The following is a 175,777-nucleotide window of genomic DNA, read 5'->3' as shown; positions in this document are numbered from 1 at the left end:
GCCAACGCTTCGCCTACGCCCTTACGGACGTACACGCATGACTCGAGGCCGTCGTGGCTGGCTAGGCCTTCAACGTATGACTCTTTCATTCACAACACCTTGCCGGTTTTGACCGGCGCACGGACGCGTTCATTTCATTTCTCCATTGGAAGACGTTGCGTGTGCCGCGCGCTTTTTTCCTCGCGCAGCACACGTTGGATGCATGTCATGCAAAACCGACCACGAGCGGCCCGAGCAGCGTGAGCAGCACATTCGCGATCGCGTAGGTAATGGCGAACGGCACGGTGGGCACCGCGCTTTCCGCCTTGTCGAGAATGCCGCCGAAGGCCGGGTTCGCACTGCGCGCACCGGACAGCGCACCCGCGAGGATGGCCGCGTTGTTGTACTTGAGGACGTAGCGGCCAAACAGCATCGTAAGGAAGAGCGGCACCATCGTGACCGCCACGCCGAGCAGGAAGATCGTGATGCCGCTCTGCTTGATCGTCACGACGGCCTGCAGGCCCGAGTTCAGCCCCACCACCGCGACGAACGCCGCAAGCCCGAAGTCCTTGAGCAGCTGCGACGCCGCGGGCGGCATCACGCCGTACATGGGGTGCTTGCCGCGCATCCAGCCGAATACGAGACCCGCGAGCAGGCAGCCGCCGCCCGAGCCAAGCGTGAGCGGAATGCCCGCCACGTTCACCACGATCAGGCCCACCAGCAAGCCGAGCACGAGGCCCACGCCCATGTAGATGAAGTCGGTCTTGTTGCTGTACGCGAGTTCGTAGCCGGCGGCCTGCACGGCGCGCTTCGTATCCGTCGCGGTGCCATAGATCGTCACCACGTCGCCGTGCTCGAGCTTCGTTTCGGGCAGCAGCGGCACGGGCTGGCCCACACGCTCGATCTTTTCGATGTACACGCCATGACGCAGATCGCGGTCGACGTTCTTGCGCACTTCGGCAATCGTCGTGTGGTTCATGCCCTTCTTCGTGAAGACGAGCTGGCGCGTTTGCATCACGAGGCTCATGCCGCCCGAGTCCGGCACTTCCGGCCCGATCAGTGCGCCCACTTCGACCATCTGCTCGCGGCGGCCCACCACCAGCACGACATCGTCGCGGCTCAGCACGAAGTCAGGGGTGGCGTCGAGCAGCTTGCCCGCGCGGCGAATCTTCTCGACCGCCACCAGGTCGCCCTCGGCCAGCTCGATTTGCTTGACGGTCCTGCCCGCCGCGTTCTCGACACGGAACACACGCCCGAACAACTCGGGCAGCGCCGTGATCTGGCCCGGCCCCGCGGCGGCGTTGCCGCCCGACATCTCGCGCTCGGCGTCCGCGGAAGCGTCCTTGAGGCTGCGGCCCATGAACTTCGGCAGGATGTTCACGCAGACGATGATCGCGCCGAGCGAGCCGAACACGTAGGTGACGGCGTAGCCGATCGCGACGTCGGCCTGCATGGCCTTGATCTGGTCGGGCGGCAGCCCGAGGCGCGCGATCGCGTCGCCGGCCGTGCCGATGATGGCCGACTGCGTCATGCCGCCCGCCGCGAGACCGGCCGCGAGACCCTTGTTGAGGTGAAAGAGCTTCGCGCAAATCAGCACGGTGGCGAGACCCGCCAACGCCATGAACACCGCCATGGCGATTTCGCGCAGCGTCTTGCGGTTGAGCGAGTTGAAGAAGCCCGGGCCTGAGTCGTAGCCCACGGCATAGATGAAGACGGCGAACATCACAGACTTCACCCCGTTGTCGACGGTCACGCCCACCTGGCTCACGACGACGGCCGCGAGCAGCGAGCCGCCCACGCCGCCTAGCTGGAACTTGCCGAAGTTGATCTGGCCGATCCAGTAGCCAACCGCCAGAGAAAGAAATAGCGCGATTTCCGGGGATTTGTGAAAGATGTCATGCAACCATTCCATCGTGTCCTCGCTTTGGAAAGAATCCCCGTTGCTGCCGGGGATGGCCGGCAATGGAACACCGCCGGCCAGATCGAGCCGAAAACACCAGCCAATATTCGTCAGCCAAACTTCGCCGCGAGCCCTACCACCACGGGGCCCATGAGCGGCAAGAGGATGTTCGACAGCGCGTAGGTGATCGTGTAGCCGATCACGGGAGTCGAGTTGCCGGCTACGCCGACGAGCGCACTGATCGCCGGCGTGCTGCACTGCTGGCCTGCGATGGCGCCGAGCAGCATCGGCGCTTCGAGCTTGAGGAACATGTGCCCGATCCACAGTGAGAGAAGCCCGGGAATCAACACCATCAGAATGCCGGCGAGCGGCAGCGCGAGACCGTACTCGCGCACGAGCTTGATGGCGTCGGGGCCCGCGGAAAGCCCGACGGCCGCGATGAAGGTGGCGAGACCAAAGTCCTTGAGCACCTGCGCGGCGGCCGAAGGCAGCGAGCCAACCAGCGGGTAACGCGAACGCAGCCAGCCGAAGAACAGACCCGAGAGCAGGCACCCGCCGCCCGTGCCGAGCACCAGCGTGACGCCGCCCACCTTCACGCCGAAACGCCCGATCATCATGCCGACCAGCACGCCGAGGCCCAGATAGATGAAGTCGGTCTTCTGGGTGTGCTGGATCCCGTAGCCAAGACGCTTCGCGCCGCGCGCGACGTCGCTGGGCGTGCCGACCAGCGTCAGCACGTCGCCGCGATGCACGACCATGCCGGGCAAGGCGGGCACCGTGTTGTCGAGCCGCGTGATCGCGCCGACGTAGATGCCGCGGCCCGCTTCCGGCGCGGCGCGTTCGCGCATTTGCGCGAGCGTGAGGCCGTTGACGTCGCGCTGCGTGACCATCACGTCCACGCGTCTGGCGAGCAGCGTGAACAAGCCCTCGCCGGGCATCTCTTCGCCAAGACTGCCTGCCGCTTCGATCACGGCTTCGCGGCGCCCTGCGATCAGCACGATGTCGCCGCCCGCAGCACGGACTGCGCGTTGGCGTCGAGCTGGCGTCCATCGCGCAGCACGTACTCGATCGTGAGGTTGTTGCCAAAGCGCGCCTCGAAGGCGGCGACTGCGGCGCCGGCCGCGGGTCCCACCTTGAACGCACGACCTTCGAGCGCGCCGTCGCCGCCGAGCTTGCGATACAGGCGCGCGGCCTCTTCGCGCAGGTTCACGCGCAGGATTAGCGGGGCGATCTGGCTCGTGAAGAGCACGATGGTGACGAGGCCGAAGAGGTAGCTCACGCTGTACGCGGTCACGATATGCGCCTGCAGCGTGCTCACCTGGGCGTCGGTGAGGCCGAGCCGCGTGATCGCCTCGGAAGCCGTGCCGATCACGGCCGATTCGGTCGCCGCGCCCGCGAGCAGGCCCGCCGCGGTGCCCGCATCGAGCTTCATCACGACGACCGCGATCATGATGAGCGCCATGACCGAGACGATCTCGACGATCGAGAGAAGTCCGTAACGCCAGCCGCGCCCGACGTTCGCGAAGAACTGCGGACCGCCCGTGAAGCCGAGCGCAAAGATGAAGAGTGCGAAGGCAATGTTCTTGAGGTCCGGCGAGAGGCGCGCGCCGGTTTGCCCGAGCACGAGCGCGACGATCAACGTGCCGCACACGCCCCCCAGGGAGATCGGGCCAAAGCGGATCGAACCGATCAGATAACCGAGCGCGAGGCTCACGAACAGGGCAATCTCGGGTTGCGACTTCAGCAATTCGACGATCATGTCTGGTCTGCCGATTTACGTTTTATTTAGCCCGAAAGCATGCTCAAAAAACAAGCGGCAATGCACATTAAATAACATGCAACGCTAATTCCCGGTCGTTATTTTCCCCACGCGCAACAATTCATTCACGCAGAAAACGCATCGACGTGTGCTTAATGCCGGCTTGTAAATGACGGGGAATTCACCGACCGCAATGACTCACAATTCACCGCAGGTAAAGGGCGGCCCGCCATGAATCTGGCAGTTCTGACAGATGTTCGCTGGTTGCGTGAATTACGCAAACACGTTATCCGCAATGCACAATACTTGGATAGTGACAAAAACGCACAACGCATTCCTCACTCAATACATGCCGATTGCGTATTGGATCTTTTACAAGTAAGAAATGCCGCCGTGTGTTGAGATAGATATTGTAATTCTCACGGACTGTCAATATTATTTTTGTTAGATTCCCGCAGTCGTCCATCGCAGTCGTTCATTCGAGGCACATTGACCAGAACAACGCGACACACCGCTTCGTTCCTCAACTTCGCCAGCAGTTGCAGTGTCCCTCAACCGGTCCATGCATCGAGCATATGAGGCTACACATGAACCAGATACACGCCATGCGCGTCTTCGTCAGGGTTGCGGAAACCGAGAGCTTTCGTCGCGCCGCACAGCAGCTCGACGTCTCCAACGCGCTCGTCACGCGCTCCGTCGCGATGCTCGAGGCGCACCTGAATACACGCCTCATCAATCGCACCACACGCAATCTCGCGCTGACCGAGGCAGGCCAGCGCTACCTCGAGGGCTGTCGTTGCGTGCTGGAGGAACTCGATCATCTGGAGCGCTCGCTGGCGCACACAGAAAGCGAGCCGAGCGGCACGCTGCGCGTGGTGGCCGCGGGTGCGCTCTCGCTCGCCACGCTCACGCCGCTCATCGACGGTTACCGGCGTCTGTATCCACGCGTGAACGTGCGCCTCACGCTCGCCGAACGGCCCGTGGATCTTACGGAAGACGGCTTCGACGTGGGCATCGTCGGCGCCACGCCCGCACGCAACGGCGAGTGCGTGGAACGCGCGCTCGGCACCACGACGTTCGTCCCCTGCGCGGCGCCCGCGTGGCTCGCCGAGCACGGCGAGCCGCATACGCCAGAGGAGCTCGCACAGTGCGCGGCGGTCGCGCTGCCCCCCGAGGAGCGCAGCGCGACGTGGCAGTTCGCGAAGCCCGGCGAGCGTGCCCGGCAGGTCACGCTGGAGCCCGGCTACGCCGTCAACAACATGCTGATGGTGCGGCTCGCCGCGCTGGCCGGCATGGGCGTGGCGGTCGTGCCCGCGCCGCTCGTCGCCGACGACTTTAGCGCGGGCACGCTGCGCCGGCTGCTGCCCGACTACGACATCGACGATCCCGACGCGCGCATGTCCATCGTCTATCCGAGCCGCCAGTATCTGCCCGCGAAGACGCGCCGCTTCGTCGACTACACGGTCGAGCATTTCGAGCATGCACGTCATGCATCGCCCATGGCGGCGAGTTCCAATGGCGCACCCAGGCGGCCGGTGAGCGTGGCGTGAGCGCAGATCGGGCGTGCGTAGTGCGTGCGCCCGCTTGTTTGAGAACATGCCGCTTGCAAATGCGCCGTTAGCGAACATGCCGTTCGCGCACGACGGCGCATCAGAGCCGGGGCGAACTGCCGTCGACCGGAACCAGCAGGCCCCCGTCGCCCGCGCCGCACAGTTCGCGCAGCAATGCCGCTTCGCGCTCGTGCACTTCCACGGGTAGCCACAATGCCCCTGCCCATGCGAGGTAGCGCGCGCGATGCTGGCCGTTGCGAAACGCCACCACCCCCTCGTGCGCGAGTCCGAGCCATCCGGCGAGCCCCGCCACGCGGCGTTTGCTGATCGTCACGTAGGGCATCTGCGGCACGCGCTCGTTGTCCGGATCGAGAAACTCGCGAATGCCGCGAATCTTGCCGCTATGCCAGTCGTCGACGGGCTTGAGCACGTAGTCGGTGTCGTCGCGGTCGGCGCAGAGAAGCAGCTTGTGCAGATCGACGATCACGACGACGTGGCGCGTGCCGTCGGTCGTGAAGACGCGCTTGAAGCGCACATGGTCATACGCGTCGTGGTCGGGCAACGGGACGGTCCACAAGGGTCCACAAGCGGGATAGGGCAAGGAATCCGAAACGGAGGTGATGCTGGACATGGACGTCGATTGCATGCGTGCGGTGTGGAAAACGCAGTTCAGGAAATGAAACCGGCCTAAGCTACGGATGGACCATTAAATTTTTATGACGAATGCGGGGCGCATCGAGGAGCCGCAAATGACGATCGAATCTTTCGGCGAGCACGTCCGTATCGAGACTCAGGAACGTGTAGCAATTCTCGTGCTAGATCGCCCGGCGCAGCGCAACGCCATCGACCGGCCCGTTGCGAATGCACTCGCTGCCGCCTTTACGCGCTTCGAAGACAATCCCGCATGGCTCGCGGGCGTGCTGTACGGCGCGGGCGGCACGTTCTGCGCGGGCGCGGACCTCACCGCGCTCGCCGACCCCGAACGCCGCAATGAAATCCATGCGGACGGCAGTGGCCCAGGCCCGCTAGGTCCCACGCGCATGTCGCTCACCAAGCCCGTAGTCGCGGCGATTTCAGGCTATGCCGTTGCGGGCGGGCTCGAACTCGCACTGCTGTGCGACCTGCGCGTGGTCGAAGAAGACGCCGTACTCGGCGTGTTTTGCCGCCGCGTGGGCGTGCCGCTCATCGACGGCGGCACGGTGCGCCTGCCGCGCCTGATCGGCCTGTCGCGCGCACTCGATCTGATCCTCACGGGGCGCGCCGTCGATGCGCAGGAAGCTCTCGCATTCGGCCTCGCCAATCGCGTGGTCGCAAAGGGCGGGGCGCGCGAGGCCGCCGAGCAGCTGGCCGCGCAACTCGCGGCGCTGCCGCAGGCGGCGTTGCTCGCGGACCGCCGCTCGGCGCTCGAGCACAGCATGCTGCCCGACACGGCCGAGGCGCTGCGCCGCGAAGGCGCGCTCGGCTATCGCGCGGTACTCGACGAAGGGCTCGCACTCGCGGCGCGCTTCGCGGCCGGCGCGGGCCGTCATGGTGAACCGCTCGATCCACCGAAACCGTAGTGAGCTAAACAAAAATCGCACGCGAACGTAGCGAAAGCCGATTGACGTGTCGACAGCCACCATGCGCAGCGCTTGACGCTTGAAGGCGCGCGCGCGACCCACTACATTGAAATTGATCCGCGCCGCTGCCCCCGCCCCTGCCGCCATGTGTCATGACGCTGAGCACTGCTGCGTCATCTAACGGCAATCTTCAGACGAACCGCCCCGGCGCCCCCTTCCCTGATGCCGCATCACGGGAGAGATCTCATGCCGACGGATCGAATCATCCGCTTCGCGGACTTCGAACTCGACGTCGAGCGGTACCAGTTGCGCCGAGAAGGTACCGAGGTCAAGCTGGAGCGGTTGCCCATGGATCTGCTGATCCTGCTGGCCTCGCGCCGCGGCGAGCTGGTCTCGCGCGCGGACATCGTCGACCGGCTGTGGGCCGGAAGCCCCTTTCGCGACACCGACAACGGCCTGAACACGGCGATCCGCAAGATCCGCATCGCGCTCGCCGACGACCCCGCCAATCCGCGTCACCTCATCACCGTGAAGGGCAAGGGCTACCGGTTCGACGGCATCCTGCCCGCACGCGCCGACACTCACGATGCGCCGGCTGCCGCGCGCGACCCGCACATGCCGCGCGAGAGCGAGCACACGCTGCCCGCCGTGCGCATGCTGGTGCTGCCGTTCACCAACCACACCGGCGACGCGAGCCAGGACAGCCTGTGCAGCGCGCTCGCCGACGAAATCTCGGTCACGCTCGGCGCGCTCAACCCGGAACGCCTGCTCACGATCGCGCGCACCACGGCAGCGCGTTACCGCGCGACGCAAAAGAGCATCGGCGAGATCGCGCGCGAGCTGAAGCTCGACTACGTGCTCGAAGGCTCGCTCACGCGCGCGGGGCAGCAAACCCGCATCCTCACGCGTCTGATTCGCTGCGCCGACGAAGCGCAGATCTGGAGCCGCGCGCACGAAAGCGCCACGCAAGGCGCGCTCGACATCCTCAAGGAAGCGGTCGCGGCGCTCGCCGAGAACCTGGCGACCACGCTTTCCGAGCAGCAGCGCACGCGCCTCGAGCGGCGCCTGCCCGTCGATCCCGCCGCGCACGACGCGTATGTGCGCGGGCGTTTCTTCTGGTATCGCCGCGTACATTTCGAAGCGGGCTTTTGCGCCCATCACGGCATCGACGGCGAAGACTTCGTGCGCAGCCGCACCTACTTCGAGTCCGCACTCGAGCACGACCCGAGTTACGCGCTCGGCTATACAGGCCTTTCGAACTACTACGGATCGACGGTGGTGCATGGCTTCGTCGCGCCCGACGATGGCTGGCCGGTCGCACGCTCGCTTGCCGAGAGCGCGCTCGAACTCGACCCGGACCTGCCCGAGGCGCATCACGCGCTCGCGGCCGTGCATTACTTCTACGACTGGGACTGGGACCAGGCCGAGGCCGGCTTCAAGGCCGCACTGCGGCGCAATCCGAGTTACCCGGAGGCGCATCGGCTCTATGCGCGCATGCTGGTGGCGGCGGGACGCCGCGCGGAAGGCGACGCCGCGATGGAGCGCGCCGAACGCATCGATCCGCTGGCGTTCCAGGGGTCGCGCGCGTTCGGCATGGTGATGTCGGGCAGACACGCGGAAGTCGCGAGCGAATATCTCGCGCCGGGGCACATGGACCATCCGCCGCTCGTCTATCAGTTGCTCGCTACCGCGTTCGAAGTGAAAAAACTCTATGCGCAGGCCGTGGACGCCACCGTGGAGGCGCTCGAACGCTGCAGCCAGCAGGCGCGCGCGGCCACCATTCGTGCTCGATGGGAAACGGGCGGCTATGACGCGGTGCTGCGCTGGTATCTGGAAGATCTGCTCGCGCGGCGGCGGGCCCGGTACACCTCGCCGCTACTTATCGCCGAGGCCTATGCGCGCCTCGCGCAGCCCGACGAAATGTTCCGCTGGCTCGAAACGGCGCTCGCCGAGCGCAGTTCGCGCCTATGTGAGTTGCGCACGAATCCATGGTTCGCGCCCTGGCGTCCGACGGGGCGCATGCGGCTCATCGAAAAACATATTGGCGGCGGCCCGACACGCTGAGCGCCGGGCGGAGAATGCGAGAGCGCGTCGGGTCGCCGTCCTGATACCTGGGTCTCCCCGTCGACTCAGTTCCCGTGATAGAGCCCTTCGCTCAGCGCCTTCTGCTGGCCCGATTGCTCGGAGCGCACCAGGTCCTGGTAGACCTGCGCGTGCGTGAGCGCCATCGGCGCGCCCGAAGCGCTCGTCGACATCGGCGCGCCGCCGACGTCCTGCGCAGCCGGCGGCGTGCTGGCCTGTTGTGTCTGGTCGTCGCTCTGCGCTTGCGCCAGCGCGCTACCCGCGAATAAGGCGGCCGCTGCGGCCACCGCGATGCGTACTGTGTTCATCGTGTTCATGTCATCGCTCCAGGAGGGTTGCGCATGTTCGGTTCCGTCATGCGCGGGACGGACGATGCGAGGGCGGCGCCCGCCGGCGGGCGGACCGGATGGCGGACTGTTTCGCTCGCTGGATCGTGTGGGTATCGTGCTGCCCGCGAGCGCGTTGCGCCATGCACGTAACCTGTAGAAATCGTCAAGAAAAATGACGGAACGGTGAACGGGGTCCGGCGAGACAGGCTGTTGTTTTCCCAACAGCATTGAAAATGCGTGCCGTATGCGTTGTGTCAGGTTTCAGTACAATTCCGCGTTGACTTAAATAAAACGGCTTCGCGCTCAAGGCCCGTCGCCGACCTGCGCCGACCACTCGCCATGCCCTTGCCTCTTCTCGCCCTTGCCGTTGCCGCTTTTGGTATCGGTACCACCGAATTCGTCATCATGGGCCTGCTGCCCGACGTCGCGCGTGACCTGAGCGTCTCGATCCCGGCGGCGGGCATGCTCGTCTCGGCCTACGCGCTCGGCGTGACGATCGGCGCGCCCATCGTCGCCATCGCCATTGCCAATGTGCCGCGCAAGCAGGCGCTCATGCGCCTGATCGGCATCTTCATCGTCGGCAATCTGCTGTGTGCGCTCGCCCCGAACTACTCGATCCTGATGGCCGCGCGCATCGTCACTGCGTTCTGCCACGGCGCGTTCTTCGGCATCGGCTCGGTGGTCGCGGCAGGCCTCGTCGCGCCGAACCGCCGTGCACAGGCCATCGCGCTGATGTTCACGGGCTTGACGCTCGCCAACGTGCTGGGCGTGCCGCTCGGCACGGCGCTCGGCCAGATCGCCGGCTGGCGCACGACGTTCTGGGCCGTGACGGCCATCGGCATCCTCGCAGCGGCGGCGCTGCAGGTGTGCCTGCCCGCGAAGATCGAAATGCAGAAGGCGAGCCTCGTGCATGAGTTCGGCGTGCTGAAGAACCCGCAGGTGCTCATGGTGCTCGGCATGAGCGTGCTGGCCTCGGCCAGCCTCTTTGCGGTCTTCACCTACATCACGCCGATTCTCGAAGACGTGACTGGTTTTTCACCGCATGAAGTCATGTTCGTGCTGCTGCTGTTCGGCCTTGGGCTCACGGTGGGCAGCACGCTGGGCGGCAAGCTCGCCGACTGGAAGCTCATGCGCTCGCTGCTCACGTTCCTCGCCATGATCGCCGTGGTGCTCGCCGCCTTCTCGCTGACCATGCACGACCCGATCGCGGCCATGGCGACGATCTTCGTGTGGGGCATTCTCGCCTTCGCGATCGTGCCGCCACTGCAGATACTGATCGTCAACCGCGCGAGCGATGCGCCCAACCTCGCCTCCACGCTCAACCAGGGCGCGTTCAATCTTGGCAACGCAGGCGGTGCGTGGATCGGGGGCGTGGCGATCAGTGCGGGCGCGCCGCTCACGGCGCTGCCGTGGGTAGGTGTGGTCACCGCTTTTGCGGCGCTCGCGCTCACGCTGGTTTCGGCGCAAATCGACCGGCGCGCGCGCCGTCGCGTAGCGGTTTCCGGGCCGACTTCCTGCGCTTGATGCTCTTCTCGATGCGCGCACGGGCGGGCGCGTGTTGCACCGAGTCGCGCGCGCTCAAACGGAGGCACGCCTGCGCCGCGATATTCGCGCGCACGTAGTAGCATCTCGCCCGATGAAAACCGTCCTCACCCGCGACTTTCTCGCGCTGATCCTGAGCGTGGCCGTGGTCGGCCTCGGCTCCGGCGCGACGCTTCCGCTCACCGCCCTCGCCCTCACTGATGCCGGCTACGGCACCGCCATCGTCGGCCTGCTCACCGCCGCCCGGCGCTGGGGGGCCTCGCCGTCGTGCCGTTCACGGCATGGATCTCGACACGCTTCGGCTCGCGCCAGGTGATCGTCGGCTCGGTGCTAACCGTGGCCGTCGCGACCGCATTGATGCAGGCAAGCGCCAACCTGTGGCTCTGGGCGCTCCTGCGCATGCTCTGCGGCGCGGCGCTCATGCTGCTCTTCACCATCGGCGAAGCCTGGGTCAACGAACTCGCCGACGACTTGAACCGCGGCCGTGTGGTGGGCATCTACGCGACCACGTTCACGCTGTTCCAGATGTCGGGCCCGGTGCTCGTGAGCCAGATCGCGGGCTATACGGCGTGGCGCTTCGCGATCTGCGGCGCGATCTTTCTCATCGCGCTGCCGATGCTCGCGGCGATCCGCTCGAATCCGCAGCAAACCGACATGCACGAGCCGCACGGAAGCTGGCGTCACGTGATGCCGAAAATGCCTGCGCTCATCGTCGCCACCGGTTTTTTTGCGCTGTTCGATACGCTCGCGCTCTCGCTGCTGCCGCTCTTTGCGATGGGTCACGGCATCGACACCGAGGTGGCCGTGCTGTTTGCCTCGGTCGTGCTGCTCGGCGACACGACCATGCAATTCCCCATCGGCTGGCTCGCTGACCGGCTCGGCCGCGAGCGCGTGCATGCGCTCATGGGTGTGATCGTCGCGCTGCTGCTGCCGCTGTTGCCCTTCGTCGTCGATACGGCCTGGCTGCGCTGGCCGCTCCTCTTCGTGCTGGGCGCGGCGGCGGGCTCCATTTATACGCTCGCTATCGTGGCGTGCGGCGAGCGTTTCCAGGGCGTCGCGCTCGTTTCCGCGAGCGCGCTCGTGAGCGCGGCGTGGAGCGCGGCGAGCTTCGGCGGCCCGATCGTCACCGGCGCGCTGATGGAGCATGCGGGCCGCGATGCGATGCTGTGGGTGCTGTTTGCGGGGGCGCTGGTGTTTCTCGGCGCGCTGCGCTGGGAGCGCTCGCGCGGGCTGGCGCAAGCGCGCGCATAGCACGAGCACGAACGAAAAAACGGCCGATGTGCCTTCCAAGCGCATCGGCCGCTTTGCTTGCTGGTTCGAGGCGTAGTTACTTCAGCGCCGGGAGGATCTTGCCGACGCAGGCACCAAAGCCCACGCGATAGCCATCGCCCTGGCACCAGCCCGCGAGCGTGAGTTCGTCGCCGTCTTCGATGAAGCCGCGCGTGCCGCCGCTCTTCAGTTCGAGCGGGTTCTTCGCGTTCCACGTGAGTTCGAGCAGGCTGCCGAACGAGTCCGGCGTCGGGCCCGAGATCGTGCCCGAACCCATCAGGTCGCCCACGCGCGTGTTGCACCCCGCCACGGTATGATGCGCGAGCTGCTGCGCCATCGACCAGTACATGTAACGAAAATTCGTGCGTGCTATGGTCGTCGCCTCGGCCGCGCCTTCGGGCTGCATCCGCACTTCGAGCGAGATGTCGAACGCGTGGTCGCCTTCGTGACGCAGGTATTCGAGCGGCTGCGGTTCCTGCACCGGCTGCGCGACGCGGAACGGCTCCAGCGCGTCGAGCGTGACGACCCACGGCGAAATCGTCGTGGCAAATCCTTTCGAATTGAACGGCCCGAGCGGCACGTATTCCCATTGCTGGATGTCGCGCGCGCTCCAGTCGTTGAGCAGCACCATACCGAAGATGTGATCCTCGGCGTCTTCGCACGCGATCGGCTCGCCGAGCGCATTGCCGCGCCCGACGATGAAGCCCGTTTCCAGCTCGATGTCGAGTTTGCGGCACGCACCGAACACCGGACGCTCCTGATCGGGCAGCTTCAACTGGCCGTTCGGGCGGCGCACCGGCGTGCCGCTCACCACCACCGACGACGCCCGGCCGTTATAGCCGATCGGCATCTCGGACCAGTTCGGCAGCAGCGCATTCTTCGGATCGCGAAACATCGAGCCGACGTTCGTCGCGTGTTCCTTTGACGAGTAGAAGTCGGTGTAGCCCGGAATCTGCACGGGCAGATGCAGCTTCGCGTCGGCAAGCTTCACGAAGGCGCGCTGGCGCAATGCCGCGTCGTCGCGCAGCGTGGCCGTTTCGCGCGCGAGCAGTGACGAGAGCTGCACGCGCACGCTGCGCCACGTCTCGCGGCCAAGCGCGATGAAGTCGTTCAGCGCGGCACGCGCAAAGACGTCTTGCTGCGCATTCGCGGGCAGACGCAGCAGCCCGGCTTCGTGCAGCACCGCCAGGTCGGCCACGAGGTCGCCGATCGCCACGCCCACGCGCGCCGTTGCGTTGTTCGTATCGCTGAACACGCCGAACGGCAGGTTCTGGATCGGGAAATCGCACTGGGCGTCGTTCGCGCTCTCGACCCAGCTCTTGCGCCTCGCGTCGAGCGTCGCCTTGAGTTCGTCCGTCATGGTGCTGTTCATTGCTGCTCCGGATTGAAATGTTTTGAGAGGCCTTGCCAGCACTCGTAGTAATGCGCCTGCAGCTGGCTCGTTTCGAGCGCGTAGCGCGTCGGACGGATCAGCGTGCGGGTCTCGAACATGAAGGCCATCGTGTCGCCGACCTTGTGCGGTTTGGTCGTGTCGGAGTTCGATGCCTTCTCGAAGGTCTCGGCGTCGGGCCCGTGGCCCGACATGCAGTTGTGCAGGCTCGCGCCGCCCGGCACGAAGCCTTCGGCCTTGGCGTCGTACACGCCATGCACGAGGCCCATGAACTCGCTCGCCACGTTGCGGTGATACCAGGGCGGACGGAACGTGTTCTCGGCCGCGAGCCAGCGCGGCGGGAAGATCACGAAGTCGATCGAATCGACGCCCGGCGTGTCCGTAGGCGCGTGCAGTACGAGGAAGATCGAAGGATCGGGGTGGTCGTAGCTGATCGAGCCGATGGTGTTGAAGCGGCGCAGGTCGTACTTGTAGGGCGCGTAGTTGCCGTGCCACGCCACCACGTCGAGCGGCGAGTGGCCGATGTCGGCGCGCCAGAGCTGGCCGTTCAGCTTCGTGACGAGTTCGAACTCGCCTTCGCGGTCTTCATACGCGGCGACGGGCGTGAGGAAGTCGCGCGGATTCGCAAGGCCGTTCGAGCCGATCACCCCGAGATCCGGCAGACGCAGGAGCGCGCCGAAGTTCTCGCAGATATAGCCGCGTGCTTCGCCGTCGGGCAGATCCACCGTGAAGCGTACGCCGCGCGGGATCACGACGATCTCGAACGGCTCGACGTCGAGCCGGCCCATCTCCGTACGGATCGCAAGCCGCCCTTGCTGCGGGACGATCAGCAGCTCGCCGTCGGTGTTGTAGAAAAAGCGGTCGACCATCGGCCGGTTCGCCGCGTACAGGTGGATCGCGCAGCCACTCATCGAGGCCGCCGAGCCGTTGCCCGACATCGTCACCCAGCCGTCGATGAAATCGGTGGGTTCCGCAGGCATGGGCAGCGCGTCCCAGCGCAGCTGGTTGGGCGGCGTGGGCGGCACGTCGCCGAAATCGGCGACAAGGCGCGGCGCGCCGTTCACATCGAGACGCGAGGTGACCGGCGCGAACGGCTGGTGCACGGCGCCCGGACGGATCCGGTAGAACCACGTGCGGCGGTTGTGCGAGCGCGGCGCGGTGAACGCGGTGCCCGAGAGCTGCTCGGCGTACAGGCCATAGGCGCAGCGCTGCGGCGAGTTCTGGCCTTCGGGCAGCGCGCCCGCCAGCGCCTCGGTCGCGAATTCGTTGGCGAAGCCGCTCATATAGCCGTGCTGGACTTCGGTTGGGTGCCGCAAAGGTGCGCTCATTGCTGTCTCTCCACGTTCTCGGGCCGTGACATGACGTCACGCGATTTACGGATGGTAAAACCAATTACGATTAGTGAAATTAGGCGTATACCCTGGCGGAGGGGTCAGTGGCCTCCAGAATGTGGGCGAATGGTCGATAACGTTATGACCAAACAGTCCATCCGGGGCGGCTGCGGGCTGCTACCATCGGGTCATGCGACCCCGTGTGGGGCTCGCACTTTTCCTTCGCTTCCCGCTACATCACCATGATTGCTCCCACCATTCCCGAGCTCATTGCCCGCGCCGCCGACCATCCGTTTCTCGGCGAGCATCTGGCGATGGGCACTGGCGCGCACGCCAAAGAGGCCGTGGCGCGGCGGCGCGGCGTGGAGCTATTGAGCGCCTACGAGCCGATTTACGACATCAGCGTGCACAGCGGGGCGCAGTCGCTCACCGCCGATCTCGCGATGGCCTCGCGCTTTGGCGACGAACTCGGCTACCAGGCGGTCACGCTGCGCGAGCAGGACGGCCAGCTCGCGCCCTGCGACGCATTCAGCGACACGCTCGACGATCCCGACCTCGTTGCGGTCGACCGCATGGTGCGCGCGCTGCACGCCATCAATTTTCTGGGTGGCCAGCAGCACGGGCTGCTCTTCCTGCGCGTGCACGAGCGGCTCCTGAAGAGCGTGAAGTACGACCATGGAAGGCATTTCTCGAACGTGCTGGTGTCGTTCGGGCTGAACCCCGGGCGCATCGTGATCGAGCTGCCGGCGGCGGCGGTCGCGCACCGCACGTTCCTCGGCTATCTCACGAAGAGCTATCAGCGCTACGGGTTCAAGGTGGCGGGCAATCTGCCCAATGCCGGGCAGATTCTTTCGGTGTCGGACGTGCCTCGGCCCGACTTCGTGAAGATGGATGCGGCGTCCGCGCTGCGCGATTCGATGGTGAAGCCGCTCGTGAGCTATGCGGCGCGGCTGCGCATTCCGCTGATTTTCAACCGCGTGACCGATGCGGCGCAGTTCGAGCAGTTGCAGCAGTACGACGTGCGCTTCGTGCAGGGGCCGGTGTTCGCGGCCCAGGACAAGGTGATTTGACGATGTGACGCAAGCATGGCGCCGGGCGGCGCCTGAGCGGCCTCAGAGGCTGACGGGTTCCTGCTCCAGCTCCACGCCGAAGCGCGCGTGGACGTCACGCTGGATCGCCTGGGCGAGTTCGAGAATGTCCGCGCCGGTCGCCCCGCCGCGATTGACGAGCACGAGCGCCTGACGCTCATGCACCGCCGCCGCGCGCAGCGCACGGCCCTTCCAGCCGCACCGGTCGATCATCCAGCCCGCCGCGAGCTTCACGCGCCCGTCGCCCTGGTGGTACGACACGATCTGCGGCTCGCGCACGACGAGCGTATCGAACTGCTGCGCTTCGATCACGGGATTCTTGAAGAAGCTGCCCGCATTGCCGAGTTCGAGCGGGTCGGGCAGCTTCGCGCGCCGCACCGCGACCACGGCGTCGAACACGGCGCGCGCATGCGGCGCGTCGCCCGCGTTGTGCTGCGCCAGCTCGCGCGCAAGGTCGGTATAGCCCGCGTTGGCTTGCCAGACCTTCGGCAGGCGGAACGTGACCGAGGTAATGACGAAGCGATCGCGCCCTTCGCGCTTGAAGAAGCTGTCGCGATAGCCGAAGCGGCAGGCGGCCGCGTCGAACTCGACGGCTTTGCCGGTCGCCATCTCGATGGCCCGCACCGCCACGCAGCGCTCGGCCATCTCGAGCCCGTAGGCGCCGATGTTCTGAATGGGCGCCGCGCCCACTGTGCCCGGAATCAGCGCCAGATTCTCGAGGCCCGGCATGCCCGCCGTGAGCGTCCACGACACAAAATCGTGCCAGTTCTCGCCCGCAGCCGCTTCCACGTACCAGGCGTGGCCGTCTTCATACGCAACGCGCTTGCCGGTCAGCGCCATCAGCAGCACGAGACCGTCGAAGTCGCGCGTGAGCACGACGTTGCTGCCGCCACCCAGCACGAGCGTGCGCAAGCCCTGGGCGCGCGGATCGCGCACCGCGGCGACGAGATCGGCCTCGCTTTCGACCCGGCACGCGTAGCGCGCACGCACGTCGAAGCCGAACGTGTTGTGCGCGCGCAGCGCAAAGCCGGCAGCGAACCACGTAGTGACGGGCGTTTGGGTGACGGGCATCGAGGAAGAACGGAACATGGACAGCAGACGAAAAATGGCCGGAAGGGCCGCCGGCGGGCACCTGCGCACCGTGGACTCGCCTCCGGGCGGCGGCAAGCCGCCTTGGGCAAACGCAACGGCGCCGGTAGAATGGCGTCGGTCCGTGATTATAGCGAGTGCGCGAACCGCTGCCTGAAAATGCGTCAGTGGGCTGCGGAATACAGCTGCAACCCGCGGGCACCTGGCTTGCGTAGCATTTGCACCGCCGTTTGCGCACCTCGTACTTTTTGGAGAAAGCAATGCCATCGTTTGACGTCGTCAGCGAAGCCAACATGATCGAAGTAAAGAACGCCGTGGAGCAATCCAACAAGGAGATCTCCACACGCTTCGACTTCAAGGGCTCGGATTCGCGCGTCGAGCAAAAGGAGCGCGAGCTGACCGCGTTCGCCGACGACGACTTCAAGCTCGGCCAGGTGAAGGACGTGCTCGTGTCGAAAATGGCCAGGCGCAATGTGGACGTGCGCTTCCTCGACTACGGCAAGATCGAGAAAATCGGCGGCGACAAGGTCAAGCAGGTCATCACCGTGAAGAAGGGTGTGTCGGGCGACCTCGCGAAGAAGATCGTGAGACTCGTGAAGGACAGCAAGATCAAGGTCCAGGCGAGCATCCAGGGCGACGCCGTGCGCGTGACGGGCGCCAAGCGCGACGACCTGCAAAGCGTGATCGCCATGCTGCGCAAGGACGTGACCGACACGCCGCTCGACTTCAACAACTTCCGCGATTAACGTGGCAAGTCCAGCGTATTGCGGGGCGGCTCAGGCCGCCCCGTTTCGTTTCACACGTCCCCGCGCGCTCGCGTTCTCTCGCTTTCTCGCGCTCAGTCCGCCGTCACCACGAGGGGCATAAGCACCTCGCCGGTTTCCAGCAGTGTCTTGAGATTCGAGAGGATGCGCGGCCAGCCGCCCGACACCTTCTCGATGAAGATCGATCCCGGCCGCGCCAAGTGGTGCGTAATCGTGAGCTTGACCGCGTGCTCCACGGGTTCGATGTCGATCGTGCAAAGCGAATCGCCCTCGGCATGGAGTTCGGCCAGGAACATGTTGCGCCAGCGCAGCACGAGCCGGCGCGGGGGATCGGCTTCGACCACCGCGCCCGAGTCGGCAATGCGGCCGTCGGCGAAGCGCAGCGACCAGGACGAGCCCGTTTGCCAGTCGCATTCGTGATGCATGCCGAACCAGTAGCGCTCGGTGAACTCGCGGCTCGTGAGCGCCGTCCACAACGCTTGCGGCGTGGTGCGGATGAACGTGACGTAGACGAACGTCGAATTGCCGACGGCACTGCCTTGCGTGTGCTTGTCGCTACTCATGGCTGTCTCCTTCGAGTGATCGCTTGAGGTCGACGAGCGCGCCCACGCGCTCGTGCTCGAACTTGCCGATCCAGCGCGCGGCAATCTCGCCGATGGGCACCGGATTGATGAAATGGCGCTTCTCGCGCCCATGCCGCTGCGTCGCGACGAGATTTGCCTCTTCCAGCACTGCGAGATGCTTCGTGACCGCCTGGCGCGAGATGGTCAGCCCCTCGCATAAATCGGTCAGCGTCTGACCGTTTTTCGCATGGAGGCGGTCGAGCAGTTGACGGCGGCTCGCGTCCGCCAGCGCGCGGAATACGGCGTCGTCGTTCATGCATTGATTATGCAACCATATGGTTGCATGTCAAGGTGAAAAAAACGGCGCCGCAGCGCCGTCCTCTCGCTTCACTCGTGACTCCGTCTCAATCGAGCCTGAACTGGCCGACCGCATCCGCGAGATTGGCCGCCTGGCCGCGCAGCGCCGCCGCGGCAGCCGTCGACTGCTCGACGAGCGCCGCGTTCTGCTGAACCATCTCGTCGAGCTGGCTGACCGCCCGGTTCACCTCCTGGATGCCACGCGTCTGCTCACCGGCGGCATGGGTGACCTCGGAGATGATGGTCGTGACGTTTGCGACATTCGACACGATCTCATCCATCGTCGAGCCCGCGCGGCGCACGAGCTGCGAGCCCGAAGTCACGCTGGAAACGGTCGATTCGATCAGCGCCTTGATTTCGCGCGCCGCCTGCGCACTGCGCTGGGCCAGGCTGCGCACCTCGCCCGCCACCACCGCGAAGCCGCGGCCCTGCTCCCCCGCGCGCGCCGCTTCCACGGCCGCGTTCAACGCGAGAATGTTGGTCTGGAACGCGATGCCGTCGATCACGCCGATGATGTCCGCGATCTTCACGGACGCCTTCTCGATATCGCCCATCGTGTGCACGACGTCGCCGATCACCGAGCCGCCGCGCGAGGCCGCCTGCGAAGCCGTGGCCGCCGTCACGTCGGCCTGCTGCGCCGCGTTCGCCGACTGCGCGACCGTCGCCGTGATCTCCTCCATCGAGGCCGCCGTCTCTTCGAGGCTCGCCGCCGCCGATTCGGTGCGACCCGAAAGGTCGACGTTGCCCGCCGCGATCTCGTCGCTCGCGGTACGCACCGACTCGCTCGCGTCGCGGATGTGGCGCATCACGTCGCGCAGCTTGTCCATGAACGCGTTGAACGAGCGCGCGATCTGCGCGACTTCGTCGTTGCCCACGGCGGGCAGGCGCTTCGTCAGATCGCCCTCGCCGGCGCTGATCGCGTCCATCGCGTCGCGCACGCGCGAGAGGCGCTGGAACGACACGGCCGTCGCGGCGGCCACGATCGCCGCGGCCGCCAGCGCGATCACCACGAGCGCGATGAGCGACGCCGTGAGGAGAGAGCGCATCGTCGCCGTCGCATCGGCGCGGTCGAAAGCGACCACCACGCGCCAGTCGGTACCCGGAATCGTTTGCGCTCGCATCAGCTTGATGTCGCCCTTCACGTCCACCTTCAACGGCTCGCTCGCCGCGAACAGCGCGTTCAGGCGATCGCCGGCCAGCTCGGGCGCGAGTTCCGCGACGGGCCTGAGCGTGAGCTGCGCGTCGGGGTGCGCGACGATCGCGCCGCTCGCGTCGACGAGCATGCCGAAGCTCGCAGGCGTCGGATGAATCGAGCGGACGTTGGCGATCACGCTGTCCATCGCCACGTCGCCGGAGATCACGCCCTTCACGGCGCCGTCGCGAATCACCGGCTCCGCGAACGCCACCACGAGCTTGCCCGTGCCCACGTCTACATAGGGCGGCGTGACGACCGCCTTGCCCGCCGCGACGGCCTGCTTGTACCAGGGGCGCCCGGTCGGGTCGTAGTCGGGCGGGATGCCGGTGGCGTCGGAGAACTTCGCCGTGCGGTCGGCATAGCCCACGTAGACGTTCGTGAAGCCGCCCGCTGCCGCGATCTGCTTGAGCGCCGGCACGGGATCCGGCCCGAGCACGGCGTCCTGGAGCGAGTCGATCATCCGCACGTGCGTCGCGACCCAGTCGCCAATGCCCTGGGCGTGGCTCTCTTCGAGCGCCGTGAGCGTGCTGTCGATCGAATCCTTGTTGTGCGAGTCGGCGACGAAATAATTGAGCGCCGTATTCGCGGCAAGCGCGCTCACGACGATGACGACGCATAGCGCGACGATGCGCGCGCGGATGGTGGAAAACATGGGGGAATGCCGTGTGGAATAGAAGGAGGGGAGCCGCAAAAGCCTGATCTGGAACTATCAGGGATTACGGCAAACCACACGGTGTTCTTGAGGGTGCACCCGCAGAAGGTGCCCCATGAATCGCTTACTTACCGGAAGATGACAGACGATAAGCGAAATTATCAGACAAATAGATTGCGGCAACCTGACCTGTCAAGCCGGTTTACTTGCCGGCGCCCGCCGCCTTCTTCTCGCCGATACGGCTTTCCTTGCCCGCGATGAGCTTGGAGATGTTCGCGCGATGTCGCCAGAACAGCAGCACGCTCATGGCGAGAATCGCGAGCGCGACGATGCGCGGGCCAAACATGAACACGTAGTAGAGCGGCGCGAACACCGCGGCCGCCAGCGCCGCGAGCGACGAGTAGCGCGTGAAGAACGCGACGATGAGCCAGGTGGCGAGCGTGGCGACACCGAGAATCGGATTCACGGCGAGCAGGACGCCTGCGGCGGTGGCAACGCCCTTGCCGCCCTTGAAGCGGAAGAACACCGGATACAGGTGGCCGAGGAACACAGCGATCGCGGCGAGCGCGACGGCGGCGTCGCCCAGACCGTAACGCGGGCCGAAGTGCGCGACGAGCCAGACGGCCAGCCAGCCCTTGAACGCATCGCCGATCAGCGTGAGGATCGCGGCCTTCTTGTTGCCGCTGCGCAGCACGTTGGTCGCGCCGGGATTGCCGGAGCCGTAGGAGCGCGGATCGTCGAGGCCCATGAAGGCGCTCACGATCACGGCGAACGAAACCGAGCCGATCAGATAGGCGAGAACGGCGACGAACAGGTTGTACATGCACGAAACCCGGAGGAAGTGGAACGATGCGCGCCAGGCGGTAGCGATGGTCATCGCCGCCCGGCAACGCGCGACGGCGCTCATTCTACCGAAGCGCGGGCGCGCCCTGCCCCCGCAGTCGGCACCGGCACGCACAAACCAGGGTAAATCGGGGAAGCAACGGGAACGGGCGCGAGGATCCGCTCGGCGGGCGTCGCGCCTTATTCGACCGTTATTCGACGCTTGCGCACTGCACTGGCTTCGCGTTCAGGAGCGTCGTAAGCACCGCCGGGGCGAGGCTCACGAGATAGCCGCGCCGGCCGCCGTTGAGCCAGATCTCGTCGAGTTCGAGTATGGTCGATTCGACGTACACGGGCATGGCTTTCTTCGTGCCGAAGGGCGACGTGCCGCCCACCAGGTACCCCGAATGACGGTTCGCGACTTCGGGCTTGCAGGGCTCGATGCGCTTCGCGCCGATCTGCCGCGCGAGATTCTTCGTCGACACCTTGCGGTCGCCATGCATGAGGACGATGAGCGGCTTGGCGTGCTCGTCCTCCATCACGAGCGTCTTGACGACGCGATGCTCGTCCACGCCGAGCTGGCGCGCGGATTCTTCCGTGCCGCCATGCTCGACATACTCGTAGGGATGCTCGCCGAATGCGACGCCCGCGCGGCGCAGCATCTGCGTGGCGGGCGTTTCGGACACGTGTTTCGTTTTGCTCATCGGCGCATTGTAATCGCACGGTCCGCAACGACTGCGTCAGACGCGTTTGCCAGGCTCAGCCGCGCGGATGATGCTTCTCGTGCAACAGGCGCAGCCGCTCGCGCGCGACGTGCGTATAGATCTGCGTCGTGGAGATGTCGCTGTGGCCGAGCAGAAGCTGCACGACCCGCAAGTCCGCGCCGTGATTGAGCAGGTGCGTGGCGAACGCGTGGCGCATCGTGTGCGGCGAGAGCGGCGCATGCACGCCAGCCGCCGCCGCGTGGCGCTTGATGATGTGCCAGAACTGCTGGCGCGTCATGCCTTCGGCGCGCGCGGTCACGAAGAGCGCGTCGGCCGTGCGTGCGCCGAGCAGCGCCGGGCGCGACTCGCGCAGGTAGCGCTCGATCCACGCGTGCGCCTCCTCGCCGAACGGAATGAGCCGCTCCTTCGAGCCCTTGCCGAGCACCCGCACGACGCCTTCGTTCAGGCCCACCTCGACCGTCTTGAGCGTGACGAGTTCGGTCACGCGCAGGCCGCTCGCGTACATCAGTTCCAGCATCGTGCGATCGCGCAGGCCGAGCGGCGTCTCGACATCGGGCGCGCCTAGCAGCGCCTCGACCTGCGCTTCGCTCAATGTGGACGGAAAGCGCGGCGCCTGCTTCGCCGAGCGGATGCGCACGGTCGGGTCCGAGTGCACGCGCTGCTCGCGCAGCGCCCAGCCGTAGTAGCGGCGAAACACCGAAAGGCGCCGGTTCGCCGAAGTGGATTTGTCGTCCTTGCGGCGCGCGCTATAGGCGAGCAAGTCGTCTTCGTGGGTCGTGTCGAGCGCATTGGAGCGCTCGCGCGCGAGCCACTGCGCGAAGAGGCGCAAATCGCGCCGGTAGGCGTCGAGCGTGTTGCGCGAGAGGCCGTGCTCGAGCCACATGGCGTCGCAGAACGTGTCAATGGCGGTCAGGCTAAATGCGAGCGCTTCGGCTGCTGCTGGGTCGAGCGCCTGCTCCGATTCGTCGGCGGCATCGCTTGCAGAAAGCGGCGGCGGATTCGTCGTCATCTTGAAATCCTCCTCCCCATGAATGGGGAGGATTCCTGCCGCGCCGTTGATGGAGTTAGCCATCGCACGTCACCTCGGTGGGTTCCTGCTTCATCGAGCGGCCTGACTGCACCTTCTCTCCACAGGCTATCCGGGCTAGTTCCAGCCCTTCACTGCTCAGCAGTGCCTCGCCACGACGAAGCACGTTGATCGCGCCAACCAGGTCGGCATTCGCCTCGTAGCTGCATTCGACACAGAAGAACCTAGCCTGCATCATGCGGTTGGAGCCAGAGACGTGGCCACAGCACGGACAGGTACGGCTTGTGTTGTGCGGCGGCACGGCAACGATCCAGCCACCAGCCCATTCGACCTTGTACTCCAGCTGCCGCCGGAATTCTGCCCAGCCCTGATCGAGTATCGCCTTGTTCAAGCCTGACTTGGCCCGCACTTTTCTGCCAGGCTGGTCGGACGTACTAGCCGCCGAGCGCGACATGTTTCGCACCTTCAGGTCCTCGATACACACGAGCGCGTGGTTTTTGCTGATCGTGGCCGAGGCCTTGTGAAGGAAGTCGCGCCGCACGCTGGCGATGCGGGCATGAATGCGCTGGACTCGGGCCTTTGCCTTCCTCCAGTTGCTGCTGAACTTCACCTTGCGGCTCATTGCCCGCTGGTAGCGGCGCAAGCGCGCCTCACGCTTCCTGAAGCTGTTCAGTGGCGCCAGACAGGTGCCATCGCTCAGCGAGGCAAAGCGGGCCACGCCCATGTCGATGCCGACCGCCGAAGTTGCGGCCGTCACCGGTTGCTCGACCTCGCGGGCAGTCTGGATCGACACGAACCACCTGCCGCCTGAGCACGAGACCGTGGCGTTACGCACTTCACCAGGCACATCACGGCTGTTGCGATAGCGCAGCCAGCCAAGCTTGGGCAGGAAGATACGGCTGTTTCCCTGATCGAGCCTGATCTGCTTCGGATCGGGGTAGCGGAAGCTGTCGGACTGGCCGCGCCTTGCGAAGCGCGGGAATCCTGCCCGCCTGGCGAAAAAGTTCGCATAGGCGCGCTCCAGATCCTTCAGCACCTGCTGTAAGGGATGGACCGGAGCATCGAACAGCCATGGTGTATCCGTGCCATTGCGCCACGCGGTGAGTTCCTTGCACAGCCCGGCATAACCGAGCTTTTTGTCGCCGCGCTCGTAGCGTTCTTTCTGCAACGCCAGTGCCCTGTTGAAGACGAACCGGCACGAGCCGGCGAAGCGGCGCATGTTGCGCTGCTGTTCGCCGGTCGGCATCAGTTCAAACTTGAAGGCCTGGAGTCGTTGCATAAGAGGAAGCTTACCAGTACTCGCGCGTTGTCAAGGACGCCGTCGGCGTCCGCGCTATCCTTTCCCGCCCTGAAATAACCTGACGTACGGGGCTTGCCACGCATCCCGGTCATGGTGTTAGCGCAGTTGAAATCGGTTCGACGTGCATTCGTGGGCAAGGAGCCAGCGCTTCACGTCGAGAAAGAAGCCTTCGCCGCCGTGATGCGCGAAGCCGCCAAGGCCGCTCGCCGACACCACGCGATGACACGGAATCACGAGCGGAAAGGGATTGTCGCCGCACGCCTGGCCCACGGCGCGCGGGCTCACGCCGCCGATGCGCTTCGCGAGTTCGCCGTAGGTGAGGACCTCTCCGGCTTCGATTGCGCAGATGCCGTCCCACACGCGCCGCTGGAATTCGGTGCCGAGCGGTGCGAGGGGCAGGTCGAAGCCGGCGTCAGCGTCCTCGAAATACTGACCGATCTGCTCAGCCGCGCGCGCGGCGAGTTCGCAATCCGGCTCGACGCTCGCCGTCTGTCCCGGCAGGTAGACGATCTCGCGCAGCGCTGGCCCGACGGTGCGGATGCCGACCTTGCCGAACGGCGCGTCGATCACTGCGTTGAACATCGTCGTCTCCTTCGTGCGCGAACGTTGCACGCCATGGTGCCGCGTTGTGTGCGCGATTTCCAGCGCGCCGTCGTTCCGTTTCAGGTCCATGCCAGCCTCTGCCATTTTCATCCGCATCAAGCCGCTTCGAGCGCCCAGAGCACGTGCTCGCGCACGACCGCGGACTCGTCATGCTCGCGCTCGCGCAGCGCCTGCACGATCGCGGCGCGCGCGGCGTCGCGGGCGCTATCCGCGCCTTCATGCGTGGCGCGCAGCGCATTGCCCATCGCCACCGCGATATTGCGCGACCAGCTCTCGTAGCCGATGCGCCGTATCGCGCTGCCCTGCATGCGCTCGTCGAACTGCGCCGCGCTCCAGCCGAACAAGTCGACGAGACTCGCGCGATCGAGCCCGTGGCGCACGTCGAAATCCGCGACGGGCGCGGCCTTCGCGAACTTGTTCCAGGGGCACACGAGCTGGCAGTCGTCGCAGCCATACACACGATTGCCGATCAGCTCGCGCAGTTCCAGGGGAATACTGCCCTTGAGTTCGATCGTGAGATAGGAAATGCAGCGCCGCGCATCCACGCGATACGGGCCGGTGATCGCCCCCGTCGGGCACACGTCGATGCAGCGCGTGCAGCTGCCGCAATGCGCGCCTGGCGTTTCGGGCGCGGCGCTGGCCGGCTCGTCGGCGTCAGTGGGCAGCGGCACGTCCACATAGATCTCGCCGAGAAAGAAGAGCGAGCCCGCGTCGCGCTGCAGGAGCAGCGTGTGCTTGCCGCGCCAGCCCACGCCCGCTTTCTGCGCCAGCTCGACTTCGAGCACGGGAGCTGAGTCGGTGAACACGCGAAAGCCGAACTGGCCGATCTCGGCCTCGATGCGCGCGGCAAGCTGCTGCAGCCGCGCGCGCAACACCTTGTGATAGTCGCGGCCGCGCGCGTAGATCGACACGACGGCGGCATGCGGGTCGGCGAGACGCGCGTGCTCGCGCAGACGCCAGTCGGCGTGAACGCTCGAGTGGGCAACGTTCGTGCCAACTTCAGCGCCAGTGCCCTCACCGCGATTCGCGCCGCCTTGCGAAGCACTTTCGTGCGTCTTTCCCGCTGCATTCGGCGCGAGCGTATCGATGGGCAAATAGGCCATGCGTGCGGTAATCACGCGTCGCGTGCCGGCCACAAGCTCGGCGGGCCGCGCGCGTTTCATCCCATGTTTGGCCATATAATCCATCTCGCCGTGGCAACCCGCTTCGAGCCACGCGGCGAGGCCCGCCTCGGCATGGGAAAGGTCGGTGTCACTGATACCGATCGCACCGAACCCCAGCTCGCGCCCCCAAGTCCGGATGCGCGCCGCGAGCGCGGCGAGCGCCGCCTCATCGAGCCGCGTGGCCTGCTCGACGGCCGGCGCAGTCGAATCGCGCGGCGCGTTAGCTCGAGCCTGCGCTCGAGCACCCGCCTGAACGGACGTTGGGTCGAACGCCTCCGAAGACGCGCGCGCATCCTGCGCGGAGTTGGAAGGGGAATGCTTGGGGTTCATCACGCCATTTTACGAGAATGCCCGACAGCCCCGGTCACGACCACGCGCCGCTTTCGCTTGATCCATCCGCCGCCGTTCTCCTCGAGCGCCGTTTCGATCTCGCAGACGCCGACGCCACCGACGCCTTCGGCGCACGCTTTGCGCACGCGCTCGACTCGCTGCGCGCAAATGTTGCACAAACGAGCGCACAGCATCACGACGCGCCGCCCTTTCACGGCCTGCACGTGCAGCTGCACGGCGACCTCGGCGCGGGCAAGACCTCGCTCGTGCGCGCCACGTTGCGCGCGCTCGGCCACACGGGCCGCGTGCGCAGCCCCACCTACACGCTCGTCGAACCGTACACGGTCGCCACGCCCTGTGGGGAACTCCAGCTTTATCACTTCGATCTGTACCGCTTCAGCGATCCGGCCGAATGGGCCGACTCGGGCTTTCGCGAATATTTCGCGCAAGATGCGGTATGCCTCGTCGAATGGCCGCAACGCGCGGGCGGCCTGCTTGGCATACCCGATCTCGTGTTCTCGCTGGAGCCGGATGCAAGCGGCGAAGGCCGCGTGCTCACCGCCTACGCATACAGCGCATCAGGAAAGGCATGTCTAGAAAGATGTTAATCAAACCGTTCCGCTCGATCGAATCGGCCGCCACCGCCACGCACAACTGGCGTCGCCGGCAGATTCTGAAGGCGGGCGCCTCCACGCTCGTGCTCGGTCTTGCCGTGCCGCGCCTCGCGTGGGCCACTTCGGTCGTCGGCGTGCGGGTGTGGCCCGCGCGCGACTACACCCGCGTCACCATCGAATCGGACCAGCCGCTGCAGAACACCCAGCAACTGCTGCAGGGCCCCGATCGTCTCGTCGTCGATCTCACCGGACTCGATCTCGACGACGCGCTCAAGAACCTCGTCTCCAAGATCACGCCGAACGATCCGCAAATCCAGGCCGTGCGTGTGGGCCAGTACCAGCCGCACGTGGTGCGCATGGTGTTCGACCTCAAGGGCGGCGTGAAGCCCCAGGTGTTCACGCTGGCCCCGATCGGCTCGTACAAGTACCGGCTCGTGTTCGACCTCTATCCGGCGGTCGCGCCCGACCCGCTCATGGACCTGCTCGCGCAAACCGAGCGCAAGCAGCAGCAGCTCGACGCGCACGAAGCGATGAAGGACAGCGCGCCGCCCTCCACGCCACCGACGCTCGCCGGTCCGAATGCTGGAATCGGCGCACCGCCCGCGCACGACAACAGCGACGCGTTCTTCGAGCGCTACGCGCAGAACGACGCGGGTGCCGCGCCGGGCACGCCGCGTCCGGCGCCCCCCGTGGTTGCGCCGCGTGCGCCGAAGCCTGCCGCGCCGAAGCCACCCGTCGTCGCCCAGCGCAACAACGACGACGAAAGCGCCAGCGCCAGCGCCGACGACAACTACGGCTTCACCACGCCGAAGTCCACCAGGGGCGGCACCACGCGCCTGCTGACGGTCGCGATCGATCCGGGCCATGGCGGCGAGGACCCGGGCGCGATCGGCAGCGCGGGCACCTACGAAAAGCACGTCGCACTCGACATCGCGAAGAAGCTGCGCGCGAAGATCGACGCCCAGCCCAACATGCGCGCGATGATGACGCGCGATGCCGACTTCTTTGTGCCGCTGAACGTGCGCGTACAGAAGGCGCGCCGCGTGGGCGCGGACCTGTTCGTCTCGATTCACGCCGATGCGTTCACCACGCCCGAAGCGCGCGGCTCGTCGGTGTTCGCGCTGTCGGAGCACGGCGCGACCAGCGCCGCGGCGCGCTGGATGGCGAACAAGGAGAACTCGTCGGACCAGATCGGCGGCATCAGCGTGCAGACGGCCGACGCCGCCGTGAACCGCGCGCTCTTCGACATGTCGACGACGGCGCAGATCCGCGACTCGCTGCGTTACGGCGGCTTCGTGCTCAACGAGGTCGGCGAGATCAACAAGCTGCACAAGGGCTCGGTCGAGCAGGCGGGCTTTGCGGTGCTCAAGGCACCCGACATTCCGTCGATCCTCGTGGAGACGGCCTTCATCAGCAATCCCGAGGAAGAGACCCGGCTCAACGACGACGCCTATCGCGAGAAGATGGCCAACGCAATTCTCAAGGGCATCAAGCGCTATTTCGCGGCCAATCCGCCGCTTGCGAAGAGCCGCATGACCTGAGCGCCGCGTAAGGCATCCAGCGGCTTCGGAAGCGCCGCGCACGCCTTCGGGCTCGCACGGCGTTTTTTATTGGCGCGCAGGCGTTACGAGCGCACGGCCCCGAGGCGCTGCTTGACCCAGCCCCCGAACACGTTGACGGCGAGGCCGCCCATCACGAGCACGGCGCCGCCGATCTCGGCCTCGCTCAACTGCTCGCCGAGCAGCAGCGACGCCGAGGCAAGCCCGACGATCGGCACGAGCAGCGAGAACGGCGCCACCTGGCTGGCGGGATACTTCGAGAGCAGGCGGCTCCAGAGGCTATAGCCGATGAGCGTCGCCACGAACGCGAGATAGACGATCGCGCCCACCGACGTCATACCGATGCCCGAGAGCGCGGCCACGATGCGCTGCGGGCCTTCCATCCAGTACGAAAGCACGAGAAACGGCAGCGGCGGCACGAGGCTCGCCCACACCACGAGGCCGACGAGATCCACCTTGCCCACCTTCTTCGTGACGATATTGCCGAGCGCCCACATGCAGGCCGCGCACAGCGTGAGCACGAAGCCGGCGATGGTCATCCCCTGAGCGCCACCTCCCATCGACTGCAAGCCGATCAGTGCGAGCCCGCCTGCAGCGATCAACAGGCCGATGACGTTCTGCGCGTGAAAGCGCTCACGCAGAAACACCGCCGCAAAGCCGAGCGTGAAGAACGCCTGCGCCTGCAGCACGACCGAAGCGAGACCCGCCGGCATGCCTACGTACATGGCTGTGAAGAGGAACGCGAACTGGCCGAGCGAGATGGTCGCGCCGTAGGCGAGCAGCCAGCGCAGCGGCAATTGCGGGCGCTTCACGAACAGCACCGCGGGGAACGCCGCCAGCATGAAGCGCAGCGCGCCGAGCAGGAGCGGCGGCACGCCGTGCAGCCCCACCTTGATCACGACGAAATTCACGCCCCACGCGAGCACCACCACCAGCGCGAGCAACAGGTCCTTCGGCGACATCCCCTTTCTCCCGTTTTTGCGTCATACCTGTTCTTCGAAGCGGCGATCATACCGCCTCGCACCTCGGCGCGCCGTGCCGCCAACGCCGGGCCGTTGCCTTGGCCGCACGCCGGGAAAGCCGGCGTTAGAATGAGCGCCAGCCTCGCGCACGGCGTGCCCGCGAGCCGGTTTCGACGATAACCCGCGCCGTACGACTCATCCAGGAAGCATCATGTCCTCATCGATCAAAGCGGTTCTCAAGCCCCATCAACGCGACATCGGCAATCTCTATGTGCGGCGCGTACTGCCCGCGCTCGCCGCCCGCCTCGTCGGCCCGTTCATCTTCTTCGACCACATGGGCCCCGCCACGCTCGCGCCGGGCTCGGGCGTGGATGTGCGTCCGCACCCGCATATCGGGCTCGCAACGGTCACCTATCTCTTCGACGGCGCGCTGATGCATCGCGACAGCATCGGTTCCAGCCAGAAGATCGTGCCCGGCGACGTGAACTGGATGACGGCCGGGCGCGGCATCGTCCACTCCGAGCGCACGCCCGACGAGGACCGCGCCACCGGCCTCACCATGCACGGCATCCAGACCTGGGTGGCGCTGCCGCTCGATCACGAGGATGCAGAGCCGTCGTTCTTCCATCACGCCGCCGCCACGCTGCCCGAAATCGAGCGCAACGGCGTCACGATGCGCGTAATCGCGGGCACGGCGTTCGGCGCGACCTCGCCGGTCGAGACCTTTTCCGGCACGCTCTACGTCGCCGCAGATTTCGCGCCGGGCAGTGCGTTCGCGCTCGACGCGGAGCACGAAGAGCGCGGCGTCTATCTCGCGGAAGGCGATCTCGCGATCGACGGCACGCCGCTCGAGCAGCACACCATGGCCGTGCTGGTGCCAGGCGAAACCGCCACGCTCTCGAGCACGAACGGGGCACGCGTGATGCTGCTCGGCGGGGAAAAGCTCGAAGGCGAGCGCTTCATCGAATGGAACTTCGTGGCCAGCTCGCGCGAGAAGATCGAAGCCGCGAAGGAGGCCTGGACGCGCCAGGAAATGGGGCATGTCCCCGGCGAAACGGAATGGATTCCGCTGCCGGAAAAGAAGCCGCGCTAAAGGCTCACTTAAGGCTCACTAAAGGCTCGCCGCTTTCAGCGGGATGATTGAAACCTGGGCGTTTCGTCCCCAACTAGCGACATAACGGTTATCTCAACGAGGACGCAATGGACACCACTCTCGCCACTTTTGAAAAAGACGTGATCGAAGCGTCGGCGCTCGCGCCGGTGCTGGTCGACTTCTGGGCGCCCTGGTGCGGCCCTTGCAAGAGCCTTGGCCCGATGCTCGAAAAGCTCGAGACCGAATACGCGGGCAAATGGAAGCTCGTGAAGGTGAACGTCGACGAGAACCAGGAGCTCGCCGCGCACTTCGGCGTGCGCAGCATTCCGCACGTCGTGGCGTTCGCGGACCGTCAGGCGGTCGATCAGTTCGTGGGCGTGCTGCCCGAAGGCCAGCTGCGCCAGTTCCTCGACGGCCTGATCCCCGACGGCGCCGACGCCGCACGCCGCACCGCGCAGGAAGCGCTGGCCGAGGGCCGCCGCGACGAAGCCTATGAAGCGCTGCAGGCCGCGCTTGCGTTCGATCCGGGCAACGACGAAGTGCGCATGGACCTGATCGAGATGCTGCTCGCCGACAACCGAGCCGACGAGGCGCAAAAGGAAGTCGAGCTGCTCTCGCCCAAGACCACGCAGGGCATCGACGCGCGCTTCAACGCGCTCAAGACGCGCCTCGACGCGCTCGACGCCGCCGCCGACCTGCCGCCCACCGACGCACTCGAAGCCCAGGTCGCCGCCAACCCCGGCGACCTCGAAGCGCGCTTCGATCTGGCGAATGCGCTGATCGCGCGGCGCAAGTACGCGGGCGCGCTCGAGCATCTGCTGGAGATCGTCAAGCGCGACCGCGCCTTCCGCGACGACGTGGGCCGCAAGACCATGCTTTCCGTGTTCGATCTCGCGGCGCATCAGCCGCAGCTCGTGAGCGAGTGGCGGCGCAAGCTCAGTGCAACGCTGAACTGATATCGAGCGGGCGAGGACGCCGCGTGCGTCCTCGCCGTGCGTTCAGTTGGCTACGCCTGCTGAACACGACCGTACTGGTCGTCGAAGCGCACGATGTCGTCTTCGCCGAGATAACAGCCCGACTGCACCTCGATGATCTCGAGCGCCGTCTTGCCCGGATTCTCGAGCCGGTGCGTCATGCCGAGCGGGATATAGGTCGATTCGTTTTCAGAAAGCAGAAGCACCTCGTCGCCACGCGTGACGCGCGCCGTGCCGCGCACCACGGTCCAGTGCTCCGCGCGATGGTGATGCATCTGCAACGACAGACGGCCACCCGGCTTTACGACGATGCGCTTGACCTGAAAGCGCTCGCCCTGATCGACCGAGTCGTACCAGCCCCACGGGCGCTCCACGCGCCGGTGCTGGCGCGCCACCTCACTGTGCTGCGCCTTGAGCCTCGTAACCACCGCCTTGACGTCCTGAACGCGCTCCTTCGCGACGACGAGCACGGCGTCGGCTGTCTCGACCACCACCATGCCCCGCACGCCCACGCAGGCAACGAGCCGGCCGTCCGAATGCACGAAGGTATCCGTCGCATCTTCGAACAGCACGCGCCCGCGCGCGACGTTGCCATTCTCGTCCTTCTCCGAAACCTGCCACAGGGCATCCCACGCCCCGACGTCCGACCAGCCCGAACGAAGCGGCACAACCACGCCTGCGAGCAACGCGTTCACGCCGACCGACTCCATCACCGCGTAGTCGATCGAATCGGACGGACAGTCGGCGAGCGCGTCGCGGTTCAAGTGGACGGTGCCGTCAGCGTCGACGGCGGCATTGTCGAAGGCCGCCGCGCACTGCGCCGCGATGAGCGGCCGGCTATACGCGATCGCCGCGAGCCAGACCGATGCGCGCACAACGAAGATCCCGCTGTTCCAAAGATAGTTTCCCGAAGCAACATAGTTTGCAGCGCGCTCGGCATCGGGCTTCTCCACAAAATGCTCGATGCTGCGCGCGCCGCTGCTGCCAAGCGGCAAACCCGCGCCGATGTAGCCGTAGCCCGTTTCGGCACGCTGTGGCGGCACACCAAGTGTGACGATGGCGCCGCGCGCCGCGTGCGCCACGGCTTCTTCGAGCGCGGCAGAAAACGCGGCGCCGTCGGCGATGAGATGATCAGCGGGCATGGCGACGAGCACCGGATCGCCGTCGCGGCTTGCGGCAAGCGCCACCGCCGTCAGCGCGGGCGCCGTGTTGCGCGCGAGCGGTTCAAGCACGAAGCGAGCGGCCATGCCGCTGCGACCAAGACGGTCGGCGGTCAGATGGCGCAAGTCCTCGCTGCTCACGACGAATGGCGCAGCCTTGCGAACCGCTCGGTGCGCTTCAGGCAGCGAGGCGCCGGCGTGCTGGAACACGCCATCGAGGCGCCGTACAGTCGCCTCGAGCAGCGACTCGCCATCGAGCAGATCGATCAGCTGCTTGGGACAGTGTTCGCGCGAAAGCGGCCATAGCCGCGTGCCGGAACCACCGGCCAGCACAACGGGCTGAACGACGAGTTCGGCGTCACCTTCGCTGATCGCGGCTATCAGGCCGGCAGATGTCACATCGTTGTTCATTCGCGTCACTCCCCCCGAAGTCATGCACCGAGTCTCGTTATTGATTGGCGTACGGGTGACATTTGAACAATACGTATCGCGCGAATCTGTACGCGCAGCCACATTGAACGCACGGCGCGCCAGCAAATTTGTCCTTGCGGCGCAGGCCTTGTCATCGCGCGGTCATCGTTATGTGCGGCAGCGCACGAAGCGCGAAGTTGGCCGCGCAAGGTGATGTTTCACATCCGAACGTTTTTACGACAGTGTCGGCAGCCCCCCAACAGAAGCGAATCAAAACCGCAGCGCACCAAAGGCAGGCGCACAACGCGTTCAAGGCGATGGTCCGACGATGTTTCAGCGAGGACTCATTTCCGCGCATCCGTCTGAGGAGCGAAAGTAGCTATATAAATCAAGGCGTTGGCGGCATCAAACTCTAGCGACTTCGCAAACGGCGCCGCGCTGGCGCAGTACAAAACTGAAACAATAATGCGACTTTGCGTCGCCCCGGAAACAGCTCGCGCCGCGCCAGGCCGCAAGCGTTCTCACTTTTGCGGCTGCTGGCACAACCCCTGCTAAGTAGAGTTCGCCACACAGGCGTAGATGCCGACAAACGAGATCGCAAAAGAGATCGCAAAAGAGATCGCAAAACGCTAATGGGGCTTATGGGGCCGGCGCAACGAACGTATAGCCGATCGACGGCGATAACAAAGAATTCGGCGGCCGGAAGCAGAAAAAACAGGAGGCGGCATACGCCGCTTTACGCGAGGACCGATCATGTTGACCCTTCAATCCGATCTGCACGGCAATCATCTGCTGGGCGCGCTTCCGTCAAACGAGTGGCAGGCATTGGCGCCGCATCTCGAACTCGTTCAACTGCGCACTGAACAGCTGCTCTGCGATTGCGGCCAGCGTATTCATCACGTGTACTTTCCGACGACCGCCGTCATCTCGATGCTCACGACAATGGAAGACGGCAGTTCCGTCGAAATTGCAGCAGTGGGCCGGGAAGGCATGACCGGCGTGCCTGTGCTGACCGGTGGCGAAACGATGCCGAACCGCGTGCAGGTGCAAAGTTCGGGCTTCGCGTACCGCATCAGCGCGCAGGCGCTCAAGCAGCAGTTTGCGCGCTCGGACCTCCTGCGTCGCGTTACGCTGCTTTACATGCACGCACTGCTCACGCAGATCGCGCAGACGGCCGCCTGCAACCGCCACCACTCGCTGAGCAAGCAGCTGTGCCGGTGGCTGCTGATCGAAGTGGATCGCGTCGACTCCAACGATCTGAGCGTGACGCAGCAACTGATCGCCGACATGCTCGGCGTGCGCCGTGAGGGCGTCACGGAAGCCGCCGGCAAGCTGCATGACGAAGGTCTGATCCATCACAGCCGCGGCAAGATCCGCGTACTCGACCGCAAGCGCCTCGAAGCGCGCGCATGCGAGTGCTACGGTCTCGTGCGCCGCGAGTTCGATCGCCTGCTGCCGCGCCTGCACGAAGCGGAAGCGGTCGAATAAGGCGACCGACGCACGGTTCGCTCGATTTCCAGCGCGATACGAAAGCGTGCCTTGTCAGGCACGCTTTCTTGCGTTCGCAGCGCTCGGCTTCAACGCCCGCTGGCTTGATGTGCCAACGCGCGCAGCACATACGAAGCCGCCGCAAAACCAAAGCTCGCCGTCACGCACACGCTCGAACCAAAGCCCGCGCAGTTCAGCCCCACCGGACCGTGATGCCCCGGCGACGTGGTGACGTGCTCGGCCTCGGCGTCGATATCGCACATGGCGGCTTCGGGATAGATGAGCGGCTCGTCCGAATACACCGCGCTCACCTTGAATTTGGCCTTCGGCCCGCGCGGAAAGCCGTGCTGCTTGCGCAACTGGCCGCGTACCTTGGAGAGCAGCGGGTCCTGGATCGTGAGCGCGAGGTCGTCGATGCGAATCCGCGTGGGGTCGAGCTGCCCGCCCGCGCCACCCACCGTGATGAGCGGCACGCGATGCTCCACGCACCAGGCGATCAGCGCGGTCTTGGTGCGCACGCTGTCGATGGCGTCGATCACGTAGTCGAAGCCGCCGCCCAGCAACGCATCGAAATTCGACGGCTCGACGAAATCCTCGACGAGGCGCACGTCGCAGGCCGGGTCGATGAGCTTGATGCGCTCGGCCATGGCCTCGACCTTGGGCTTGCCGTAGTTGCCGTCGAGCGCGTGGATCTGGCGGTTGGTGTTGCTCTCGGCCACGTTGTCGAGGTCGATCAGCGTGAGCTTGCCGATCGCGCTGCGCGCGAGCGCCTCGGCCGCCCACGAGCCCACGCCGCCAATGCCGATCACGGCGACATGGGCGCGCTCGAACGCGTCGAGCGCGGGTGCGCCATAAAGCCGCGCGATTCCACCGAATCGGCGGGCGCGGTCGGCAACATCGTCGGCAGGGCTCGGGGTAAGATCGACGGAGCCGGCGGCAGGGGAAATCGGGGTACTGGACATGACGGTAGGCAATCGTAAGCGGACCGGTCGCACACTGCCGTCGCGGTCCTGGCAAGACCCGTATTTTGCCTGAACGCGCCGAACGAGGCCGGACGCCCTTAGCCGGGCGCCCCAAGTTTGGCCGCCGGTTCGATATACTAGTCCGCATTGAAGCGTCTGCCTAAAAGATGACCTCCCTCGCCGATCTCCGCAAGACCTACTCGCTCGGCTCGCTCGACGCCGCCGACGTCGATCCCGATCCGATCCGCCAGTTCCAGACCTGGTTCGCCCAGGCGCTCGATGCGAAGCTGCCCGAGCCCAACGCCATGACGGTCGCCACAGTCGACGCACAAGGCCGCCCCGCCGCGCGCATCCTGCTCATCAAGGGCGTGGACGAGCGCGGCTTCGTGTTCTTCACGAACTACGAAAGCCGCAAGGGCCGTGAGCTGAGTGCAAATCCGCATGCGGCGCTGCTCTTTCACTGGATCGAGCTGGAGCGTCAGGTCCGCATCGAGGGCAAGGTCGAACTCACGAGCGCCGAGGAAAGCGACGCCTACTTCAACTCGCGCCCGCTCGGCTCGCGCATCGGCGCGTGGGCCTCGGAGCAAAGCACGGTGATCGCGAACCGCGAGACGCTCGAAGCGCGCGAGCGCGAAATCGCCGCGCAATATGGCGAAACGCCGCCGCGCCCGCCGCACTGGGGCGGCTACCGGCTCGTGCCGGAGGCCATCGAGTTCTGGCAGGGCCGCCCGTCGCGCCTGCACGACCGTATCCGCTACACGCGTGAGAGCGCAAATGCGGCCTGGCGCATCGAGCGTCTCGCGCCCTGAGCGCATGCGCGCGGCGTAACGCACGTTACGCGCACTTACGCCGCGCCCACCGGGTTTTCGTCTCACCGCTTTCGTTGTATGTCGTTGAGTACCTCGCTGTTGCCGTAACGCTGTTGCCAAAAAACCTGCATCGCAATTCGCTTTTGTCATTGGGCTTCAATCGTTCATCTGACACGGAGAGAAACGCATGTTCTGGGAGAAAAAACTCGCACAGTGGGTAGAAGAAGTGCGCAGCAAGGCCGACTTGCCCGCCCGCCTCGTGCTCTGGAGCGGGCAGCAATACGACTTCGGCCACTTCGCCGCGCCTCGGGTCACGCTCAAGGTCAATAGCGCGTCGGCGCTGCCGCTCCTGCTCACGCCGAGCCTCGACAATCTCGGCGAGGCCTACGTGAAGGGCAAGATCGACATCGAAGGCAAGCTCGCCGACATCATCAACATCAGCTATTCGCTCGCGCGCAACACCGTCACGAGCGCCAGCAAGCTCGCGCGCGTGCGCCGCTATTTCACGCATTCGAAGTCCACGGACAGGCAGGCCATCCAGTACCACTACGACGTCTCGAACGAGTTCTACAAGCTCTGGCTCGACGAGAACATGGTCTATTCGTGCGCGTACTTCGAAAACGGCGACGAAGACCTCGCCACCGCCCAGCTCAAGAAAATCGACCACATCCTCACGAAGATCCAGGTGAAGGAAGGTCACACGCTGCTCGACATCGGCTGCGGATGGGGCGCGCTCGTGCTGCGCGCGGCGCAGAAGTTCGGCGCGCGCTGCGTGGGCGTGACGCTCTCGCAGAACCAGTTCGATCTCGCCACCGCGCGTGTGAAGGCGGCGGGCCTCGAAGACCGCATCGAGATCCGCCTGCAGGACTATCGCGACATACAAGGCCAGTTCGACCGCATCACGAGCGTGGGGATGTTCGAGCACGTCGGGCGCAAGAATCTGCCCGGCTATTTCCGCAAGGTCCACGACCTGCTCGCCGACGACGGCGTCGCCATGAATCACGGCATCACCTCGTCGGACGCCGAATCGGGCGAAACGGCGCTGGGCGGCGGCGAGTTCATCGACCGCTACGTGTTCCCCGACGGCGAGCTGCCGCACATCGGCCTCGCGCTCCAGGCGGCGCAGCACGGCGGCCTCGAAGCGGTTGACGTGGAAAGCCTGCGCCGTCACTATGCGCACACGCTCGATTTGTGGGCGGAGAATTTCGAGGCGCGCGCCGAGGAAGCGAAACGGCTCGTCGACGACGAGAAGTTCCGCATCTGGCGCGTTTATCTGGCGGGTTGCGCGTACGCGTTCGAGCACGACGACGTGTCGATCTTCCAGATCGTCTGCCGCAAGGCCGGCCGCAGCGCGACAACGCTGCCGTGGTCGCGCCGCTATATGTACGAGAAGCCGCTATGACGCAGGCGGCGGCGCGGTTCGCCGCGCCGCCAGCGAGTCGACTGTTCCCGCAGTTGCGCCCGTCCCAGGCGGCTTCGCCCCACGACCGCCATCACGACGCCACTGCGCGACGCCACTGCATGAACGAACGCGACGACGGCCACGACCTGTTTGGCGACATGACGCTCGGGCCGGCCAACGACTCCGGCCCCGACGCCGCCCACCCGGCTGCGCGCCCCGCTGCGCGACGCAACGCGACGAAGGCCGAAGCCGGCCGCGTCGAGCCGCAGCCTGATTTGTTCGGCTTCGCGGCGCCGGCAAGCGCACCTGCGACGAAGCCCGCCACCCAGCGCCCTGCCCGCACCACGCGCGACGACGACACGGAAATCGAAGCGCGCGAAGATGGCGAGCCGCGCGCAAAATCGCCAAAACCCGCGCCCAACCCCGGCGCCCCGAAGCGCCGCGGCCGCGGCGTGCTGCCCGCCGTAGCCGCGCAAGACATGCTCGACGTCGCGGCCGCGCTGCCCGCGGGCGTGCGCCTCGGCACCTCGTCGTGGTCGTTTCCGGGCTGGCGCGGCATCGTCTACGGCGAGGACTACAGCCAGTCGAAGCTCGCCCGCGACGGCCTCTCGGCCTACGGTGCGCATCCGCTGCTGCGCTCGGTGAGCATCGACCGCTCGTTCTACGCGCCGCTCACCGTCACCGATTACCTGCGCTACGCGCAGCAGGTGCCGGACCACTTCCGCTTCATCGTGAAGGCGCCGGCGCTCGTCACCGACGCCAGCGTGCGCGGCGAGCGTGGCGAGCCCGTTTCCGCGAATCCGTGCTTTCTCAACGCGGAGCTGGCCGCGCGCGAATTCGTCGAGCCGTGCCTTGCGGGCCTCGGCGGCAAGGCCGGCGCGCTCGTGTTCCAGTTCCCGCCGCTGCCCGATCAGCTGCTGGCCGATCCGGCGGCGTTCGTCGAGCGGCTGACCGCCTTCCTCGCCGCGTTGCCGCCGCTGCCCCAACCGACCGAGCCCGCCGCAGCCGGCGACGGTCCCTGCTACGCCGTCGAGATCCGCGACGCGATCCTGCTCACGCCGCGCTTCGTGCGCACGCTGCGCGCCGCGGGCGTGCGCTACTGCGTGGGCCTGCACGCGCGCATGCCGGACCCGCTGCGCCAGGCCGCCGCGCTCGCGCTGATGGACGGCGAAGCCCCGGCCGGCCCGCTGATCGTGCGCTGGAGCCTGCATAGCGGCTTCAAGTACGAGCAGGCGAAGGCGCGCTACGAGCCGTTCGACAAGCTCGTGGACGAAGACCCGCATACGCGCGTCACGCTCGCGGAACTGGCCGCGCGCTACGCGATGGCGGGCCAGCCCGTGCTGATCACGACCAACAACAAGGCGGAGGGATCGGCGCCGCTCACCTGCGCGAAGCTCGCGCGGGCAATTGCGGACGAGATGGAGCGCTTGCGCGGGGAAATGGCACTGGACGCCGCGCGCGATGCGACGCCGGACGAAACGCCGCCCGGCGCGCAAACAGAAGAAGCAGAAAAGGAAGACTGAGGCGCGAAGCGGCAACGAAACCACCGCGCGCCTTTTGAGGCTTATTCGGCCTTCAGCCGGTGCGCGAACTTCTGGCGGAACTTCGCGACCTTCGGCGCCACCACGAACGAGCAATAGCCCTGGTTCGGGTGCTGCGCGAAGTAGTTCTGGTGATACGCCTCAGCGGGGAAATAGTTGCCGTCGAGCGGCAGCACCTGGGTGACGATCTTGCCGTCGTACACGCCTTCTGCGGCCAGCTCGCGAATCGCCTGCCCGGCCGTCTCGCGCTGCGCCTCGGAGTGCGTGAAGATCGCCGAGCGGTACTGCGTGCCCACGTCGTTGCCCTGGCGGTTCAGCTGCGTGGGATCGTGAATCGCGAAGAAGATGTCGAGAATCTCGCGGTACGTGATCTTCGCAGGATCGAACTCCACCTTCACGACCTCGGCGTGGCCGGTGTCGCCGTCGCAGACCTGCTCGTAGCTCGGGTTCGCCACGTGGCCGCCCGCGTAGCCCGACTCCACCGCGTTCACTCCCTCCACGCGCAGGTACACCGCCTCCAGGCACCAGAAGCATCCGCCGCCCAGGGTGGCCGTTTCGACTGTCTGACTCATGCTGTTCGCTCCTTTGATCGAGACTGCGGACGCCATCGCGGACCTCACTGCGCACACCACTACGCGGTGCCTCGCGCGACCCGCCATCCGCCGCTTCCGCTAAAATTGTGACAATTCGCCGATTTTCCACATGACGTTGATCCCGATTTCTGCTCCAGCCGCCGTGCGCGCGGCCCGTGAAGGCCAGCACCGATGACCCGCCGCGCCAGCCCGCCCAACTTCGACGACGGCGCATTCCGCCGCGCGCTTGGCCAGTTCGCCACCGGCGTGACCGTGATCACGACGCGCGCGCCCGACGGCACGCTCATCGGCATCACGGCCAGCTCGTTCAACTCGGTCTCACTCAATCCGCCGCTCGTGCTGTGGAGCCTCGCCACGCGCTCGGCATCCATGCCCGTGTTCCGCTCGAACAGCCATTATGTGATCAATGTGCTCGCCGCGTCGCAGCTCGACCTGTGCAAGCGCTTTGCGACCGTGAAGGGCGACCGTTTCGAGGGCGTCTCACACGCGGCCGGCGACACCGGCATGCCCGTGCTGGACGGCGCGATCGCGTGGTTCGAATGCCACAACCGCAGCCGCTACGACGAAGGCGACCACGTGATTTTCGTCGGGGAAGTGGAACGCTGCGGCGTGCGCGAGGACGGCACCGACGCTTCGCCGCTCGTCTTCCACGGCGGCGCGTTCCACCAGCTCCAGTCGCTCTGATACGGCGGGGCGCGGCCCCGTCGTCCTCGTCTATGCCGGCGCGCTCTTCGGCTCGCGCTGCGCGATCAGGTCCACCGGCACGCCCACTTCCACCTTGAGCGTCGTGAGCACGATGTTCGAGCGGATGTCCATCACGCCCGGCGCCTTGTACAGCTTGTTGAGCACGAAGTCCGAGTAGTGCTTGAGGTTGTGCGCGAGCACGCGCAGCAGGTAGTGCGTCTCGCCCGTCACCACGTACGCCCCCACCACCTCCGGCCAGTCGCGCAGCGCCGTGACGAAGCGCTCGTGCCAGCTCTCCTGGTCGTTGCGCATCGACACCTGCACGAACGCCTCCATCTCGAAGCCGAGAATCTCCCGATTCAAGCTCGCGCGGTAGCGCTCGACCACCCCCTGCTCCTCGAGCAGCCGCAAACGGCGCAGGCACGCCGATGGCGAAAGCGAAATACGCTCCGCCAGATCGAGATTACTGATCCGCCCCTCGTTCTGCAGCACGGCGAGAATACGGCAATCGGTAGCATCAAGCGAGATTGCGTTCATATTTGGTCTCCATTCCCGGCTTAAGACAAATTATGTGCCAACAACCGAAGTTTGCGGCGTTTTTTTTGCAAGCACATTTCGCGCGGGGTTGCCTATCATTCGAAGCATCAGGAGACAACGCAAACGCAAGCCGCCTCTGACATGACCAGGATCAAAGACATTTCCCCGCCGATTCACCCCGAAACGCCCGTCTGGCCCGGGGATACGCCCGTTGGCATCGAGCGCGTGTGGCGCATGGAGGCGGGCTCGCCGGTCAACGTCGCGCGCGTGACGCTGTCGCCGCACACCGGCGCGCACACCGACGCCCCGCTGCACTACGACGCCGCAGGCGCGCCGATCGGCGAGGTGCCGCTCGACACCTATATCGGCGCGTGCCGCGTGATTCATTGCGTGGGCGCCGCGCCGCTCGTGCTGCCCGAACACGTGGAAGGCGCGTTACCCGGCATCCCGCCGCGCGTGCTGCTGCGCACCTACGCGTACGCGCCGCAGGACCGCTGGGACAGCAAGTTTTGCGCCGTCGCGCCGGCAACGATCGATCTGCTCGCCGCGCACGGCGTGCGTCTCATCGGCATCGACACGCCCTCGCTCGACCCGCAGGAATCGAAGACGATGGACGCGCATCACCGCATCCGCGCCCATGGCATGGCGATCCTCGAAGGCATTGTGCTCGACGCCATCGCGCCCGGCGACTACGAACTCATCGCCCTGCCGCTGAAGTTCGCGACGCTCGACGCCAGCCCCGTGCGCGCCGTGCTGCGCGAATTGCCGCCTGCCGCCGCCAACTGAATCCCCTCAAATTAGCCAAACAACGAAACGTAGACATGAACGACCGCAACGAAGCCCTGGCAGCCGATCGCGCCGATCCGCTCGCCGCCCTGCGCGAGCAATTCACGCTCGCGGCCGGCGCCATCTATCTCGACGGCAACTCGCTCGGCGTGCCGCCCTCGGCGTCGGCTGCGCGCGCGCAGGCCGTGATCGGCGGCGAATGGGGCGAAGGCCTGATCCGCAGCTGGAACACGGCGGGCTGGTTCGCCATGCCCAAGCGGCTGGGCAACAAGCTCGCGAAGCTGATCGGCGCGGCCGACGACGAAGTCGTCGTCACCGACACCATCTCGATCAACCTCTTCAAGGCGCTCTCCGCCGCGCTGCGCGTGCAGAACGCGCGCGACCCGAAGCGCCGCGTGATCGTCTCGGAGCGCTCGAACTTCCCGAGCGACCTGTACATCGCGCAAGGGCTCATCGATCAGCTCGACCGCGGCTACGAGCTGCGCCTCGTCGACGATCCTTCCGAGCTGCGCGCCGCGATCCGCGAAGACGTGGCCGTCGCGATGATCACGCACGTGAACTACCGCACGGGCGAGATGCACGACATGCGCGCGCTCACCGAGCATATTCACGCGCAGGGCGCGCTCGCGCTGTGGGATCTCGCGCACTCGGCGGGCGCCGTGCCCGTGGACCTGAACGGCGCGAACGCCGACTACGCCGTGGGCTGCACGTACAAGTACCTGAATGGCGGCCCCGGTTCGCCCGGCTTCGTGTGGGTGCCCAAGCGCCATCAGGATGCGTTCTCGCAGCCGCTCTCGGGCTGGTGGGGCCACAAGTCGCCGTTCGAGATGAACCCTGTCTATCGTCCGGACAACGGCATCGGCCGCTATCTGTGCGGCACACAGCCGATCGTCTCGATGGCGCTCGTCGAATGCGGTCTCGACGTGTTCCTGCAAACCGACATGCAGGCCATCCGCCGCAAGTCGCTCGCGCTCACCGATCTCTTCATCGAACTGGTCGAGACGCGCTGCAAGGCATACGGCCTCACGCTCGTCACGCCGCGTGAGCATGCGGAACGCGGCTCGCACGTGAGCTTCGAGCATCCGCACGGCTATGAGGTGATGCAGGCGTTGATCGCGCGCGGCGTGATCGGCGACTATCGCGAGCCACGCGTGCTGCGCTTCGGCTTCACGCCGCTGTATCTGCGCTACGTCGATGTGTGGGACGCCGTGGAGACGCTGCGCGACGTGCTCGCCACCGAGTCCTGGCGCAAGCCCGAATTCGCCGAGCGCGGCGCGGTGACCTGAGGAGCGGCAGATGAACGATCACATGCAAATCCCGGGCATGCCCGACGCGGGTGAAACCACGAGTGAGGCCCACGGCACCGCGCGTGGCGGCTGCCCGTTCGGACACGGCGCCGCCGCGCCCGCCCCCGCTGCGCAAGCGCCTGCGGCACAAGGCGAAGGCGAAGGCTGGCACGACGCGCAGCTCGACTTCTCGAAGTCGATGAGCTACGGCGACTACCTCGCGCTCGACGCCGTGCTCAATGCGCAGCATCCGCTCTCGCCCGACCACAACGAGATGCTGTTCATCGTGCAGCATCAGACGAGCGAGCTGTGGATGAAGCTCGCGCTCTACGAATTGCGCGCGGCGCTCGCCAACGTGCACCGCGACGCGCTGCCGCCCGCGTTCAAGCAGCTCGCGCGCGTCTCGCGCATCATGGAGCAGCTCGTGCAGGCGTGGAACGTCCTCTCGACGCTCACGCCTTCCGAATACACGGCCATGCGCCCGTACCTGGGCGCCTCGTCGGGCTTCCAGTCGTATCAATACCGGCAGATCGAGTTCCTGCTCGGCAACAAGAACGTGCAGATGCTCAAGCCGCACGAGCATCGCGGCGAGATTTTCGAGCAGGTGAAGGCGACGCTCGAAGCGCCCTCGTTCTACGACGAAGTCATTCGCCTGCTCGCGCGGCGCGGCTTTGCGATCGCGCCCGAGCGCCTGAACCGCGACTGGACCCTGCCGACCGAACACGACGCCACGGTCGAGGCGGCGTGGCTGGAGGTGTACCGCAATCCTTCGGAGTACTGGGATTTGTACGAGATGGCCGAAGAGCTCGTCGATCTCGAAGACGCGTTCCGTCAATGGCGCTTCCGCCACGTGACGACGGTCGAGCGCATCATCGGCTTCAAGCAGGGCACCGGCGGCACGAGTGGCGCGCCGTATCTGCGCAAGATGCTCGATGTCGTGCTGTTCCCCGAGCTGTGGCACGTGCGCACGGTGCTGTAACGCCAAACGCGGCGCCCAAAAGCAAAAATGCCCGCCAATCGATGGCGGGCATTTTTTTCGCGAGAACGCGTGAGGCTTAGACCACCACGGTCTGCGCTTCGCCTTCCTCGCTTTCGCGCACCACGCCGATCTTCCACACCTGCTCGCCCGCGGCGGCCAGCAGCGAGGCAGCGGCGTCGGCTTGATCCGCCGCCACGACCACGGCCATGCCGATGCCGCAGTTGAACACGCGGTGCATTTCCGCATCGGCCACGCCGCCGTGCTTTTGCAGCCACGTGAAGAGCGGCGGCAGCGGCCATGCCGCGTGGTTCAGTTCGGCCGTGAGGCCTTCGCGCAGTACGCGCGGAATGTTCTCGACGAGGCCGCCGCCGGTGATGTGCGCCATGCCCTTCACCGTGATGGTTTCCATCAGCTTGAGCAGCGGCTTCACGTAGATGCGCGTGGGCGCCATCAGCGCGTCGGCGAGCGAACGGCCGTCGAAGTCGGCGGCGAGGTCCGGCTGCGCGCGCTCGATGATCTTGCGCACGAGCGAGAAGCCGTTCGAATGGATGCCGCTCGAGGCGAGACCGAGCACCACGTCGCCCGGGTCGATCGTGCTGCCGTCGATGATCTTGCTCTTTTCGACCGCGCCCACCGCGAAGCCGGCGAGATCGTATTCGCCGTCGGGGTACATGCCCGGCATTTCGGCCGTTTCACCGCCGATCAGCGCGCAGCCCGACAGCTCGCAGCCTTGCGCGATGCCCTTCACGACCGTGGCCGCCGTATCGACGTCCAGCTTGCCGCAGGCGAAGTAGTCGAGGAAGAACAGCGGCTCGGCGCCCTGCACGAGGATGTCGTTCACGCTCATCGCGACGAGATCCTGGCCAACCGTGTCATGTTTGTTCAGATGAAACGCGAGGCGCAGCTTGGTGCCCACGCCGTCGGTGCCCGAGACGAGCACAGGCTCCTTGTACCTCTTCGGCACTTCGAAGAGCGCGCCGAATCCGCCGATGCCGCCCATCACGCCTTCGCGCAGGGTCTTCTTCGCAAACGGCTTGATGCGATCGACGAGCGCGTCGCCCGCGACCATGTCGACGCCAGCGTCGGCGTAGGAGAGGCCTTGGTCCTGCGACTGTGTCTGATTAGCGGGGCCGGATTTCGGTTGATTCATGGGGAAGCGCCAGAAGGTCGGTAAAATGCGATTTTAACCGATTGACGGCGCCCCGCCGCCGCGGGTGGAGCGAGATTTGGAACGCGCCTCGCCTGTGCCCCACAACCGGAAACCGAGTTTTGCCGCACAACACACCGTATTACGCACCGTACCAGCGTCGGGCCGTTATCTGGACCGGGATTGCGCTCGCCTTCGGCATCGTGCTGCGGCGGCCGCGGCCCAGTGATCTCAGCAAATCTCACGAGAGCACGCTTTACTAGAACCGACTCCGTCCAGACACACCGTGCAGCGACAGTTAACGCTCGATCTCGGCACCCCGCCGCCATCGACCTTCGACAACTTCCATATCGGCGCCAACGCCGAGCTGGTCGCGCGCCTGCGCGGTCTGGACGCGGCGCTCATGGCGGGCCCGATCGCCGATCGCACGTTCTATGTCTGGGGCGAGCCCGGCAACGGGCGCAGCCACCTGCTGCACGCCCTCGCCGACGAAGCGCCGCCGGGCCACGTGCGCTATCTGGGGCCGCAAAGCGCGCTGGCGGCGTTCACGTTCGATCCGCGCGTGACGATCTACGCGGTGGACGACTGCGATTCGCTCTCGGGCGCGCAGCAGATCGCGCTCTTCAACCTGTTCAACGAGGTGCGCTCGTACCCCGCCTGCGCGCTCGTCGCGACGGGCAACGCGCCGCCCATGGGGCTCGCCGTGCGCGAGGACCTGCGCACGCGCCTTGGCTGGGGCCTCGTGTTCCACCTCGCGCCGCTCTCCGACGAAGGCAAGGCGGCGATCCTCAAGCTCGCGGCGCGCGAGCGCGGCATTGCGCTCGCCGACGACGTGCCCGCCTACCTGCTCACGCATTTCCGGCGCGACATGCCGAGCCTGATGGGCCTGCTCGACGCGCTCGACCGCTTCTCGCTCGAACAGAAGCGCGCAGTGACGCTGCCGCTGTTGCGCGCGATGCTCGCGAACGGCGTGGGCGATCTGGTGAGCGTCGCGAGCGCATTGCCGACGGACGAGGAACTCGCCGCCGAAGAGCCGGCAGCAACGGACGACACGAGCGACGCGCACGACGATGAGGCCAGCGGCGACGCGGCCACCCAAACGTCATCCGCTGAAGGCGACGAGCCGCCCGCACCGCCGACGCTCTTCCCCAGCGAGCCCGAAGCCCCCGCCGCCGGGCCCGACGACGCCCAGCCCTACGAGGCGCCGAAGGCACCGGCCCTGCAGGCGCGGCCGCCGGCGAGCGTGCCCTTCGACAAGCCGACCGACAACGTCGAAGGCGAATTGGGGGCCAAATATCGTCACGTCGTCCACAAGGAACTGGGCACCGAACTCAAGGGCGAAGTCGAAGCCGACGTGAGCAACGAGATGAGCGGCGAGCTGCGCGGCGATCTCGATCCGCCAGCGGGCACCGCCGCCCCCGAGGCACAGGCAGGCGAGACGCCCGAACAGCCACCGTCAGCGCCCGCTAGCTCGGGTACGTCGCCATCGCAAGAGCACAAGGCGCCCGCCCAGAACGACGCGCCTGCAGGCCCCGAATCCCCCGCGGACCCCGCCGCGCCGACGCCGCCCGCCGGCGGCGGCAACGGCGTCTCCCGCTTCAAGTAAAATGAGCGCCCATGGCTAACCTTGCACTTTTTGATCTCGATCACACCCTGATCCCCACCGACAGCGACCACGAATGGGGCCGCTTCATGGTGAAACTCGGCATTGTCGACGGCGAGCGCTTTGCGGAGCAAAACGACCGCTTCTATGCCGACTACAAGGCCGGCAAGCTCGACATCCATGCATACCTCGTCGCCATGCTCACGCCGCTCGCGAAATATTCGCGCGCGCAGTTGAAGGAATGGCACGACCAGTACATGCACGAGGTGATCAAGCCGACCATCCTGCCGAGCGCGGTCGAGCTCGTGAAAAAGCACAAGGAAGCGGGCGACCTCTGCTGCGTGGTCACGGCGACCAACGAATTCATCACGGCGCCTATCGCCGAGGTGTTCGGCGTAGACAAGCTGATCGCGTGCGAAGTCGAAACCGTGGACGGCCATCCGGCCTCGGCCTTCACCGGCCGCCCGACGGGCACGCCGAGCTACCGCGAAGGCAAGATCGTGCGCGTCGAGCAATGGCTCGCCTCGCTCGGCAAGCGCCTTTCGGACTTCGAGCACAGCTACTTCTACAGCGACTCGCACAACGACATTCCGCTGCTCGAAAAAGTCACCGACCCGATCGCCACCAACCCCGACGACACCCTGCGCGCTCACGCGCAACAAGCGGGCTGGCGCATTCTCGATTTGTTCCAAGCCCAGTGATCAAGAAACTCATCCGCAAGCTGTTCGGCCAGGACGACGCCGAAGCGGCGCAAGACACCGAAGCCCCCGCCGTCGATCCGGACACGGCCTCGCAGGAAGGCGCGGCCGCCGTTGCCGGCAGCACCCGCGCACGCCGCAAGCCGGCCAGCGCGCAGAAGGCCTCGAAGCCGCGCGCCGGCAAGGGCGCGCCCGACCCGGCTACGCCCGTCATCCTTTCCGCCGACATCCACGGCATCAATCCCGCGCTGATCTCGCGCAACGCCGTGCGCGTGACCGACGGTCTGCAGCAGGCGGGCTTCCGCGCGTTCATCGTGGGCGGCGCGGTGCGCGACCTGCTGCTCGGCGTCGCGCCCAAGGACTTCGACGTCGCCACGGACGCCACGCCCGACCAGGTGCAGAAGCTGTTCCGCCGCGCGCGCATCATCGGCCGGCGCTTTCAGATCGTGCACGTGCAGTTCGGCCAGGAAATCATCGAAGTCTCGACGTTCCGCGCGCTCGTGGATGCGCCGCCTGCCGATGCCGAAGCGCCCGCTCCGGCGCCCGCAAAGCGCATGCGCCGCGACGAACTCGACCGCAAGACGCACCACGTGGATGCGAGCGGCCGCGTGCTGCGCGACAACGTCTGGGGCGAGCAGCACGAAGACGCCACGCGCCGCGACTTCACGATCAACGCGATGTACTACGATCCGGCCACGCAAACCGTGCTGGATTACCACAACGGCATGGCCGACATGCGCGCGCGCCTGCTGCGCATGATCGGCGACCCGGCCACGCGTTATCGCGAAGACCCGGTGCGCATGCTGCGCGTGGTGCGTTTCGCGGCGAAGCTCGGCTTCGAGATCGAGGAGCACACGCGCGAGCCCATCGTGAAGCTCGCGGACCTCATCAACAACGTACCGGCCGCGCGTCTTTTCGACGAAATGCTCAAGCTGCTGCTCTCGGGCCACGCGCTCGAGTGCCTCAAGTGGTTGCGCAAGGAAGGGCTGCATCACGGCCTGCTGCCGCTGCTCGACGTCGTGCTCGAACAGCCGCAAGGCGAGCGCTTCATCACGCTCGCGCTGTCGAACACCGACGCGCGCGTGCGCGCAGGCAAACCCGTGTCGCCGGGCTTCCTGTTCGCCACGCTGCTGTGGCACGACGTGCAGCAACGCTGGCAGCAATACACGGCCGAAGGCGAATTGCCCGTGCCGGCGCTGCATCGCGCGATGGACGACGTGATCGACGCGCAAACGGAAAAACTGGCGATTCACCGTCGTTTTTCGTCGGACATGCGCGAAATCTGGGGCCTGCAGCTGCGCCTCGAAAAGCGCGGCCGCGGTGCGCTGAAGCTGCTGGAACACCAAAGATTTAGAGCGGGGTATGATTTCCTCCTGCTGCGCTGCGAATCGGGCGAGCTGGACGCCGAAGTCGGCCAATGGTGGACGGACTTCATTTCCGGCGACAACGCCGAGCGCGAGACGCTTCTCGCGCAGGGCGGCAAGGAGCGCTCGCCGCGCAAACGCCGCCGCCGCGGCGGCGCGAAGAGCCGCAGAACGGGCGAAGGTGCTGTATCGGAAGCCGGCGCAGCCGGTGACGTGCATGAAGCCAGCAGTGCGGACTATGACGGCCACGCCGGTCCGCACGAGGACTGACGCCATGCGGCGTCGCGGCTTGCCGCGGCGCACATGCGTCGAACCGCAACATAAGTCGCAGGAAGTGAAGCCATGACGGTTGCCTGGCTGGGAATTGGCGCGAATCTGGGGGATGCGCGCCAGACCCTCAAAGACGCGGTGGTGTGCCTCGCGCAACAGCACACCCTCACCGTCGTCGCCAAATCGAGTCTGTACCGCACCGCGCCCATCGACGCGGGCGGCGACGACTATTACAACTGCGTCGTGAAGATCGAGACGAGTCTCGACGTTCACGCGCTGCTCGGCCTGTGCCAGCGCGTGGAGCATCACTTCGGCCGCGAGCGTCCCTTTCGCAACGCGCCGCGCACGCTCGACATCGACATCCTGCTTTACGGCGACGCCACCATCGACGAAACCGACCTCGTCGTGCCGCATCCGCGCATGACGGGCCGCGCGTTCGCGCTCGTGCCGCTCGTCGAGATCGATCCCGAACTCGTGATTCCGGGCCAGGGGCCGGCCAGCGCCTACCTCGCCGCCGTGGCCGACCAGCGCATCGAGAAGGTCAAGCCGTTGTGCCAGTGCATGGGCACGGCGCCTGCGCCGGACACCCCACCCTCCGGCAACTGCCGATGAGCACGACACCCCTGCCCGTCGTCAGCGCGCGCGCCACGCGGCCAGCCGCGCTCCAGTACATCGTGATCGAAGGGCCGATCGGCGCGGGCAAGACCACGCTCGCGACGCGTCTGGCCGAACGCTGGTCGATGCAGACGCTGTTCGAATCGAACGCCGACAATCCGTTTCTCGAGCGCGTGTATCGCGACACCGCGCCCTCGTCGCATGCGCTCGCCGCGCAACTGCATATCGCCTTGCAGCGCGAGCAGCTTTCGCGCGACGTGGCCGCGCGCCGCGAAGCGGGCGTGCCGCTCGTGACGAATTTCCTTGCCGAACGCAACGATCTGTTCGCACGCCTCACACTCGCCGAAGACGAACTGCCGCTCTACCGCGCGCTCGCCTCGCGCCTCACGTCATCCGCGCCCGCGCCTGACCTCGTCGTCTATCTGCAGGCGAGCCCCGAGGCGCTGTATGCGCGCATCCAGAAGCGGGCATTGCCGCGCGAGCTGGCTATTTCGAGTGCGTTCCTGCGAGCGCTGTGCGACAGCTACAACGATTTTTTCTATCATTACGATCATGCGCCGGTGCTCACCGTCGGCGCGGAGCATCTGGATCTGCCAGGTTCCGATGCGGACCTCGAGCTCGTCGCCGAACGTATCGAGACGATGCGCGGCCGCAAGGAATCCTTCGTCAAGGGCACGTCGCTATAACCGCCTCATCGGCGCGATCGAACGGCGCAGCCCCTCCCGTTTTCCCTTTCCCAACGGATTTCCCCATGAGTTACCTGCAGGAAACGAGCCGCAGCGCGGTCACCGTGCCCAAACTCCAGGCCATGCGCGATGCGGGCGAGCGCATCGCCATGCTGACGTGCTATGACGCGAGCTTCTCGGCGCTGTGCGACCGCGCGGGCGTCGATACGGTGCTGATCGGCGACTCGCTCGGCAACGTGCTCCAGGGGCACACCACGACGCTGCCCGTCACCATCGACGACATCGCCTATCACACGGCCTGCGTGGCGCGTGCGCAAACCAGGGCGCTGATCATCGCCGATCTGCCGTTCGGCAGCTTCGGCACGCCCGAAGACGCGTTCGCGAACTCGGTGAAGCTCATGCGCGCCGGTGCGCAGATGGTGAAGATCGAGGGCGGCGAATGGCTCGCGCCCACGGTGAAGATGCTGGTGGAGCGCGCCGTGCCCGTGTGCGCGCACATCGGCCTCACGCCACAGTCGGTGCACGCGTTCGGCGGCTTCAAGGTGCAGGGCAAGAGCGATGCGGCCGCCACGCAGATGATTCGCGACGCGCTGGCGCTGCAGGACGCGGGCGCGCAGCTCGTGGTGATCGAGGCCGTGCCCGCGGCGCTCGGCGCGGAAGTGACCAAGCAGTTGCGCATTCCGACCATCGGCATTGGCGCAGGTGTGGACTGCTCGGGCCAGGTGCTCGTGCTGCACGACATGCTCGGCATTTTCCCCGGCAAGCGGCCGCGCTTCGTGAAGGACTTCATGACGGGCCAGCCCGATATCGAATCGGCCGTGCGCGCGTATGTGCAGGCCGTGAAGGAAGGCACGTTCCCGGGGCCCGAGCACGTGTTCTGATCCGCCGACTTTGCTTCGCAGAATGAAAAAAGCGCGCTCCGTCTGAAGGGGCGCGCTTTGTTTTTGTGGTCTGCTACGGCCGCTTCATCGAATCAAGCGCGCCGGCACGGCACCGCGCAGCGCGTTCGTGAGCATCAGGGCTTCGGCGTTAAGCACGTCGTCGTGCGTGAGCACACGCTCCTGTGCGCCGAACGCTTCGTCGTCGAGCAGCACGCCGCGCATCACGCCCGGCAGCACGCCCGCGGCGAGCGGCGGCGTGAACCACCTGCCGTCGAGCTTCACGAACACGTTCGAACGGCCGCCTTCGGTCAGCTCGCCGCGCTCGTTGAAGAACAGCATGTCGAAGCCGCCCTGTGCTTCGGCCTCGCGCCATGCGCGATCGAATTCGGCGCGGCGCGTGGTCTTGCGCAACAACAGCGCGTCGGCGGATTCGACCGGCGCAAAGCCGTGATCCGGCGCGAGCAGCACGCCCACGGTGTCGTGCGCGAGCGCAGCAAGCGGCGCGCTGGTGAGCGTCGCCGCCCCGCTCTTGCCGAGCGCAAGGCGCACCCGGTACGGCGCGTTCTCGTCTGCAAACGTGGCGCAGGTTTCGTCGATGCGCGTTCGCAACGCTTGAACGTTGCACGGGAAACCGAGCCACGCCGCACTCGCCGCGAGACGCGCGAGGTGACGCTCCACGTGACGCACGCCGTCAGCGCGCGTCGCGTACATCGTTTCGAAGCATTCGATGCCCGGGTCGGCGTCGGTCAGAAAGCGGGCTTTCAAGCGGCACTCCTCGTATTCGTCGGCGGCCACGCTGTCGAGCACGATGCCCGCACCGACGCCCATTTCGCCGCGCCGCGTGCCGCCCGTACCCCTCGAAGGCGCATCGAGCGTCAACGTGCGGATCACGACCGAGAGACAAAAGTCGCCACACGCCTCGCCTGCCGAGGGCGCTTCGAGCCACCCTATCGTGCCGGTGTAAAGCCCGCGCGGCGCATGTTCGAGCGCTTCGATCAGCTCCATCGTGCGGTGCTTGGGCGCGCCCGTGATCGAGCCGCACGGAAAGAGCGCGCGCATGGCGGCGGTGAATGTCGTGCCTTCGCGCAGCGTGGCTTCCACGGTCGAGGTCATCTGCCAGACGGAAGCGTAGGGCTCCACGCTGAAGAGCGCCGGCACGCGCACCGAGCCGGTTTGCGCGACGCGCGAGAGATCGTTGCGCAGCAAGTCGACGATCATCACGTTTTCGGCGCGGTTCTTCGGGTCGTTGGCGAGAAAACGCGCGGCGGCGGCGTCCTGCTCCTCATCGGCGCTGCGCGCGGCCGTGCCCTTCATCGGTTTCGCGCGCAACGTTTTGCCGCGCTTCTCCACGAACAGCTCCGGCGAGCACGAGAGCACCCAGCGGTCGCCCGGCAACGCGATCAGCGCGCCGTAACGCACGCGCTGACGCTCGCGCAGGCGCCGGTAAAGCGCGAGCGGCGAACCGTACGCCTCGAAGCCGAGCCGGTAGGTGTAGTTGATCTGATACGAGTCGCCCGCGCGCAAGGCATCCTGCACGGCGGCGATGTCCTGCTCGAAGCGCTCGCGATCGACACCGATCGTCACACCCGCCACGCCCGCTGGCGCAGGCGCTTCACTGCCCTCTTGCGCCGCAAGCCACGCGTCGGCTTCCTCGCGCGAGAGCGTTTCGCAGCGTTCGAACAATAAAAAACGCAGCGCGGCGTGGCCGTGCTGCGTTTCGATGGATGCGCTCGTGTCGCGCTTTGCGAATTCGAGCGTGCGCCCGAACTCGTAGTCACCGATCACGAGGGCGTGAAGTCCCTTGCCCAGTTCGGCATTCGCTTGCGCGCACACCGCGTCGAGGTCCGCCGCACGCTCGCATGCAAGCTCGCGCACGAACCCCGTATAAAGGCGGCTCGAACGGCTAGCCGCCGTCGAGTCGCCGTCGTCGAGCAGCGCGAAAGTTGCAACACTCGTCGCATCACCCGTCGCGCCGCCAGAATTGACTGCCATTACGCTAACTACCTGCAATTGACCTGCTGCTGCATGGTGACGCCGGAAAAGCGCATCAGTCGAAGAAGCTCTTCACGCGGTCGAACCAGCTCTTGCTTTGCGGGCTGTGGCGCGAACCGCCTTCCACGAGCGACTTCTCGAACTGCTGCAGCATCTCGCGCTGGTGATCGGTGAGCTTGACCGGCGTTTCCACCTGGACGTGCACATACAGATCTCCGGCGATGCTCGAACGCAGACCCTTGATGCCCTTGCCGCGCAGACGGAACGTCTTGCCCGACTGCGTGCCTTCGGGCACCGTGAACGATGCGCGGCCCGCGAGCGTCGGCACTTCGATCTCGCCGCCGAGCGCCGCCGTGGTGAACGGAATCGGCATCTGGCAGTGCAGGTCGTCGCCGTCGCGCTCGAACACCGCGTGCTGCTTGATGTGGATCTCGACGTACAGATCGCCCGACGGCCCGCCGTTGATGCCAGGCTCGCCGTTGCCGGCCGAGCGGATGCGCATGCCGTCGTCGATGCCCGCCGGAATCTTCACTTCGAGCGTCTTGGTTTCCTTGACCTTGCCTGCGCCGTGGCAGTTCGTGCAAGGTTCGGGAATGTACGAGCCCGTGCCGTGGCACTTCGGGCAGGTCTGCTGAATGCTGAAAAAGCCCTGCGACATGCGCACCGAACCCGAACCATGGCAGGTCGGACAGGTTTCGGGCTTCGTACCGGGCTTCGCGCCCGAGCCGTGACAGACTTCACAACCGCTCCAGCCCGGCACGCGGATTTGCGTCTCGTAGCCGTGCGCCGCCTGCTCCAGCGTGATTTCCATGCTGTAGCGCAGGTCCGCGCCGCGATACACCTGCGGACCGCCGCGCTGGCCGCCACGGCCGCCCGCGGCCTGGCCGAAGATATCGCCGAAGATGTCGCCGAAAGCGTCCGCGAAACCGCCGAAGCCCTGCGCACCCGCGCCGCCCATGTTGGGATCGACGCCGGCGTGGCCGTACTGGTCGTAAGCGGCGCGCTTTTGCGAGTCCGACAACATTTCGTAGGCCTCTTTGGCCTCCTTGAAATGCTCTTCCGCATCCTTGTTGTCCGGATTGCGGTCGGGGTGATACTTCATCGCGAGCTTGCGATACGCCTTCTTGATTTCGTCGTCGCCCGCGTTCTTCGCGACGCCCAGAACCTCGTAGTAATCCCGTTTCGCCATATCGGTTCAACGCCGGCCTCGCGCTTCACGGCGCGCGCCGGCTCCTCTTGAATGCTGGATCTCGTGACCCGTTTGCCGTTCCCCTGAACATCCGCACAGGCGCTTCTCACGCCGCGGCGGCCCCTGAAAGAGAACAGCCTCCATAAAACAAATGTGCCCGGAGAGCCGGTTGGCTCGCCAGGCGCTGCAATGCTGACACGCATCGTAACCGATGCGGCCGCTTTCGTAGCCGCTTTGATCGGATCACGACCGTTCGCTGATCAGGCAGAACGGTCATGACCGCCACGAACCGGCTTAGTCCTTCTTGACTTCCTTGAACTCGGCGTCGACCACGTCGTCGGCGTCGTTCTGCGCGCCCTGCTCGGCCGCACCGGCACCTGCGGCACCCGCGCCGGCGGCACCGGCCGCGCCTGCCTGCTGCGCCTGCATGTCGGCGTACATCTTTTCGCCGAGCTTCTGCGACGCTGCCGACAGCGCCTCGACCTTCGCCTCGATCGTCGCCTTGTCGGCCGACGAGCTCTTCAGCGTTTCTTCGAGGTCCTTCAGCGCGGCTTCGATCTTTTCCTTTTCGGAGGCGTCGATCTTGTCGCCGTACTCGGCCACGGCCTTCTTCGTGCTGTGAACCAGTGCGTCGCCCTGGTTGCGCGCGTCGGCCAGCTCACGCAGACGGTGATCTTCTTCCGCGTTGGCTTCGGCGTCCTTCACCATCTTCTCGATTTCGGCTTCCGACAGGCCCGAGTTCGCCTTGATGGTGATCTTGTTTTCCTTGCCGGTGGCCTTGTCCTTCGCGCCCACGTGCAGAATGCCGTTCGCGTCGATGTCGAAGGTCACTTCGATCTGCGGCACGCCGCGCGGTGCGGGCGGAATGCCTTCGAGGTTGAACTCGCCCAGCAGCTTGTTGCCCGCTGCCATTTCGCGCTCGCCCTGGAACACCTTGATCGTCACGGCCGACTGGCTGTCGTCCGCCGTCGAGTAGACCTGTGCGTGCTTGGTCGGGATCGTGGTGTTCTTGTTGATCATCTTCGTCATCACGCCGCCGAGCGTCTCGATACCGAGCGAGAGCGGGGTCACGTCGAGGAGCAGCACGTCCTTGCGGTCGCCCGAGAGCACCTGGCCCTGGATCGCGGCGCCAACGGCCACGGCTTCGTCCGGGTTCACGTCACGGCGCGGGTCCTTGCCGAAGAACTCCTTCACCTTCTCCTGCACCTTCGGCATACGCGTCTGGCCGCCAACGAGAATCACGTCGTCGATGTCGCCGACCTTCACGCCTGCGTCCTTGATCGCCATGCGGCACGGCTCGATGGTGCGCTCGATCAGTTCCTCGACCAGCGCTTCCAGCTTGGCGCGCGTGAACTTGAGGTTCAGGTGCTTCGGACCCGAGGCGTCCGCCGTGATGTACGGCAGGTTGATGTCGGTCTGCTGGCCCGACGACAGCTCGATCTTGGCCTTTTCAGCGGCTTCCTTCAGGCGTTGCAGCGCGAGCACGTCCTTCGAGAGGTCGACGCCCTGCTCTTTCTTGAACTCGCCGATGATGTAATCGATGATGCGCTGGTCGAAGTCTTCACCGCCGAGGAACGTGTCGCCGTTGGTCGAGAGCACTTCGAACTGCATTTCGCCGTCGACATCCGCGATTTCGATGATCGAGATGTCGAACGTGCCGCCGCCGAGGTCGAACACGGCGATCTTGCGGTCGCCCTTTTCGGCCTTGTCCAGACCGAACGCGAGTGCGGCTGCCGTCGGCTCGTTGATGATGCGCTTGACTTCCAGACCGGCGATGCGGCCGGCGTCCTTGGTGGCCTGACGCTGGCTGTCGTTGAAGTACGCGGGAACCGTGATCACGGCTTCGGTGACCGGCTCGCCGAGGTAGTCTTCAGCGGTCTTCTTCATCTTGCGCAGCACTTCGGCCGAAACCTGCGACGGCGCGAGCTTCGTGCCGTGCGCTTCGACCCAGGCGTCGCCGTTGTCGTGCTTGACGATCTTGTAGGGCATCAGGCCGATGTCCTTCTGCACTTCCTTCTCTTCGAAGCGGCGGCCGATCAGGCGCTTGACCGCGTACAGCGTGTTCTTCGGGTTGGTGACCGACTGGCGCTTGGCCGGTGCGCCGACCAGCACTTCGTTGTCGTCCATGTAGGCGATGATCGACGGCGTCGTACGGGCGCCTTCCGAGTTCTCGATCACCTTGACCTGATTGCCTTCCATCAGCGCCACGCACGAGTTGGTGGTGCCGAGGTCGATACCAATGATTTTGCCCATTTTTGTCAAATCTCCAGAATTTGGTCGCTGTGCGGACGCCGCTTTCGCGCTGCGCAGGTAACTGCATGCTCGAGCCGCGTTTTCCCTTGTGCGCGGCTGGCGTCCACTTCAATACGGAACTGCTGCCCAAATAAGTGCCGTTACGGCGATTTCAAGGGGTTTGGGCTATGCGTTCCATCATTTTTTTCAATCGCGGGCCTTTTTTGCTTCCCTCAGGCCGTCGCGTGACTTACATCTTTCTTACTTCGGTGCCGAAACGGTCACGAGCGCCGGACGCAGCACGCGGTCGGCGATCACATAGCCCTTTTGCAGCACGCTGACCACCGTGTTCGCTTCCTGTTCGGACGGCACCACCGAGATGGCCTGGTGACGGTGCGGGTCGAACTTCTCGCCCACAGGGTTGATGGCGACGACCTTGCCCTTCTCGAGCGCGCCGGTGAGTTGCTTGAGCGTGAGCTCGACGCCTTCGTTGACCTTGGCGAGGTCGTCCGAGTTATGGGCGAGTGCGGCTTCGAGGCTGTCCATCACCGGCAGCAGGTGCTCGGCGAAGTTTTCGATCGCGAACTTGTGCGCCTTGGCGACGTCTTCCTGCGCGCGGCGGCGCACGTTCTCGGTCTCGGCCTTGGCGCGGACGAAGGCGTCCTGCAATTCGGCGATCTTCGCCTGGGCTTCGGCCAGTGCGGCCTCGGCAAGCGCCGCAGCGTTCTGGTCCACGCCGCCTTGGGCTGCCTGCTCGACCGCTTCAGCCGCCTGGGGCTGGGCTGCCTGCGACGCCTCGTCCGCGGGCGTGGGGTTCTGGCTCGTCGGGTTCTCTTGCGTGTTTTCCATGTCGCTGAACGTCGTTGAATAGTGAAAAAGGGGAACAAAGCTGCGGGCGCCTTTACGCAACCCGCTCTGCTGCGCCGACCGTCGTTGCGCCGACGCGACAGAGGCTTCGTACATTGCGACTGCACATGGGTGCCGGATCGCTTGTTTCAAGGGGCTATTGCGGCTTTTTTATGCAGACATCCAGGCCGCGAAATCGCTCGTAACAACCATTACTGCAGCGCCGCAAAAATGAAATTGAGTAAGGGACATCCCTGACCTACACTCAGGAACAGGTGCTGCTCATGGCGCGTTTACCCTGAGCCTGGCACCGCACCGAATGGGCCCACGGTCAGCACATTTTTTAGCGGCATCGCCGCGCATAAAAACGCTAACCGGGCTCCGAAACTGGCCGTTTTGCTGCGATCCCAAGGGGAGTACCGTGAAACTGACCTTTGCCATATCGGTGGTCGCTCTGGTACTCATCGCCGGAACTACGACCATCTGCATGTCGGGCGCCGTGAACGAAAACACGACGGAATACGGGGGCGTGCACGCGACGATGGAAGCGCTCTTCAACCCTCACGCGAAAATTTGTCGATAGTGCGGCGGTCGCGCTTGGTCGGCCTGCCCTGCAACACGGCAGCCGGTTCGCGAAAGAGCCGGCGCCGGTCCTGCTCCGCCGCGCGCCTCTCGCGCCCGGCCTCGGTTTCCGCATAAAGCGTCTGCGCGATGCTGGCGGGTCCGCGCATCTCGCAAATACCCAATACCTGCACCTCCCAGACCACGTGATCGATCTCGATTTCGACGAGGTCGCCCACGCGCACGTCCTTCGACGCCTTCACGGCGTCGCCGCCGATGCGCACGCGCCCCTTGCCCACGGCGTCGGAGGCGAGCGAGCGCGTCTTGAAGAAACGCGCCGCCCATAACCATTTATCGATGCGCAGCCGCGCGCCAGGTTCGGTCGAAATCTTGTAGTTCATCAGAAGCTTTCCGGATGTGCGCCGCTCAGTTCACGCTCGACTCGCCCGGTCAGGCCACCGCGCCTGCCGGCGCCGCGGCCTGCACGGGCCAGCCCTGCAGGTGCTGCGCAACAATCTCGCCTAGCGCCGCGATCCACGCCGGCGAGGCATTCAGGCACGCAATGCGGTGAAACTCCTTGCCGCCGCCGTGCAGGAACTCGTCGCGCACTTCCATGCCGATTTCCTCGATGGTTTCCAGGCAGTCCGCCGTGAAACCGGGGCAGAACACGTCCGCCCGCCGCACGCCGCCCGCGCCCAGTTCCCGCAGCGTGGGCGCCGTGTACGGCTGGAGCCACTGCGCCCGCCCAAAGCGCGACTGGAAAGTCACCCGGCATTCGACCGGCGTCAGCTCCAGCGCGTGCATGAGGAGCGCGGCCGTTTGCTGGCACTGGTCGTGGTACGGGTCGCCCAGATCGAGCGTGCGGCTCGGCACGCCGTGAAAACTCAGCACGAGCCGGTCGCCCGCCGCGAAATTGGGTTTGCCGTGCGCGTGCCAGTACTGGTGCACCTGCGCCGCGAGCGCCGCGATATACGCCGGATGGTCGTGATAGCCGCGCACCGTGCGGATTTCCGGCTGGTTGCGCATGCGGCGCAGCGCGACGAAGGCCGCATCGAACGCCGTGGCCGTGGTCGACGCCGAGTACTGCGGGTACATCGGCATGAGCAGGATGCGTTCCGCGCCCGCCAGCTTGAGCTGGTTCAGCATCGCCGGGATGTCGGGCGTGCCGTAGCGCATCGCGTAATCGACGAGGACCGTGTAGTCGTTGATCTGCAGCAGGTGGCGCAGGCCGTCGGTCTGCTTCTGCGTGTGCACGCGCAGCGGCGAACCCTCGGGCGTCCAGACCGCCGCGTACTTCTTCGCCGACGAGCGGCCGCGAAACGGCAGGATCAGCGTGCGCAGGATGACCTGCCAGATCGGCGCCGGAATCTCGACCACGCGCGGATCGGACAGAAACTGCGCGAGATAGCGGCGCACGGCGCGCGGCGTGGGCGCGTCCGGCGTGCCCAGGTTGATGAGCAGCACGGCGACGCGATGCGCCGCGGCGGACTGCGAAGGCCGCTCCAGGTCGAAACGCATAGGCGATCAGTGGCGCCGCGCGAATGCGCAGCAACGGTTGCATGAAACAAGCATTATAGCGGGCGGTCCTGGCGGGCCAAACCGCAGCCGCGACGCAGCGCCCCGCCGCACGTTGGCCATCCGGCCGATGGCGCGGGCCATGCCTTTCGGGGATGATCGTCGGAAAGGCGGGGGTGCCCGATGCCCGCTGTGCCCGATGCGGCGCTCAGTTCTGGCTCAGCGTGAGCGAGAGCAGGCGCGCGGTGATGTCGACGATCGGAATCACCCGGTTGTACGCCATGCGCGTCGGCCCGATCACGCCGAGCGTGCCGACGATCTTGCCGTTCACCTCGTAGGGAGCCGTCACCACGCTCATTTCCTCGATCGGCACGAGTTGCGACTCGCCGCCAATGAAAATCTGCACGCCCTGCGCGTGGCTCGAGACGTCGAGCAGCTGCAGGAGACTGGTTTTCTGGTCGAACACGTCGAACAGCTTGCGCAGGCGCGCCATGTCCGAAGAAAGGTCGGCCACTTCGAGCAGGTTGCGCTCGCCGGAAATGAGCAGGGTATCGCCGCCTTCGGGCTCTTCGGTGCTCGCAGTCACGGCCGCGTGCATGAGCGTGGTCATGTCGCCGCGCAGCGCGTCGATTTCCTCGCGCAGGCGGCGGCGCACCTCGTCGAACGACAGGCCCGCGAAGTGCGCGTTGATGTAATTGGAGGCTTCGATGAGCTCGGAAGGCGTGAAGTCGCGCTGCGTCGCCATGATGCGGTTCTGCACGTCGCCTTCGGGCGTCACGATGATGAGCAGGATGCGCTTGTCGGACAGGCGCATGAACTCGATCTGCTTGAACACGTGGCTGCGCCGGGGCGTCAGCACCACGCCCGCGAACTGCGAGAGGTTCGACAGCACGCTGGCGGCGGCCGCCACGACTTTCTGCGGCTCGCCGGGGCGCAGCGTGGTCTTCACCGCGCGCGTGAGCGCGTCGTCGTCGGAGCTGGGCTCGACGGTGAGCATGGTGTCGACGAACAGGCGATAGCCGCGCGGCGTGGGCACACGCCCGGCCGAGGTATGCGGGCTGGACACGAGACCCAGCTCCTCGAGGTCCGACATGACGTTGCGGATCGTCGCCGGGCTCAGTTCCAGGCCGGAATAGCGCGACAGCGTGCGCGAGCCGACCGGCTGACCTTCGGCGATGTAGCGCTCGATCAGCGTCTTGAGGAGGGTTTGTGCGCGGGGATCTAGCATGACTCAAAATTTTAGCCTAATGGCGCTTTGGCCGCGAGTACGCCGCCATGCCGGGCCCGGCGGGCAGGCCTGCAGCGCGGGGTGGGGCGGGTTTCGGCCGCCGTCGCCGGGCGGATTGCACGCCACATCGCACGCCACATCGCACGCCCCCTCGCCCGGTATCTGGCGCGGTGTCATCGCCGTGTCACCGGCTTCGGGCTGAAGGGCGCAGCGCGCAAGGCCTGGCGGGCCGCGCCCGGCTTGCGCCAGGTTCTTTTCGTGACCTGACTATGGTGTAATGCCGGCATGCAGATCCAGAAGATCCAGAGCCAGTTCAAGACGGTTGCGCTCGTTGGGCGCAGCAATACGCCAGGCATTGCCGAGCCGCTGACGGCGCTCGCCCAGACCATTTCGAAGCGCGGCTTCGAAGTCGTATTCGAAGCGCAGACCGCGGAGGAAATTGGCGCGCAGGGCTATCCCGCGCTGCAGCCGGCCGAAATCGGCGCGCGCGCGGACGTGGCCGTCGTGCTCGGCGGCGACGGCACGATGCTCGGCATCGGCCGCCAGCTCGCGCCCTACCGCACGCCGCTCATCGGCATCAACCACGGGCGGCTCGGCTTCATTACCGACATCGCGTTCTCCGAGATGCAGGAAGTCGTGCCGCAGCTGCTCGCCGGCTCGTTCGAGCGCGAGGAGCGCTCACTGCTGGAGTCGCGCATCACGCGCGACGGCGACCCGATTTACCACGCGCTTGCCTTCAACGACGTGGTCGTGAACCGTAGCGGCTTTTCGGGCATGGCCGAACTGCGCGTGAACGTGGATGGCCGCTTCATGTACAACCAGCGCTCCGACGGTCTGATCGTCGCGACGCCCACGGGCTCGACCGCCTACGCGCTCTCGTCGCAGGGGCCGATCCTGCATCCGCAGCTGCAAGGCATCGTGCTCGTGCCGATCGCGCCGCACGCGCTCTCGAACCGCCCGATCGTGCTGCCCGATGACTGCAAGGTGAGCATCCAGATCGTCGCGGGCCGCGACGTCAACGTGAATTTCGACATGCAGTCGTTCACGGCGCTGGAGCTGAACGACGTGATCGAGGTGCGCCGCTCGCGCCACACCGTGCCCTTCCTGCACCCGGTCGGCTACAGCTACTACCGCACGCTGCGCAAGAAGCTGCACTGGAACGAGCACCCCTCGCTGCAGGGCGATCCGGAGGACTAACCCCGCGTCTTCGCGTGAAGCGCGCGCGGCCGTTGCCATGCAGCCAGCAGTCCCACGGTAATCCAAGCCAACCCAGAAAAAGCAGAACCAGACGCCATGCTTCGCCATCTCTCGATTCGCGACTTCGTGATCGTCGCCGCGCTCGACCTCGAATTCGACAGCGGCTTCACTGTGTTTTCCGGCGAAACGGGCGCGGGCAAGTCGATCCTGATCGACGCCCTCGCCCTCACGCTCGGCACACGCGCCGACGCGAGCGTGGTGCGCACGGGCGAGACCCGCGCCGACATCACCGCCGAGTTCGATGTGCCCGCGCATGCCGCGCTTTGGCTCGACGAGCAGGCGCTCACGAACGGCGACGGCGAGCACACGGTCATGATGCGCCGCGTGGTGGACAGCGGCGGGCGCTCGCGTGCCTTCATCAACGGCACGCCCGCCACGCTCGCGCAACTGCGCGAGCTGGGCGAAATGCTCGTCGACATCCACGGCCAGCATGCGCACCAGCTACTCATGCGCCCCGACGCGCAGCGCGAACTGTTCGACACGCACGCCGGCCTCACGGATCTCGCCGCCACCGTCACGCGCGCGTGGCGCGAGGCGCGCGACGCGCGTCTCGCCCTGCAAAGCGCCATGTCGCGCGACCGCGAGCTGCAGCTCGAGCGCGAGCGCCTCGCCTGGCAGCTCGCCGAACTCGACAAGCTCGCGCCGCAGCCGGGCGAATGGGAAGAAGTGAACGCGGAGCACGTGCGGCTTTCGAACTCGGCCAACCTGATCGAAGGCGTGCAAGGCGCGCTCGCGGCGTTATCCGAATCCGACGAGGCGATGCTCTCGCAATTGAACTCGATGGTCTCGAAGCTGCGCTCTCTCGCCGAGGTCGACGCCGAGCTCAACGACGCGCTCGCCGCGCTCGAACCGGCCGCGATCCAGATCCAGGAAGCGGCGTACTCGCTCTCGCACTACGCGCAGCGTCTCGATCTCGATCCGCAGCATCTCGCGCAGGTCGAACGGCGCCTCGACGCGCTGCATTCGACGGCGCGCAAGTTCCGACTGCCGGCCGAGACGCTGCCCGAAGAACACGCGTCGCGCCGCCAGCAGCTCGCGGCGCTCGACGCCGCATCCGATCTCGACGGCCTGCGCGCCGCCGAGCAGAAGGCGCAGGACGCCTATCTCGCGCAGGCGCGCCAGCTCTCGAAGGCGCGCGCCAAGGCGGCGAAGGCGCTCGGCGCGGCGGTCACGCAAGGCATGCAGGAACTGTCGATGGCCGGCGGCAGCTTCGAAGTCGCGCTCGTGGCGCTCGGCAGCAGCTCGACCGGCGAGCCGATCGGCGGCGCCCATGGTCTGGAACAGATCGAATTCCGCGTAGCGGGCCATGCCGGCGTGCCGCTGCGCCCGCTCGCGAAGATCGCCTCGGGCGGCGAGCTCGCGCGCATCAGCCTCGCGCTCGCCGTGATCGCGAGCGCGGCGAGCCCCACGCCCACCCTGATCTTCGACGAAGTGGATACGGGCATTGGTGGCGGCGTCGCCGAAGTGGTGGGACGTTTGCTGCACCAGCTCGGGCGCGCACGCCAGGTGCTGTGCGTCACGCACTTGCCGCAGGTCGCGGCGCGCGGCGATCACCACTTCCAGGTCGCGAAGTCCGGCGACGGCAACGGCGGCACGGTCTCGGCCGTCACGCCGCTCGACAGGGGCGGCCGGGTGGAGGAAGTCGCGCGCATGCTGGGCGGGCTGGAGATTACCGCGACGACCAGGCGGCATGCGAAGGAGATGCTGGCGGCTTGAGCTTCCCTGCCTCGTTGATACCACCCTAAATATCGCCTCCAATCAGTCCGAATTTAGGTCTATATTTAGTCCTGTAGACATGCCAGCCCGAGGAACGGAGATGAAGCCCAGCCAGGTGAAGCCCATTAGCTATCTGAAGAGCCACGCCGCTGAGATCGTCCGCGAGATCACGGAAAGTGGCGAGCCGATGCTGATCACCCAAAACGGTGAAGCCAGGGTCGTCGTGCAGGACGCACAATCCTACGAGGATATGCAACAAACGTTAGCACTCCTGAAGATTCTGACGCTGGGGCGCAAGGATATCGAAGCCGGTCGCTACATTCCGGCGAGTGATGTTTTCACTGAACTGGAGCAGATGGACAAGGACGACGGTATTGCATGAAGGCCGTCTTCCTCCAGTCGGCGCGGACCGACATGCAAGACTTTCGACGTTACGTGATCGCCAAATTCGGCCCGAAGGCCTGGCGTGAAACATCGGCGAAGATTCGCGGCGATATTGAACAAGTCGAGGCATTTCCCCGAAATGGGCACGTTCCTCCTGAGCTCGCGGAACTGGGCTCTACGAACTATCGGCAGATAGTAAGCGGCATGAACCGCATCATCTACGAGATCGACGATCCGATGATCTATATCCAGTTGATCGTCGACACCCGCAGAGACCTGAAGGACGTTCTGGCCAGGGTTTTGCTGCGGCCCTAAGCCTGCCCCCGCTCCCCGAACACGCGTTTCCACAACGCCAGCACGGCCTCGCGCTCACGCTCCACACGCGCCGGATCGACACGCGCCTTCTCCATGCCGTCGAGCCGCAACTGGTGCTGCAGCTTGCGATACAGCCGGTACGCCGAGCCTATCGTCTCGGCCTCCTCCTCGCTCATGAGCCCGAAGCGCGACACCTCGCGCAGCAGCGCGATATTGCCCGTGTTGCGGATCAGCTCGGGATCCTGCGCCGCGTGCAGCAGCACCCAGTACTGGACGAGAAACTCGATGTCCACCATGCCGCCGCGGTCGTGCTTCAGGTCGAAGAGTTCGGTGCGGTTCGGGTGGCCGTCTTCCACGCGCTGGCGCATCGCCACGATCTCGCTCGCGAGCGGCGCGGCGTCGCGCGGCGTGGTCAGCACCTGCACGCGGATCGCCTCGAAGGCGCGGCCGATGGCCGTGTCCCCGGCCGAGAAGCGCGCGCGCGTGAGCGCCTGATGCTCCCAGACCCAAGCCGTGTTCGCCGCATCCCCTTCGCGCAGCTGGTAGCGGCGGAACGCGTCGAGGTCGGTCACGAGCAGGCCCGACTCGCCGTTCGGCCGCAGGCGCAGATCGACGTCGAACAGCGTGCCCGCGCCGGTGGCCGTGGTGAGCCACGTGATGAGGCGGCGCGCGAAGGTCGCGTAGATCTCCGAGGCACGCTCGTCCTCGTCTTCGTACAGGAAGATGATGTCGAGGTCCGACGCGTAGCCGAGCTCCTTGCCGCCCAGCTTGCCGTAAGCGATCGCCGCGAAGCGCGGCACCTCGCGATGGCGTTTGGCGAACTGCTTCCAGACGGTCTCGATGGTCACGTCGAGCACGGCGTCGGCAAGCTCCGAGAGCCGGTCGCTCACGTGCTCCACCGAGAGCCGCCCCGCCAGGTCGTTGAGCAGGATGCGGAACACCTCGGCCTGGTGCGCGTGGCGCAGCAGGTCCATCTGCTGCTCGACGTCGGCGGCGGCAGCGAGCCGTGCGCGCAGCAGGCGCGAAAACTCGGGCCAGTCGAACGGCGACGCAACCGCCTCGTCGTCGAGCAGTTCGTCGAGCAGTTGCGGATGGCGGATCAGATAGCCCGCCGCCCAGCGCGAGCCGCCCAGCACCTTGAGCACGCGGCTGAGCGCATCCGGATATTCGCAGAGCAGCGCGAGATACGCGCCGCGCCGGATCACGGCTTCGAGCAGGTCGAACATGCGCGCGAGCGTGTCGCCGCGGCGCTCGCGCGGCTCGAGCGTACGCGCGGCTTCGAGCGCGCGCTGCGCGACGCTGTCGAAGCGCTCGCGGCTCTTCTCGGGCAGTCCCGCGTAACGCGACGACTGCCAGAGCCCGCGCAGGCGCGCGAGCAGCGGTGCGGGATCGTCGATACCCAGTTCCGCGAGACGTTCGAGCAACGAGTCTTCGGCGCCCTCTTCCATCAGCGCGCCGCTCCAGACCCATGCCGCCGCGCCGTCTTCGGACGCGCCGCAGCCGCCCTCGCCGCCCATCTTGTCGGAGAAGATCTGCACGAACTGGCGCTCGACGTTGTCGCGGTGGCCGTCGAGCGTCGTCATCAACGCGGCGTAGTCGGCGAAGCCCATCGACTTCGCGAGCGCCGCGCGCTCTTCGGCGTCGACGGGCATGGCGTGCGTTTGCGCGTCGTCGCGATACTGCAGGCGATGCTCGAGGTCGCGCAGGAAGTTGTAGGCGCGCGTGAGCTCGCCGCACACCTCCGGCGCAATCAGTCCGCGCGCGGCGGCGTAGCCGAGCACGGCCAGTGTGGGGCGTACGCGAAAGCCCGCGTCCTGGCCGCCGCGGATGAGCTGGAAAACCTGGGCACTGAACTCGATCTCGCGAATCCCGCCGCGCCCGAGCTTGATGTCGTCGGCCTTGTCGGGGCGCATCATGGCGCGCCGCTGCGCTTCCTGGCGAATCTGCACGTGCAGCGAGCGGATCGCGCTGATCACGCCGAAGTCCAGATAACGCCGGTAGACGAAGGGCTTCACGAGCGATTCGAGCTGGCGTGCGAGACGCAGCGCGCTGTCGCTCTCGTCCCCGGAAACGAGCCGCCCCTTGATCCACGCATAGCGCTCCCACTCGCGGCCCTGCACGTAGAAGTACTCTTCGAGCATGCCGAGGCTGCAGACGAGCGGCCCGGAGTCGCCGTTCGGACGCAGGCGCATGTCCACGCGAAACACGAAGCCATCGGCCGTCACGTCGCTCAGCGCGGCGATCAGGCGCTTGCCCACGCGCGTGAAGTAGTCCTGCGTGGCGATGGCCGAGCGTTGCCCGCCCGTGGTTTCGCCGTCGTCCTCGTAGACGAAGATCAGGTCGATGTCGGACGAAACGTTCAGCTCGCGCCCGCCCAACTTGCCCATGCCCACCACGCCGAGCGTGAGGCGCTCGCCGCCCGGGCCGCGCGGCTCGCCGAAGAGCGTCTCGAGGTCGGCGCTCACGCAGGCGAGCGCGCGCTGGATCGTGACTTCGGCGAGATCGGTCATGCTGCCGGTCACTTCTGCGACGTCGGCCACGCCGCCGAGGTCCCGCTCCATCACCGCGCAGATCACTTCCACGCGCAGCTGGCGCAGGACTGTCTTCAGCTGCTCGTCGTTGAGCAGCGCGCCAGGTGCGGCGTTTGCTGCGGTGAGCAGTTGCTCGCTCAACGCGTCGAGCCGCGCGACGATGCGTTCGCGCGAGAGCGGCGCGGCGGCCAGCGCCTCGACCTGCGCCGCGAGGCCAGGGCGCGCGGCGTAAGCACGTGCTGCGTAGCGGGAGTAGCTGGAACTCAGAAGAGGGATGTCGGTCATGAAGTGCTGCTTGCCGGGAAGGCCCGCTGTTCGCCGTTGTTACGTTGCGCGCGCCTGGGTTGATGACGTTGCCAGTGTGACGATGACGATGCCGATACCGGTGGCTCGACTGCGAGGGTTCGCCTGGTGCCACGCACACATCGCCCGCCTGGTCTCGCGGGCCGCCTCACCGATGCATCCGGCATAGCCGCCACTGCAGTGCGAAAAATCATGCGTGTCACGCGCCGCGTGGCCATCCCGGCTTCCCCGGATGGGCCTTCTGACGGCCCTCTGTGATACATTTCGTCGTTAGAACGCAACGCTACCATACCCCACCCGCCGCAGCATGTCCGAGCGAAACGATCACGCCGGCCTACCCCAATCTGGACATGCCAGCCAGGCTACCGAGCCAGGGGGTCCGCACCATCATCACCCGGTCCTGCGCCACACGCTGCGCGTGCTGGCGATCTTCGCGCTCGTCCTGTATTTCATCGTCTCGGTCCTGCTGCTCGGGCTGCGCTACGTCGTGCTGCCGTACGTGGACAACTTCCGGCCGCGCATCGAGCAGCTCGTCTCCTCGAAGATTCACGCCGAGTTCCGCATCGGCAAGCTCGCGCCGCACTGGTCGGGCTTCCAGCCAGGCATCGACGTCACTGATCTGACGATTCGCGACCGCCACGGCAACATCGCGCTCGACGTGCCGCACGCCACGGCCTCGGTGTCGTGGCGCTCGGTCGTACTGCTCGAACCGCTGCTCTCGAGCATCGTGGTCGAACAGCCCGACGTGCACCTCGCGCGCGAGGACGACGGCACACTCACCGTGGCGGGCGTGCCCGTGCCCACCGCACACACGGGCAACGCGACCTTCACGACGTGGCTCATGCGCCAGCAGGCCGTCGTGCTGCGCGGCGGCACGCTGCGCTGGCACGACGCCACGCGCGACGTGCCCGACCTCGCGCTCTCGCACATCCGCCTCGCGATCCTCAACGACGGCTACGATCACCGCGTCGCGCTCCAGGCGCCGGCCGAGGGCACCGTGCTGCACGGCCCGCTCGACTTCCGCGCGCACTTCACGCACGCGCACTACGCGCAGGCCGGCAAGCCGATCAGCTGGACGGGCGACACCTATCTCTCGACCGGCCCCGTCGATCTGCCCACGCTCGCGCGCTACATCAACTTCCCGATCGCCACCTACGCGGGGCGTATCGACAACGCGATCTGGGCGCACTTCTCGAACGGACGCATTCTCGAGGCGAGCGGCGCGCTGGAAGGCGCGAACATATCGTTGCGCACGCGGCCCACGCAGCCGCTGCTCGACATGCCGGTCGCGAGCTTCCACTGGAGCCTGGGCATCCAGCCCGGCGACTACGCGCTCCAGCTGCGCGACTTCCATGCCGAACTGGGCCAGCCGCCGCTCGACGACGGCACGCCGCTCACGCGCTCGCTCGCGCTCACGACGCTCGACGCGCGCTTTCGCCAGCAAACGCTCCAGCACGGCCAGTTGATGAGCGTGCGCGGCGACCGGATCGATCTCGGCATCCTCGCCGAGTTCATGCGCGCGCTGCCGTTGCCCGGGCGCGTGCAGGGCGCGCTCGTGCGCTTCGACCCGCGCGGGCTGGTGGCGAACTACGATCTCGCGCTCGAGCGTGCGAAGCCCGACTCGGGCGAAGCGGCCGCCGAGCAACGCTCCACGAGCGTCGAGCCGGTCACCCACTATCGCTTCAAGGGCGACCTGCAGGGCATCAGCATGAATGCGCAGGAGCCGGGACCGGGACTCACGCCGCGCGGCCACCCGCGCGCGGGCCTGCCGGGGGTCGAGAACCTCTGGGGGCACATCGACGCCGACGAGTCGCACGGCACCATCGACCTCGACACGAACAGCGTCGCCATCACGCTGCCCGGCGTGTTCGACAATCCGCGCCTCACGTTCGACCGGCTCTACGGTGCGGCCAAATGGACCGTGGCCGCCGAGCGCGAGCCCGGCAACCGGCTGAAGGCGTTCACCGTCGATGTCGCGAGCCTCGGCATCGAGAACGCCGACGCGCGCGCGAAGATGACCGCGCACTACACCAACCCCGGAAAGGGACGCGGCGCGCTCGACCTGGTCGCGCATTTCGACGAGGCCAAGGTCAAGGCCATTCCGCGCTACCTGCCCACCGCCATCAGCGAGAAGACGCGCATCTATCTCGGCCATGGCCTGCAGGCGGGCCTTTCGAAGGGCGCGACGATCGAGGTCCACGGCGACCTCACCAAATTCCCCTACTCGCGCGACCCCGACGCGGGCCAGTTCCGCATCGTCGCGCCGTTCACGGGCGGGCGCTTCGACCCGTCGCCGTTCCCGCCGCGCAAGATGCGCAACGGCGCGCCGAACGTCTGGCCGGCGTTCGACGGCATCGACGGCATGTTCAAGCTGCACGAGAACAAGCTGCGCTTCGACGTCGATCGCGGCCACTATCGCAACTTCGTGCTGCGCAACGTGAGCGGCCGCATCGAGGAACTGGGCGTCAAGGGTTCCGACATCGTGATCGAGGGGAGCGGGCGCGGGCCGCTCGCAGACCTGCTCGACTACGCGGACAACAGCTCGATCGGCTACATCTCGAAGCACGCCACCGCGAAGGTGCGTGCGCAGGGGCAGTCCACGCTCGCGCTCAAGCTCACGATCCCGCGCCATCCGATGCCGAAGGTGCAGCTCGCGGGCGCCATCGGCTTCGAGAACAACACGCTCACCACGAAGAACGTGCCGCCCGTTTCGAACCTCACCGGCCAGGTACGCTTCACGAACCACAGCGCCAATGTCGAGCGGCTCACCGCGCGTTTTCTCGGCGGCGATCTGCGCGCCAGCGGCGGCATGCGCGACGACGGGCACTACAAGGTGGACGTAGCCGGCGACGTCGCGGTCGATGCGGCGCGCGGGCTGAACCTGCATGGCATGGCGGCGGCGGCGCTCGGGCGCCTGTCGGGCGCGGCGCCCTACTCGCTTTCGGTGGCCGGCCAGCGCGGGCGTCTGCCCGACGTGAAGGCCAACGCCGATCTCACGGGCCTCGCGCTCGACCTGCCCGCGCCGTTCGGCAAGGCGGCCGGCACGCCGATGCCGCTGAGCTTCGAATTGCAGCCGGGCACGGGCACGCCCGCCGAATCCGCCGTCGGCACCGATGCCAAGGCCGACGACGCCGCCTTCGAACACGCAGAACTCACGCTCGGGCCGCTTGCCGCGCGCTACGTGATGCGCCGCCATCCGGGTCACGTACCGGAAGTCGTGCGCGGTGCGATCGGCATGAACCGCCCGGCCGACCTGCCCTCGGAAGGCGTGGCCGCGGCCGTCGACCTGCCCACCTTCGACGCCGACGCCTGGCGCGCCGTGGTGCAGCAGCTGCGCGGGAGCGCGGCGGCCCAGGCCCAGGGCGCGACGCCTGCGAGCGCGGCGAGCGGCGCCCGGGCGGCGGTTCCCCCGCCGCGCACCGCCGCAGAAAGAGCGGCCGAGCGGATGGCTCAAAATCAAAACGCGGCGCCGGGCGCAGCCTCCGAAGCGGCCGTGGCCAACGCCGCGCCTGCCGCGCCACAAAGCCCGGCATCGGCAACCGCGGCTGCCGCGCCGAGCGCCGCCTCGTCACCGCTCGCGCCCAACGGCGCGGTCGGCCAGTTCCTGCCGTCGCGCTTCGCGGTCCACGTCGGCATGCTCACGCTGCTCAAGCGCCACTGGGAGAACGTCGTGCTCGGCGCGTCGCGCACCGGCGAGCGCGGCAACGAATGGCAGGCCAACGTCGCCTCCAACCAGGTCTCGGGCCACGTCTCGTGGAAGCCGGGCGCCGTGCCGGGGGCGCCCGGCACGCTCGAAGCGCGGCTCGCGCGTCTCACCGTGCCCGCGGCCACCGAAAACGACCTGCTCGGCCAGGCGATGTCGCAGCCCGCGCAGAACATGCCGTCGATCGACCTCGTCGTGAACCAGCTCATCGTGCGCGACCGCGATCTCGGCCGCCTCCAGGTGAACGCGCACAACTTCGACGACAACGGCGTGCCGGTCTGGCAGCTGGACCAGCTCGACATCAGCAACCCGGACGCGCACCTCACCGCCACGGAAAACTGGCGCGCGGTGGGCGACACGGCAGCCAGCGACGACTCGGCCGCCGCCGGCATGCACACGCCGCGCCGCACGGCGCTCGACTTCCATCTCGACATCAAGGACGCCGGTGCGCTGCTTCAACGCGCCGGCCGGCCGCATGTGCTCAAGAACGGCTCGGGCACGCTCTCGGGCAACCTGGCATGGCAAGGCGGCCCCACGCGCATCGACTTCCCGTCGCTCAACGGCAACCTTACGCTCGACCTGCGGCACGGCCAGATCCTCAAGGTCGATCCGGGCATGGCAAGGCTGCTCGGCGTGCTGAGCCTGCAAAGCCTCGCGCGCTTCCTCACGACGGACTTCCGCGACATCATCGGCGAAGGCCTGCCCTTCACGAGCGCGACGGCCACCGCGCAGATCCAGAACGGCATCGGCAGCACCAACGATTTCAAGCTCGTCACCGCCCCCGGGCGCGCGACGATGACGGGCAGCGTCGACCTCGCGCACGAAACCCAGGACCTGCGCGTACACGTGGTGCCGACGGTCAGCGCGGGCGCGGGCGTGGTCGCTGCGGCCATCATCAATCCGCTCTTCGGCCTCGGCGCGCTGATCGGCGACATCGTGCTCTCGCACACGCTCGAGCACGCGTTCGCGATGGACTTCGCGATCACGGGCCCGTGGGCCAAACCGCACGTCGAGCGGCTGCATGGCGATCAGGGTAAGATGGACGCGCAGGCGCCGGCCGCGGTGCACTAGATTGCGCACCGATGCGCTGCGCGCCACGGGCACGCGGTATGCGCGCCATGCACCCCGAACCCATTCAAGATCTGCCGATGAGCGCTCCCTCCCTCGACCCGTTTCGCGTCGCCGCGCTGCAGATGGTCAGCACGCCCGACCGCGAGCGCAATCTCGCCGAAGCGGACCAGTTGATCGCCGAGGCCGCCGCCGCGGGCGCGCGCCTCGTGTTGCTGCCCGAATATTTCTGCTTCATGGGTCACAAGGACAGCGACAAGCTCGCGATCCGCGAGCCCCACGGCGACGGCCCCATTCAGCGTTTTCTCGCCGATGCGGCGAGGCGCCATGACGTGTGGGTGATCGGTGGCACCTTGCCGCTGAATGCGCCCGAAGAAACGCGCGTGCTCAATACCACGCTCGTGTTCGACCCGAGCGGCGAGGAGCGCGCGCGCTACGACAAGATCCACCTCTTCAGTTTCGAAAAAGGCGCTGAATCGTTCGACGAAGCGCGCACGATCCGGCCCGGCGCCGAGGTGCGCACGTTCGAGGCGCCGTTTGGCCGGGTCGGCCTGTCGGTCTGCTACGATCTGCGCTTTCCCGAGCTGTACCGGCGCATGGGAGACTGCGCACTGATGGTCGTGCCTTCAGCGTTCACTTACACCACGGGCCGCGCCCACTGGCAGATACTGCTGCGCGCCCGCGCGATCGAGAACCAGTGCTACGTGCTCGCCGCGGCGCAAGGCGGCACACACGAGAACGGCCGCCGCACATGGGGCCACAGCATGCTGATCGACCCGTGGGGCGAAATCGTCGACGTGCGCGACGAAGGCGCGGGTGTGGTGGCCGGCGACATCGACCTCGAACGCATCGCCAGCGTGCGCGCGAGCCTTCCGGCGTGGCGGCACCGCGTGCTCGACTGCGCATGACGCACGCAATGCACGTAACGCACGCGACGACTGGCCCCGCGAATGAACCCCATCGAATTCCACGCGAGTTCTCCGTTTAAGGCGCTTGATTTCGCAGCACCGCGCCCGAATCTCCATTGACAGACTTTATCGTTGATCCCACAGAGCGCATGAACATCATCGAACCCGGCATCCGCAATCTGGCGACCGCGAAGGACCTGCTCCTCACGCCCTACGGCCTCGACGAGGCAGTGCTCACGCGCACGCTCGGCGAGATCTTCACGCATCGCATCGACTACGCCGACCTCTACTTCCAGACCACGCGCAGCGAGGCCTGGAGCCTCGAGGAAGGCATCGTCAAGTCGGGCAGCTTCAGCATCGACCAGGGCGTCGGCGTGCGTGCCGTGTCCGGCGAGCGCACCGCTTTCGCCTACTCCGACGACCTCTCGCCCGAAGCGATCCGCCAGGCCGCCATCGCCACGCGCTCGATCGCCAGGGCCGGCGGCGGCAAGCAGAAAATCCAGGTGGCGAAGTCGCTCACGGGCATTGCGGGCCGCGATCTGTACCTGCCCTCCGACCCATTGAGCTCGCTCGACGCCACCGAAAAGGTGAAGCTGCTCGAGCGCATCGAGGAGATGGCGCGCGGGCGCGATCCGCGCATCACGCAAGTCATGGCCGCGCTCGCAGGCGAGTACGACGTGGTGCTCGTCGCCCGCAGCGACGGCGCGCTCGCCGCCGACATCCGCCCGCTCGTGCGCGTGTCGGTCACGGTGATCGCCGAGCAGAACGGCCGCCGCGAGATCGGCAACGGCGGCGGCGGCGGCCGCTACGACTACGCCTATTTCACCGACGACATCCTGTCGAAGTACGTGGACGACGCCGTGCACGCCGCGCTCGTGAACCTCGAAGCGCGCCCGGCGCCCGCCGGCGCGATGACCGTCGTGCTCGGCCCGGGCTGGCCCGGCGTGCTGCTGCACGAGGCGATCGGCCACGGCCTCGAAGGCGACTTCAACCGCAAGGGCTCGTCGGCGTTCGCCGGGCGCATCGGCGAGCGGGTGGCCGCGAAGGGCGTGACCGTGGTCGACGACGGCACGCTGCCCAACCGCCGCGGCTCGCTCAATATCGACGACGAAGGCAACCCCACGCAGTGCACGACGCTGATCGAAGACGGCATTCTCAAGGGCTACATTCAGGACTCGCTGAACGCGCGCCTCATGAAGATGCCCGTGACGGGCAACGCGCGCCGCGAGTCGTACGCCGCGCTGCCCATGCCGCGCATGACCAACACGTACATGCTCAACGGCGACAAGGACCCGCAGGAAATCATCGGCTCGGTGAAGAACGGTCTGTATGCCGTGAACTTCGGCGGCGGCCAGGTGGACATCACGAACGGCAAGTTCGTGTTCTCGGCCTCCGAAGCCTACATGATCGAAAACGGCAAGATCACCTACCCCGTCAAGGGCGCAACGCTCATTGGCAGCGGCCCGGAATCGCTCAAGTACGTGAGCATGATCGGCAACGACATGCGCCTCGACTCGGGCGTGGGCGTGTGCGGCAAGGAGGGCCAGAGCGTGCCGGTGGGCGTGGGTCAGCCGACGCTGCGCATCGACCGCATGACGGTGGGCGGCACGGTTTAAGCACCGTTGTCTGCGCGGACTCCATGCACGGCGATGCGGAAATTCCGCATCGCCGTGCGGATTTTCTGCACATGAATCATTTTTTGCGCAGATAGTCCGCTTTTTTACCGCACACCGCTTGCCAGTCACGAGAAGGCCGGGTTATAAAGGCAATCACCCTTTCGACGTAACGAACGTTCAGACAAGACCGCCATGTTCGCCACGAAGTTTTATTTTTACTTCTTTTGGTATCTCAGACCGCTGGCGGATCGAGAGGGTTGATAGTACGCGCAGGACCCCGAACACACGAGAAACCGCCAGCCAAGCCTGGCGGTTTTTTTTCGCCCCGCAGTTTCGACAACAGTTACGAGCCGCACCTTCATCTAACCGAATTTGAAGCACCGTCCGAACGACGCACGCTACGCACAGGATCAGGAGAAAACGACCATGCCCCCGCACAACACCGACGATGTCCGCATTCGCGAACTCAAGGAACTCACGCCACCCGCTCACCTGATCCGCGAGTTCCCCTGCTCGGAAGCCGCCTCCACGCTGATCTTCGAATCGCGCCGCGCCATGCACCGCATCCTGCACGGCATGGACGACCGCCTGATCGTCATCATCGGGCCGTGCTCGATTCACGATACGAAGGCCGCGGTCGACTACGCGAAGAAGCTCGTCGAAGAGCGCAAGCGCTTCAAGAACGAGCTCGAGATCGTGATGCGCGTGTACTTCGAGAAGCCGCGCACGACGGTGGGCTGGAAGGGCCTCATCAACGACCCGTACCTCGACAACAGCTTCAAGATCAACGACGGTCTGCGCACCGCGCGCGAGCTGCTCGTCTCGATCAACGAGCTGGGCCTGCCCGCGGGCACCGAATACCTCGACATGATCAGCCCGCAGTACATCGCCGACCTGATCTCGTGGGGCGCGATCGGTGCGCGCACAACGGAATCGCAGGTGCACCGCGAGCTGGCTTCGGGGCTGTCGTGCCCGGTCGGCTTCAAGAACGGCACGGACGGCAACGTGAAGATCGCCGTGGACGCGATCAAGGCCGCCTCGCAGCCGCACCATTTCCTCTCGGTGACGAAGGGCGGCCACTCGGCCATCGTCTCGACCGCAGGCAATGAGGACTGCCATGTGATTCTGCGCGGCGGCAAGACGCCGAACTACGACGCGGATAGCGTGAACGCCGCATGCAGCGATATCGGCAAGGCGGGTCTGGCCGCGCGCCTCATGATCGATGCGAGCCACGCGAACAGCTCGAAGAAGCACGAGAACCAGATTCCGGTGTGCGCCGACATCGGCCGCCAGGTGGCGGCGGGCGACGAGCGCATCGTCGGCGTGATGGTGGAGTCGCACCTCGTGGCGGGCCGCCAGGACCTCAAGGAAGGCTGCGAGCTGACCTATGGCCAGAGCATCACCGATGCGTGCATCGGCTGGGACGAAAGCGTGGGCGTGCTCGAAGGGCTCGCGCAAGCGGTGAAGCAGCGTCGCATTGCACGCGGTTCGGGCAACTGAGCGCAGCAGGCCTTGACGCGCGCGGCGCGGTTACCCGAAGCTGCGCCGCGCGTGAATTCACAGCCTCTCGGCGCGCTCGGGCCGCACCGCGCCGATGCACAGATCGGCAATCCCGATCACGTTGCCGATGAGCCTGCCGCGCCGGTCGAGATGCGCCTCCGGGCGCACCGACTTCACGCAGTTCATGCTGAGCGCGCGCAGGATGTTGCTGGTCGCTTCCTTGCGCGACATCACACCCTTGTTGCACAGGTACATCGCGTTGACCACCTGCGAATAGCCGAAGCGCCGGCCCGATACGCGCCCGCCTCGTAGCCCGAGGTGCACGCCCAGCAGGTAGTCGCAGTACACGACCCCGCCCCGGCGCGCGAGGCGCCGCGAGAAGTCCTTGTCCTCCAGCCAGCCGTACAGCACGAGACGCTCGTCAAAGCGCAGATCGGCGATGGCCTGCGCGCGGCACGCCATGTTGCAGCCATACAGCTCCACGCAGGGCCGCAGCGGCGGACGCCGCATCACTTCGGCTTGCGCACCGTCCACGAGCGCAATGGCCTCTTCCCATGCGATCGGCTGCGTATTCGCGCCGTCGCGCAGCGTGCGGCCGGAAAAGCCCACGAGATTCGCATCGCGCTCGAACAGCTCCACGCACAGCTCGATCCAGTGACACTCGGGCGCGAAGTCGTCGTCGAGGAAAATCACGACGTCGATGTCCGGCGCAAGCGCGTCGAGCGCGCGATTGCGCTGCACGCTCGAACCCGCGGTGCCGATGATTTCGTTCACGCGCAGACCGTTGGCATCGTAAGGTCCGATGTCGTCTGCGCTGCTGCCCGAAAGGATGATCTGATCCGGGCGCACCGTTTGCCGCGCGAGCAGACGCACGACCCATGCGGTGGCGGTTGGCCGCCCCTTGGTCGCGATCACCACCGCGACGCGCATGCGCGCCTTCGCGCCGTTCGCGGTCGTGGAAGACGCGAGATCATCGGTAGCGTGCGTTGTCATCGGTTTCTCCGCATTCCGGTGGTCGTTTCGACTCGAATCGAGGTTAGCACGAGGCCCTCGCGCCGCCAGTCGGGCCGGATTCAAGTTGTCCGAAACGATCTATTCAACGACTGATTCCAACTGTTTGTGAACGAGCACGCATGCGCGGCGCAGTGCGTGCACTGCGCGGTGTCTGCGCTGTGGCCGTATTAGCCGCGCCCCAACGAACCTTTTACCGCCTCCTTTGTTTCGTTAATTAAATCCGCATTTATTGCACTTTTTCTGCGCATTTATCGATTACGCATCACCCATAGCGCAGCCCCCTCCGGTAAATTCGTCCAATAGCAATTTTCGGATTCCTCTTTTGATAAGACTCGCCTACAACAGCTAAAAGAGATTCGCGCAAATATGACCGACTAACCCACCCCACCGGAAAGATCCTCTCAACATGACTGCGTCGACACGTCGGAGACAGCCAGTGGAACACGAGATCCTCGCTTCCGGGACAACGGTTTGCGAAAGCGAATCCGGCGCGCGGCTCAAACGCCCGGTAGTCTTCTACGTGCAGCCATTGATCGCGCGCTATCGCATCGAAGTCATCGAGTCGCTCAACCGTCTTTTCTCCGTCAAGGTGTTCGCGTGCTCCGAGGGCGTGGAGGCCAACGGCTTTTCGCGCGAGAAGCCCGCGTGCGACGAATTCGTCGAAACGCATATCGCCAGTTTCGCGGGCGTGCCCTCGCGGCGTATTCGCATGCAAAGCCGTGTGCTGAGCCGCATCGTTTTCGAACGTCCCGATGCAGTCCTGATCTTTGCAGACGTTCGCTATCTGTCGCTGTGGCTCGCGCTCCTGGCGGGACGCGTGATGCGCGTGCCCGTACTGATTCACGGCCAGGGGCTCTACCGGCACGAGAGCGCGGGGTTCGTGCGCACGGTCTGCTACCGGCTCGCGGTCGCGCTCGCTGTACGCTACGTCTGCTATACCGAGGCTTCGCGGCGCTCGCTCGTCGCCATCGGTTGCCCGCTCGCGAAGCTCGTCGTCGCGAACAACGCCCTCACGGTCTCGTGCGGCGTGGAGCCCGCCACCAAGACGGGCGCCGAGAGCGGCGTCCTCTTCATCGGCAGGCTGCGCGAAGGGTCGGAGATCGAACCGCTCATCGACGTGGTCGGCCAGCTTCATGCCGAAGGCAACGACATCACGCTCCACGTGATCGGCGACGGCGAGCACGGCGAGCGCCTGAAGCGCAAGTACAGCGATCGCAGCTACGTGGTCTGGTATGGCGCGGTGTTCGACGACGACGCCATCGCGACCATCAGCCGGCGCTGCCGCGTGGGCTGCTATCCGGGCTCGGCGGGCTTGAGCGTCGTGCACATGTTCGCATTGAGCTTGCCGCCCATCGTGCACGACCGGCTGCCGCTGCACATGGGCCCGGAGCCGGGCTACGTCGAGGACGGCCGCAGCGGCTTTTTCTTCGCGCGCGACGGCGGCACAGAGGCGCTCGCCGCCACGTTGCGGCGCATCTGGTCCATGCCGCCCGACGAAATGCGCGCAGCCGCGGCCACCGCGCATGCGGTGTACGCCCAGCTCAACTCGCCTACGCTCGGACATCAGCTCGCCGAGATCGTCGAAGCGGCGCTGCGCGCCTGAATGCCCGCTTGAGTCTCCGCTTCAATCCCCGCTTGAATCCCATCACGCTCCGGTTTATTTCTGCCGCGACACGCGATACAACATCCATGCCGCGCACGAGGACAGCCCGAAGGTCATCGACCATGCCACGCCCGTCACACCCCACATGTGCAACGAAGGTGGCACGGCCAGGACAAGCGCCACGACCTGGAGCAGCGACGCCACCGTGACGGCGCGCGCGTCGCCAACCGCGCGCAGATACGAGGCGAGCACCGAGTTCAGTGCGCTGATCGCCATGTTGATGACGAAGATGCGAAAGAGCGGCACGGCCGACAGCCACGCGGCGCCGAGCACGAGCGAAAAGAGCGGCTCGGCGGCGAAGCGCAGCACGATCACCACGCATGCCAGCCCCGCCACGGCGACCATGAGATAGAGACGAAACAGCCGCGCGGCCGATTGCGGCCCGCCACGATGATGCGCGGCGAAGGTCGGAAACAGATACTGCGAGAGGGCGAGCGCGGCGTCGGCGAGCAGCATTTGCGCGAGCTTCGAGGACATCTGCCAGGCGCCCAGTTGCGTCGGCCCGAGCAGCTTGCCCACCACCACCTTGTCGAACTGGTTGGTGATGAGAATGATCACGCTGCTCGCCCAGATCCAGCGGCTGAAGCCCACGTAATGGCCGATGCCCGACCAGCGCAGCCGGATCGGCGGACGCGGCGACAGCGCGATCCACGTGACGACGCTCTTGAAGGTCTCGCCGATCATCATGCCAAGCAGGAGCGAGTACGGACCCGCCCCCGCCAGTGCGAGCCCGATGCCGAAGGCGCAGTCGAGACACGCGGACGAGATTTCGATCGCCGCAATATGCTGGAAGTGGCGCTCGCGCTGCGTGATGAAATACGCGGGCGAGGCGAGCCCGCGCAGGAGCGGCAGCAGCGCGGCGAGTTGCACGAGGCCGATCGCGCCGCCCAGGTGGAACTGCGCGTCCATGAGCGGCGCGCTCGCGACGAGCAGCAGACCGATCAGCAGGCCCCGCGTGGCGAGCGTGGTCCAGACGGCGCCGGCTTCTGCGCGCGTCGGCGGCGACTGTCCCTGTATGACGGCTTGCGCGAGGCCGGTATCGGAGAGCGCTTCGGCAATCGCGACCGCGAGCAGCGCGACGCTCGCGAGACCGATTGCGGACGGCCCGAGAATGCGCCCGATCACGAGGAACTTGACGGCCACGAGGCCGCGCACGGCGACCTGCTGCAGCAACACCCAGGTCGCCGCGCCGGGTCCGAAGCCGGCCTTGATCGGTATGGCTGGCAGCCGCATCACGCGCAAAATGCCTCTCCTGTTGTCGATCCCTGAGTGGGAGCGTTCGCCCCTTTTCCCGGTTCCCTTCAAGCATGTTGGGAACGCGTTTTCGTCACCCGTTCTGGACCTTACCGCGCAGCGGCATCCACGACGCGCCATCTACCAGGTGGAATCAGACGGGCACGCAGCGCGGGGCGATTGCCCGTATAGCGGGCTTACGTAGGACTTCCACGCGGCGCCGATTCGCGAATTTTCAAGTGATCGGCATATCCCCAGGCTTTTTCGGCCACCCTGCCCCGCAATCTGGCGCATGCCGCTTGCGCACCACTGCTATTTTGTTCGTAATAATGCTCATCGGGCCTCCCGCATGGAAAACGTGTCGATCGCCAGATATCGCAATGCCGCTCCTAACAGCCAGGACTCCGCCGCCCTGTGCGACGTCGAGGCCGACACACTCGTGACGTCCGAGCCTCCCGGCGCGCGCGCATCGGTCAGCGGCGACTGGATCGCCATCATCGAGCCGAACTTCACGGGCCATCGCTGGCGCTACGTCGAGTGGATCGCGCAGGCGTGCGTGGAAGCCGGGCACCGCTGCCTCGTCATCACCGATACCGGGTACGCGGACCATCCGCTCGCGCAGCGCATCGTGCGCGATGCGCGGCCCGATCTGCACCTGGTGCTGCTCGACCTGCACACCGTTCCGCCCGGCCCGCATTTCGTCGCAAGCGTGTACATGCGCTTTCGCAACTTCTATGCGCGCGCGTTGCGTGAGGTGAGCAAAACGATGCACGTGCGGCTCGTCATCGCGCCCTACGCCGACTACTTCTTCTACACGCTCGCGGGGTTCGACTCGCCATTCGGCGAGACGCCGTGGATCGCGATCGTCATGGGTATGACGTTTCATCAGGCGCGCATCGGCTTGCGCACGCCGCGACGGCGCTTCGTCGATCTGGCCAAGTCGGCGCTGTTTCGCCGCGCCATGCGCTCGCGCGGGCTGCGCGAACTCTTCACGATCGACCCGACGCTGCCCGAGTGGTTCGCGACCACGAAGCCCCGGCGCGCAGCACCGCTCAGCTATATCGCCGACCCGTTTCCGGAAATCGAAGGCATGGACCCCGTGTTCGCGCGCGGGCAACTGAAGCTCGACGCGCATACGCACTATCTGCTCGTGTACGGCGCGATCGGCGAACGCAAGGGCATTCGCGAACTGATGCTCGCGCTCGAGCACAGGCCCGACGCGCCGTGCCTCGTGATCGCGGGCCAGCAGGACGATGAAACGCGCGCGTTCATCGATGCCCACGCGCCGAAACTCGCAAGCGCGCCGGTGATCTTCAACCAGTTCATCTCCGACGAGATGGAGCGCGAACTCTTTTCCGCCTGCGACGCCGTGTGGCTCGGCTACAAACAGCACTACGGCATGAGCGGCGTGCTCGTGCAGGCGTACCGCTTCGGCAAGCCCGTGGTGGCCAGCGCCGATGGGCTGATCGGCTGGTATTGCCGCGACGGCGCGCTTGGCCCCCTGCTCGACGACCTCGAGCCCGCCACGATCGCGCATGCGCTCGATGTGCTCGCCGAGCGTTGGCGCGCGGGCGCGAACGCCGTTCAGCCCACGGGCGAACACCTCCTTTCGTGCAACACGCTCGAACAGTTCAAGCGCACGCTGCAGGCCGCGATGGCATGAGCGCTCGCAAAAACGTCATTCAATATTGAGCAAACCGAATCAGATCCTGTCACACAGGTTCACGCATAGAATCACGCAACGCCTTCGACCTTGTTGTCGGCGGCGGCCGTGTTGGGTCGCTCGGCAGGAACGGCTCCGCGCATGTCTGGGAACATCGCGTCGCGCAGGCGCAGGAACGGGAACTCGACGGCGCGCGTGGTGAGATAGCCCAGCACCGAAGCGATGAAAAACTGCGCGACGATCACGACGGGCCAGGCGGCGAGCGGCGGCACACCGAGTGCGCTTGCCTTATGGATCAGATAGTCGCCGGGCGCGAGCGCGAGCGAATGCCAGAGGTAGATCCCGTACGAATACACGCCCAGCCAGGCGAGCCCGCGATACACCCACGTCGTGCGCAATCTGCCCGAGTGTTCGAGCACGAGCATGATGAGCGCGCAAAAGCCGAGGGCCTGGATCGTGTAGCCAACGCTCTCGTCCAGCGCGGCGTCCGGCGTCGCGAAGATGAGCCAGGCGAGGAGCAGCCCCACCACGCCGAGCAGCCAGCGCTTCTTCGCGACGAGCATGCTCCAGAGTTCGGGCTTCATCCAGTAGACGGTCGCGAGGATGACGCCGATGAGCAGGCTGTCCATGCGGTACTGCGTGTAGTTGAACGCCCCGACGAGGTCGCCGTGCGATACCGCGATGCAACGCGCGCTCAGGACGACCACGCAGAGGCTGGCCATCACGGCGATCAGCGCATTCGCGCGCAGCCGGAAATGCGCGAGCAGGATCAGCAGAGCGGGCAGGAACAGATAGAAGTGCTCTTCGACAGCGAGGCTCCACGTTTGCGCGATGGCGGTGCCGAAGTAATTCTGCATGTGCGTGAGGTTCTGCCAGAGGAACGTATCGGGGCGATGGCGGCCGGCAAGCAGGTGAAAGAAAATCAGTGCGTAGTACGCGGGCCAGATCTTGAAGATCCGCCGCACGATGAAGCGGCGCGCGCCGATGCGGCCTGTTTGCGAATATTGGCGCAACAACAGCCCGCCCACCAGGAAGCCGCTTAGTGTGAAGAATAGATTCACGCCTTCGTGGCCGAAGCTTTTCAGCGGGTACTCGAGCACGCTCACCCAGGGATGGCCCGTGCGCACCGTGTGGAAGTGATAGCCCATCACGACGAAGATCGCGATGCCACGCACGAAGTCGAGCTCGACGGAACGCCCTTTCGTCGACAGTCGCACTCCGTGTAGCAGCTTCATGACCTTTCCCTCGCTACGTCCATGCCGGATTCTTACGCAAGGCAGACGATGAAAAACTTACTCCTGCCGACCCCATCATGGACACAGGCGCCGTGCAGCGTGCGCCAAGTTCCCTCCCTTGTCGGCCAGGTGTGTGGGCGAAACCACACGTCGAATCAGAATTTTTTTCCTGCCGCCACAACCCTGCCGCTTCCCGCCACGCGCATGCGCAAGCCGCTTGCGGCGTTTTATATTGAGTCGAGCCAACGCGTGCGGCGCGCATGTAATTTGCGCACCGTATGCGACCCTATGCACCGCACCGGGAGAAACGCCGATGCGAAACAAACATGCTGCACTCTGGCTCTGGGTGTGCCTCGTGCCTCTCGCTTTCGACTATAAGGCACCGGACTCCCAGTTCGGCCACAGCGCGCAATGGCTGGCCGTGATTCCGGCCCTGGCAGGCGCGCTCATTCTCGCGATGATCGGCCCGCGCTTTGCGCGCCGGACGCGGCTGCGCTCGTTCGTGACGGGCGCGATCGTGGCGAGCCTCGTCGGCAGTCTCATTGCGCAAATGCTGCAGCACAATCCGGTCGGCCAGTACCTGCGCGTGATGCTGCCATTCCTGCTGTTCGCGCTCGGTTACTGGGCCATGTGCCGCCCGTGGCACATCATTCGCGTCCTGCAGATGCAGCGCGCGCTCTATTACGCGATGGTGCTGGGCCTCGTGTTCACATTCTTTTTCGGCTTGCTGGCCGTCGGCGGGCCGCTCGCCGACATTCGTTTTCGCATCGTCTCGCCGACCATGCTCGCGCTGCAGGCCATGCTGTTGCACCAGTTCATCGTCGCCCGGCGCTTCAACATGACGATGGTACTCGTGTTCCTCGCCACGCTCGTGGTCGAATTGCTGAGCGTCACGCGTAGCCTGCTGATTGCGACCATCCTGCTCGCCATGTTTGCGGCGTGGCTCGCCTCGCCGTCGCTCAGCCATCTGATCAAATCGTTTTTCCGCACGGGCATCGCGCTTTCGTTCGTGGTCGCGCTGGGCGTGGGAACGGCCTGGCTTTTCCCGTCCATCACCGAACACTGGACGCAGCGCGTGACGGCCGCGCAGAACGCGGAGTCCGACCGCGATCCGACCACGGTCACGCGTATTGCGGAGATGCGCGACCAGTACGACCAGGTCACCGAATCGGTGGAATCGGTGCTGTTCGGCAAGGGTTATGGCCACCTCTACCGCTACTCGCCCATTTACTTCCAGTATGTGAACCAGACCTTCAGCAAGGACGATTACTTCAACACCAGCGACTGGGTGGCGGGCCACAACTTCTGGGTCTACCAGCTCTACGCCGAAGGGATTGTGTTCGGAGGCTGCATGCCGGTTGCGGTGATCGTCGCGCTCATCGTCGCGGGCCGCGCATTCAGACGCTGGCGCCGCATCGCGCCGCGTCACCCGATGCTCATGCCGCTCAGCATGGCGCTGCTCGTGCTCGCCGCGCTGCCGGGCGCGTCGATCGGCGGCAATCCGCTCGGTACGCGTTTCTCGGGCCTCGTGTACGGCCTCGCGCTCGGGCTGATCGTCGCGCTGTATTCGCAGCTTCATTACCGCATCGACCTGCAACGCAAGCGCCAGCGCCTGCACCCGTCCTACGGGCGCGAGCCCGCCTTCCGACCCACGGCGCCCGCGGCGGCGCCGGTGCCGCTCAACACGTATGCGACTCCGGAGCCCCGATGAAAATCCTGCACCTCGTTTCCACGGTCGACCCCCGTTCGGGCGGCCCGATTGAGGGCGTTCGCCAGAGCGGCCTCGCGATGACGGCGCTCGATCACCAGATCGAAGTGGCGTCGCTCGACCCGATCGACGCGCCTTACGTGCGCGAATTTCCGCTCCCGCTGCACGCACTGGGGCCGGGCCGCGGGCACTACGGATACTGCCCCGGCTACGTGTCGTGGCTGCGCGCGAACGCGACGCGCTTCGACGCGGCGATCGTGCACGGGCTCTGGCAATACCACGGCTTCGGCGCGTGGCGCGCGCTGCGCCACGCCCAGCTCCCGTATTACGTGTATACACACGGCATGCTCGATCCGTGGTTCAAGGCCACCTATCCGCTCAAGCATCTGAAGAAGTGGGCGTACTGGCCATGGGCCGATTTCCGCGTGCTGCGCGACGCCTCCGCCGTGATCTTCACGACCGACGAAGAACGCCTGCTTGCGCGCGAATCGTTCTGGCTGTACCGCGCCAATGAGCGCGTCGTGCCGTTTGGCACCAATGCGCCCAACGAGGACCCGGATACATTGCGCGAAGCCTTCCTGCAGGAGTCGCCGCATTTGCGCAACAAGCGCATCGTGCTGTTTCTCGGCCGTCTGCACCCGAAAAAAGGTTGCGACGTGCTGGTTCACGCGTTCGCCGAGCATGCGCGCGAAACGCCGGATGCGCATCTGCTGGTTGCGGGGCCCGACAAGGGCAACTGGCAACCCGCGCTGCAGGCGATCGCGCAGTCGCACGGCATTGCGCACCGCATCAGCTGGCCGGGCATGCTGCAGGGCAACCTGAAGTGGGGCGCGTTTTTTGCTAGCGACGTGTTCGTGCTGCCGTCGCACCAGGAGAACTTCGGCGTTTCCGTGGCGGAGGCGCTGGCGTGCGGGCTGCCTGCACTGGTCTCGGACAAGGTGGGCGTCTGGCGCGAGATCGACGAGGACGGCGCGGGGTTCGTTGCGCCCGACACGGTCGCCGGCACGCAGCGCAACTTCGCCTCATGGCGGGCACTCGACGAGCGCGCGCGCGACGCGATGCGTGTTCAGGCGCGGCGCACGTTCGACGCGCGCTTCGCGATGGACGGCATGGTGCGCTCGCTGCTCGGCTTGTTGCAGGAACATCCTTTGTACGCTGGCGCGCGATTTCGCCGAGGGCGCCCGATGAGCGCGATGGCGCCGGGCGAGCCCGCGGAGCAGGCTGAATAAGCGAAAAAAGGCGGCATCAGATTCAGATGGCGGAAATGGTAGGGATTGGCAGGGGTGACGAAGCAACGCAGCTGAAGCGTCATAACGAGTCGAACGATGAGCCCGCGTTGCACTTTCGTGGCGATGTGCGAATCCTGTTAGTAAGGGGGCGACACTATGTTAAACAGCAGACCTGATTGTTCGGGCGGCGAAGCCGTCGACGTAACCGCGACGCAGCCTGTGAATCAGCCTGCGCGCAGTTTGCGCAGATTATCGGCGGGCCGCACACGGGCGGCCCTCGCGGCGATGGCGATCATGGTGACGACTGCGGCCCTGCTTGCGGGCTGTGGGCTCTCGCCAGGGATGCAGGCGCCGTCGAGCGTCACCCAGGCGAAGGCCGCGACCGGCGCCGCGCGCACGAGCGGCAACGGGGATCAACCGCCGCCAGGCGCGCTCATCGAGATCAACAACGAGCTGGTCGCGAAGGAAGCCGCATCGAGACCGACGACTGTCCCGGCGAACGTCGAGACGCTGTTCGGCACGCCCAAGCCCTACACGCTCGGGCCCGGCGACGTGCTCAGCATCGTCGTGTGGGACCACCCCGAGATGAACCTGCCGACGAACGGCGGCGGCGGTGGCAACGGGCAGCAGGACCAGAGCGCGAGCCAGGTACAGTCGGGCTATACCGTCGACTCGTCGGGCGCGATCCAGGTGGCGTACGTGGGTCCGATCCACGTGGCGGGGCTCACCGAGATGCAAGCCCGCGACCTCGTGTCGAAGAAGCTCGCCTACTACCTGAACAAGCCGCAGGTCACGCTGCGCATCGAGTCGTACCGCAGCCGGCGCGTGTACGTGGACGGCGAAGTGCGCACGCCCGGGCTCATGGTGCTCAACGACATGACGATGTCGCTGCCCGAGGCGATCAACCGCGCGGGCGGCTTCACGGCGAACGGCGACCGCTCGCGGGTTAGCGTCACGCGCGGCGACAAGACGACCTTGGTGAACATTCCCGACATGATCAAGAAGGGCGTGAACCCGGACAAGATCCTGCTGCAGAACGGCGACCTCGTGCGCGTGTATTCGGCGAACGAAAGCCGCGTGTTCGTGCTGGGCGAAGTCGGACACCCTGGGCCTTTGCCGTTCGATAACGGCCATCTCTCGCTGAACGACGCGCTTGGCAACGCAGGCGGCGTCAGCCAGGGTTCGGGCGACGCCTCGCAAGTCTACGTGGTGCGTGGGCAGAAGGAGGGACACCGTCAGGTCTTCCACCTTGACGCGTCGTCGCCGGAAGCCATGGCCACGGCCGACGAGTTCGAGTTGCAGCCGAACGACGTCGTGTTCGTCGATGCGTCGGCGCTCGTGAAGTGGAGCCGCGTCATCAACCTGATCCTGCCGAGTACGCAGGCGGCCGCGGCGGGCCGGGCGGTGGGTTACGGCGGGTACTAGCCGGTGGGGTTCGCATGAGCATGAGCAGGCCTGCGGGCCTGCTCATGTGTTGAATGACCCTGCCTGAAACGAGCCGGCCTCGCGCCGCCCTTATGCCTTGGGCGGCTGGCCTTCCTCGAAACGCCAGCGGATAAAGCGGCACGGATTGCCGCCATACACGCCGCCGGCTTCCAGCGAGCGATGCACGACCGAGAGCGGCGTGACGACTGCCGAGCGCCCGATCGTCACGCCCATCTGTACCACGCATTTCGACGAGACCCACGCGCCGTCCTCGATCACGATCGGCGCGACGTGCAGGTCCATGTTCGTGCGCATGTCGTGCGAGCCGGCGCTGAGAAACGCCCCCTGCGACAGGCAGACGTTCGAGCCGATGCGGATGGGCGCCTGGTTGTAGATCCAGACGTCCACGCCGATCCAGCAGTTGTCGCCCATTTCCAGATTCCACGGCGCCTTCACGCGCATGGGATGGACGAGGCGGCAGCCCTGCCCGACCTTCGCGCCGAACAGGCGCAGCAGGCCCACGCGCAGCGCGGAGAGCGGCAGCAGACGATTGTCGAGCACGCAGGCCTCGACCAGATACCACGCGGCCTGCACGAGCTTGCCCCGGCGCGCGACGAAGTTGCCTTTTCCAGCACGACTCAAATCGATCACGCGGATTTCCGCAGCGCGTGCGTCGTTTGCGGCGTGTGGCGGCACGACGCCTGCGGGCGGCGCTTCGCGCGCTCCCTCCCTGCGCCCAGCCGCGCCGACGCTCCCTTTGCGGGTCCCTAAACCTTCGACCGCTTCCGTCATGAACGCTCCTTGCCCATCCGGGTCGGTTCCTGTTGGCTTCCTGCGGTTGCGAGCCTGGCGGCCCGCATAACGGGACGCATCAAGCCACGATGTCATTATCGGGCGGCCACCGCATCGCCTCGCACGCGTGGCCGACACGGCAGGGGTTTTGGCGCAGCGGCGCGACGCGCGGTAGGCAACATGAAGGCTTGACGCCGCATCGTTCGCGGCGCGCGGGATCAATGCCATGTCCAGTTTTTCTCATCATCGATTTGCGCCTTATGTACTCGCCGCCGCGCTGCAGGCCGCGTGTGCCGCGTGGCCGTGCGCGGTGTTTGCGCAGAATGGCCCGTACGGCGCCGGCGCCGGTGGCTCCCCCGCTGCCGCGAGTGACCAAGGTAGCCAGGGCAGCCAGGGCGACACGCATACCAGCGCCGTGCAGCGCCAGCAACAAGACGAACAGCGCCTGCTCGGCGGTCCGGGCAGTTCGGACAACCCGTACAGCGTGACCCCGTACAGCAGCAACGGCGCGTCGCCAGACGACGCGCGAGACGCGCTCACGAACGAAAAGCACATGCATGTCGTGACGCCGGGGGATTACGCCGCGAGCGCGGCGAGCGCCAACGGCGGCAGGGGTGACAGAAGCAGCGCTTCGAGCGCAGGCGGCAGGGGCGCCGCGAACCATAGCAGGATCGGCGCGAACGGCATGTCGCGCGCCGGCAATGCGGTGGCGAGGAGCACCGGCGGGGGCGGGAGCGGCGGTGCGAAGGGAAGCCGCTCGACGGCCGCCTATGACTACGGCGCCAGCCAAACCTCGCCAACTGCACAGGTCTACGGCAATCCGTATGGCAGCCCGTACGGGTCGCCGGACCAGCCAAACTCAGAACTCTACAAGTCGCCCTGGTAAGCTGCGCTAGCGGTCCGGGACAGCCCAAGGCCACGATCGCGGCCCTGGGCGCTGGCGCTCATACATCGGACTGCTCGACCTCCGGCAACGTCGATCCGCCTTTGCCCGCCTGACGCGCAGATTGATTCTGACCCGCGGATTGACCCCCACCTTGCTGCGCCGAAGCAGCGCCACTTGCCGCGGTTTGCGGCTCGACCTGCGTCTGGCCCGCCGGCCCGGCAACCTCACCCGCTAGCCCGGCAAGCCTCGCTTCGAGCACGTCGAAGATCGCCCGCGGTGACAGCATGCGCTTCGCGTAGCGCCGCGCGGCACGGCCAAGCGCGGCGCGGCGCGCGGGGTCGCCGGCCAGATCGACGATCGCCGCAGCGAGCGCGGCGTCATCCTCGGGCGGCACCACGATTCCGTGGTCCGAGACCACGTCGAAGAGACTCGTGCCGGGCCGCGCCATGGCGACCACCGCACGCCCGCTCGCGAGCATGCCCGTGAGCTTCGAGGGCATCACGAGGTCGGCGGCGTCGGCGCGCTGCGGTAGCACGTGAATATCGGCCACGTTCAGCAGCTCGTTGAGCATCGAAGATGGCTGCAGCGGCAGCACGTGACAGTTCGAGAGCGGCTCGCAACGCGCCATCAGCTCGCGCCTGGCCGCGCCGTCGCCGCAGAACACGAAGCTGATATCGGGCCGTGCGGCGAGCGCCGTTGCGACATCCGCGAGAATCTCGATGCCCTGCTTCGCTCCCATGTTCCCCGAGTAGAGCACGACAGTGTTGTCCTGCGGGATGCCGAGGCGCCGCCGGAACGCGCTCGGATACGGCAGCGGGAAGATCGCCTCGGTGTCGACCCAGTTCGGCAGGCACACGGCGCGGGAGGCATCGACGCCCTTGTCGATGACGCGCTCGACCATGCGCGCCGAAATCGACGAGACGACGTCGAAGCGCCGCAGCAGCCAGCGTTCGCCGGCGAGGGCCGCGCGCCCGAGACGCGACCCCTGGCCGCCGCGCAACAGCCCAAGGTCGAATGCCGCATCGATTTCGAAGTCCTGAATATGCAGCCAGCTGCGCGCGCCAACGGCCCGCGCGAGCAGGAGCGCGCCGGGCGCGCAGAACAGCGTCGGCACGATCAGCATGACGGCCTCAGGCCGCCACGCCGCGAGCCGCGCGAGAAGCGGCAGCGACGAGAGCGCGAAGCTCGCCAGATGCACGATACGTTTGAGCCCGCCCTGCTGGGTCGGCACCCACAGCGGCGCACGCCAGACACCCACGCCGCGCAACGTTTCGCGTTGGTAGCGCCCCGCGCGATAGCCATCATGCACGCGCCATTGCGGGTAATAAGGCGGCGCGCAGATCACGCGCATCTCGTGGCCGTGCGCCGCGAGCAGCTCCGCCATTTCAGCTGTGTATTTGCCGACGCCTGTGACTTCGGGCGCGTAATTCAGTCCGTAAATCAGGATTCTCATTGCGTCGCTTCCGTCCCTGAACTGCTGTGTGCCGCCTTTAATCGTCTCGCGCGCCGAGCGAAAAAAAGCGGGCGTCGTGCATCCGGTCCGCGCACGACGCCCACCACCAACCAGACGCCTCTTCCCTTTCGTCCTTTTGAGCCGATCGTTTCGAACGCCATCGGTCCCGTCAGGCCACGTCAAACCCGCATGCCCGCCTCGTACGCCGGCGCGGCCTGGGTTTGCAGAAAATCGTCGTAGGTGCGGGCGAGCCCCTCCTGGAGGCCGATGTGCGCGTGCCAGCCCAGATCGCCCAGGCGCGACACGTCGAGCAGCTTGCGCGGCGTGCCGTCGGGCTTGGTCGAATCGAATACCAGTTCGCCTTCGAAGCCCACCACGTCGCACACGCGCTGCGCGAGGTCGCGGATCGACAGGTCCTCGCCGACGCCAACGTTGTACACGCCATCGCCGGTCTCGTGCTCGAGCACGAAGATCGTCGCATCGGCAAGATCGTCGACGTGCAGGAACTCGCGGCGCGGCCTGCCCGAACCCCAGACGGTCAGCGTGCGCTGGCCTTTGCTGCGCGCCTCGTGCGCCTTGCGGATCAGCGCGGGCAGCACATGGCTGCTGCCGAGGTCGTAGTTGTCGTTGGGGCCGTACAGGTTGGTCGGCATGAGCGAGACGAAATGCGTGCCGTACTGTCGGTTGTACGCTTCGCAGAGCTTCAGGCCCGCGATCTTCGCGATCGCGTAGGCCTCGTTGGTCGGCTCGAGCGGCGAGGTGAGCAGATAGGTTTCGCGGATCGGCTGCGGGCATTCACGCGGATAAATGCACGACGAGCCGAAGAACACGAGGCGCTGCACGCCCGCGTTGTACGAGGCCCGGATCACGTTGGTCTCGATCGCCAGGTTGTCCCAGGCGAACTGTGCGGGCTGCGTCGAATTCGCGAGGATGCCGCCCACGCGCGCGGCCGCGAGCAGCACCGCGTCGATGTGCTCGCCGCCGAAGAAGGCGTCGACCGCGGCCTGATCGGTGAGGTCGAGCTCCGCGTGGGGACGCGTGACGAGGTTATGGTAGCCGTGCGCCTGCAACGCGCGCACGAGCGCTGAGCCCACCATGCCGCGGTGGCCGGCAACGAAGATTCGGGAGGTCTTGTCCATGGCATCTCACTCGTGATGTTCGAGAGCCTTGAAGCCGGCCAGCGTGACGAGCGCGTCGCGCCGGGCGGCCTGATAGTCGGCTCGCACCATTTCCTTGACGAGCGCCTGAAACGAGGTGGCCGGCTTCCAGCCCAGCTTCTCCTGCGCCTTGGAGGCGTCGCCGAGCAGCGTCTCGACCTCGGCCGGGCGGAAGTAGCGCGGGTCGACACGCAGGATCACCTGACCGGCTTCGAGCCGCATCTCGCGCGAGTCCACGTGGTCGACGATGCCGACCTCATCGACACCGCTGCCTTCGAAACGCACCGTAATGCCCAGCTCCGCCGCCGCCGCGCGCACGAAGTCGCGCACGCTGTACTGCACACCGGTTGCGATCACGAAGTCCTCGGGCTGCTCCTGCTGGAGCATGCGCCATTGCATGTCGACGTAATCGCGCGCATGGCCCCAGTCGCGCATGGCCGAGAGGTTGCCGAGATACAACTCCTTCTGCAACCCGACCGCGATGCGGGCAATCGCACGCGTGATCTTGCGCGTGACGAAGGTCTCGCCGCGCTGCGGCGACTCGTGGTTGAAGAGAATGCCATTGCACGCGTAGATGCCGTAGGCCTCGCGGTAGTTCACCGTGGTCCAGTACGCGAACAGTTTCGCGACCGCATACGGGCTGCGCGGGTAGAACGGCGTGGTTTCGCGTTGCGGCACTTCCTGCACGAGCCCGTACAGTTCCGACGTCGAAGCCTGGTAGAAGCGCGTTTTCTTCGCGAGGCCGAGAATGCGGATCGCTTCCAGAATGCGCAGCGTGCCGAGGCCGTCCGCGTTCGCGGTGTACTCGGGCTCGTCGAACGACACGGCCACGTGGCTCTGCGCGGCGAGGTTGTAGACTTCGTCGGGCGAAATCTCCTGGACCACGCGCAACAGCGCCGTGGTGTCGGTCATTTCGCCGTGATGCAGGTGGATGCCGGGCTCCGAGTCGTGTGCATCGCGATACAGGTGATCGATGCGGTCCGTGTTAAAGAGCGATGAGCGGCGCTTGATGCCGTGCACCTCATAGCCTTTGTTCAAAAGCAGTTCTGCCAGATACGAACCGTCCTGACCGGTGATGCCGGTAATCAAAGCAACTTTACGAGCCATTGCCATCGTTCTCTCCTCGCGTGCGCGAAATGGGATTCGGTGGTTTTCATCATCGACGGGCGGCCCGAAAACCGGCCGTCAACCTGTTGCTACCCTGCAATGCTTTCGTAACCGTAGTAACCGCCGCGATACCCGCCGCCGATGAACGCGCCGGTCTTCGGCACGTCGGTGAGCAGCACGCCACGCAGATTCACGCCGCCAATGCGCAGGCGTTTGACCGTTTCCTCGAGCTCCGAAATCGGGTGGCGGCCGTGGCGGATCGCGAGCAGCGTCGTGCCCGCGTAGCGTCCGATCACTGTCGAGTCGGTCACCGCGAGCACCGGCGGCGTGTCGACGATCACGAGGTCGTACCGCGCCCCCAGTTCTTCGAGCAGCGACTCGAAGCGCGGGCTCATCAGCAGCTCGGACGGATGCGAATGCAGCGAGCCCTTGGCGAGCACGTCGAGTCCGGGCAGCACCTCGTGCTGGATCGCCTGGTCCAGATCGGCGCCGAGCAGCACGTCGGACAGACCCGGCTGGTGCGCGATGCCGAAGTGCGAGTGCACGTCGCCGCGCCGCATGTCGCCGTCGACGATCAGCACGCGCTTGTTCACCGAGGCGACCAGCGCGGAGAGATTGACCGAGAGGAACGATTTGCCGATGTCGGGCCGCGAGCCCGTGAGCATCACGATGTTGTTGCGCGCGTCGTTGAGGGTGAGCTGCAGCGAGGTCCGCAGGCTGCGCACGCCTTCCACGGCAACGTCCTGCGGATTCTGCTGCGCGAGCACGTGCAGTCCGCGCCGGCGCGACGACACGTGATGCTGCAGACGCAGCTGCTGCGGGCTGCGCGGCACCACGGCGAAGACCGGCACGCCGAGCGCGGCTTCGAGCTCGTCCGGACGCTCCACGCCGCCGTACAGCGACTTGCGCACGAACGCGACGAGCACGCCCAGCACGAGCCCCGCACCGATCGCGAGCGCGATCACGAGCAGCTTCTTCGGACGCACGGGATCGTCCGGCGCTTCGGCGAAATCGACCACGCGCACGTCGCCCACCTGGCCCGCACGCGCCACACGCAATTGCTGCGCGCTGTTCAGGAGGCTCGTGTACAGCTCCGTGCTCACGTGCACGTCACGCAACAGGCGCACGGCCGACTGTTCCGTGTCCGGCAGTTGCGCGACGTTACGCGTGAGCTGCGACTGCGCCGCCTGCAGCGTGCCGATCTGCGCGTCGAGCGCCTGAACGGCCGGGTGATGCTCCGTGAAACGCTGCGCGAGTTCCGCGCGTTGCTGCCGCAGGTCTTCGAGACGGATCTTGTTGTCGCTCACCTGCTGGAGCAGCAGCCGGCTTTCTTCGCCGAGATCGACGGTGCCGTGCTCGTTACGGAACTTGTTGTACTTCTGCTCGGCCGCGTCGACCTGCGAGCGCAGTTGCGGCAGCTGGTCGTCGAGGAACGCGAGCATGTGTTCCGCTTCCGCCGAACGGCTTGCGATGTCCTGCTTGATGAACTCGTGCGCCACGTTGTTGAGAATCGCGGCCGTCGTCTTGCTGTTGTGGCCCTCGAGGCTCGCGCGGATCACGCCGGACTGCAGGCCAACTTCCTGGATCTGCAGCGAATTCTCCAGCCGGTCGACGGTGGTGAGCGTCGAGGCGCGCGTGAGCAGGAAAGGCGTTCCCGGCGGCCCGCTCAAACTGTCGACGTGCAGCGCGATTGGCCCGACCGACGTGTTGGCGCTCACGTCCTCGCCGACGCGGCCCTGCAGGAGCGGAATGCCGTCGGGGTCGCGCAGCGTGAAGGTGCCAGGCTCATCGCCGGCGACGATCGTGAAGTCGCGCTCGTACATCGCTTCGGGCGTATCGAAGCGCGACACCTTGATGTCGCCGTCGCCCCAAGCGTAGCCGGACGGCCGCAGGAACCCGGGCAGATGCTGCGCCCAGGGCGCGCTCAGGATGCCCGAGAGCATGCCGCCGATCACGGGCATTTCGCGCGGCCGCGCAGAAATATCGAGGTGCAGCTTGCGCACCGTTTCCTCGGTCACGTTGCGCGACTTCAGCATTTCGATCACGCCGTTCGCGGTCGACTTCTCGTCGAACATGCCCGTGAGCGGCGGCAGGCTGCTTTCCTTCTTGCTGGCGTCGCCCTTGTCGACGAGGTGGAACAGCACGTCGGCCCGATAGGTCGGCGTCGCGAGGAACGCATAGGCCGCGCCCAGCAGCGTGACGGCAAGCGTCACGATCGCGATGGCGCGCCAGTTCGCCACCATCGTCTGCAGGTAGTCGCCAAGGTATCGCTCGTCGGCGCCTGCTGCGCCATAGTAAGCGCCGTCATAATTCATCGCCATCTTGCTTCTCCCGAAACCTGGTGTTGCTTGCTGGTGATGCTTGCTCGAATGCGCCGCAGCGCTCAATACGCGTTGCGACCAACCAGACCATGAATGATCGTGGCCGCGATGATGCGCATGTCGAGCCAGAACGACCAATGGCCGAGGTAATACAGATCGTGCGCTACGCGCATTTCCATCTTTTCGAGGCGATCGGTCTCGCCGCGAAATCCGTTGACCTGCGCCCACCCGGTAATGCCGGGCTTGATGCGATAGCGGTGGATGTAGCCCTTCACCACGCTCTGATAAAGATCGTCGTGCTCGAGCGCATGCGGGCGGGGTCCGACTACCGACATGTCGCCGCGCAGCACGTTGTAGAACTGCGGCAATTCATCGAGGCTCGTGCGGCGCAGTAACGCGCCGAGACGCGTCACGCGCGGGTCATGGCGCGTCGCCTGGCTCACCGTGCCGGGCGCCTCCTTGTGCTCGCGCATCGTGCGGAACTTGTAGATCGTGAACACGCGGCCGTCTGCGCCCTTGCGGCGCTGCCTGAACAGCACCGGCCCCGGCGAGGAAACCTTCACCGCAATCGCAATGCCGATGAGCAGCGGCATGAGGCTCACGAGCGCGAGCGTTGCGAACACGCGGTCGAACAGCGCCTTCTTGAGCTGCGCGCTCGCGGGCAGCGGCGAGGCGACGAGATTGATCGCGGGCACGCCGAGCAGCTCGATCACGGTACTGGTGTCGAACAGGGCCAGCGAGCGCACGTCCGGGATGAAGCGGATGTTCACGAGGTCGTTGCGGAACTCGCTCACGAGCCGCACCACGGTGCGTTCCTCGGCAAGCGATAGGGCGAGCCACAACTCGTGGACGTCGTGCTCGCGGATGTGCTGCGCGAACGACTCAATCGTGTCGCACACCGGCGCGTCTTTCTCGGACACGGGCCGTGCCGATTGCGGCATGGTGTTGTAGAGCGCGCTCGCGCGAAAACCAGAGCCTGGCTCCGCATCGATGCGCCGCACAATCTCGTCGCACTGCGAAGCGGAACCCGCAATGGCGACCTGATGGAGATTCATGCCCGCGCGCCGCATATGCGACAGTACGCCGTGCGCGAGGAGGCGCCAGGTGATGAGCAAGCCGCCCGCAACGGCCGTCCAGTAGGCGAACCACAGGCGCGAGACGACGTCGACGTGATGCATCGTCGAATACATCGAGATGAGCGCGCAGCCCTGCACCACGAGCCAGGCAAGCGACACCTGGCCCGCAAGCAGCGCCTTGGAGCGACCGCGCCACGACTGGTAAAGCTCGAACGCCGGAAAGATCACGAGCGCGAAGGCCGCTGAAAGCAGCACAAAGGCTTCGTTCACGCCGCGCGGCACGATATCTTCGAAGCGGATCTCCGAAGCCACGCTGGCGCCGATCATTACGGCAGATACGTCGAGCACTCTCGCCATCAGATTTTGTAGCTCGCGCATGTTTTCTCCCTTTTTTTCTCCCTGCAGGCCGTGCCGCTACCCTCAACCGCAGCGGCCGTACGTATCGTCGAGACGGACGATGTCGTCCTCTCCCAGATACGCTCCCGACTGCACCTCGATGATTTCGAGCGGCACCTTGCCCGGATTTTCCAGCCGGTGGCGCACACCGAGCGGAATGTAAGTGGATTCGTTTTCCGTCATAAGAAAGGATTCCTCACCACGAGTGACGAGTGCAGTGCCGCGCACAACCGTCCAGTGCTCGGCGCGATGGTGATGCAGTTGCAGCGAGAGCCGCGCACCCGGCGTGACGACGATGCGCTTGACCTGAAAGCGCTCGCCCGAATCGATCGAATCGTAGAAGCCCCACGGACGCTGCACCTTGCGATGCGAATCCGCCTCGGGGGCACGCTCCGCCTTGATGCGCGCAACGAGCCCCTTCACGTCCTGCACTTTCGAGCGGTCGGCGACGAGCACCGCATCGGCGGTTTCGACCACCACGAGGTTCGATGTACCCACGCAAGCCACGAGCCTGCCGTCGGAGTGCGCATACGTCGCCACCGCACCTTCGAACACGACACGCCCGCGTCCGACGTTGCCGTCTTCGTCCTTTTCCATCGCGGCCCACACGGCGTCCCACGAGCCCAGGTCGGACCAGCCCGCGTCGAGCGCGACCACCACGCCCTCGGGCGTCCAGCCGTTGCTGCCCGATAGCCGCTCCATGACCGCGTAATCGATCGAGTCGGACGGCGCGCGCTTGAACGCGTCCGCGGCCGGCCGGAACACGGGGCCGTCTTGCTGGCCGTCGACGAACGCGGCAAGGCACGCTGCATGCATGTCGGGCTGCAGCGCGCGCAGCGAATCGAGCCAGACGCTCGCACGCATCACGAAGATGCCGCTGTTCCACCAGTAGCCACCCTGCGTGACGTATTGCGTCGCGAGTTCGGGCGCGGGCTTTTCAACGAAGCCGTCGATACGGTGCGCGCCGTCGGCAATCGCCTCGCCGACGCGGATGTAACCAAACCCCGTTTCAGGCGAACGCGGCGGCACGCCCAGCGTGACGATCGCGCCGCGCTGCGCATGGCGCGCTGCGCATTCGAGCGCGCGTTGCAGGGCGTCCAGGTCGGTGATCGCATGGTCCGACGGCATCACGATGAGAATCGCGTCATCGCCGTTCGCGCACGCAAGCGCCGCGCCGAGTGTGAGCGCCGGCGCCGTGTCGCGCCGCGCCGGCTCGACCACGAGCCGCGCGTCCATGCCGCACGCACGCAACTGATCGACGATCACGAAGCGGTGTTCTTCACCACATACGACGATTGGCGAACTCGCGACCTCCCACTCCGACGAAAAGCCGTCGAGCCGGTGCACGGTGGCCTGCAGCAGCGTATCGCTGCCCACCACACCAATTAGCTGCTTAGGGAAATGTTCGCGCGAAACAGGCCACAAACGCGTACCAGACCCGCCCGCCAGCACGAGCGGCACGATGCGCGTGCACGCAGCGGCTTCGACGCGGGCCTGACTCTGGCCCTCCTGAATCGGTGACCTTTCATTCATGTTCGGACTCCTGCATATCGGGCAGGATCGCCTCGACTCGCGACGAGCGACCCAGTTACGGCGATGTGCGATCGTTATTACCGCGGCGTTACAGCGTCCGCGGCTACAGTGCCTCTACACCGGCCTCGCGACGGCTTTGCTCGCGGTATTCGGTGGGCGAAATCATCATGCGCTTGCGAAAGATCTTGGCGAGGCGGTCGCCATTGCCCATGCCGGTGCGGCGCGCGATCTTGTCGACCGGCAATTCCGAATCGGTGAGCAGACTGCAGGTAATCGCGAGACGCGCATGCAGTAAGTAATCAGATGGCGTGATACCCATCTCCAGCTTGAAGCGGCGCAGAAAGTTGCGCTCGCTCATCGCGGCGACCTGTGCTGCGTCCGCTATCGAAATGGCCCGCTGACAGTTTTCCTGCAGCCAGCGCGCCGCTGCGCGCACTTTGTCGGCCGGCGCACTGCCAAGCGCATCGCCGAGGAACGGCAGCAGGTTGCCGCCCGAATCGGGCATGAGCCGCTCGGTCACGGCGCGCGCAACATCCACGCCCAGGTCCCGCTTGACGAGCGTGAGCGCGCTCTTCATCGACTCGAGCCGGTCGCCGGCGTCGCCGCCTGCTTCCTCGCGTCCCGTTTGCATCGCATACGAGCCGAACTCGTGCTGCGTGCGCTGGCCGCACAGACTCGCTGCTTCGAGCAGTGAACGGCCTTCACCAATCGGACGAATGGTGCCGGTATTCGCGTGCACGCGACGCAGCCACGCGACAAGACGCTCGTCGTTGGCGGCCGCGAAGGCGCCCTTTCCACCCGCCACGAACAGCGCGTCGAAGCCGACGTAGTGGCGCGCATCGAGTCCATCTGTCCAGACCCGTACCGACGACGAGCACGTCACGTTGCCACCATCGGCCGAAAGGATGCTTACATCGTAAGGTGAACTGCGAGCGGTGTCCGTCGAGAGTTCGTTCGCTACATGAAACACTTCAGCCACGATACCGGCGCCGAGGAGCGAACAACCATCGAACAGCAGAATTGCGATATGACGCACCTCTCGGCTGATGCCCGCGGTCACTAGATGCGGGCGGCTGAACGACGGCAAATCCAGACTTGCGTACGACATGCTTTTCCCCTAAACAATCCCCCGTATCAAGCGAAAAGTCCCGGTAATAGCATTTCGATAGCATTCCATGTGCAGTGCATCATAGGCAGAGAAATATTCCCCCAACGACGACTGACCGAAACTGGCGAGACATTGGCGCATTTAGTCCGGTCGAGGACCGATTTGAAGGTATGGCGCCAAGCCAAATGACAAAAAAGCAAACCGCGTGAAAGGCAAGTGGTTCGATTACATCGAATCGGCAAAAGTACCGGATAACCGTTACAGACAGGTATATTCGCCTTTGTTACTACCAAATCGTTTGACGCTTCCGATCGATGCGTACGCATGGGATGGAAGCGAAACGACCAATTAAAAACGGCAAGTCGATTCGTCTGATTAAATGATGTTTAAGAAGCTTCGGGCTCCGATTTCGAGCATGCGAGGGGCATTTTAAACCCGTTAAATCCTGTTTGCGCCGCACAATAAAAAAATTCACAAAAAGCCGCTTTATATGATCGGGCTCCGCGAGCACTGCACAACTCGCGCGAGGCGCTTCCAGGAGAAATTGCGCGAAAAGCCTGGAGGCTGGCGTCAAATGACTGGCTCGAACAACTAGGCTTACCCTTTCATGCTGTGAGGAACCTGCCAATGACATTGCGCCCAGCCCTTGCATCCGCACTTGTAAACCCTCCTCCCGCGCGCGGCTCGCGCGCTTTTTCATGGATGCCGGCCGCAACGCTCGCGCTGGGCGTGCTCGGCGTGCTGCTCCCGGCGATGAGCTGCCGCGCCGCCGACGCGCCCGTTTGCAGGAGCGCCGCCGGCCGCGCGGCGACAGACGCGGGCGACGACCCCATCTTCGCCGATACGCCCGGCAGCGACGGAACACGCCTGTTTCCCCGCGGCAAGAGCGTGCGCATCGACGTGAGCACGCGCGCGACGCGCGACGACAAGGTGCAATGGCAGATCACGGATACCTGGAGCCGTCCGCAGGCAAGCGGCAGCTTCACGGTGGCAGCCGGCCCGCGCGTCACGTCGCTCACCTGCACGCTGCCGCAGGCGGGCTACTTCGCGTTTTCAGCGTCGCTGGCTTCGCAGCCGTCTACGGGTTTGCCCCAGCGCGGCACCCGGCCGGCCGGCATCACCACGTTCGGCGTGCTGCCCGATGTGAGTTCAGCACTTCCCGCGCCCACTTTCGCGCGCCAGGACCTGCACCGCTTCGGTGGACAAGGCTCAGCATATATCGCGCCCGGACAGCACTGCTGCGGCGGCGACGGCTTGCGTCCGCTCTACACCGACCTCGGTCTGGCGTGGGCCAACGACAAGCGGGGCTGGTACGTCATGGAGCCCAAAGGTCCGAATACGTTCGACGCTGCCGCCTCCCAGCTCGAGCTCCAGTTCAAGCCCGGCGACATCATGCGCTTGATCACGCTCGACGGCTTTCCCGGGTGGGCGAGTCCGAACGGCGAGGAGACCCACAGCTACGTGCCTTCGTCATTGGGCCAGCTACGCGAATACATGTCGCGCGTTGGCGCGGAGTCCGCACGCATCCGTGCGCGCGTCTTCCCGCGCCAGGCGCACAACTACTACCAGGTTACGTGGGAGCCCGACAAGGACGGCGGGCTGCCGTGGAAAGACACGGACGCGCATTTCGTCGATCTCTACAAGACCGTCTACGAGGGCATCCACGCCACCGATCCGTCGGCGATCGTGATGGGCCCGACCTATGCAGGCGTGCAGGGCAACACGGAGTGGCTCAAGAAGTTCGCACCAATTGGCATTGCTAAATATCTTGATGGCGTGACGATCCACGGCTACTACGATTTCGGTACCAGCCCCTCGCATCCGCCGGAGCGTCTGTACGGCGCACCTGAAAAAGGCACGCTTTCGCTGCCCGAAGCCATGCGCGAGCTGCGCACGACGATGCGCGACGTGCTCAAGCCTGGCGCCCCGCTCTTCGTGACCGAAACGGGTATTAGTTACGACATCGGTACGAATTACGCAGCCAACTATCCCGATGCACAAACGCTCTACGCGCAGGGCGCGGTCGTGTCGCGCGCACATCTGATCCTGCTCGGCGAAGGCGCGGACACCACCTTCGTCTTCTATGGTGCGGACATGCCGGAGACGACGCCGGGCTACGGCGTGTTCTTCGAACTCGAGCATCCGAAGGGCATGTACGGGGCGTCGAACATCAGCCCGAAGCCGGCCGCGCTCGCGGTCGCGACCATGACGCGGCTGATCGACGGTACGTATACACTCGGGCCGCTGCGCGGCACGCCCGCAGGCGTCTACGCCTACGCGTTCGCGCGTCCGGGCGGCGGCAAGGTGATCACGGCGTTGTGGAGCCACGACAACGCGCGCTGGAGCGCGAAGACCGGGTTCGACGCGACGCGCGCGACGAACTACACGCTTCAGGTGGACGCGCGCGGGCGCTCGGGCAAGGTGAGCGTGTTCGACATGATGGGCAACCCGACCATCATGACTTATAACGACGGCATGCTCCCGCTGCGTCTGACCGAATCACCCGTGTATGTAGTGTCGGACAACGCGGAGGTCGCCAGATCGAATGCTGTTACGCCCGCGGGCTACGTCGCGCCGAAGCCCTGAGCGCAAACGCCTGGGCTCGCATCTTGGCCCACGATAGCGAGACTTAGGCGGCTCTGGACAGTGCAACGCAATTTTGAGCCGCCTAGACTGCTGATGAACGCGACGCCTGATTGTCATGCGCCGCGCGCGCAACGGCTGCGCTCGAGACAATCATATCGACACGACCGCCACCCCACGGATCCGCTCGTCCATGCTGTCGCCTACCGAATTCCTCGAGGTTGTGCGGCTCGCACCGCTTGTCGGGATCGACCTCATCGTCGCCGACGCCGACGGCCGCGTGCTTGTGGGCGAACGACGCAATCGCCCGGCGCGCGGCAAGTGGTTCGTGCCGGGCGGGCGCATCCACAAGGACGAATGGCTCGACGCCGCATTCACGCGCATCGTCGAAACCGAGCTCGGCATTGCGGGCATGCAGCGCTCGGCCGCGCGCTTCGTCGGCGTCTACGAGCATCACTATCCAGACAACTTCGCGGCGGAAAACGGTATCGGCACACATTACGTTGTGCTTGCGTATGCGTTCATGCTGGACAGCACCGTGCCTGTCGGGCGCTTCGATCAGCACAGCCAGTACGCGTGGCTGTGGCCCGAGGAGCTGCTCATGCGCGAGGACGTGCACAAGAATTCGAAACAATATTTCTGCTGAAAACGCCCTGGCGACAGACACACGCGCGTCGTGGATTGCCCGCGCGGCGTTCGTGAAGCGCGCGTGGGGCGCGCGTGCGCGCCCGTAAGACCCCGGTTCAGCGCCCGGTCAAGGCCGAGCCGCCTTGCCCGGCATACCGAGCCATTCTGCCAACTTCTCGCCATTTTCAGACTGCGGCGTGCGCCAGCAGCCCACCGGCCTATCATGAATCCCGAGAGCGTGATGTGACCGCATGTAACAGCCCGACACAGCCGGGTCAGGGCACGCGGCGCAAAAACGCAACGTACTCCTGCGAATCCTTTCTGCGCGAGGAACCGGCCATGTACATCGACAGGGTGGTCTGCCGGCAAGCCGCTTTCCAGCCGCGCGGCGCTCACTTGAAGTTCGGACACGTGGCCAAACGCATAGGCATCCTGGTTTTCGAGGGCTTCCCGCTCGGGGATGTGACCTTGCTCGCCGATGTGTTCCGTCTCGCGAACGATGCCTGCGCCGACACGCTTCCTGCCTATTCCATCGTCATGCTTTCCGAGCCTGGCGGCAACGTGGCCAGCGGCTGCGGCCTGCGGATATGGTCCGAGAGCCTGCATGGCCCGCTGCGCAGCGGCTTCGACACACTATTCATCGCCGGCGGCCCCGGTGCGATGGAGGCGCGCGAGAACGCGCGGCTCATCACGCGGCTGCAGATGCTCGCACCGAAAGTGCGCATCATTCGCGCACTCGGCGAGGGACGCGCCGTACTCGCCGCCGCCGATGTGCCCTTCCTGCGCACGGGCGGCAATACGGCAAACTCGGCACAGCGACTACGCCGGGCGCTGGAAGCGCGCAACGCCGGCGCTTCGGTCGTCACGCCTTCCGAGGCGCTCGTCGCCGCGCTCAAGGTGGTCAAGCGCAATCACGGCGTGGCGCTGGCGCAGCGCGTATCCGAGGACTCGATGCCGGGCTCGTGGGAGCGGCTCGGCCCCATGCTCGACGATGGCGAGTCGGACAGCGCGAACGGCAAGATCAGCTCGGCCGCGCACTGGCTGCGCGAGAACTACCATCAGCCGATCTCGGTTGCCGACGCGGCGCGCGTCGCGCAGATGAGCATGCGAAACTTCCTGCGCCACTTCAAGACGCAAACGGGCCTCACGCCGTCCGAATATCTGTTGCGCACCCGGCTCGACGCCAGTTGCCTTCTGCTCGCGCAAACCAATCTTCCCATCGACGAGATCGCGCAACGCTGCGGCGTGCCACGCGGCGAGCGTCTCGCGCGGATCTTCCGGCGCAGGCTCTCGATTTCGCCATCGGGGTATCGCGCCGTGAACCGGCGGGCTTCGGGCGAGTAATGGCGGTCGCAATTCGATACATGTTTTACCGTTGCATACGCAAAACGCCGCGCTTTCGCGCGGCGTTTTTTCATTCGGCGTACTCAGCGTGTAATTTCAGCGTGCCGGGTATGCAACGTTACAGCATGCCGGAGCCGAAGATCTCCGTGTGGATACGCGAAGCATCGACGCCGCGGGCAATCAGCGCCTCGCGCTGTTCGCGCATGAACGCCACGGGGCCGCACAGGTAGTAGTCGGCGTCGGGCTGCAGCACATCCGCTTCGATGCGACCGATATCGATGCGTCCTTCGAAGTCGTAGTCCACGCCCTGGCGGTCGTTTGTACCGACTTCTTCGTAGAACACCGCACGCCTGACGTTCGGGTACTCGGACACTGCATGACGCAGAAAGTCGCGGAATGCGTGCACCTTCGCGTTACGGCACGCGTGCACGAAAGTCACCTTGCGCTCGCTGCGCTCGGCGATCAGCGTGGAGAGCATCGACTTCATCGGCGTGATGCCCACGCCGCCGCTCAACAGCACGACCGGCGAGGTCTTCTTGCGATCGAGCGTGAACTCGCCCATCGGCGCGCTCACGTGCACCACCGCGCCTTCTTCCACGCCGTCATGCATGATGTTCGACACGTGGCCCGGCTGCGCTTCGCCGCGGCCAGCCTCGCGCTTCACCGAGATGCGCAGCCACTTGCCGTGGGGCGCGTCCGAGAGGCTGTACTGACGCGGCTGGTCCACACCGAGCTTGTCGACGAAACGCGTCACGCTCACGTACTGGCCCGGCTCGAAGCCGCCTGCGGATGCACCGTCGGCCGGGGCGAGATAGAACGAGGTGATCTCGTCGCTTTCGACTTGCTTGCGCATCACCTTGAACGGACGGAAGCCGCTCCACGAAGCACCCTCGTACAGCTTCGCCTCGGTACCGATCATGATGTTCGCGAGTTGCTCGTAAGCCACGGCCCAGGCGTCGAGCGTGGGCTGATCCACGGCGTCGCCGAGCACGTCCACGACGGCGCCGAGCAGATGGCGGCCGACGATCGGATAGTGCTCCGGACGGATGTTCAGGCTCGCGTGCTTGTGCGCGATGTGCGTGACCGCGCCGCCGAGCGCGCCCAGATTGTCGATGTTCGCCGCGTAGGCGTACACCGCGCGGGCGAGCGTTTCGGGCTGGCTGCCGCTTTGCTGATGCGTCTGGTTGAAGATGTTCTTGAGCTCGGGGTGCGCGGCGAACATCCGCTTGTAGAAATGCTTGGTGATCGTGGCGCCGTGCTCGGCGAAAACGGGCGCAGTGGCCTTCACGCGGGCCATCTGGTCGGCGGTGAGCGCAGTCATATACGGCTTCTCCGTGGTAAAGATGCACACAAGATACATCTTTAATGCGACAGGCCGACCCAGGCATTTTGTCGCACCCCAGCAATTTCCCGATTGCGCCGGCCGTGAAGGCGCGCCGGATGGCCTTGGAGCGCGCTTCGGCAACGCTTTTGCGGTGCGGGAAACAGTCTGTTCCGGACGATGGCGGTGCGATTGGACGCTAGACGCCACCTTGAAGCGCACATCGGCCGGGCGGGGCGACAGGCGCTCGCGCCCTTTTATGCCTTACGCGCCCCCGCCCTCGCGCTTTTCCGCGCCCCGATCGTGCCGCCAGAGCACGTCGCTACCGCCCGCGGCCCGGTTGAGCACGCGCGCGAGCACGAACAGCAGGTCGGAGAGCCGGTTGACGTAGCGGCGCGGCGTATCGGCGAGCGGCGGGCCCGAGTTCGCCGAGGCGCCCAGTGTGACGACCGCGCGCTCGGCGCGCCGGCATACGGTGCGGCACACGTGCGCGAGTGCCGCCGCCCGCGAGCCGCCTGGCAGGATGAATTCCTTGAGTGGCGGCAGCGTGGCGTTGTAGTGCTCGAGCCAGCCATCGAGCCGCGCGAGGTGTTCGTCGGTCACGAGCGTGTGGCCCGGCATGCACAATTCGCCGCCCAGATCGAACAGGTCGTGCTGGATTGCGACGAGCGCGTCTCGCACGTCATCGGGGAGCGTTTCACACAGCAACACGCCGATCTGCGAGTTCAGCTCGTCGACGTCGCCGATCGCGGCGATGCGCGCGTCGTCCTTGCGCACGCGGCTGCCGTCGCCGAGTCCGGTCGAGCCGTCGTCGCCGGTGCGCGTTGCAATCTTGCTCAGGCGATTGCCCATGTCGTGCTCTCCGAAGCTGTAGATTCGCGCAGGTCGCGCATCACGCGCGCCTGGCGCCGTGTATGTGCCCATGCCTGCCGGCCCCATTATAGGTGTCGTGCACCGCAGCATAAGGAGCGCGGCTTTGCGGCGCGGACGTTCAGCGTAAAATGGACCGAACCAGAAGCCATACCCATACGAAGGAGACACCCGCGTGAATCACCCCGCGCCGCCGGCCCTCGCACGCCGCCCGTTCCCCACCGAACTCCTCGATCAACTGCGCGGCGCGTTCGGCGAACGCGTCTCCACCGCCGAAGCCGTACGCGCCCATCACGGCCGCGACGAATCGCCCTTCGACCCGCAACTGCCCGACGCCGTGGTGTTCGCGCAGAGCACCGAGGACATCCAGACCATCGTCAAGCTGTGCGCCCGTCATGGCGTGCCGATCATTCCCTACGGCAACGGCTCGTCGCTCGAAGGTCACTTGCTGGCCGTGCAGGGCGGCGTGTCGATCGACCTCTCGCAGATGAACCGCGTGCTCTCGATCAACGCCGAAGATCTCACCGTGACCGTCGAGCCCGGCATCTCGCGCAAGCAACTCAATGAAGCGCTGCGCGACACGGGCCTGTTCTTCCCGATCGACCCGGGCGCCGATGCGAGCATCGGCGGCATGACGGCCACGCGCGCCTCGGGCACCAACGCCGTGCGCTACGGCACGATGCGCGAGAACGTGCTCGGCCTGAGCGCCGTGCTCGCCGACGGTCGCGTGGTCAAGACCGGCACGCGCGCACGCAAGTCGTCGGCGGGCTACGACCTCACGCGCCTGTTCGTCGGCTCAGAGGGCACGCTCGGCGTGATCACCGAAATCACGGTGCGGCTCTATCCGCAGCCCGAGGCCGTCTCGGCGGCGGTGTGCGCGTTCCCTTCGATGGCGGAGGCCGTGCGCACGGTGATCGAAACGATCCAGATCGGTGTGCCGATTGCGCGCGTGGAATTCATCGACTCGCTCGCGGTGCGCGCGATCAACAAGCATTCGAACCTCACGCTGCGCGAAAAGCACACGCTCTTCTTCGAATTTCACGGCACCGAGGCGGGCGTCGCGGAACAGGCGCAGCTCGTGCAGGAGCTTGCCGCGCAGCACGGCGGCGAAGGCTTCGAGTGGGCCACGCGCCCCGAGGACCGCAGCCGCCTGTGGAACGCGCGCCACAACGCCTACTTTGCGATGCTGCAGCTCAAGCCCGGCTGCCGCGCCGTGACGACCGACGTGTGCGTGCCGATCTCGCGCCTCGCCGAATGCGTGATCGAGACGGAAACCGATCTCAAGGCCTCGCCGCTGCCCTGCCCGATCGTCGGCCACGTGGGCGACGGCAACTTCCACGTGGCGATCCTGATCGACCCGGACAAGCCCGAGGAAATCGACGAGGCGGAGCGCCTGAATCACCGCATCGTGCAGCGTGCAATCGCGATGGACGGCACCTGCACCGGCGAACACGGTGTGGGCCTGCACAAGATGGATTTCCTCGTCGAAGAGCACGGCGCGGACACCATCGACACGATGCGCGCAATCAAGCACGCACTCGATCCGCACAACCTGATGAATCCGGGCAAGATCTTCAGCTGGGCGGTGTAACCGACAAGCGCTGAGAAGCGCACTCAAGCGCAACAGACGGGAGGAGACATGAACGCACCCGAGGCGAACTTGCCCGAGCTGAGCCCGGAAGCGCTCGCGCAACGCCAGCGCGAGGTGGTCCAGGCGTTGATGGCCGTGCTGCCGGCGCATTGCCTGCTGCATCGCGAGGAGGACACCGTCGCCTACGAGTGCGACGGCCTTGCCGCCTACCGGCGGCTGCCGCTCGCCGTGGCGCTGCCGGAGACCGAGTCGCAGGTGCAACGCATCGTGCAGATCTGCCGGCGCCTCGACGTGCCGGTCGTGCCGCGCGGCGCGGGCACCGGCCTCTCGGGCGGCGCCATGCCGATCCGGCACGGCATCGTGCTTTCGCTCGCGCGCTTCAAGCGCATTCTCGAAGTCGATCCGTACGCGCGCACGGCTACCGTGCAGCCGGGCGTGCGCAATCTGGCCGTTTCCGAAGCGGCGGCGCCCTTCGGCCTTTACTACGCGCCCGACCCTTCGTCGCAGATCGCCTGCACGATAGGCGGCAACGTTTCGGAGAACTCGGGCGGCGTCCATTGCCTCAAGTACGGCCTCACGGTGCACAACGTGCTGCGCGTGCGCGCCGTGACGATGGACGGCGAGATCGTCGAATTCGGCTCGCTCGCGCCCGATGCACCGGGCCTCGACCTGCTCGCGGTGATGATCGGCAGCGAAGGCATGTTCGCGATCGTGACCGAGGTGACCGTCAAGCTGATTCCGCGCCCGCAAACCGCGCAGGTCATCATGGCGAGCTTCGACGACGTCGTGAAAGGCGGCGACGCCGTGGCGGGCATCATCGCCTCGGGCATCATTCCGGCGGGCCTCGAAATGATGGACAAGCCGGCCACGCGCGCCGTGGAAGAGTTCGTCAATGCGGGCTACGACCTCGACGCCGCCGCCATCCTGCTGTGCGAGGCCGACGGCACGCCCGAGGAAGTCGCCGACGAGATCGCGCGCACGACCACGGTGCTGCGCGAGCATGGCGCCACGCGCATCCAGATCTCGCGCACCGAGGAAGAACGCCTGCGCTTCTGGTCGGGCCGCAAGAATGCGTTTCCGGCCGCGGGCCGCATCTCGCCCGACTACTACTGCATGGACGGCACCGTGCCGCGCCGCGCGATCGGGCCGCTGCTTGCGCGCATCCACGAGATGGAAAAGCAGTATGGACTGCGCTGTATCAACGTCTTCCATGCCGGCGACGGCAACATGCACCCGCTCATTCTCTTTAACGGCAACGACCTCGACGAATGGCACCGCGCCGAGGCTTTCGGCTCGGACATTCTCGAAACCTGCGTCGAACTGGGTGGCACCGTGACGGGCGAGCACGGTGTGGGCATCGAGAAGATCAATTCGATGTGCGTGCAATTCTCGCCGCAGGAGCGCGACGCGTTTCATGCGGTAAAACACGCGTTCGACCCGGCCAGGCTGCTCAACCCCGACAAGGGCATTCCCACGCGGGCGCGCTGTGCCGAGTACGGGCGCATGCACGTGCGCGGGAATCTGCTGCCGCACCCCGAGTTGCCGCGCTTCTGACAGACGCGCAAACGCGCACCCGGCACCGCGCCGTCTATGCATATCGCGTGACCCGAATGAGGGTCCGCTCCGGGTTGTCAGGCGAGGTTCGCTCAGTACAATCGAACGAACCATATAACGAACGAGCGCGACCATCACGACATGGAAGAGGACGACATCGTCTCGGACTGGTCCGAACGCATCCGGGCGGCGAGCGCGGATGGGCGGGCGCTGCGCATCCGCGGCGGGGGCACCAAGGACTGGTACGGCCAGTCGCTCGAAGGCGAGATTCTCGACACGCGCGCGCACCGCGGCATCATCGCGTACGACCCGGCCGAACTGGTGATCACGGCGCGCGCCGGCACACCGCTTGCGGAAATCGAAACGGCGCTTGCGGCCCACGGCCAGATGCTCGCATTCGAGCCGCCGCACTTCGGCGCCCAGGCCACCCTGGGCGGTTGCATTGCCGCAGGCATTGCGGGGCCGCGGCGGGCGAGCGCGGGCGCAGCGCGCGACTTCGTGCTGGGCGCGGTGCTCATGAACGGCCACGGCGAAGTGCTGCATTTCGGCGGCCAGGTCGTGAAGAACGTGGCGGGCTACGACGTTTCGCGGCTCATGGCGGGCTCGCTCGGCACGCTCGGCCTGCTGCTGGAGCTTTCGGTGAAGGTGCTGCCGGCGCCGCAAGCGGAAACCACGCTCAAGTTCGACATGAACGGCACCGACGCCGTGCGCAAGCTCAACGAATGGGGCGGCCGGCCGCTGCCGATGACGGCGAGCGCCTGGCGCAACGGCACGCTCGCGGTACGCCTCGCGGGTGCGGAAGCCGCGGTGAAGACAGCCCGCGCGAGCCTGGGCGGCGAAGTGGTGGACGCCGTGGAGGCCGAACGCTTCTGGGCGGGCCTGCGCGAGCAGACCGATCCGTTCTTTGCGTCGATTGCGCCCAACGCAGCGCTGTGGCGGCTCGCGCTGCCCTCGATCGCGGAGCCGCTGCAACTGCCGGGCGCGCAACTCATGGAGTGGGGCGGCGCGCAGCGCTGGTGGATCACGGAAACCGACGCGCAAACGGTGCGTATCAGCGCGAAGCAAGCCGGCGGTCACGCCACGATGTTCCGCACGGGGCGCGACTACGACCGCAGCGCGGGCGTCTTCACGCCTTTGCCCGCGCCGCTCATGAGGATCCATCGCGGCCTGAAAGCCGCCTTCGACCCGGCCCGCATCTTCAATCGCGGCCGGCTGTATTCCGACTTCTGACGATACCCACACGCGGCGATGCAGACGAACCTCGCGGACTTCATACGCAACACCCCCGACGGCGACGAAGCCGACGCGATCCTGCGCAAGTGCGTGCATTGCGGCTTCTGCACCGCGACCTGCCCGACCTATCAGTTGCTCGGCGACGAGCTGGACGGCCCGCGCGGGCGCATCTATCTCATGAAGCAGATGGTGGAAGGCGCGCCGGTCACGAAAAGCACGCTCACGCACCTCGACCGCTGCCTCACGTGCCGCAGTTGCGAGACCACCTGCCCTTCCGGCGTGCAGTACGGGCGCCTCGTGGAAGTGGGCCGCAAGCATGCCGAACAGATGGTGAAGCGGCCGCTGCGCCAGCGCGTCATGCGCCGCCTGCTCGCGGGCCTGCTGCCGCGCCGCGCCCTCTTCACACCGGCCATGCGCCTCGGCCAGCAGGTGCGGCCGCTTCTGCCCAAGCGCCTGCGCGACAAGGTGCCCGTGCGCCAGCGCTCGCTTGCGTGGCCCACGGCGAGGCACGCGCGCAAGATGCTGATGCTGCAAGGCTGTGTGCAGCCCTCCATGATGCCCAACATCAACATCGCGACCGCGCGCGTGCTGGACGCGCTCGGCATCGAAACGATCGTCGCGCCGCAATCGGGCTGCTGCGGCGCGATCCGCCTGCATATGGGCTACGCCGACGACGCGCTCGACGACGTGCGCGCGAACATCGACGCCTGGTGGCCTTACATCGAGCAAGGCGCGGAAGCGATCGTGATGAACGCCTCGGGCTGCGGCGCGACGGTGAAGGAATACGCGCACCTGCTGCGCGACGATCCGGCCTATGTGGAGAAAGCGCGCCGTGTGGTCGAGCTCACCCGCGATCTTTCGGAGCTGCTGCCCGCGTTCGAAGAACAGCTCGTGGCCACGACGCGGCGGCGCGGCATCAAGACGGTGGCCTGGCATCCTCCCTGCACGCTGCAGCATGGCCAGCAGTTGCGCGGCGGCGTGGAAAGGCTGCTCACCGCGCTCGGACTCGACGTGCGCCTGCCCGCCGACAGTCATCTTTGCTGCGGCTCCGCCGGCACCTATTCGATCACGCAGCCGCGCCTTTCCTATACGCTGCGCAACCAGAAAGTGGACCGGCTGCAGGCGCTGGAGCCGCAATTGATCGTCTCCGCCAACATCGGCTGCATCACGCACCTGCAAAGCGGCACGGCGATTCCGGTCACGCACTGGATTGAACTGGTCGAACATATGCTGGCGACGAATTGAGTCCATCGGGAACGGCACCAGCGTAACGAGACGCACGGCGCGCCGACAGTCGGCCATTCGGTATAGCCTTTCTGGCCAGTGTTTCGCGCCGCGCGCAGTCCGTATAATGGCCGTCGTTCTGTCCGTTTTGGATCCAAAAAGGCGGCGTGCGCCCTTTCACGCGCCGGCCTTCAAGCCCGATGACCGATCTCTCCCATAATCTCGAAGCTGTCCGCGAGCGCATCGCCGCCGCCGCCCGCAACGCCGGCCGCGACCCGCAAAGCGTGGCTCTGCTCGCGGTTTCGAAAACCTTTCCTGCGCAGGACGTGCGCGCCGCTCACGCTGCCGGCCAGCGCGCGTTCGGCGAGAACTACGTGCAGGAATCCGTGGACAAGATCGAGGCGCTCGCCGACTTGCGCGCGAGCATCGAATGGCATTTCATCGGGCCACTCCAATCGAACAAGACACGCCCCGTAGCCGAGCGTTTCGACTGGGTCCATTCGGTCGATCGTCTGAAGATTGCCGAACGCCTTTCGGCGCAGCGTCCCTCCGGCATGGCGCCGCTCAACGTCTGCCTGCAGGTCAACGTGAGCGGCGAGGCCAGCAAGAGCGGCGTCACCCCACAGGAAGCGCAGCAGGTCGCGCGCCAGATCGCCGCCCTGCCCAACCTGCGCCTGCGCGGGCTCATGTCGATTCCCGAGCCGGAAACTTCGCTCGAGGCGCAACGCGCGCCGCACCGCCAGCTGCGCGAGCTGTTCGAAGCGCTACGCGCAGATGGCCTCGCGCTCGACACGCTCTCCATGGGCATGTCAGCCGACCTCGAAGCCGCGGTGCTCGAAGGCGCGACGATCGTGCGCGTCGGCACCGCGATTTTCGGCGCGCGCGACTACTCTCACTGATTCCCTGAACGACTCCATCACCATGAAAATTGCCTTCATCGGCGGCGGCAACATGGCCGCCGCACTCATCGGCGGCCTGATCCGCAAGGGCGTTCCCGCCGACAACCTCTACGCGATCGATCCGAACGAGGACGCCCGCAAGCGCAGCGCCGAGCAGTTCGGCGTGCGCAGCGGCGCCGCCGCGGACGGCGCGCTCGCGTCGTACGACGCGGTCCTGATCGCCGTGAAGCCGCAAATCGCCAAGGCCGTGGCCGAAGGCATCGCCCCGCACCTGGGCGCCCATCAGGTCGTCATCAGCATCATGGCCGGTATTCGCATCGACGATCTCTCGCGCTGGCTGAACGGCCACGCGCGCGTCGTGCGCACGATGCCGAACACGCCCGCGCTGATCGGCATGGGCGCAACCGGCCTCGTCGCGAGCAGCGGCGTGGACGCCGCGGGCCGCCAGCTCGCCTCGGATGTGCTCGGCGCAGTCGGCCAGACGGTCTGGTTCGACGACGAAGCGAAGATCGACGCGGTCACGGGCATCTCGGGCAGCGGCCCGGCCTACGTGTTCTACTTCATCGAAGCGCTCGAAGAAGCGGCGCGCCAGCTCGGCATGGACGAGCAGCAAGGCCGCGCGCTCGCCATCGCCACGTTCACGGGCGCAGCGCAGCTGGCGCTGCAATCGGACGAGCCGCCCGCCGTGCTGCGCGAGCGCGTGACCTCCAAGGGCGGCACGACCGCCGCCGCGCTGGCGTCGTTCGACGCTTCGGGCGTGAAGGCCGCCATCGTCAAGGGCGCGCTCGCGGCCGATGCACGCGCAAAGGAAATGGGCGAGGAATTCGGCAAGCAGTAAGCGCACCGCCGTCCAGATAGAAAAAGCGCCGGGTGTGTCATGCACCCGGCGCTTTTTTCGTCGATCTGGCCTCAGAGTCCCGCGACGGCGTAATGGGCCGCGATCCCCACGAACAGCGCGCCGCCCAGCCAGTTGTTGTGGCGAAACGCGGCGAAGCACGGCATGCGTTCGCGGTTCTTGATGAGCGTGTAGTGGTAAATGGCGCAGCCCACGGCGGCCGCCCAGCCGAGCCAGTAGAGCCAGCCGAAGCCGAGCGTCACGCCCACCCACACGTAAATGCCGAGCGTGGCCGCATAGCAGAGCATGATCGCGAGCACGTCAAAGCGGCCGAACGTGAGCGCCGAGGTGCGAATGCCGATCTTGATGTCGTCGTCGCGATCGACCATCGCGTATTCGGTGTCGTAGGCCACCGACCAGAACACGTTCGCGGCCAGCATGATCCACGCGAGCGCCGGCACGTGATCCTGCACGGCGGCGAATGCCATGGGAATGCCGAAGCCGAACGCGATGCCCAGATACGCCTGCGGAATCGCGAAAAAGCGCTTGGTGAACGGATACGACGCCGCCACGAACAGCGCCACGACCGAAAGCTGCTTCGTCAGCGCATTGAGCGGCAGGATCAGCAGGAACGACACGAGCGCGAGGCCCGCGGCAATCGCCACCGCTTCCCAGGCGCGGATGCGGCCCGACGTGATGGGGCGCTCGGCCGTGCGCTTCACGTGGCGGTCGAAATCGCGGTCGGCGTAGTCGTTGATCGCGCAGCCCGCCGAGCGCATCAGCACGGTGCCGAGCGTGAATATGATCAGCAGCGAGAGGGGCGGATGGCCGTCCGAGGCGATCCACAGCGCGTTGAGCGTCGGCCACAGCAGCAGCAGGCTGCCGATCGGCTTGTCCATGCGGACGAGCCGCAAATAGAGCGGGAGTCGGGCGAACATGATCGGGGCGGGAAAAGCGATGCCGCTATTGTAGGCCAGGGCGGCGCGCCGTCGCCGCGAGCCGCACCCGCGCAAAAACAAATGCCCGCCGGACATCCGGCGGGCCTTTCATCGTATTGATCGTGCCTCAGGTGCAGCGCCCCGGGCGCCGCATCGGCATCAGGCCAGCAGCGAGCGCAGCATCCACGCGGTCTTTTCGTGCGTCTGCATGCGTTGCGTGAGCAGGTCGGCGGTCGGTTCGTCGTTGGCCGCTTCCGTCGCCGGGAAGATCGCGCGCGCGGTGCGCACCACGGCTTCCTGGCCTTCCACCAGCTGGCGGATCATGTCTTCAGCGGCCGGCACGCCGTCCGCTTCGGGAATCGACGACAGCTTCGCGAAATCCTTGTAGCTGCCCGGCGCATGCACGCCCAGCGCACGAATACGCTCGGCAATGGCGTCCACGGCCAGCGCGAGTTCGTTGTACTGCCCTTCGAACATCAGATGGAGCGTGTTGAACATCGGCCCCGTGACGTTCCAGTGGAAGTTGTGCGTCTTCAGATACAGCGTGTAGGTGTCCGCGAGCAGGCGCGAGAGACCGTCCGCGATCTTCTTGCGATCCTTGTCGCTAATGCCGATATTCACGTGCTGTACGGTTGCTTTTTTGGCCATGACGACTCCTTGTGTAGCAGTGAGACTACGCGTGCTTGACGATCCGGTTGTGCCCGCCTGCGCCTTGAAAAACCGGCGCGCGAACACTCGATCGGTCGTCAGTGTAGCCTGGAAAGTTCAGAAAGCCCGCTCATCCGACCCTACTGCCCAGCAACGTACCCGGCTCATTCAGTGCCCTGCCAGGTGCGCGAAGGCTTGCGTGGCGATCGCCACGAAACCGCTCGCCACGATCGCAAAGCCCACCACCCGGCGCACGATCTGCGTGCCTTGTGCGCGCGTGCGCGCCATCGCGGCCGCATTTCCTGGTCCCATGGTCTTGAGGGTCATCGTCATCGTTCGGGTCATGGTCGTACTCCTGTGGTCGTTCCTCGAAGTCCTGCTTCAGGCGCGGCTCGCTGTCTGAACGTTGTGACAACAAACCGCGCCCGCGTCCTTACTTGGCCAGCTTCGCGATCGCGTCGATCACGCCTTGCGCATATGCCGGATCGGCGCGGCGGAAGTGCTCGATCTGACGCTCCACGATCTCCGCCGGCACGCCGTTGATATGCCGCGCGATGTTCGCGAAGAGCCGCTCGCGCTGGCCCGCATCGAACAGCCGGAACAGCGCGCCCGGCTGGCTGTAGTAGTCGTCGTCTTCGCGGTGATCGTAGTGATCGACCGCACCGGCCGCGAGCGGCGGCTCACCGGCCTGCGGACGCTGCGCGAAGTCGCCGAAACGGCTCGGTTCGTAGTTCACGCTGCCGCCCAGGTTGCCGTCGGTGCGCATTGCGCCGTCGCGATGGAACGAGTGAAACGGGCAGCGCGGCGCGTTCACCGGAATCTGGTGATGGTTCACGCCGAGGCGATAGCGCTGCGTGTCGCCATACGAGAACAAACGCCCCTGCAACAAGCGATCCGGCGAGAAGCCGATGCCCGGCACCACGTTCGCCGGCGTGAAGGCGGCCTGCTCGACATCGGCGAAATAGTTCTGCGGATTGCGGTTCAGCTCGATCGTACCGACGTCGATCAGCGGATAGTCCTTGTGCGGCCAGATCTTCGTGATGTCGAACGGGTTGTACGGCACCTTCGCGGCATCGGCCTCGGGCATCACCTGAATGCGGAAATGCCACTTCGGGAAATTGCCCTTTTCGATCTCGTTGAAGAGATCGCGCTGCGCCGATTCGCGGTCCTGAGCAATCACCTGCGCGGCTTCGGCATCGCTGTAGTTCTCCACGCCCTGCGCCGACTTGAAGTGGAACTTCACGTAGAAGCGCTCGTTATTCGCGTTGATGAACGAGAACGTGTGCGAGCCGAAACCGTGCTGCTGACGATAGTTCTTCGGAATGCCGCGATCGCTCATGAGGATCGTCACCTGATGCAGCGACTCCGGATGACGCGACCAGAAGTCCCACGCGGCCACGTTGCTGCGCATGTTGGTGCGCGGATCGCGCTTTTGCGTGTGGATGAAGTCCGGGAACTTGAGCGGATCGCGAATGAAGAACACCGGCGTGTTGTTGCCGACGATGTCCCAGTTGCCCTCTTCCGTGTAGAACTTGATCGAGAAGCCGCGCACGTCGCGCTCGGCATCGGCCGCGCCGCGCTCGCCCGCCACGGTCGAAAAGCGGATGAAGAGCGGCGTTTCCTTGCCGACTTCGCCGAACACTTTCGCCTTCGTGTAGCGCGAGATGTCGTGCGTGACCTTGAGCGTGCCGAACGCGCCCGAGCCCTTCGCGTGCACGCGGCGCTCGGGGATCACTTCGCGGTCGAAATGCGCGAGCTTTTCGAGCAGCCACACGTCCTGCAGCATCACGGGGCCGCGCGGACCGGCGGTGAGCGAGTTCTGGTTATCGACGACGGGTGCGCCGGCTGCCGAGGTGAGAGTACGGTCGGTCATGCTGGATTCCTTCCTTGCTTGCGTGTGTGTTCTGGAATTCGGTGAAATCTGTGCCGGGATGGCGCGAGGCCGTCAGGCGGACAGCGCGCGGTCGACGAGCAGCGAGAACCACACGGTGCGAAGGCCAGAATGGGCGCGTGCCGACGTGCTGGGAATGTTCGGGGTGGTGGTTTGCATCGCTTCCTCCAGGGGTTTCCGGTTGGGATCGGTTTGAGGAAACTTTAGCAACAACTATCGATATCTGTAATTTGATTTATTCAATCTATCGAATAGACGCTGATTATTGGGGTCGCAAGGAATGTAAGGCTGGGGATTGGTGGCGCGGGCGAAAGCCGCGCCGAAGGGGAAAACGCGCCGCGCAGCCCGAAAGCGCACGGCGCGATGGCCGTCAGGCCGCCTCGGCCGGCGCCTCGATCTTTTTCACGCCGGGCAGCTCGCAGGCGTGAATGGCGTCGACGATCGCCTCGATCGCCGGCATGCGCGTGAAGCTCTTGCGCCACGCGAGCACCACGCGGCGGTCCGGCACGGGTTCGTCGAACGGCACATAGGAAAGCAGCCCGGAATCCACGCCGCCCGCGTGCGGCTTCACCTCGGTCACCGACATGCGCGGCAGCACGGTAATGCCCACGCCGCTCGCAACCATATGACGAATGGTCTCCAGCGACGAGCCTTCGAACGTCTTCTGGATGCCGTCGGCGTTCTGCGAGAAGCGCATCAGTTCCGGGCACACGCCCAGCACGTGGTCGCGGAAGCAATGTCCGCTGCCGAGCAGCAGCATGGTTTCCTGCTTGAGGTCGTCCGGGTCGATCTTTGGGCGCTGTTCCCATGCATGGCCCGAAGGCAGCGCCACGACGAACGGCTCGTCATAGAGTGGCCGCAGCGTGAGGCCGGTTTCGGGGAACGGCAGCGCCATGATCGCCACGTCGATCTCGCCCTGCTTGAGCAGCTCGATGAGCTTGAGCGTGTAGTTCTCCTGGAGCATGAGCGGCATTTGCGGCACGCGCTTGATCATCTGCTTGACGAGCGTGGGCAGCAGGTAGGGCCCGATCGTGTAGATCACGCCCAGGCGCAGCGGCCCGACGAGCGGGTCCTTGCCCTGCTTGGCGATTTCCTTGATCGCGAGCGTCTGTTCGAGCACGCGCTGGGCCTGCGTGACGATCTGCTCGCCGATGGGCGTCACGCTTACCTCGCTCGTGCCGCGCTCGAAGATCTGCACGTTCAGTTCGTCTTCGAGCTTCTTGATGGCGACCGAAAGGGTCGGCTGGCTCACGAAGCAGGCTTCCGCGGCCCGTCCGAAGTGGCGCTCTCGAGCTACCGCGACAATGTATTTCAATTCAGTGAGCGTCATTCGGGGACCAATCAAAAAGGTGAATCAATAGTTTGTAGTTATACACCTATGGCGGTGATTCGCCAATAATCAACACCCCTATGCGGGGCGTGATCAGCGCAAAAGGGTCAGACGGCGCAGGCGCGCGCAGGTTCCACGCAATGGACTCGCAGTTGAACCAGTTACGCTTTCAGATACTGCTCGCGGGCACCGAGCCAACGGTTCAGGTGCTGCGTGACGACGAGCGGAAACTCGTGCAGCAGCCGCTCGGCGGCGCCGCGAGCGGGCTCGATGAGCCACGCGTCGGTCTCGAGGTTCGCGAAGCGCAGCATCGCCGCGCCAGATTGACGCGCGCCCAGGAATTCGCCGGGGCCGCGGATTTCGAGGTCCTTGCGTGCGATCTCGAAGCCGTCGGTGGTCTCGCGCATGGTTTGCAGGCGCGCGCGGCCCGTGAGCGACAACGGCCCGGTATAGAGCAGCACGCACACCGAAGCGGCGCTGCCCCGCCCCACGCGCCCGCGCAACTGGTGCAATTGCGCGAGGCCGAAGCGCTCGGCGTGCTCGATCACCATCAGCGACGCGTTGGGCACGTCCACGCCCACTTCGATGACCGTCGTCGCCACGAGCAGCTGCACCTCGTTGCGTGAAAACGCATCCATGACGGCGGCCTTGTCCGTGGAAGCGAGGCGGCCGTGCACGAGGCCCACGGTGAGTTCCGGCAGCGCAGCCACGAGCGTTTCGTATGTCTCGACGGCCGTTTGCAGCTGCAGCGTCTCGCTTTCCTCGATCAGCGGACATACCCAGTACACCTGACGACCCGTGAGCGCCGCCGCGCGCACGCGTGCAATCACTTCCTCGCGACGCGCGTCGGAAATGAGCTTCGTGAGGATCGGCGTGCGGCCGGGCGGCAGCTCGTCGATGGTGGAGACGTCGAGGTCCGCGTAGTAGGTCATGGCGAGCGTGCGCGGGATCGGCGTGGCCGACATCATCAGCTGATGCGGCTGGAACTCGCGCTTCGTTTCATCGGGAGACTTCGCGTTCTGCGCCTTGGCGCGCAGCGCGAGCCGCTGCTCGACGCCGAAGCGATGCTGCTCGTCGACGATCACGAGGCCAAGCCGCGCGAATTCCACGGCCTCCTGAATGATCGCGTGCGTGCCGATCACGAGCTGCGCCGTGCCGAGCGCCGCGGCTTCGAGCGCCGCGCGCTTTTCCTTCGCCTTGAGGCTGCCCGCGAGCCACGCCACCTGCACGCCAAGCGGCTCGAGCCAGCCGCGCAGCTTGCGCGCGTGCTGTTCCGCGAGGATTTCGGTGGGCGCCATGAGCGCGGCCTGGTAGCCCGCGTCAATGGCCTGCGCCGCCGCGAGCGCCGCGACCACGGTCTTGCCGCTGCCCACGTCGCCTTGCAGCAGGCGCTGCATGGGGTGCGGCTGTTCGAGATCGTGCGCAATTTCCGCCACCACGCGCTCCTGCGCGCCCGTGAGCGTGAACGGCAGCGCGCCACGCAGACGCGCGAGCAGCGTCCCGTCGCTCTTGCGCCCCGCGACATGGCGCGCCATCGCGGGCGCGGCGCGCGTGCGGCGCTCTTCGTGCGCGCGCTTGAGCGACAGTTGCTGCGCGAGCAGTTCCTCGAACTTGATGCGCGTCCACGCAGGATGCGTGCCGTCGATCAGCTCGTGCTCGTCGGCGTTCACCGGCGGGTGGTGCAGCGTCTTCACGGCGTCCATCAAGGGCGGCAGATTCAGCGGCTCCATGAACTCGTGCGCGACCGTATCGGGCAGCAGTTCGGGCAGATGCGCACGCGAAAGCGCGTTGTCGATCGCCTTGCGCAGATACGCCTGGCTCACGCCCGCCGTGGACGGATACACGGGCGTGAGCGCCTGCGGCAGCGGCGCGTCGCCCTCCACGACCTTCACCGCCGGATGCACCATCTCCATGCCGAAGAAGCCGCCGCGCACGTCGCCGCGCACGCGCAGGCGCTTGCCGATCGCCATCTGCGTGACCTGCGAGCCGTAGAAGTTCAGGAAGCGCAAATGGAGCTGGTCGCCGTTGTGATCCTCGAGCTTCACGACGAGCTGGCGGCGCGGCCGGTAGGCGATCTCGTTGTCGAACACCACGCCTTCGGTTTGCGCGATGCCGCCCGGCAGCAGTTCGCCGATGGGCGTGAGCGTGGTTTCGTCCTCGTAGCGCATCGGCAGATGCAGCACGAGATCGATGTCGCTGCGCAGACCGAGTTTGGCGAGGCGGTCGGCGGTTTTGGCGAGCCTGGGCTTGTCTTTGGCGGCGGCTTTTTCCACGGCTTTTTCTGCGGCCGGGTCCGCCGACTTCTTCGCGGCGCGTTTGCGCGCGGGAGGTGCAGCCCCTGGCGCCGCGTCCGCTTGCCGCTTGCGCGCGCCGTCCTCGGGCACGCGCGCGTCGTCGGACGCCTCGCTCGCGGAATCGGCTTCGGACATCAATCGGTTAACGGATGGGGGCATGGGCAGCTTCGCAAGTACAATATCGGCTTTCCGGCATGGCGCGGCGCGTGCAGCGCGACGGCCTCGGCCATCGGGCACGGCGCGCGCATCGCTGTCGCGCACGTCCCGCAATCATAGCCTTTCGTCGCGCACGATCGGCCATTGCAGCCGCTTTTTGGGGCGCAACCGCTTGACGGTTCGGCTCCGCAAAGCCGCCGCGCGCCGGGCCTCCGGCGCATTTCTGTTACTTCAGGCCGCATGTTCAAGCTTTCCGATTTCGATTTCGACCTCCCCGAGGAACTGATCGCGCAGACCGCCCTGCCCGAGCGCAGCGCGAGCCGTCTGCTGGAGGTCGATAACACGACGCAGTTACCGGGCCAACCCGCACGTCTGACCGACCGCCGCTTTTCCGACCTGCCCGCGTGCATCGCACCGGGCGACTTGCTCGTCTTCAACGATACCAGGGTGCTGAAGGCGCGTTTCTTCGGCCAGAAGGCCAGCGGCGGCAAGATCGAGGTGCTCGTGGAGCGCCTGACCGGCGCGCGCACGGCGCTCGCGCAGATCCGCGCGAGCAAGAGCCCGGGCCCCGGCACGGTGCTGCGCCTCGCCGATGCGTTCGAAGTGACGGTGGGCGAGCGCGTCGATCAGTTCTACACGCTGCACTTTCCCGACGACTGCCTCACGCTGATCGAGCAGCACGGCCGTCTGCCGCTGCCGCCCTACATCACGCACGACGCCGATGCGAGCGACGAAACGCGCTATCAAACGGTGTTCGCACAGAATCCGGGCGCGGTGGCCGCGCCCACGGCGGGCCTGCACTTCGACGACGCCCTGCTCGCGCAACTCGACGCGCAAGGCGTGGAGCGCGCCACGCTCACGCTGCACGTGGGCGCGGGCACGTTCCAGCCGGTGCGCGTGGAGAACATCGCCGAGCACAAGATGCATAGCGAGTGGTACGAGCTGCCGCCATCGCTCGTCGACAAGATCGCGGCCACGCGTGCGCGCGGCGGCCGAGTGATCGCGGTGGGCACGACCTCGATGCGCGCGCTCGAAGCCGCCGCGCGCGATGCCGACCGCGCAGGCCGCGCACTTGCGGCAACGCAGGCGGAAACCGATATCTTCATCACGCCGGGCTACCCGTTCCGCGTGGTAGACCGGCTCGTGACGAACTTCCACCTGCCGAAGTCCACGCTGCTGATGCTCGTTTCGGCGTTCGCGGGCATCGAAACGATACGCGCCGCGTACCGCCACGCGATCGCCGAACGCTATCGCTTCTTCAGTTACGGCGACGCGATGCTGCTGACCCGAACAGAGGACGCGCTCAACAAGTAACACACATGTTTCCCAAGCCTCCGAGCGACACATCGAACGCGCGGCGGCGTTTCATCATCTGCGCCGGACTGTTTTCCGGTGGCACAGGAGTCAACCGCATGACCGACGGTCATCAAAACAACGCACGCGCCGAACACGGCGCCTATCTGGGCGAACGCCCGCAAAACGGCCTCAAATTCGACCTGCTCGGCACCGACGGCCTCGCCCGCCGCGGCCGCGTCACGCTCAATCACGGCGTGGTGGAAACGCCGATCTTCATGCCCGTGGGTACCTACGGCACCGTGAAGGCCACGCAGCCGCGCGAGCTCGAAGAGATGAAGGCACAGATCATCCTCGGCAACACCTTTCACCTCTGGCTGCGCCCGGGCCTGGAAACGATCGAGGCGCACGGCGGCCTGCATCGCTTCATGGGCTGGAACCGGCCGATCCTCACGGATTCGGGCGGCTTCCAGGTTTTCTCGCTCGGCGACCTGCGCAAGATCTCGGAAGACGGCGTGCGCTTCGCCTCGCCCGTGAACGGCGACAAGCTGTTCCTCTCGCCCGAAGTGTCGATGCAGATCCAGAAGGTGCTGAACTCGGACATCGTCATGCAGTTCGACGAGTGCACGCCCTACGCGACCAACGGCGTGCCCACCACGCACAAGGAAGCCGCGGATTCGATGCGCATGTCGATGCGCTGGGCGCAGCGCTCGATCGACGAGTTCAACCGCCTCGGCAACCCGAATGCGCTGTTCGGCATCGTGCAGGGCGGCATGTTCGAGGACCTGCGCGACGAATCGCTCGCCGGCCTCTCGCAGATGCCGTTCCACGGCTACGCGATCGGCGGCCTTTCGGTGGGCGAACCGAAGGAAGACATGATGCGCGTGCTCGAACACATCGCGCCGAAACTGCCGGCCGACAAGCCGCACTACCTGATGGGCGTGGGCACGCCGGAAGACCTGGTGGCGGGCGTGGCATCGGGCGTCGACATGTTCGACTGCGTGATGCCCACGCGCAACGCGCGCAACGGCTGGATCTTCACGCGCTTCGGCGACATCAAGATCCGCAACGCCGTGCACCGCAATTCGCTGCGCCCGCTCGACGAACAATGCGGCTGCTACACCTGCCGCTACTTCACGCGCGGCTACCTGCACCACCTGCACCGCGTAGGCGAGATCCTCGGTGCGCAGCTCAACACGATCCACAATCTGCACTACTACCTGGAGCTGATGAGCGAGATGCGCGCGGCGATCGAGACGAAGACGTTCGCGGCGTTCCGCCAGCGCTTCGCCCAACAGCGCGCAAGTGGCGTGGATTGAGAGGGCGTCTCACGACGGCGCGTCACGTGCCGGCCGCGAAATATTACAATTACCTTTCGCAACGATGAAGCGGGCAAGGCACGCGGTCCGCCCGAGCCGCTCCGGTTTTCACGCGCATGCATGTCGCGTCGGGGCGGGATCCGGGATAAGCACTTGATCGCAAAGCCAATTTTGCGTCATCGTCGCGATGAATGCCGGTGGTAGAATAACCGGCTCGCTTTTTGATCGTAAAAAACGGAGAGACCAACGTGTCGTTCATTTCCAATGCCTTCGCGCAAGGCAGTGCAGCAGGTGGTGCCGAATCGAGCCTCATGAGCTTCCTGCCGCTCATTCTGATGTTCGCGGTGCTGTACTTCATCATGATCCGTCCGCAGATGAAGCGTCAGAAGGAACATCGCAACATGCTCGCGGCCATGGCCAAGGGCGACGAAGTGATCACGAGCGGCGGCATCGTCGGCAAGGTGACCAAGGTCAGCGAAGCCTACGTGGGCGTCGAAATCGCGGATGGCACGGAAATCACCGTGCAGAAGTCGTCGGTCTCGACCATCCTGCCGAAGGGCACGATCAAGTCGCTGTAAAGCTTCACGGTTTCCCCGAGGCCGTTGCCTCCGAAAGAACGGCCTCGCGCATCCGGCCCGCCCTCGCAGCCACTGACCAGCAAACGTCAATGCAGTTCGCCCCGAAGGCAACGCCGGACGCGCACGCAGCGCTTAAGGCCATTCCCCTCCCCCGTTGGGTCAACCAATGAACCGTTATCCCCTCTGGAAATATGTCGTGATGCTGGTGGCGCTCGTCATCGGCTTCGTGTACACATTGCCCAATTTCTTCGGCGAAGCGCCCGCGGTCCAGGTGTCGAGCGGTAAAGCCACCGTCAAGCTCGACTCGGGCACGCTCGCCCAGGTCGAAGCCGCGCTCGCCGCGAACAATATCCGCGCGACCGACGTGACGTTCGACAACTCGACGCTGAACGCGAACATCCGCGTGCGCGTCGCCGACACGGACACGCAGCTGCGCCTGAAAGACGCGCTGAACAAGGCGCTGAACGCCGACCTGAACGACCCGCAGTACATCGTCGCCCTGAACCTGCAGAGCGCCTCGCCGCGCTGGCTCACGTCGCTGCACGCACTGCCGATGTATCTCGGCCTCGACCTGCGCGGCGGGGTGCACTTCCTGCTCCAGGTCGACATGAACGGCGCGCTCAACAAGAAGCTCGACTCCGACGCTTCGGACGTGCGCACGCTTCTGCGCGACAAGAACATCCGCGACGGCGGCGTGAACCGCGTCAACCAGTCGGTGGTCGTCAATTTCGCCGACGCCGATACGGCCGAGCAGGCGCGCAAGGTCCTCGCGGGCTCGGGCGGCATCACCGAACTGCAGTGGACTTCGCAGAACAACCCCGAAGGCGGCGTGCAGCTCGTCGGCACGTTCACGCCGGCCGTGAAGACGGCGGTTCAGCAAGCCGCGCTCAAGCAGAACATCCAGACGCTGCACAACCGCGTGAACGAACTCGGCGTGGCCGAGCCCGTGATCCAGCAGCAAGGCGACGACCGTATCGTGGTCGAGCTGCCGGGCGTACAGGACACCGCCAAGGCGAAGGACATCATCGGCCGCACGGCGACGCTCGAAGCGCGCCTCGCCGACCCGATGGGCCTGCATCCGGACGTGAACGCGCCGGTGCCGCCGGGCGACGAGCTCTTCACGCAAGGCAACGCCGCGCCGGTGCTGCTGCGCAAGCAGGTGATCTTCACCGGCGACCGCATCATCGACGCCTCGGCGGGCTTTGACGAACACCAGCGTCCGTCGGTCAACATCCGCCTCGACTCGGCGGGCGGCCGCGCGGTGCGCGCCGTCTCGCGCGACAACATCGGCAAGCCGATGGCGATGGTGCTGTTCGAAAAGGGCAAGGGCGAAGTGCTGACGGTGGCGACCATCCAGTCGGAACTGGGCGACCGCTTCCAGATCACGGGCCAGCCCACGCCGCAGGCCGCCGCCGACCTCGCGCTGCTGCTGCGCGCAGGCTCGCTCGCCGCGCCGATGGACATCATCGAGGAACGCACGGTTGGCCCGAGCCTTGGCGCGGACAACATTCGCAAGGGCTTCGACTCGGTGATCTACGGCTTTGCCGCCATCGCCGTATTCATGATCGCCTACTACATGCTGTTCGGCGCGATCTCGATGATCGGCCTGTCGGTGAACCTGCTGCTGCTCGTGGCCGTGCTCTCCATGCTGCAGGCCACGCTCACGCTGCCGGGTATCGCGGCTATTGCGCTGGCGCTCGGTATGGCGATCGACGCGAACGTGCTGATCAACGAGCGCGTGCGCGAAGAGCTGCGCAACGGCGCGCCGCCGCAACTGGCCATCCAGAACGGCTACGCACATGCCTGGGCGACGATTCTCGACTCGAACGTGACCACGCTCATCGCCGGTCTCGCGCTGCTCGCGTTTGGTTCGGGCCCGGTGCGCGGCTTCGCGATCGTGCACTGTATCGGCATTCTCACGTCGATGTTCTCGGCCGTGTTCTTCTCGCGCGGTCTCGTGAACCTCTGGTACGGCGGCAAGAAGAAGCTCAAGTCGCTCGCAGTGGGTCAGGTGTGGCGTCCGGAGCCGGATGAAGGCACGCCCGCGCTCGCCGGCGCCGATGCCGGCACCGACACGGGCCGCGCCGTCGCCGCGACGGCCACGAAGCGTGAACCGGCCAGGGCCGGCGCCAAAGGCGCCGCGCGCGCCAAGCCGGTCGTGCGCCGCCGCGATGCCCAGGGCGGCACCGGCGGCTCCGGCAACAACACCGGCTCGTCCCGCTGATACGGAGTCAAGACCATGGAATTTTTCCGCATCCGCAAAGACATCCCGTTCATGAAGCACGCGTTGATCTTCAACGCGATCTCGCTCCTGACCTTCATCGCGGCGGTGTTCTTCCTCTTCCACCGCGGCTTGCACCTGTCGATCGAATTCACGGGCGGCACGGTCATCGAAGTGCAGTATCCGCAGGCGGTGCCGCTCGAGCCGCTGCGCGACTCGCTCACCAAGATCGGCTACGGCGACGCCCAGGTGCAGAACTTCGGCACCTCGCGCGACGTGCTGATCCGCCTGCCGCTCAAGCAGGGGCTGAGCTCCGCGCAGCAGAGCGACCAGGTGATGTCCACGCTCAAGGCGGCTGACCCGCAGGTCCAACTGCAGCGCGTGGAGTTCGTCGGCCCGCAGGTCGGCAAGGAGCTCGCCACCGACGGCCTGCTCGCGCTCGCCTGCGTGGTGGCGGGCATCGTCATCTACCTGTCGTTCCGCTTCGAATGGAAGTACGCCGTGGCCGGCGTGATCGCGAACCTGCACGACGTCGTGATCATTCTGGGTTTCTTCGCCTTCTTCCAGTGGGAGTTCTCGCTCTCGGTGCTCGCGGCGGTGCTCGCCGTGCTCGGCTACTCGGTGAACGAATCGGTCGTTATCTTCGACCGGATTCGCGAGACCTTCCGGCGCGAGCGCAAGATGAGCGTGACCGAAGTCATCAACCACGCCATCACCAGCACGATGTCGCGGACCATCATCACCCACGGCTGTACGCAGATGATGGTGCTCTCGATGTTCTTCTTCGGCGGCCCGACGCTGCACTACTTCGCCCTGGCGCTGACGGTGGGTATTCTCTTCGGCATCTACTCGTCGGTGTTCGTCGCGGCGGCGCTCGCGATGTGGCTCGGCGTGAAGCGCGAAGACCTCATCAAGGACAAGAAGGAAAAGTTCGATCCGAACGATCCGAACGCGGGCGCGCAGGTTTAAGCGGCGCACCAGAAAAAAAGCCGGTTCTAGCTAACCGGCTTTTTTTTCGTGCCTGCGCAACGGCCTTCGCCGCGCTGCCGCGCTTGCCTACTGCTTGATCCCTTCGGCCTGGATGTGCAGCGTGGTCTTCATCTTGAAGCCGTACTTCTTGCCCGAGTCCATGCCGAAGTCGTCGCGATTGAATGCGGCTTCGGCCTCCACGCCGCACACCTCGCGCTTGAGCACAGGGTGCTGGATGCACTTGAACGACGCGATCTCGAGCTTGAGCGGCCGCGTCACGCCGTGCAGCGTGAAGTCGCCGATCACCTCCCTGGGCGTGTCGCCATTGAAGACGATGCGCGTGCCCTTGTAGGTGGCCGTGGGGTACTTCGCCACATCGAGAAAGTCGTCGCCCACCAGGTGCTCGTCGAGCTGCGGATTACCGGTCTGGATCGACGCCGGATCGATCGTCACGTCCACGGTGCCCGTTTTGGCCGCGCGGTCCAGCGTGACCATGCCGGTGGTCTTCGTGAACTTGCCGCGCCACGTCGAAAGGCCGCCGAAGTGGTCGGCCTCGAAGCTCGGAAACGTGTGGTTCGGATCGAGCTGGTAAGTATCGGCGGCGTGCGCGGCGTGCGTCACCAGGGCGGCGAGCGACACGGCGCCCCCTGCGGCCATCAGTGCGAGCTTGTTCAATAGCGCCTCCTCGGAGTCGTCGATCTACTTGTGCGCGACGACGATATGAAATTTGATGAGCACTTCGTCGGCGACGATCGAGGTGTCCTTCCACTCGCCGGTGCCGATTTCGAAGGCAAGCCGGTGGATCGGCAACGTGCCGTCGAAGGTCTGCGTGCCGCCCTGCTGCGTGAGCACGACGGGCACGGCCACGTTCTGCGTGTGCCCCTTGATCGTCAGTTTGCCGCTCACGCTGTACTGGTTCGTTCCGGTCGGCGCGATGGCGGTCGAGACGAACGTTGCCTGCGGGAACGTCTTCGCGTCGAACCAGTCGGGCCCGCGCACGGAATCGTTGTAAGTCTGGTCTCCCAGATCATAGCTCGCCGTGTCGACCGTGATCTTCGCGCTGCCGCTCGCGGGTTTGGCCGGATCGAAGGCGATCTGCGCATCGAACTTCGTGAAGCTGCCCTGGACCGGTACGTTCATCTGGCGCGAGACGGCGACGATCGTGCTCTTCGCCGCGTCGAGCTGCGCATGGGCGGCCCCGCCCGCGAGCAGCGCCGCGGCGGCGCCGGTCCACACTGCCGCGGCCCCGACCGCCCGGCGCCACCGATAAGAACGAATCCACCTCGACAAGGCTTCCATGGTCGTCTCGCTTTGATTGCGTAGTCATTGACTGCGTGGATGGACAGCGGCCACCTTGCGCAGCCATGCATGCTCCATGCCCGAAAGATAATCCATATTGGGCGACTGCAAACCTCTGGAGATAAGGGCCGGGTCCCCACCGGGCTCGCACACGCTCACGGCACAAACGTGGCACACTTCGCAGCCCGTTCGCCGCCCACGCGAGCGCCGCGTGATCGGCCAACCCGCAGCCGCTCCCGCGGCAAGCCCCGGCGGCCGCCCCGTCGGGGGTCCGCGGCTCGTTCCGGCACGCCGCCGGGCGCGTTTGGTAACATGGCGCGAAGCGCTGTCGGCACCTTCCGGCCTGTGTGCCGCCGCAGCGCGTCCCTCGTTCACGTCGTTTTGCGTCACCTGCCCGCATGGCCCAGGACAAACTGATCGCGTGTCACGATTGCGACGCGCTCTACCGCAAACCGCGGCTGCTCGGCCGCCAGTCAGCGCGCTGCTCGCGCTGCGGCGCCACGCTCTACAGCAGCGCCGCGTCCCAGCTCGACCGCATCTGCGCCATCACGGTCGCGGCGCTCGTCACCTTCATCATCGCCCAGTCGTTCCCGATCATCGAGCTCGACGCGAACGGTATCACTACGGAGTCGAGCCTGTTCGGCGCCCTCGTGGTGCTGTGGCACGAGGACATGGAGATCATCGCGGTGATCGTGTTCTGCGCAACCATCCTCTTTCCGCTCACGGAGATGGTCGCGCTGCTCTATGTCCTGCTGCCGGTGCGGCGCGGCTTCATTCCACCGGGCTTCGACTACGTGCTGCGCTGCATCCAGTTCGTACGGCCCTGGGGCATGCTCGAGGTCTTCATGCTGGGCGTGCTCATCACCATCGTGAAAATGGTGAGCCTCGCGCGCGTGATTCCCGAAACCGCGCTCTTCGCCTTCGGCGCGCTCACGCTGATGTTCACCGTGGTCGTCACGTTCGATGCGCGCACGCTGTGGGACATCGCAGACGGCCTGCGCGACGCCGCCCGCGCGGCGCGCGAGGGCAGTGCGGGTCCGGGCGGCCTCGCCGACGACGCTGGCTCGGGCGGACCGCACACGCCGCATTCGCCCACCTCGCCATCACCGGCGCACCCGCTCTCCGAGCCCGAGATCCGCGAGCCCGGTACAGGCGCGCAAGACCCGGCGGCGCCGCGCGGCCGCCCGCTCCCCAAGGGGCCCCGATGAAATACCAGACCGCCAGCGACGCCGGCTACATCTCCTGCCACGCCTGCGGGCACGTGCAGCCGCATGTGCGCGCGCATGGCCACGTGCGCTGTGCACGCTGCGGCTCGCCCATGCACGAGCGCAACCCGGACAGCATCATGCGTACGTGGGCGCTCCTGATTGCCGCGGCGCTGCTCTACATCCCCGCGAACCTGCTGCCCGTGATGCATACGACCTCGCTCGTCGGCGACGAGGACGACACCATCATGAGCGGCGTGGTCTATTTCTGGACCTCGGGCGACTGGCCGCTCGCCGTGATCGTCTTTATCGCCAGTATTCTCGTGCCGATGCTCAAGCTCTCGGTGCTCGCGCTGCTCGCGTTCACCTCGCAGCGCGGCTCGACCTGGCGGCCCGTGGAACGCACGAAGCTCTACCGGCTCGTCGAATTCATCGGGCGCTGGTCGATGCTCGACGTGTTCGTTGTCACGCTAACCGTGGCGCTGGTACGCTTCCAGTCGCTTGCGGTCATCACGGCGGGCCCGGGCGCGATCGCGTTCGGCTCGGTCGTGATCCTGACGATGATCGCCTCGATGCAGTTCGATCCGCGCTTGATCTGGGATCCGGTGGACGAAGACAAACACAAACCTGCGCAACACACACAGGATCAACCCCATGAATAGTCCGAAAGGACCGACCCCGCCCAATCTGCCGGAGCCGGAGATCGTCAAGCCGCGGCGCTGGCTACCCTCGCTCGTGTGGATCGTGCCGATCGTCGCGGCGCTGATCGGCGTGGCGCTCGTCGTGAAGTCGGTCGCCACGCGCGGCCCGACCATCACGATCAGCTTCGTGAGCGCCGAAGGACTCGAGCCCGGCAAGACCAAGGTCAAGTACAAGGACGTGGACATCGGCTCGGTGCGCGCGATCAAGCTCTCGCCCAACCTTTCGCATGTGATCGTCACGGTCGAGCTCACCAAGGACGCAGAACGCTTCGCCGTGAAGGACAGCCGCTTCTGGGTCGTGCGCCCGCGCGTGGGCGCGAGCGGCGTCTCGGGCCTCACCACGCTGCTCTCGGGCTCGTATATCGGCGCCGACGCCGGCCGCTCGCAGGAATCGCAAAGCGACTTCGTCGGGCTGGAAGCGCCGCCTGCCGTGACCATCGACGAGAAGGGGCATCGCTATACCCTGCACAGTTCGACGCTCGGCTCGCTCGACATCGGCACGCCGATCTTCTTCCGGCGCATCCAGGTAGGCCAGGTGACGGGCTATTCGCTCGACAAGGACGGCACCGGCGTGACGGTGCAGGTGTTCGTGAGCGCGCCCTTCGACCAGTACGTGGGCACCAACACGCGCTGGTGGCACGCGAGCGGCGTGAACGTGCAGCTCGATTCGAACGGCATCAAGGTCAACACGCAGTCCCTCGCCACCATCGTGGTGGGCGGCCTCGCGTTCCAGGCACCGCCCGGCCAGTCCATGGGCCCGCAGGCGCCCGACAGCGCCACCTTCGCGCTGGCCTCCGACGAGGCTGAGGCAATGCGCGAGCCGGACGGCGCGCCGCAACGCGTGGTCATGTACTTCAACCAGTCGTTGCGCGGCCTTTCGGTGGGCGCGACGGTCGATTTCCGCGGCATCGCGCTCGGGCAGGTCACCGACATCGGCATCGAGTACGACCCGAAACAGCACAACTTCACGATGCCAGTGACGATCGACCTCTATCCGCTGCGCTTGTCGCGCCGCATCCGTGGCGAAGCGCCCGCGCCGCATACACCGCAAAGCGAGGAGCTGATCAAGCGGCTCGTCGCGCGCGGCCTGCGCGGCCAGTTGCGCACCGGCAACCTGATCACGGGTCAGCTTTACATCGCGCTCGACATCTTCCCGAAGGCGGGCCCCGCGACGGTCGATTTCAACCACGACCCGCTCGAGCTGCCCACGGTGCCGAACTCGCTCGAAGAGCTGCAGCTGCAGATCGCGGACATTGCGAAGAAGCTCGATCAGATTCCGTTCGACAAGATCGGCAACAACCTGAACGAGTCGCTCAAGAACGCGAACCAGCTGTTCGGCAAGGTGAACGACCAGATCCTGCCGCAGCTGCAAGGCACGCTCGACCAGGCGCAGAAGACCTTCAACGCCGCGCAGTCCACGCTGCAGCAGGATTCGCCGCTGCAGTCCGACGTGCACCAGGCGATGCAGGAACTTACGCGTACGCTGCAATCGCTCAATGCGCTCTCCGACTATCTGGAGCGCCATCCCGAATCGCTGCTGCGCGGCAAATCTGGAGACAAGCCATGACGTTCCGACGCGTCCCCGCCCTTGCCGCGCTCGGCGCGCTGGTCATCGCAGCCGCATTGGCGGGCTGCAGTTCGCCCGCCAGCCGGTTCTACACCCTCAGCCCGAGCGACGACACGGCTCGCACGGCCGCCGCGCCGGGCGCGGGCAACGCCCCGTGGCTGATCGAGCTGGCGCCCGTCGATGTGCCACCGCAGGTGGCGAAGACCCAGTTCGTCGTGCAAACCGACGCCAACCAGGTGCGCGTACTCGAGCAGGAGCGCTGGTCCTCGATGCCCGGCGACGAGATCCGCCGGGCGCTCTCGGGCGACCTCACGCAGCAGCTAGGCACCATCGACGTGTACGGCTCGCCGCATCCCGAGGGCGTGCCCGTCTATCGCGTGAGCGTGAACGTGCAGCGCTTTGAATCGTGGCCGGGCTCGCATGCGCTCATCGACGCCGTGTGGAGCGTACGCGCGCTCGACACGCAAACGGTCCTGACCTGCCGCAGCGTGCTCAACGAGAAGGTGGGCGACGGCTACGACGCGCTCGTCATCGGCCACCGGCAGGCGGTCGAGACGCTCTCGCAGTCGATCGCGAGCGGCGTGCGCGCGCTCGCGGCCGCGCCGCGCGTGAGCGTAGCGGCTAATGGCGCGAAGACGGGCGCGCGCGCGAAGCCGGCGCCGAGCATCGCGTGCCCGCAGATGGCGGCTGCTGGCGGCTGAGGCGGCGGTTTTGCGCTGGCGCGGCCCCGCGGGGTAGCTGACCCCCACGCCCCGCAGGCGATCCGGATCCAATAAAGGCTCGCACCAGGCATTCTCGGAGGAGGCGTCAGGGCCGCGGCAGATGGCGGCCAAGGGCGGGCATTGAACGGTCTTCAGCGGCGCGGGCGGCATACACGTCTGGCCGCTCCCGCAACCCGCGTACAATAGCGCCTTCCCCGCAGCGTCCCATCCTCCTTCATGTCTTTCGATTTCTTTGCCCCCTGCCCGCGCGGCCTCGAAGCCGCGCTCGCCGCCGAACTGGCCGAAACCGCCCAGCGGCGCCTGCCGCCCGGCGCACTCGAGGTCGGCGCCGAGGTGCCCGGCGGCGTGCATTTCCGCGGCAACTGGGCCGGCGGCATCGCCGCCAACCTCCATTCGCGCATTGCGAGCCGCGTGCTCCTGAAGATCGCCCAGCGCCCGTATCGCAGCGAACAGGACATCTATGCGCTCGCGCGCGAGCAGCAGTGGGAGAAGTGGTTCTCGGCGAACGAGACGATCCGCATCGACATCACCGCGATCAAGTCGCCGCTGCGCAGCCTCGAATTCGCCACGCTGCGCGTGAAGGACGCGATCTGCGATCGCATGCGCGACAAGGCAGGCGCGCGTCCGAGCGTCGATACCGCCTATCCCGATGTGCGCGTCTTCGCCTTCCTCACGGCGAACGAATGCACGCTCTATCTCGACACCTCGGGCGAACCGCTCTTCAAGCGTGGCTGGCGTCTGGACAAGGGCGCCGCCCCGCTGCGAGAGAATCTCGCCGCGGGCATCCTGCGCCTCACGGGCTGGACGCCCGGCACGCCGCTCTATGACCCGATGTGCGGCAGCGGCACCTTCCTCGCGGAAGCCGCGCAAGTCGCGCTCGACATCGCGCCGGGGCTCGATCGCCGCTTCGGCTTCGAGTCGCTCAAGCAGGCCGACATGGCCGCGTGGCGTCACCTCAAGAGCGAGGCGAACACGGCGCGCAATCTCGCGCAGAGCAAGACCAGCGATCTGCTGATTTACGGCAGCGACATCTCCGACGTCATGCTGGAAAAGGCGCGTGCGAACTTCAAGCGCGCGGGCTTCGGCAGCGTGACGCTCAAGCAGCTCGATGCGCGCAACATGACGCCGCCCTCGGTTGCGCCCGGCATTCTCGTGGCGAATCCGCCGTACGGCGAGCGTATCGAAGTGCGCGGCCGCAACGCGCGCGGCGAGGCACGCCCGACGGCGCGCGAGCTGCGCGGCGACGATGACGAAGGCTTTCGCCGCGCCAAGGACGAGGCGCCCGACGCCGAGTTCTTCCAGGCGCTCGGCGACGCGCTCAAGCAGCGCTTCACGGGCTGGCGCGCGTTCGTCCTCACCTCGGACCGCAAGCTGCCCGGCCAGCTGCGCCTGCGCGAAGCCGCCAAGACGCCGCTCTACAACGGCGCGCTCGAATGCCGCCTGTTCCGCTTCGACCTGATCGCAGGGAGCGTGCGCCAGCGTCCGGCGAACCCCGCCGCCGGTAACGACGACGCCAGCTGACATTGGCAAACGCGCACGGCGGGTGGCCTTCCCACCCGCCGCCGCGCCGCGCGTGGCTCAGTTCTGCGCCACCGACAACGAACGCCCTTCGTACTCCAGAACCGTCTTCGACGGCGCGCATGCCGTCATCGCATCGCGCAAATCGATTCGAAATAGTCGCCCAAGCTCGCCCGTCACGGCGCGTCAAACCTACTGACAACACGCTGTCAGCAGCCCCCTGGCACACTGCTTCTACGCCATCCGGCGAGGCTGCCGCCGCCCGGCTGCCGCCATTCAACGTCCGCCGTTGTCTTCGAGGAGCTGCACCGTGTCTACCGATCTGTCCCGTGTGATCTCGTGGTTCGAAATTCCCGCGCACGACCTGGAGCGTGCCGCCCGCTTTTACGAAACCGCCTTCGACACCGCGCTGCAGCGCGAAGTGGTCGGCGGCGTGCCGATGGCACTGTTCGCTCACACCGATACGGAAACCGGCGGCTGCATCGTGTTCAATCCGCATGACGCCAAGCCCGACCCGAAGGGCGTGCTCGTGTATCTGAACGCGCAGCCATCGGTCACGGCCGTGCTCGACCGTGTAGCAAAGGCCGGCGGCAAGCAGCAAGGGCCAGCGGTGGAGCTGCCGAACAACTACGGCTATATCGGCTTCTTCATCGATACCGAAGGCAACCGCGTCGGTCTTCACGCGCCGAAGCTCGGTTAAGCCACGGCCGGGCGCCGCGCGCGCCCGGCGCTATCATCTGTGCTTATCCCAGTCACCGCGCCCGCCTTCGCGACCGCCCTGCCATGACCCGCCGTGCCGACCGCCTTTTTCGCATCGCCGAACTGCTGCGCGGCCGCCGTCTCACCACCGCGCAGCAACTGTCAGAATGGCTCGAAGTCTCGCCGCGCACGGTCTATCGCGACGTGCGCGACCTGCAGCTTTCCGGCGTGCCGATCGAGGGCGAGGCGGGCATCGGCTACCGGCTCACGCGCACGGCGAGTCTGCCGCCGCTCACCTTCACCGCCGACGAACTCACCGCGCTCGCGGTGGGCGCGCGCATGGCCGAATCGTGGGGCGGCGCGGCGCTCGCGAGCGGCGCACGCGGTGCGCTGGCGAAAATCGCCGCCGCGATGCCCGCGGAAAAGCGCGCCGTGCTCGAACGGCTTGCCGTGTTCGCGCCGGCGTATCACATGGATCACGCGTTCTCGGACAAGCTCGACGCGCTGCACCGCGCCGTCGACACGCGGCTCGTCGTGCGCTTCGCGTACTGCGACCGCATCGGCGCGCATACGGAGCGGCGCATCTGGCCGCTTGGGCTCGTGTACTGGGGCGCGCAATGGACCGTGGGCGCGTGGTGCGAAATGCGCGAGGACTTCCGCAACTTCAACATCGCCCGCATGGAGAACGTGGAAGTGCTCGAGCAGTTTCCCGACGTGAGCGGGCGGCGGCTGGCCGACTATCTGCGCCGCGTGAATGCGCCTTCGCTGTGAGCGCTCAGTACGGCCGCAATTGAAAAAGGCGCGCATCGCTGCGCGCCTTTCGCGTGGGTTTGATGCGAGCCGCGCTTACTCCACCGCCTTCACCATTTCCTCGATCACCTTCTTCGCGTCGCCGAACACCATCATGGTCTTATCCATGTAGAAGAGTTCGTTGTCGAGGCCCGCGTAACCCGCCGCCATCGAACGCTTGTTCACGATGATCGTGCGCGCCTTGTACGCCTCGATGATCGGCATGCCCGCTATCGGCGACTTCGGATCGTTCTTCGCCGCCGGATTCACCACGTCGTTCGCGCCGAGCACCAGCACCACGTCGGTCTGGCCGAACTCGTTGTTGATGTCCTCCATCTCGAACACGAGGTCGTAGGGCACCTCGGCTTCCGCGAGCAGCACGTTCATGTGGCCCGGCATGCGGCCCGCCACCGGGTGGATCGCGTAGCGTACGTCCACGCCCTTTTCGACGAGCTTGTCCGTGAGCTCCTTCAGCGCGTGCTGCGCGCGCGCCACCGCGAGGCCGTAGCCCGGCACGATCACGACGCTTTCTGCATTGCCGAGCATGAACGCCGCATCATCGGCCGAGCCCGACTTCACCGGACGCTGTTCCTGCGAGCCGCCTGCTGCTGCCGCGCCCGCCTCGCCGCCGAAGCCGCCCAGCAGCACGTTGAAGAACGAGCGGTTCATCGCGTGGCACATGATGTACGACAGGATCGCGCCGGAAGAGCCCACCAGCGAGCCCGCGATGATCAGCATGGCGTTGTTCAGCGAGAAGCCGATGCCCGCCGCCGCCCAGCCCGAGTACGAGTTCAGCATCGAGACGACCACGGGCATGTCCGCGCCGCCGATCGGGATGATGATCAGCACGCCCAGCGCGAACGCGATCGCCGTCATGATGATGAACGGCAGCCACGACTGCGTGAGGAAGAACAGAATGCCGAAGCCGATCATGCCGAGCGCGAGCATCAGGTTGATCAGATGCTGGCCCGGATAAACAACCGGCGCGCCCTGGAACAGGCGGAACTTGTATTTGCCCGAGAGCTTGCCGAAGGCGATCACGGAACCTGAGAACGTGATCGCGCCGACGAACGTCCCGATGAACAACTCGATGCGGTTGCCATACGGCAGGAAGCCCGGATACGGCGCGTCTTCTGCAACCAGTCCGAACGCGGCCGGTTCGGAGACCACCGCATACGCGATGCAAACCGCCGCCAGACCGATCAGCGAGTGCATGGCCGCGACGAGTTCGGGCATCTTCGTCATCTCGACACGCGCGGCGACATAGGCGCCCAGGCCGCCACCCACCACGAGCGCACCAAAGAGCAAGCCAAGGCCGAGCCCGAGATTCGAGCCGAACTGTGCGGACTCCTTCACGATCAGGGCAAGGGTCGTGAGAATGGCGATGGCCATACCGACCATGCCGAATACGTTGCCGGCGCGCGCGCTCTTCGGATTCGACAATCCCTTGAGCGCCTGGATAAAGCACACCGACGCCACCAGATAAAGCAGCGTAACGACGTTCATGCTCATTTACTCGCCCTCCTTGCTGCCGGGGGCGGAGAGCTTTTTCGGCTCCTTCTTGCGGAACATCTCCAGCATTCGCCGCGTGACGAGGAACCCGCCGAACACGTTCACGGCCGCGAGCAGCACGGCGAAGGTGCCGAAGAACTTGCCCGGTCCGCCCACGGTCAGGCCCGTGGCGAGCATCGCGCCGACGATCACGATCGCCGAAATCGCATTGGTCACGGCCATGAGCGGCGTATGCAGCGCGGGCGTGACGTTCCAGACCACGTGATAGCCCACATACACGGCCAGCACGAAGATGATCAGGTTGATGACGGTATGGTTGATGACTTCCATTGTTGGTCTCCTCCTCGTCATGCCTTGCGCGTGACCTGGCCGTCGCGGGCCAGCAGCGTGGCCGCGACGATGTCGTCCGCGAGATCGATGTTGAGCGTGCCTTCCTTCGTGACAATGAGCTTCAGGAAGTCGAGCAGGTTGCGTGCGTAGAGCGCGGAGGCGTCGGCGGCGACCATCGAGGCGAGGTTCGTGTAGCCGCAGATCTGCACGCCGTGGTGCGTCACCACCTTGTCGGCCTCGGTGAGCGGGCAGTTGCCGCCGCGTCGCCCGCTGGCCTCGTCTGCAACAGGACCGCGTCCTGCCGCGAGGTCGATCACGACCGACCCCGGCTTCATCGCCTGCACGGTTTCCGAAGGCAGCAGCGTCGGCGCGTCGCGGCCCGGAATCAGCGCGGTCGAGATGATAATGTCCGCCTGCTTCGCGCGCTCGTGCACCAGCGCCGACTGGCGCGTCAGCCACGACGGCGGCATGGGCCGGGCATAGCCGCCCACGCCGACGGCCGCTTCGCGCTCCTCATCGGTTTCGTAGGGCACGTCGAGGAATTTGCCGCCGAGCGACTCAATCTGCTCCTTCACGGCCGGGCGCACGTCCGAAGCCTCGATCACCGCGCCCAGGCGCCGCGCCGTGGCGATGGCCTGCAGGCCGGCTACGCCCGCGCCGAGAATCAGCACGCGCGCGGCTTTCACGGTGCCGGCGGCGGTCATGAGCATCGGCATGAAGCGCGGATAGAGGTTCGAGGCCACGAGCACCGCCTTGTACCCGGCGATGTTGGCCTGCGACGACAGCACGTCGAGGCTTTGCGCGCGCGTGGTGCGCGGCGCGGCTTCGAGCGCGAACGCCGTCACGCCGGCCTCGGCGAGTTTCGCGGCGTTCTCCGCATTGAAGGGATCGAGCATGCCGACCAGCACCGCGCCGCGCTTCATGAACGGCAATTCGCTGACGGTGGGCGACTGGACCTTGAGCACGAGGTCCGCGCCGAAGGCCGTGGCCGCATCGGCGACCTGCGCGCCCACGGTCGTGTAGGCCTCGTCGGGATAGCTCGCGCCGACGCCGGCGCCCGCCTGGATCGTGACCGTGTGGCCCTGGGCGACGTATTTCTTGACTGTCTCCGGCGTCGCGGCCACGCGGGTTTCGTTCGCCCGCGTCTCTGCAGGCACTCCGATATGCATCGTTGTTTCCTCCTCGACCTTCTTGTTCTAGCTGTTCTGGCTCGAATCGAGCGAAGGGAGGCCGACAAACGGCGTTCAAGCGCCGGCATCCATTGCAACGGCAAACGACGGCACCACTTTAACCGAAAGCAGCGACGCCTTTGTAGCAGGAATTGCCCGTTTTTGTGCGATGCACACAACATGCTGCGTCGTCCGACCGGACGGTCGGCAGTGCCAGGCGAGCCGGGCCCGCGCCCCTGTGGGGCCCGATCCGGCCCCGGGCAGCGTTCGCGCCGTCCCGGTAAAATACCGGCCCATGAATGAGGAAACCTGGGCACCCCACGTCACCGTGGCCGCGATCGTCGAGCGCGACGGGCGTTTTCTGCTCGTCGAGGAACACACGCCAGCTGGACTGCGCCTGAACCAGCCCGCCGGCCATCTGGAAGCGGGCGAGACGCTGCACGAGGCCGTGGTGCGCGAAACGCTCGAGGAAACCGCGCATGCGTTCACGCCGGAAGCGCTGGTCGGCGTGTACATGACGCACTTCGGCAAGCCAGGCGAGAGCGGTGCGACGTACGTGCGCTTCACATACTGCGGCAGTGTCGCAGCCGAGGCGGAAGACCGCGCGCTCGATCCGGATATCGTCCGCACGGTGTGGATGAGCGTGGACGAGTTGCGTGCGGCGAGCGAGCGCCATCGCACGCCGCTCGTGATGCGCTGTGTCGACGATTACCTCGCTGGCAAGCGCGCGCCGCTGGATTTCATCCAGACGCACGCGACGGCACCGAAGGTTGGACAAAGCGCAGCGCCCAAGGCAGCACCCAGGATGAACTAAGGCAGCAACGAAATGAGCAAACGTAAGGTCGTGGTAGGCATGTCGGGCGGCGTCGATTCGTCGGTTACCGCATGGCTGCTCAAGGAGCAGGGATTCGACGTCGTCGGTCTCTTCATGAAGAACTGGGAAGACGACGACGACGGCGAGTACTGCTCGACGCGCCAGGACTGGATCGACGTGGTGTCGGTCGCGGACCTGATCGGCATCGACGTCGAGGCCGTGAACTTCGCCGCCGAATACAAGGACCGGGTGTTCGCGGAGTTCCTGCGCGAGTATTCCGCGGGGCGCACGCCGAACCCGGACGTGCTCTGCAACGCCGAGATCAAGTTCAAGGCGTTTCTCGACCACGCCATGTCGCTCGGCGCGGAGACGATCGCCACGGGCCACTATGCGCGCGTGCGCCAGAACGAGAGCAACGGACGCTTCGAACTGCTGAAGGCGCTCGACCACACGAAAGATCAGTCGTACTTCCTGCATCGTCTGAACCAGGCGCAGCTTTCGAAGACGATGTTCCCGCTCGGCGAGATCCCGAAGACGAAGGTGCGCGAGATCGCCGAAAAGATCGGCCTGCCGAACGCGAAAAAGAAGGATTCCACAGGAATCTGCTTCATCGGCGAGCGGCCGTTCCGCGACTTCCTCAACCGCTATCTGCCGACCAAACGCGGCCCGATGATGACGCCCGACGGCAAGATCGTCAGCGAGCATATCGGCCTCGCGTTCTACACGTTCGGGCAGCGCAAGGGCATTGGCCTTGGCGGCAGCAAGGACGGCAGCGGCGATCCGTGGTTCGTGGCGGGCAAGGACATGGCCTCGAACACGCTTTACGTCGTGCAGGGCCACGATCATCCGTGGCTGCTCGCGCACGAACTGCGCGCGGGCAACGTGAGCTGGGTGGCGGGCGAGCCGCCGGCACAGGACCATGCATGCGGCGCGAAAACGCGTTATCGCCAGGCCGATGCGCCCTGCTCGTTCCATACTGCAGACGAATTCGGCGCGGGCCAGTTCACGCTGCGTTTTCCGGACGCGCAATGGGCCGTGACGCCCGGCCAGTCGGCGGTGCTCTATGACGGCGACGTGTGCCTGGGCGGCGGCATCATCGAAGCGGTGACGACGCTCGCGCCGCACGTGCCCGCCGTGCCGCCGCCCGAAGCGCCGAAGAAAAAGAAGCGCGTCCCGCGCAAGAAGCCTGCGGCGGCGGCGGCCGCGTGACGCAAGCCGCGTCAGGCCAAACGTAAGAAAACACCGCGCGGCGCCCCAGGGCGCCGCGTTTTTTTATCAGACTTTCGGCGCCCGCCGAACGCCGCTTAAACGGCTTTGCCCGCTTCCCGGCCAGATTCACGAACTTGCGGCATCATTCCCGCAAGCCGCGCCCAGCCACCGCGCGGCTGACGCGCACCGCCCCTTCACAAGAGGAGAGCAGGCGCGCGCATTACATCAAGTTCGAGGAGTTCCCCCAATGTTTTCCCGACGTTATCTCGCCATGTGGGGCGCGGTGCTGCTGCTCGCGGCCTGTGTCGCCGCGGCCGCGCTCCATCACCTGTCGTGGTACTGCGTAATCGTGCCCGTGCTGCTCGTCGCGCTCGGCCTCTACGACATGTTCCAGGAGCGCCACGCGATCCTGCGCAACTACCCGATCTGGGGTCATCTGCGCTTCCTGTTCGAGTTCGTGCGGCCCGAAATCCGCCAGTACTTCGTCGAGGACGACACCGACGAAAAGCCGTTCTCGCTCGCCCAGCGCAGCCTCGTCTATCAGCGCGCGAAGAACGCGGTGGACAGCCGCCCGTACGGCACCGAGCTCGACGTGAAGGCCGTGGGCCATGAGTGGATCAGCCATTCGCTCGCGCCGACGAAGCTCGCAGGCAGCGACTTCCGCGTGCTCGTGGGCCCCAACCGCGCGCAACCGTACTCGATGTCGATCTTCAACATCTCGGCGATGAGCTTCGGCGCGCTCTCCGCGAACGCCATCCGCGCGCTCAACATGGGCGCGAAGAAAGGCGGCTTCGCGCACGACACCGGCGAAGGCTCGATGTCGAAGTATCACCGCGAGAATGGCGGCGACATCATCTGGGAGATCGCCTCGGGCTACTTCGGCTGCCGCAACGACGACGGCACCTTCAGCGCCGATAAATTCCAGCGTCTCGCGAACGAGCCGCAGGTGAAGATGATCGAGGTGAAGCTCTCGCAAGGCGCGAAGCCCGGCCATGGCGGCATGCTGCTCGCGGCCAAGGTCACGCCCGAAATCGCCGAAACGCGCGGCATTCCCATCGGCAAGGATTGCGTCTCGCCTGCGCGCCACTCGGAGTTCTCCACGCCGCGTGGCCTGCTCGAATTCGTCGAGCGCCTGCGCAAGCTCTCGGGCGGCAAGCCCACGGGCTTCAAGCTGTGCATCGGTCATCCGTGGGAGTTTTTCGGCATCGCCAAGGCGATGCTGGAAACCGGCATCCTGCCCGACTTCATCGTCGTGGACGGCGCCGAAGGCGGCACGGGCGCAGCCCCGCTCGAATTCACCGATCACATCGGCACGCCGCTGCAGGAAGGGCTGCTTCTCGTGCACAACACGCTCGTGGGCATCGGCCTGCGCGACAAGATCAAGATCGGCGCGAGCGGCAAGATCATTACCGCGTTCGATATCGCGCGCACGCTCGCGATCGGCGCGGACTGGGTGAACTCGGCACGCGGATTCATGTTCGCCGTGGGTTGCATCCAGGCGCAGAAGTGCCACTCAGACCGCTGCCCCACCGGCGTCGCCACGCAAGACCCCGTGCGCCAGCGCGCGCTGAACGTGCCGGACAAGGGCGAGCGCGTCTTCAACTTCCACCACAACACGCTGCATGCGCTGCAGGAGCTGATTCAGGCCGCGGGTCTTGCGAGCCCATCGGATCTGCGCGCGCATCACATCGTGCGGCGCGTGTCGTCGTATGAAGTGAAGCTGATGTCGGAGCTGCTCAAGTACCTGAAGCCCGGCGATCTGCTCGAAGGCCGCTATCGCTATCAGCTGTACGAGAAGTGGTGGCCGGTTGCGCGCAGCGATTCGTTCGCGCCGGCTGAGGAAAAGATCGTCTGAGGAAGGCGATCGGCGACCTGAACGAAAACGCCCGACGGCACACCATGCCGTCGGGCGTTTTGTTTAAGTCACGTCAGCAGTTCGACTGGACGTCAGCCTTGCGGCACCGTGTCGACGAACGACTGACGCTGCGAGAGCTTCTCGAAGTGGCGCGCGAGATTCGGATGCGCCTCGCGCCAGTTCAGTTCCGGCATACGGAAGTCGAGATAGCCGAGCGCGCAGCCCACGGCGATATCCGCGATCGTGTAGCGGTTGCCCGCACACCACGGGTTGCCGTCGAGCCCCTTGGCCATCGCGGCGAGGCTTTCGTGGATCTTGCGCTCCTGGCGCTTCACCCACGCCTCGTTGCGCTGCTCCGGCGTGCGCTGCGTGCCTTCAAGACGGATCAGCACGGTCGCGTCGAGCATGCCGTCGGCGAGCGCCTCCCAGCAACGCACTTCGATACGCTCGCGTCCTGCGGGCGGAATGAGCTTGGCCACGGGCGAGAGCATGTCGACGTACTCGCAGATCACGCGCGAGTCGAACACGGCCTCGCCGTCGTCCATCACGAGACACGGGACCTTGCCGAGCGGGTTGAAATCGTGAATCGCCGTTTCCTCGCCCCACACGTTTTCGAGCACCAGCTTGTAGTCGATTTTCTTTTCGGCGAGCGTGATCCGCGCCTTGCGGACATACGGGCTGCCGAGCGAACCGATGAGTTTCATACCACCTGCCTTTTCTGGAATCCGGCCGAAGTATACGTTGGATTGGCCATTTTCTGACGCGCCGCCTGTTGCAGTGCAGGATTTTTCCTACAAATAATGTCAGCAAGAGACAACACGCGGCTACAGCGGCGCGCGGGTAGGGTCACCGCGAGCCAGCGCGTCCGTTTGTAGCCAGCGCTACAATCTCACGATGGACTCGACCCTCAAGCAAAGCGCCCCGGCCGCCTCGAGCGAAGCCAACCCTTCGGCCAGCGTGGCCGACGCCGCCGACATGCAGCGCGGCCCCGACGGCGGCGCGGCGCTCTATCGCGCGCGCCGCGAGCGTGTGCTTGCGGCGCTGCGTGCGCAAGGCGGCGGTGTTGCGCTCGTGCCGACCGCGCCCGAAGCGCTGCGCAATCGCGACGCGGACTATCCTTATCGGCACGACAGCTACTTCTACTACCTCACCGGCTTCACGGAGCCCGAGGCGCTGCTCGTGCTCGATGCGAACGCGGGCGAGAATCAGCCCGCCGCGATCCTGTTCTGCCGCGCGAAGAACGTCGAGCGCGAAACGTGGGAAGGCTTCCGCTTCGGTCCGGACGCCGCGCGCGAAGCGTTTGGCTTCGACGCCGCGTTTCCTGCCGACGAACTCGATGCGCGCATCCCGCAGTTCATCGCCAACCGTCCGGCGCTGCACTACGCGCTCGCGGCCTCCGACCGCTTCGATGCGCAGGTGAAGCGCTGGATCGACGCGGTGCGCGCGCAGGGACGCAGCGGCGTCACAGCGCCGGCTGCCGCGTACGACCTGCTGCCGCTGCTCGACGACATGCGCGTGTTCAAGGATGCGCACGAACTCGACACGATGCGCCGCGCCGCGAAAATCTCGGCGCTCGCGCACGTTCGCGCGATGCAGACGTGCCGGCCCGGCATGCGCGAATACGAGATCGAGGCGGAGCTGCTCTACACGTTCCGCAAGCACGGCGCCCAGGCGCCCGCCTACGGCTCGATCGTCGCGGCAGGCGCGAACGCGTGCGTGCTGCACTACCCCGCGGGCAACGCGGTGGCACGCGAGGGCGACCTCGTGCTGATCGACGCCGCGTGCGAGCTGAACGGCTATGCCTCTGACATCACCCGCACGTTCCCCGCGAGCGGCCGATTCACGAGCGCGCAACGCGAGCTGTACGACATCGTGCTCGCCGCGCAGCAGGCCGCTATCGACGCCACGCGCGCCGGCGTGAATTTCGAGGCGCCGCACGACGCCGCGGTGCGCGTGCTCGCGCAGGGGCTGCTCGATACCGGCATCATCGACCGGCAGCGCTTTGCGAGCGTCGACGACGTGATCGCCGAGCGTGCCTACGCGCGCTTCTATATGCATCGCACGGGGCACTGGCTCGGCATGGATGTGCACGACGCGGGCGACTATCGCGAACGGGGCGAGCGGGGCGAGCGGGGCGAACGGGGCGAACGCGACGTTGCCGCAAGCGCCGACAAGCCCGCCGCCCCGCCGCCGTGGCGCACGCTGCGCGCCGGCATGACGCTCACGATCGAGCCGGGTCTCTACATCCGCGCGGCCGAGGACGTGCCCGAGCGCTACTGGGACATCGGCATCCGTATCGAGGACGACGCCATCGTCACCGAAACGGGCTGCGAGTTGATCACTCGCGGCGTGCCCGTTGCCGCCGACGAAATCGAAGCGCTCATGCAGGACGCACAACGCGGCGCCTGACGCAGACGGCAGACGCAAACGCGAAGACTCCACACGAAGCGAAACAGACGACATGAACGCAGTTTCCGGCAGCGCGAACGATATTCCCACCGGCGCGAACGCGCCCGCCCATTTCGACCACGACGTGACGATCGTCGGCGCGGGGCCGGTGGGTCTCGCGCTCGCGGGTTGGCTCGCGCGGCGCAGCGCCACGCAAGGGCTCTCGATTGCGCTGATCGACGCGCGCGAACCCGAGGACAGCTCTGGCGACCCGCGCGCCATCGCCGTTTCGCAGGGCAGCCGCACGCTGCTCGAAGCGCTCGCGTGGCCGCACGACGCCACGCCCATCGAGCGCATTCATGTTTCGCAGCGCGGCCATTTCGGACGCACGCTGATCGACCGCCACGACTACGACCTGCCCGCGCTCGGCTACGTGGCGCGCTACGGCGCGATCGTGCAGGCGCTCGCGCAGGCCGTGCGCGCCACGCAGGTGCACTGGCTGCATCACACGCAGGCACACGATCCCGTCGTGGAGAACGATGGCGTGACGCTGCCGGTCGTGAGCGCGGGCGTCGAGCGGCATCTGCGCACGCGCATCCTCGTGAACGCCGAAGGCGGGCTGTATCGCACGCCGCCGCCACGCGACGCGCGAGACGATAGCGACGAAGGCGACGAAGCCGATGCCAAGGTCGCACCGCCGGCCGCCGAAACCAAACGCACGCGCGACTACGGGCAAACGGCGCTGGTCGGCGTGGTGACGCTCGCCGTCCCGCAGCCGCACGTCGCGTGGGAGCGCTTCACGAGCGAAGGCCCGATCGCGCTCCTGCCGATGGGCGGCGTGCGCGGTGCGGATTACGCGCTGGTGTGGTGCTGCTCCCCAGCCCAGGCCGAGCGCCGCGCGCAGCTTTCAGACGCCGATTTCCTCGCCGAACTCGGCGTGGCGTTCGGCGCGCGCATGGGCCGCTTCACGCAGATTCACGGCCGTGCGGCCTTTCCGCTCGGCCTGAACGCGCTCGACGCCCTCGTTTGCGGCCACGGCCGCATCGCGGCGGTCGGCAACGCCGCGCAGACACTGCATCCGGTGGCGGGCCAGGGCCTCAATCTCGGTCTGCGCGACGCCCACGCTCTCGCCGATTCGCTCGCGCAGCACGGCGCCGCGCCGCGCGCGCTCGCCGAGTTCGCGGGCCGCCGCGCGTTCGACCGGCGCATGACGATCGGCGCGACGGACACGCTCGCACGCCTGTTCACCGTCGATTTCGGTCCGCTCGCCACGCTGCGCGGGCTCGCGCTCACGGCGCTCGAATTCGTTCCGCCTGTGAAGACGGCGCTTGCGCGGCAGATGATGTTCGGGCAGCGGAGTTGATCCAGTCGACAAGCGGAATCGATTCGGCAATTCGCCTTCGCCATTCACGCTACAATAGATACAAATTGTAGATACAAGCGGAGGCGCCAATGGACATCGCGAAGATTTTCAAGCACGGCGGGTCGCAGGCTGTCAGGCTCCCCAAGGATTTCCGCTTCGAGACGGCGGAAGTGCGCATACGCCGTCACGGCGCGGCCGTGATACTCGAGCCAGTACCGCAGGACTGGACCTGGCTCACTCCGCTGATCGGCCCGATCGATGCCGACTTCGAGGCAGCCGCCACCACGCAACCGGCAGAACAGGTGCGGCCCGACCTGGACTTGTTCGAATGAAGTACCTGCTGGACACGAATGCCGTCATCGCAATCCTCAAGGGGGATCCGGCTGTGATCGGGCGCTTGCGCGCACACCTGCCGGGCGATTTCGGACTCCCTTCGATCGTCGTGCACGAACTTTATTACGGCGCCTATAAAAGCCAGCGAGCAGCCGAAAATCTGGCTCGTGTCGAAGCGCTGCAATTCGAGGTCATACCGTTCGACACGGAAGACGCGCAGCACGCCGGCGAACTCCGTGCACAACTTGCGGCCGCCGGTACGCCAATCGGTCCGTATGACGCACTGATCGCCGGACAGGCGCGCGCTCGTGGGTTGGTGCTCGTCACACACAATGTGCGCGAATTTGCACGCGTGCAACAGTTGCAAGTCGAAGACTGGCAGGCTGATGCCTGAAGTTGGCAGCTGCAAGGCGTGACTCGCCATAATTAGGGGTCGAATAACATTTTTCCGCAACGTCGCCCCACCTGCCAGACAGACAGTCCGCGACAAGACCAGGGTCCGCGCAGCGCGACCTCGCATCCCGCTTACGCTAAAATACGCGTTTCCCCTTTTTCAAATTCACGCCGATCGCCGCGCCGGCCGGATTGCCATCCGGGTCGCGGCACCGGCCTCGCCCGCGCGTCATGTTCACTATCGGCCGTCACACCTTGCGTAATAACCTGTTCGTCGCCCCCATGGCGGGTGTCACGGACCGGCCGTTCCGCCAGCTGTGCAAGCGCCTCGGCGCGGGCTATGCGGTCTCCGAAATGGTCGCCTCCAACGCGCAGCTCTGGAAGAGCGAAAAGACCATGCGCCGCGCCAATCACGCGGGCGAAGTGGAACCCATCTCCGTGCAGATCGCCGGGGCCGATCCGGAAATGATGGCCGAGGCCGCGCGCTACAACGTCGCGAACGGCGCGCAGATCATCGACATCAACATGGGCTGCCCGGCCAAGAAAGTCTGCAACGTTGCGGCCGGCTCGGCGCTCTTGCAGAACGAACCGCTCGTCGCACGCATCGTCAGGGCCGTGGTCGACGCCGTGGGCGTGGGCCCCGACGCCGTGCCCGTCACGCTCAAGATCCGCACGGGCTGGGACCGCGACAACCGCAACGCGCTCACCATCGCGCGCATTGCCGAGGAAAGCGGCATTGCCATGCTCACCGTGCACGGCCGCACGCGCGCCGATCTCTATCACGGTGAAGCGGAGTACGAAACGATTGCCGCGGTGAAGGCCGCCGCGCGCATTCCGGTGGTCGCGAACGGCGACATTACGTCGCCGCAAAAGGCGCGCGAGGTCCTCGCGCTCACGGGCGCCGACGCCATCATGATCGGCCGCGCGGCGCAGGGGCGCCCGTGGCTGTTCCGCGAAATCGGGCATTTCCTGGCGAACGGCGAGCTGCTGCCGCCGCCGCGCGTGGACGAAATCCAGTCGATCATGAACGAGCATCTGGAGGACCACTACGCGTTTTATGGGGAATTTACGGGCGTGCGTACTGCGCGCAAGCATATCGGCTGGTACACTCGCGGCCTTTGTGGCGCCAATACGTTCCGGCATCGCATGAATACGCTGGACACCACGCGCGAGCAGCTCGTCGCCGTCAACCAGTTCTTCGACGAACAGAAGGCGCGCTCCGAGCGCCTCGTCTACGTCGACGACGAGAACAACGACAGCGACGGCAGCGACGAATCAACCGATCGACTGGCAGCATGAGCAAGCACAACATCGAACAATCCGTCCGCGAGAGCCTTGGCATCTACTTCCAGGACCTCGACGGCAGCAATCCGCACGACGTCTACGAAATGGTGATGGCGTGCGTCGAAAAACCGATGCTCGAGGTGGTGCTCGAGCAGGCAGGCGGCAATCAGTCGCTCGCCGCCGAGTATCTCGGCATCAACCGCAACACGCTGCGCAAGAAGCTCCAGCAGCACGGCCTGCTGTAACGCCGCTGCGTTTTACTGGACCTTCGGCGCGGACCCCTCGATCTCTCGGCAATCTACCTCGTTACCCATCATGATCAGGCAAGCGCTCATCTCCGTTTCCGATAAGGCCGGCATCGTCGACTTCGCGAAGTCGCTGTCGGACCTCGGCGTCAAGATCCTCTCGACCGGCGGCACCGCGAAACTGCTCGCGGACGCGGGCCTTTCCGTCACCGAAGTGGCCGACTACACGGGCTTTCCGGAAATGCTCGATGGGCGCGTGAAAACGCTGCACCCGAAGGTGCACGGCGGCATCCTCGCGCGCCGCGACCTGCCCGAGCACATGGCCGCGCTCGAAAAGCACGACATCCCGACGATCGACCTGCTGGTCGTGAACCTCTATCCGTTCGTCCAGACGATCTCGAAGGAAGAGTGCTCGCTGGAAGACGCGATCGAGAACATCGATATCGGCGGCCCGACCATGCTGCGCTCGGCGGCGAAGAACCATCGCGACGTGACCGTGGTGGTCGACCCGGCCGACTACGCGAAGGTGCTGGAAGAAATGCGCGCGAACGGCAACACCGTGAGCTACGCCACGAACTTCCGCCTCGCGACCAAGGTGTTCTCGCACACGGCGCAGTACGACGGTGCGATCACGAACTACCTCACGAGCCTCACCGAAGCGCTCGAGCACAAGTCGCGCAACACCTACCCGGCCGTGCTGAACCTCGCGTTCGACAAGGTCCAGGACCTGCGCTATGGCGAAAACCCGCACCAGAGCGCCGCGTTCTACCGCGACCTCACGACGCCCGCCGGCGCGCTCGCGAACTACACGCAGCTGCAGGGCAAGGAACTCTCGTACAACAACATCGCCGATTCGGACGCGGCATGGGAATGCGTGAAGACGTTCGACGCCCCGGCCTGCGTGATCATCAAGCACGCGAATCCGTGCGGCGTGGCGATCGGCGCGAACGCGCTCGAAGCCTACTCGAAGGCGTTCCAGACCGACCCGACCTCGGCGTTCGGCGGCATCATCGCGTTCAACCGCGAAGTGGACGAAGCCGCGGCTCAGGCCGTGGCCAGGCAGTTCGTCGAAGTGCTGATCGCGCCGTCGTTCTCGGAAGCCGCGAAGGCCGTGTTCGCCGCGAAGCAGAACGTGCGTCTGCTCGAGATCGCGCTGGGCGATGGCCATAACGCATTCGACCTCAAGCGCGTGGGCGGCGGCCTGCTCGTGCAATCGCTCGACGCAAAGAACGTGCAGCCGCACGAACTACGCGTGGTGACGAAGCGCCACCCCACGCCGAAGGAAATGGACGACCTGCTGTTCGCATGGCGCGTCGCGAAGTTCGTGAAGTCGAACGCCATCGTGTTCTGCGCGAACGGCATGACGATGGGCGTGGGCGCGGGCCAGATGAGCCGCGTGGACTCGGCGCGCATCGCCAGCATCAAGGCCGAGAACGCGGGCCTCAAGCTTGCCGGCACGGCAGTGGCGTCGGACGCGTTCTTCCCGTTCCGCGACGGCCTCGACGTGGTGGTGAACGCGGGCGCGACCTGCGTGATCCAGCCGGGCGGCTCGATGCGCGACGACGAAGTGATCGCCGCCGCCGACGAGCACAACATCGCGATGGTGATGACGGGCATCCGCCACTTCCGTCACTGATCTTCGCCGCCCTGGTTGTGTGCGGCGCGTGACCTCGCGCCGCTTGTGCAAAGCCCGCCGGACTCGCGTCTCGCGGGCTTTTTCTTTGCGCGGCGCGCCTGGTGCGCTTGCGCCTTCAAGGCTCGCGGCATCTGTGCCGTTCGTTGTACCATCGCAGGCACATCCGTCTTTCCCGCATTTCATGAGAATTCTCGGCATCGACCCCGGCTTGCGCGTCACGGGCTTCGGCGTGATCGAACGTCATGGCCATCAGCTCACGTACGTCGCCAGCGGCGTCATCCGCACCGCCGATGCCGATCTGCCCACGCGCCTCGGCACCATCTTCGAGGGCGTTTCCACGCTGATCCGCCAGCACGCGCCCGACCAGGCCGCGATCGAAAAGGTCTTCGTCAACGTCAATCCGCAGTCGACCCTCCTGCTCGGCCAGGCGCGCGGTGCAGCGATTTGCGGGCTGGTCTCAGGCGGCGTGCCGGTGGCCGAGTACACCGCGCTGCAGCTCAAGCAGGCCGTGGTGGGCTACGGACGCGCGACCAAGGAGCAGATGCAGCAGATGGTCGTGCGCCTGCTCGCCCTCACGGGCACGCCCGGCACCGACGCCGCCGACGCGCTCGGCATGGCGATCTGCCACGCACACGGCGGCGATGCACTTGCCACGCTCGGCGGGCTTGCGCCTGCGCTCGCGAAAAAGGGCATGCGGGTACGCCGTGGACGGTTGATCGGCTGAATGCGTGGCCGATGCGCCTGGCCGGGCGCCGAACGTTCCGGCCGCGCGCGCCGTACTGCCCTGCCCTCCGCTACACTCTTGAGCTTTCCCTCATCACAGAACCCGCCATGATCGGTCGCATTGCCGGCGTATTGCTGGAAAAGAACCCGCCGCACCTGCTCATCGACTGCAACGGCGTCGGCTACGAAGTCGACGTGCCGATGAGCACGTTCTACAACCTGCCCGGCAACGGCGAAAAAATCGTGTTGCTCACGCAGATGATCGTGCGCGAAGACGCGCATCTGCTCTTCGGCTTCGGCACGCAGGAGGAACGCTCGACGTTTCGCGAGCTGCTCAAGATCAGCGGCATCGGCGCACGCATGGCGCTCGCCGTGCTCTCGGGCATGAGCGTGAATGACCTGGCGCAAGCGGTCACGCAACAGGATGCGGCGCGCCTCACGCGCGTGCCCGGCATCGGCAAGAAGACGGCCGAGCGCCTGCTGCTCGAACTCAAGGGCAAGCTCGGCGCGGACCTCGGCGCGATGGCCGCCGCCGCTTCGCCTTCCGACCACGCGAACGACATCCTCAACGCGTTGCTCGCGCTCGGCTATTCGGAGAAGGAAGGGCTGGCCGCGATCAAGAACGTGCCCGCCGGCACGGGCGTTTCGGAAGGCATCAAGCTCGCGCTCAAGGCGCTTTCCAAGGCCTGATCGCCCTCGCGCGCTGAGGCGGGCTGTTAGTTGCGGCGCCACCGTGGTGCCCGGGACGGCCCCGCCATCGCAGAGTCTGCGCGGTACAATCGCTGCATGATCGAAACCGACAAACTCGCCGCCAACCACGCCGGCGCCGACCGCGTGATCGCCGCCACGCCCGCCTCGTCGCATGAGGAAGCGTTCGAACGCGCGTTGCGCCCGCGCCAGCTCGACGAATATGTCGGCCAGGAAAAGGTGCGCGGCCAGCTCGAGATCTTCATCGAGGCTGCGAAGCGCCGTTCCGAACCGCTCGACCACGTGCTGTTGTTCGGCCCGCCGGGCCTCGGCAAGACCACGCTCGCGCACATCATTGCGCGCGAAATGGGGGTCAATCTGCGGCAGACGTCGGGCCCCGTGCTGGAGCGTGCGGGCGATCTCGCGGCGCTGCTCACCAATCTCGAAGCCAACGACGTGCTCTTTATCGACGAAATTCACCGGCTCTCGCCGGTCGTCGAGGAAATCCTGTATCCGGCGCTCGAGGACTACCAGATCGACATCATGATCGGCGAAGGGCCCGCCGCGCGCAGCGTGAAGCTCGACCTCCAGCCGTTCACGCTGGTGGGCGCGACCACGCGCGCGGGCATGCTCACGAACCCGCTGCGCGACCGCTTCGGCATCGTCTCGCGCCTCGAGTTCTACAACGCGGGCGAACTCTCGCGCATCGTGCAGCGCTCGGCTTCGCTGCTCGGCGCGCAGATCCACCCGGACGGCGCGCTCGAAATCGCGCGCCGCTCGCGCGGCACGCCGCGTATCGCCAACCGCCTGCTGCGCCGCGTGCGCGACTACGCGGAGGTGAAGGCAGACGGCGCGATCACCGCGAAGGTCGCCGACGCCGCGCTGCGCATGCTCGACGTCGATCCTGTCGGCTTCGACCTGATGGACCGCAAGCTGCTCGAAGCCATCCTGCACAAGTTCGACGGCGGTCCGGTGGGCGTGGACAACCTTGCCGCCGCCATCGGCGAGGAACGCGACACGATCGAGGACGTGCTCGAACCGTACCTGATCCAGCAGGGCTATCTGCAGCGCACGCCGCGCGGCCGTGTGGCCACGCAACTGAGCTACCGCCACTTCGGCCTCACGGTGCCGGACGACGCATCGACGGGCGGCGACTGGGAACCGGACGCGTCGTAGGGCGCGCCAGCCTCAACGCAGCGCGAGCGAGAGCACGATGTCCGACCACGCCGGCCTCCCTCCCAACGCGCCTGAACCGACCAGCCTTGCCGGTCAGCTCGCGCGCCGCCTGCGCATGACGCTCGCCGAAAACATCACGCATCTCACCACGGGCAGCGGCCCGAAACTCGATTACTCGAATCCGCCGGGCGACCCCGGCCTCTTCGGCCCCGACGCCGTTTGCTGGAAGGTCCATGCCGATTTCGCCGCAATGATGGCGGGCGGCGTCAGCGCGCTGCTGCTGCAGGCGCTGCATCCGCTTGCGCTCGCCGGTGTGTGGGACCATTCGACCTTTCGCATCGACATCCTCGGGCGGCTGCGGCGCACCGCGACCTTCATCGCCGGTACGACTTACGGCAGCCGCGCCGACGCGCTGGCGCTAATCGAACGCGTCAAGCGGATCCACCTCGCCGTGACGGGCACCGCACCCGATGGCCGTCCCTATCGCGCGAGCGATCCTGCGCTGCTCACCTGGGTGCACGTGGCCGAAGTCTCGAGCTTTCTCGGCGCGTATTTGCGCTTCGTGAATCCCGCGCTGCCCGGTGAGATGCAGGATCAGTACTATGCCGAAGTCGCGCGCATTGCCGAACTGCTCGGCGCTGCGAACGTGCCGCGCTCGCGCGCCGAAATCGCTGCGTATCTGCAGTCGATGCAGCCCGAACTCGTCGCGAGCGACCGCACGTTCGAAGTGGTGCGCGTGCTCATGGAAGCGCCCGCGCCGCGCCCTGGGATGCGCCCCGCCGGTGCGCTGATCAGGAACGCGGGCATCGACCTGTTGCCGCCCTTCGCGCAGCAGATGCTCGGCTTCGACTCGTTCGCCTTCGCGCGCCGCGCCATGGTGCAGCCCGGCATGCTCGCCGTCGCGCCGGTGTTGCGATGGGCGCTCGTCAACGGCGTCTCGAAACGCGCGCGGCGGCGGGCCGCGGCGCAACCCGCGAAATAAGCGCTGCGCCATAAAAAACGGCCAACCCGCTCGCGCAGGTTGGCCGTTTCAGGTGCGGCGCGCCGATGCGGCTGCGCGCGCCCGCGTGCTTACATCTTCACCACGTCGAGCAGCGTCTTCTTGCCTGCCTTGTAGTTGTAGAGCGAGATCACGCCGTGCTTGAGGTCGCCCTTCGAATCGAAGGTCGTCTCGCCAATCACACCCTTGTAGTCCGTGCCCGGGATCTGCGCGAGGATCTTCGCGTGGTCGGTGGAGTTCGCGCGCTTCATCGCGTCGACGACGATGTACACCGCGTCATACGTGAACGGCGCATCGAATTCGATCGGGTGACCGAAGCGCTTTTGGTACTTCGCCGCGAACGCCGCACCGCCGTTCATACGCTCGACCGCCATGCCGGCCTGCGAGCAGACGATATTGTCCGTCGCCGCACCCGCGAGTTCCGCGAGGCTTTCCGTGCAGACGCCGTCGCCCGACAGCACCTTCGCGCGCAAACCGAGCTGCCGGGCCTGCTTCGCGAACGGGCCGCCCGTGGCGTCCATGCCGCCGTACATGATGGCGTCGGGGTTCTCACCCTTGATCTTCGTGAGGATCGCGCGGAAATCGACGGCCTTGTCGTTGGTCGCGTCGTGCGAGAGCACCTTCATGCCAAGCGACTTCGCCGTCTTCTCGAACTCGTTCGCGAGGCCCTGGCCATAGGCGGTCGAGTCGTCGACCACGGCCACGGTCTTCACGTTCAGGCTCCTGGCCGCGTAATCGGCGAGCGCGGGGCCTTGCTGGGCGTCGGTCGCGACCACGCGGTACGTGGTCTTGAATCCCTGCTGCGTGTACGAAGGATTGGTCGACGACGGCGAGATCTGCACGATCCCGGCGTCGCTGTAGATCTTCGATGCCGGGATCGACGCGCCCGAGTTCAGATGACCGATCACGGCCACGACCTTGTCGTCTACGAGCTTCTGCGCGACCTGGGTGGCCTGGCGCGGGTCGGCGGCGTCGTCCTGGGCGTCGAGCGCGAGCGTGATCTTCTGGCCGTCGATCGTCAGGCCCCTGGCGTTGATTTCCTCGATGGCAAGGCGCGCGCCGTTCTCGTTGTCCTTGCCGAGGTGGGCTGAACCACCCGTGAGAGGACCGACGTGGCCGATCTTGACGACCTGGTCGGCCGACGCCGTATTGCTGGCCGACAGCGCTGCGAGCGCCATGACCGCTGCGCTCACCGGCAGCAGCTCGTGAAGCTTGAACGTCATTGAACTTTCTCCTGCGTGTTTTCTTGGAATACCCGTTCGAACCTTGGGCACGCGGCCTCGCGCTTGTCATGCGCGCGCGTCCCTCTTCAACGCCGGGCCGGGCATGGAGCCCGGTGGCCAGCGTGCCCAAAGGTCGGACAAATATTAGCAGGACGCTTAACTTCGTGGTTGGGCTTTGGAAAGAACCCGCAAGCGAGCGGAAAGGAAATCGATGGGGCCGCAGCGTTGCCAAGACACGGGGGTGGCGCAGGGAGGGCACTGGCAGGACGAACAGGACGGCGCGGCCAGGCACCGCGCTGCCCGAAAAGACAGGTTAGCGCCCCGCCTCGGGCGTGCGCCTGAAGCCGTCGTCGGCACTGATGCCGCCCAGGTGCGTCACATCACCCCATGCGACGACGCGCGCCTGCGTCACGTAGTCGCCGCGGTCGAAATCGACGACGTTGACGCTCGTGTTGAGCAGCGGCCACGCGCGCGGTGCGTCGAGCGCGAGGCCGTTCGCGAAGCGGTACACGCAGTCGAGCACGCCGCCATGCGCGACACACGCAATACGGCCGCCCGGGTGCTTAGCCAGGATCGGCTCGAGCGCGTGCAGCACGCGGTGGTAGAACTCGCGCTGCGATTCGCCTTCGGGCGGAGCGAAGCCAGGGTCGCGCGTTTGCCAGTGCGCGTACTCGTCCGGAAAGCGCTCGGCGATTTCGTCGCTGTCGTGGCCCTGAAACGCGCCATAGTTGCGTTCGCGCAGGCCTTCGCTGAGTTGAATCGGCAGGCCGAGGGCTTCGGCAATGGGCTGCGCCGTCTGTTGCGCGCGCAACAAATCGCTCGACCAGATTGCGTCGAGCCGCTCGCCCGACTGCACGTCTTGCGCGAGCCGCACGCCGAGTTGCTGCGCCTGCGCCACGCCGCTTTTCGCGAGCGGAATGTCGATGTGGCCCTGGATGCGCTTGATGCGGTTCCAGTCCGTTTCGCCGTGGCGGATAAAGAGAATCTGCGTGTTCATGGTCAAAAGCGCATGGTCAAAAACACATGGTTCAGTTGCGCACTTGCAGCCAGAACGTGACGGGGCCGTCGTTGACGAGCGACACCTGCATGTCGGCGCCGAATTCGCCGGTCTCGACGCTCGTATGCTTCTCGCGCGCGGCGGCAACGAAATAATCGAACAGACGCCGCCCCTCTTCGGGCGGCGCGGCCGGCGTGAAGCTCGGGCGCAGACCGCTGTTCGTGTCGGCCGCGAGCGTGAACTGCGAGACGAGCAGCAGGCCGCCGGCAGCGCCGTTGCCGTCGATGTTCTGCACGCTCAGGTTCATCTTGCCCGCCGCGTCGCTGAACACGCGATAGCCGAGCAGCTTCGCGAGCAGCTTGTCGGCGTTGGCCTCGGTGTCGCCGCGCTCGGCGCAAACCAGCGCGAGCAGCCCCTGGCCGATCGCGCCGGTCACGCGCTCGCTGCCGCCTTGCGCCACGCGCACCTCGGCGCGGCGCACGCGCTGGATCAGCGCAATCATGCCGTGAGCGTCACGCGCGCAAAGCGGCGCTTGCCCACCTGCACGACGAACTCGCCCGCTTCGACCTTGAGGCCCTTGTCAGAGACGGTCGCGCCGTCGATCTTCACGCCGCCCTGCTCGATGTTGCGCAGCGCTTCGCTCGTGGACGGTACGAGCCCGGCCTGCTTGAGCAACTGGCCAATGGCGAGGGGCGCGCCCGCAAGCGTGATCGACGGAATGTCGTCCGGCACGCCGCCCTTGGCGCGATGGTTGAAGTCTTCGAGCGCGCGCTCGGCGTCGGCCTGCGAGTGAAAACGCGCGACGATTTCCTGCGCGAGCAGCACCTTGAAGTCGCGCGGGTTGCGGCCCGCTTCGATTTCGCGCTTGAAGCCTTCGATTTCGTCCAGCGGACGGAACGAGAGCAGCGTGAAGTAACGCCACATCAGCACGTCGGAAATGCTCATGAGCTTGCCGAACATGTCGTTGGGCTTCTCGCTGATGCCAATGTAGTTGTTCTTCGACTTCGACATCTTCTCGACGCCGTCGAGGCCTTCGAGCAGCGGCATCGTGAGAATGCACTGCTGCTCCTGGCCGTACTGCTTTTGCAGTTCGCGGCCAACGAGCAGGTTGAACTTCTGGTCCGTGCCGCCGAGCTCGAGGTCCGCGTTGAGCGCGACCGAGTCGTAACCCTGCATGAGCGGATACAGGAATTCGTGGATCGAAATGGGCACGCCGCTCTGGAAGCGCTTGGTGAAGTCCTCGCGCTCGAGAATACGCGCCACCGTGTAGCGCGACGCGAGCTTGATCATGCCGTCGGCGCCGAGCGGCATCGACCATTCGCTGTTGTAGCGAATTTCGGTCTTTTCGCGGTCGAGCACGAGCGCGGCCTGCTCGAAGTACGTTTTCGCGTTCGATTCGATCTGCTCGCGCGTGAGCGGCGGACGCGTGGCGTTGCGGCCCGACGGGTCGCCGATGAGCGAAGTGAAGTCGCCGATCAGGAAGATCACGTTGTGGCCGAGATCCTGCAGCTGGCGCATCTTGTTGAGCACGACCGTATGGCCGATGTGGATGTCGGGCGCGGTCGGGTCGAGGCCGAGCTTGATGCGCAGCGGCTTGCCGGTGGCCGCGCTGCGGGCGAGCTTCTGCTCGAATTCTTCTTCGATCAGCAGTTCGTCCACGCCGCGCTTCGTGACGGCAAGCGCGTGACGGACTTCGTCGGTGACCGGAAAGGCGTCTTTTGCGCCGGTGCTGGCGCCGTTGCTGGAGGTGGACTCGTTGCTCATGCTTCGATCGGTTCTGTCGTTAAGTCTGGGTCTAGGCCGCAATTTTACGTGATTCGACTCGCCGGGCCGAGGTTTGCGGGTCGCGCGCGCGGCAGTTGCCCGCGGCGCGCGCCGCGAACCCCGCGCTCAGGAACGGGCGGGGGCGCGCTCCACGCGCGGCACGCCTTTCGCGCGCGCCTGCCAAAGGTCGTAGGCAACCTGCATGGCGAGCCACAGATCGGCGCGACCGCCGTTCTCTTCGCCGAGCCACGCCTCGAGGCGCAGCGCCATTTCCGCAGAGATGCCGGCGCGGCCGTTGAGCACGCGCGAGAGCGCTGCGCGAGTGACGCCGAGTTGCGCCGCGGCCTCCGTTACGGTGAGCCCCAGCTCGGGGAGGATGTCGTCGCGCAGCGTTTCGCCGGGGTGCGGCGGGTTATGCATGCGTATCGTGTCGTTCATCTTGCTCGTGCCTCAGTGATAGTCGTGATAGTCGACCAGGACCGCGTGGCGGCCTTCGAACGCGAAAGTCAGGCGCCAGTTGCCGTTGACGGGAATCGCGTGATGGCCGTCGAGACGGCCTTCCAGCGCATGGCAGCGCCAGCCCGGCACGTTCATGTCCCGGGGCGCCTCGGCCTCGTCGAGCCGCGCCAGCTGACGCTGCAGGCGCGGTACATGATCGGGCCGGATGTCCACCTTGTTGCCAGTGAAAAAGAACGCCTTGAGCCCTTTGTGGTTCCACGACTTGATCATGATTCTCCAGACCAAGCAGATCCAGCATGGGTGGGTCTGGAGCCAGGATCCGGCCTGGGGTCGTGCGCATTCTCCGTATAGCGTATAGGCTCACTATACGAACCGCGCGTTGCGCGGTCAACACAGAGACTCAACGGGTTGACTTCGTGCAAAGCTCCAGCGCCGCCCGCAATCGAGCAGCGCGATGAGCGTCCCACGACGCTCAGGCGGGCAACAGTCAGCCGTTCGGCTTACGCTCGAAAGGCATTGCGCCGATAATTCCCTCGCAGGGCACTGAATTGCATTGATAAAGGAGCACAACGTGGCGCCACGCGACGCACGAAACGAGAGCGCACACGCCGCCGACGGCGTGTATTTCGGCCTGATGTCGGGCACCAGCATGGATGGCGTGGACGGCATTGCCGTGCGCTTCGAGGCGGGACAGCGGCCAGTGGTGCTGGCCGAGGCGTTCGTCGGCTTTGCGCAGGGGCTGCGCGAGGCGCTCTTTTCGTTGCAGCAGCCAGGCGAGAACGAGATCGAACGCGAAGCGCTCGCCGGCAACGCGCTGGCTGCCCGCTATGCGGTGTGCTGCCACGAGTTGCTGCGCGGGAGCAGCGTGCCCCCCGCCGAGGTGCGCGCGATCGGCGCGCACGGCCAGACCGTGCGGCATCGGCCGGAGAAGGGCTACACCGTGCAGATCCAGAACCCGGCGCTGCTTGCGGAACTCACGCATATCGACGTCATCGCCGACTTCCGCAGTCGCGACGTCGCCTCGGGCGGCCAGGGTGCGCCGCTCGTGCCCGCGTTTCATGCGACGCTGTTCGGCTCGCAGGAAGAAACGCGCGTGGTCTGCAATCTTGGCGGCATCAGCAACATCACGGTGCTCTCGTCGACGGGTGCCGTGCGTGGCTTCGACTGCGGCCCGGCCAACGCCCTGCTCGACCTGTGGGCAGAACGGCATCTAGGCAAGCCCTACGACGAGAACGGCAAGTTCGCCGCGAGCGGCAATCTGCATCAACCGCTTCTGAATGCCCTGCTGGACGAGCCGTTCTTCGAGCAGCCGCCGCCCAAGAGCACCGGCCGCGATCTTTTCAACGCCCAGTGGCTCGACGACAAGCTCAAGGGCTTCGAGTCGCTCACGCCCGCCGACGTGCAGGCCACACTGGTCGCCCTGACCGCCGCGAGCGTGGCACGCGAGATCGGGCGTCACGCGAGCGACTGCCATGCCGTGTATGTCTGCGGCGGCGGTGCACGCAATGCCGCATTGATGGCGGCGCTGCAAAAGGCGCTCGAAACGGGCGGTGTGGCGGGCGTACCGGTCACGACCACCGAGGCGCTCGGTGTCCCGCCGCATCAGGTGGAACCGCTTGCCTTCGCGTGGCTCGCCATGCGCTGCGTGGCGCGCGAACCGGGCAATCTCGCGGCCGTAACCGGGGCTGCCGGCGAGCGCGTGCTGGGCGCGATTTACCCGCGCTGAACAGGCGCACACCAATAAAAAACGGGGCCGAAGCCCCGTTACATTGATTGCAGCAAATCGATCAGACCGAGAACGACGAGCCGCAACCGCACGTGGTGGTCGCGTTCGGGTTCTTGATGACGAATTGCGCGCCGTTCAGATCGTCCTTGTAGTCGATCTCGGCGCCGACGAGGTACTGATAGCTCATCGAGTCGATCAGAAGCTGGACGCCGTTGCGGTTCATCACGGTGTCGTCTTCGTTGACCGATTCGTCAAACGTGAATCCGTACTGGAAGCCCGAGCAGCCGCCGCCCTGCACGAATACGCGCAGCTTCAGCTCCGGGTTGCCTTCCTCGTCGATCAGTTGCTTGACCTTGTCAGCCGCTGCTTCGGTGAAAACGAAGGGACCGGGCATTTCGGTCGCGGTAGTTTCGGTGACAGCGCTCATTCGAACTCTCCAAAAAAGCTTCTAGCCGCTATTGTAGGGCTCTTCCCGATATCGTGCTTAAGCCCACGAAATCAAGGGGTTTCTCCAGATTGTCGCAGTTTGCGCGCCACACGTGCGACACGCCCACGAAAACGAAAAAACAAACGAAAAAGCCGCCCGGCGCACGAAGCGCGGACGGCTTTTGCAGCTGCGCTGCACCCCGCGAGGGGCGCAGGCGCAAAGCGCCAATGCGAAATTAACGCTTCGAGAACTGCTTGCGGCGACGTGCCTTGTGGAAACCGACCTTCTTACGTTCCACTTCACGTGCGTCACGGGTAACGAAGCCAGCTTGCGACAGTGCCGGCTTGAGCGTTGCGTCGTAGTCCATCAGCGCGCGCGTGATGCCGTGGCGAACTGCGCCGGCCTGGCCGGTTTCGCCGCCGCCCGTCACGTTCACCTTGATGTCGAACGTCGTGCCGTGGTTCGTGAGTTCCAGCGGTTGACGCACGATCATGAGCGACGTTTCGCGCGAGAAGTAGTCGGCGATGGGCTTGCCGTTGACGACGATCTCGCCCTTGCCCGACTTGATGAAGACACGAGCGACGGCGCTCTTGCGGCGGCCCGTACCGTAATTCCAGTTACCGATCATGTGGGCTCCCCTTAGATCTCGAGCGCCTTCGGCTGTTGTGCCGAGTGCGGGTGCGTTGCGTCAGCGTAGACCTTCAGCTTCTTGATCATCGCGTAGCCGAGCGGGCCCTTCGGCAGCATGCCCTTCACGGCCTTCTCGAGCGCGCGGCCCGGGAAGCGTTCCTGCATCTTGCCGAACGTCGTTTCGTAGATACCGCCCGGGTAACCCGAGTGACGGTAGTACTTCTTGTCGGTGGTCTTGTTGCCCGTGACCTTCAGCTTGCCGGCGTTGATGATGATGATGAAATCACCAGTGTCGACGTGCGGGGTGAACTCAGGCTTGTGCTTGCCGCGAAGACGGCGTGCCACTTCGCTGGCGACACGGCCGAGAACCTTATCCGTCGCGTCAATCACGTACCATTCGCGCTGCACTTCATGTGCCTTGGCGGAAAAAGTCTTCATGATCGATCCAAAAAAAATGCTGTGCCCTGTTTTGGTCCTGCTTGTGTGGTGACGCTCGTTGACGTCGGCGCAGGCTCTCCCTGGTTCGAGTTTCCCCGTCTCCGCGCGGACATGGATGCGGAGAACCTACGATTATAAAAGGAAATTTGGCGGCGAGTCAAAAAATTGCTTGCTGTAGGCGCAGGGGCGGGCAAAACGGGGGCGGTAGACGAAAAAAAGCCCGAACGCGTTTGTTCGGGCTTAATCCACTCTTTGGAGGAGGGTGGAGGAGACATGCTGAGGTGTCGTGAAGCACGACAACCAGTGAGACGAATTATACGGATGGGCCTTGTGCGGCGCAAGGCCATTTGCATTGCGAAATCCAAAACCACAATGTGAAATTTGCTTAAATCAGGACGTCGGCAGAAAAATTCTTAAAAATCAGTGCGTTGGAAACTCGCCTTGCGAAAAACATGCGAGACAACTAGAGCGAAACCCCTAGTTGCACAAGGGGAAATTATCTTGTCCATGGGATGTCGCGACGCAACATTCAAGCACGAGGCCTAAGCCGCGCGCCGCCGTGTCCCCCCGGACATACCAGTAAGGTGCGGGCTACAATGCCGTCTGAATCAAGAAACCGCGCAGGGGCACACGCATATGGAATGCAAAGTTAGCTGGATGGGTCAGGACGGCATGGCGTTCGCGGCCGAAACGGGCAGCGGCCATCTCGTCAACATGGACGGCGCACCGGAAGGCGGTGGCCACAACCTCGCGCCGCGGCCGATGGAAATGGTGCTGCTCGGCACCGGCGGCTGCACGGCCTACGACGTGGTGCTGATCCTCAAGAAGAGCCGCCAGGAAGTGAGCGGCTGCAGCGTGACGCTCAAGGCCGAGCGCGCGAGCGAAGACCCCAAGGTCTTCACGAAGATCCACTTCCACTTCACCGTGACCGGCAAGAACCTGAACCCGGCCACCGTGGAGCGCGCGATCAACCTCTCGCACGACAAGTACTGCTCGGCGTCGATCATGATCGGCAAGACTGCCGAGATCACGCATACGTTCGAGATCGTCGCCGCTTAAGGCCTGCGGCAAAAGAAAAAGCCGGCGCAGTTCTGCGAAGAACTGCGCCGGCTTTTTGCATGAATGAGGCTGCAAAGCAGGCCGATAAGCCGGATTCTGTGCACACGCCGCATCCGAAGACGCGCCGCGCGTGGCAGCCATTCCTCTAGGCGCGCCATTGCTGACGCGCTCAAGCTTCCTACCCGCAGACGGGATGGGGGCCCCATCCTGCATCCCGAAGATGCGCGCCTGCCTACTTGGAATTGCTCCGGGTGGAGGTTACCGTGCCGTCTACGTCACCGCAGACGCGGTGCGCTCTTACCGCACCGTTTCACCCTTACCTGATCCCGACCGAAATCGGGCCATCGGCGGTCTGTTCTCTGTTGCCCTGTTCCGCGTGTCGCCACGGATGGCCGTTAGCCATCACCCTGCCCTGTGGAGTCCGGACTTTCCTCGCCTCGTTGGCCGAAACCTCGGAGCCGCGACTGCCTGGCCTGCTTTGCGAGGCGCGATATTAGCACGGGCGGGCACGCCGCGCCGGGGGCCGGATCGATCGCCGCCCGCCTGGCTTTCAGCGGGTCCGGCGGCCGGCGCGAAAGACGGTGGCGTCGTCGTAGAACGACGGATCCTCGTTTTGCGCCCACCAGCCCGGAATGCCGAGCACCGGCAACGGCGCGAAGCTGCGCCCGTTGAGCGCGTCAGGCGCCGCGTCGGCGGCGAGTGTCACGCTCACTGTTTCGTCCAGATACGCGTCGCGTTGCGCGCGCGGCCACGTGAAGTACGCTTGCGGCACCTCGACCACCCAGGCGTGCGCCGTGCACGCCGCATAAGGCGAGATCATCTTCTCGAGCAGCGCATGGCCGAATACGCGGACTTCGCAGCGCGCCGCGCCGATCGTCTCCCCGAAAGCCGCTTCCCAGCCAGCGCGCTGGGCCACGAACAGCGTGCGCCAGTCGAAGCCGCGCAACGCCGCGACCAGCGTCGCATCCGATGAGGCAAAGAGCACCGCGTTCTCGTCGAACAGCGTAAGCGCGTCGCGCACGCCGCCGCGCGTGGGGCCCACGCCCAGCACGTCGATCGCCGCGGCCTGGCGCGCGTTCAGCGTCGCCTTGATGCGCGGGAACGCGAACCAGGCGAGCGCGTTGAAGAAGTCGTGGAGGTTGTGGCGCGTCGGCACGCAGCCCGACGCCGCGATATGCGCCTCATAGGCCGAGCCCTCGGGCAGGTCGTCCTGGGCGATGAAGCGCAGCGGCTGGCCGCGGCCCGTGCTTTGGGCGGCAGCCCGCGCATCGGCGTTCAGTTCATCGAGGTACGCCGCGTATCCCGCCAGCGCGGCCTGCTGCCAGCGCCGGCCGCGCGCTTCGTGTTGCGCGAACCACGGGCGGCCCCAGTCGATATCGGTGAAACTGCCCGGCGGCATGGTCCGGCGCGGGGCGCGCGCGGGCATCGGTGCGTGCGCATCGACTGAGCCGACCGGAGCGACCGTTGCGCCCGCAGCCACACCCTGCCCCGCCTCGTTCAAGTGAGTTTCCAGCCGATCGTCTCGCCGCCGCGCAGCGGCACGACGGGCGTACCGCCCGCCTCGACTTCGGCGGGCAGCGTCCAGCTCTCGCGACGCAGCGTGACTGTTTCGGTCGCACGCGGCAGGCCGTAGAAGTCCGCGCCGTAGAAGCTCGCGAAGCCCTCGAGCTTGTCGAGCGCGCCCGCGTTGTCGAACGCTTCGGCGTAGAGCTCGAGCGCGTGCAGCGCCGTGTAGCAGCCCGCGCAGCCGCATGCGTGCTCCTTCAAGCCCTTCGGGTGCGGGGCGCTGTCGGTGCCGAGGAAGAAGCGATGATCTCCCGAGGTCGCTGCGTCCACGAGCGCCACACGATGCGTTTCGCGCTTGAGCACGGGCAGGCAGTAGTAGTGCGGACGAATGCCGCCCTGGAAGATCGCGTTGCGGTTGTAGAGCAGGTGATGCGCGGTGATCGTCGCCCCGAGCAGACCGGGCGCGGCGTGATCGGCGCGGATGTAGTCGACGGCGTCCTTCGTCGTGATGTGCTCGAACACCACCTTGAGACCCGGAAAATCGCGGCGTGTCGGGATCATCACGCGGTCGATGAAGACCTTCTCGCGGTCGAACAGGTCGATGTCGGCGCTCGTCACCTCACCGTGCACGAGCAGCGGCATGCCCACTTCCTGCATGGCCTCGAGCGTCTTCGCACACTTGCGGATATCGGTCACACCGGCGTCCGAATTCGTCGTCGCGCCCGCCGGGTACAGCTTCACGCCGTGCACGAAGCCGCTCGCCTTCGCGCGGCGGATTTCCTCGGGCGGCGTGTTGTCGGTGAGATAGAGCGTCATCAGCGGCTCGAACGTCGAGCCCGCCGGCAGCGCCGCGAGAATGCGCTCGCGGTAGGCAGCGGCCTGCTCGGTCGTCGTGACCGGCGGCTTGAGGTTCGGCATGATGATCGCGCGGCCGAACTGACGCGCCGTATGCGGCAGCACGGCCGCGAGCATCGCGCCGTCGCGCACGTGCAGGTGCCAGTCGTCGGGGCGGGCGAGCGTGAGAGTCGAGGGGGAAGAGGCGTTCATGGCAAGAGTCAGGCGCGGTAGTGAACCAACAGCGGTATGAATGAACGGCGGCAAGTTCGCTTGGAGCGCGCCCAGGCTGCCGGAAATTCCGGGCATATCACGGGGAAAAACGCGGCGCCGATTGATGCTGATCCGACCCACGCGTTGCCCGCACCGTCGCGTGCACACGACAATCCGTGCTGCATCGCCCCCGGCATGCGCCCTTCTACGCAAGCCTGCAATGCATCCGACAAATTTCGTATTGGCGACCCGCAGGCCGGTGATATGCTTGGAAAATCATCATTGTAACGGGTCGACGGCGGGTCCCGCCTGCCACTGCAGCCGCCGTCGCAGTCGCATTACGCACCATCAGTACCATGTGCCAACTTCTCGGAATGAATTGCGCCGCGCCGACGGACGTCACGTTCTCCTTCACAGGATTCGCGGCGCGCGGCGGCGCCACCGATCACCACGCCGACGGCTGGGGTATCGCATTCTTCGAGGACAAGGCCTGCCGACTCTTCATCGACAACGAGGCCTCGGCGCGCTCGCCGATCGCCGAGATGGTCAAGCACTACCCCATCAAGTCGCGCAACACCATCGCCCACATCCGCAAGGCCACGCAAGGCAACTGCGCGCTCGAGAACAGTCATCCGTTCCAGCGCGAGCTATGGGGCCGGCACTGGATCTTCGCGCACAACGGCGACCTTCAGGACTTCAATCCGGTGATGTCAGGCGTCTACCAGCCGGTTGGCACGACCGATAGCGAGCGCGCGTTCTGCCTGCTGCTACAAGGCTTGCGCAAGGCGTTCCCCGGTGCGCAGCCGCCGCTCGCCGAGCTGTTCGCCGCGCTGGAGTCGCTCACGCGCGAGGTCACGCAGTTCGGCGTCTTCAACTTCCTGATGTCGAACGGCCAGGCGCTGTTCGCGCATTGCTCGACGCATCTCTATTATCTCGTGCGACGCTGGCCGTTTTCGACGGCCCATCTCGTCGATGCCGATGTCTCCATCGACTTCGCCAAGTACACGACGCCCGAGGACCGCGTGGCCGTGATTGCCACCGCACCGCTCACCGACAACGAGGTCTGGACGCGCTTCGCCCCCGGCGACCTGCTGATGTTCCAGCACGGCGACGTGATCGCCCAGGCGAGCGTGCCGGTGCCGCAGAAGGTGCTCGACAAGCTCGCCAACCCGTCGCTCGACGCGTCGGCCAGCGCGCCGTGCGCCGGGCAGCCGCGCGAGATCGACCCGGAAGCCGTGGACGCACTGCAGACCTGGGGCGAGTAAGCCGGGCGACGCCAGAAACGAAAAGCCGCGCATCGAGCGCGGCTTTTTCGATGCGTGCGAAGCCTCAGTGCAGGATCTTCGCCAGAAAATCCTTCGCGCGATCCGACTTCGGGCTCGCAAAGAAGGCTTCCTTCTGGTCGTCTTCCACGATGGCGCCCTTGTCCATGAAGATCACGCGGTGCGCGACCTTCTTCGCAAAGCCCATTTCGTGCGTCACGCACATCATGGTCATGCCTTCCTGGGCAAGCTCCACCATCACGTCGAGCACCTCGTTGATCATCTCGGGGTCGAGCGCCGAGGTCGGCTCGTCGAACAGCATGGCGATGGGGTCCATCGACAGCGCGCGCGCGATCGCCACACGCTGCTGCTGGCCGCCCGAGAGCTGGCCCGGGAACTTGTCGGCGTGCGCGCGCAGGCCCACGCGGTCGAGCAGTTTCAGGCCCTTTTGGGTGGCCTCGTCCTTGCCGCGGCCGAGCACCTTGATCTGCGCGAGCGTGAGATTCTCGGTAATCGACAGATGCGGGAACAGTTCGAAGTGCTGAAATACCATGCCCACCTTCGAGCGCAGCTTCGAGAGATTGGTGCGCTTGTCGCCCACCGACTCGCCGTTCACGAGAATCTCGCCCTGCTGGAACGGTTCGAGCCCGTTGACGGTCTTGATGAGCGTGGACTTGCCCGAGCCCGAGGGCCCGCACACCACCACCACCTCACCCTTCTTCACTTCCGTCGTGCAGTCGGTCAGCACCTGGAAGTGGCCGTACCACTTCGAAACGTTCTTAATTGAAATCATCTTGCGACCTTTTTCTGAAGACCTTTGACAAGGCTCGACGCGATCACGCAAATCACGAAATAACACGCGCCCGCGAACAGTACCATCTCGACCATCGTTCCGTCACGGTCGCCGATATTGGTGGCGGTACGGAAGAAGTCGGCGAGGCTGATCACGTACACGAGCGAGGTGTCCTGAAACAGCACGATGGCCTGCGTGAGCAACAGCGGCACCATCGCGCGGAACGCCTGCGGCAGCACCACGAATTGCATGGCCTGGCCGTAGCGCATGCCGAGCGCGAACGCCGCGTTCACCTGCCCGCGCGGCACCGCCTGAATGCCCGCACGAATGATCTCCGAATAATACGCGGCCTCGAACAGCGAGAACGCGATCATCGCGGAAGCGAGGCGAATGTCGATGTCGGGCGAGAGACCCAGCACGTTTTGCAGCACCTGCGGCACGATCAGGAAGAACCACAGCAGGACCATCACGAGCGGGATCGAGCGGAAGATCGTGACGTAGCCCTTGGCGAACCATTCGAGCGGCTTCACGCTGGAAAGCCGCATGAGCGCGAGCAGCGTGCCCCAGAGAATGCCGACCACGATCGCGCACAGCGTAATCTTGAACGTGATGATCGCGCCGGTCCACAGGGTGGGCAGCGTGCCGGGAATGCCGCTCCAGTCGAAGTGATGCATCACTTGCCTCCGATGTAGCCAGGCAGACGCGACTTCGCCTCGACCCAGCGCATGAGCGTCATGACGACGAGGTTGATGAGGACGTAAGCGAGCGTGACGGCGATGAACGACTCATAGGTCTGCGCCGTGTAGTCGACGAGCTGACGCGCCTGGGCCGACAAGTCGAGCAGGCCGATCGTCGAGGCAACCGCCGAGTTCTTGAAGATGTTGAGGAACTCGGAGGTGAGCGGCGGCACGATGATGCGATACGCCACGGGCAAGAGCACATAGCGGTACGTCTGCCACTGCGTGAAGCCCATGGCGAGGCCGGCTGCGCGCTGGCCGCGCGGCAGCGCGTTGATGCCCGAGCGCACCTGCTCGCACACCCGCGCCGCGGTAAAGAGCCCGAGACACACGACCGACGCCGAGAAGAACTGCACGCCCGGCGGCGATTGCTTGAACGCATTGCCTATCGATTGCGGCACGATTTCCGGCAGCACGAAGTACCAGATGAAGAACTGCGCGATAAGCGGGATATTGCGGAAGATCGCCACATAAACCGTGCCGACGCCCGCGAGAAATTTGTTCGGCACTGTGCGCAGCACACCGAAGAACGACCCGACGATGAGCGCGATCACCCACGCGCACAGCGACACCGAGACCGTCACCCAGAGGCCGGAAAGAATCCAGCCGAGGTACGTGGTGGGTTCGCCCGTCGAGACCGGGCTGAGCAGAATGCCCCAGTTCCAGTGATAGGTCATCAAGAGACTCCAAGAAAAAGAACGGAAGAAGCGGTGCTTCTTCCGTTCCGTGCTAAACGCTAAATGCGGGTCGACCGGGCGGGGCCGTGTTAATCGATCGCCTTGTCGTTCGGATTCTTGAACAGCGCTTTCATGTCTTCGCTCATCGGGAAGTTCAGGTTGAGACCCTTCGGCGGGATCGGCGACTCGAACCACTTCTTGTAGATCGTTTCGCCTTCGCCCGAGGTCTGGACCTTGGCGATGGCGTCGTCGGCGACCTTCTTGAACTCGGGGTCGTTCTTGCGCATCATGCAGCCGTACGCTTCACGCGACTGCGGCTGGCCGACGATCACGAAGTCGCCCGGATTGTTCGACTTGGCGCGCTCGCCCGCGAGCAGCGCGTCGTCCATCATGAACGCCACGGCGCGGCCCGTCGAGAGCGTCATGAACGACTCGCCGTGGTCCTTCGCGCTGATGATGTTCATGCCCATGCTCTTGTCCTGGTTCATCTTGCGCAGGAGGCGCTCGGACGTCGTGCCCGCCGTCGTCACGACGGTCTTGCCCTTGAGGTCGGCGAAGTCCTTGACGCCCGAATCCTTCTTCGTCATGAGGCGCGTGCCGATTACGAAAATCGTGTTCGAGAAGGCGGCCTGCTGCTGACGTTCGGCATTGTTCGTGGTCGAGCCGCATTCGATGTCCACCGTGCCGTTCTGCACGAGCGGAATGCGGTTCTGCGAGGTGATGGGCACCAGCTTGACCTTCAGGTTAGGCATGTTCAGCTTCTGCTTGACTGCCTCGACGATCTTCATCGCGTAGTCCTGCGAGTAGCCGATCACATTCTGCTTGTCGTCGTAGTACGAAAAAGGAATGGACGACTCGCGGTGCCCGAGCGAGATGACGCCCGTGTCCTTGATCTTCTTGAGCGTGCCCGCGTCCTGCGCGAAAGCGCTGGTGGCGACGCAACCAAGGAGTGCGAGCAGTGCGGCGGTCTTTTTGATTTGCATTGTTTTCTCCGGTACAAGAACCGCCGCCAGTTTATCAAAGTAATTTTTTTGAAAGAATCAAGAGTGACCCTGGCGCAACGGCTGAATGTGCGAAGGCGGACGCCCCCTTGTGGAGGACGTCCGCCTTCTATGCGCCTTGATGTGCAGCGCAAAAACCTGTCACGGCGCATTCATGGATTCGTCACTTCGCTGCGCGCCTTGCCTGGCGCCGCATGCAGTGTCGCGACGCCTGCCAACCGGGTGCGATCAGGGATACAGACCGCGCATTTCGCGCGCCATCAGGATGCGCTTACATGCCACGATGAACGCCGCGGTACGCATCGAGACCTTCTGCTCGCTCGACACTTGCCACACGGCCGTAAAGGCTTCGCGCATCACGCGTTCGAGACGTTCGTTAATTTCGTGCTCGGTCCAGAAGAAGCTCGAGAAGTCCTGCACCCACTCGAAGTACGAAACGGTCACGCCGCCCGCGTTCGCCACCACGTCGGGAATCACGAGCACGCCCTTGTCATGCAGGATGTCGTCGGCGGCCGTCGTGGTCGGGCCGTTGGCGCCTTCCACGATGATCTTCGTGCGGATCTTGCCGGCGTTCTTCTCGGTGATCTGGTTTTCCAGTGCGGCCGGAATGAGAATGTCGGTTTCGACGGTCCAGAATTCGTCGTTCGCCATGACTTCGGCGCCCGCAAAGCCCGCCACGCCGCCCGTCTTCGCAACGTGCTCGAGCAGCGCTTCCGCGTTCATGCCGCTCGAGTTGTAAAGCGAGCCGGTATGGTCCTGCACGGCGACGATCTTCGAGCCGGCTTCCTGGAACAGACGCGCGGCTATGCCACCCACGTTGCCGAAGCCCTGCACGGCAATACGTGCGCCGTCGATCGAAAGACCGGTGCGGCGCGCGGCCTCGCAGCCGACCACGAACACGCCGCGGCCTGTGGCTTCGCGGCGGCCGAGCGAGCCGCCGAGCGAGATGGGCTTGCCCGTCACGACGCCCGTGGCCGTCTGGCCCTGGTTCATCGAGTAGGTGTCCATCATCCACGCCATGATCTGCTCGTTCGTGTTGACGTCCGGCGCGGGAATGTCGGTGTTCGGTCCAATGATGATGCCGATTTCGCTGGTGTAGCGACGCGTCACGCGCTCGAGCTCACCTCGCGACAGCGTGCGCGGATCGACCCGGATACCGCCCTTCGCGCCGCCGTACGGCACGTTCACTGCAGCGTTCTTCACCGACATCCACGCGGACAGCGCCATTACTTCGGAGAGCGTAACGTCCTGGTGATAACGCACGCCGCCCTTGCCGGGACCACGCGAAACGTTGTGCTGGACACGATAGCCTTCGAAGTGCGCGACGGTGCCGTTATCGAGTTCGATGGGGCAGTCGACGATCAGGATACGCTTCGGACGCTTGAGCGTTTCGAGCCAGCGCGAGAGCGAGCCGAGATACGGCGCCACGCGGTCGACCTGACGAAGATAGTTGCCCCAGGGGCCGAGATCATCGGCGTGGAGATAGGAAGGAACCGACTGCAGTTGGGATGACATGAACGCTCCGATCGAACAAGTGGTGCCATTGTCAGAAAACGCCCAGATGAAATCCAATGCCGTTTGATCATCCCGTTATGCTTTTCGTGCATAACGTCCCCGAAGTCGAAAAAACGTGTCGCTGGCGCCGTGTTCAGGCCTTGCAGACTGAAATAGCCTGACTGTTTGCGTGGCTGTTGCGAGTTCAGCCTGCCGCTTCGTCAGCGCCTGCCCTGCGCAAGTTCCTCGCTGACCGCCTCCCACAGCTCGCGCACGAGCGCCTGGCGCGCGTCGTCGCCCTGCGTCGCGAGCTTGTCGCGATAGAGGCGGATCTCCATGTCGAGCGTGAACTGGCCCTCCGGCACGCCGCGCGTGCCGCGGTCGAGGCGAATCAGCTCGCCCTGGGCCACGGCGTCTTCCACCGCGCTGTGCGGCAGGAAGGCGATGCCGTGACCGGCCAGCGTCATCGCCTTGAGGCCTTCTGCCATGTCCGTTTCGTACACGCGGTCCAGATAGAGCCGCGCCGGTGCGTTGGCAACGATTACCTCGGTCATGCGGCCGAGATACGCGTTCGGCGTATAGGAGAGATACGGTGCGGGCGCATCGGGCGTGCCAGGCAGCGTGTAGCGTGCACGCCCCGCGCGCTGCGGCGCCGAGTACGGGCTGATCGACTCGATGCCGAGCGTCAGCGTATCGTAACGCGCGGGGTCGAGCGTCACGGGGTGGCTCGGGTGGTGATAGCCCATCACGAGGTCGCAGCCGCCCTCCACCAGTGACAGCACGGCGTCGTGCACGTTCAGCGCGCGCAGCCGCGTGTGGATGCGGCCAAGCTTCGCCTCGATGCGCTGCAGCCAGCGCGGAAAGTACGTGAGCGAAAGCGTGTGCGGCACCGCGAACTCGATCGTCGCCGCGGGTGTGGCCGTGTGGCCGCGCAACAGGGTGCGCGCCTCGTGAAACTGCGAAAGCATCGCGAGCGCCTGCTCGTAGAAGACCTGCCCCGCCGCCGTGAGGCGCGTCGGATAAACCGAGCGATCGATCAGCTCGGTGCCGAGCCACGCTTCGAGCGCCTGAATGCGGCGCGAGAAAGCCGGCTGCGTTACGTGGCGCAGCTCGGCCGAGCGACTGAAACTATGCGTCTCCGCAAGCGAGACGAAGTCTTCGAGCCATTTGAGTTCCATGCGAGGCCAGCGAGCGGATGAGAAGTCCGCATTCTAGGCCCGCGGGCGCACGCCTGGGCGCCGTTGTGGCGAATATCGCGCGGCGCGCCGGCCGGATACCTTAGCGGGACGCCCCGCAAAGCGCGGCCTCCAGTTCGGCAACCACGCCGCGCCAGTCGCCGAGCGTGGACTGGCGGAATACGCGCGCCGACGGATACCAGACCGAATCGGCGTGATCCTTGCCCCAGCGCCAGTCGGGCTGCGCCGCGAGCAGTACCCAAACAGGCTTGCCGAGCGCGCCGGCGAGGTGCGCGACCGACGTATCGACCGTGATGACGAGGTCGAGCGCCTCGATGAGCGCCGCCGTGGCCGCGAAGTCGTGCAGATCGTCGCCGGGCGCATCCATCGGCCAGCGGCCCGCGACCGCCGCAAGCTGCGCGGCCGCCGGGCCTTTCTGGATCGCGAACCAGGCGTTGCCGGGAAGCGCGGAGAGCGGCAGAAGCGACTTGAGCGCCACGGAGCGGAAAGCGTCGAAATGGTGGCGCGGGTTGCCCGCCCAAACGAGCCCGATACGGCGCTGCGCGGCGCCGGCCAGTGCGTTCACGCGGGCGCGCCAGGCGGCGGCCTGCACGGCATCGACACGCATATACGGCGTGTCGGCGTAGATCGGCCGGCCGGGAAACTTCAGCGGCAGGCTCATCACGTCGCACCAGTAGTCGTATTCCGAGGCGATCAAATCGTCGCCCGGCGCGGCGTCGAGCACGCGTGCGATACCCGGCACCGTCGCCGCAAGCGACGCCAGTTCTGGCGCGACCCACGCGTGAACCTGCGCGCCCATCTGCGCCAGCAGGCCCGCATAGCGCACGAACTGGATCTGATCGCCCACGCCCTGCTCGCGGCAGATCAGGAAGCGTTTGCCTTGCAGCGGTTCGCCCTCCCACTCGGGGCACGGCAGCTTGCGGTAGGTGGCTCTGGCGGTCGAGGTGAGCTTGCGGTTCTCGAAGAGCGGCCAGCCGCCGGCATAGTCTTCGCGCCGCAGCATCAGCATGCCGAGCTGAAAGCGCGATTCGGGCAAGTCGGGGTTCAGCGCCAGTGCGCGGCGATATTCGATCTCCGCTTCGTCGTAGCGCGCCAGTGCGGTCAGCGCGAAGGCCAGATTGTTGATGATGCCCGCCCCATCGGGCTTGAGTTCCGCGGCGCGCCGGTAGAGCGGGATCGCGTCTTCGTAGCGGTGCATCGCGTCATAGGCATAGCCGAGTTCGAAGAGCGCGAACACGTTCTCGGGCTCGCGTGAGATCGCGGCCTCGAAGCAGGAGGCCGCTTCGGCGTACCGCTCCATCGAGCGCAGCAGCCGGCCCATGTGGATCGGTGTCCTCAGATCGCGGAGATCGAGCGCCGCGGCGGTACGGAACTGCGCAAGTGCGGCGTCGTTTTCGCCGTTGGCTTCCAGTGCGCGTCCGAGATTGAACGCAAAGTGTGCGGATTGCGGCTCCAGCGAACGCGCACGCCGATAGTGTTGCGCCGCGCCGGCGAGGTCGCCGAGTTCCATCAGCGCATTGCCGAGATTGTTGTGCGCGTTCGCGAAGCCGGGGGCGAGCGCCAGTGCCCTGCGCTGCCAGGCGGCGGCGCCCGCAGGGTCGCCAAGGCGGTTCGCGACCACGCCGCGGTTGGCCAGATATTCGGCGCTCTCAGGCCTCTGCGCGAGCGCGCGGTCCATCAGATCGGCAGCTTCCTGCAGCTGACCGCGGCCGAGCGCAATCACGCCCAGATAGTGCAGTGCGTCAGGATCTTCGGGGTACGCCGCGAGCGCGGACTGATAGTAAGCGTGGGCGTCAGCGACCCGGCCCGCGCGGTGGCAAGCCAGGCCGGCTTCGATCAGGACAGCGGCCTCATTGGCAGCGAGGATGGGAGCATCGAGAGTCATGGCAGCAAGTATTTGATTAAGCGCAAACTTTTGACGTGATCGCACTCTATATCCGTCTCAAAACGCCCCATCCCGATAACAGGCCGGTGCGACTGAGCGCCTTGAAGTGCGTCGCGAACCTGCGCTCAGCCGTGCCTGACAGCGTCGGCCTCGGCCCCCGTCGGCAAGGTGATAAAATATTTGGTTCCCGCCGTCTCGAATCCGACTGCAACCGACTGCCAACTGAGCGTAACGCGCCACGTTACGTCCCCATCATGTCCGACACTCGTCCCGATACCCTCTTCGCGCTCAACGCGCTCTCCCCGCTCGACGGCCGCTACGCCTCGAAAACCGAAGCGCTGCGCGACTGGCTCTCGGAAGCCGCGTTCATGCGCAACCGCGTGACCGTGGAAATCCACTGGCTGATCGCGCTCTCCCAGGCCGGTTTCGCGGAAGTGCCGCTCTTCTCGGCAGCCTCGGAGCAATTCCTGCTCAAGCTCGCCGAGAACTTCACGGCGCATGACGCCGCGCGCATCAAGGACATCGAGCGCGTGACGAACCACGACGTGAAGGCCGTGGAGTACTGGCTCAAGGAGTCGGTGAAGGGTCAGCCGGAACTGGAGCGCGCGAGCGAGTTCATCCACTTCGCCTGCACCTCGGAAGACATCAACAACACGTCGCACGGCCTGATGCTCGCGGGCGCACGCGAGCACGTGATCCTGCCGGCGCTGCGCTCGGTGCATCAACGCCTCGTCGCGCTCGCGCACACGCACGCCGAGCAGCCGATGCTCTCGCGCACGCACGGCCAGCCGGCCAGCCCGACGACGCTCGGCAAGGAAATCGCCAACGTCGCGGCGCGTCTCGCGCGCGCGATCCAGCGCATCGAGAAGGTCGAATTGCTCGGCAAGATGAATGGCGCAGTCGGCAACTTCAATGCGCATCTCTCTGCGTATCCGGAATTCGACTGGGAAGCCTTCTCGAAGGAAGTCGTCGAGCAGCGCCTGAAGCTCACGTTCAATCCGTACACGATCCAGATCGAGCCGCACGACTACATGGCGGAGCTGTTCGACGCCGTCGCGCGCGCGAACACGATCCTGCTCGACCTCGACCGCGACGTCTGGGGCTATATCTCGCTCGGCTACTTCAAGCAGAAGACGAAGGCCGGCGAAATCGGCTCGTCGACCATGCCGCACAAGGTCAACCCGATCGACTTCGAAAACTCGGAAGGCAACCTGGGCCTCGCGAACGCCACGCTGCGCCACCTCGCCGACAAGCTGCCGGTCTCGCGCTGGCAGCGCGACCTCACCGACTCGACGGTGCTGCGCAACATCGGTGTCGCATTCGGCTACTCGCTGCTCGCGTACGACGCGCTGATCCGCGGTCTGGACAAGCTCGAAGTGAACCCGCAGCGCCTGAACGACGACCTTGACGCCACGTGGGAAGTGCTGGCCGAGCCGGTGCAGACGGTCATGCGCCGCTACGGCATCGAGAACCCGTACGAGCAGTTGAAGGAACTCACGCGCGGCAAGGGCATTACGCGCGAAGCGCTGCAGACGTTCGTGAGCGGCCTCGCAATTCCTGAAGACGCGAAGAAGCGTCTGCTCGAGATGACGCCTGCGTCGTACGTGGGCAAGGCCGTGGAGCTGGCGAAGCGGATTTCGTAATCGCCACACCGCAAGGCCAATCGGGATAGGGGCAGGCCTCGCGACCTGACCCCTCCCACGCCACCGTGCGTACGGGTCCGTACACGGCGGCTCGGATCGGTTAGCCGACTGGACCGACAGAGGGAAGTCCAAGAGAACGTAGA

The 175,777-nt window shown here is 65.9% G+C and carries 148 protein-coding genes, 1 other RNA gene and 4 pseudogenes; 79 read left to right on the top strand and 74 right to left on the bottom strand.

The genetic code is table 11. From position 1 onward, the window contains the following. Window positions 1–205: 205 nt before the first annotated feature. Together aspT (AB4Y44_RS12160) and aspT (AB4Y44_RS12155) are read right to left on the bottom strand one after the other, a co-directional pair. Window positions 206–1,891: an aspartate-alanine antiporter gene (aspT, locus tag AB4Y44_RS12160; protein ID WP_368699663.1), complete on the bottom strand. Its 1,686-nt coding sequence runs from the start codon at window positions 1,889–1,891 to the stop codon at window positions 206–208. Between the two features lie 98 nt (window positions 1,892–1,989). Next, a pseudogene (gene aspT, locus AB4Y44_RS12155) lies at window positions 1,990–3,638 on the bottom strand (aspartate-alanine antiporter). A 231-nt stretch (window positions 3,639–3,869) separates the two neighbouring features. On the opposite strand from aspT (AB4Y44_RS12155), the gene AB4Y44_RS12150 reads away from it, so the two are divergent. Further along, window positions 3,870–4,040 (top strand): hypothetical protein, encoded by a 171-nt coding sequence (locus tag AB4Y44_RS12150; RefSeq protein ID WP_368699662.1) that lies wholly within the window; start codon window positions 3,870–3,872, stop codon window positions 4,038–4,040. A 185-nt stretch (window positions 4,041–4,225) separates the two neighbouring features. Further along, on the top strand, window positions 4,226–5,188 hold the full coding sequence (locus AB4Y44_RS12145) for a LysR family transcriptional regulator (protein ID WP_368699661.1): 963 nt from the start codon (window positions 4,226–4,228) through the stop codon (window positions 5,186–5,188). Window positions 5,189–5,288: 100 nt separating this feature from the next. On the opposite strand, the gene AB4Y44_RS12140 is transcribed toward AB4Y44_RS12145, so the two are convergent. Then, window positions 5,289–5,819: a hypothetical protein gene (locus AB4Y44_RS12140; RefSeq protein ID WP_368699660.1), complete on the bottom strand. Its 531-nt coding sequence runs from the start codon at window positions 5,817–5,819 to the stop codon at window positions 5,289–5,291. Between the two features lie 118 nt (window positions 5,820–5,937). Here AB4Y44_RS12140 and AB4Y44_RS12135 point away from each other — a divergent pair, with 118 nt between their 5' ends. Together AB4Y44_RS12135 and AB4Y44_RS12130 are read left to right on the top strand one after the other, a co-directional pair. After that, complete coding sequence (locus AB4Y44_RS12135; RefSeq protein WP_368699659.1) at window positions 5,938–6,747, top strand: crotonase/enoyl-CoA hydratase family protein; 810 nt, start codon at window positions 5,938–5,940, stop codon at window positions 6,745–6,747. A gap of 246 nt (window positions 6,748–6,993) precedes the next feature. Continuing rightward, a complete protein-coding gene (locus AB4Y44_RS12130) occupies window positions 6,994–8,811 on the top strand; it encodes a winged helix-turn-helix domain-containing protein (RefSeq protein WP_368699658.1) in 1,818 nt (605 codons plus the stop codon). A 65-nt stretch (window positions 8,812–8,876) separates the two neighbouring features. Here AB4Y44_RS12130 and AB4Y44_RS12125 read toward each other — a convergent pair whose 3' ends face one another. Next, window positions 8,877–9,146, bottom strand: a complete 270-nt coding sequence (locus AB4Y44_RS12125; RefSeq protein ID WP_342919264.1) for a hypothetical protein — start codon at window positions 9,144–9,146, stop codon at window positions 8,877–8,879. Between the two features lie 351 nt (window positions 9,147–9,497). On the opposite strand from AB4Y44_RS12125, the gene AB4Y44_RS12120 reads away from it, so the two are divergent. Together AB4Y44_RS12120 and AB4Y44_RS12115 are read left to right on the top strand one after the other, a co-directional pair. Next, on the top strand, window positions 9,498–10,682 hold the full coding sequence (locus AB4Y44_RS12120; RefSeq protein WP_368699657.1) for an MFS transporter: 1,185 nt from the start codon (window positions 9,498–9,500) through the stop codon (window positions 10,680–10,682). 112 nt (window positions 10,683–10,794) lie between these two features. Continuing rightward, window positions 10,795–11,951 (top strand): annotated as a pseudogene (locus AB4Y44_RS12115) (MFS transporter). A 76-nt stretch (window positions 11,952–12,027) separates the two neighbouring features. On the opposite strand, the gene fahA reads toward AB4Y44_RS12115, so the two are convergent. Beyond that, a complete protein-coding gene (gene fahA / locus AB4Y44_RS12110) occupies window positions 12,028–13,341 on the bottom strand; it encodes a fumarylacetoacetase (protein ID WP_368699656.1) in 1,314 nt (437 codons plus the stop codon). Continuing rightward, the gene (gene hmgA, locus AB4Y44_RS12105) at window positions 13,338–14,687 is read right to left on the bottom strand and encodes a homogentisate 1,2-dioxygenase (RefSeq protein WP_368699655.1); all 1,350 of its coding nucleotides are present in this window, start codon (window positions 14,685–14,687) and stop codon (window positions 13,338–13,340) included. The genes fahA and hmgA overlap by 4 nt, the downstream gene beginning before the upstream one ends. Before the next feature lie 245 nt (window positions 14,688–14,932). Here hmgA and AB4Y44_RS12100 point away from each other — a divergent pair, with 245 nt between their 5' ends. Beyond that, the gene (locus AB4Y44_RS12100) at window positions 14,933–15,760 is read left to right on the top strand and encodes an EAL domain-containing protein (protein WP_368699654.1); all 828 of its coding nucleotides are present in this window, start codon (window positions 14,933–14,935) and stop codon (window positions 15,758–15,760) included. Between the two features lie 42 nt (window positions 15,761–15,802). Here the strand turns inward: AB4Y44_RS12100 and murB are convergent, their stop codons facing one another. Then, on the bottom strand, window positions 15,803–16,849 hold the full coding sequence (murB, locus tag AB4Y44_RS12095; protein WP_368699668.1) for a UDP-N-acetylmuramate dehydrogenase: 1,047 nt from the start codon (window positions 16,847–16,849) through the stop codon (window positions 15,803–15,805). 278 nt (window positions 16,850–17,127) lie between these two features. On the opposite strand from murB, the gene AB4Y44_RS12090 reads away from it, so the two are divergent. Beyond that, window positions 17,128–17,613, top strand: coding sequence for a YajQ family cyclic di-GMP-binding protein (locus tag AB4Y44_RS12090; RefSeq protein ID WP_368699653.1), 486 nt, complete (start codon window positions 17,128–17,130; stop codon window positions 17,611–17,613). A gap of 92 nt (window positions 17,614–17,705) precedes the next feature. On the opposite strand, the gene AB4Y44_RS12085 is transcribed toward AB4Y44_RS12090, so the two are convergent. The 9 genes from AB4Y44_RS12085 to queG all read right to left on the bottom strand — a co-directional run bounded on the left by AB4Y44_RS12085 (window position 17,706) and on the right by queG (window position 26,368). Further along, window positions 17,706–18,194, bottom strand: coding sequence for an SRPBCC family protein (locus AB4Y44_RS12085; protein WP_368699652.1), 489 nt, complete (start codon window positions 18,192–18,194; stop codon window positions 17,706–17,708). Beyond that, complete coding sequence (locus tag AB4Y44_RS12080; protein ID WP_368699651.1) at window positions 18,187–18,510, bottom strand: ArsR/SmtB family transcription factor; 324 nt, start codon at window positions 18,508–18,510, stop codon at window positions 18,187–18,189. The genes AB4Y44_RS12085 and AB4Y44_RS12080 overlap by 8 nt, the downstream gene beginning before the upstream one ends. Before the next feature lie 88 nt (window positions 18,511–18,598). Next, complete coding sequence (locus AB4Y44_RS12075; RefSeq protein ID WP_368699650.1) at window positions 18,599–20,398, bottom strand: methyl-accepting chemotaxis protein; 1,800 nt, start codon at window positions 20,396–20,398, stop codon at window positions 18,599–18,601. A gap of 202 nt (window positions 20,399–20,600) precedes the next feature. Beyond that, window positions 20,601–21,221, bottom strand: a complete 621-nt coding sequence (plsY, locus tag AB4Y44_RS12070) for a glycerol-3-phosphate 1-O-acyltransferase PlsY (RefSeq protein WP_069267759.1) — start codon at window positions 21,219–21,221, stop codon at window positions 20,601–20,603. 211 nt (window positions 21,222–21,432) lie between these two features. Further along, complete coding sequence (gene ybaK / locus AB4Y44_RS12065; protein ID WP_133182557.1) at window positions 21,433–21,924, bottom strand: Cys-tRNA(Pro) deacylase; 492 nt, start codon at window positions 21,922–21,924, stop codon at window positions 21,433–21,435. A 55-nt stretch (window positions 21,925–21,979) separates the two neighbouring features. Then, on the bottom strand, window positions 21,980–22,954 hold the full coding sequence (xerD, locus tag AB4Y44_RS12060) for a site-specific tyrosine recombinase XerD (RefSeq protein ID WP_342919578.1): 975 nt from the start codon (window positions 22,952–22,954) through the stop codon (window positions 21,980–21,982). Between the two features lie 55 nt (window positions 22,955–23,009). After that, window positions 23,010–24,251, bottom strand: a complete 1,242-nt coding sequence (locus tag AB4Y44_RS12055) for an RNA-guided endonuclease InsQ/TnpB family protein (protein ID WP_368699649.1) — start codon at window positions 24,249–24,251, stop codon at window positions 23,010–23,012. Between the two features lie 117 nt (window positions 24,252–24,368). Continuing rightward, window positions 24,369–24,854: a methylated-DNA--[protein]-cysteine S-methyltransferase gene (locus AB4Y44_RS12050; RefSeq protein ID WP_342919579.1), complete on the bottom strand. Its 486-nt coding sequence runs from the start codon at window positions 24,852–24,854 to the stop codon at window positions 24,369–24,371. Window positions 24,855–24,970: 116 nt separating this feature from the next. Continuing rightward, window positions 24,971–26,368 carry a tRNA epoxyqueuosine(34) reductase QueG gene (gene queG, locus AB4Y44_RS12045; RefSeq protein WP_368699648.1) on the bottom strand — a complete coding sequence of 466 codons (1,398 nt, stop codon included), beginning with the start codon at window positions 26,366–26,368 and terminating at the stop codon, window positions 24,971–24,973. A 17-nt stretch (window positions 26,369–26,385) separates the two neighbouring features. On the opposite strand from queG, the gene tsaE reads away from it, so the two are divergent. Both tsaE and AB4Y44_RS12035 read left to right on the top strand, forming a co-directional pair. Continuing rightward, complete coding sequence (tsaE, locus tag AB4Y44_RS12040; RefSeq protein ID WP_342919275.1) at window positions 26,386–26,976, top strand: tRNA (adenosine(37)-N6)-threonylcarbamoyltransferase complex ATPase subunit type 1 TsaE; 591 nt, start codon at window positions 26,386–26,388, stop codon at window positions 26,974–26,976. After that, complete coding sequence (locus AB4Y44_RS12035) at window positions 26,958–28,523, top strand: N-acetylmuramoyl-L-alanine amidase (RefSeq protein WP_342919276.1); 1,566 nt, start codon at window positions 26,958–26,960, stop codon at window positions 28,521–28,523. The genes tsaE and AB4Y44_RS12035 overlap by 19 nt, the downstream gene beginning before the upstream one ends. 83 nt (window positions 28,524–28,606) lie before the next feature. Here the strand turns inward: AB4Y44_RS12035 and AB4Y44_RS12030 are convergent, their stop codons facing one another. After that, window positions 28,607–29,503 carry an EamA family transporter gene (locus AB4Y44_RS12030; RefSeq protein ID WP_368699647.1) on the bottom strand — a complete coding sequence of 299 codons (897 nt, stop codon included), beginning with the start codon at window positions 29,501–29,503 and terminating at the stop codon, window positions 28,607–28,609. A gap of 211 nt (window positions 29,504–29,714) precedes the next feature. On the opposite strand from AB4Y44_RS12030, the gene AB4Y44_RS12025 reads away from it, so the two are divergent. Beyond that, window positions 29,715–30,596, top strand: a complete 882-nt coding sequence (locus AB4Y44_RS12025; protein WP_368699646.1) for a pirin family protein — start codon at window positions 29,715–29,717, stop codon at window positions 30,594–30,596. A 107-nt stretch (window positions 30,597–30,703) separates the two neighbouring features. After that, on the top strand, window positions 30,704–31,552 hold the full coding sequence (gene trxA, locus AB4Y44_RS12020; protein WP_368699645.1) for a thioredoxin: 849 nt from the start codon (window positions 30,704–30,706) through the stop codon (window positions 31,550–31,552). A 50-nt stretch (window positions 31,553–31,602) separates the two neighbouring features. Here the strand turns inward: trxA and AB4Y44_RS12015 are convergent, their stop codons facing one another. Continuing rightward, a complete protein-coding gene (locus tag AB4Y44_RS12015) occupies window positions 31,603–33,141 on the bottom strand; it encodes a mannose-1-phosphate guanylyltransferase/mannose-6-phosphate isomerase (protein ID WP_368699644.1) in 1,539 nt (512 codons plus the stop codon). A gap of 753 nt (window positions 33,142–33,894) precedes the next feature. On the opposite strand from AB4Y44_RS12015, the gene AB4Y44_RS12010 reads away from it, so the two are divergent. Further along, a complete protein-coding gene (locus tag AB4Y44_RS12010) occupies window positions 33,895–34,629 on the top strand; it encodes a Crp/Fnr family transcriptional regulator (RefSeq protein ID WP_324156713.1) in 735 nt (244 codons plus the stop codon). 89 nt (window positions 34,630–34,718) lie between these two features. Here the strand turns inward: AB4Y44_RS12010 and tcdA are convergent, their stop codons facing one another. Continuing rightward, on the bottom strand, window positions 34,719–35,591 hold the full coding sequence (tcdA, locus tag AB4Y44_RS12005) for a tRNA cyclic N6-threonylcarbamoyladenosine(37) synthase TcdA (RefSeq protein ID WP_368699643.1): 873 nt from the start codon (window positions 35,589–35,591) through the stop codon (window positions 34,719–34,721). Window positions 35,592–35,758: 167 nt separating this feature from the next. Here tcdA and pdxH point away from each other — a divergent pair, with 167 nt between their 5' ends. The 3 genes from pdxH (at window position 35,759) to AB4Y44_RS11990 (ending at window position 39,325) form a co-directional block, all read left to right on the top strand. Continuing rightward, entirely contained in the window at window positions 35,759–36,400 is a 642-nt protein-coding gene (gene pdxH / locus AB4Y44_RS12000) for a pyridoxamine 5'-phosphate oxidase (protein ID WP_342919282.1), read from the top strand. Between the two features lie 187 nt (window positions 36,401–36,587). After that, window positions 36,588–37,802, top strand: a complete 1,215-nt coding sequence (locus AB4Y44_RS11995) for a cyclopropane-fatty-acyl-phospholipid synthase family protein (protein WP_342919283.1) — start codon at window positions 36,588–36,590, stop codon at window positions 37,800–37,802. Window positions 37,803–37,921: 119 nt separating this feature from the next. Next, window positions 37,922–39,325 carry a DUF72 domain-containing protein gene (locus tag AB4Y44_RS11990; protein ID WP_368699642.1) on the top strand — a complete coding sequence of 468 codons (1,404 nt, stop codon included), beginning with the start codon at window positions 37,922–37,924 and terminating at the stop codon, window positions 39,323–39,325. Between the two features lie 41 nt (window positions 39,326–39,366). Here the strand turns inward: AB4Y44_RS11990 and msrA are convergent, their stop codons facing one another. Further along, entirely contained in the window at window positions 39,367–39,915 is a 549-nt protein-coding gene (gene msrA / locus AB4Y44_RS11985) for a peptide-methionine (S)-S-oxide reductase MsrA (protein WP_368699641.1), read from the bottom strand. A 192-nt stretch (window positions 39,916–40,107) separates the two neighbouring features. Here msrA and AB4Y44_RS11980 point away from each other — a divergent pair, with 192 nt between their 5' ends. Next, window positions 40,108–40,620, top strand: coding sequence for a flavin reductase family protein (locus AB4Y44_RS11980; RefSeq protein ID WP_069267771.1), 513 nt, complete (start codon window positions 40,108–40,110; stop codon window positions 40,618–40,620). 30 nt (window positions 40,621–40,650) lie between these two features. On the opposite strand, the gene AB4Y44_RS11975 is transcribed toward AB4Y44_RS11980, so the two are convergent. Next, window positions 40,651–41,157 (bottom strand): Lrp/AsnC family transcriptional regulator, encoded by a 507-nt coding sequence (locus AB4Y44_RS11975; RefSeq protein ID WP_028202039.1) that lies wholly within the window; start codon window positions 41,155–41,157, stop codon window positions 40,651–40,653. Window positions 41,158–41,298: 141 nt separating this feature from the next. Here AB4Y44_RS11975 and kynB point away from each other — a divergent pair, with 141 nt between their 5' ends. The 3 genes from kynB to kynA are packed head-to-tail and all read left to right on the top strand — an operon-like array spanning window position 41,299 to window position 44,208. After that, the gene (gene kynB, locus AB4Y44_RS11970; protein ID WP_342919285.1) at window positions 41,299–41,943 is read left to right on the top strand and encodes an arylformamidase; all 645 of its coding nucleotides are present in this window, start codon (window positions 41,299–41,301) and stop codon (window positions 41,941–41,943) included. A gap of 35 nt (window positions 41,944–41,978) precedes the next feature. Beyond that, window positions 41,979–43,229 carry a kynureninase gene (gene kynU / locus AB4Y44_RS11965; protein ID WP_368699640.1) on the top strand — a complete coding sequence of 417 codons (1,251 nt, stop codon included), beginning with the start codon at window positions 41,979–41,981 and terminating at the stop codon, window positions 43,227–43,229. A gap of 10 nt (window positions 43,230–43,239) precedes the next feature. Next, the gene (gene kynA, locus AB4Y44_RS11960) at window positions 43,240–44,208 is read left to right on the top strand and encodes a tryptophan 2,3-dioxygenase (RefSeq protein ID WP_368699639.1); all 969 of its coding nucleotides are present in this window, start codon (window positions 43,240–43,242) and stop codon (window positions 44,206–44,208) included. A gap of 76 nt (window positions 44,209–44,284) precedes the next feature. On the opposite strand, the gene purM is transcribed toward kynA, so the two are convergent. Next, window positions 44,285–45,358, bottom strand: a complete 1,074-nt coding sequence (gene purM, locus AB4Y44_RS11955; RefSeq protein WP_368699638.1) for a phosphoribosylformylglycinamidine cyclo-ligase — start codon at window positions 45,356–45,358, stop codon at window positions 44,285–44,287. 283 nt (window positions 45,359–45,641) lie between these two features. On the opposite strand from purM, the pseudogene hda reads away from it, so the two are divergent. From hda to panB, 6 genes and pseudogenes are all read left to right on the top strand, one after another. Then, window positions 45,642–46,319 (top strand): annotated as a pseudogene (gene hda / locus AB4Y44_RS11950) (DnaA regulatory inactivator Hda); the annotation flags it as partial. Between the two features lie 653 nt (window positions 46,320–46,972). Then, window positions 46,973–47,659, top strand: coding sequence for an HAD family hydrolase (locus AB4Y44_RS11945; RefSeq protein WP_368699637.1), 687 nt, complete (start codon window positions 46,973–46,975; stop codon window positions 47,657–47,659). Beyond that, window positions 47,656–49,290 carry a polynucleotide adenylyltransferase PcnB gene (pcnB, locus tag AB4Y44_RS11940; RefSeq protein WP_368699636.1) on the top strand — a complete coding sequence of 545 codons (1,635 nt, stop codon included), beginning with the start codon at window positions 47,656–47,658 and terminating at the stop codon, window positions 49,288–49,290. The genes AB4Y44_RS11945 and pcnB overlap by 4 nt, the downstream gene beginning before the upstream one ends. A 72-nt stretch (window positions 49,291–49,362) precedes the next feature. Further along, entirely contained in the window at window positions 49,363–49,902 is a 540-nt protein-coding gene (folK, locus tag AB4Y44_RS11935; protein ID WP_342919291.1) for a 2-amino-4-hydroxy-6-hydroxymethyldihydropteridine diphosphokinase, read from the top strand. After that, complete coding sequence (locus AB4Y44_RS11930) at window positions 49,899–50,591, top strand: deoxynucleoside kinase (protein WP_368699635.1); 693 nt, start codon at window positions 49,899–49,901, stop codon at window positions 50,589–50,591. Before folK ends, AB4Y44_RS11930 begins: the two co-directional genes overlap by 4 nt. Before the next feature lie 65 nt (window positions 50,592–50,656). Next, window positions 50,657–51,472 carry a 3-methyl-2-oxobutanoate hydroxymethyltransferase gene (gene panB / locus AB4Y44_RS11925; protein WP_342919293.1) on the top strand — a complete coding sequence of 272 codons (816 nt, stop codon included), beginning with the start codon at window positions 50,657–50,659 and terminating at the stop codon, window positions 51,470–51,472. A gap of 84 nt (window positions 51,473–51,556) precedes the next feature. Here the strand turns inward: panB and pabB are convergent, their stop codons facing one another. From pabB to hrcA, 7 genes are all read right to left on the bottom strand, one after another. Then, window positions 51,557–53,464, bottom strand: coding sequence for an aminodeoxychorismate synthase component I (gene pabB, locus AB4Y44_RS11920; RefSeq protein ID WP_368699634.1), 1,908 nt, complete (start codon window positions 53,462–53,464; stop codon window positions 51,557–51,559). Window positions 53,465–53,519: 55 nt separating this feature from the next. Beyond that, window positions 53,520–54,653 (bottom strand): molecular chaperone DnaJ, encoded by a 1,134-nt coding sequence (gene dnaJ / locus AB4Y44_RS11915; protein ID WP_342919295.1) that lies wholly within the window; start codon window positions 54,651–54,653, stop codon window positions 53,520–53,522. Window positions 54,654–54,947: 294 nt separating this feature from the next. Further along, window positions 54,948–56,906, bottom strand: a complete 1,959-nt coding sequence (dnaK, locus tag AB4Y44_RS11910; protein ID WP_342919296.1) for a molecular chaperone DnaK — start codon at window positions 56,904–56,906, stop codon at window positions 54,948–54,950. A gap of 240 nt (window positions 56,907–57,146) precedes the next feature. After that, window positions 57,147–57,734 (bottom strand): nucleotide exchange factor GrpE, encoded by a 588-nt coding sequence (gene grpE / locus AB4Y44_RS11905; protein ID WP_368699633.1) that lies wholly within the window; start codon window positions 57,732–57,734, stop codon window positions 57,147–57,149. A 551-nt stretch (window positions 57,735–58,285) separates the two neighbouring features. Beyond that, entirely contained in the window at window positions 58,286–58,693 is a 408-nt protein-coding gene (locus AB4Y44_RS11900) for an RNA-binding S4 domain-containing protein (RefSeq protein ID WP_069267787.1), read from the bottom strand. A 49-nt stretch (window positions 58,694–58,742) separates the two neighbouring features. After that, window positions 58,743–59,810 carry a ferrochelatase gene (hemH, locus tag AB4Y44_RS11895; RefSeq protein WP_342919299.1) on the bottom strand — a complete coding sequence of 356 codons (1,068 nt, stop codon included), beginning with the start codon at window positions 59,808–59,810 and terminating at the stop codon, window positions 58,743–58,745. 205 nt (window positions 59,811–60,015) lie between these two features. Next, window positions 60,016–61,035, bottom strand: coding sequence for a heat-inducible transcriptional repressor HrcA (gene hrcA, locus AB4Y44_RS11890; protein ID WP_133182506.1), 1,020 nt, complete (start codon window positions 61,033–61,035; stop codon window positions 60,016–60,018). A gap of 285 nt (window positions 61,036–61,320) precedes the next feature. On the opposite strand from hrcA, the gene AB4Y44_RS11885 reads away from it, so the two are divergent. From AB4Y44_RS11885 to AB4Y44_RS11870, 4 genes are all read left to right on the top strand, one after another. Further along, window positions 61,321–62,232, top strand: a complete 912-nt coding sequence (locus tag AB4Y44_RS11885; RefSeq protein ID WP_028202022.1) for an NAD kinase — start codon at window positions 61,321–61,323, stop codon at window positions 62,230–62,232. A gap of 96 nt (window positions 62,233–62,328) precedes the next feature. Next, the gene (recN, locus tag AB4Y44_RS11880) at window positions 62,329–64,008 is read left to right on the top strand and encodes a DNA repair protein RecN (RefSeq protein WP_368699632.1); all 1,680 of its coding nucleotides are present in this window, start codon (window positions 62,329–62,331) and stop codon (window positions 64,006–64,008) included. Between the two features lie 100 nt (window positions 64,009–64,108). Beyond that, entirely contained in the window at window positions 64,109–64,390 is a 282-nt protein-coding gene (locus AB4Y44_RS11875; protein WP_069267792.1) for a type II toxin-antitoxin system Phd/YefM family antitoxin, read from the top strand. Next, window positions 64,387–64,707: a type II toxin-antitoxin system RelE/ParE family toxin gene (locus AB4Y44_RS11870; RefSeq protein WP_368699631.1), complete on the top strand. Its 321-nt coding sequence runs from the start codon at window positions 64,387–64,389 to the stop codon at window positions 64,705–64,707. Before AB4Y44_RS11875 ends, AB4Y44_RS11870 begins: the two co-directional genes overlap by 4 nt. Here the strand turns inward: AB4Y44_RS11870 and glnE are convergent. Beyond that, window positions 64,704–67,523 (bottom strand): bifunctional [glutamate--ammonia ligase]-adenylyl-L-tyrosine phosphorylase/[glutamate--ammonia-ligase] adenylyltransferase, encoded by a 2,820-nt coding sequence (gene glnE / locus AB4Y44_RS11865; protein ID WP_368699630.1) that lies wholly within the window; start codon window positions 67,521–67,523, stop codon window positions 64,704–64,706. The genes AB4Y44_RS11870 and glnE overlap by 4 nt on opposite strands. A gap of 325 nt (window positions 67,524–67,848) precedes the next feature. Here glnE and AB4Y44_RS11860 point away from each other — a divergent pair, with 325 nt between their 5' ends. The 4 genes from AB4Y44_RS11860 to aroG all read left to right on the top strand — a co-directional run bounded on the left by AB4Y44_RS11860 (window position 67,849) and on the right by aroG (window position 76,336). Next, window positions 67,849–72,315: a YhdP family protein gene (locus AB4Y44_RS11860; protein ID WP_368699629.1), complete on the top strand. Its 4,467-nt coding sequence runs from the start codon at window positions 67,849–67,851 to the stop codon at window positions 72,313–72,315. A 71-nt stretch (window positions 72,316–72,386) separates the two neighbouring features. Continuing rightward, on the top strand, window positions 72,387–73,220 hold the full coding sequence (locus AB4Y44_RS11855; RefSeq protein WP_368699667.1) for a carbon-nitrogen hydrolase family protein: 834 nt from the start codon (window positions 72,387–72,389) through the stop codon (window positions 73,218–73,220). A 149-nt stretch (window positions 73,221–73,369) separates the two neighbouring features. Further along, on the top strand, window positions 73,370–74,836 hold the full coding sequence (gene tldD, locus AB4Y44_RS11850; protein WP_322030746.1) for a metalloprotease TldD: 1,467 nt from the start codon (window positions 73,370–73,372) through the stop codon (window positions 74,834–74,836). A gap of 426 nt (window positions 74,837–75,262) precedes the next feature. After that, complete coding sequence (gene aroG / locus AB4Y44_RS11845; RefSeq protein WP_342919306.1) at window positions 75,263–76,336, top strand: 3-deoxy-7-phosphoheptulonate synthase AroG; 1,074 nt, start codon at window positions 75,263–75,265, stop codon at window positions 76,334–76,336. Between the two features lie 57 nt (window positions 76,337–76,393). Here the strand turns inward: aroG and AB4Y44_RS11840 are convergent, their stop codons facing one another. Beyond that, window positions 76,394–77,329, bottom strand: coding sequence for a glycosyltransferase family 2 protein (locus tag AB4Y44_RS11840; protein ID WP_368699628.1), 936 nt, complete (start codon window positions 77,327–77,329; stop codon window positions 76,394–76,396). A 457-nt stretch (window positions 77,330–77,786) separates the two neighbouring features. Here AB4Y44_RS11840 and AB4Y44_RS11835 point away from each other — a divergent pair, with 457 nt between their 5' ends. Continuing rightward, window positions 77,787–78,953: a glycosyltransferase gene (locus AB4Y44_RS11835; protein WP_368699627.1), complete on the top strand. Its 1,167-nt coding sequence runs from the start codon at window positions 77,787–77,789 to the stop codon at window positions 78,951–78,953. Window positions 78,954–79,007: 54 nt separating this feature from the next. Here the strand turns inward: AB4Y44_RS11835 and AB4Y44_RS11830 are convergent, their stop codons facing one another. Further along, window positions 79,008–80,255 (bottom strand): oligosaccharide flippase family protein, encoded by a 1,248-nt coding sequence (locus tag AB4Y44_RS11830; protein WP_368699626.1) that lies wholly within the window; start codon window positions 80,253–80,255, stop codon window positions 79,008–79,010. 349 nt (window positions 80,256–80,604) lie between these two features. Here AB4Y44_RS11830 and AB4Y44_RS11825 point away from each other — a divergent pair, with 349 nt between their 5' ends. Further along, the gene (locus AB4Y44_RS11825) at window positions 80,605–81,909 is read left to right on the top strand and encodes a glycosyltransferase (RefSeq protein ID WP_368699625.1); all 1,305 of its coding nucleotides are present in this window, start codon (window positions 80,605–80,607) and stop codon (window positions 81,907–81,909) included. 71 nt (window positions 81,910–81,980) lie between these two features. On the opposite strand, the gene AB4Y44_RS11820 is transcribed toward AB4Y44_RS11825, so the two are convergent. Then, window positions 81,981–83,144, bottom strand: coding sequence for an acyltransferase family protein (locus AB4Y44_RS11820; RefSeq protein WP_368699624.1), 1,164 nt, complete (start codon window positions 83,142–83,144; stop codon window positions 81,981–81,983). A gap of 313 nt (window positions 83,145–83,457) precedes the next feature. Between AB4Y44_RS11820 and AB4Y44_RS11815 the strand changes: the two genes are divergently transcribed. The 3 genes from AB4Y44_RS11815 to AB4Y44_RS11805 all read left to right on the top strand — a co-directional run bounded on the left by AB4Y44_RS11815 (window position 83,458) and on the right by AB4Y44_RS11805 (window position 87,506). Beyond that, window positions 83,458–84,855, top strand: a complete 1,398-nt coding sequence (locus AB4Y44_RS11815; RefSeq protein WP_368699623.1) for a hypothetical protein — start codon at window positions 83,458–83,460, stop codon at window positions 84,853–84,855. Then, complete coding sequence (locus AB4Y44_RS11810; RefSeq protein WP_342919313.1) at window positions 84,852–86,081, top strand: glycosyltransferase; 1,230 nt, start codon at window positions 84,852–84,854, stop codon at window positions 86,079–86,081. The genes AB4Y44_RS11815 and AB4Y44_RS11810 overlap by 4 nt, the downstream gene beginning before the upstream one ends. A 285-nt stretch (window positions 86,082–86,366) precedes the next feature. After that, on the top strand, window positions 86,367–87,506 hold the full coding sequence (locus tag AB4Y44_RS11805; RefSeq protein ID WP_368699622.1) for a polysaccharide biosynthesis/export family protein: 1,140 nt from the start codon (window positions 86,367–86,369) through the stop codon (window positions 87,504–87,506). Between the two features lie 90 nt (window positions 87,507–87,596). On the opposite strand, the gene AB4Y44_RS11800 is transcribed toward AB4Y44_RS11805, so the two are convergent. Further along, window positions 87,597–88,298, bottom strand: a complete 702-nt coding sequence (locus AB4Y44_RS11800) for a putative colanic acid biosynthesis acetyltransferase (RefSeq protein ID WP_368699621.1) — start codon at window positions 88,296–88,298, stop codon at window positions 87,597–87,599. A 226-nt stretch (window positions 88,299–88,524) separates the two neighbouring features. Here AB4Y44_RS11800 and AB4Y44_RS11795 point away from each other — a divergent pair, with 226 nt between their 5' ends. Further along, a complete protein-coding gene (locus AB4Y44_RS11795) occupies window positions 88,525–89,184 on the top strand; it encodes a hypothetical protein (RefSeq protein ID WP_368699620.1) in 660 nt (219 codons plus the stop codon). 58 nt (window positions 89,185–89,242) lie between these two features. On the opposite strand, the gene AB4Y44_RS11790 is transcribed toward AB4Y44_RS11795, so the two are convergent. The 7 genes from AB4Y44_RS11790 to AB4Y44_RS11760 all read right to left on the bottom strand — a co-directional run bounded on the left by AB4Y44_RS11790 (window position 89,243) and on the right by AB4Y44_RS11760 (window position 99,335). Next, window positions 89,243–90,637, bottom strand: coding sequence for a glycosyltransferase WbuB (locus tag AB4Y44_RS11790; protein ID WP_368699619.1), 1,395 nt, complete (start codon window positions 90,635–90,637; stop codon window positions 89,243–89,245). Between the two features lie 179 nt (window positions 90,638–90,816). After that, a complete protein-coding gene (locus AB4Y44_RS11785) occupies window positions 90,817–91,776 on the bottom strand; it encodes a GDP-L-fucose synthase family protein (protein WP_368699618.1) in 960 nt (319 codons plus the stop codon). Window positions 91,777–91,782: 6 nt separating this feature from the next. Beyond that, complete coding sequence (gmd, locus tag AB4Y44_RS11780; protein ID WP_069267834.1) at window positions 91,783–92,901, bottom strand: GDP-mannose 4,6-dehydratase; 1,119 nt, start codon at window positions 92,899–92,901, stop codon at window positions 91,783–91,785. A gap of 89 nt (window positions 92,902–92,990) precedes the next feature. Then, window positions 92,991–95,222: a polysaccharide biosynthesis tyrosine autokinase gene (locus AB4Y44_RS11775; protein WP_368699617.1), complete on the bottom strand. Its 2,232-nt coding sequence runs from the start codon at window positions 95,220–95,222 to the stop codon at window positions 92,991–92,993. Window positions 95,223–95,284: 62 nt separating this feature from the next. Further along, complete coding sequence (locus tag AB4Y44_RS11770; protein ID WP_368699616.1) at window positions 95,285–96,676, bottom strand: undecaprenyl-phosphate glucose phosphotransferase; 1,392 nt, start codon at window positions 96,674–96,676, stop codon at window positions 95,285–95,287. Between the two features lie 42 nt (window positions 96,677–96,718). Further along, window positions 96,719–98,227 carry a mannose-1-phosphate guanylyltransferase/mannose-6-phosphate isomerase gene (locus AB4Y44_RS11765; RefSeq protein WP_342919321.1) on the bottom strand — a complete coding sequence of 503 codons (1,509 nt, stop codon included), beginning with the start codon at window positions 98,225–98,227 and terminating at the stop codon, window positions 96,719–96,721. Window positions 98,228–98,330: 103 nt separating this feature from the next. Next, on the bottom strand, window positions 98,331–99,335 hold the full coding sequence (locus tag AB4Y44_RS11760; protein ID WP_368699615.1) for a GlxA family transcriptional regulator: 1,005 nt from the start codon (window positions 99,333–99,335) through the stop codon (window positions 98,331–98,333). Window positions 99,336–100,037: 702 nt separating this feature from the next. Here AB4Y44_RS11760 and AB4Y44_RS11755 point away from each other — a divergent pair. The 3 genes from AB4Y44_RS11755 (at window position 100,038) to AB4Y44_RS11745 (ending at window position 103,889) form a co-directional block, all read left to right on the top strand. Next, window positions 100,038–101,921, top strand: a complete 1,884-nt coding sequence (locus AB4Y44_RS11755) for a hypothetical protein (RefSeq protein ID WP_368699614.1) — start codon at window positions 100,038–100,040, stop codon at window positions 101,919–101,921. Between the two features lie 190 nt (window positions 101,922–102,111). Next, window positions 102,112–102,564 (top strand): GDP-mannose mannosyl hydrolase, encoded by a 453-nt coding sequence (locus tag AB4Y44_RS11750; RefSeq protein WP_042262452.1) that lies wholly within the window; start codon window positions 102,112–102,114, stop codon window positions 102,562–102,564. A 320-nt stretch (window positions 102,565–102,884) separates the two neighbouring features. Continuing rightward, complete coding sequence (locus tag AB4Y44_RS11745) at window positions 102,885–103,889, top strand: GlxA family transcriptional regulator (protein ID WP_368699613.1); 1,005 nt, start codon at window positions 102,885–102,887, stop codon at window positions 103,887–103,889. A gap of 118 nt (window positions 103,890–104,007) precedes the next feature. On the opposite strand, the gene hmpA is transcribed toward AB4Y44_RS11745, so the two are convergent. Both hmpA and AB4Y44_RS11735 read right to left on the bottom strand, forming a co-directional pair. Then, window positions 104,008–105,210 carry an NO-inducible flavohemoprotein gene (gene hmpA / locus AB4Y44_RS11740; RefSeq protein WP_368699612.1) on the bottom strand — a complete coding sequence of 401 codons (1,203 nt, stop codon included), beginning with the start codon at window positions 105,208–105,210 and terminating at the stop codon, window positions 104,008–104,010. A gap of 264 nt (window positions 105,211–105,474) precedes the next feature. Beyond that, window positions 105,475–106,062, bottom strand: coding sequence for a cob(I)yrinic acid a,c-diamide adenosyltransferase (locus AB4Y44_RS11735; protein ID WP_368699611.1), 588 nt, complete (start codon window positions 106,060–106,062; stop codon window positions 105,475–105,477). Between the two features lie 193 nt (window positions 106,063–106,255). Here AB4Y44_RS11735 and AB4Y44_RS11730 point away from each other — a divergent pair, with 193 nt between their 5' ends. The 6 genes from AB4Y44_RS11730 to proC all read left to right on the top strand — a co-directional run bounded on the left by AB4Y44_RS11730 (window position 106,256) and on the right by proC (window position 113,419). Next, complete coding sequence (locus AB4Y44_RS11730; protein WP_342919327.1) at window positions 106,256–107,671, top strand: FAD-linked oxidase C-terminal domain-containing protein; 1,416 nt, start codon at window positions 106,256–106,258, stop codon at window positions 107,669–107,671. A 48-nt stretch (window positions 107,672–107,719) separates the two neighbouring features. Then, on the top strand, window positions 107,720–109,225 hold the full coding sequence (locus AB4Y44_RS11725; protein WP_028201996.1) for an FAD-linked oxidase C-terminal domain-containing protein: 1,506 nt from the start codon (window positions 107,720–107,722) through the stop codon (window positions 109,223–109,225). A 141-nt stretch (window positions 109,226–109,366) separates the two neighbouring features. After that, window positions 109,367–110,455: a glycolate oxidase subunit GlcE gene (gene glcE, locus AB4Y44_RS11720; protein ID WP_368699610.1), complete on the top strand. Its 1,089-nt coding sequence runs from the start codon at window positions 109,367–109,369 to the stop codon at window positions 110,453–110,455. An 18-nt stretch (window positions 110,456–110,473) separates the two neighbouring features. Then, on the top strand, window positions 110,474–111,703 hold the full coding sequence (glcF, locus tag AB4Y44_RS11715; protein ID WP_368699609.1) for a glycolate oxidase subunit GlcF: 1,230 nt from the start codon (window positions 110,474–110,476) through the stop codon (window positions 111,701–111,703). 179 nt (window positions 111,704–111,882) lie between these two features. Further along, on the top strand, window positions 111,883–112,581 hold the full coding sequence (locus AB4Y44_RS11710; protein WP_368699608.1) for a YggS family pyridoxal phosphate-dependent enzyme: 699 nt from the start codon (window positions 111,883–111,885) through the stop codon (window positions 112,579–112,581). Between the two features lie 22 nt (window positions 112,582–112,603). Then, the gene (gene proC / locus AB4Y44_RS11705) at window positions 112,604–113,419 is read left to right on the top strand and encodes a pyrroline-5-carboxylate reductase (protein ID WP_368699607.1); all 816 of its coding nucleotides are present in this window, start codon (window positions 112,604–112,606) and stop codon (window positions 113,417–113,419) included. A gap of 71 nt (window positions 113,420–113,490) precedes the next feature. On the opposite strand, the gene ubiA is transcribed toward proC, so the two are convergent. The 6 genes from ubiA to recG form a co-directional block, all read right to left on the bottom strand. After that, the gene (gene ubiA, locus AB4Y44_RS11700) at window positions 113,491–114,354 is read right to left on the bottom strand and encodes a 4-hydroxybenzoate octaprenyltransferase (protein WP_368699606.1); all 864 of its coding nucleotides are present in this window, start codon (window positions 114,352–114,354) and stop codon (window positions 113,491–113,493) included. Between the two features lie 159 nt (window positions 114,355–114,513). After that, the gene (locus AB4Y44_RS11695; RefSeq protein WP_342919332.1) at window positions 114,514–115,002 is read right to left on the bottom strand and encodes a Dps family protein; all 489 of its coding nucleotides are present in this window, start codon (window positions 115,000–115,002) and stop codon (window positions 114,514–114,516) included. Window positions 115,003–115,170: 168 nt separating this feature from the next. Then, on the bottom strand, window positions 115,171–115,347 hold the full coding sequence (locus tag AB4Y44_RS11690) for a hypothetical protein (protein ID WP_368699605.1): 177 nt from the start codon (window positions 115,345–115,347) through the stop codon (window positions 115,171–115,173). Window positions 115,348–115,435: 88 nt separating this feature from the next. Beyond that, the gene (locus tag AB4Y44_RS11685) at window positions 115,436–116,875 is read right to left on the bottom strand and encodes a catalase (protein WP_368699604.1); all 1,440 of its coding nucleotides are present in this window, start codon (window positions 116,873–116,875) and stop codon (window positions 115,436–115,438) included. Window positions 116,876–117,263: 388 nt separating this feature from the next. Next, window positions 117,264–118,223 (bottom strand): hydrogen peroxide-inducible genes activator, encoded by a 960-nt coding sequence (locus AB4Y44_RS11680; protein ID WP_069268466.1) that lies wholly within the window; start codon window positions 118,221–118,223, stop codon window positions 117,264–117,266. A 161-nt stretch (window positions 118,224–118,384) separates the two neighbouring features. Continuing rightward, entirely contained in the window at window positions 118,385–120,676 is a 2,292-nt protein-coding gene (gene recG / locus AB4Y44_RS11675; protein WP_368699603.1) for an ATP-dependent DNA helicase RecG, read from the bottom strand. Between the two features lie 237 nt (window positions 120,677–120,913). Here recG and queA point away from each other — a divergent pair, with 237 nt between their 5' ends. From queA to secF, 5 genes are all read left to right on the top strand, one after another. After that, window positions 120,914–121,987 carry a tRNA preQ1(34) S-adenosylmethionine ribosyltransferase-isomerase QueA gene (queA, locus tag AB4Y44_RS11670; protein WP_342919337.1) on the top strand — a complete coding sequence of 358 codons (1,074 nt, stop codon included), beginning with the start codon at window positions 120,914–120,916 and terminating at the stop codon, window positions 121,985–121,987. Between the two features lie 98 nt (window positions 121,988–122,085). Next, entirely contained in the window at window positions 122,086–123,285 is a 1,200-nt protein-coding gene (gene tgt, locus AB4Y44_RS11665; RefSeq protein ID WP_368699602.1) for a tRNA guanosine(34) transglycosylase Tgt, read from the top strand. 248 nt (window positions 123,286–123,533) lie between these two features. After that, window positions 123,534–123,863 (top strand): preprotein translocase subunit YajC, encoded by a 330-nt coding sequence (gene yajC / locus AB4Y44_RS11660; protein WP_042262488.1) that lies wholly within the window; start codon window positions 123,534–123,536, stop codon window positions 123,861–123,863. 166 nt (window positions 123,864–124,029) lie between these two features. After that, a complete protein-coding gene (gene secD, locus AB4Y44_RS11655) occupies window positions 124,030–126,087 on the top strand; it encodes a protein translocase subunit SecD (RefSeq protein ID WP_342919339.1) in 2,058 nt (685 codons plus the stop codon). Between the two features lie 15 nt (window positions 126,088–126,102). Continuing rightward, window positions 126,103–127,053: a protein translocase subunit SecF gene (gene secF, locus AB4Y44_RS11650; RefSeq protein WP_342919340.1), complete on the top strand. Its 951-nt coding sequence runs from the start codon at window positions 126,103–126,105 to the stop codon at window positions 127,051–127,053. Window positions 127,054–127,140: 87 nt separating this feature from the next. On the opposite strand, the gene AB4Y44_RS11645 is transcribed toward secF, so the two are convergent. Beyond that, a complete protein-coding gene (locus AB4Y44_RS11645) occupies window positions 127,141–127,710 on the bottom strand; it encodes a YceI family protein (RefSeq protein ID WP_368699666.1) in 570 nt (189 codons plus the stop codon). 42 nt (window positions 127,711–127,752) lie between these two features. Then, window positions 127,753–128,289 carry a YceI family protein gene (locus AB4Y44_RS11640; RefSeq protein WP_368699601.1) on the bottom strand — a complete coding sequence of 179 codons (537 nt, stop codon included), beginning with the start codon at window positions 128,287–128,289 and terminating at the stop codon, window positions 127,753–127,755. A gap of 461 nt (window positions 128,290–128,750) precedes the next feature. On the opposite strand from AB4Y44_RS11640, the gene AB4Y44_RS11635 reads away from it, so the two are divergent. The 7 genes and pseudogenes from AB4Y44_RS11635 to AB4Y44_RS11605 form a co-directional block, all read left to right on the top strand. Continuing rightward, entirely contained in the window at window positions 128,751–129,560 is an 810-nt protein-coding gene (locus AB4Y44_RS11635; RefSeq protein WP_368699600.1) for a paraquat-inducible protein A, read from the top strand. Further along, a complete protein-coding gene (locus AB4Y44_RS11630; RefSeq protein ID WP_133182427.1) occupies window positions 129,557–130,219 on the top strand; it encodes a paraquat-inducible protein A in 663 nt (220 codons plus the stop codon). The genes AB4Y44_RS11635 and AB4Y44_RS11630 overlap by 4 nt, the downstream gene beginning before the upstream one ends. Next, on the top strand, window positions 130,212–131,825 hold the full coding sequence (locus AB4Y44_RS11625; protein ID WP_342919344.1) for an MlaD family protein: 1,614 nt from the start codon (window positions 130,212–130,214) through the stop codon (window positions 131,823–131,825). Before AB4Y44_RS11630 ends, AB4Y44_RS11625 begins: the two co-directional genes overlap by 8 nt. Beyond that, window positions 131,822–132,526: a membrane integrity-associated transporter subunit PqiC gene (locus tag AB4Y44_RS11620; protein ID WP_368699599.1), complete on the top strand. Its 705-nt coding sequence runs from the start codon at window positions 131,822–131,824 to the stop codon at window positions 132,524–132,526. Before AB4Y44_RS11625 ends, AB4Y44_RS11620 begins: the two co-directional genes overlap by 4 nt. Before the next feature lie 237 nt (window positions 132,527–132,763). Then, the gene (locus AB4Y44_RS11615; protein ID WP_368699598.1) at window positions 132,764–134,068 is read left to right on the top strand and encodes a class I SAM-dependent RNA methyltransferase; all 1,305 of its coding nucleotides are present in this window, start codon (window positions 132,764–132,766) and stop codon (window positions 134,066–134,068) included. A 307-nt stretch (window positions 134,069–134,375) separates the two neighbouring features. Further along, the gene (locus AB4Y44_RS11610; RefSeq protein WP_342919346.1) at window positions 134,376–134,765 is read left to right on the top strand and encodes a VOC family protein; all 390 of its coding nucleotides are present in this window, start codon (window positions 134,376–134,378) and stop codon (window positions 134,763–134,765) included. Window positions 134,766–134,842: 77 nt separating this feature from the next. Then, window positions 134,843–135,535: pseudogene (locus AB4Y44_RS11605) on the top strand (helix-turn-helix transcriptional regulator); the annotation flags it as partial. A gap of 75 nt (window positions 135,536–135,610) precedes the next feature. Here AB4Y44_RS11605 and AB4Y44_RS11600 read toward each other — a convergent pair. Genes AB4Y44_RS11600 through AB4Y44_RS11590 form a run of 3 tightly spaced genes read right to left on the bottom strand, consistent with a single transcriptional unit; the run spans window position 135,611 to window position 138,564 of the window. Next, the gene (locus AB4Y44_RS11600) at window positions 135,611–137,065 is read right to left on the bottom strand and encodes an NAD(P)(+) transhydrogenase (Re/Si-specific) subunit beta (protein ID WP_133182416.1); all 1,455 of its coding nucleotides are present in this window, start codon (window positions 137,063–137,065) and stop codon (window positions 135,611–135,613) included. Beyond that, window positions 137,066–137,395, bottom strand: a complete 330-nt coding sequence (locus AB4Y44_RS11595) for an NAD(P) transhydrogenase subunit alpha (RefSeq protein ID WP_368699597.1) — start codon at window positions 137,393–137,395, stop codon at window positions 137,066–137,068. A 17-nt stretch (window positions 137,396–137,412) separates the two neighbouring features. Beyond that, on the bottom strand, window positions 137,413–138,564 hold the full coding sequence (locus AB4Y44_RS11590) for a Re/Si-specific NAD(P)(+) transhydrogenase subunit alpha (RefSeq protein ID WP_368699596.1): 1,152 nt from the start codon (window positions 138,562–138,564) through the stop codon (window positions 137,413–137,415). Window positions 138,565–138,859: 295 nt separating this feature from the next. On the opposite strand from AB4Y44_RS11590, the gene AB4Y44_RS11585 reads away from it, so the two are divergent. From AB4Y44_RS11585 to AB4Y44_RS11575, 3 genes are all read left to right on the top strand, one after another. Further along, on the top strand, window positions 138,860–139,378 hold the full coding sequence (locus AB4Y44_RS11585) for an NUDIX hydrolase (protein WP_342919350.1): 519 nt from the start codon (window positions 138,860–138,862) through the stop codon (window positions 139,376–139,378). A 12-nt stretch (window positions 139,379–139,390) separates the two neighbouring features. Continuing rightward, window positions 139,391–140,587 (top strand): tRNA 2-thiouridine(34) synthase MnmA, encoded by a 1,197-nt coding sequence (gene mnmA, locus AB4Y44_RS11580; protein WP_368699595.1) that lies wholly within the window; start codon window positions 139,391–139,393, stop codon window positions 140,585–140,587. A 247-nt stretch (window positions 140,588–140,834) separates the two neighbouring features. Next, window positions 140,835–142,442 carry an FMN-binding glutamate synthase family protein gene (locus AB4Y44_RS11575; RefSeq protein ID WP_368699594.1) on the top strand — a complete coding sequence of 536 codons (1,608 nt, stop codon included), beginning with the start codon at window positions 140,835–140,837 and terminating at the stop codon, window positions 142,440–142,442. Between the two features lie 92 nt (window positions 142,443–142,534). On the opposite strand, the gene AB4Y44_RS11570 is transcribed toward AB4Y44_RS11575, so the two are convergent. Continuing rightward, a complete protein-coding gene (locus tag AB4Y44_RS11570; protein WP_069268450.1) occupies window positions 142,535–143,146 on the bottom strand; it encodes a glutathione S-transferase C-terminal domain-containing protein in 612 nt (203 codons plus the stop codon). Window positions 143,147–143,417: 271 nt separating this feature from the next. On the opposite strand from AB4Y44_RS11570, the gene AB4Y44_RS11565 reads away from it, so the two are divergent. From AB4Y44_RS11565 to AB4Y44_RS11515, 11 genes are all read left to right on the top strand, one after another. After that, window positions 143,418–144,851 carry an aminopeptidase P N-terminal domain-containing protein gene (locus AB4Y44_RS11565; protein WP_368699665.1) on the top strand — a complete coding sequence of 478 codons (1,434 nt, stop codon included), beginning with the start codon at window positions 143,418–143,420 and terminating at the stop codon, window positions 144,849–144,851. Window positions 144,852–144,903: 52 nt separating this feature from the next. Continuing rightward, window positions 144,904–146,193, top strand: a complete 1,290-nt coding sequence (locus tag AB4Y44_RS11560; protein WP_368699593.1) for a UbiH/UbiF/VisC/COQ6 family ubiquinone biosynthesis hydroxylase — start codon at window positions 144,904–144,906, stop codon at window positions 146,191–146,193. Between the two features lie 89 nt (window positions 146,194–146,282). After that, entirely contained in the window at window positions 146,283–146,525 is a 243-nt protein-coding gene (locus tag AB4Y44_RS11555) for an antitoxin (protein ID WP_368699592.1), read from the top strand. Continuing rightward, window positions 146,522–146,920, top strand: coding sequence for a type II toxin-antitoxin system VapC family toxin (locus AB4Y44_RS11550; protein ID WP_342919356.1), 399 nt, complete (start codon window positions 146,522–146,524; stop codon window positions 146,918–146,920). The genes AB4Y44_RS11555 and AB4Y44_RS11550 overlap by 4 nt, the downstream gene beginning before the upstream one ends. A gap of 230 nt (window positions 146,921–147,150) precedes the next feature. After that, a complete protein-coding gene (gene dusB, locus AB4Y44_RS11545) occupies window positions 147,151–148,218 on the top strand; it encodes a tRNA dihydrouridine synthase DusB (protein ID WP_368699591.1) in 1,068 nt (355 codons plus the stop codon). Beyond that, complete coding sequence (locus tag AB4Y44_RS11540; protein ID WP_028216158.1) at window positions 148,215–148,448, top strand: Fis family transcriptional regulator; 234 nt, start codon at window positions 148,215–148,217, stop codon at window positions 148,446–148,448. The genes dusB and AB4Y44_RS11540 overlap by 4 nt, the downstream gene beginning before the upstream one ends. 70 nt (window positions 148,449–148,518) lie before the next feature. Further along, window positions 148,519–150,084 (top strand): bifunctional phosphoribosylaminoimidazolecarboxamide formyltransferase/IMP cyclohydrolase, encoded by a 1,566-nt coding sequence (gene purH, locus AB4Y44_RS11535; RefSeq protein WP_368699590.1) that lies wholly within the window; start codon window positions 148,519–148,521, stop codon window positions 150,082–150,084. Window positions 150,085–150,265: 181 nt separating this feature from the next. Then, complete coding sequence (ruvC, locus tag AB4Y44_RS11530) at window positions 150,266–150,808, top strand: crossover junction endodeoxyribonuclease RuvC (RefSeq protein WP_028201962.1); 543 nt, start codon at window positions 150,266–150,268, stop codon at window positions 150,806–150,808. A 107-nt stretch (window positions 150,809–150,915) separates the two neighbouring features. Next, window positions 150,916–151,497, top strand: coding sequence for a Holliday junction branch migration protein RuvA (ruvA, locus tag AB4Y44_RS11525; protein WP_324148928.1), 582 nt, complete (start codon window positions 150,916–150,918; stop codon window positions 151,495–151,497). Between the two features lie 96 nt (window positions 151,498–151,593). Continuing rightward, entirely contained in the window at window positions 151,594–152,670 is a 1,077-nt protein-coding gene (gene ruvB / locus AB4Y44_RS11520) for a Holliday junction branch migration DNA helicase RuvB (protein WP_342919359.1), read from the top strand. A gap of 37 nt (window positions 152,671–152,707) precedes the next feature. Continuing rightward, window positions 152,708–153,652 carry an oxygenase MpaB family protein gene (locus AB4Y44_RS11515; RefSeq protein ID WP_368699589.1) on the top strand — a complete coding sequence of 315 codons (945 nt, stop codon included), beginning with the start codon at window positions 152,708–152,710 and terminating at the stop codon, window positions 153,650–153,652. Window positions 153,653–153,741: 89 nt separating this feature from the next. Here the strand turns inward: AB4Y44_RS11515 and AB4Y44_RS11510 are convergent, their stop codons facing one another. The 6 genes from AB4Y44_RS11510 to AB4Y44_RS11485 all read right to left on the bottom strand — a co-directional run bounded on the left by AB4Y44_RS11510 (window position 153,742) and on the right by AB4Y44_RS11485 (window position 158,383). Continuing rightward, complete coding sequence (locus AB4Y44_RS11510; RefSeq protein WP_368699588.1) at window positions 153,742–154,893, bottom strand: branched-chain amino acid ABC transporter substrate-binding protein; 1,152 nt, start codon at window positions 154,891–154,893, stop codon at window positions 153,742–153,744. Window positions 154,894–155,206: 313 nt separating this feature from the next. After that, window positions 155,207–155,890, bottom strand: coding sequence for a histidine phosphatase family protein (locus tag AB4Y44_RS11505; protein WP_368699587.1), 684 nt, complete (start codon window positions 155,888–155,890; stop codon window positions 155,207–155,209). 31 nt (window positions 155,891–155,921) lie between these two features. Next, on the bottom strand, window positions 155,922–156,392 hold the full coding sequence (gene dtd, locus AB4Y44_RS11500) for a D-aminoacyl-tRNA deacylase (RefSeq protein WP_368699586.1): 471 nt from the start codon (window positions 156,390–156,392) through the stop codon (window positions 155,922–155,924). After that, on the bottom strand, window positions 156,389–157,654 hold the full coding sequence (gene tyrS, locus AB4Y44_RS11495) for a tyrosine--tRNA ligase (protein WP_342919364.1): 1,266 nt from the start codon (window positions 157,652–157,654) through the stop codon (window positions 156,389–156,391). Before tyrS ends, dtd begins: the two co-directional genes overlap by 4 nt. 126 nt (window positions 157,655–157,780) lie before the next feature. Continuing rightward, window positions 157,781–158,092 carry a HigA family addiction module antitoxin gene (locus AB4Y44_RS11490; protein ID WP_342919365.1) on the bottom strand — a complete coding sequence of 104 codons (312 nt, stop codon included), beginning with the start codon at window positions 158,090–158,092 and terminating at the stop codon, window positions 157,781–157,783. Between the two features lie 12 nt (window positions 158,093–158,104). Further along, the gene (locus AB4Y44_RS11485; protein ID WP_368699585.1) at window positions 158,105–158,383 is read right to left on the bottom strand and encodes a type II toxin-antitoxin system RelE/ParE family toxin; all 279 of its coding nucleotides are present in this window, start codon (window positions 158,381–158,383) and stop codon (window positions 158,105–158,107) included. A 301-nt stretch (window positions 158,384–158,684) separates the two neighbouring features. On the opposite strand from AB4Y44_RS11485, the gene AB4Y44_RS11480 reads away from it, so the two are divergent. Then, the gene (locus AB4Y44_RS11480; protein ID WP_368699584.1) at window positions 158,685–159,839 is read left to right on the top strand and encodes an anhydro-N-acetylmuramic acid kinase; all 1,155 of its coding nucleotides are present in this window, start codon (window positions 158,685–158,687) and stop codon (window positions 159,837–159,839) included. Between the two features lie 61 nt (window positions 159,840–159,900). On the opposite strand, the gene erpA is transcribed toward AB4Y44_RS11480, so the two are convergent. The 3 genes from erpA to rplM form a co-directional block, all read right to left on the bottom strand. Continuing rightward, entirely contained in the window at window positions 159,901–160,266 is a 366-nt protein-coding gene (gene erpA, locus AB4Y44_RS11475) for an iron-sulfur cluster insertion protein ErpA (RefSeq protein ID WP_342919368.1), read from the bottom strand. A gap of 235 nt (window positions 160,267–160,501) precedes the next feature. Next, window positions 160,502–160,894, bottom strand: coding sequence for a 30S ribosomal protein S9 (gene rpsI / locus AB4Y44_RS11470; RefSeq protein WP_028209425.1), 393 nt, complete (start codon window positions 160,892–160,894; stop codon window positions 160,502–160,504). Between the two features lie 11 nt (window positions 160,895–160,905). Next, window positions 160,906–161,334: a 50S ribosomal protein L13 gene (rplM, locus tag AB4Y44_RS11465; RefSeq protein ID WP_027795838.1), complete on the bottom strand. Its 429-nt coding sequence runs from the start codon at window positions 161,332–161,334 to the stop codon at window positions 160,906–160,908. Between the two features lie 636 nt (window positions 161,335–161,970). Here rplM and AB4Y44_RS11460 point away from each other — a divergent pair. Further along, complete coding sequence (locus AB4Y44_RS11460; RefSeq protein ID WP_027795839.1) at window positions 161,971–162,393, top strand: OsmC family protein; 423 nt, start codon at window positions 161,971–161,973, stop codon at window positions 162,391–162,393. A gap of 69 nt (window positions 162,394–162,462) precedes the next feature. On the opposite strand, the gene rnpB is transcribed toward AB4Y44_RS11460, so the two are convergent. The 3 genes from rnpB to pyrC form a co-directional block, all read right to left on the bottom strand. After that, an RNA gene (gene rnpB / locus AB4Y44_RS11455) (RNase P RNA component class A) lies at window positions 162,463–162,873 on the bottom strand. Window positions 162,874–162,943: 70 nt separating this feature from the next. After that, a complete protein-coding gene (locus AB4Y44_RS11450; RefSeq protein ID WP_368699664.1) occupies window positions 162,944–163,819 on the bottom strand; it encodes a DUF3025 domain-containing protein in 876 nt (291 codons plus the stop codon). Between the two features lie 71 nt (window positions 163,820–163,890). Continuing rightward, window positions 163,891–164,946 carry a dihydroorotase gene (pyrC, locus tag AB4Y44_RS11445; protein WP_342919369.1) on the bottom strand — a complete coding sequence of 352 codons (1,056 nt, stop codon included), beginning with the start codon at window positions 164,944–164,946 and terminating at the stop codon, window positions 163,891–163,893. Between the two features lie 356 nt (window positions 164,947–165,302). Between pyrC and AB4Y44_RS11440 the strand changes: the two genes are divergently transcribed. Further along, the gene (locus tag AB4Y44_RS11440) at window positions 165,303–166,211 is read left to right on the top strand and encodes a class II glutamine amidotransferase (protein ID WP_133182387.1); all 909 of its coding nucleotides are present in this window, start codon (window positions 165,303–165,305) and stop codon (window positions 166,209–166,211) included. Between the two features lie 64 nt (window positions 166,212–166,275). Here the strand turns inward: AB4Y44_RS11440 and AB4Y44_RS11435 are convergent, their stop codons facing one another. The 7 genes from AB4Y44_RS11435 to AB4Y44_RS11405 form a co-directional block, all read right to left on the bottom strand. Then, on the bottom strand, window positions 166,276–167,001 hold the full coding sequence (locus tag AB4Y44_RS11435) for an amino acid ABC transporter ATP-binding protein (RefSeq protein ID WP_342919370.1): 726 nt from the start codon (window positions 166,999–167,001) through the stop codon (window positions 166,276–166,278). Then, the gene (gltK, locus tag AB4Y44_RS11430) at window positions 166,998–167,675 is read right to left on the bottom strand and encodes a glutamate/aspartate ABC transporter permease GltK (protein ID WP_342919371.1); all 678 of its coding nucleotides are present in this window, start codon (window positions 167,673–167,675) and stop codon (window positions 166,998–167,000) included. Before gltK ends, AB4Y44_RS11435 begins: the two co-directional genes overlap by 4 nt. Then, window positions 167,675–168,415, bottom strand: coding sequence for an amino acid ABC transporter permease (locus AB4Y44_RS11425; protein ID WP_368699583.1), 741 nt, complete (start codon window positions 168,413–168,415; stop codon window positions 167,675–167,677). The genes gltK and AB4Y44_RS11425 overlap by 1 nt, the downstream gene beginning before the upstream one ends. Before the next feature lie 89 nt (window positions 168,416–168,504). Continuing rightward, window positions 168,505–169,398, bottom strand: coding sequence for a glutamate/aspartate ABC transporter substrate-binding protein (locus AB4Y44_RS11420; RefSeq protein WP_342919373.1), 894 nt, complete (start codon window positions 169,396–169,398; stop codon window positions 168,505–168,507). 246 nt (window positions 169,399–169,644) lie between these two features. Next, the gene (locus AB4Y44_RS11415) at window positions 169,645–170,931 is read right to left on the bottom strand and encodes a Glu/Leu/Phe/Val dehydrogenase (protein WP_322030821.1); all 1,287 of its coding nucleotides are present in this window, start codon (window positions 170,929–170,931) and stop codon (window positions 169,645–169,647) included. A 200-nt stretch (window positions 170,932–171,131) separates the two neighbouring features. Continuing rightward, a complete protein-coding gene (locus AB4Y44_RS11410; RefSeq protein ID WP_069268435.1) occupies window positions 171,132–172,088 on the bottom strand; it encodes a LysR family transcriptional regulator in 957 nt (318 codons plus the stop codon). Window positions 172,089–172,188: 100 nt separating this feature from the next. Next, window positions 172,189–173,991 carry a tetratricopeptide repeat protein gene (locus AB4Y44_RS11405; RefSeq protein ID WP_368699582.1) on the bottom strand — a complete coding sequence of 601 codons (1,803 nt, stop codon included), beginning with the start codon at window positions 173,989–173,991 and terminating at the stop codon, window positions 172,189–172,191. 254 nt (window positions 173,992–174,245) lie between these two features. Here AB4Y44_RS11405 and purB point away from each other — a divergent pair, with 254 nt between their 5' ends. Beyond that, window positions 174,246–175,634, top strand: a complete 1,389-nt coding sequence (gene purB, locus AB4Y44_RS11400) for an adenylosuccinate lyase (protein ID WP_368699581.1) — start codon at window positions 174,246–174,248, stop codon at window positions 175,632–175,634. Window positions 175,635–175,777: the final 143 nt, after the last annotated feature.

The sequence above is a fragment of the Paraburkholderia sp. BR10937 genome (assembly GCF_040965695.1).
Classification (GTDB): Bacteria; Pseudomonadota; Gammaproteobacteria; order Burkholderiales; family Burkholderiaceae; genus Paraburkholderia.
The sequence above is the reverse complement of the archived record's forward strand: the minus strand, read 5'-3'. Positions and strand labels throughout refer to the sequence as shown.

Excerpts from the sequence above, each read along its gene's own strand:
- aspT (WP_368699663.1), bottom strand. The coding sequence starts at position 1,891 with ATGGAATGGTTGCATGACATCTTTCACAAATCCCCGGAAATCGCGCTA.
- AB4Y44_RS12150 (WP_368699662.1), top strand. The coding sequence starts at position 3,870 with ATGAATCTGGCAGTTCTGACAGATGTTCGCTGGTTGCGTGAATTACGC.
- AB4Y44_RS12145 (WP_368699661.1), top strand. The coding sequence starts at position 4,226 with ATGAACCAGATACACGCCATGCGCGTCTTCGTCAGGGTTGCGGAAACC.
- AB4Y44_RS12140 (WP_368699660.1), bottom strand. The coding sequence starts at position 5,819 with ATGTCCAGCATCACCTCCGTTTCGGATTCCTTGCCCTATCCCGCTTGT.
- AB4Y44_RS12135 (WP_368699659.1), top strand. The coding sequence starts at position 5,938 with ATGACGATCGAATCTTTCGGCGAGCACGTCCGTATCGAGACTCAGGAA.
- AB4Y44_RS12130 (WP_368699658.1), top strand. The coding sequence starts at position 6,994 with ATGCCGACGGATCGAATCATCCGCTTCGCGGACTTCGAACTCGACGTC.
- AB4Y44_RS12125 (WP_342919264.1), bottom strand. The coding sequence starts at position 9,146 with ATGAACACGATGAACACAGTACGCATCGCGGTGGCCGCAGCGGCCGCC.
- AB4Y44_RS12120 (WP_368699657.1), top strand. The coding sequence starts at position 9,498 with ATGCCCTTGCCTCTTCTCGCCCTTGCCGTTGCCGCTTTTGGTATCGGT.
- fahA (WP_368699656.1), bottom strand. The coding sequence starts at position 13,341 with ATGAACAGCACCATGACGGACGAACTCAAGGCGACGCTCGACGCGAGG.
- hmgA (WP_368699655.1), bottom strand. The coding sequence starts at position 14,687 with ATGAGCGCACCTTTGCGGCACCCAACCGAAGTCCAGCACGGCTATATG.
- AB4Y44_RS12100 (WP_368699654.1), top strand. The coding sequence starts at position 14,933 with ATGATTGCTCCCACCATTCCCGAGCTCATTGCCCGCGCCGCCGACCAT.
- murB (WP_368699668.1), bottom strand. The coding sequence starts at position 16,849 with ATGCCCGTCACCCAAACGCCCGTCACTACGTGGTTCGCTGCCGGCTTT.
- AB4Y44_RS12090 (WP_368699653.1), top strand. The coding sequence starts at position 17,128 with ATGCCATCGTTTGACGTCGTCAGCGAAGCCAACATGATCGAAGTAAAG.
- AB4Y44_RS12085 (WP_368699652.1), bottom strand. The coding sequence starts at position 18,194 with ATGAGTAGCGACAAGCACACGCAAGGCAGTGCCGTCGGCAATTCGACG.
- AB4Y44_RS12080 (WP_368699651.1), bottom strand. The coding sequence starts at position 18,510 with ATGAACGACGACGCCGTATTCCGCGCGCTGGCGGACGCGAGCCGCCGT.
- AB4Y44_RS12075 (WP_368699650.1), bottom strand. The coding sequence starts at position 20,398 with ATGTTTTCCACCATCCGCGCGCGCATCGTCGCGCTATGCGTCGTCATC.
- plsY (WP_069267759.1), bottom strand. The coding sequence starts at position 21,221 with ATGTACAACCTGTTCGTCGCCGTTCTCGCCTATCTGATCGGCTCGGTT.
- ybaK (WP_133182557.1), bottom strand. The coding sequence starts at position 21,924 with ATGAGCAAAACGAAACACGTGTCCGAAACGCCCGCCACGCAGATGCTG.
- xerD (WP_342919578.1), bottom strand. The coding sequence starts at position 22,954 with ATGACGACGAATCCGCCGCCGCTTTCTGCAAGCGATGCCGCCGACGAA.
- AB4Y44_RS12055 (WP_368699649.1), bottom strand. The coding sequence starts at position 24,251 with ATGCAACGACTCCAGGCCTTCAAGTTTGAACTGATGCCGACCGGCGAA.
- AB4Y44_RS12050 (WP_342919579.1), bottom strand. The coding sequence starts at position 24,854 with ATGTTCAACGCAGTGATCGACGCGCCGTTCGGCAAGGTCGGCATCCGC.
- queG (WP_368699648.1), bottom strand. The coding sequence starts at position 26,368 with ATGAACCCCAAGCATTCCCCTTCCAACTCCGCGCAGGATGCGCGCGCG.
- tsaE (WP_342919275.1), top strand. The coding sequence starts at position 26,386 with ATGCCCGACAGCCCCGGTCACGACCACGCGCCGCTTTCGCTTGATCCA.
- AB4Y44_RS12035 (WP_342919276.1), top strand. The coding sequence starts at position 26,958 with ATGTCTAGAAAGATGTTAATCAAACCGTTCCGCTCGATCGAATCGGCC.
- AB4Y44_RS12030 (WP_368699647.1), bottom strand. The coding sequence starts at position 29,503 with ATGTCGCCGAAGGACCTGTTGCTCGCGCTGGTGGTGGTGCTCGCGTGG.
- AB4Y44_RS12025 (WP_368699646.1), top strand. The coding sequence starts at position 29,715 with ATGTCCTCATCGATCAAAGCGGTTCTCAAGCCCCATCAACGCGACATC.
- trxA (WP_368699645.1), top strand. The coding sequence starts at position 30,704 with ATGGACACCACTCTCGCCACTTTTGAAAAAGACGTGATCGAAGCGTCG.
- AB4Y44_RS12015 (WP_368699644.1), bottom strand. The coding sequence starts at position 33,141 with ATGAACAACGATGTGACATCTGCCGGCCTGATAGCCGCGATCAGCGAA.
- AB4Y44_RS12010 (WP_324156713.1), top strand. The coding sequence starts at position 33,895 with ATGTTGACCCTTCAATCCGATCTGCACGGCAATCATCTGCTGGGCGCG.
- tcdA (WP_368699643.1), bottom strand. The coding sequence starts at position 35,591 with ATGTCCAGTACCCCGATTTCCCCTGCCGCCGGCTCCGTCGATCTTACC.
- pdxH (WP_342919282.1), top strand. The coding sequence starts at position 35,759 with ATGACCTCCCTCGCCGATCTCCGCAAGACCTACTCGCTCGGCTCGCTC.
- AB4Y44_RS11995 (WP_342919283.1), top strand. The coding sequence starts at position 36,588 with ATGTTCTGGGAGAAAAAACTCGCACAGTGGGTAGAAGAAGTGCGCAGC.
- AB4Y44_RS11990 (WP_368699642.1), top strand. The coding sequence starts at position 37,922 with ATGAACGAACGCGACGACGGCCACGACCTGTTTGGCGACATGACGCTC.
- msrA (WP_368699641.1), bottom strand. The coding sequence starts at position 39,915 with ATGAGTCAGACAGTCGAAACGGCCACCCTGGGCGGCGGATGCTTCTGG.
- AB4Y44_RS11980 (WP_069267771.1), top strand. The coding sequence starts at position 40,108 with ATGACCCGCCGCGCCAGCCCGCCCAACTTCGACGACGGCGCATTCCGC.
- AB4Y44_RS11975 (WP_028202039.1), bottom strand. The coding sequence starts at position 41,157 with ATGAACGCAATCTCGCTTGATGCTACCGATTGCCGTATTCTCGCCGTG.
- kynB (WP_342919285.1), top strand. The coding sequence starts at position 41,299 with ATGACCAGGATCAAAGACATTTCCCCGCCGATTCACCCCGAAACGCCC.
- kynU (WP_368699640.1), top strand. The coding sequence starts at position 41,979 with ATGAACGACCGCAACGAAGCCCTGGCAGCCGATCGCGCCGATCCGCTC.
- kynA (WP_368699639.1), top strand. The coding sequence starts at position 43,240 with ATGAACGATCACATGCAAATCCCGGGCATGCCCGACGCGGGTGAAACC.
- purM (WP_368699638.1), bottom strand. The coding sequence starts at position 45,358 with ATGAATCAACCGAAATCCGGCCCCGCTAATCAGACACAGTCGCAGGAC.
- AB4Y44_RS11945 (WP_368699637.1), top strand. The coding sequence starts at position 46,973 with ATGGCTAACCTTGCACTTTTTGATCTCGATCACACCCTGATCCCCACC.
- folK (WP_342919291.1), top strand. The coding sequence starts at position 49,363 with ATGACGGTTGCCTGGCTGGGAATTGGCGCGAATCTGGGGGATGCGCGC.
- AB4Y44_RS11930 (WP_368699635.1), top strand. The coding sequence starts at position 49,899 with ATGAGCACGACACCCCTGCCCGTCGTCAGCGCGCGCGCCACGCGGCCA.
- panB (WP_342919293.1), top strand. The coding sequence starts at position 50,657 with ATGAGTTACCTGCAGGAAACGAGCCGCAGCGCGGTCACCGTGCCCAAA.
- pabB (WP_368699634.1), bottom strand. The coding sequence starts at position 53,464 with ATGGCAGTCAATTCTGGCGGCGCGACGGGTGATGCGACGAGTGTTGCA.
- dnaJ (WP_342919295.1), bottom strand. The coding sequence starts at position 54,653 with ATGGCGAAACGGGATTACTACGAGGTTCTGGGCGTCGCGAAGAACGCG.
- dnaK (WP_342919296.1), bottom strand. The coding sequence starts at position 56,906 with ATGGGCAAAATCATTGGTATCGACCTCGGCACCACCAACTCGTGCGTG.
- grpE (WP_368699633.1), bottom strand. The coding sequence starts at position 57,734 with ATGGAAAACACGCAAGAGAACCCGACGAGCCAGAACCCCACGCCCGCG.
- AB4Y44_RS11900 (WP_069267787.1), bottom strand. The coding sequence starts at position 58,693 with ATGAACTACAAGATTTCGACCGAACCTGGCGCGCGGCTGCGCATCGAT.
- hemH (WP_342919299.1), bottom strand. The coding sequence starts at position 59,810 with ATGCGTTTCGACCTGGAGCGGCCTTCGCAGTCCGCCGCGGCGCATCGC.
- hrcA (WP_133182506.1), bottom strand. The coding sequence starts at position 61,035 with ATGCTAGATCCCCGCGCACAAACCCTCCTCAAGACGCTGATCGAGCGC.
- AB4Y44_RS11885 (WP_028202022.1), top strand. The coding sequence starts at position 61,321 with ATGCAGATCCAGAAGATCCAGAGCCAGTTCAAGACGGTTGCGCTCGTT.
- recN (WP_368699632.1), top strand. The coding sequence starts at position 62,329 with ATGCTTCGCCATCTCTCGATTCGCGACTTCGTGATCGTCGCCGCGCTC.
- AB4Y44_RS11875 (WP_069267792.1), top strand. The coding sequence starts at position 64,109 with ATGAAGCCCAGCCAGGTGAAGCCCATTAGCTATCTGAAGAGCCACGCC.
- AB4Y44_RS11870 (WP_368699631.1), top strand. The coding sequence starts at position 64,387 with ATGAAGGCCGTCTTCCTCCAGTCGGCGCGGACCGACATGCAAGACTTT.
- glnE (WP_368699630.1), bottom strand. The coding sequence starts at position 67,523 with ATGACCGACATCCCTCTTCTGAGTTCCAGCTACTCCCGCTACGCAGCA.
- AB4Y44_RS11860 (WP_368699629.1), top strand. The coding sequence starts at position 67,849 with ATGTCCGAGCGAAACGATCACGCCGGCCTACCCCAATCTGGACATGCC.
- tldD (WP_322030746.1), top strand. The coding sequence starts at position 73,370 with ATGAACATCATCGAACCCGGCATCCGCAATCTGGCGACCGCGAAGGAC.
- aroG (WP_342919306.1), top strand. The coding sequence starts at position 75,263 with ATGCCCCCGCACAACACCGACGATGTCCGCATTCGCGAACTCAAGGAA.
- AB4Y44_RS11840 (WP_368699628.1), bottom strand. The coding sequence starts at position 77,329 with ATGACAACGCACGCTACCGATGATCTCGCGTCTTCCACGACCGCGAAC.
- AB4Y44_RS11820 (WP_368699624.1), bottom strand. The coding sequence starts at position 83,144 with ATGAAGCTGCTACACGGAGTGCGACTGTCGACGAAAGGGCGTTCCGTC.
- AB4Y44_RS11815 (WP_368699623.1), top strand. The coding sequence starts at position 83,458 with ATGCGAAACAAACATGCTGCACTCTGGCTCTGGGTGTGCCTCGTGCCT.
- AB4Y44_RS11810 (WP_342919313.1), top strand. The coding sequence starts at position 84,852 with ATGAAAATCCTGCACCTCGTTTCCACGGTCGACCCCCGTTCGGGCGGC.
- AB4Y44_RS11805 (WP_368699622.1), top strand. The coding sequence starts at position 86,367 with ATGGCGATCATGGTGACGACTGCGGCCCTGCTTGCGGGCTGTGGGCTC.
- AB4Y44_RS11800 (WP_368699621.1), bottom strand. The coding sequence starts at position 88,298 with ATGACGGAAGCGGTCGAAGGTTTAGGGACCCGCAAAGGGAGCGTCGGC.
- AB4Y44_RS11795 (WP_368699620.1), top strand. The coding sequence starts at position 88,525 with ATGTCCAGTTTTTCTCATCATCGATTTGCGCCTTATGTACTCGCCGCC.
- AB4Y44_RS11790 (WP_368699619.1), bottom strand. The coding sequence starts at position 90,637 with ATGAGAATCCTGATTTACGGACTGAATTACGCGCCCGAAGTCACAGGC.
- AB4Y44_RS11785 (WP_368699618.1), bottom strand. The coding sequence starts at position 91,776 with ATGGACAAGACCTCCCGAATCTTCGTTGCCGGCCACCGCGGCATGGTG.
- gmd (WP_069267834.1), bottom strand. The coding sequence starts at position 92,901 with ATGGCTCGTAAAGTTGCTTTGATTACCGGCATCACCGGTCAGGACGGT.
- AB4Y44_RS11775 (WP_368699617.1), bottom strand. The coding sequence starts at position 95,222 with ATGGCGATGAATTATGACGGCGCTTACTATGGCGCAGCAGGCGCCGAC.
- AB4Y44_RS11770 (WP_368699616.1), bottom strand. The coding sequence starts at position 96,676 with ATGCGCGAGCTACAAAATCTGATGGCGAGAGTGCTCGACGTATCTGCC.
- AB4Y44_RS11765 (WP_342919321.1), bottom strand. The coding sequence starts at position 98,227 with ATGAATGAAAGGTCACCGATTCAGGAGGGCCAGAGTCAGGCCCGCGTC.
- AB4Y44_RS11760 (WP_368699615.1), bottom strand. The coding sequence starts at position 99,335 with ATGTCGTACGCAAGTCTGGATTTGCCGTCGTTCAGCCGCCCGCATCTA.
- AB4Y44_RS11755 (WP_368699614.1), top strand. The coding sequence starts at position 100,038 with ATGCCGGCCGCAACGCTCGCGCTGGGCGTGCTCGGCGTGCTGCTCCCG.
- AB4Y44_RS11750 (WP_042262452.1), top strand. The coding sequence starts at position 102,112 with ATGCTGTCGCCTACCGAATTCCTCGAGGTTGTGCGGCTCGCACCGCTT.
- AB4Y44_RS11745 (WP_368699613.1), top strand. The coding sequence starts at position 102,885 with ATGTACATCGACAGGGTGGTCTGCCGGCAAGCCGCTTTCCAGCCGCGC.
- hmpA (WP_368699612.1), bottom strand. The coding sequence starts at position 105,210 with ATGACTGCGCTCACCGCCGACCAGATGGCCCGCGTGAAGGCCACTGCG.
- AB4Y44_RS11735 (WP_368699611.1), bottom strand. The coding sequence starts at position 106,062 with ATGGGCAATCGCCTGAGCAAGATTGCAACGCGCACCGGCGACGACGGC.
- AB4Y44_RS11725 (WP_028201996.1), top strand. The coding sequence starts at position 107,720 with ATGAACGCACCCGAGGCGAACTTGCCCGAGCTGAGCCCGGAAGCGCTC.
- glcE (WP_368699610.1), top strand. The coding sequence starts at position 109,367 with ATGGAAGAGGACGACATCGTCTCGGACTGGTCCGAACGCATCCGGGCG.
- glcF (WP_368699609.1), top strand. The coding sequence starts at position 110,474 with ATGCAGACGAACCTCGCGGACTTCATACGCAACACCCCCGACGGCGAC.
- AB4Y44_RS11710 (WP_368699608.1), top strand. The coding sequence starts at position 111,883 with ATGACCGATCTCTCCCATAATCTCGAAGCTGTCCGCGAGCGCATCGCC.
- proC (WP_368699607.1), top strand. The coding sequence starts at position 112,604 with ATGAAAATTGCCTTCATCGGCGGCGGCAACATGGCCGCCGCACTCATC.
- ubiA (WP_368699606.1), bottom strand. The coding sequence starts at position 114,354 with ATGTTCGCCCGACTCCCGCTCTATTTGCGGCTCGTCCGCATGGACAAG.
- AB4Y44_RS11695 (WP_342919332.1), bottom strand. The coding sequence starts at position 115,002 with ATGGCCAAAAAAGCAACCGTACAGCACGTGAATATCGGCATTAGCGAC.
- AB4Y44_RS11690 (WP_368699605.1), bottom strand. The coding sequence starts at position 115,347 with ATGACCCGAACGATGACGATGACCCTCAAGACCATGGGACCAGGAAAT.
- AB4Y44_RS11685 (WP_368699604.1), bottom strand. The coding sequence starts at position 116,875 with ATGACCGACCGTACTCTCACCTCGGCAGCCGGCGCACCCGTCGTCGAT.
- AB4Y44_RS11680 (WP_069268466.1), bottom strand. The coding sequence starts at position 118,223 with ATGACGCTCACTGAATTGAAATACATTGTCGCGGTAGCTCGAGAGCGC.
- recG (WP_368699603.1), bottom strand. The coding sequence starts at position 120,676 with ATGCCCCCATCCGTTAACCGATTGATGTCCGAAGCCGATTCCGCGAGC.
- queA (WP_342919337.1), top strand. The coding sequence starts at position 120,914 with ATGTTCAAGCTTTCCGATTTCGATTTCGACCTCCCCGAGGAACTGATC.
- tgt (WP_368699602.1), top strand. The coding sequence starts at position 122,086 with ATGACCGACGGTCATCAAAACAACGCACGCGCCGAACACGGCGCCTAT.
- secD (WP_342919339.1), top strand. The coding sequence starts at position 124,030 with ATGAACCGTTATCCCCTCTGGAAATATGTCGTGATGCTGGTGGCGCTC.
- secF (WP_342919340.1), top strand. The coding sequence starts at position 126,103 with ATGGAATTTTTCCGCATCCGCAAAGACATCCCGTTCATGAAGCACGCG.
- AB4Y44_RS11645 (WP_368699666.1), bottom strand. The coding sequence starts at position 127,710 with ATGGCCGCAGGGGGCGCCGTGTCGCTCGCCGCCCTGGTGACGCACGCC.
- AB4Y44_RS11635 (WP_368699600.1), top strand. The coding sequence starts at position 128,751 with ATGGCCCAGGACAAACTGATCGCGTGTCACGATTGCGACGCGCTCTAC.
- AB4Y44_RS11630 (WP_133182427.1), top strand. The coding sequence starts at position 129,557 with ATGAAATACCAGACCGCCAGCGACGCCGGCTACATCTCCTGCCACGCC.
- AB4Y44_RS11625 (WP_342919344.1), top strand. The coding sequence starts at position 130,212 with ATGAATAGTCCGAAAGGACCGACCCCGCCCAATCTGCCGGAGCCGGAG.
- AB4Y44_RS11620 (WP_368699599.1), top strand. The coding sequence starts at position 131,822 with ATGACGTTCCGACGCGTCCCCGCCCTTGCCGCGCTCGGCGCGCTGGTC.
- AB4Y44_RS11615 (WP_368699598.1), top strand. The coding sequence starts at position 132,764 with ATGTCTTTCGATTTCTTTGCCCCCTGCCCGCGCGGCCTCGAAGCCGCG.
- AB4Y44_RS11600 (WP_133182416.1), bottom strand. The coding sequence starts at position 137,065 with ATGAGCATGAACGTCGTTACGCTGCTTTATCTGGTGGCGTCGGTGTGC.
- AB4Y44_RS11595 (WP_368699597.1), bottom strand. The coding sequence starts at position 137,395 with ATGGAAGTCATCAACCATACCGTCATCAACCTGATCATCTTCGTGCTG.
- AB4Y44_RS11590 (WP_368699596.1), bottom strand. The coding sequence starts at position 138,564 with ATGCATATCGGAGTGCCTGCAGAGACGCGGGCGAACGAAACCCGCGTG.
- AB4Y44_RS11585 (WP_342919350.1), top strand. The coding sequence starts at position 138,860 with ATGAATGAGGAAACCTGGGCACCCCACGTCACCGTGGCCGCGATCGTC.
- mnmA (WP_368699595.1), top strand. The coding sequence starts at position 139,391 with ATGAGCAAACGTAAGGTCGTGGTAGGCATGTCGGGCGGCGTCGATTCG.
- AB4Y44_RS11575 (WP_368699594.1), top strand. The coding sequence starts at position 140,835 with ATGTTTTCCCGACGTTATCTCGCCATGTGGGGCGCGGTGCTGCTGCTC.
- AB4Y44_RS11570 (WP_069268450.1), bottom strand. The coding sequence starts at position 143,146 with ATGAAACTCATCGGTTCGCTCGGCAGCCCGTATGTCCGCAAGGCGCGG.
- AB4Y44_RS11565 (WP_368699665.1), top strand. The coding sequence starts at position 143,418 with ATGCAGCGCGGCCCCGACGGCGGCGCGGCGCTCTATCGCGCGCGCCGC.
- AB4Y44_RS11560 (WP_368699593.1), top strand. The coding sequence starts at position 144,904 with ATGAACGCAGTTTCCGGCAGCGCGAACGATATTCCCACCGGCGCGAAC.
- AB4Y44_RS11555 (WP_368699592.1), top strand. The coding sequence starts at position 146,283 with ATGGACATCGCGAAGATTTTCAAGCACGGCGGGTCGCAGGCTGTCAGG.
- AB4Y44_RS11550 (WP_342919356.1), top strand. The coding sequence starts at position 146,522 with ATGAAGTACCTGCTGGACACGAATGCCGTCATCGCAATCCTCAAGGGG.
- dusB (WP_368699591.1), top strand. The coding sequence starts at position 147,151 with ATGTTCACTATCGGCCGTCACACCTTGCGTAATAACCTGTTCGTCGCC.
- AB4Y44_RS11540 (WP_028216158.1), top strand. The coding sequence starts at position 148,215 with ATGAGCAAGCACAACATCGAACAATCCGTCCGCGAGAGCCTTGGCATC.
- purH (WP_368699590.1), top strand. The coding sequence starts at position 148,519 with ATGATCAGGCAAGCGCTCATCTCCGTTTCCGATAAGGCCGGCATCGTC.
- ruvC (WP_028201962.1), top strand. The coding sequence starts at position 150,266 with ATGAGAATTCTCGGCATCGACCCCGGCTTGCGCGTCACGGGCTTCGGC.
- ruvA (WP_324148928.1), top strand. The coding sequence starts at position 150,916 with ATGATCGGTCGCATTGCCGGCGTATTGCTGGAAAAGAACCCGCCGCAC.
- ruvB (WP_342919359.1), top strand. The coding sequence starts at position 151,594 with ATGATCGAAACCGACAAACTCGCCGCCAACCACGCCGGCGCCGACCGC.
- AB4Y44_RS11515 (WP_368699589.1), top strand. The coding sequence starts at position 152,708 with ATGTCCGACCACGCCGGCCTCCCTCCCAACGCGCCTGAACCGACCAGC.
- AB4Y44_RS11510 (WP_368699588.1), bottom strand. The coding sequence starts at position 154,893 with ATGACGTTCAAGCTTCACGAGCTGCTGCCGGTGAGCGCAGCGGTCATG.
- AB4Y44_RS11505 (WP_368699587.1), bottom strand. The coding sequence starts at position 155,890 with ATGAACACGCAGATTCTCTTTATCCGCCACGGCGAAACGGACTGGAAC.
- dtd (WP_368699586.1), bottom strand. The coding sequence starts at position 156,392 with ATGATTGCGCTGATCCAGCGCGTGCGCCGCGCCGAGGTGCGCGTGGCG.
- tyrS (WP_342919364.1), bottom strand. The coding sequence starts at position 157,654 with ATGAGCAACGAGTCCACCTCCAGCAACGGCGCCAGCACCGGCGCAAAA.
- AB4Y44_RS11490 (WP_342919365.1), bottom strand. The coding sequence starts at position 158,092 with ATGAACGACACGATACGCATGCATAACCCGCCGCACCCCGGCGAAACG.
- AB4Y44_RS11485 (WP_368699585.1), bottom strand. The coding sequence starts at position 158,383 with ATGATCAAGTCGTGGAACCACAAAGGGCTCAAGGCGTTCTTTTTCACT.
- erpA (WP_342919368.1), bottom strand. The coding sequence starts at position 160,266 with ATGAGCGCTGTCACCGAAACTACCGCGACCGAAATGCCCGGTCCCTTC.
- rpsI (WP_028209425.1), bottom strand. The coding sequence starts at position 160,894 with ATGATCGGTAACTGGAATTACGGTACGGGCCGCCGCAAGAGCGCCGTC.
- rplM (WP_027795838.1), bottom strand. The coding sequence starts at position 161,334 with ATGAAGACTTTTTCCGCCAAGGCACATGAAGTGCAGCGCGAATGGTAC.
- AB4Y44_RS11460 (WP_027795839.1), top strand. The coding sequence starts at position 161,971 with ATGGAATGCAAAGTTAGCTGGATGGGTCAGGACGGCATGGCGTTCGCG.
- AB4Y44_RS11450 (WP_368699664.1), bottom strand. The coding sequence starts at position 163,819 with ATGCCCGCGCGCGCCCCGCGCCGGACCATGCCGCCGGGCAGTTTCACC.
- pyrC (WP_342919369.1), bottom strand. The coding sequence starts at position 164,946 with ATGAACGCCTCTTCCCCCTCGACTCTCACGCTCGCCCGCCCCGACGAC.
- AB4Y44_RS11440 (WP_133182387.1), top strand. The coding sequence starts at position 165,303 with ATGTGCCAACTTCTCGGAATGAATTGCGCCGCGCCGACGGACGTCACG.
- AB4Y44_RS11435 (WP_342919370.1), bottom strand. The coding sequence starts at position 167,001 with ATGATTTCAATTAAGAACGTTTCGAAGTGGTACGGCCACTTCCAGGTG.
- gltK (WP_342919371.1), bottom strand. The coding sequence starts at position 167,675 with ATGCATCACTTCGACTGGAGCGGCATTCCCGGCACGCTGCCCACCCTG.
- AB4Y44_RS11425 (WP_368699583.1), bottom strand. The coding sequence starts at position 168,415 with ATGACCTATCACTGGAACTGGGGCATTCTGCTCAGCCCGGTCTCGACG.
- AB4Y44_RS11420 (WP_342919373.1), bottom strand. The coding sequence starts at position 169,398 with ATGCAAATCAAAAAGACCGCCGCACTGCTCGCACTCCTTGGTTGCGTC.
- AB4Y44_RS11415 (WP_322030821.1), bottom strand. The coding sequence starts at position 170,931 with ATGTCATCCCAACTGCAGTCGGTTCCTTCCTATCTCCACGCCGATGAT.
- AB4Y44_RS11410 (WP_069268435.1), bottom strand. The coding sequence starts at position 172,088 with ATGGAACTCAAATGGCTCGAAGACTTCGTCTCGCTTGCGGAGACGCAT.
- AB4Y44_RS11405 (WP_368699582.1), bottom strand. The coding sequence starts at position 173,991 with ATGACTCTCGATGCTCCCATCCTCGCTGCCAATGAGGCCGCTGTCCTG.
- purB (WP_368699581.1), top strand. The coding sequence starts at position 174,246 with ATGTCCGACACTCGTCCCGATACCCTCTTCGCGCTCAACGCGCTCTCC.